The sequence below is a fragment of the Streptomyces spiramyceticus genome, from assembly GCF_028807635.1.
GTDB classification, from domain to species: domain Bacteria; phylum Actinomycetota; class Actinomycetes; order Streptomycetales; family Streptomycetaceae; genus Streptomyces; species Streptomyces spiramyceticus.
The window spans coordinates 1,065,242-1,295,927 of record NZ_JARBAX010000001.1; the positions used below are offsets into that span (position 1 = coordinate 1,065,242).

Genomic DNA, 230,686 nt, shown 5'->3' on the forward strand with positions numbered 1-230,686 from the left:
ATCGGTTTCTCCGGGTTGCGGCGCGAGGTTGAGGGACAGGACCCGGCGGGCCTTCGTCTCGATGAGCGCGTCGAGCAGCTCGGGCACGAGAAGGTGCGGGATCACGGAGGAGAACCAGGAGCCCGGGCCGAGCACCACCCAGTCCGCGTCGAGGACCGCCGCGACAGCCTCGGGGACCGCCGGCGGGTCGTGCGGGACGAGGTGCACGGACTGCACCTCGCCCGGAGTGAGCGCCACGGTCGCCTGGCCCCGGACCGTGTCGACATGGTCCGGGTGCTTCGGGTCGTGCCCGCGTACGAGCGCCTGGAGCTCCAGCGGCACGGCGGACATGGGCAGCACCCGGCCGTGCGCGCCGAGCAGCTTGCCGACCAGGTCGAGGGCCTGCACATGGTCGCCGAGCTGCTCCCACAGGGCGACGATCAGCAGGTTGCCCACGGCGTGGTCGTGCAGGTCGCCGCGGCTGGAGAAGCGGTGCTGGATGACGCGCGACCAGGTCTGGCCCCAGTCGTCGTCGCCGCAGAGCGCGGCGAGCGCCTTGCGGAGATCACCGGGCGGCAGCACGCCGAGCTCGTCGCGCAGCCGTCCGCTGGAGCCGCCGTCGTCGGCGACGGTGACCACGGCGGTCAGGTCGCCGGTGATCCGGCGCAGCGCGGTCAGCGACGCGGACAGGCCCATGCCGCCGCCGAGGGCGACGACCTTGGGCTGGGCGCCCCGCTTGCGGAACGGCCGCGTGGGGTCGCTGCCGCGCAGCCGCCGCAGGCGGAGATTGCGTCCGGTCACTCGCGCCCCATGTCCCGGTGGACGATGACGGTCTCGACGCCTTCGGAGGAGAGGCGGGCGGCCAGCTTCTCCGACATGGCCACACTGCGGTGCTTGCCGCCCGTACAGCCGACGGCGATGGTGACGTAACGCTTGCCCTCGCGGCGGTAGCCGGACGCGATGAGCTGGAGCAGCTCGGTGTACTGGTCGAGGAACTCCTTGGCACCCGGCTGGTTGAAGACGTACCCGGAGACCTCTTCGTTGAGGCCGGTGAAGGGGCGCAGCTCCGGGACCCAGTGGGGGTTCGGCAGGAAGCGGCAGTCGACGACGAGGTCGGCGTCGACCGGCAGGCCGTACTTGTAGCCGAACGACATGACGGTGGCGCGCAGCTGCGGCTCGTCGTCGCCCGCGAACTGGGCGTCCATCTTGGCGCGCAGCTCGTGGACGTTGAGGCTGGATGTGTCGATGACCAGGTCGGCGTCACCGCGCAGCTCGCGCAGCAGGTCGCGTTCGGCCGCGATGCCGTCGGTGATCCGGCCGTCGCCCTGGAGCGGGTGGGGGCGGCGTACGGATTCGAAACGGCGTACCAGGGCGTCGTCCGAGGACTCCAGGAAGACGATGCGCCGGGTGACCTCCTTGGCGTCCAGGTCGGCCAGGGACTCGCGGAGGTTGTCGAAGAACCGTCTGCCGCGTACGTCCACGACCACGGCGATACGGGCGACATTGCCCTGCGAGCGGGCGCCGAGTTCCACCATGGTGGGGATCAGGGCGGGCGGCAGGTTGTCGACGACGAACCAGCCGAGGTCCTCCAGGCACTTGGCGGCGGTGCTGCGGCCCGCTCCCGACATGCCGGAGATGATCACCAGCTCGGGGATGGCCGGCTCGGTCGCCTCACCGTTGTGTCCGGCCTCACCGTTGTGCCCGGTGTCCCCGTTGTGTGCGGTGTCACCGATCTCTGGGGGCTCCCCGGTCGTGCCCGTACTCACGTGTGCTCCGTCTCCGTCGTGCTCAGTCATTCCTGCTGCCCCCGTTCCGGCGGGGAGGCCACGGGTGCGGCTCCCGCGGTTCCCGCAGCTTCCTCGTCGTTTTCAATGATCTCTCCTGTCGCCGTGTTCACGGCGGGTGCGGCCGGTGCCGCCTGTGCGAGGGCCGCGGCGACGGTCTCGGCCGTCTTGCGGCCTATCCCCGGCACCTCGCAGATCTGGTCGATTGTCGCGGATCGGAGCTTTTTCACCGAACCGAAGTGCTTGACCAGGGCCTGCTTGCGTGTGTCTCCGAGGCCGGGGACCTCGTCGAGCGGACCTGCCCTGAAGCGCTTGGCGCGCTTGGTGCGCTGGTAGCGGATGGCGAAGTCGTGGGCCGTGTCGCGGACGCGCTGCAGGAGGTAGAGGCCCTCGCTGCTGCGGGGCAGGACCACCGGGTCGTCCTCGCCGGGCACCCAGACCTCTTCGAGGCGCTTGGCGAGGCCACAGACGGCGATGTCGTCGATGCCGAGCTCGTCGAGGGCACGCTGGGCGGCGGCCACCTGGGGCTGTCCGCCGTCGACCACGACGAGCTGGGGCGGGTACGCGAAACGCTTCGGCCTGCCGTCGTCCTCCACCTGCGGCTCGGCAGGCACCTCCGTGGCCCCGTTCGCCTCGATCCACTCCCCCGTCCTCTCCTTCTCCTGGAGATAGCGCTTGAAGCGGCGGGACAGCACTTCGTGCATGGACCGGACGTCGTCCTGTCCCTCGAAGCCCTTGATCTGGAAGCGGCGGTACTCGCTCTTGCGGGCCAGCCCGTCCTCGAAGACGACCATGGAGGCCACCACGTCGTCGCCCTGGAGGTGGGAGATGTCGAAGCACTCGATGCGCAGGGGGGCGGAGTCCAGGTCGAGAGCCTGCGCGATCTCCTCCAGGGCGCGGGAGCGGGTGGTCAGGTCGGACGCGCGCTTGGTCTTGTGCAGGACGAGGGCCTGCTGTGCGTTGCGCTGGACCGTCGCCATCAGGTCCTTCTTGTCGCCGCGCTGCGGGATGCGCAGCGACACGTTCGAGCCACGGCGGTCGGCGAGCCACTGGGACACCGCCGTGCTGTCCTCGGGGAGGGCCGGTACGAGGACCTCCTTGGGGACGGCGTCGCCCTGCTCGTCGCCGTACAGCTGCTGGAGCGCGTGCTCGACGAGGCCCGCCGTGTCGACGGCCTCGACCTTGTCGGTGACCCAGCCGCGCTGGCCGCGCACCCGCCCGCCGCGTACGTGGAAGATCTGGACGGCGGCTTCCAGCTCGTCCTCGGCGACCGCGACCAGGTCGGCGTCGGTGGCGTCGTTGAAGACCACCGTGTTCTTTTCCAGGGCGCGGCGCAGGGCTCCTATGTCGTCGCGCAGGCGGGCCGCCTTCTCGTACTCCATCTCCTCGGCGGCCTCGTGCATCTGCTGCTCGATGCGCTTGAGGTACGTGCCGGTGCGGCCGGCCATGAAGTCGCAGAATTCCTCGGCCAGTTCGCGGTGCTCCTCGGGAGTGACGCGGCCGACGCAGGGCGCGGAGCACTTGCCGATGTAGCCGAGGAGGCAAGGGCGTCCGGTCCTGGCGGCGTTCTTGAAGACACCGGCGGAGCAGGTGCGTACGGGGAAGACGCGGAGCATCAGGTCGACGGTCTCGCGGATCGCCCAGGCGTGTCCGTACGGACCGAAGTAGCGCACGCCTTTCTTCTTGGGGCCGCGCATGACCTGGACCCTGGGGAACTCCTCATTGAGGGTCACGGCGAGGGACGGATAGCTCTTGTCGTCGCGGTACTTGACGTTGAAGCGGGGGTCGAACTCCTTGATCCAGGAGTACTCCAGCTGGAGCGCCTCGACCTCGGTGGAGACGACCGTCCACTCGACGGACGCGGCGGTGGTGACCATGCTCCGGGTGCGCGGGTGGAGATTGGCCAGGTCCTGGAAGTACGAGGAGAGGCGCGGGCGCAGGCTTTTGGCCTTCCCGACGTAGATCACCCGGCGGTGCTCGTCGCGGAATTTATAGACCCCCGGCGAGTCGGGGATCTGTCCCGGCTTGGGGCGGTAGCTGGAGGGGTCGGCCATGTCACACACCCTACTGGCGGGCAGTGACAGTGCGGGGTCGCCCGGGGGTGGGAGGTGTGCGTGGGGCCTCCCTCCCACCCCCTCGTGGCTACCCGCCCTGGGCTGTGCGGCGGCGTATCCGGAACGCTGTCGTGATCAGGGCAAGGGCAGCGATGCCCCCCGCGCCTGCGGCCAGTGGGGCGACGAGTGACGGCTCGGGAGCGGCTGTGGCGGCAGCCTTTGCCGCGTAGCCCCCCGCCTTGCCCTTCTTCGCGTACGCCGAACCGGGGAGCTTGTCGCCGTACGCCTTCTCAACGCGGTCCTGGTAGGCGGCGAGCGTGGTGCCGCCGGCGCCCACGGCCCGTACCGCGTCCTCGTCCAGAGGCAGCACGCGCGCCTTGCGCTGCACGTACCAGGCGTCGGTCTGCGGCTCGTGGAAGACGGTGCCGCCGGGGAGCTTGCGGGCGCCCTGTGCGGCGTAGCGCGTTTCGTCGTCGCCGGTGGCGATGTTCACCACCTGCCAGGAGCTGTCGTTCTTGGGCACCATCCACAGGGATGCCTTCTGGCCGTCGGACGAGACGGCCTTGCCCGCCAGGTACTCCAGCCGCGCGACCGGGGCGCCCTTGCGGCCCGCGACGAAATCGGGGGCGAGGGTGTAGACGGGCACGGTGACGGCCTCGACCCGGGGGTCGGCCGCCGCCCTGGTGACCGCGCCCTCGCGGGCGAAGAAGCGGGCCAGTGTGTCGAGGGTGGCGGGGGCTGCTGCCGCCTTGTGTGCGGCGGCGCGGTGCTCGGCAGAGGGGGCGGCTGGAACGGCGGGAGGGGTCGGGTTCTCGACGGCGGTGGCCTGTGGGGCGAGGCCGAGGAGGAGGGTCGCGGCGGCCGCGGCGACAATCGCCCGTGAGAGCGCCCGGGTGGCGTGTCCGGTCATCGCTGTCACGCCCCTATCCGGTAGAGCGAGTGGGTCCACGAGAAGGAGTTGTTGTTGACGTACCAGCTGTGGGAGGCCCAGTTGTAGCGGTCGCTCGTGGCCCATGGATCGCCCCAGTAGACCCAGCTGTTGGCGGTGTCGTAGCCGTAGATGACGTGCATGTGTCCGCCGCCGCTCTGCCACTGGATGCGGGTCTCTATGGGCCGGTCGGCGTTGACCTCGGTCTGCACGGTCGGGTAGCGGAGCCAGCCTGTGACGTACGAACCGGGGTTGATGCCCGCCCATGCAAGACCGTTTTGGACGTTCCCGAGGGTGGCCTGGTTGTTGGGGCATTCGGTGCCTTGCTGGCGGCCGAAGGCGGCGTTGCAGAACTGGTTCTGGCTGTAGTTCCTGCCGAACCATGCGGCGATGGTGTTGCCGCCTGCCGCCCAGCACCAGTTGGTCTTCTGCTGGGCCTGCATGGTGATGTTCAGGCGCTTGGAGGCGAGCGTCACCGATGGGTTGTCGGTGACGGTCGTGGTGGTCGGGGTGGCGGTGGTGGTTGCGGCGGCGGCTGTTGTGGCGGTGGCGGGCACGCTGAGCAAGGCTGCGGCAATCCCGGCGGCGAGGGAGAGCCGTCTCTTTCGGTTACGCATCGCGTTCCTCCCGAAGCGGGGGGTGGGGGGTGGGGATTGGAGGAGCGCGTCCGGACGCTGTTGAAAGGAGCATCAAGTGTTGTCGGGGACTGGTCAACACGCTTGAATGCGGGGTGGCACAGAGCTGTGAACGGTGTGGCCGCGGTGTGAACGCCCCCGCCCGCCCAACCTGGCCGAAAATCCCCGCAGGCGCACCGTCGCGCCGGCTCCTCGTGAACGTTCACTGGAGGAATCCGATGCCGCAGATCCTGAAGCCGGGGACGGACGCCGCGGGCACTGCGAGCACTGCTGAGACCGCGGGCCGTCCTGCGCAGGCCGATCTGGAGCAGGCGCTGCACACCGGCCCGTTCCACCTGGCCCTGCGCGCCGCCCTCGCGGTGCGCGGCCTGCCGTTGCAGCGCGTCCAGCACCACCTGGCGAGCCGCGGGATCAAGGTCGGTGTCACCAGCCTCAGTTACTGGCAGCAGGGCGCGCGGCGCCCGCAGCGCCCCGAGTCACTGCGGGCCGTACGCGCCCTGGAGGAGCTGCTGAAGCTGCCCGGCGATTCGCTGATCCGGCTGCTCGGCACAGAGGGCTCGCGCGCAGACGTGGAGCGCCCCGCCGCGCGCTCGTACCGCACTCTTGTCGAGCCCTCCCACGCCCTGGAGCAGCTGCTCGCCGAGCTGGAGTCCCCGGCCGACGGCGGGCTGCACACCGTCGGCCACCATGAGCGCGTACGGATCGGAGCGGCGCGGGAGCTGCTGGGGCGCGAATCGCAGCACGTCGTGCGTTCCCACCGGGACGGCATCGACCGCTACCTGGCCATCCACCACGGGGATCCGGGGTGCGACCCGGGGCGCGTCGTCGTGCGGGCCGGGGAGAACTGCCGGACCGGGCGTGTGCGGTGGGACAAAGAGACCGGGGTTCTCGTGGCCGAGCTGCTCTTCGACGCCCGGCTGAGGGCCGGTGAGACGTACCTCTTCGGTTACGCCGTCGAGGACGGCACCGGCGGCCCCAGCAGCGAGTACGTCCGCGGCTTCAGCTACACCGGCGGCCAGTACGTACTCCAGGTCCGCTTCGACGAGCGGGCGCTGCCCGTGCGGTGCCACCGCTTCACGCAGACCTCGGCGGGTGCGGCGCGCGGTGCCCGGAAGGACCTGACGCTGAGCGGACGGCACGGGACGGTGCACCTGGTCGAGCAGGGGGTGCGGGCCGGGATCCTCGGAATCGACTGGGACTGGGAGTGACGTCAGGCCTTGGGACCAGCCTTCGAACCGCCCTCCGGGTTGGCGACCAGCTTGCCGCCCTGGACCTTGACCGGGATCGCGGGCAGCGGCACGGTGGCCGGGCCCTGCAGCACCTCGCCGGTCGCCACATCGAAGAGGCTGCCGTGGCAGGGGCAGTTGCCCACGTCCTTCTCGATCTTGTCGAGGACGCAGCCCGCGTGCGTGCACTGCGCGCTGAACGCCTTGAACTCACCCTTGGCCGGGCAGCTCACGAGGATGCGCTGCTCGCGGTAGAGCTTGGCGCCACCGACAGGAACCTCGTCCGCCGCACCCAGATCCACGGGCGTGCTCGGCAGCGGCTTGGCGTGACCGAGCTTCGATTCGGTGGAGCAGGCCGCCACGCCCAGTCCGGCCGCGCCGGCGAGGACGACGCCCTTCAGCACGGTACGGCGGGGGGCTGGCTGGCCGGACATGCGGTCTCCACTGGTCAGAGGGTTCGGTGACAGACCCGACGATACCGGCGGAGATCGGAGCCCCTCGCGCGGGCTGTCGTAATCGAACGGCGATGGGTTACGTTCTGGCCCGTGATCGTCGTCGCCGGAGAGTCGCTGATCGACCTGGTGCCGCAGGGGCAGGACACGGGCCCGCTGGCGCCGCTGCTGCCGCGCCTGGGCGGCGGACCGTACAACACCGCTGTCGCGCTGGGCCGGCTCGGCGCCCCTGCGGCGTTCTGCTCGCGCATCTCGACGGACGGCTTCGGCGAGGCTCTCGTCGACGGGCTGCGGAAGGCGGGGGTGGACACCTCGCTCGTCCAGCGCGGTCCGGAGCCGACGACGCTGGCGGTGGCGACGCTGGGCGCGGACGGGTCGGCCGGATACGGCTTCTACGCGCAGGGCAGCGCGGACCGTCTCTTCGAGCTGCCGCCCGAACTTCCTTCGATGGTACGTGCCTTGGCGCTGGGCACCTGCTCTCTGGTGCTGGAGCCGGGGGCGAGTGCGTACGAGGCGCTGCTGCGGCAGGAGGCGGGGCGCGGGGTGTTCACCCTGCTCGACCCGAACATCCGGCCCGGCCTGATCCCGGACCCGGAGGCCTACCGGGCCCGCTTCCGGAGCTGGCTGCCGTACGTCACGCTGCTGAAGCTGTCGGAGGACGACGCGGAGTGGCTCGGCGGGGCGGTGGAGGAGTGGCTGGCGGAGGGCCCTGCGGCGGTGGTGCTGACGCGGGGCGCGGGCGGGCTGGCGGTACGGACGCGGACCGGGGCGAAGGCCGACGTCCCGGCGGTACGGGTCGCCGTCGCGGACACGATCGGCGCGGGCGACACGGTGAACGCGGCGCTGCTGCACCGGCTTTCGGCCCACGGTGCGCTGTCGGCGGGCGCGCTGGATGCGCTGGGCGCGGGCGCCTGGGCCGACACGCTGGGCTACGCGGCGATGGCAGCCGCGATCACCTGCTCCCGCCCGGGAGCGCAGCCACCGTACGCAGGGGAACTCACCCCCTGACGGACGCTGCGCGATGCCGCCGCGGGGGCTGCGCCCCAGCCCCCGCGCCTTCAGCCCGTCTGGCGTTTGAGGACATTCCCCCAGACTTCGTCCGGGGGACCCCAAGGGGCGTCTGGGGGTCTGGGGGCTTGCCCCCCACGCGGCGGAGCCGCAAATGTCACAGCCGGGAAGGGGCGGGGTGGGGAACAAGCCGGCTGCAGGCGCCCCACGAACGCGGCCCCCCACCCAAGGTCGGGTGAGGGGCCGCAGCAAACTACGTACCGGGGTCAGGCTCAGCGGGAGCGGGCCGCCTTCGCCGGCGCCTTCTTGACCGGCGCCTTCGCCGTCTTCCGCGAGGACGCCGACTTCGCCGCCACCGCCTTCTTGACCGCGACCTTCTTCGCCACCGCCGCCGCCTTCTTCACCGGCGTCGCGTCGCTCACCCGGTCGCCCAGGATGTCCCGGAGGAACTTGCCCGTATGGCTGGCCGGTACGCCCGCCACCTGCTCGGGCGTGCCCTCGGCGATGACGAGACCGCCGCCGTTGCCCCCCTCCGGGCCCATGTCCACGACCCAGTCCGCCGTCTTGATGACGTCCAGGTTGTGCTCGATGACGATCACCGAGTTGCCCTTGTCGACCAGTCCGGACAGGACCGAGATGAGCTTCGAGATGTCCTCGAAGTGCAGACCCGTGGTGGGCTCGTCCAGGACGTACACCGTGCGCCCCGTGGACCGCTTCTGGAGCTCCGAGGCGAGCTTCACGCGCTGCGCCTCGCCGCCCGAGAGCGTCGGCGCGGACTGACCGAGCCGGACGTAACCGAGGCCCACCTCGGTGAGCGTCCTCAGATGACGGGCGATCGTCGGTACGGCCTCGAAGAAGTCCAAGGCCTCCTCGATCGGCATGTCCAGCACCTCGGCGATGGACTTGCCCTTGTAGTGGACCTCCAGGGTCTCCCGGTTGTAACGCGCCCCGTGGCAGACCTCGCACGGAACGTACACGTCCGGCAGGAAGTTCATCTCGATCTTGATCGTGCCGTCGCCGGAGCAGTTCTCGCAACGGCCGCCCTTGACGTTGAAGGAGAAGCGTCCCGGCAGATAGCCGCGAACCTTCGCCTCCATCGTCTCCGCGAACAGCTTCCGCACGTTGTCGAAGACGCCGGTGTACGTCGCCGGGTTCGACCGGGGCGTACGTCCGATCGGCGACTGGTCGACATGGACCACCTTGTCGACGAGGTCGTCGCCGTCCACCCGCGTGTGCCGCCCCGGCACCGTGCGGGCGCCGTTCAGTTCCCGCGCCAGGTGGGTGTAGAGGATGTCGTTGACCAGCGTCGACTTTCCGGAACCGGAGACGCCGGTGACGGCCGTCAGGACGCCGAGCGGGAACGACACGTCGATGTCCTGCAGGTTGTTCTCGCGGGCGCCGTGGACGGTCAGCTGCCGCGTGGGGTCTATCGGCCGGCGGATGTCCGGCATGGCGATGGCCCGCTTGCCGACCAGGTACTGACCGGTGATCGACTCGTCGTTGTCCAGCAGCTCCTTGAGGGAGCCGCTGTGCACGACCCTGCCGCCGTGTTCGCCCGCGCCCGGGCCGATGTCGACGACCCAGTCGGCCACCTTGATGGTGTCCTCGTCGTGCTCGACGACGATCAGGGTGTTGCCCATGTCGCGCAGCCGGACCAGCGTCTCGATGAGGCGGTGGTTGTCGCGCTGGTGCAGACCGATGGACGGCTCGTCCAGGACGTACAGCACGCCGACGAGGCCGGAGCCGATCTGGGTGGCGAGCCGGATGCGCTGCGCCTCGCCGCCGGACAGGGTGCCCGCCGCGCGGTTGAGCGACAGATAGTCGAGGCCGACGTCGACGAGGAACCTCAGCCGCTCGTTGACCTCCTTGAGCACGCGCTCGGCGATCTTCTTGTCACGGGCGTTCAGCGTCAGGCGGCCCAGGAACTCGGCGCACTCGCTGATCGACATCGCGGCGACCTCGGCAATGGACTTCTCCATGACCGTGACCGCGAGGACGAGAGGCTTCAGCCGCGTGCCGTTGCAGGTCGGGCAGTGCACCTCGCGCATGTACCCCTCGAAGCGCTCCCGGCTGGAGTCGCTCTCGGCCTCGGAGTGCCGGCGCTTGACGAACGGCACGGCGCCCTCGAAGGACGTGGTGTACGCCCGCTCGCGCCCGTACCTGTTCCGGTAGCGGACCTCGATCTGGGTCTTGTGGCCGTGCAGCAGGGCCTTCTTCGCGCGCTGCGGCAGCCCGGCCCACGGGATGTCCGTACGGAAGCCGAGGGCGTCGGCGAGGGCGCCGACCAGGCGTGCGAAGTAGTCCTTGGTGTGCCCGTGGGACCACGGGTTGATCGCGCCCTCGTCGAGGGATTTCTCCTCGTCGGGGACGATCAGGTCCGGGTCGACCTCCATGCGCGTGCCGATGCCCGTGCAGTCCGGGCAGGCGCCGAAGGGCGAGTTGAAGGAGAAGGACCGGGGCTCAAGCTCCTCGAACGACAGGTCGTCGTACGTGCAGTAGAGGTGCTCGGAGTACATCCGCTCACGCTCGGGGTCGTCGGCGGGGAGGTCGACGAAGTCGAGGATGACCATGCCGCCGGCCAGCCCGAGGGCGGTCTCCACCGAGTCGGTGAGCCTGCGCTTGGCGCTGTCCTTCACCGTCAGGCGGTCGATGACCACCTCGATGGTGTGCTTCTCCTGCTTCTTGAGCTTGGGCGGCTCGCTCAGCTGGATGGTCTCGCCGTCCACCCGTGCACGGCTGTAGCCCTTGGTCTGGAGATCGGCGAAGAGGTCGACGAACTCGCCCTTGCGCTCACGCACGAGCGGCGACAGGACCTGGAAACGGCTGCCCTCGGGCAGCTCGAGCACCTTGTCGACGATGGCCTGCGGCGACTGGCGCGCGATGGGCCGGCCGCACTCGGGACAGTGCGGCTTGCCGATACGGGCGAACAGCAGCCGGAGGTAGTCGTAGACCTCGGTGATGGTGCCGACCGTGGACCGGGGGTTGCGCGAAGTCGACTTCTGGTCGATGGACACCGCGGGCGACAGGCCCTCGATGAAGTCCACATCGGGCTTGTCCATCTGGCCCAGGAACTGCCGGGCGTAGGAGGAGAGCGACTCGACGTACCGGCGCTGCCCCTCGGCGAAGATCGTGTCGAACGCGAGGGAGGACTTGCCCGACCCCGACAGCCCGGTGAAGACGATGAGGGAGTCACGCGGGAGGTCGAGCGAGACGTTCTTGAGATTGTGCTCGCGAGCGCCACGAACGATAAGACGGTCGGCCACGCCGGTCCGCACCTTTCTTGTAGAGAGGCAGAGTGGACAGAGCCCCCGGTTCTTCAGACTACGGGGGTAACCACACCGATCTTGTATGGATTCCTGGATGCCTCTGACGAGCGTATAGCACGTGCATTCGATTTACGGCCATCAGCAAACGGCTTCACCCGATCGAGTGGCCGGACTATCGTCGGCGCCATGAACGATCACGTGCGCGACCTGGCCTCTGTACGCGAAGCAACCGACCGGCTCCTTGCTGCGACGGGCAAACTGGACAACGCCGCTGTGGCGCAACCGTCACTGCTCCCCGGCTGGACCCGCGGTCATGTGCTGGCCCACCTCGCCCGTAACGCGGACGCTCTCGTGAACGTCCTGAGCGGCCTGCCCATGTACGCGAGCGCCGAAGTCCGCGACGCCGACATCGAGCGCGACGCCCCCCGCCCGCTCGCCGTACAGCTGGACGACGTACGCGACAGCGCGGCGCGCTTCCAGGAGACGGCCGCCGCCCCCGCCGACTGGAACCGTACGGTCGCCCTGCGCAACGGCGTCACGGATTCGGCGTCCCGCATCCCCTTCCGCCGCCTGGTCGAGGTCGAGCTGCACCATGTCGACCTGGGCATCGGCTACGAACTGGAAGACCTGCCGGAGGACTTCACGGGGCGCGAGATCGCGTTCCTCGCCGACCGTTTCGCCGGAAACCCCGACGTGCCCGCGACGCTGCTGACCGCCACCGACGGACAGCAGTGGCGCACGGGCCGCGCGGAGGGCGACCCCGTGACGGTCGCCGGCTCCGCTCCCGACCTGCTGGGGTGGCTCGCCGGTCGCCGCGACGGCGCCGGTCTCGAAACCGCCGGAGCCCCGCTTCCCGTACTGCCGCCGCTATAGGCTGAACCCATGACGTACAGCGGAGCGGTGAAGGTCGGCGGTCCTGCGGCGGTGCACGAGCTCACGGACCTGATGATCTCCAAGGTCGCGGTCGGGTCCATGGACAACAACGCGTACCTGCTGCGCTGCCGGGACACCGGCGAGCAGCTCCTGATCGACGCGGCCGCCGAGCCGCAGACCCTGCTCCGGCTGATCGGCGCCGACGGCATCAGGTCCGTCGTCACCACCCATCGCCACGGCGACCACTGGCAGGCTCTTGCCGAGGTCGTCGAGGCGACAGGGGCCCGTACGTACGCGGGCAAGTACGACGCCGCGGGGATCCCCGTCCCGACCGATGTCCTGCTGGAGGACGGCGACACCCTCCAGGTCGGGCACGTCACCCTCTCCGCGGTGCACCTGGTCGGCCACACTCCCGGCTCCATCGCCCTCGTCTACGACGACCCGCACGGACCCCCGCACGCCTTCACGGGGGACTGCCTCTTCCCGGGCGGGGTGGGCAACACATGGAAGGACCCGAAGGCCTTCGCGAGCCTGATCGACGACGTCGAGAAGAAGCTCTTCGGCCGGCTGCCCGACGAGACCTGGATCTACCCGGGGCACGGTCACGACACCACCCTCGGCAACGAGCGCCCGCACCTGCCGGAGTGGCGCGAACGCGGCTGGTAGGCCGGGTCCCCCTGTCGGGTGACGTGCGCCCCGGCCGGCCGCTCCGACTGCTTCCGTACGCCCCGTAACCGCCGGTAGGGGCGGGTAGTTGTGGCGGCATGCGTGATCAACCACCTCCCTCCATGGCCCGCCTCGCCACCGCCTCGCTCGCCGGAACGGCAATCGAGTTCTACGACTTCTTCGTCTACGGGACGGCCGCCGCGCTCGTCCTCGGGCCGCTCTTCTTCCCGACGTTTTCACCACTCGCGGGGACGCTCGCGGCCTTCGGCACCTTCGGGGTCGGTTTCATTTCGCGGCCGCTCGGATCTGCCATCTTCGGGCACATCGGTGACCGTTACGGTCGCCGTCCTGTCCTTTTCGCCTCACTGTTGCTCACGGGAATCGCGACCGTCGCGGTCGGCTGCGTACCGACGTACGGATCGATCGGGGTGGCAGCGCCCGTACTCCTGCTGGTGCTGCGCTTTCTCCAGGGTCTGGGGCTCGGTGGCGAGTGGGGCGGCGCCGTGCTGTTGACCGCAGAGCACGCCCCTGCCGACCGGCGCGCACTGTGGGCCAGTTTCCCGCAGGTCGGCCCCGCCGTCGGCTTCCTGCTCGCCAACGGCGTGATGCTCGCCCTCTCGGCCGGTCTGACCGACGCGCAGTTCGCGGCGTGGGGGTGGCGGGTGCCGTTCTGGGCGGCGGGCCTGCTGGCGGCCGGCGGACTGCTGCTGCGTACGTCCCTGGCCGAGACACCGCAGTTCAAGGAGCTCGCCGCCACGGGCGAGCGCGCGAGTGTGCCGCTCGCCGAGGTCGTACGGGGGCACTGGCGGCTGGTCCTGCTCACCGCCGGTGCCCTCGCGATCGGTTACGCCGTCTTCTACGCCGTGACGACGTGGTCCCTCGCGTACGCGACAGAGCGGCTCGATGTCAGCCGTACGGTGATGCTCACCTGCATCATGGCGGCCGTGGCGATCAAGGGCGCGGCAACTCCGTTCGCCGCGATGCTCGGTGACCGATACGGGCGCAGGCCGCTGTGCCTGCTGGGCTGCGCGGCGACCGCGCTGTGGATGTTCCCGATGATCGCGCTGCTGCAGACCGCCGAGCCGCTGCTGATGTTCCTCGGCTTCCTGGGAGCAATGCTTTCGTTCATCACCATGTTCGCGGTGGTGGCCGCGTATCTGCCGGAGCTGTACGAGCCGAGAGTGCGCTGCACGGGCGCGGCCGTCGGCTACAACTTGGCGGGGGTGCTGGGCGGGGCGCTGACCCCGCTCGTCGCGACGGCGGTGGCGCAGGGCGAAGGGCCGCCGTGGGGTGTCGCGGCGTATCTGACCGCGATCGCGCTGCTCAGCCTGGGGTGTTTCGCGCTGCTGCCGGAGACGAGGCCGGTGCCTGCGGCGACGCCGGAGGCGGCGACGGTCTGAGGCTGCGGGACCGTACAAGCTGCGGCTGTACAAGCAGAACACCGGCCGGCGCGGGCGGAATCGCTCCGCTCGCGCCGGCCGGTGCCGGAAGTGCGGTCAGGACTCGACGCTCTCCTTGTCGGCGGTCTTGTCAGCCGCCTCCGCCGCGTCGGCTGCCTCGGCCGCCTCGCGCTGTTCCGTCTTCTTGTTGGCGATGAGGCTGGTGATCGTGGTGACGATCAGCACGCCGCAGATGACTGCCAGCGAGAAGGGGATGGAGATCTCGGGGACGTGCACCCCGGACTCGTGCAGCGCGTGGAGCACCAGCTTCACGCCGATGAAGCCCAGGATGACCGACAGGCCGTAACTCAGGTGGACCAGCTTCTTGAGCAGTCCGCCAATGAGGAAGTACAGCTGACGCAGCCCCATGAGGGCAAAGGCGTTGGCGGTGAACACGATGTACGGGTCCTGCGTCAGGCCGAAGATCGCGGGGATCGAGTCCAGCGCGAAGAGCACATCGGTAGTGCCGATGGCGAGCATGACGACCATGAGGGGCGTCAGGACGCGCTTGCCGTTCCGCTGGATGAAGAGCTTGGTGTCGTAGTACTTGTCGGCGACGCCGAAGCGGTTCTCGATCGACTTGAGGAGGCGGTTCTCCTCGAACGCCTCTTCCTCCTCCTCGGCACGGGCCTCCTGGATGAGCTTCCAGGCGGTGTAGATCAGGAATGCACCGAAGATGTAGAAGATCCACGAGAAGTTGGCGATGACCGCCGCGCCTGCCGCGATGAATATCGCCCGCAGGACCAGGGCAATCAGCACGCCGACGAGCAGGACTCGCTGCTGGAGGTGGGACGGCACCGAGAACTTCGCCATGATCAGCACGAAGACGAAGAGGTTGTCGACGCTGAGCGATTTCTCGGTGATGAAGCCCGCGAAGAACTCGCCGGATGCCTGGGCGGTGCCGAATATCAGCAGACCGAGCCCGAAGAGCGCGGCCAGGACGATCCACACGACCGTCCACGTTCCGGCTTCCTTGATCGACACGTCATGGGGCTTGCGCCCGATGAGGAAGTCGACAGCGATCAGGGCGGCCAGACCAAGAATGGTCAGCACCCAAAGGGTCAAAGAAACGTCCACTGCGCCTCCGGCAGATAGCTACGGCAACTCGTTCAGCGTCGTCGCTGCCGGAGGTCTCTTCCACCCGAGCGCCATCAGCGCCCCTGGGCCGACGCCCCGGGACCGATGGCGGTCCGTATTGACGGGTACGTCGCAGTCGGGAGTACTCCCCTCCGCTCCACGTAGGGTACAGGAATGGCCAAGAAAAGGTAAAGGAAATGGTAAAGCACTCCCAAGAGCGCAGGTCAGCGTCCCAGTGAGCGCCTCGCCGCAGCCACCTGTGCGAGCACCTGACGCACCACCTGGCTGCCCGTCGGCGGCAGTTGCGGCTCGTACGTCCACGCGTGGCCGACCCATGGGTCGGCCAGGTGGTCGTCGGGCACCGGGGTCACACGGAGGAGCGCGCGCCACAGTGGGTCGAGGACCGGTCCGTAAGCGCTCGCGTCCTCGCGGTCGGCGACCATCATGAGATGCACGCCCACGGACGGGCCCTCGTCCGCCAGGTAGCGCAGCTGGGTGACCGCGCGGTCGTCGAAGCCGTGCGGGAAGTCGTTGACGATCAGGAGCTGCTCGGCCGTGTCCAGGTCGGGCGGAAGCGCGTCTGCGGCGCCGCCCCGGACGGCCATCTGGACGAGGTCCACCCGCTCCGTCAGTTTGGCCAGCACGGCGGTCACGCCCTGCACGCCGGCCGCGGGCGGCGCAGCCAGCACCCCGGACTCGGTCAGCGGGGCCAGCGCGAGCGCGCCCGAGCCCGCCGGGTCGATGACGTGGACCGTGAACTCGCCCGCCGGGTAGGCCGCCAGAAGGCGCGCGGCGTGCGCGACGGCGGTGTCCATGGCGGCGCTGCGCAGCTGGTCGGACTCCATCATCAGGGCGGCCTCGGATCCGGACCGGCCGCTGTCGATCCACAGTCCGCGCTCCAGCGGCAGCCTCACCAGCATGGGGATGCGCAGGTCGGGGCTCTCGGGCAGATGCAGATCGCCGACGCGCAGCGCCATCGGAATCTCCATGGGGACCCGGTAGCCGTGCCATGCCGGGTTGCTCCAGGCGGCGAAGGCCGGCGGCAGGGCGGGCTCGACGACCTCGGCCTCGGCGACGAGCTGGGCCAGGTCCCGCTCCAGGACCGTGCGGGCCTGGTCGACGAGCTGGTCGTGCTTGGCGCGGGCCGCCTCGCGGGCGGTGTCGCCCGCGGTGCCGATCCGGCTGCGCGGGTCGGAGAGGACCTTGTCGAGCTCCTGCTCCAGGCGGGATTCGGCGAAGTCCACCGCGCTGCGGTACGCCGCGGTGGTGCGGGCCAGGTCCTCGAACATGCCCCACACCTGGTTGTACAGGCGCTCTTCCATGGACCAGCCGGTCGCGTCGCCCGCGACAGGCTGCGGGGCCTGCCCCGGCGGGGCGGGTGACGCGGTGGGGGGCGGCGGCGGGGGTGCAGTCGTTTGGCGGCGCGGGTGGGCGTAGTCGATGGGGCCCACGGAGGCCTGCGGAGCGGTGTCTTCGGGGGCGTTCGGAGGTTCCGGGGTGTTCGGCGCTCCTGACACGGGCGAAGACGAATGGGTGGTGGCGGACTGGGCGTCCCGCCCGGTGGATCCGCCGGCCGTCCGGTCCTGGGCGCCGGTCGTCCTGGATGCCGTACGCCGCGTCCGCTCGTCGTCCGGGGTACGGGGCGGTGGCGCCGCGACGGAGCGGGCCATGCCGCTGCTGACGGCGTCCTGGATGGCGGCCGCGAGCTCGTGTGCCTGCGGGAGGCCCTGGTCGCCGAGCATCTCGGCGAGCCCGCCCGCGTAACCCTGGCCGACGGCGCGCACCTTCCAGATGCCCTGGCGGCGGTAGAGCTCCAGTGCGACGACCGCGGACTCGCGATCGAGCCCGGTAACGGTGTAGCTGGCGACCTCGGAGCCGTCGAGTCCGGTGACGGAGACGAAGGGGGCGGCGAGAGCGCCGAAACGGGCCGGGCCGCCTACGCCCACGGGGAGGGCAAGCAGGACGCTCACCCGGTGCACGGAGTCGGGCAGGGCCCCGAGATCCACGGCGAGCCGGTGATCGGCGGCGGCCTGCTTGGACACTTCGAGCCCGGGGAGGTTCGGCGAGCCGGGGTGGGCGACCCACTCCGTGCCGCGTACGGTGCCCTGCTCGTCGCCGAGCGTGGCACCGGCCACGATCGGCTTGCCGGCCGACACCCTGATCTCCAAACGGGCCTGGGGCAGCGGGTGGTTCTGCCCCCGGACCAGCTCGGCCGTCATCGTGTGTCTCCCCCGTGTCGAATCAAGTGTCGAGTCGAAAGTCGAATCAAGTGATGCAGCTCCCGGCGGCACCATGCCTCCGGGAGCTGCGCGTACTGAATGTCCTGCCTAGAGGTGCGGCAGGATCGACGGCATCAGGTCCTGGAAGGTGCGGCCGTTGGCCGGGTTTCCAAGGGCTGTCATCTGCCAGCCGGTACCGGACCTGTGCACCTTGGCCATGATCTGGGCGGTGTACTGGCCGCCGCCGTCGAGCGTGTAGCGGGCCATTTCCTGGCCGTTGGTCTCGTCGACGATGCGGCAGAACGCGTTCTGCACTTCCTGGAACGTCTGGCCGGTGAAGGAGTTCACCGTGAAGACGATCTGGTCGATGTGGACCGGCACGCGCTGGAGGTCGACGAGGATCGACTCGTCGTCGCCGCCCTGACCGGCTCCGCCGACCAGGTTGTCGCCGGTGTGCTTGACCGAGCCGTCGTCGCTGACGAGGTGGCGGAAGAAGACGACGTCGACCGGCTGCTTGTCCGCGAAAAGCACCGCCGACGCGTCGAGGTCTACTTCTCGTGTGCGCGAGCCGAACAGACCGCGACGAGGCGCCGCCTGCCAGCCCAGCCCCATGCGCACAGCGGTCAGGGTTCCCCCGTCGCTCTTCTGCAGGCTGATGGCCTGACCCTTGGTCATGTTGACCGTCACGCGCTGTCCCCTCTCCACAAACACAACCGCCGCCCGTGTGTGCGGCTGCCCAGCACCCTACGCAGTCGTGCCGGGACTGCCACAGCCCAGGGGTAATTTGTGTCGGTCCTGAAACACACCAGGTGCCGGCCCGTCAGGCCTGCCCCGCCTCCCTCATCTGCCGCAGCTCCTTCTTGAGCTCGCCGACCTCGTCACGCAGTCTCGCTGCCACCTCGAACTGCAGCTCCGCGGCCGCGCCCCGCATCCGCTCGGTCATCTCCTCAATGAGCACGGCCAGTTCGGCGGCGGGGCGGTCGGTGAGCGTCTCGCCCTTCTTGCCCGCCTTGCCTCCCTTGACCGCCTTGGCGCCGAGCACCGGCACCGGGGCCTTGGCGCCCTTGCCGTCCTTCGACTGCCGGTAGCCGGAGCCCAGGAGCTGCTCGGTGTCGACCTGCTCGCGGGCGATCGTGGCGACGATGTCGTTGATCTTCTTGCGCAGCGGCTGCGGGTCGATCCCGTGCTTGGTGTTGTACGCGATCTGCTTCTCCCGGCGCCTGTTGGTCTCCTCGATGGCCTTCTCCATCGCCGCCGTGACCTTGTCGGCGTACATGTGGACCTGGCCGGAGACATTGCGCGCCGCGCGGCCGATGGTCTGGATCAGGGAGGTGCCGGAGCGCAGGAAGCCTTCCTTGTCGGCGTCGAGGATCGCCACCAGCGACACCTCGGGCAGGTCGAGGCCTTCGCGCAGCAGGTTGATGCCGACCAGGACGTCGTACTCACCGGCGCGCAGTTCGCGCAGCAGCTCGACGCGGCGCAGCGTGTCGACGTCACTGTGCAGATAGCGGACCTGGATGCCCAGTTCGAGGAAGTACTCGGTGAGGTCCTCGGCCATCTTCTTGGTGAGCGTGGTGACCAGGACCCGCTCGTCCTTCTCGGTGCGCTTCCTGATCTCGTGCACCAGGTCGTCGATCTGGCCCTCGGTGGACTTGATGACGACTTCGGGGTCGATGAGGCCGGTGGGGCGGATGATCTGTTCGACGAAGCCGTCGGAGCGGGAGAGTTCGTACGTCCCGGGGGTCGCGGAGAGATAGACCGCCTGGCCGACGCGCTGCTGGAACTCCTCCCACTTCAGCGGGCGGTTGTCCATCGCGGACGGCAGCCGGAAGCCATGCTCGACCAGGGTGCGCTTGCGGGACGCGTCACCCTCGTACATGGCGCCGATCTGGGGCACGGTTACGTGCGACTCGTCGATGACGAGCAGGAAGTCCTCGGGGAAGTAGTCGATGAGGGTGTGCGGCGCGGTGCCGGGCTCGCGGTCGTCCATGTGCATCGAGTAGTTCTCGATGCCGGAGCAGCTGCCGATCTGGCGCATCATCTCCAGGTCGTACGTGGTGCGCATGCGCAGGCGCTGGGCCTCCAGCATCTTGCCCTGCTTCTCCAGCTCGGCGAGCCGCTCCTCCAGCTCCTTCTCGATGCCCCGGACGGCCTTCTCCATGCGCTCGGGCCCGGCGACGTAGTGGCTGGCCGGGAAGACGTACAGCTGCTCGTCCTCGCTGATGATCTCGCCGGTGAGCGGGTGGAGCGTGGAGAGTGCCTCGATCTCGTCGCCGAACATTTCGATGCGGACGGCCAGTTCCTCGTAGACCGGAAAGATCTCGATGGTGTCACCGCGGACCCGGAAGGTGCCGCGCGCGAAGGCCACGTCGTTGCGGGTGTACTGGATGTCGACGAAGCGGCGCAGCAGCTGGTCCCGGTCGATCTCCTCACCGACCTTGAGCGACACCATGCGGTCGACGTACTCCTGCGGCGTACCGAGGCCGTAGATGCAGGAGACGGAGGCGACCACGATGACATCGCGGCGGGTGAGCAGCGAGTTCGTCGCGGAGTGGCGCAGCCGCTCGACCTCCTCGTTGATCGAGGAGTCCTTTTCGATGTACGTGTCCGACTGCGGGACGTACGCCTCTGGCTGGTAGTAGTCGTAGTACGAGACGAAGTACTCGACGGCGTTGTTGGGCAGGAGCTCGCGGAACTCGTTCGCCAGCTGGGCTGCGAGGGTCTTGTTCGGCGCCATGACGAGCGTGGGGCGCTGGAGCTTCTCGATCATCCAGGCGGTGGTCGCCGACTTGCCGGTCCCGGTCGCACCGAGCAGGACGACATCCTTCTCACCTGCGCGAATGCGCCGCTCCAGCTCGGCGATGGCCGCCGGCTGGTCACCGCTGGGCTGGTAGGAACTGACGACCTCGAAGGGCGCCACCGTACGTTCGATCTTGGAAACGGGCCGCATGCATCCACCGTACGACCAGGCACTGACACTCACGTGGCGATCACGGCGGATCAGCGACGGTCAGCGGCGGGTCAGCGGCGCTGCGAGGTTTCGCGGGCCGGCCGCGGGACGCCGGCTTCGGCGGGGCGCTGCCAGTCGGGGCGGCCCGCGACCAGCAGCGGGTCGAACATCACCACGACGCCGGCGAGCACCAGGAAGACCACCGGGCCGACCAGCATCGGGGCGAGGAGCATGGTGGACGGCTGCCCGCCGGTAGGGCCCGTGGACCCGTGCAGGTGGACGCTGAGCGCCGCCATGCCCGTGTAGTGCATGCCGCTGACCGCGAGGCCCATGACCAGGCTGGCGCCCAGGCTCGGCAGGAAGCCGCGTATCGACACGGCAGCCCATAGTGCGGCAGTGGCCGCGACCACTGCGATCACCACGGAGAGTGCCACGGTGGGGGTGTCGTACAGAAGCTGCCCGCGCAGTCGCATTCCGGCCATGCCGAGGTAGTGCATGGAAGCGACGCCCAGGCCGGTGATCGTGCCGCCGGTGACCAGGGCCATCGGGGTGACCCCGTGGTATCCGACGATGAAGACGCCGATCCCGACCATCACGATGGCGACGCCCAGGCTGGCGAACGTCAGGGTCGTGTCGTAGCTGACCGGGGTCTCTTCGACCGCGAAGCCCATCATCGCGATGAAGTGCATGGTCCAGATGCCCGAGCCTATGGCTGTCGCGCCGAGTGCGAGCCAGGCGGTCTTCCGGGTGCGCCCGCCCATGAGGGACCTCGCGGTGCAGCGGAGTCCGAGGGCGCCTCCGAGGCACGCCATGAGGTACGCCGCGACGGGGGTGACGAGCCCGTAACTGAATCCGTCCACAGTGCCCTGCATGCGCTGTATGCCCTTCGACCTTGCCCGCTGGGTGTCCGAGCCCGACTGGTGGTACGGAAGCCCTGGTTCGGGGCGAGAGTAGGCCGAACCGGGTGATCCGCACACGCTTTCTCGGCAAATTATCGACTCGGAGACTGACACGTGACGCCACGCGGGCGGTTTCGTTCATTTCGTGGCCATCCTTCGCCTGTCGAAAGTTGGCCGATCACTGTCACTCTCGGAGCGTCTTTGATCACTCAATGCGAGGAGTCCCTGTGTACGCACGCACCGTCTCGGCCACGGCCGCCGCGCTCCTGGGCGTCACCGCACTGCTGCTGCCCGGCTCCGCCACCCAGGCCGCCGCTCCCGCGACACCGGCCTGGGCCAAAGACGGGCCCGCCGTCATCGCCCACCGAGGAGCCTCCGCGTACGCGCCGGAGAACACCCTGGCAGCGATCGACCTGGCCGCCCGGATGGGCTTCGCATGGGTGGAGAACGACGTCCAGCGGACCAAGGACGGCGAGCTGGTGGTCGTCCACGACGACAGCCTCGCGCGGACCACGAACGTCGAGCAGCTCTTCCCCGGCCGGTCACCGTGGAAGATCAAGGACTTCACCGCGGCGGAGATCGCCACACTCGACGCGGGCAGCTGGTTCGGATCCGATTTCGCAGGCGCGCGCGTGCCGACGCTGAAGCAGTACGTGAACAGGGTCGAGCGCAACCACCAGAAGCTCCTCCTGGAGATCAAGAAGCCCGAGCTCTACCCGGGCATCGAGAAGGACACCCTGCGCGTGCTCGGCCGGGAGGGCTGGCTGAACCGTCATCACGTCAAGCACAAGCTTGTCATCCAGAGCTTCGGCGCGGACAGCGTGAAGGCCGTCCACGTGCAGCGGCCCGACATCACGACCGGCTTCCTGGGGACGCCTGCTGTCGCGGACCTGCCGAAATACGCGGCGTTCACCGACCAGATCAACCCCACGCACACGTCCCTCACGGCCGACTACGTCGCCGCGGTTCACCAGCTGAAGGGCGCGCACGGCAAGCAGCTCAAGGTCAACACGTGGACCGTGAACACCACGGCTGCCGCGGTGCGCGTGAATGACTTCGGCGTCGACGGGATCATCACGAACAACCCCGATGTCGTACGGGACGCGGTCGGCCGGTAGCCATCCGCGCCCGGCTGTCAGTGCCCGGTCGTACGGTGGTGCGCATGGACAGCGATGGGCAGTTCGTGGACTGGGCCGTCATCGGCAGCGGCGGCGCCGGTATCGGGCCGCTGCTGCTCGCCGCCACCCGTGAGGGCCTGGTGAGCGTGGTCTTCCATGCCGGTCCAGCGGTACGGGAGAGGGCGCTGGAGCAACTGCGGGCGCGTCTCGGCGCCGAGGTGACCGAAGCGCCGGGATCCGTCCGGCTGGCCGAGCCCATACGGCGGTTGGCGGCGTACTTCGAGGGCGAGCTGCGCGACTTCGACCTGCCGCTGGACTGGTCGCTGACGTCCGGATTCAATCGGCAGGTGCTGCGCGAGCTGGCAACCGGCGTTCCGTACGGCACGGTCGTCGGGTATGGCGATCTGGCGGGGCGGGTGGGTCAGCCGGGGGCCGCCCAGGCGGTGGGTGCGGCGATGGGGTCGAACCCGCTGCCCGTGGTGGTGCCCTGCCACCGGGTGGTGGAGAGCGACGGCGGCCTCGGCGGATTCGGCGGCGGCCTGGAGACCAAGAGGGCGCTGCTGGCGCTCGAAGGGGTGCTGCCCCAGCCGCTGTTCTGACTCCGCCGGGCTCTGCCAAGCTCCGCCGGGCATACCTGAGCTTTCTCAGTTTCGCCCGCCCGTAAGGACTGGCACACTGCGGCGGTGACTACCACGCCTGCCGCGCCCCAGCCCGGATCCGACGCCTTTGTCGCCCGCCTGCCGATCGGCGAGAGCCTGCCGATACCCGACGACTCACTTGTGACCTGGGACATCTTCCCGCTTGAGGGCGAGATGCGGGTCAAGCCGCTCCAGGCACCCGTACTGCCCGAGCCGCCGCGCAACGGCGAGGACGGCCCCGAGGGCTGTGACGTGTGTGACGAGCCGCTGGAAGACGCGCTGTGGGCGGACGAGCACTGGCGGGTGGACGCGGCGACGGATCCCTCCGGGCTGCCCGCACTTGTGCAGCTCAAGCCACGCGGCCACTACGACCTGTCCGATCTGCCTCCCGAGCGGGCTGCGGAAATCGGGCCGATGCTGCAGCGCGTGGAGCGCGCGATCATGTCGCTGGGCGGCATCGCGCGCGTACACATCAACAAGTGGGGTGACGGCGGGGCCCACTTGCACTTCTGGCTGCTCGGCCGCCCGGCCGGAATGATGCAGCTGCGCGGCACCGTGCTCTCCATCTGGGACGACCTGCTCCCCCACGTCCCCGACGGGGAACGGCATCTGGCGAACCGGCGGATCGCCGCGGCGCTCGCCACCGACGGCGGAAAGGCGTACGCACTGTGACCACGACCGGCAAGGCAACGGGCAAGGCAACCGGCAAGGCAAGCAGCAAGGCAAGACCGGCAGCGGCCCCGCCCGGTCCGGAAGCGCAGCGGACACTCCAGCGGCGTACGTCGGCCGTGCTCGTCGTGAGTCAGATCCTGGGCGGCCTCGGCGTCCCCATCGGCATCGCCCTCGCCCCCGTACTGGCGACCGAGGTGAGCGGCACCGAGGCACTGTCGGGGCTGGCCCCGACCGCGTCCGTCGCTGGTACGGCCCTGCTGTCGATCCCGCTGGCGGCCCTGATGACCTCGCGCGGCCGCCGCCCGGGGCTTGTCCTGGCCTATCTGATCGGGGCACTGGGCGCGGGACTTGTGGTTCTTGCCGCCGTCATCGAGAACTTCCCGCTGTTGCTGCTCGGCATGGCGGGGTTCGGTGCGGCGTCCTCGGCCAACCTCCAGGCCCGTTTCGCCGCCGCCGATCTGGCCGAGCCGGACCGGCGGGCCCGCGCGATCTCGACGGTCGTGTGGGCCACGACGATCGGCGCGGTCCTCGGCCCCAACATCGCGGCCCCCGCGGGCCGCGGCTTCGCCGGGACCTCCATACCCGTGATGGCGGGCCCGTTCGTGTGGGCCGCCGGAATCTTCCTCGTCACCGGACTCGTGGTCGCCGTCCTGTTGCGCCCCGACCCGCTCCTCACCGCCCGAGCCCTGGCTCCGCAGGAATCACAGTCGGCACAGAGCCGCTCCCTGCGCGCCGGCATCGAGGCGGTCGCCGCCTCGTCACGGGCCAGACTCGCCCTTGTGACGGTGGCCGTCAGCCACACCGTGATGGTCTCGATCATGGTGATGACCCCGGTCGACCTGGGCCACCACGGCGCCGATCTCGAACTGGTCGGCCTGGTCATCAGCGGTCACATCGCCGGCATGTACGCGTTCTCGCCGGTCATGGGCTGGTTGTCCGACCGCGTCGGCCGCCTTGCGGTCATCGGCCTCGCGGCCGGCCTGCTGTGCTTCGCGGCCCTGCTGGCCGGCACGGCGGGCCCGAGCCATACCCAGACCGCCGCCGGCCTCTTCGTCCTCGGACTCGGCTGGTCCGCGGGCCTCGTCTCGGGCTCGGCTCTGCTCACCGACTCGGTGCCGCAGCCCGCCCGTGCCGCCGTCCAGGGTCTGTCGGACCTGACCATGAACACCGCGGCGGGCATCGGCGGTGCGGCAGCCGGTCTGATCGTCTCGCAGGCGAGCTACGGCTGGCTCAACGCGATCGGCGCCTGCCTGCTGCTGCCGATGGCCGCGCTCGCCCTGCTCGCCACCCGCCGCCCTGCGGAGTCTGCCGAGTCTGCCGAGTCTGCCGAGTCTGCCGAGTCTGCCGCTAAAGGCTGATGTGGTAGGCCTTGCGCAGCGTCTCGTGAACGGTCCAGGTCGTACGGTCCCCCTCGCGCAGCACACACGCGTCACCGGGCCCGATCTCCAGGATGTCGCCGCCGTCCACCTCGACGGTGGCGCGTCCGCTGACCACCACGAAGAGCTCGTTGGCCTCGGTGTCGGTGACCACGCCGGGCGTGATCTGCCAGATTCCGCGCAGCTGCTTGCCGTCGGGCGACTCCCACAGCACCTTGCCCGTCACCACCGGTTCGCCGGAGACGATCTGCTCCGGATCGAGCGGCTCCGGCTCCAGGTCGGCGTCCGGAATACGTACGGCAAAGGAGGCGGGGGCTTGATCAGTTGTCGTCATGGCGCGTCACCCTAGCCGGGAGCCCGGCGGCCGCGCGTACCGCCCGTCGCCTGGGAGAAAGCCCGTTGTCAGTGGTGGCCTCTACTTTGGGATCAGTGGAGATCGGCCACCTCGGCCGGTCCTTGGGGAGGGGTGTGCCATGTCGCGAGAGACCACGTATCTGGAGCTGTCCCAGGAGGACGGCGGCGCGCACAAGTTCTACGAGGTGACCGTCGACGGTACGACAGTTGCCGTGCGGTACGGGCGGATCGGCGCGGACGGACAGCGGCAGACATCGACCTTCCCCAGCATCGAGAAGGCGAAGGCCGCGGCCGCGAAGAAGGTCGGCGAGAAGGTCCGCAAGGGGTACGCGACGGCGGTGCAGGGCCAGCGCGCGGCCCGCTCGGTGACACGGCGTCAGGTGACGTCGGCTCCGTCGACGGCACGCGCGACGGCTCCGGTGCTCTGGCGTTTCCGTACGGGCGCGACAGCTCTGGGCATCCATATCGAGGAGGACCGCTGCTGGGTGGGCAATCAGCGCGGAGATGTCTACACGCTGGGTCACGACGGTGAGGTGCTGGCCAGGTATCAGCTGCCGGACGGCGTGAAGTGCCTGGTCGCGGACGACTTCTGGATCTACGCGGGCTGTGACGACGGCCGGGTGTACGACCTGTCGTCCAAGCTGCCGTTCGCCGCGTACGAGATCGCGGAGGACGTCGACATCTTCTGGCTGGACATTCACGAGGGTGTGCTGAATGTCGCGGACCGCAGTGGCGGGCTGACGGTGATCGACCACGAGGACGAGTTCCAGTGGTCGCGCCGCTCGACCGGTGGCAGTGCCTGGATGGTGCGGGCGGACGAGGACGCGGTCTACCACGGTCACACGCGTGGTGTGACGGCCTACGCGACCGACGGCAGCGGGGAGTTGTGGCACACCGCCACGACGGGGAACGTCCTGTTCGGCTGGCAGGAGGACACCGCCGTGTACGCGGGCACCGGCAGGCGCGTCGTCGAGCGGCTGAACAAGAGGTCCGGCCGTATCGAGGCGACGTACCGGTGCGACGCCTCGGTGTACTCCTGCGCCACCTCCCCCGGAGGCCGCTACGTGTTCGCGGGCGACTCGTCCTCGTCGGTGTACTGCTTCGACGCGGACGGCACCCGGCTGTGGAAGCTCGGCACGGGCGGCGGCTCGGCCCTGTCCATGCAGTACCGCGGCGAGAAGCTGTACATCGTCACCACCGACGGCTCACTGGCCTGCATAGACGCGAGCGAGACGGCGATCTCGGCGGCCCAGTCCGGCTCGGTGCCGGTCGCCCTGGACATCAAGCAGGCCGCTGCGCTGCCCACTTATGTGCCGACGGCAACGGTCGCCACGGTCAGCGCCGTGCCTGCCCCTGGGGCTGGTGTGGTCGTCGAGTGCATCCAGGAGGCGGGCGGCCGACTGCGAGTCCATGTGGTGTCGGAAGGCTACGAGCCGTCCTGGAACGTCCAGTTCCCGCGTGCCATCCGGCAGGCGGGCGCCCGCTATGTCGTGGACGCTCTGCACACATCGCAAGGTGGCTTCTACCGGGTGCGTGGCGAGATAAAGCGCCTGGTCTAGCTCACGCGTCCGGCTCAGTCGTCCGGCTCATTCCTCATAGTGGCGGGCCTCGATGATGTTCCCGTCGGGATCGCGGAAGTAGAAGGAGCGGGGAGCGGCTCCGCGGGCTCCGAAGAGGTTGTGGGAGTACGGGCTGACAGGGACTCCCCGGTCCTCCAGGCGGCTGCGCAGGGCGTCGAAGGCCGGCTTGTCCATGGCGAGGCAGACATGGTTGACCGGGTGTCCGGCGCTTCCTTCGGCGCCGGGGACGGCGTTCATGGACCCGGCCATGGTGAGCGGAGCGAGGTCGAGCAGGGAGCCGGCGGAGATCCGCACGGACGGGAAGGACACTTTGCCCTCCGCGAACTCTGCCGAACGCACGCCGGTCAGGCCGACGGCCTGCTCGTAGAACTCCACCGAGGCGAGGGGGTCGCTCACCCACAGCACAACGTGATCGAGATGTGTTTCCGTCATCCGAACAGGCTGAGGTGCGAGGGCGGACGGAGACAAGGGACGCGCCGGTGCACGTTTGCGGACCCGTCCGATGCGCCAGGAATTTGGGCATGCCTGACACCACGCTGCTGCTGTCCGAGGAGGTGCGGGACGCGCTGGAGCGGCGTAGTCCCGTTGTCGCCCTGGAGTCGACGATCATCGCGCACGGTCTGCCGCGCCCGCGCAACCTGCGCGTCGCGGAGGAGCTTGAGGAGGTGGTACGCACGGGCGGGGCCGTTCCCGCCACCGTCGCGGTCCTGGACGGCAGAGCCCATATCGGCCTGGACAAGGCGCAGTTGGAGAGGGTCGCGAACGACGACACGGTGCGCAAGCTGGGGCACCGCGATCTCGCACCGGCCCTGGCGGCGGGCGCGAGCGGCGCCACGACCGTGTCGGCGACGGCGTTCCTGGCCGCCCGTGCCGGCCTGCGCGTCTTCGCCACGGGTGGGCTCGGCGGCGTACACCGGGAATGGACACAGACGCAGGACGAATCGGCAGACCTGGGGCTGCTCGCGCGGACCCGGATCACGGTGGTGTGTGCGGGGGTCAAGTCGATCCTGGACGTACCGGCGACGTTGCAGCGGCTGGAGACCCTCGGTGTCGGCATCCTCGGGTACGGCACGGAGTATTTCCCCGGTTTCTATCTGAGCAGCTCGGGCGAACCGGTCGACTGGACGGTGCGTACGCCCGGCGAAGTGGCGGCGGTGATGCGTGCGCAGGACGCGCTCGGCGGTCCGGAAGCGGCGCTGATCGTCGCCAATCCCGTACCGGAGTCCGAGCAGCTCGACCCGGCGCTGCACGACCGGGTGCTGGCGGAGGCACTGGAGGAGTGCGGGAAGCGCGGCATCGTGGGACAGGCCGTGACGCCGTTCCTGTTGGACTACTTGGCGCGGGGCACCGAGGGAGCGTCCTTGGAGGCCAACTTGGCGGCGGTGCGGGGGAACGTACGACTGGCGGCGCCGATCGCGGCCGCGTGGGCGGAGGTGTGAGTGCGGGGGTCAGTAGGGACGTAAGCACGAATGGAGGTGGGACTGGGGGTGCGCGTGAGGCGCTGCTGGTGGTCGGTGATGTGGTCACCGATGTCGTGGCCCGGCATCGCGCACCGCTCGCGCCGGGGACCGACACGGCGGCGGACGTCAGGACGCTGCCGGGCGGGGCGGGAGCCAATGTGGCGTGCTGGGCGGCGTACGAGGGGCTGGCAGACGTACGCATCCTGGCGCGGGTCGGCACGGACTCGGGCGACTGGCACGAGGAGCAGCTCCGGCGTGCCCGCGTGCACGCTCAGGTCGTACGCGACGACGAGGTGCCGACCACCACCGTCATCTCGCTGGTCGACGCCGCCGCCGAGCGCACGTTCCTCACCGGCAGCGGCGCCGCACTGTGCCTCTCGCCGGGGGACTGGTCTCCGTCGCTGCTGGACGGCGTCGCTCATCTCCACCTGTCGGGGTATCTCTTCTTCGCCGATACGAGCCGGGAGACGGCCCTGATCGCGCTGCGGGCGGCCCGGGAACGGTCGGTGACCGTGAGCGTGGATCCGGCGTCCGCGGGGTTCATCGCCGGGATGGGCGTGGGGCGTTTCCTGGAGGTGTTGGCGGGGGTGGACGTATTGCTGCCCAACGCCGATGAGGCCCGGCTGTTGACCGGGCTGCCCGAAACGGCTGACGCAGCGGCCAAGTTGAGCCGCCAGTTTCCGCTCGTCGCAGCGACTTTGGGCGCCGGTGGAGCGCTGGTCGCCGCGTCGGGCAGCCTGCGGGCCCGGGTTCCGCCCGCCTCGGCGAGGGCGGTGGACTCGACGGGGGCGGGGGACGCGTTCACGGGCGCCTTCCTCGCGGCACGTCTCGCCGGAGCTGACGTAGCGCAGGCTGCGGCGGCGGGGTGCCGGGCGGGGGCGCATGCGGTGACGGTGATGGGCGGGAGGCCACCGTTCCGGTGACGGCCGGCCCCGGCTCCGCCTCCGGTACCGCGGGGAGCCGGAGGCCCTTCGCCCTTCTGGGGGTCCCCCACGCCCGCAGGGCGTAGGGGGAGTGTCCTCGAACGCGGGACGCGCTGGAAGATCTGGAAGATCCACCCCCCTATCCGCGGAGCCCCGTCCAGGCCGGATGCCGCGGATCGTCCGCCCGTACAACAACATCGGCGGCCTCCCCCGGCCCCACCTCCGCCTCGTAGCGCGCAAAGGCAGGCAACGTCCACCTCTCCCCCTCGCCGGTCCTGCGAGCCAATGCCCCCGCTGACAACCGCACATGCACCGTCAGGTCGAACGGAAACCAGTGCCCGAGCAGCAGCGGACCGTGCAGCAACAGCACACCACCGGGCGGGAGTTGTACGTACGGGCTGCGCGTCGCCCGGTCGGTGACCGGGTCCCACAGGTCGGGCAGGACGCGCCCGGTTCCGTCCGGCTCCAGCGGCCCGAAGATCTCGCGCCGCAGAGCACCGGTGTCGAACCAGCCGTCGAAGTACGAGTCGGGGTCGCGCTTGCCGAACTCGTAGCGCAGCGAAGCGGGGCGCAGGAATCCTTCCGTACTGACGACGAGGACGGTACGGCCGCGCTGCCGCAGCGCTTCGGCGACGCGCTCGGCGATCTCGCCTGTGCGGGCGGCCGGGGCCCCGTCGACGCCTGCCCTGAGCCAGGCACCGCCCTCCGCCGGTTTCTGGCCGTCAAGGTGGTCAGCGAGGGCGTCGGCGAGCCGCGCCCAAGTGATCGCTTCGAATTGCACGGCGCCGCCACGTCACCCTGGCAGAACAGGCGGCACGGGCGAGCCGGGCGAGAGGGGCGAGACCGGCGGCTCAGGCACCTCGGGCCCACCCGAACCGTCGAACCGGAACGGCACCCCGAAACGCTCAGCAAGCGCCCGCCCCACAGCCACCGCCTCCCCCTGCTCGGGCCACGGCGGCGCCTCCCCGTCGAAGTCGCGCAGGTCATCGCCGGGCCGCAGGTGCGCCAGAACATGCGGGTCCGCCGGTCCAGCCTGGCCCCCCGGACCCGCCGTGACCGCCGTGACCGCCGTAACCGCCAGCAGCCGCACGAACCGCCCCCGCGTATCCCCGTCCCAGTCCGCCTGGATGGCAACCACCGGCCTCGGCAGCGCAGCGACCTCGGCGGCCAGCGTCTCCAGATCGCGCAGCGGCGGCGGCCCGATCCGCCCGGCGAGCGCGGCACCCCGCTCGGCGATCAGCTCCTGGCAGGCACGCAGTCCCGGCCGTGGCGCGACCCCGGAGGAGCGGATGGCGAAGACGGCCTGGACCGACCGCCCCTGGACGACGAGTTCGTCGACGTTCTCGCGTACGGCGGCGGGCAGCGCGGCCCAGAGGTCGGAAGTCATGGAGCCGACCCTAGCCGCAGCAGCCACCGAAGCCGGTTGACCTTGCCATGTTCGCCGACGCGGGCGCACGCGCGGTGGCGGAAGGGCCGCAGGTCGTAGACGCTCGCTGAGACCGCGAAGGCACGCCACATCCATCCACTGGTGGCCGACATCACGGACGACGATGCGCCCTGGGAGATCGTCCGTACGACCGTCGAGGAGTACGCCCGCCTGTCAGCCCCGGTCGCACTCCGGTGCGTCGGCATCGACGGAGAGCGGACTTCCGGCGGGCAGCATGTAGGTCACGTACAGCACGACCGGCTCACTCCCCAGATTGCGCCCGACATGCCGGTGCCCGGCTCCGGCCGGCTCGACGAAGGACTTGCCCGCGGTCGTCGTCTCGACGGAGCAGTCGTCGAGCGTCCGGGACAGCGTGCCCTTCTGTACGACGGCGATGACCTGGCCGCTGTGGTAGTGCCAGCCGGTGGTCCCGCCCGGCGCGATGGTGACGGTGCGTACGACCACATCGGTGGGCCCCTTGGCCTTCACCTTCAGCGTTCCGGCGGAGGTGCCGGTGGCGAGCACCGTGCCGCTCACACCACTGCCGGGCGTCGCGACCGCGGCGGACGGCACCAGGCCGAGCGCCGCCACACATGCCGCAAGGACCATGCCCTTGCGTATCCACCGCTGCTGCGCGCTGCCGCTCCCCATGAACCTGAATCCGAAACCCATAGACCTCATCGGAATCCCTCCAACTCCCGGGTCCTGTGAGGGGATTACGGCCTTCCGGTACGTACCCACCCCACAGCCGCTTCGCCAAAATCGCCCCACCGTATCGGACAGCCGCACTACCCGTACGGCGCGTACGACACATCCGATACAGGCGGGGTCATTCTCCGCGCAGCGCGGCGGCCAGCGCCCCGTCCCCCCGCACTTGAATACGCCCGTCCCGTACACCTTCCGCAACGGACAGGGCGCCGCCGCTCACAGCCAGACAAGTGTCGGCGTCCATTTCAAGGCGAGCGTCTGCCACGCCAGTTAGGCCGGCGGGCCTGTCGCCGTACGCCGCCAGCCCGCCCTTTCCCCTCAACCGCACATGAAACTCCCCCTCGTCGAGCCGGACGTCGACGACCCCATCCACACCCAGCCCCTCCAGCGCCCGCATCAGCGGTATCGCGAACCAGTGCGCGCGCACGGCGTCCGTGGGCTGCCGCTCCTCCAGCGCGGGCGCTCCCCACTCCGCCAGCGCCGCGATCACCGGGAGCAAGCCACGCCCCCGCTCGGTGAGTTCGTACACGTATGCGGCGGCGGGCGGCGGCAGCCGACGGCGGGTCGCCAGGGCGTCGCGCTCCATGTCCTTGAGGCGGGATGCGAGTACGTCCGTACTCACGCCGGGCAGATCGGCGTGGAGGTCGGTGTAACGGCGCGGCCCCGCCAGCAACTCCCGGACGATCAGCAGGGTCCAGCGGTCGCCGACGGCGTCGAGGGCCCGGGCGGCGGGACAGTACTGGTCGTAACTCCGGCGGCGGGTCTCGGTACGGCGTGGTGGCATGCGAAGCAGTCTATTCAAGTTGTTGGACTTTCCAAGCGAGAACTTGGTAAAACCAAGCAACACCGAGCAACACCACTTCTGGGGAGGCGCATCGCATGGAGTTCCGGCAGTCGAGCAAGCTCAACGAGGTCTGTTACGAGATCCGCGGCCCGGTGATCGAACAAGCCAACGCCCTTGAGGAGGCGGGGCACAGCGTCCTGCGCCTCAACACAGGCAACCCGGCGCTCTTCGGCTTCGAAGCGCCGGAGGAGATCGTCCAGGACATGATCCGGATGCTCCCGCGGGCACACGGCTACACCGACTCCCGCGGAGTCCTCTCCGCCCGCCGCGCAGTAGCGCAGCGCTACCAGGCCCTCGGACTGCCAGAGGTGTCGGTCGACGACATCTTCCTCGGCAACGGCGTGTCCGAACTGGTCTCCATGGCCGTGCAGGCCCTGCTCGAAACCGGCGACGAAGTCCTGATCCCCGCCCCCGACTTCCCCCTGTGGACCGCCGTCACCACCCTCTCCGGCGGCAAGGCCGTCCACTACCTCTGCGACGAGTCCGCGGACTGGTATCCGGACCTCGACGACATGGCGTCAAAGATCACCGACCGCACAAAAGCCGTCGTCATCATCAACCCCAACAACCCCACCGGCGCGGTCTATCCGCGCGAGATCATCGAAGGAATCCTGGACCTCGCCCGCCGCCACCAGCTGATGGTGTTCGCCGACGAGATCTACGACCAGATCGTGTACGACGACGCGGTCCACCACACCGCGGCCGCCCTCGCCCCCGACCTGGTCGTCCTGACCTTCAGCGGCCTCTCGAAGTCGTACCGCGTCGCCGGATTCCGGTCCGGCTGGCTGGTCGTCACCGGCCCCAAACAGCACGCGAAGAGTTACCTGGAGGGCCTGACGATGCTCGCCTCCATGCGCCTGTGCGCGAACGCCCCCGCGCAGTACGCCATCCAGGCGGCGCTCGGCGGCCGCCAGTCCATCCACGAACTCACCGCCAAGGGTGGGCGCCTGAACGAGCAGCGCGAGGTCGCGTGGGCGAAGCTCAACGAGATCCCCGGAGTCTCGTGCGTCAAGCCGAAGGGCGCGCTGTACGCGTTCCCGCGCCTGGACCCGAAGATCCACAAGATCCACGACGACGAGAAGTTCGTCCTGGACCTGCTCCTCCGCGAGAAGATCCAGGTCGTACAGGGCACGGGCTTCAACTGGCCGCGCCCTGACCACTTCCGCATCCTCACCCTCCCGTACGCTGACGATCTGGATGCGGCGATCAGCCGTATCGGCCGCTTCCTGAGTGGATACCGCCAGTGACACCACCACCGCCAGTCACGTCTTCCCTCTGCCCCACCTGCCTCATCCCCATCCAGACCCAGTTCGCGTCCCCGGACCTGATCGAGCAGATCGTGTACGGCGGCCTGGACCCGGCGTCGGACCCGGCATGGGAGTCCTCGGGTGCGGCAACGGTCGAGGAGTACGCACGGTGGTGCGGCCACCTGTGCGGCATGGCGTGCCTGCGCATGGCGCTGGGCCCGGACGCCCCCTCCCTCTTCGCGCTCCGCGACGGTGCGCTCGAGTACGGCGCGTACACGGACCACGAGGACGGTGCGATCCAGGGCCTGGTCTACGCCCCATTGGCGCAGTACGCAGAAGAGGCACACGCACTCCCCGCCACGGTTCACCGCCACCTGACCCCGCCCGAGATCCTCGAACTCCTTGACGCGGGCCGGACGGTGATGGCGTCGGTCCACTACGAAATCCGCAACCCGGACCGCGAGGCCCCGGGGCGGGGCGGCCACCTGGTCCTCATCACGTCCCGCACACCGGACGGCAACGGCGTCCACTTCCACAACCCGTCGGGCACAACGCCGAACACCCGTGCCGCGAACCTCCCCCTCGCGACCTTCGAGCGCTTCTTCGCAGGCAGAGGCATGTCGTTCGGCGCAAGGCGGTAACCCCATGGGCACAGCGATAATCGCCGTCATAGGCACGCTGCTCGGCTCGGTGGCGACGTACTACTTCCAGCGCCAGGCAGCGGAACGCACCGCCGCCCTGACCCGCGCCGAGCAGCTCCGCCAGGAGCGGATCTCGACCTACAGCGCCTTCGCCGGCGCGCTGGTGGACTACCGCCGCGCCCAGAACGACCGCTGGCACCGCAAGGCCGAAGCGCCGGACAGCGCCGACGCCAAGAGCTCGCGCTTGGAGTCGTACGCACAGCGCTCGGCCGCCCGACAGTCCCTGATCCGGGTCCAGCTGGTCTGCGCGGACAGGGAATCCGTGGAGCTGGCCCGTACAGCCTTCGAGTTGACGCACTGCATGCACGAGGCACCGAACGAGGCGGAGCGCGCCAGGCGCTCGGAACAGGCGGACGAGGCCCTGGCGAGCTTCATCGAGGCGGCGGCCCCGAGCGTCCGCTGACACGCCACCACACCCCGCGTAAAATCCCCCCATGGACCTGGTGGTGATCGAACCACTCAAACAGCGGCACTGTGCCGAGTGCCACCAAGGCCCCCTACGCTTCCACATCCTCGAATTCAACGCCGTAATCTGCCTCGACTGCGCGGATCTGGCCCACCTGGTCTACCTCCCTCGGGGCAACGCGGCCCTGACGCGCAGAGCCCGCGAGGCCAGCTCGCTCTGGGCGGTGGTCATCCGCCACAGCAGACGCCGCAAGCGATACGAGCGCCAGGGCCTCCTGGTCGAGGAAACGGCCCTGGCCCGCGCTGAATCGGCCTGCCTTGCGGACGCCGATTCCCGAGCCCGCCGCCGGGCCCGCGACGCAGCCCGCCGCGCGGCCGAGGACGTACGCTTCACCGCCACCCTGACGACCAAAATCCTCCACCTCTACCCGTCCTGCCCACCGCAACGCGCCCACGCGATAGCAACCCACACCTCGGAACGCGGCAGCGGCAGGGTGGGCCGCAGCGCGGCGGGCCGGGCCCTGGACGAAGCGGCGGTGACGGCGGCGGTGCGGGCCGCAGTACGGCACGAGGACACGGCGTACGACGCGCTGCTGATGGACGGCGTACCGCGGAGGAAGGCGCGGGCGAGGGTGACGGCTGCGACAGAGGCGGTCCTCATTGCCTGGCAGGAGGAGCAATAACCTTGGGAACTCGCACGGGTCGCGCGCTGCCGTACGGTGTCGTGGGCGAGAGGCGGGGAACGACGGGAACAATCTGACGCAAGGGGGTTGTGGGACGCGGTGATACGCGCTATCCGGACCATGATCGCGAGCCGCGAGCCGCGAGCCGCGAGCCGCGAGCCGCGAGCCGCGAGCCGCGAGCCGCGAGCCGCGAGCCGCGAGCCGCGAGCCGCGAGCCGCGAGCCGCGAGCCGCGAGCCGCGAGCCGCGAGCCGCGAGCCGCGAGCCGCGAGCCGCGAGCCGCGAGCCGCGAGCCGCGAGCCGCGAGCCGCACGGGAGCCGCACGGGAGCCGCACGGGAGCCGAGCTCCCTTGCTTCCGTCCCGGTCACAGCCGCTGTCCCTGTCCCTGTCGGCCACGACGCCTACCGCTGGCAGACCTTCCGGGGTGAACGCCTCCTCGTCGCTGTAGTCCGCACCGTCACCTCCGCAGTGCGCGTGCTCGACGTCCTCTCCCCCGTCCTGCGCGACGACCAGCGCGTCAATCTGGTCTTCGCGTACGACCCTGGCTCGGCCTTCGGCGAAGGCGTACTGCCCCTGCTGCAGACCCACGGCGCGCTCGTCATGCCCTGGAAACAGTTCCGGGAGAGCGCCCCGCACCTGATCGTTACGGCCACCGAGAACGCGGTCCTCACCGACGCCGGCCATGACGCACCCGTGCTGGTCCTCCCGCACGGCGTCGGCTTTCACAAGCACGTACCGGACGCACGCGGCCCCGGCGACCGGCTGGCCGGTCTGGTCCCGGCCGAACTGCTGGCCAGCGGCCGCGCCCGTACAGCCATCTCGCACCCGGACCAGGCTGCCCAACTCCCCGCCTCCGCCAACCCCTTCTTCGTCGGCGACCCCTGTTACGACTCGCTGCTCGCCGGCCAGGACGTGCGCGACAGGTACCGCCGAGCCCTCGGCATACCCGCCAACCATCGCCTGGTGCTGATCAGTTCGACCTGGCGGGACGAGTCCGCCGTGGGCCAGGACTCCACACTCCCCGCCCGGCTGCTGGCCCAGCTCCCCACGGACGCGTACGCCGTCGCACTCGTCACCCACCCCAATGTGACTGCCGCACACGGCTCGCTTCACCTCGAACACATCCTGGGCTCCGCCCGCGCCTCCGGCCTGATCCGTATCCCGCCCGAATCCGGCTGGCAGGCTGCCCTCCTCGCCGCCGATCTGCTCATCGGAGACCACGGTTCGGTGACCTTCTACGGTGCGGCGATCGGCATCCCCGTCCTGCTGGGCGCCTTCAGCGAGCAGGAGGCCGTCGCAGGGACGCCCATGGCGGAGCTGGGACGGCTCGCGCCGCACCTCGATCCGTACGCGCCACTGCTCGCCCAGGTCGAGCGCACCATCGAGTCGCACGACGCCGACCGGATGTGCAAACTCGGAGCGACGGCACTGGCCGAGCCGGGCTCGGCACTCGCCCGTCTGCGTACGGCGGTGTACGAGCTCCTGGACCTGCCGGAGCCGGCCACCGGTCCACCCACCCCGCTGGCACCCGAGGACCCGTGCCCGGTCCCGCCGAGGGACGTGAGCACCGCTCTGTCGGTCACGACCCGCGTTGATGCCGACCTCGAAGCCGGACCGCGAGTCCGGATCCACCGCGTACCGGCAGCCGCCGTCGCCCCCACCACAGCATCCGAGGAACAGCACCTGAGCTGTACGGACGACGACCGCGAACTGTCCGCGAGGGAGAGCGCCTCTGTCCTCCTACGCCATTCCCCATGTTCCGCCACCGCCGCGACGGCATGGGCCCGCGACATCCTCGCCCGTTACCCCGGAGCCCTGCTCGCCGCGACCGCCGTGACGGCCGCGGGAACGTACCGGATCGCTCTGAGAGACGGCCGTACGGTCGAGGCCACCGTCACCGGCCCGCCGCCCGATCCTGGCCTACCCGCGGCGGTCGTCCACGCCTGCCTGATGAGCGGCCTCCCGCTGGACGGCTTCGTCACCGCCGCCGTCGCCGACCGCTCCGACGAGGACGTATCCCTACGCGTCCTCCCCCAGCACTGACCGCACGACCGCGGCGCGCGGGCTGCCCCCGGCCTCGTAAATCTCCAGGGCGCGGCTCAAGTGATCGCGCACACCGGTGAGTTCGTACAACGTCTCGCGATGCCCAGCTTCATAGTGCACAGCACCCACCTCCTGCAACGCCGCCACCGCGTCCTCCAGCGCCACAGCAGCCTCCTCCGTACGCCCTAGGTGAATCAGCACGTTGCCCTCGGCGGCACGCGCGCGTGCACCCATGCGCCGGTCCTCGACCCCCGGCGCCGCGAAGCGCGCGCAGGCATCGCGCAGAGTCACCAGCGCCTGCTCACCCTCCCCCGCAGCATCCTGCGCGCACCCGAGGAAAAGGAGCCCGATCGCGGTCCCGCGCGGGTCTCCGGCCTGCTCGTACAGGGCGAGCGCCTCGCGATACACGCCCACGGCCCGCGCCGGCGCATACCTGTCGCACCACCGCCCGTAGAACTCCCGGACCGAAGCGCGCAGCAGCGTGTGATCGGTCCGGTCGGCGCAGACGATCGCGGCGTCGAGCTCCTCGCGGGCACGCTCACGCTCGCCGAGGTCCATGAGAGGACGCGAAAGAAGCGTACGCAACCGGGCCTCGGCGGCCGGATTACCGTCCGCCGCAGCGGCAACCACACCAAGTTCACCGGACGCCAGCCAGTCCCCCACGTACCGGTGATTGAGATAGAGGGCAGTCAGTGCCTCGGCCAGCTCCCAGGTGACGCGGTGCATCTCATGGGCGGCAGCCGCACGCAGTACGGCGAGGAGCTCGCCACGCTCGGCATCCAGCCACGCAAGCGCCGCCGCCTTGTCGGCGAACGGACCGGGCACACCTCCAAGCCGCTCAAGCCGCTCGACGGCTCGCCCGATGCGCATCCGACCGCCCATCACGGCCAGGTCTGCATGCGCGGCCAGCCGCAGCACATGCACGGCCGCCCGCGCCACAATTCCCGCCGCGTCCTCACGCCCCGCCATCCGCAGCGCGTGGAGCCGCACCAGATCGTGGAAGGCGTAACGCTCGTCTTCCCCGTACTCGACGAGACTCGCCTCATCGAGTACGTCGAGCAGCTCCTGCGCCCGTACGACATCGACTTCCGCGAGCGCGGCGGCGAGTTCGACATCCCATCGCCTCCCCGGGTACAGCCCCAGCAGCCGGTAGAGCCGCCGGGCATCGTCCGGCAGCCCCTCGTACGCCACCCCGAAGACCACGGTCACCACACCCTCCCCGCGCACGCTCAGCGCATCCAGCCGCCGCTTTTCGTCCGCCAGTTCACCTGCCAGCCCGCTCAGTGTCAGCCTCCGGTACGTCGCCAGCCGGCCCGCAGCCACATGCAGCGCGACGGGCAGCCCGGCGCACCATTCGACGATCCGCCGGGCGGCCTCCGGCTCGGCGGCGACACGGGCGGCTCCGCAGAGCTTTTCCAGCAGCTGCCGCCCGTGCTCGAACCCCAGCGGATCCAGGGGCATCAACTGCGCCCCGTCCTGTAAGAGCTCTGCGAGCAGCCTCTGGCTGGTCGCCACCACCACGCTCCCGGTGCCCGGGATCAGCGCCCTGACCTGCGCAGGATCGGTGACATCATCCAGCACCACCAGCACGGGTGCCTTGGCCGTGCGAGTCCGGAACATGGCACTCAACTCGCCAAGGCTGCCCGGCAGGTACTCGTCCTGCACCCCGAGGGCCCTCAGACAGCTGCTCACCCCGGCGGATACGTCCGCGCCCACCTGCCCGCGCAGGGCGGCAAAGTCGACATACACATCCCCACCGGGAAACCGCTCGCGCACCTCCTCGACCCAGTGCCGTACGGCTTCGCTCTTCCCAATCCCCGGCAGCCCACTGACCACCCCGATGCCACAGCCATCAAGCGCAGCCAGTACGTCCACACGATCGACGAACTGCGGAACCGAGCGTGGCACTTGCCTGGGCACCACCCACTCCGGCCGCTCACCCCGAAAGATCACGTCCCCATGAATCACCCCGGCCTGCACAACGGGCCCGTACGCATCCCCACCGAATTCATTACGCACGCCCATACCCTGCATCCCTCCGAACGACCGTCACCACAAGCTACTTGACGAAAATGCGGGCATGCGGCGGCACGAAACCATCGAACCGGCAGTGGTGATCACTTGGCGATCCGGGGACACTCCACGTCACCAGCTCGAGAAGGTGCGAGGCTGATGTCCTCGAGACGGACGCTCGTGGCCGCCCAGCGCCCTTTGCCGTGGGCTGTGTCCTGAAGGCCCCACAGCCAGATCCGCTCTCCAGTGCTCCCAAAAGTGAGAACGGCGCGGTCCGTTATCAACGGGCCGTTGTAAACGGCTATGTCCTTGCTGTGCGGCGTTACGCACATGAGCGTGCCGTGCAGTCCGTAGTACCCGGCGGGGTTACGGCCGGAGCGAACCGCCTCCGCAGCGTCGCCCCAAGCCGACCCGGCGGTGATCAGGCCCACGATCAGGGCGGTCAGGATGTACTGGACAGCGACCACTGGGAAAATGAAGGACGGTATGCCACCGCCCGGAACCCTTCCCCAGTGGGCGTGGCGCGCCCACCCGGCGGCAGCTACGAAGAGGAGCGCGAAGCCGGCGGCCAGTCCCACGGGCTTCAGCGCGGCGTACATCATCGAGTAGGTGGTAACTGGTACAGCCTCAACGGGGATGCCGAACCCAACCGTGAGATACAGGGTGTAGAGCAGGCGCCCGAACCACGGCAGGAGGAAGTACAACGGCGCGATGACGGCGGGAACAAGCCAGTTCGCATTCCGGCTGAACCAGGACGAAGCCAGAGCCCACCGGAGGCCGAGAACGGTCCACGCGGCTAGCCCGACGCCGAGAACGGTAAGCGGGATTCTCCACAACAGCTCGGCACCGCTCGCCGGCAGCGCCAGGAGTAGCTGATAGCCGAGGTACTGGAAAAACGCGGAGGCACCGACGCCCACAGCCAGGTACCGGTAACGAGACCAGGTTCGGAAGCCGATGAGCGAGGGAAACGAGACGCCCAGTGCCAGACCGGGCAGGACTGCGGCCCACCGCCAAGCCGAGTCCAGCGCCTGCAGAGCACCCCCGATAGCCAAGCACACGAGTGCGCAGGCGCGGCCCGATGGGTGCCGCCTCATCGGCTGTCGCAGTACGAACGAGATAGCCCTCGGCCGTTAGCAATTGCTCGGCCAGAGCCGTCTCGTCGGGGTCGTCGGTCACTTCGACGAGAAGCCGCACACGGCGGTTGAAGACGACATTGGCGCCCATACGATTTCTCCCCCAATGGTCGCGCTTGCGGCGACCTCTGGATGATCGCAGGAACCACTGACAATCGGGCACGGCCTGCGGGCCGCGACGGCGCGGTCAGCGGGCGAAGCGCTCCAGATTGCGGCCAAGTACCGAGAAGTGGCGCTGCCCACGCCACGATTCATGATTGCCGATCACAATCAGGCGCCGCTTGGCCCTGCTGACCGCGACATTGAGAAGGTTTGGTTTGGCGGCGGCCCATCGCCTCGATCCCGCCGCGTCAGGGTGCGTCCCCAACACAAGGATCACCACGTCTGCCTCTTTGCCCTGCGCCGTGTGGACCGTGCCGACACGGTCGTACGGAACCAGACCCCGGAGTGTTTCGGCGGCGCGCTCAGCCACCTCCCTGAAGGGACTGATGACGTACAGCTCGCTGGGCGACAGCCCTTCGCCGAAGAGCCGGTTCACTGCATCAACCAGCGCCCGCCCCTCCGCCGGCACCCACTTGCCGGTCGCCTCCTGGGAACGCACGTCCCACCAGAAACTACGTGGCAGGGGACCGAACCCACCCCTGTCGCCGACGCCGTGCACCATCAGCCCGTCGTACGCGATCGTGTTGCTGACCGTGAACATCGGGTCGTCACAACGCCGGTGGACCCGCAGCGGCGAGCCGACCCATACCTCGGTCGAGCCGTCGGCAAGATCCGCGGGCAGCGTCGTGCCCCAGCGCCCCAGCCGGTCCGCGACCTGCTGCGCGGAGGTCCATGAGGGCACCCATTCCTGCGCCACCCGGTGGTGCTCGCGCAGCTTCTGCTGGGCGGTCCACGGCAGTACGATGACAGGTTCGAGTTGCAGCGGATCTCCGACCAGCACACCTCGGCGACTGCGCCACAGCGCTCCCACCGGCATTTGCGGAGCGGCCTGCCCCGCCTCGTCGACAAACAGCCAGCCGAGATCCTCCCGGCCGAGACCGGTGAACAGCCGGTCGTACGATGCGAAGGTGGTGGAGACCACCGGTACGGTCAGAAACAGGTTCTGCCAGGCAGCTCGTACCGCTGCAGGCTTCAGGTCCTTCGGGGCGTCCCCCGCCACCACCTCCATAGCAGCCTGCAAATTCTTCAGCATCGTGCCCCCGGCCGCGCTCAGGAAAGCCCGGTGCAGGCGCAGCGCTTCAAGGAAGAGCCGGGTCCTCGCGGCGGCGAATTCTTCGTCGGCCCAGGGGGCGGACTTCTCTCGCCGCTCCACGGTCGCCCGGTCCGCCACCGCGGTGAAATCGGCCGCGTCAGGCACGTGATCGCCCCACTGTTCACGGGCCTGCCGCACAGTCCGCTCCAGGTCGCCTGTCCGCTCCCGCAAGCCCCGTATCGAGTCCACCACGCTCCGGGCGGTCGCCTCCTCGGCCCGCAGGTCCGCGAGTCGCCCGCGTGCCGTAGCAGCCGCGGTGGCCGCACCTTCGACGAGGGCCGTGAGCCGCTCGTACTCCTCTTGCCACGTGCGGTTTGTACGGCCTCCCGTAAAAAGGCTCTGCAGCATGCCCGGTTGAGTGCTCTGGTGGTCGTACCGGACGGCCCGATGGCCGCTCTCGGCCTCCTCCAGCCGCTCAACCTCTTGCAGCGCGAGTGCAACGTCCCGTGCCAGCCCGGGCAGTGCCGCGACGACGTCCGCAGCGCGCCGCTGGACAACATCGAGCTCCCGGCGCGCCCATTTCAGGTCCCGCAACGCGTATGCCGCACGCTGCCGTTCGTCGCGCAGCTGCTCCACCGTGCGCCGGGCCGCCTTGAATCGGCGTACGGCCTGCGCCCAGTCGGCCGGCTCCGCGCTCTGCTCTCCCCTGCCGGAGAGCACATGCCACAGCCCTTGATCCGTACGGGTACGCCGGGTGCCACCCCGCGCTGTTGTCTCCCGCAGATTTCCCCACCAGAAGCTGTCGGTGAAGTCGCTCCGGTTCTTGCGATTGCCGAGCCGGGCCGCGACGGCCCCCCAGGCATCAGCCCCTCCCAGCATCAATCGCGCCTGCTCGGGCAGGTACGCAGCCTCGTCCCGCCACTGTTCCGCGATGGCCCCGAGGGAAGGGATTTCATCGGTGAGGTTCTGAACGGCCCCATTGTTGGCGGAGGCCACCACCATTTCGTAACCGGCAAGGTGAGGCTTCAGTTCACGCACAGTCCGCGAGAACTGCTCACTGCGCCAGGAATGGGTCTCGCCGAACGCCTGCTGCGGAGTGCGCAGTTCGGACAGGGCGCAAGCCCGGTCGGTGACCAGGGCAGCGATGACATCACGCAGCATGGTCGTCTTGCCTGTACCGGGCGGTCCGTTTACTGAGAAGATCCCGTCTCCGCCTCGGAGTTCGGCCAGGAGGCTGTTTACCGCGAACTGCTGGCTGAGGACCAACGACCGATCGGTGGCGGACGGCCACCGGCCCAGCGGTATGCGCTCCGGCGCAACGCCCGCCAGAACAGCCTGAGGCTGTTCTCGCACATCCTGGCGGCGCCCGGTGTCGATACGGCCGGTGCCCGTCAGGTACGACTCCAGCGCCGTCCCTGCCCGGCCTTCGGCCAGCTCCCCCGACACCTTCTCCAGATCGTCGGCGATGAAGCTGTTGAGGAAGTCCGACCGTACGGCTTCGTCGTCCCGGTCCTCCCGGACTTGGACGCTCTTGATCCGGGCCGCGTCTGGCACCAGGTCCAAGGTCACACCAAAGCGTTCGGCGAGCCAGGCGGCGTAGGCCGCGATGGAGTCGAAGGTCAATGGCCTGGTACCGACATTCTCCGGCAGTTGCGGCTCCAGCTCGACCTCGCCACGGGTGGCACCGACCGATGCTGTCACCACCGACTGGGCGACCCGCCCCGCGGCCGCCTGCGCCGCGCCCCCGACACCCCCGACAACCGCTTCCCCTGCTGCGCCTTGCACCACGGCACCCACTGCGCTGACGGCACCGCCAGTCACCGCGTCGGCCACCAGCGTCCCCGCCAGTGCCAACAGCCCTCCAGAGCGGCCCGACCGGCCTCCCCGCACAGTGAGCCTTCCGTCACCCAGGTCCTGCATCTTCTGCTCGCAGGCCGCGGCCTCAACAGCGAATCCGTCCAGCCATCGCGCGTCCGAAGGGCCGGGTGATCGCGTACGCCCCACCGCCCAGGCGCAGGCGGACACAGACACGGAGTCCTTCAGCAGCAGACCGTTCTGGTTGACGGTGAACGCCATCAGCGCACTGTCGCCCCCGATCCGCCCGTCGCGGTCCTCCTCTGCGGCATCCGGAAAGACCTCCGCAAGCACGCCCCTTACCCGCTCGATGGCGAACACCCCGCAATAGACGGTGTGCTGCCAGGTGTGCTTGGCCCTCAGCGCCGGCAGCCGCGCACTGTCCTGCCACGGCAGCGGCGTATCCGCCCGCACGGCGAACACCTGATCTGCGGGCTTCACAGCAGGGACCTTCTGCGGGCTGAACAACTCCACGGCCCGCCAGAACCTCACGATCTCTGCCCTGCCCCGCCGCTCCCCGGATGCTGTCGCCACCAGGCCCCCTCCATCCGTACCCGCCGGATTGATCAGCGTAGTCACAGCCACCGAGCCCCGGCCAGCAGAACAGATGGTTCCCGCGCCGCATCCACCGTCCGGAGCGGTTTGACGGAAGCCACTGGCCAAGCCCGGGGCCGCCGCCGCGGTGGGAAGACTTCGAGCCGCGCGAGCCGGGTGCCCTGTCCGCCCTCTTCGGGGGACGACGACGGTACGAACAGCTGCTGGCAGAGGAGCGTGACCGGTTCCGCGAGGCCGAGGAGCATCACCGCAAGGCCGAGGCCAAGCACCGTGCGAAGCTCGTGCGAAAGCGAGCCGAACATCAGTCGGCGCAGGAGAGCGCGGCCAAGACCGTACGGGAGTTCAACGAGCAGCTGGACCAGCGGCGCTCTACATACCAGGCCGGCGAGCCCGCGAGTGTCGAGTGGTTTCTCGCCCAGGCCCTGGATGCCTCGGACTATCCTCACGGCTTTCCGTCCCGCTACCGCGTGGCATATCGGCCTGCCGACGCAAGCGTCCTCGTCGAGATCCAACTGCCCAGCGAGGACATCGTCCCGGCCGCCCGCGGCTACTCGTACGTGAAGTCCCGGGACGAGACGAAGGCGTTGCCGCGTCCCGAGAAGGAGCGCAAGGAGCTCTACGCTTCGGTGCTCGCCCAGTGTGCACTGCGTACCGTCTACGAGATCTTCGGCTGTGACCGGGAGAAGGTTGGTCGACAGCCGTACTCAACGGCCATGTCACCACCGTCGACCGGGCGACGGGACAGGAAGTCTCCCCCTGCCTGATCACCCTCAGCGCGGAACGCGAACAGTTCGCCGAGCTGCGGCTGAGCCAGGTCGACCCGGCGGCCTGCCTCAGGCATCTCAACGCCTTGGTCTCACCCAACCCGTACGATTTCGAACCGGTGCGGCCCATCATCGAGTTCGATCTCGACAAGTACCGCCTGATGGACAGCATGGACGTGGTGGCAGGCCTCGACAGCCGGACTGTACTGACCCAGTTGACGCCGACCGAGTTCGAGCATCTGGTACGTCAGCTCTTCGAGGCCATCGGGATGGAGGCGTGGAACACCCAGGCGTCGAAGGACGAGGGTGTGGATGCCGTCGCTGTCAGCAGGGGCCCGGTCTTCAACGGCGAGTGCATCATCCAGGCCAAGCGCTACGCCAAGATCGTCGGTGTGGATGCGGTTCAGGCACTGGCCGGTGTCGTCGAGCACAAGCGGGCCGCCAAGGGCGTGTTGATCACCACGTCCTGGTTCGGGCAGGCCAGGCACACGTTCGCGGCCTCGCACGGCCGTCTCCAGCTGATCGAGGGGCCTGAACTCGTCTACCTCATCAAAGAACACCTGGGGAAGGACGTCATCGCCGGGTCGATTCCGCCGAAACGCCGCCCCAGGGCCCGATGAACCGCACCGGGGGCCAGCAGGTCACCAGTAGCGCTGGAGGACGCCTGTCCTGGACGGGCAGGGTGTGGTGCTCCAGCGACAACCAGTACGCCGAGTGGTGCAGGATCAGGGCCTGTTCATCTTGAAACCGCTGCCGGTCGTGGTGAACTCGTCGACCCGGCGCGACTTCACCCGGAGCGCGATCTGCACATCCAGCTCCGGGACCTCGTCGTCCCGGGCCAGCATGAGGTCCTTGCCCATGTCCGGGTAGGGCACGACCACCTGAAAGCCGGCGGCCGCCGCGATGGCGGCCACGAACGTCTCCCCGTACCAACCTTGGTGGTTGTTGAGCTCCATGCGCCCCCGCGCTCCGGTCCGCAGGTCCCCCGTCACGCACCTACGCCCGGAGTGACACCCCGATCACTGTTCGCGCAGGCTACCCAGGCAGTGATCTTCCGAGGAAGGCCGAGAACCGGCCAGATCCCGACCTCAGAACATCGCCGACTCCCCACCCACTGGGCGCCGAGCCACAGCGAGTGCGACCGCGTGGACGAACCACTCCAGTACCGCGCAGAGCCCTTCACTCTGCTTGGCGAAGACCTCAATGGGGAAGGACGGGCGCAGATCCAATTTCGCCTCGGCCAGGCGGATGCCTTCGATCTCGTTCATCCGGGACATCAACTCGCGCCGCAGCGGCTCGTCGTCGAACGGCGGCCGCCGCTTCAGATGCTGGAACACGACCTCGACGGTGCCGGTCTCCGGGTAGATCGCGATCGGCCAGAGGGTGCGCTCCTGAAGGGCGTCGCCGACGTCAAGCATCGGGAAGCAGCTCGTCTCGCTCGCCTTGCCGTACACGCAGTGGCCGCCCTGCTGCTCCCAGAAGCGAAGTGCGGACCGTACGCCCTGGGCTGTCTCGGGCGTCTGGTTCTCGCCCAGCTGCGCCTCGAAGCGGATGGCCGCGGCCTGTTGCTCGTCCGGGGACTCCGGGGCAGGCGCAGTCTCCTCGGGGGCCTCCTGCCCAAGGAGGGCCGCCAGGTCCGATCCGGTCAGCTGGTGGGAACGGCGGGCTCGGCCCGCCTCGTCGAAGGGGACGCCTTCCGTCTCCAGCAGTGCCTGCGGATCTCCGGAGTGCTGGTCGTCGGCCCAGCGGAAGCCCGCCGAGATACGGCCGTCGGCGGTCAGAACGCGGTACGCCCCGTGGACACCTGGCTTGGACGCCAGATGGTTGCCGACCGAGATCGCGTGGGTGCCTATGAGAGCGGCCACATCCCCGTACGTGGTCCAGGTTCCGGCCGGCATGGCAAGGAGCGCCGCGCGCATCTCCTTCCAGCCATGCCATTCCTCGTCGGCCTGCAGCGCCCCGTCGAGGGGGCCCGGCCACAACTGAACTGCGCGCTCGGCAAGTTCATCAGCACGCTTCAGGATTTCCGCCTTGCCCCAGCGTTCCTGTACCGCTATGGCCTGGTTCATCCGCAGGGCACTGAAGTCGAGAATCTCCTGCTTACGTCGGAAGGGGTGGTTCGACAGTCGGGCATTGTCCGCCGAGAGCGTGAGGTTGCCCAGGGTGTGTACCAGCTCGGAGTGGAGGTCGTCCGGACTCTGGCCGTCCTCGGCCTCTTCGGCAAGGAGGTCGAACCACTGCTGGGCCGGCCGCTGGGGCAGGACGTGCTCCACCGAGAGATTGGCCTTGACGTAGTCGACCGGTTCACTCGCCCTGTAGCTCTCCTCCAGCCGCCGCAGCACCTGGAATCGCTGATTGCTGCGGCCGGTCTTGTAGAAGGGCCTGGTACGGACGGCCTCGCGGACGGCTTGATCGCCCGGCCAGACACGCGCTCCCGTCTTGGGCCGCGACAGGTGGCGGCGTACAGCCTCCGCCGGGGAGCCGTCCTTCTCCAGTTCCTTGGGGAGTTCCATGAAGACGCGGTTGCTGCCGGTCGTCGAGAGCCCGCAGAGCAACCGCCGCACCATGTAGCTTTCGGCGTACGCAAGGGCCTCCGCGGCCTCGTGCGGCGTGGCCTGTCCGCCGTGAACCAGGTCGAGCAGATGAAGGGCGAGGGGGTAGTGGGTCTGGCCTCCCCAGCGGGAGAGCCGTACGAGCACTTCGCGCAGTTCGGCATCGGGCTCCCGCTCGGGCTCCAGGATCCGCATCAGCCGCTCGGCGCGCTCAGTGAGCGCTGAGATCTCCGATTCGAGCGCCGCTTCGTCATCGGTCAGCGGGTCCAGGCGCTTCTTCTGGTCGCGGTAGATCTCGCTCTGCTTGGCCCGGCTGTTGCCACCGACCACCAGGTCGAGCCAGACGAGAAGTTCGAGGTTCTCCGGGCCGAGGAGATCCTGCATGGGCAGCCAGAGATTGCGGTAGACCGACTCACCACGAGTCGGCAGATACATGAAGAGGTAGTTGCGCAGCAGGTCGCTCTGGCTGAGGCCGACACCGGTGTTGTTGATCGATTCGAAGATGCGGTAGACGTTGTCACCCTCCGCCGCGGTGATCTCGACGATCGACAGCAGACCGCTCAGTACGGCTTCCACCGCGTCGGCCCACTGGTCGCCGCCGCTCTCCTCGCCCTCGGCCAGCGCGCCCAGGAAGAACCGATAGGCGGCTCCGATGTTGCCGGGACCGCTCGCGCGTGGCGAGGACTCGACGCAGGCGGCGTACGCGTCACGGTCCGCCTGGGTCGGCAGCAGCCGGTAATGGTCCGCGCCGTCCCGGTAGTTGTTGACCAGCAGGAGGTCATGGATGCGGTCGGCCTTCTTCGTCTCCCCGCGCCCCCGGTGGCGGTCGCGTAGCGCGATGAAGGCGAGCATCAGCGTGGTGAGCCGTTGCTGTCCGTCGACCACGAGCCAGCGCTGCATGCCTCCCGCGGTGATCTTGCCGGGGGCCAGTACCACGGACCCGAGAAAGTGTGAGGCCGGATCGGCGCCTTCCACTCGCTGATCGACCAGTTCCTGTACGTCGTCCCACAGCTGTTGCAACTCGTCCCGCTGCCAGCTGTAAGTGCGCTGGTAGAGCGGAACCTGGAACTGCTTCTCGCCCTGGACGAGCTTGCTGAACGTGGTCTCCTGAGCGTGCACGCGCGCCCTCTCTGCGAAGGATTACCGGGCCAACTCACTATTCTCCACGCTCCGGGTACGGTGACCAGGGAAACTGACGGACTGTATGGGCGGGAGCGCCGATGGCGACGCTGGGAATCCACAAGGACTTCCTGATGGAGTTCGCCAGGCTGGAGAAACCGGTTCAAAAGCGGGTCCACGAGGTCTTCGACAAGTTTCAGGAGCACCGGCATGCCGGGCTCCACCTCGAAAAACTCCAAAATGCCCGCGACCCCCATATACGGACCATCCGGATCAGCTCGTTCATGCGGGGTGTCATCCTCGCCCCCGAGTCGGGCGACAGCTTCTTGCTGCTCAAGGTCATGCCGCACGACGATGCCATCGCTTGGGCCGTCAAGCACCGGGCCACCGTCAACTCAGCCACTCAAGGCATCGAGTTGCGCAACGATGTCGCCCTTGAGCGCGCGACCGCCAGTGTGCGTCAGCTCGCCTCCGCGGACACCGAGCGGCTCTTCGTGCATGTCTCCGACAAGGAGCTGATCCGGCTCGGCATCGACGCCGATCTGCTACCCCTCGTTCGGCATCTCAGTGACGAAGCCCATCTCGACGCCCTGCAGAAGATCCTGCCCGAGCAGCAGTACGACGTGCTGGCCGGTCTCGCCGCCGGGATGGAGCCGGAGGACGTCTGGCGCGAGGTGGTACAGGTCCAGCTGGAGCACTCGCCCGCGAACGTGTCTCAGCAGGTCAGCGTCGTACCGGCCACAGATCAATCGGCATCACCGACAGGCCAGGACGAGCTCTCCGCCGCCATGGCCCACTCCCAGGGCAGAATCGCGCTTGTCTCCGGGCCCGCCGAACTGATGGAGATTCTGGCCAGGCCCTTCGACGCCTGGCGGGTGTTCCTGCACCCGAGCCAGCGGCGGGTGGCTTACCGGCCGTCGTACAGGGGGCCTGCCCGGATCATCGGCGGGCCCGGGACCGGCAAGACCGTTGTCGCTCTCCATCGCGCTCTGCACCTGGCGCGGCAGCTGCCTGCGGACTCTCCCGACGGGTCGATCCTGCTCACGACCTTCACCCGGGATCTTGCCTCTGATCTCCAGAGCAGCCTTGAACTACTGGTCACCGACGTGCAGTTGCGTGCAAAGATCCGCGTCATCAACGTCGACGCACTCGCCAACCAAATCGTACGAGACCATCACGGCACCGCTTTGACGATCGTCACCGGTCAGAAGGAGATCACCGCACGCTGGTCACGTATCGTCCGTCGGCTCGGCATCGACTTCACCGACGTGTTCCTCGACCAGGAGTGGCGGCACGTCGTGCTGGCGCAGGACCTGCGCTCCCCCGAGGCATATCTGAAAGCCTCACGCTCCGGACGAGGCACCGCCCTCGGGCCGTTGAAGCGAGCCCAGGTGTGGCGCGCGGTCAACGCCTTCACGGGCGAACTACGCCAGGCCGGAGAGTGGACTTTCCTCCAGGTGTGCGCGGAAGCTGCGCGGCTGCTGGACGAACGGGGCAGCAAACGCCCGTACCGCCATGTAGTGATCGATGAAGCCCAGGACCTCCATCCCGCACAGTGGCGGTTGCTGAGGGCCTTGGTGGCCCCGAGCCCCGACGACATGTTCATCGCGGGCGACACCCATCAGCGGATCTACGGCAACAAGGTGTCGTTGCGCAGCCTCGGGATCTCGGTGACCGGCCGGTCCACCCGCCTCCGGATCAATTACAGAACCACCCAGGAGATCCTTGCCTGGTCCACCGCGCTGCTTACGGGCGAGCAGGTTGACGACATGGACGGCGGGACCGACTCGCTGACCGGATACCGGTCGGCGTTCCACGGCGCGCGCCCGGAGACGTACGGCTCAAGCAACAAGCATGAGGAAATAGCGAGCCTGGTCGCCCAGATCGAACAATGGACAGCTTCCGAGGTCGCCCCGAGCGAGATCGGTGTCGCGGTGCGCTTCATCCAGCTGGGCAAGGACATTGCGCAGGCGCTGGCACGGGCTGGTCTCCCGGCAGCGGTCCTCGGTACGCCGTCAGGGAGCGGTGATGGTGTGCGCATCGGCACGATGCACCGCATGAAGGGACTGGAGTTCCGCTGCATGGCTGTCGCCGGCGTGAACGACGGTGTCGTACCGATGCGCAGTGCGGTCACGGCAGAGGAAGTGGACGCGCTGCAGCATCGAGAGGACCTTCGGAGCGAGTTGAGCCTGCTCTTCGTTGCCTGCACCCGGGCGCGTGAGGCTCTGCGAATCTCCTGGCACGGCAGCTCCAGCCCGTTCCTCGTTGCGGTCGTGGCTGGCTGACCCACGGATTCGTGTTCGCGTTGGCCGCGGATGGGGGTGCCTGCGGCGCGTGGGTACTCGTAGGACGCGAACGTGCGGATCACGCGGCCAGGGGTGGGGCGGCGGCCTGTGCGGTGGGCCTTGGACAGTTCCGCGTATGAGTAGCGGAGGTCCGTGAGGGCGTGGGCCGTCCACGGGCCGCCGGAGCCGGTGGAATTGTTGTCGAGCGCTTTATGTAGTGTCTCGGCCATGCCGCCACCCAGCCCTGCCGAGAAAGGCCCGCTGATCTGCGGAAACGGCATACCTCAAGACCTGGGGCGAAGTAGGATTAACGATCCCATAGCGGGCAGCGGGCAGCGGGCAGCGGGCAGCGGGCAGCGGGCAGCGGGCAGCGGGCAGCGGGCAGCGGGCAGCGGGCAGCGGGCAGCGGGCAGCGGGCAGCGGGCAGCGGGCAGCGGGCAGCGGGCAGCCGAAGGGCGTGAGGGTGAGGCGTCCGTGCTCTTCGCCGTGCGGTCGGCCACCGCGCTGCATCGGTTGCTCGATGTCCTGCCCGTCTTTGCCGGGGACCCCCGCGTGGTACGCCGATTCACGCTCGTGCCCGGGTCTGATTTCGGGGTTGACGCACTCGCCGCCATTGAGCGTTACGGCGCTCGTACCATCCCCTGGACCGAGGCCGTCGCCCGTACGCACCAACTGATCCTCGCCTCCAGCCCCAAAGGCGACCTCGACCGGTTGCGCGGCGGGCCCCTCGTGCTTCTGCCCCACGGGGCCGGGTTCAACAAGGTGCTTGCCGGCGACGGCTCGGACGATTCGGCTTCCGGGCTCGACCGGGCGTACCTGGAGCGGGACGGGCGGCTGCTCGCAGGGCTTCATGCGCTCGCTCACCCAAGTCAGGTCTCCCGGCTCCGCGCCGAGTGCCCCGAAGCCGCCCGTCGTGCGGCTGTCGTCGGTGATCCCACCCTCGACCGGATGCTGGCCTCTCTCCCCCACCGCGACCGCTACCGTTCCGCGCTCGGCACAGGCGGGCGGAAACTGGTGGTGTTCACGTCCACCTGGGGGCCGGAGTCGCTGCTCGTGCGGCGCCCCGGGCTCATTGCCGATGTAGTGGGCGAATTGACTTATGACGGGTACCAGTTGGCGCTTGTCGCGCATCCCAACGTTCACAGCAAGCGTGGTCTTCTCGATCTGCAGGAGCGGCTCGCACCCGCCGTCCGTGCCGGGCTTGTTCTGGCGCGGCCTTACGAGGAGTGGGCAGCGCTGCTCGTAGCCGCGGATGCCGTGGTGACTGATCACGGGTCTACCGCTCTGTACGCCGCCGCCCTCGACCTCCCTATCCTCGCCGCCTGCGACGGGGGCGACGAGCTCATTGCCGGAAGTCCAATGGCCGAGCTGCTCGCGCATGTGCCGTGGCTGGAGTCGCCCGGAGACGTCGAGCGTGCCATCAGCGCTCACCGGGCCGGCTCGGGGCGCGCTCTTGCGTCCGCCGCCTTTGCCGCCGGCGAGCAGGGGCGGGCGGTGGAGCGCCTCAGGGGTGAGCTGTATGCGTTGCTGGGGATGGAGCCTCTTAGTGGCCCGCCCGACGAGCGGGCGTTGCCCGCCCCTATCGCGCGAGCTACGAAGCCTGCTGCCTTCGCCGTACGAGTCCGTCTCAGCGGCGGCGACGTACACGTGGAGCGGCGGCCGCCGTACGGTGCAAGCAGCTCTCACCACCTCGCCGCCGAGCACGGCCGTGCCACCGCCCAGCAGTCGCAGAGCGCCGCTGTCCTCTTCCACTCTCAGCAAGCTGGACGGCGTATCGGGTGGACCGTTAGCGGGTGGATTTCCGCGACGCTCGCCCAGTGCGGAGGGCGACGAACCGCCGGTGTCGTGCTCAGCGAGGACCGGTGTGTGGTCCGGAGGGGCGACGGGCCCCTCCTGTCGGTACACATCGCAGACTTCCGCGAGCGCGGGCGCGTATTCCGTGCCGATCCCGCCGCTGTCCTCTCCGCCGTTCATGCGTGGATGGGCGAGCACTCCGGCGCCGTAGGAGCTGGATTTCGTTGTCTCGTCGCCGGTCGCGCTTACACCGTACGGATCGCCACGGCGAGCCCCGCCGATGCCGAACGCGAGATCTAGGAAGAGCGCTCCCGGATCGCCCGGGCCGCCCCTCGGTGACTCTCGGCCCTTCCCTCGTCCCCCGTCTCCTCCGCCAGCGCTCCCAACGCGTCATGGATGCGCGCCTCGTCGAAGGTCGCTCCGCGACGCCGGGCGCTGGTCAGCGCAGCCTCGTACAGCTCCCTTGCCTCGCCCGTACGCCCGAGTCCCACGTGCAGCACCCGGCCCAGTTCGAAGCCGGAGCGCGCCGTCATTCGCTCGCGCCCCTGCTCGCGCGCCGTCGCATGGGCAGTCTCCAGCAGGGCTGCCGCACGCTCCGGCTGCCCCATACCGGCCGCCGACAGGCCCAGCAGGTACGTCTGGAGGAGTACGCCGTAGTCGTTGCCGATCTCGATGTGGATGCGCCTCGACCGCTCGAAGTACGGTTCCGCCGCTGCCCAGTCCCCCTGTACGGAGAGGAGCTTGCCGCGGAACTCGATGGCCGACGCCTGGAGTTTGCGTTCCTGGGGTGTCGTGCCGAGCGTCTGCGCGCCGTGCAGCGCGTGCTTCAGTTCCCGTTCCGCCTCGTCGTAACGCCCCTCTTCCCACAACGGGCGGGCCAGCTGGCAGCGCATCCGTACCAACGCCGGGATGTTTCCCGCCCGCGCCGCCGAGGCCACGCCCGCACCGAAGGATTCGATCGCGTCGGTGGGATGCGGGTGGTCCAGGAAATGTGTCCACAGTGGCTCGCACAGCGCCCACACCTCGGCATCGAGGCCGTGCGCATGAGCAGTTCGTACGCAGCCGTGGAGCGCGAGGCGCTCCGCCTCCAGCCAGTGCAACGCCTCCGGTTTTCCGGCGAAGGGTACGTCGGGGGCGTACGGCGGTAACTCCACCGTCTCCCCGAACGTCATCCGCTTCCCAGCCGCCAGTACGTCGGCGCGCTGTGCCTGTCGCAGATACCAACGGACGATACGCCGCCGCGCCTCGGCGGACTCCGCACCAGCCGCGTCGTCGCGGTCGGCGCAGCGGCGGGCGTGGGCGCGGACCAGATCATGCATGCGCAGCCGGGCTGCGGTGTCCGGCAGGAGCAGGCTCGCCGTTTCCAGCTCTTCCAGGGCGTCGTCGGCGGCCTCCGCGCCTGCACCGAGCAGGGCCGCTGCCGCTTCGGGGGCTATGAACGGGCCCGGGTGCACGGCGAGCAGCCGATAGAGGCGGGCGGCTTCGTCGGTCAAGTCCCGGTACGCGGCGTCCCAAACGCCTTCCACCATGGAGACACCCTTTCCCTGCAGTTCGGCGGCGAGTTCGTCGATCAGGCGGCGCAGCGGGCGGCGGCGGTGCTTGCGCACCCACTTGGCGGCGACATGGAGGGCGGCGGGCAGACCGCCGCACAGATCGGCGAGCCGGGCTGCCGCCTCGGGCTCTGCTGCCAGCCTCGGGTCGCTGACGATGCGGTGCAGCAGGCGTACGGCGTACTGCTCGTCCAGCGGCGCGAGGGGAGTTCGAGGAGGGCGTCGCCCTCGATGTCGTACAGGCGGCTGTGACTGATGACGACGGCTACGCTGCCGGCGGAGGACGGCAGCAGGGCTTCGGCCTCTGTCCCGTATCGCACGTTGTCGAGGATGACGACGAGTCGCTTGTGCTGCGTACGCTCCCAGAATTGCTTGCGGCGGCCGGGGAGAGAGGGGGCCAGCCAAGGCGTGCGGACGCCGAGGGGTCGGAGCAACTCCTCCAGGCAGTCGGTCAGTTCCGTGCCACCCTCACGCCGGTGGTCGTCCAGGTCGACGTAGAGGATGCCGTCCGGGCAGCGCTCACGCAGTCCGCGGGCCAGTTGGTGGGCGAGTGCGGTCTTGCCCACTCCGCCGATGCCACTGAGGGCGACGAGGAGCGGGCCTTCGCGGCCGGCCCCCGCTCCCTCGCAGGCTCCGTCACCGGCTCCGGGCGATGCTCCGGCCGACTGGAATACGGTCGCCTGCTCGGTCTCGCGGTCCTCGAAGTGGTGAGTTTGGGGTGGGAGTTGGCAGGGCGCGTGCTCGGCCTCCGGTGGGGGTGCCTCGTGCACGTGGAGTTCGCCGACACTCCCCGCCTGTACGAGAGTTCCGACTCTGGCCTGCCCGCTCACCGTGTTCCGCGTCTCGTCGACCACGGGACCACTCTAGGGGCGGGCACCGGCTATCGTGGCGCGGCCGAGCGCGAGAGGGAAGGGGGTGGGGTGGCCTGTGGGTGAGGTGAGACTGCGGGTGCCTGTGGGGCCGGATGCCTGGCGGTGGGTTACGCGGGACGGCGGCAAGCGTGTGCTCTTCGTCGCGCACAACGTGACCTCGGCGACGCGGCTGCTCGATGTGATGCCCCTCTTCGACGACGATTTGGGCGTGGAGTGCCTTGCCACGTGCACCGGGTCGTCGCCGTTCCTGGACGGGGTGCCCGAGTTGCTGGCATCGGCAGGGCTGCCTGTGCTGCCGTGGGAGCAGGCCAAGGAGACGGATGCCGACCTGGTGGTCAGTGCGAGTTACGGCGGCGAACTGCACGAGTTTCAGGGGAAGTTGGCTGTACTGTCGCACGGCGTTGGATACAATAAGAGGCTGGCGATACCGGATACCGGATACCGGATACCGGATACCGGATACCGGGTGACGAGAGGCAGGTCGCTCCAGCGCCCGTCTTCGGGCTTTCGCCCGAGTGGCTGCTCCACGACGGCAAGCCCATCGCCACCGCCACCGTCCTCTCCCACCCCGAGCAGCTCGACCGGCTCCGCCTCACCTGCCCCGAAGTGGCCCACACCGCCGTACTCGCCGGCGATCCGTGCTTCGACCGGATACTCGATGCCGTCCCGCGCAGGGAAGCCTTCCGGCGGCGCTTCGGGGTCGGACCCGGTCAGCGGCTCGTCGTACTGAACTCGACCTGGGGACGCCGGTCACTCTTCGGCAGCGACGAGCTGTCGTGGCTGCTGGCGGAGCTGGTCGGCGCCCTGCCTGCCGACGAGTACCGCGTGTGCGCCGTCCTCCACCCCAACATTTGGCACGGCCACGGGCCCGGCCAGGTACGGCGCTGGCTACGCACCGCCCAGGACTCCGGGCTCCTGCTTGTGCCTCCCCTCGGCGCGTGGCGGCAGGCCCTCGTCGCCGCCGACTGCGTCATAGGCGACCACGGTTCCGTCACGTATTACGCCGCCGCCCTGGGCACGCCCGTCCTCCTCGGGGCATTCCCCGAAGACGACCTGGATCCCGCCTCGCCCGTCGCCGAGTTGGGGCGTACCGCGGCAAGACTGCACCCGTACGAGCCGCTGCGCCCGCAGCTGGAACGTACCCTCGCCGGGCACATCCCCGGGCGCTACGACGCTCTCGGCGCCCAGACGACGTCCGCTCCCGGCGAGTCCGCCGGTCTGTTGCGGCAGATGTTCTACGACCTGATGGGCAGGTCGGAGCCGGAGCGGCCTGCCCTGCTGGAGCGACTTGGCCTGCCCGGCGCCGACGTGGTGCCGGTCACCGAGCCCCTCCGCGTACTGACCCAGGTGCGGACCGACGTACGGACCGACGTACGGAACAGCGCGGGTCAGGCGCAGGCTCCTGAAATCTCGGTGACCCGGTACGTCGGCCACTCACCCGCCGGTTCCGACGCCCTGTACGGCGCCCCGTACGACGCCCACACCGCCGTACACGAGGACACCCGCGACCCGACCCGCCTCACCCTCGCCGACCTGGTGCTGGGGTACGCCCCCGAGCATCCCGCCGCCTGGACCGCCGACGCGCTGCGGCAGCGACCGTACGCCGCCATGGCGGTGGCCGTGACCGGCACGGACAACTGCCTTGTACGCACGGGCGACGGACGTCTGGCCACGCTCAATGCCCGGTCCGGGCAGGACGGTTATCCGGATCCGTGCGACCCAGCCGTCTACGCGTCGGCGCTCCACGCATGGCTGGAGAGCGGCAGGCCCGTCGACGAACTGGCCGTCGGCATGACGGTGGTGACGGGCCGGGTCCGCCACCACATCACGGTCGCCGTCACTTCTCCCCCACCGACTCGGTAGCGTCAGCTGCCGGCCCGTGAGCCGTCAACCATCAGCGTCCAGAGCCTCCAACCGCGCCCGCACCTCTGCCGCGCCGGGCGCCCCCGTCCGCTCATGGAAGGCGAGCGCCTCGCGCAAGAAGCGACGGACGTCCGCCGGATCCGCCGCGGCGCGCGCCCGGAGCTCCGCGATGTCGGCCTGCTGGACCACCGCCTCCTCCGCCGCCATCTGCGCCGCCGCGAGGGCCAGCCACTCCTCCGCCTGCTCGGGCCGCCCGGCCGCCAGGGCGGTCTCGCCGAGGCTGGTCAGGACCCTCGCCTCGTTGTACGGATCGGGCAGCGCCCGCATCAGGCCCTGGGCCTGCGTCAGTTGCGCTGTCGCCTCCGCATGGCGGCCCTGACCGGTCAGGGCACGGCCAAGATGGTGTTCCAGCAGGGCGAGGGCCCGGGGGTCGGTGGACAAGCTCTTGGCACGTCGGAAGCAGTCGGCCGCCTCCTCGTACCGCTGCTGCTTCAGCCTCAGCAGGCCGAGGGACTCAACGGCCGTCGCCTCGCCTCGCGCATGTCCTGCACGGCCGTCCGCCTCAGCCGCTGCCGTGAATTCACGTTCTGCGTCCGCAAATTGGCCTATACCCAGGTACGCGAAACCGAGCTGAGTGTGCATGCGCCCCTCGGCCTCCGGCATGTCCGGGCAACGGGATGCCGCCTCCACGCCCAGCCGGTGGGTGGCGATCCACTCCTGGTGGAAGCCCTGCTTCAGGTACAGACTCCACAGCGTCTCGCACAGCTGCCAGGTCAGCTCGTCGTGACCGTACTCCGCCGCCGTACGCACCGCTTCCTCCAGGTTCTCGCGTTCCGCAGCCAGCCAGGTCAGCGCCTGCGCGGGCGACGGGAACGCGGGCGACGGGGCGAGGCGCGCGTAAGCAGGACCCAGATGCCAACGCCCCGGAATCACACAGGCGTCGGCGGCCGCTCCGGCATCGACGTAATGGAGCAGCAGGCGTCGTACGGCCGCCGCCGACCGCGCCGGGCCCTCCTCGCGCAGGGCACGCTGCTCGGCGTGGGACCGGATCAGGTCGTGGAAGCGGTAGCGGCCGGAGGCGGTTTCGCCGATGAGGTGGATCTCCGCAAGCTCCTCAAGCAGCAGGGCTGCCTTCTGCTGCGATACGCCGACGAGCGCGGCGGCGGCCTGGGCAGTGAGCGTTGACCATGGGCGCAGGCCCGCGAGGCGGTAGAGGCGGGCCGCGTCCGGTGACAGGTCCGCGTACGAGGCGTCCGCAATGCCAGTCAGGGGCTCTTGATCATCCGTGTCCCGCCCGGCGTGGTCTGCCATGCCTCTCTCCATGTCCTGCCCCATGTCCCCCTCCATGTCCTGCCGCTGCTTCTCCCAGGTCAGGTGGGTCCGTACGGCCATGCGCTCGGCTGCGACGCACAGCGCGAGCGGCAGTCCGCCGCAGTGTCTCGCCACCGAATCCGCTCCCGTCATGTCGCGGCCGGGCACGACACGGGCGAGGAGCTGCTCGGCGTCATCGGCCGTGAACGGGCCCAGTTCGATGTGGTGCGCTCCGCGTTCCCGTATCAGCCTGGAGAGCCGGTGGCGGCTGGTCACCACGGTGAGCGAGCCGGGTGCGGTGGTGAGCAGGGGCAGCACCTGGGCGACGGAATGCGCATTGTCGAGGATGGTCAGGATGCGCTGGCCGGCGGTCAGGCTGCGGAACAGGTCCGCCCTGTCCTCCTCGTCGGCCGGGATCCAACGTCCGTCGATGCCCAGTCTGCGGAGAAAACGGTTCAGGACCGCAGATGGGGCAAGGGCGGTGGCGGTGTTGTCGCCGCGCAGGTCGATGTGGAGCCGGGGGCCTTCGTAACGCCCGCTCAGCGACGCCGCCCAGTGCAGGGCGGTGGCCGACTTGCCGATACCACCCGGGCCGGAAAGTACGACGAGGTCCGGGACGTCGGCCCTCTCCTCCAGCAGGGCTGCGAGACGGGCGAGTTCGCGGCGCCGGTTGGTGAAGTACCGGGTGGGGGCGGGTAACTCGCGCGGCACGGGCCAGCCCGGGATGCGGACAGGCGCCGGGGCCTCGTGAAAGGAGACGCTGCCGATGTGCTGGGCCTGCACACTGTGGCCGTACACGGTCCCGCCGAGCTCATTGCGTACGCTCGCCTCTGCCGCCAACTCGCTGTCCATCAGGCCCCCTTCAGTCGGCACGTACTACCACCACCGGCCAGGAACACTACCTCTGCACCTGGCACGCAGTCAGGCGACAGTGAGGCGCAACCGGGCGCAGAGAGCGCAGGCACCGGCACACGGTCAGTCGTCGAGCAGCTCCGTCAGCGCGCCCACCGGGTCCTCGTCCGGGGTGCCCGTCGGCCACCAGTCGTCCGTGCCGGGGTCCGATTCGTAGGGGTACCAGCGGTCGTCGTGGCCCAGGCGCAGCTGTATGCCGCGTTCCGCGTCGCTGAGGCGGTTGCGGTGGGGGCGCAGGCGGGGGAGGTCGGCGGCGGCCAGGGCGGGGCGGGCTCGGTCGAAGGGGCCTGCCGGGGGGTCCCAGGGCGTTTCGAGTACGGACAGGCCGGTCAGGCCGCCCTGCTGCCAGGCGGCCACCGCGCGGGCCAGGTCGGTGGGGGTGCGGCCGTTCGCGGATGCGAGGCGGGCATAGAGCGTGCGGGTCGCGGCGGTGAGGCCCGAGCCGGGCTGGGCGGCGGCGAGGCGGACCGCGTCCTGCCAGGGGGTGAGGGTGGCGATGGGGTCCGTGCCGGTGGTGAGGAGGGTATGGGCGCGGGCGGCGGCGTCCGTGACGAGGAGGTCCAGGGCCAGTGGGTCGGGGGCGCCGCGCGTGCCTGGGTACGCGCCGGAGGCATGGCCGGCGTGCGGGGGGACCGGCAGCGGGCCCGGGAGCGGTGGGAGCGTACGCGGAGTCAGGGCGTTGGCGGCCGGGACGCCGGGGAAGGGCGGCGGCGCGGGCTTTTCGCGGGCTGAGTGGGCGGCGTTACGGCGGGCGAGGTCGTCGAGCAGGTCACGTTCGGCCCGGCCGCGCATGAGGAACAGCACGAACGGGTCGGCGTCCAGGAGGCGGGCGGTTTCGTAGCAGAGGGCGGCCGCGTGCTTGCAGGGGTGGCCGTGGTCCGGGCACGAGCATGACGGGATCAGGTCGCCGGGGGCGGGCAGCAGGCCCACGCCCACCTCGGCCGCCGACTCCACCAGGGAGTGGGGCATGTCCTTGTCGAGCAGGGCCGCCATGTGCGCGGGATCGGCCGCCGCCATGGTCAGGAAACGGTCCCAGTCTTCGTCGGAGAGCACGCGCAGGCGGATTTCCGTACGGTACGGGCGGGGACGGCTGCCTCGTACGTACGTGATGATCCGGCCCGGCGTGACGCTGATCGCGCCGACGTTTCCCTCACTGGCGTACGTACGGCCGCGGCCGAGGCGGGCGGGGTCCAGCGAGAGTGCTTCGAGCGCTTCGATCCAGGCGTTTCCCCACCAGGTCGTACTCATGCCGACCTCCTCAGCGACACCAGGTCCGCCAGCTCGCGGTCGGTCAGCTCGGTCAGGGCTGCCTCTCCGCCACCCAGGATCGCGTCTGCCAGCGCCCGCTTGGAGGCGATGAGTTCGGCGATACGGTCCTCCACCGTGCCCTCCGCGATCAGGCGGTGGACTTGCACCGGCTGGGTCTGGCCGATGCGGTACGCGCGGTCCGTCGCCTGGTCCTCGACCGCCGGGTTCCACCAGCGGTCGTAGTGGATGACATGGGCGGCCCTGGTGAGGTTCAGGCCGGTGCCCGCCGCCTTGAGGGAGAGGAGGAAAACGGGGACCTCGGCGGACTGGAAGCGGTCAACCATTTCCTCTCGCTGGGCAATGGGTGTGCCACCGTGCAGGAGTTGGGCGCGGACCGCGCGGGCCGCCAGGTGGTCCGAGAGGAGGCGGGCCATCGTCACGTACTGCGTGAAGATCAGGACCGAGCCGCCCTCGGACAGGATCGTGTCGAGGAGTTCGTCGAGGAGTTCGAGCTTGCCGGAGCGGCCCGTGAGGCGCCTCGTGTCCTCCTTCAGATACTGCGCGGGGTGATTGCAGATCTGTTTGAGCGAAGAGAGGAGTCTCATGATGAGGCCTCGGCGCGCGATGCCCTCCGACTCCTCGATGGCCGCCATGGATTCCCGTACGGCCGCTTCGTAGAGGGAGGCCTGTTCGCGGGTGAGCGAGACAGGGTGGTCGGTCTCCGTCTTGGGCGGCAGCTCCGGCACGATGCCCGGGTCCGACTTCTTGCGGCGCAGCAGGAACGGACGTACGAGGCGGGCGAGGCGCTCCGACGCCTCGTCGTCCTCGCCGCTCTCGACCAGTCGCGCGTGGCGGGCGCGGAAGGCCTTGAGCGGGCCGAGCAGTCCGGGTGTCGTCCAGTCGAGCAGGGCCCACAGCTCGGAGAGGTTGTTCTCGACGGGGGTGCCGGTCAGGGCGATGCGCGCGGGGGCGGGGATGGTGCGTAGTGCCTTCGCCGTGGAGGAATACGGGTTCTTGACGTGCTGTGCCTCGTCCGCGACGACCATCCCCCAGGTGTGGGCGGCGAGTTGGGGCGCGCTGGTGCGCATCGTTCCGTACGTCGTGAGGACGAAGCCACCGTCGGCGCCTGCGTCGCCCATGTCGTGGAGGGTGCGGGTCGTCCCGTGGAAGCGGCGGACCGGGACGCCGGGCGCGAAGCGGGTGATCTCGCGCTGCCAGTTGCCCAGGAGGGAGGCGGGGCATACGACGAGGGTGGGGGCGCTGCGGGCGCGGCGGAGGTGGAGGGCGATGACCGTGATCGTCTTGCCGAGGCCCATGTCGTCGGCGAGGCAGCCGCCGAGGCCGAGGGACGTCATGAGGTCCAGCCAGGCGAGGCCGCGCAGTTGGTAGTCGCGCAGGGTGGCGTCCAGGCCGGGCGGCTGGGCGGCGGGCGCCGCGTCGGCCGTGGCGGCGGTGAGGCGGTCGCGGAGGGCGGCCAGGGTACCGACCGGGACCGCTTCGACCTGCTCGCCGTCGACCTCCGCGGTGCCCGTGAGGGCCACGGCGAGCGCGTCGACAGGCTCCAGCAGGCCCAGCTCACGCTTGCGTGCTTTGCGGACCAGCGCCGGGTCGACGACCACCCACTGGTCCCTGAGGCGGACGATCGGGCGGTGCGCCTCTGCGAGGGCGTCCATGTCCGCCTCGCTGAGCGGCTCGCCGCCGACGGCCAGCTGCCAGCTGAAGGCGAAGAGTTCCTGGGCGTCGAAGAAGGAGGTGCCGTCGGTCGCCGATCCGGGCGCGGGGCGTACGACTGCGGTGGCCGTGAGCGTACGGGCCAGCTCCCTGGGCCAGTGGACCGCGACGCCCGCGGCGGCGAGCCTGGCCGCTGCCGGGCCCAGCAGCTCGTACAACTCGTCCTCCGACAGCGGCAGTACGTCGGGGACCGGGCGCTCCATGAGCCGGCCGAGCGGTGCCCAGACGCGCGCCGCGCGGCGCAACGCGAGCACCGCGTCGATACGGGCGCGCGGGCCGAAGCCTTCGGTGCCGCCGCCGGCCCAGAGGGCGGCGGCGTCGATGATGTGCGTCGGGTCGGCCAGGCTGTGCACCTGGACGAGTGCCGTACCGGCCCGGCGCTGCTTCTCGGCACCGTCCGCCACGCCGTCCGCCGACTCGCTCACCCTTCCGCCGGGTCCCTCCCCCGGTGCCTCGTCCGCCGCACTGTCGAAGAGCTCGAACTGGGACAGGTCGAGACGCAGCGATACGCGCACCCCCGCATCCACCCCGGCCGCGACCTCGGCCGCCCACTCGCGGAGGGTGGGCAGGTGCTGCGGGCCGTGCGCCGCGAAGGGTGCGCCCACGGCGTAGGCCGCGGAGGCCGTACGCGGCAAGGTGTCCACGACCGCGTCGAGGAACGCCTTCACCAGCGCCTCGGGGTCGGGCAGCTGGAGGGGCGTCCGGCCCTCCAGCGGGACCGCGTGCGCCTCGGCGGGCATGGCCGCGGCGATCGCCCGCACCTGCGCGATGTCGTCGGCGTCGAGCGGTCCGGCCCGCCAGGCGTCATGGTCGTCGGCGGTCAGGCCCGGCAGCAGCCGGCCTCGTGCGGCGAGATGCAGGGCATGCAGCGCGGCCGCGCCCCAGCAGCGGGTGGCGGGGTGGGCGGCCGGGTCGTGACGAGCGCGGGCCAACAACGGCAGGGCGTCGGGGAGGGACAGGAGCAGGGCGGGGACGGTGCGGCGGCGTACAGCGGTGCCGGTGGCGCCGTGGCGGCGTACGACCGTGATCTCGGCGGCCGCGCTCGGCAGGGCGGGCAGGGGGTCGCCCTCCGGGTCCCAGAGGGCGATCTTGCCGCCGCGCGGAAGCTCGGCGGGAAGGAATACCGCGGCGCGACGAGCGAGATTCGGGGCCGGGGAATGCCGGCGTGCGTTGTCCACCATGGTGTCCCCCGTCCCGCTCGTGCGCTTGTGTCCTGTCAACGAGCGAGTCTACGGGCGGGGTCTGACAGCCGGTCTTGATGAGGCGGCGGGGGTAGGCGCGGGCGGCGCGACCTGCTGCGCTGTGTTCCCCTACCCTTCCCCAAGCTCTCAACTTCGTTCGAGCAGGGGAGACCCCATTCTTCCCGCTGTGACATTTTGCGGCTGCCGCGCGTGGGGGCTCCGCCCCGGACCCCGGGTAATTCAGCCTGTCCGGCGTTTGAGGACACTCCCCCAGACTTCGTCCGGGGGGACCCCCAAGGGCGTCCGGAGGCTGGGGGTTGCCCTCAGTTTCGGGAAGGAGCGAGGAGGGGAGCCGCAGGCCCCGCACCGATGCCCGCACCCACCGCTGTGGCGAGGACGGGCATCCGGGGGCGCTGGCTCAGTGCACCTGCTCAGGCCTCCGGACCAGGCCGCACCGCCGCCCCGAAGTTCAGCGACCCCACCGACCTCGCCTGAACAACAGGGCCGTACTGCACTCCCCCACTGATCGTGTTGTGTACGTCGCCCTCCCGCACCCCCGCCGCGCCCTCCGCCAGCTCGTCGAGAAGCGAGCGCAGCTCCGCCGCGGCGGCAGGATCGGCCGCCAGCGTCCGGCGCAGGCGCGTACGCCACTCCGACTCCACGTCTGCGGCCACCTGCTCGTCGCCGGCGTCCCGCGCCTCGGCCAGCTCGCCGCGCGAAACCTCCAGCTCGCCCTCGACCGTCTCCTCGTCGGCCGCCGCCCCGTCCCGCGCCCGGCGCGAGAGAAACGCGGCGACGCGCCCACGCGCGCTCGACCAGGAATCTGTCGCCATCTGCTGGACGAGTGCCGTGGCCCCCGCCGCCGCCAAAGCCATCAACTCGGCTTCCACCGCGCTCCTTTCACCGATGTCTGCTCCTCACACCGTAAGGGACACCGTAAGGGCTCAAGTCCCGCTACGCAGGGCGGCGTACCAGCGCCACAAGCTCCGCGTTGTGGTGCCGGCGACCCCAGGCGATGGCCAGGAGGGGCACCATCACGATCAGCGGAGATGCGGCGTACTCCCCGTCGAACACGACGATTTGAGTCACGAACGCCCCGGCCATCAGAGCACTGAGGGCAAGCGCCGACACACCGGACAGGACGGGGATCAGCAGCGCCACCGCCCCGGCCAGCTCCAGGCCGCCGATGAGGTACATGAACCAGTCTCCGAAGCCGATCTTGTCGAAGCTCTCCGCCGCCGAGGCGTGACCGATCAGCTTGGGGATCGCGCTGGGTACGGCGAAGAGCACGGCGAGCAGGATCTGGAGCACCCGCAGGGTGATGTGCGCGCGACGGCTCGGCGTTGCCCCGCCGAAGGACGAGCCGGTGGTGACAGTGGCGTCGGAGTGGGCGGCAGGGGCGTTGGTCGTTGCCTCGGACATCGTGGTCTCCCAGGGGAATCGGTGCGCTGTGTGGTGTCCCAAGTAAGACCGCGCCGCGACGCACAACTCATCGCATCAGCGGCTCAGAGTTTGACCGGATCGCCAAGGGCCCGTGCCCGAGTCGGACACGGCCCGGCGGGTACACGCCCTCGTGGAAGTAGAGGCGACCATCATGCGCACTGGGAGTGAACCCGCGACTGCACGCAGTCCCCTGCGGATGCGCCTCGCGCTGAGCGTATGGGGCCTGATCTGGACCGTTGCCGGAACGGTGGCCTTCGCCTTCGCCGACCGCCCCGGCTGGGCCATCGCCTGCGGCTGCCTCGCCGTCGTGGTTGCCGTGGACCTGGTCATGATCATCCGCCATATCCGCCAGGGCCCCCACTACCAGCCGGGCCGCGACGTCCCGCCGTACGACCCCCCGGCACAGGGCGGCGGCCACCGACCGTAAACAGGCGGCCCCAGCGCGGTCACTCGTCCGTTTCGAAGCGTGCCGCCGCCAGATACTCCGGCTTGGGGTCGAGTGCCGCCGCCAGTCGGAAGTGCCGCTTCGCCCGGTCGTCGCGGGCGCGACGCTCGTACGTACGCGCAAGCGCGAAGTGGGCGAAGGCATTGTCCGGCTCTCGCTCCAGGACCAGCTGGAACTCGAGCTCGGCGAGACGAAGTTGGGCGGAGGCGAAGAAGGCGCGGGCACGCAGCAAGCGGGCCGCCGTGTTCTCGGGATGCGCGGCGATGACCGAGTCGAGGAGCTTTACGGCTCCCTGCGGGTCCCGCGCGGCCAGCAGATGCTCCGCCGCGCGGTAATCGATGATGTGGGTCTCCGGGCTGGTTTCACGCACGCTGACATCCTTCCCCTCACGTCATACTTTCAACGGCCCCGGCAGCATGTCGTATTCCAGGGCGGGGGGGAGGGGCCCGGCCCACCTAACGTGCGCTGTTAGCCGCCCGTTCGGTCAGCTCTGCCCAGACCTTGCGGACCTGCGGCTCCAGCGCGGCAAGCGGGCCGTCGTTGTCGATGACAAGGTCCGCGATCTCCAGCCGCTGCTCCCGGCTCGCCTGCGCGGCCATCCGCGCACGGGCCTCGCCCTCTGCCATGCCGCGCAGCCGTACGAGCCTGTCCAGCTGGGTCTCGGGCGAGGCGTCCACGACGACGACCAGGTCGTACAGAGGGGCAAGCCCGTTCTCGGTCAGCAGCGGTACGTCGTGGATGACGACGGCGTCCGCCGCCGCCCCGCCCTCCAGCTCTGCCGACCGTGCCCCGACCAGCGGGTGGACGATCGCGTTCAGGGTCGCCAGGCGGTCGGGATCGGCGAAGACGACCGAGCCGAGCTTCGGGCGGTCCAGGGTCCCGTCCGGGGCGAGGATGTCCTCCCCGAAGGCCTCGACGACGGCCGCGAGCCCCGGCGTTCCGGGCTCGACGACTTCCCTCGCGATCTTGTCGGCGTCGATCAGCACCGCTCCGTACGAAACGAACAGCCGCGACACTTCGCTCTTGCCGGCGCCGATGCCGCCGGTCAGACCCACTTTCAGCATGCGCGGAAGCCTAGACGAGTCGTCTAGAGGTCACCCTCCCGCTCGGCGAGAAAGCGTTCGAATTCGAGGCCGATCTCGTCGGCCGAGGGCAGATCGACGGGCTCGGCGACCAGGTTGCCCCGCGTCTCCGCGCCCGCCACCGCGTCGTACTGGTGCTCAAGGCCCCGTACGAGCGATACGAGCTCCTCGTCGCCCTCACCGACCTGCCGGTCGATCTCGTCCTGCGTACGCCGTGCCTCGGTGCGCAGCGAATGGGCGACTCCGGGCAGCACCAGGCCGGTCGCCGCCGTGATCGCCTCCAGGGCGGTCAGTGCGGCATCGGGGTACGAGGAACGGGCGATGTAGTGCGGCACGTGCGCCGCGACGCCCAGCACGTCGTGCCCCTCCTGCGCGAGCCGGTACTCGATCAGCGACTCCGCGCTGCCGGGCACCTGCGCCTCGTCGAACGGGCTGCGGTGGCCGGGCATGAGGTCGGTCCTGTTGCCGTGCGGGGTGATGCCCACCGGGCGGGTGTGCGGGACGCCCATCGGGATGCCGTGGAAGTTCACCGAAAGGCGCACTCCGAGCCGCTCGACGATCTGCCGTACGGCCACCGCGAACCGCTCCCACTCCACATCGGGCTCGGGGCCCGACAGCAGCAGGAAGGGCGCTCCGGTGGCGTCCTGCACCAGGCGGAGATCTATCTCCGGCGCCTCGTAATCGGACCACCTGTCGCGCCGGAAGGTCAGGAGCGGGCGGCGGGCACGGTAGTCCACCAGCCGGTCGTGGTCGAACCGGGCCACGACCTGGTTCGGGAGCGTGTCCAGCAGCTTTCCGACGATCTGGTCGCCGGTCTCACCCGCGTCGATGTAGCCGTCGAAGTGGTAGAGCATGACCAGTCCGGCCGATTCCTGCGCGAGCGCCATGTCGACGACGGCCACGCCCTTCGGCTCCCAGACGTACAAATCCTGCGGATCAAGCACGATTACCGCTCCTCCTCGTGTTCATAAGGAAGAACGTGCTGCCGGGCGTGCGCATTCCCTGACAACGGCCTGTTGCGGCACAGCAGTTGGCACAGCAGAGGCGTACAACGCAGTAAGGCCCGCCCTCCAGGGAGAGCGGGCCTTACCTTTCAGCTAATCAGCTACACGCCGACACGCTGCTCTGCGATTCAGCTCTGGCCGCCGGCCAGCTTCTCGCGGAGCGCGGCCAGGGCCTCGTCCGACGCCAGGGCGCCGGAGTTGTCCGCCGACTCCGAGGAGTAGGAGCCGCCACCCGTGCCACCGGAGGCAGCCGGGGCGCCGGCGGCCGGGGCAGCAGCGCCCTCGGCAGCGGCGGCCTCGTCGGCCTCGCGGGACTTGATGACCTGAGCCTGGTGCTGCTCGAAGCGCTGCTGCGCCTCGGCGTACTGGGTCTCCCAGGCCTCGCGCTGGGTCTCGTAGCCCTCGAGCCAGTCGTTGGTCTCGGGGTCGAAGCCCTCGGGGTAGATGTAGTTGCCCTGGTCGTCGTAGGACGCGGCCATGCCGTACAGGGTCGGGTCGAACTCGACCGAGGCCGGGTCGGCACCGAAGGACTCGTTGGCCTGCTTCAGCGAGAGGCTGATGCGACGACGCTCGAGGTCGATGTCGATGACCTTGACGAAGATCTCGTCGTTGACCTGGACGACCTGCTCCGGGATCTCCACGTGGCGCTCGGCCAGCTCGGAGATGTGGACCAGACCCTCGATGCCCTCGTCGACGCGCACGAACGCACCGAACGGAACGAGCTTCGTGACCTTACCGGGAACAACCTGCCCGATCTGGTGCGTACGGGCGAACTGCTGCCACGGGTCTTCCTGCGTCGCCTTGAGCGACAGCGAGACGCGCTCGCGGTCCATGTCGACGTCGAGGACCTCGACGGTGACTTCCTGGCCGACCTCGACAACCTCGGAGGGGTGGTCGATGTGCTTCCAGGAGAGCTCGGAGACGTGCACGAGACCGTCGACGCCGCCGAGGTCCACGAACGCACCGAAGTTGACGATCGAGGAAACGACGCCGGAGCGGACCTGACCCTTCTGCAGGGTCGTGAGGAAGGTCTGGCGGACCTCGCTCTGGGTCTGCTCGAGCCAGGCACGGCGGGACAGGACCACGTTGTTGCGGTTCTTGTCCAGCTCGATGATCTTGGCCTCGAGCTCCTTGCCCACGTAGGGCTGGAGGTCACGGACGCGGCGCATCTCGACGAGGGAGGCCGGCAGGAAGCCACGGAGGCCGATGTCGAGGATGAGACCACCCTTGACCACCTCGATGACGGTGCCGGTGACGATGCCGTCCTCTTCCTTGATCTTCTCGATCGTGCCCCAGGCGCGCTCGTACTGTGCGCGCTTCTTGGACAGGATGAGACGGCCTTCCTTGTCCTCCTTCTGGAGAACAAGAGCCTCGATCTCATCGCCCACGGCGACGACCTCATTGGGGTCGACGTCGTGCTTGATGGAAAGCTCGCGGGAGGGGATGACGCCTTCGGTCTTGTAACCGATGTCGAGCAGGACCTCGTCCCGGTCGACCTTCACGATGACGCCGTCGACGATGTCGCCGTCGTTGAAGTACTTGATCGTCTCGTCGATCGCGGCGAGGAAGGCTTCCTCGTTACCGATGTCGTTGACCGCTACCTGCGGGGTGGTGGCGGTGGTCTCGGTGCTGCTCGTCATGTGGGTAAGGGCTCCGGTACGGACAGTAAGTCGTAGGTACTGCTACGCCGGGAGCCCTTATCGCACCTGATGAAGCCGGACAGCCTAGGAGGCGCATTTCCGGGAAGGGAAGCGCCTCGACAACCGAGGGGACATACAACTGATGCAAGCGCGGCCTGCTCTGTCTGAGGCGCGCAGGCTCGCAGCGCAACTTGTAGCATACGGGGGCAGCCGGGCATGGTCAATGCGCGAAGGCGCACACCCGGGGCGGATCGCCCCATACCCGGCACAACTAATGTTTAGCGAGGCCACGACGGCCGCACCGCACTCTGCAGCTAACAGGTTCGAGTGAGCCTACGCAGACGAGACAGACGGGCGCAATGAGCCACAGGGAAGACGCTTTCGAGGTCGCCGAGACCTATACGCCGGACGACGCGGGCGCCGACGAGGGGGAGGCGACCAGGCGCGAGGCCGGGGAGGCCGAGAGCAGCCGGGCCAGCCGCAGCTGGTGGGACAGGAACGCGGACGAGTACCAGAGCGAGCACGGCGCGTTCCTGGGCGACGACCGTTTCGTATGGGGTCCGGAAGGGCTGGACGAGGCGGAGGCCGGCCTGCTGGGTCCCGCGGAGTCCCTGAAGGGGCTCGACGTACTGGAAATCGGCGCGGGCGCGGCGCAGTGCTCGCGCTGGCTCGCCGCGCAGGGCGCCCGCCCCGTGGCTCTGGACCTCTCTCACCGCCAGCTCCAGCACGCCCTGCGGATCGGCGGCGGTGTACCTCTGGACGGCATTTCCCTCGTGCAGGCGGACGCCGGGAAGCTGCCCTTCCGCGACGGCTCTTTCGACCTCGCCTGTTCCGCGTACGGCGCGGTGCCCTTCGTCGCCGATCCGGTGGAGGTTTTCCGCGAGGTACGGCGAGTCCTGCGGCCCGGCGGACGGTGGGTCTTCTCCGTGACGCACCCGATCCGGTGGGCCTTCCCCGACGAGCCGGGCCCGGAGGGTCTGTCGGTCGCGGCGTCCTACTTCGACCGCACGCCGTACGTCGAGCAGGACGACCAGGGCTGCGCCGTCTACGTCGAGCACCACAGGACGGTCGGCGACCGGGTCCGTGACGTCGTGGCCGGCGGCTTCCGTCTGGTCGACCTCGTCGAGCCGGAGTGGCCCGCCTGGAACACCCAGGAATGGGGCGGCTGGTCCCCCCTGCGCGGAAATCTGATCCCGGGAACGGCGATTTTCGTCTGCGTACGAGACTAGGGGCGTGATCCGCCCCGACGCCCTGGACCGGCTGCCCGTACGCACCGCTGTGCCCGCACTGGAACGGGCCCTGGACGGGCACGGCACTGCGGTGCTCTGCGCGCCGCCGGGGACGGGCAAAACGACTCTGGTGCCGCTGGTTCTGGCGGGGCTGCTCAACCCCGGTGAAGGGCGGCCGGTGCGGAGGGTCGTCGTCGCGGAGCCCCGGCGGATCGCGGCGCGTGCGGCGGCCCGGCGGATGGCGTGGCTGCTCGGCGAGAAGCCCGGCGGGCGCGTCGGCTTCACCGTGCGCGGAGAGCGCGTGGTGGGGCGCGACACGGTGGTGGAGGTCGTGACCACTGGTGTCCTGCTGCAACGGCTCCAGCGCGACCAGGAACTGGCCGGGGTCGACGTCGTCGTCCTCGACGAGTGCCACGAGCGCCACCTGGACGCAGACACGGTCGCCGCCTTCCTACTGGATGTACGGGCCACCCTGCGGCCCGAGCTGCGGCTCGTCGCCGCGTCCGCGACGACGGACGCGCAGGGCTGGTCCCGGCTGCTCGGGGACGCGCCCGTGGTGGAGGCGCAGGGGGTGTCGCACCCCGTGGAGACGGTGTGGGCACCGCCCGCGCGCCCCGTGCGTCCGCCGCACGGCATGAGGGTCGATCCGGCGCTGCTGACACATGTGGCCGCCGTGGTGCGCAGGGCGCTCGCGGAGCGGACGGGCGACGTGCTGTGCTTCCTGCCCGGCATCGGCGAGATCGCGCGCGTGGCGGGACAGCTGAGCGGCGTGGCGGCCGAGGTGCTCCAGGTGCACGGGCGGGCGCCTGCCGCGGTGCAGGACGCCGTGCTGGCCGGTTCCACGGGTGCCCGCAGGGTGGTGCTGGCGACCTCGGTGGCCGAGTCGAGCCTGACCGTGCCCGGCGTGCGGATCGTCGTGGACTCCGGGCTCGCGCGTGAGCCCCGCACCGACCACGCGCGCGGGCTCAGTGCCCTCACGACCGTACGGGCGTCCCAGGCGGCGTCACGGCAGCGGGCGGGTCGGGCAGGGCGCGAGGCGCCGGGTGCCGTCTACCGGTGCTGGGACGAGGCCGAGGACGCACGGCTGCCGCGCTTCCCCGCCCCCGGGATCAAAGTCGCGGACCTGACAGCGTTCGCCCTCCAGGCGGCGTGCTGGGGCGACCCGGACGCGAGCGGCCTGGCGTTGCTGGATCCGCCTCCCGGCGGTGCGATGGCGGCGGCCCGTACGGTGCTGGCCGCGATCGGCGCAGTGGACGATGCCGGTCGCGCGACGGACAGGGGCGTACGGATGTCCCGCCTCGGCCTGCACCCCCGGCTTGCGCGGGCACTCGTCGACGGCGCGCGGGAGGTGGGCGTTCGCCGGGCGGCGGAGGTGGTCGCCCTGCTGAGCGAGGAACCCCCGAGGGAGTACGGCGACGACCTGGCGGCAGCCTGGCGTGCGGCACGGCGGGGCGACGACGGGTACGGGGCCCGGTGGCGCCAGGAGGCGAGACGGCTGGCTTCGGCGGCGGGAACAGGGACGGGGACCGGCACCGGGACGGGCGGCGAGGGGAGCCGGCAGTCCGCGAGTGACGACGCGGTGGCCGGCCTTGTGGCGGCGTTCGCCTTTCCCGAACGGGTCGCCAGAGCCCGGGGTGAGGGTGCCTTCCTCATGGCTTCAGGGACCGGCGCCGAGCTCGGTGACGGATCGCGGCTGCGCAGCGCTCCCTGGCTGGCGGTCGCCGTCGCCGACCGTCCCGTCCATGCCGCGTCCGCACGGGTACGGCTCGCCGCCGTCATCGACGAGGACACTGCGAAGCTGGCCGCCGAGCACCTGCTGGTCTCCGGCGAGGAGGTCCACTGGGAGGGCGGGGACGTCGTAGCGCGGCATGTGGAGCGGCTCGGGGCGGTCGAGTTGACTGTACGGGCGCTCAAAAACCCGGATGCGGCACTCGTACGGGAGGCACTGCTCGAAGGGCTGCGGCGGGAGGGCCTCGGCCTGCTGCGCTGGTCCCGCGATGCGCAGGGGCTGCGGGAGCGGCTCACCTTCCTGCACCGGGAGCTGGGGGCGCCGTGGCCGGACGTGTCGGACGCGTCGCTGGCGGACCGTACAGACGAGTGGCTGGAGCCGGAGCTGTCGCGGGCGCGCAGGAGATCCGACCTGGGGAGGATCGAGGCGGGGCAGGCGCTGAACCGGCTGCTGCCGTGGGCGTCCGGCGACGCGGCCCGGCTGGACGAGCTGGCGCCGGAGCGGATCGAGGTGCCGAGCGGGTCGCGGATCCGGGTGGAGTACGGCGGGGAGCAGCCCGTACTGGCGGTGAAGCTTCAGGAGATGTTCGGCCTGGCCGAGACACCGCGCGTGGCCGGGGTCCCGGTGCTGGTGCACCTGCTGTCCCCTGCCGGGCGCCCGGCCGCTGTAACGGCCGACCTGGCGTCCTTCTGGCGTGATGGATACAGGGCGGTGCGGGCGGAGTTGCGGGGGCGGTATCCCAAACACCCTTGGCCGGAGGATCCGGCGGCCGCTGTGCCGACGCGCCATACGAAGGCGCGGTTCACGGGCTGACGACCGGTTGCGGGGCGGGTGCGGGGATCGCGGGCGTGCCGGGGTCGTCGCCGGGCCTTCGGCTGCGGGCCTCCAGGAGCAGGGCGAGTGCGAGGAGGGCGGCGGCCAGGGTCAGGAAGCCCCAGGGGAGGTAGGAGGTGAGCATGAGGATCATGAAGCGGTTGGTCTTGACGAGGTCGACGGTGTAGTCGATGTAGTCCTCGCGCATCTTCACGTGTCCCGCGAAGGCGGTGACCTTGTCGCGGCCGCCCAGCAGAGTGCCGCCGCGCAGCTCCTCCTTGTGGATCTCCTCGCCGTTGACCGGGGCGCCGGTGACCGGGTCGACCCAGAACATCCGCTTGGTGGTGTACCAGCGGGTGGTGCCGGTCTGCTTCTCCAGCTTGGTCGAGTCGATGCCCGGCATGGGCATCTTCTTCGGGTACTTGACCTTGGTCCAGGGGATGGTCTGCTCGAAGTAATAGACGTCCATGCCCCGGAAGTTCCGGGTGCCCTTGTAGTGGATCGGGGCGGAGGTGCGGGTCTGGGCGTCGAAGTACTCGTAGTCGCGTTTCTCGGTGAGGAAGGGCCACTTGAACTCGATGCCCTCGCGCGTGACACGGTCGCCGTCGACCATCTCGCCGGTGGCGTGCACCGGTGCCTGGCTGTGGGCGTCGAAGATGTAGCGCTCGGGGATCTGGGAGACCATCTTGCCGTCGGGGCCCTGGACGTACGAGAGGGAGTCCCAGACGACCACGTCGCGTCCCGCGCTCCGCTCGATCTTCTCGGACTCCTCGACGTTGCCCTTCAGTGTCTGCACGATGGTGATTTTCTCGACCTTCTTGGCCTGCATGGAGCTGTATTCGAGGAGCGTCGCGGGCTTCGCCTCCAGCACCATTTCCTGGTACTGGCCGGGCGGGATCTTGGCGAGGCGCGGGAAGGCGTACCAGCGCAACAGCGGTGACATGGCGGCGAAGAAGACCGCGAAGGCGAGCAGGACCAGGCTGGCTTTACGGCGCACGGCTCCGGCCCCTCTACTTCTTCGGCCCGGGAACGGTCGTCAGCAGAGGCTTGGGCGAGGTCTCCCCCGGCGGGGCGCCGACAGCCGTGACGGTGAGGACGAGCGCGAGGGCGGCGGCCAGCCCGAGGGCGGCGGCGACGAGAGCACGCATGCTCGGCCTCCCGGAATCTGATACGGCGTCAGGGCGGTGGCACCGTAGCAACGGAGCGGCGAGATGAGAACACGTTGCACCGGCCCCGGACACCAAAAACCGCCGGACGGGCTGGATTTACCAGCCCGTCCGGCGGTTGAGGTCTCTTATGCGGTGGGCGTCCCCGAGGGGTCCGCCGTCGGCGCGGTTGCTGCCGCCTTGACCGTCAGGTCGACGATCAGCACCACGCCGTCGGCGGTGGTGAGGCGGAGCTTGTACGTGCCCTCGTTGCCGTCGGTGTAGATCTTCGGGAGCTTCACCAGGCCGTCGGCGTCCGTCTTGAGCCCGGAGAGAGTGCGGACGGTCTTGTCCTCTTCGCCCTCGCCGCCCTCGAAGTACGGGCCCTTGTCGTTCGCCGCCCAGTCCTTCGCGGGCGCGTCGGCGTCCTCAGTGACCATCGTCGCGGTCACCGCGACGCCCGCCGCGGCCTTCCCCTGGTACGTCGCCTTCAGCTCGACGAGGTCGGCGAAGGATCCGTCGGTCTCGGCCGTGAGCTCCTCGTCGGAGGTGCGGGCCAGCGCGTCGCACTGTGGGGCAGGCGCCGGCTTGGCCTTGACGGTGGCGCCGAAACTGGCGGCGGGCGCGCTGGCGTTCAGGGCCTTGGCGCGGACGGTGAAGGTTCCGGCCTCGCCGCCCGCACTGAGCACGGGGGCAGTGGCGATGCCGTCGGAGCCGGTGGTGACGGTGACGCGGGTCGTGTCGCCGGGGAAGTGGGCGCCGGTCTCGCCGACGATCTGGAACTGGACCTTGGCGCCCGACACGGTCTTGCCCGCGGAGGTCTTGGCCCGTACGCGCAGCCGGTCGGCGAAGTTTTCGCCGACGGTGGCGGTAACGGTTGCCGCGCCGAGGCGCTCAAGGGCGGTGAGGGGCGCTGCAGGCGGGGTGGTGGGAGGCGGTGTCGGGGACGGTGTGCCACCGCCGCCCGGATTCGCGGGCTCGGTGGGCGGCTTGTCGTCGTCTGGCTTGTTCGGGGAAGCCGGCTTGCTCGGGGTGCCCGGGCTGGACGGCGGGGTCTTACCGGGGGATACGGGCAGGCCGCTTCCCTTTCCGCCGCCGTTGCCGCCGTTGTTGTTGCCGTTGCTGTCGGGTTCCGTGCTGACCGGCAGGACTCCGGAGCCGTCCGGGACCTCGTGGCTGCCCCGCTTGTAGTAGTCGAACCAGGACATGACCGTACGCAGGTACTCGCGCGAGTGGTTGTAGCCGAGGATCGCCTTGTCGAGGTCGCTCTGGATGCCCAGGTCGCGGTCGTTGGCGCAGAGGTAGCGGCCTGCGGCGAGCGCCGCGTCGTAGATGTTGTTGGGGTTCTTCCGGCCGTCGCCGTTGCCGTCCTGGCCCCAGGTCGCCCAGGTCGAGGGGATGAACTGCATCGGGCCGACCGCGCGGTCGTGCGCCTTGTCGCCGTCGTACGCGCCGTCGTCGGTGTCCGAGATGTTGGCGAAGCCGACGCCGTTGAGCACCGGTCCGAGAATCGGCGTCAGGGTGGTGCCGTCGGCGTCGACGCGGCCGCCGCGCGCCTGGCCGGACTCGACCTTGCCGATCGCGGCGAGCAGTTGCCAGGGAAGCCGGCAGCCGGGGTCGGAGCCCTCGATGGTCGTTTCCGCACGCTTGTACGCGGCGAGGACCGAGGCAGGTATGCCCGCTTCAGCGGCGCCGGTGGCTGCCGGGAGGTTGATCGAAGTGCCCGGCTTGTCCGGTGTGTTCAGGGGCGGAAGGTCCGTGAAGTAGGGCGAGTTGCCGGACACCGGAGTGCCGGGAGGCTCGGTCGCGTCGGCCGCTCTCTGGTCGACGGAGGACGATATGACGCCCGGCGCCTGCGAGGCGGAGAGTGCTGCTACGGCGAGCGCCGCCACTGTGGTGGCTGTCGCCCCCTTGCGCAGCCTGCGGCCGAATTGTGCTGCCATACTTCTGGCCCCTCCCCGTCAACGACTGTTCGCGCTCCCCAGCGCAAGGACTCTGCGACACTACGACAACTCCAGGCGCCCGAACACCGGCAGCTGTCCCCTTATTGCCGGTTGTTCACCTAAATTCACCTCGGCGCAGGGACCGGCATACTGATCGTCACAGATCAGAAGCGGTCCGAGGGGGGCCTTTGCCGTTCACACTCAGCCATGCTGCGGCGGTGCTGCCGGGCATTCGACGCGACGGAACCGCGCGTGGTCCGCTCCTCGCATCGGCGCTCGTCGCAGGGTCGTTCGCGCCCGACATGACGTACTTCGCCGCAACCGCTGCCCCGGCTGCGATGACCTTCGGGGACGTCACCCACTCCCTGCCCGGCATCGTCACGGTCGACGTACTGATAACGGCAGCGCTGGTGGGGCTGTGGCTGCTGCTGCGGGAGCCGTTACTGGCACTGGTGCCGCGCCACCGGCAGGCCCGCTTCCACGGCTTCGTACGCGGCCAGGACTGGTCCAGGATTCAACTCCCTTCACTGGCCTGGCGGTTCTTCCTCTCGGCGACCATCGGCGCGTGCACACACGTCGTCTGGGACGCGTTCACGCATCTGGACCGGTGGGGCATGAGAGTGCTGCCGGTGCTCGGTGAGGTCGTCGCCGGTTTTCCGGTGTACATGTACGCCCAGTACGGCGGCTCGGCCGTCGCGCTCGCGGCGATCGTGTGGTTCACGGTCTCCGCGCTGCGCCGCCGGCCCGACGGGCCCGCCCCCGACTCCGTACCGGCGCTGGACGCGCGCGGCCGATGGGCAGCGGGCGTGCTGCTGGCGCTGTGCGTGCTGATCGGCGTCGTACACCGGTGTCTTCGCTGGTACGCCGCTCAGACCGTGCAGCTGAGTCCCCTCGACCTCGTACCGACCGCATGCTTCGGCGCCGGCGCGGGGCTCGCCGTGGGGCTTGTGCTGTACGGCGCAGCAGTGCGGCTGAAGCTGCGCGGCACATCGAACCGGATCGCTGCCGCGGAATCCGCTCCCCAATCGCCGGACGGGCTCAATGTTCCGGCCAGGGCAGGCACATCAAGCTCTTCCGGCGATTGAGAACGCTCCCGTAGGCCCCCGGGGGTCTACGGGAGCGTCAGCGCGTGTCAGTGCGCGGCGGACTCCCAGTCGGCGCCCACGCCCACCGACACGTCGAGCGGGGCGCGCAGGTTGACGGCGCCCGCCATCTCGCGGCGGACGATCTCCTCCACCCGCTCGCGCTCGCCCGGCGCCAGCTCCAGGACGATTTCGTCGTGGACCTGAAGCAGCATCCGGGTGTTCAGGCCGGCCTCCGTCAGCGCCCGGCCGACGTTCAGCATGGCGACCTTCACGATGTCGGCGGCCGTGCCCTGGATCGGGGCGTTCAGCGCCATCCGCTCGGCCGCCTCACGGCGCTGGCGGTTGTCGCTGTTCAGGTCCGGGAGGTAGCGGCGGCGGCCGAGCATCGTCGCCGTGTACCCGGTGGCGCGCGCCTCGTCGACGGCACGGCGCAGGTAGTCACGCACCCCGCCGAACCGCTCGAAGTACGTGTCCATCAGGACCCGGGCCTCGCCCGCCTCGATGTTCAGCTGCTGGGACAGGCCGAAGGCGGACAGGCCGTATGCCAGGCCGTACGACATGGCCTTGATCTTGCGCCGCATCTCCGCGTCGACCGCCGACCGCTCCACGCCGAACACCTGCGAGGCGACGGTCGTGTGCAGGTCCTCACCGGAAGTGAACGCCTCGATCAGGCCCTCGTCCTCCGACAGGTGTGCCATCACGCGCAGTTCGATCTGGCTGTAGTCCGCGGTCATCAGCGACTCGAAGCCCTCGCCGACGACGAAACCGCGGCGGATGGCCCGGCCCTCGTCCGTACGGACCGGCACGTTCTGCAGGTTGGGGTCGGTGGAGGAGAGACGGCCGGTCGCCGCGACCGTCTGGCTGAACGTGGTGTGGATCCGGCCGTCGGCGGCGATCGTCTTGATCAGACCCTCGACGGTGGACCGCAACCGGGCCTGCTCACGGTGACGCAGCATGATCACCGGCAGCTCGTGCTCGGTCTGGGCGGCCAGCCATGCCAGCGCGTCCGCGTCCGTGGTGTAACCGGTCTTGGTCTTCTTCGTCTTGGGGAGGTTCAGCTCGGCGAAGAAGACCTCCTGGAGCTGCTTGGGCGAGCCGAGGTTGAACTCGTGACCCACCGAGGCATGCGCCTCCTTCACGGCCTGCTGCACCGCCGCGGCGAACTGCTGCTCCATCGCCTCCAGATGGGCGCGGTCGGCGGAGATGCCGTGCCGCTCCATCTGGGCCAGCAGCAGGGACGTGGGCAGTTCCACATCGTGCAGCAGGTCGGTGGCGCCCACCTCCTTCAGCTTCACGCCGAACGCCTCCCCCAGGTCGAGGACCGCACGGGCCTGTGCCATCAGGGCATCGGCCTCGGCCTGCTCGTCCGCGCCGAAGGCCAGCTGCCCGTCGGCGGCGGCAGGGGCCAGCTCACGGTGGAGGTACTCGACGGACAGGGCGTCCAGCGCGAACGACCGGCGGCCGGGCTTGACCAGGTAGGCGGCGAGCGCGGTGTCCATCGTGATGCCCGCGATGTGCCAGCCGTGCTCCGGGAAGACCCGCAGCGCGTCCTTGGCGTTGTGCATGATCTTCGGGCGGGCCGGGTCGGCGAGCCACGCGGCGAAGGCCCGCTCGTCGGACTCGTCGAGCTGGGTCGTGTCGAACCAGGCCGCCTTGCCTCCCCCATGGCCTTCGGCATGGGAGGTACCCCCAGCGGCCGCCAGCGCGACCTCGCTGACATTGCCGACACCCAGGGCCCAGGTCGCAACGGTGGCCACGCCGAGGGGCTGACCGCCGTGCTGCTCCAGCCAGGCGGCCAGCTCGCCGGCGCCCAGCACCGCACCGTCCAGCTGCACACCGGCGTCCGGCACCGGGGCCTCTTCCTCCTCCGCCCCCGGGTCGACGGAGAGCAGCCGCTCCCGCAGGCTCGGGTTGCGGATCTCCAGGACCTCCAGGAACCCCTTCAGCGCGGACGTGTCGTACGGCGCGCGCTCCAGGTCCGCGACGGTCTTGGGCAGCTCCACGTCACGCACCAGCTCGGTGAGGTGGCGGTTGAGCTTGACGGACTCCAGGTGGTCGCGCAGGGCCTGTCCGACCTTGCCCTTGACCTCGTCGGCGCGCTCGACCAGCTCCGCGAACGAACCGAACTGGTTGATCCACTTCGTGGCGGTCTTCTCACCGACGCCGGGGATGCCCGGCAGGTTGTCCGACGGGTCGCCGCGCAGGGCGGCGAAGTCCGGATACTGCGCCGGGGTCAGCCCGTACTTCTCCTCGACCTTCTCCGGGGTGAAACGGGTCAGCTCGGAGACGCCCTTGGTCGGGTACAGCACGGTCACATGGTCGGAGACCAGCTGGAAGGAGTCCCGGTCGCCGGTGACGATCAGCACATCGAAGCCGGCGGCCTCGGCCTGTGTGGCGAGAGTGGCGATGATGTCGTCGGCCTCGAAGCCGTCCACCGCGAACCGCTCCGCGTTCATGGTGTCGAGCAGCTCGCCGATCAGCTCGACCTGCCCCTTGAACTCGTCGGGGGTCTTCGACCGGTTCGCCTTGTACTCGGGGAAGTCCGCCTGGCGCCACGTCTTGCGCGACACGTCGAAGGCCACCGCGAAGTGCGTGGGCGACTCGTCGCGCAGCGTGTTCGCCAGCATCGACGCGAAGCCGTAGATGGCATTCGTCGGCTGGCCGCTCGCGGTGGTGAAATTCTCCGCAGGCAGCGCGAAGAACGCCCGGTACGCCAGGGAGTGCCCGTCCATGAGGAGCAGGCGGGGACGGTTTTCTGCGGTCTTCTTCGATGCTGTCTCTGACACGCCCCCGATCCTAGGCCGCACCACTGACAATCCGGGCCCGTGCCCTCGCACTGTCAGCGCAGCGTGACAGGATCGGAGATGTACGTAACAGAACCGCACGCTCAAAGGGGAGCGCCATGGCTGCCAAGCCGCCCGCAGGTGACCCGGTCCAGGACGCGCCGCAGGTCGCACCTCCCCAGCACGCCGCGGCCGGGCTGCCCGCCATCGGACACACCCTGAAGATCGCCCAGCAGCAGATGGGCGTGCGCCGCACCGCGCAGACCCTCCTCAAGGTCAACCAGAAAGACGGCTTCGACTGTCCCGGCTGCGCCTGGCCCGAGGAGGACAAGCGGCACACCGCCGAGTTCTGCGAGAACGGCGCGAAGGCCGTCGCCGAGGAAGCGACGCTGCGCCGCGTCACACCCGACTTCTTCGCCGCGCACCCCGTCGCCGACCTGGCCACCCGCAGCGGGTACTGGCTGGGCCAGCAGGGCCGCATCACCCAGCCGATGTATCTGGCAGAGGGCGCGGAGCGGTACGACGCGGTGACCTGGGAGCACGCCTTCGAGATCATCGCGGGCGACCTCAAGGCGCTGGACTCCCCCGACGAGGCGCTCTTCTACACCTCCGGCCGCACCAGCAACGAAGCGGCGTTCCTGCTCCAGCTCTTCGCCCGCGAGTTCGGCACCAACAACCTGCCGGACTGCTCCAACATGTGCCACGAGTCGTCGGGCTCGGCCCTGACACAGACGATCGGCATCGGCAAGGGCAGCGTCTCCCTCGAAGACCTGCACCAGGCCGACCTGATCATCGTGGCCGGACAGAACCCGGGCACCAACCACCCGCGAATGCTCACCGCCCTGGAGAAGGCCAAGGCCGCGGGCGCACAGATCATCTCGGTGAACCCCCTGCCCGAGGCCGGACTTGAGCGCTTCAAGAACCCGCAGACACCGCACGGCATGATCAAGGGCGCCTCCCTCACCGACCTCTTCCTCCAGATCCGGCTCGGCGGCGACCAGGCCCTCTTCCGGCTGCTGAACAAGCTGATCCTGGAGACCGAAGGCGCCGTCGACGACACATTCGTACGCGATCACACCCACGGTTACGAGGAGTTCGCGGCCGCGGCCCGCGCCGCCGACTGGGACGAGACCCTCGCCGCCACCGGCCTGGAACGCTCGAAGATCGAGCAGGCCCTCGCCATGGTCCTCGCGTCGAAGCGCACCATCGTGTGCTGGGCCATGGGCCTCACCCAGCACAAGCACGCCGTGCCGACGATCCGCGAAGTCGTCAACTTCCTTCTGCTGCGCGGCAATATCGGCCGCCCCGGAGCCGGAGTCTGCCCGGTGCGCGGGCACTCCAATGTGCAGGGCGACCGCACCATGGGCATCTTCGAACGCCCCGCGCCCGCCTTCCTCGACGCCCTCGACAAGGAATTCGGCATCACGTCGCCGCGCCACCACGGTTTCGACGTCGTACGGTCCATCCAGGCCCTGCGGGACGGCGAAGCCAAGGTCTTCTTCGCCATGGGCGGCAATTTCGTCGGCGCGACCCCCGACACCGACGTCACCGAGGCCGCCATGCGCAAGGCCCGCCTGACCGTCCACGTGTCCACGAAGCTCAACCGCTCGCACGCCGTCACCGGGACCCGCGCGCTGATCCTGCCCACCCTCGGCCGCACCGACAAGGACGTGCAGGCCGGTGGCAAGCAGTTCGTCACCGTCGAGGACTCCATGGGCATGGTGCACGCCTCCCGCGGCAACCTCACCCCCGCGAGCCCCCACCTGCTGTCCGAGCCCGCCATCGTCGCCCGGCTGGCACGCGCCACCCTCGGCCCCGCCTCCGCCACGAACTGGGAGGACTTCGAGAAGGACTACGCGACGATCCGCGACCGGATCTCCCGCGTCGTCCCCGGCTTCGAGGACTTCAACACCCGCATCGCCCACCCCGGCGGCTTCACCCTCCCGCACGGCCCGCGCGACGAACGGCGCTTCCCCACCGCCACCGGCAAGGCCAATTTCACCGCCGCACCCGTCGAGTACCCCGAGCTCCCCGAAGGCCGCCTGCTGCTCCAGACGCTGCGCTCCCACGACCAGTACAACACCACCATCTACGGCCTCGACGACCGCTACCGGGGCATCAAGGGCGGCCGCCGCGTCGTCCTCGTCAACCCGGACGACGCCCGCGATCTCGGGCTCGCCGACGGGGCGTACACCGACCTCGTCAGCGAGTGGAAGGACGGCGTCGAGCGCCGCGCCCCCGGCTTCCGCGTCGTCCACTACCCCACGGCGCGCGGCTGCGCCGCCGCCTACTACCCGGAGACCAATGTGCTGGTCCCCCTCGACTCCACCGCGGACACCAGCAACACCCCCGCGAGCAAGTCCGTCATCGTGCGTCTGGAACAATCTCCCACCGCCTAAGCGTTCGCTCAAAGACGTAGGACGCCGTACGACGAATCGGAGCCGGGCCCCATGGGTGAGCAGACAGCAGTGAAGTTCCCGCAAGAGGTCATCGACGAGTACGCCTCACTCGGCGTCGACCTGCCCGCCCTCTTCTCCGCCGGACACCTCGGCACCCGCATGGGCGTGCAGATCATCGAGGCGGCCCCGGACCGCGTCGTCGGCACCATGCCCGTAGAGGGCAACACCCAGCCGTACGGCCTGCTGCACGGCGGCGCATCCGCCGTACTCGCCGAGACCCTCGGCTCGATCGGCGCGATGCTGCACGGCGGCAGCTCCAAGCTCGCCGTCGGAGTCGACCTCAACTGCACCCACCACCGGGGTGCCCGCAGCGGCCTGGTGACGGGTGTGGCCACGCCTGTCCACCGCGGGCGCTCCACGGCGACCTACGAGATCGTCATCACCGACGAGCACGACAAGCGGGTCTGCACTGCCCGCCTGACCTGCATGCTGCGGGATGCGGGCGCGGGCGGGGCGACTGTCTGACGAGGAGCAGCGGTCCGGCGCCCGCGAACCGGGCTCCGGGCCGGGCTCCGGGCCGTAAAATCCGCTCAACTTCCCCTCCACAACAGGAAACCGGTCAAGCACCGGCCAAAGAATCCCGGCACTCTTGCCGCACCGGCCACCCGCGCGCTTCACTGTCGATCACCCCCACAGGAGAACCCCCGTCCCGCGCAACGAAGGGCTTCTCTTGACTGCCATACCCGTACGTCTGAGTACCGTCACCGCCGCGGCCTGCGCCCTCGTCCTCGGCTCCGCCCTGCCGTCCTCGGCGATCAACTCTTACAACGCGACACCCGCACCGGAACGCACAGAGGTCGGCGCCCTGGTCGCCACCTGGGACAACGACAACAACCCGGCCACCCCCGACCGGGTCGACTGGGTCTGCTCCGGCACCATGATCGACACGGACACCTTTCTGACCGCCGCGCACTGCACCACCGACTGGCCGGCGAACGTGAAGTTCTACGTCTCCCTCGACCAGGACGTACAGGGCGCACTCGACAAGGCCTCCGCCGCCCACCCCGACGACCCCGCGGCCGTCGCGAAGGCCGTCGCTGTCCAGGGCGACGCCCACAATCACCCCCACTACCCCGGCCCGGCCTCGGACACCCATGACATCTCGGTGGTCGAGCTCCCCGCCTCCCAGGTCAAGGCACGCTGGTCGTTCACGCCCGCGTCCCTCCCCAAGGCCGGAGCCCTCGGCGCACTGGGCCCGCAGGGGCTGAAGGACACCTCATTCTTCGTCGCGGGCTACGGCACCCAGGAAGCCCAGCGAGGCCCCGGCGGCCACACCCACCCCGGCGGCGGTGTCCGAATGAAGGCCCCGGTCACATATGACGCACTCAACGACGCCTGGCTGCGCCTAGCCATGACCGCGCCGCAAGGCAACGGTGGCGCCTGTTACGGCGACTCCGGCGGCCCGAACTTCGCCACGCTGGGCGGCAAGATCACCCTGGTCGCCACCACGATCACCGGCGACACCCCGTGCTACGCCACGAACGTCACGTACCGCCTGGACACGCCTGGCGCCCGCGCCTTCCTTTCCCCGTTCGCAAAACTGCCGTAAGGCGGCGCCATGCCTGTTGTGTCACAGATCGTGACGACCTAGCTTTCCCTCATGGGGACCAGACCGCACGCTCCGGCCAAGTACGCCGTCTGCATACTCCTGGCCGCCTCACTGGGCGTCGTGGGCTGCTCGGATTCTCCTTCGGCCCGTCAACCCACGACGCCAACCCCTGCACCACAAAAGACCTCACCCGAAGAGACATGCACAAAACTCGTCTCCTACTGGGCCAAAGAGACACTCAAGGGCAGTAAATGGTCAGGGCTCGACTGGGAACAAAAGGGCCTGTCCAACGAGCAGTACGCGATCCATGAAGAGCTCGTCGCCGCAGGCCGCGCCGAAGCGAAGCACCAAGGGCGCGAAGCGGGCCTCCGGTTGGTCGACCGCCTGGCCAAGCAGAAGTGCGCAGCCCAGAACGGCGCAACCGGCAGCTCGGAGAATTGGCGCTCGCCCGAGTGAGCGTAGATCATCAGCGCCAACTCACGGATCACGCACAGCCGTTGACCCCTTCACCGCATCCCACGCCCCGGAGCATCACACCGCAGGTCATAGTGCACAGGAACGCCTCGCGACCACGGGGCCCAGCCTCCCCTGATGTAACGCTGCGTAATAAGGATGCAATCGAGAATCCGTGCGTCGCGATCAACGTCGGCCGCGTCGGCGATCTCGCTAGTACCCTTCAGGCCATTTGTCCGCTCACGGCCTCAAGATCGCGTCAAGCGCCACAGCGGAACTGCACGTTCTCAGCATGTGGGCTATTCCCGCGGCGAAATTATCGACTGTTCTGTCCACACTGACCCGCCCAGCGTTGGCCTTGGCATAACAAGAGAGTCACATCCTGACTTCACACCTCCACGACCCCTCCACCTCCGCCTAGAGTCACGGCCAGTCACCGCGTCCGCCGGGCGCGTCTGCTGCACGGCCCTGTATCGACCAGTACGGCCCGGCGATCGTCACGGCACCTCAGCAGAGGAGGCCGCGCCAGGGAAAGGACTTTTCGTGCGACACCGTTCTTTGCTCATACTCACCACAGTGCTGACCACCGGAGCACTGACGCTCACCGCTTGTGGGTCGCGCGACGACAACAAGGGCGGCGGCGACAGCGGCAAGACCACCGTCGTCATCGGTGTCGACGCACCACTGACCGGCTCCCTCTCCGCGCTCGGCCAGGGCATCAAGAACTCCGTGGACCTCGCGGCCAAGACCGCGAACAAGAACAACGAAGTCCCCGGCGTCGAGTTCAAGATCGAAGCCCTCGACGACCAGGCCGTCCCGGCCTCCGGCCAGTCGAACGCCACCAAGCTTGTCGGCAACCAGGACGTCATCGGCGTCGTCGGCCCGCTGAACTCCGGCGTCGCCCAGTCGATGCAGGGCGTCTTCGAGAAGGCCGACGTCGCCCAGGTCTCCCCGGCCAACACCAACCCGGCACTGAGCCAGGGCGACAACTGGGCCAAGGGCGAGCTGAAGCGTCCGTTCAAGACGTACTTCAGGACCGCCGCCACGGACGTCGTCCAGGGCAAGTTCGCCGCGCAGTACCTGTACAACGACGCGAAGAAGAAGAAGGTCTACGTCGTCGACGACAAGCAGACCTACGGCGCCGGCCTCGCCGCCATCTTCTCCGCCGAATTCAAGCGGCTCGGCGGCAAGGTCGTCGGCACCGACCACGTCACGGTGAAGGAGACGGACTTCTCCAGCACCGCCGACAAGGTCAAGTCGTCGAAGGCGGACTCCGTCTACTTCGGTGGCCAGTACCCCGAGGGCGGCCTGCTCTCCGACCAGATCAAGAAGACCGGCGCCAAGATCCCCACCATGGGCGGCGACGGCATCTACGACCCGGCCTTCATCAGCGCCTCCGGCGTGGCGAACGACGGTGACTTCGCGACCTCCATCGGCTACCCGGTCGAGAAGCTCCCGACCGCCAAGAAGTTCATCGCCGACTACGAGGCCGCCAAGTACAAGGACCCGTACGCGGCCTACGGCGGCTACTCCTACGACGCCGGCTGGGCCATCATCCAGGCCGTCAAGGCCGTCGTCGCAGACAACGGCGGCAAGCTGCCGGACGACGCGCGCGCCAAGGTCGTCGAGGCCATGGGCAAGGTCGCCTTCGACGGTGTGACCGGCAAGGTCGCCTTCGACCAGTACGGCGACACCACGAACAAGCAGCTCACCGTCTACAAGGTCGAAGGCAAGGTCTGGAAGGACGTCAAGTCCGCCACCTTCAAGGACTGAGCCACCGCACCACCCGCTCCGCCCGCGCCACACGCTCCACCTGATCAAAACCGCGCGAGGGCGCAACAGCGCCCTCGCGCGGAGTCATATCCGACAAGCTCATCGGAGGCCCTGCGGTGCACGAACTGCCGCAACAGCTGGCCAACGGCCTTGCACTCGGCGCCCTTTATGGCCTCATAGCCATCGGGTACACCATGGTGTACGGCATCGTCCAGCTCATCAACTTCGCCCACGGCGAGATCTTCATGATCGGGGGCTTCGGCGCCCTCACCGCCTACATCGTGCTCCCCAGCGGAACGTCGCTTCTCGTGGCCATCCCGCTCATGATCGTCGGTGGCGCAATCGCCTCCGTCGCGGTCGCCACCGCCGCGGAACGCTTCGCCTACCGACCGCTGCGCGGCGCGCCCAGGCTGGCCCCGCTCATCACCGCAATCGGCCTCTCGATTGTTCTCCAGCAGCTTGTCTGGGGCTTCTACCCCGACGCGAAGAAGCCGCGCAGCTTCCCCGAGTTCCAGGGCGAGTCGTTCAAGCTGTTCGACAACCTGTACCTCCAACGCGCCGACGCCTTCGTCCTCGTCCTCGCCCCCCTGTGCATGCTCGCCCTCGGCCTCTTCGTCGCCAAGAGCCGCAGCGGCCGCGCCATGCAGGCCACCGCGCAGGACCGCGACACGGCGAAGCTGATGGGCATCAACACCGACCGCATCATCGTGATGGCCTTCGCCATCGGCGCCGCGTTCGCCGCCGTCGCCGCCGTCGCGTACGGCCTCGACAAGGGCCAGATCAACTTCGAGATGGGCTTCATCCTCGGGCTCAAGGCCTTCACCGCCGCCGTCCTCGGCGGCATCGGCAACATCTACGGAGCCATGGTCGGCGGAGTCGTCCTCGGCCTCGCGGAATCCCTGTCGATCGCCTACATCGAAGAGATTCCCGGGATGCAGCAGCTCGGCGGCGGCGCTTGGGCCAACGTCTGGGCATTCGTACTTCTCATCGTCGTACTCCTCGTCAGGCCACAGGGCCTGCTCGGCGAGCGCGTCGCGGATCGGGCGTGAGAGCCATGACAACCGACACCACGCAGACAGCCGAAGCCACCCCGGCGAACAGCAACTCCCGCGCCGGCCTCTTCCGTTGGCTCACCGCCGTCGGCGGCCTCGCCACCATCGCCAGCACCTTCCTGTCCTGGACCTACACGGACGAGTTCCCCGGCGACCTCACCGTCTACGGATACCCCGGCGGCCTCCAGGTCCTCACCCTCGTCGCAGGCCTGCTCACCACCCTGTACGCCCTGGCCTCGCTCGACATCAAGGGCCTGCGCTGGCTGGCGCCCACCGGCACCACCCAAGCCCTGCGACTGCTCGCCCTCGGCGCCCTCGGCACCACCTGGTTCACGGTCATCGCCATCGCCGTCGAACTCGGCGGCGTCGTCAACCTCGAACCGGGCGGCTTCGTCGCAGCCGTAGCCACAGTCATCCCCGTCGCCGCGGCATTCCAGCTCCCCGACGACACCCGCAAGGCCCGGCGCCCCAAGGAACTCCCCTCCTGGGCCGAGATCCTGATCATCGTCGCCGCCTTCGGCATCGGCCTGTTCGTCGTCACCTACGGCATCGACACCGAGTACGCCGAACTCTTCACCGGCTACCTGATCACCGCCGGCTTCGCCGTCACCGCGCTCTTCAAGGCCGGCCTCATGGCACGGCTCTCGGCCATCACCACGAAGTACCGCTCCATCTCCGTGGCAGCCGCCTTCGTCGCCGCAGCAGCCTTCCCGTTCACCCAGAACACCGACCAGTTCACCCTCATCGCGGTCAACATCCTCATCTTCGCGACCGTCGCACTCGGGCTGAACATCGTCGTCGGCCTCGCCGGACTCCTCGACCTCGGATACGTCGCCTTCCTCGGCGTCGGCGCGTACACCGCCGCCCTGGTCTCGGGCACGACCGCCTCCGCCTTCGACGTCCAGTTCCCCTTCTGGGCCTCCGTCCTCACCGGCGGCGCCGTCTCCCTGATCTTCGGCGTCGTCATCGGTGCCCCGACCCTGCGACTGCGCGGCGACTACCTCGCCATCGTCACCCTCGGCTTCGGCGAGATCTTCCGCATCACCGTCGGCAACCTCGACGGCGTATCCGGACCGCAGGTCACCAACGGCCCCAACGGCGTACCAAACGTCCCCGACCTCGTCTTCTTCGGATACGACTTCGGCGAATCCCACTCCATCGGCGGCTTCGAACTCGGGTCGTACGCCAACTACTACCTGCTGATGCTGCTCGCGATGATCCTCGTGATCCTCGTCTTCAGCCGCGCAGGCAGCTCCCGCATCGGCCGCGCCTGGGTCGCCATCCGCGAGGACGAGACCGCCGCCACCGCCATGGGCATCAACGGCTTCCGGGTCAAGCTCATCGCCTTCGCCCTGGGCGCCACCCTCGCCGGCCTGGCCGGCACAGTCCAGGCACACGTCCAGAGCACCGTGGTCCCGGAGATGTACGTCTTCGCAGGCCCCGTACCGCCCAACTCCGCCTTCCTCCTCGCCGCCGTCATCCTCGGCGGCATGGGAACCATCAGCGGACCCCTCATCGGCGCCACGCTTCTGTACATGATCCCGGCCAAGCTGCAGTTCCTCCAGGACTACCAGCTGCTCGGCTTCGGCATCGCGCTGATCCTGCTCATGCGCTTCCGCCCCGAAGGCCTCATCGCCAACCGGCGCGCCCAGCTCGAGTACCACGAGACCGACCAACTCGACGTACCGGACAAAGGCCTGACCGACTCCGGCGTCGGCATCACGAAGGCGGGGGCGTGAACGACATGACGACCACCACCGAGAACACCACCGAAACCGCCGAGACCACCACGGTCCTGGACGCCAGCGGCGTCACCATGCGCTTCGGCGGCCTCACCGCCGTACGCTCGGTCGACCTCAAGGTCAACGCCGGCGAGATCGTCGGCCTCATCGGCCCCAACGGCGCAGGCAAGACCACCTTCTTCAACTGCCTCACCGGGCTGTACGTCCCCACCGAAGGCAAGGTCTCCTACAAGGGCACCGTCCTGCCGCCCAAGCCCCACCTCGTCACCCAGGCAGGCATCGCCCGCACCTTCCAGAACATCCGGCTCTTCGCCAACATGACCGTCCTGGAAAACGTCCTCGTCGGACGCCACACCAGGACCAAGGAAGGCCTCTGGTCCGCCCTCCTGCGCGGCCCCGGCTTCAAGAAAGCCGAAGCCGCCTCCCACAAGCGGGCCATGGAACTACTCGAATTCATCGGCCTGGAGAGCAAGGCCGACCACCTCGCCCGCAACCTCCCCTACGGCGAACAGCGCAAGCTCGAAATCGCACGCGCCCTCGCCAGCGACCCCGGCCTGCTGCTCCTCGACGAGCCCACCGCCGGCATGAACCCGCAAGAAACCCGGGTCACCGAAGAGCTCATCTTCGCCATCCGGGACCAGGGCATCGCCGTACTCGTCATCGAGCACGACATGCGCTTCATCTTCAACCTCTGCGACCGCGTCGCCTGCCTGGTCCAGGGCGAGAAGCTCGTCGAAGGCACCCCCGCCGTCGTCCAGGGCGACGAGCGGGTGGTCGCCGCCTACCTCGGTACGCCGTTCGAAGGCGCACCGGGCGCGGAAGAGGCCGCCGAAGTCGAAGCGGCCGAAGAAGCGCAGAGCACCGACAGCACCACCAGCAAGACCAGCACCACCAGCCCGGAAGGGGAAACCCAGTGACCGCTCTCCTCGAGGTCGAGGACCTCAGGGTCGCCTACGGCAAGATCGAAGCCGTCAAGGGCATCTCCTTCAGCGTCGAAGCCGGCCAGGTCGTCACCCTCATCGGCACCAACGGTGCGGGCAAGACCACCACCCTGCGGACACTGTCCGGGCTGCTCAAGCCCTCCGGCGGCCGGATCACCTTCGACGGCAAACCGCTGAGCGGAGTCCCCGCTCACAAGATCGTGTCCCTGGGGCTGGCCCACTCCCCCGAAGGCAGGCACATCTTCCCGCGCCTCACCATCACAGAAAACCTCCAACTCGGAGCGTTCCTGCGGACGGACAAGGCAGGCATCGAGAAGGACATCCAGCGCGCCTACGACCTCTTCCCCATCCTGGGCGAACGCCGGAAGCAGGCCGCGGGCACCCTCTCGGGCGGCGAACAGCAGATGCTGGCCATGGGACGCGCACTCATGTCCCAGCCCAAGCTCCTGATGCTCGACGAGCCGTCAATGGGCCTCTCCCCGATCATGATGCAGAAGATCATGGAGACCATCGTCGAGCTCAAGGCACAGGGCACCACCATCCTGCTCGTCGAGCAGAACGCCCAGGCCGCCCTTTCGCTGGCGGACGAGGCGCACGTCATGGAGGTCGGCACCATCAAGCTCTCCGGCCCCGGCCATGAGCTGCTCCACGACGAGTCCGTCCGCAAGACGTACCTCGGCGAGGACTGAGCCGCCCGTACGAACAGCAGGAGGCCCGCACGCCGAGCTCGGCGTGCGGGCCTCCTGCTGTCCCCTACTTACTGCTCCTTCTACTGCTCCTTCTACTGCTCCTTCGCGGCCTTCTTCTCCTCGGCGTCCTCAATGACCGCCTCGGCGACCTGCTGCATCGACAGCCGGCGGTCCATCGACGTCTTCTGGATCCACCGGAACGCGGCGGGCTCGGAAAGCCCGTACTGCGTCTGAAGAACCGACTTCGCCCGGTCCACCAGCTTCCGCGTCTCCAGCCGCTGCGTGAGGTCCGCGACCTCGGTCTCCAGCGCCTTCAGCTCCGTGAACCGCGACACCGCCATCTCGATGGCCGGTACGACGTCACTCTTGCTGAACGGCTTCACGAGATACGCCATCGCACCGGCGTCCCGGGCCCGCTCGACGAGATCGCGCTGCGAGAACGCGGTCAGCATCAGGACAGGCGCGATGGACTCCTCGGCGATCTTCTCGGCGGCGGAGATCCCGTCGAGGACGGGCATCTTCACGTCGAGGATCACGAGGTCGGGCCGGTGCTCACGAGCGAGCTCCACGGCCTGCTGACCGTCACCGGCTTCGCCGACGACGGAGTAGCCCTCTTCCTCGAGCATCTCCTTGAGGTCGAGGCGGATGAGGGCCTCGTCCTCGGCGATGACGACACGGGTCGTCAGCGGCGGGACGTGCGACTTGTTGTCGTCGTCGGCGGCGGGCTGGGGCGACTCGGGGGAGGTCACGGGGCTCCTCATTTCCAGGCAGGTGCTGATCCATGAGCGTACCTAGCTCCTGTATGTTTGACTCACAGCGGGTCTCCGCTAACCTTCTTTTTGAAGGACGCCCCGGTAGTCCAGCGGTAGAGACACGGTGCTCAAACCACCGACAGCGTCGGTTCGAATCCGACTCGGGGCACTTTACCTTCGATTCCAAGGCCGATGCTTGTTGGCGATCTTCACTCGCCACGGTGAACGCAGTATCGAATCGGCCCGGAACGCCATCGATCCGGCCAGGCTCCATGCCATGGAGCAGCACAATCCTTCGATACGCGAAGAAGCACTCGCTCTGATGCGTCGAGGCGTGAGCAATCGCGCGGTGGCGGAACGCCTAAATGTGCCACGTGGCACTGTCGGCTGGTGGCGCCACCAAGACCGCAGACGCCGGGGTGAGCAATTTGAACACCCCACCGATTGCCCGAGATGCACCGCACGACCATTCGACCACGAGGCGTACTCATACCTGCTCGGGCTATACCTCGGTGACGGGCACATCATCTCGAAACCCAGGCAGCACCACCTGTCGATCTTCTGTGCTGACACATGGCCCGGCCTGCTCAGCGAAGCCGAGTCGGCGATGCGCAAGGTGATGCCAATGCCCAGCGTTCAGCAACGGCAGAAGCAGGGCTGCGTCGAGGTCAAGTCGTTCACAAAACACTGGACTTGCATGTTCCCTCAGCACGGGCCCGGCAAGAAGCACGAGCGTGCGATCATCCTCGAAGCCTGGCAGCAGGACATAGTCGATGAGCATCCGTGGGCGTTCATCCGAGGGCTGATCCACTCGGATGGGTGCCGGAACATGAACTGGACCGTGCGGACGGTTGGCGGCGAGCGGAAGCGGTACGAGTACCCCCGCTACTGGTTCACCAACGTCTCGGACGACATCCGTCAGCTCTACACGAACACTCTCGACCGCCTCGGCGTCGAATGGAAGCACTGCACTCGACACGGGAAGCTCTACAACATCTCGGTCGCCAAACGCGCATCCGTCGCCCTGATGGACGCCCACGTCGGGCCGAAGTACTGAGCCGCGCCCCCGGCAGGGAAGGGCCCCTCTTCGGAGGGGCCCTTTACGGCGGCTACTTGGTGGCGGGGTCGTCCTCGCCGATGTGGTGGACTCGGACCAGGTTCGTCGAGCCTGCGATGCCGGGCGGGGAGCCGGCGGTGATGATCACTATGTCGCCCTTGTCGCAGCGGCCGATCCGCAGGAGGTGCTCGTCGACCTGGGCGACCATCGCGTCGGTGGAGTCGACGTGGGGGCCGAGGAAGGTTTCGACGCCCCAGGTGAGGTTGAGCTGGGAGCGGGTCGCCGGGTCCGGGGTGAAGGCCAGGAGCGGGATCGGCGAGCGGTAGCGGGAGAGGCGCTTGACCGTGTCGCCCGACTGGGTGAAGGCGACGAGGTACTTCGCGCCGAGGAAGTCGCCCATGTCGGCGGCGGCGCGGGCGACGGAGCCGCCCTGGGTGCGGGGCTTGTTGCGTTCGGTGAGCGGTGGGAGGCCCTTGGCGAGGATGTCTTCCTCTGCTGCTTCGACGATGCGGCTCATCGTCTTGACCGTCTCGATGGGGTACTTGCCCACGCTCGTCTCGCCGGAGAGCATCACCGCGTCGGTGCCGTCGATGACGGCGTTGGCGACGTCGGAGGCTTCGGCGCGGGTGGGGCGGGAGTTTTCGATCATCGAGTCGAGCATCTGCGTGGCGACGATGACCGGCTTGGCGTTGCGCTTGGCGAGTTTGATGGCGCGCTTTTGGACGATCGGGACTTGTTCCAGGGGCATTTCGACGCCGAGGTCGCCGCGGGCGACCATGATGCCGTCGAAGGCGGCCACGATGTCGTCGATGTTTTCGACGGCTTGGGGCTTTTCGACCTTGGCGATGACGGGGAGCCGGCGGCCTTCTTCTTTCATGATGCGGTGGACGTCTTGGATGTCGCGTCCGCTGCGTACGAAGGAGAGGGCGATGATGTCGGCTCCGGTGCGCAGGGCCCAGCGGAGGTCTTCGATGTCTTTTTCGGAGAGGGCGGGGACGGAGACGGCGACGCCGGGGAGGTTGAGTCCCTTGTTGTCGGAGACCATGCCTCCTTCGATGACGAGGGTGCGGACGCGGGGTCCGTCGACCTCGGTGACTTCGAGGGAGACCTTGCCGTCGTCTACGAGGATGCGTTCGCCGGTGGAGACGTCGGCGGCGAGGCCTTCGTAGGTTGTGCCGCAGGTGTGGCGGTCGCCTTCGATGGGTTCGACGGTGATGGTGAATTCGTCGCCGCGTTCAAGGAGTACGGGTCCTTCGCGGAAGCGTCCGAGGCGGATCTTCGGGCCTTGAAGGTCGGCGAGGATGCCGACGCTGCGGCCGGTCTCTTCGGAGGCTTTGCGTACGTGTTGGTAGCGCTGTTCGTGGTCGGCGTAGGTGCCGTGGCTGAGGTTGAAGCGGGCGATGTCCATTCCGGCTTCGACCAGTGCCTTGATCTGGTCGTATGTGTCAGTGGCGGGGCCAAGGGTGCAGACGATTTTTGCTCGGCGCATGGTTCGAGCCTAGGGCTTACCAGTCAGTAGACAATTGGCTGTGCATGACTGTCCAACAACCTTTGCATGAAAGGTTATTGACAAGTGTTGAATTGTGCGCGGGGGCGCTCCGATGAGCATGTCGCTCACAGTTGGGGTGGGGTCATGGTGAAGCGGGCGTTCACCTGCGCGTAGATGGTCTGGCGTTGTGGTTCCAGGTCAAGGGCGGGGGCTTCCTCCGCGCCTTCCGGGTAGGCCATCGACATGTGGCGGGCGCGGCCCGCGAAGGCGACGGGGACGGGGCCTGTGTCTTCGGCGCCGGGGTCGGCGAGTTCGAGGAGGGCGGAGAGTTCGGCGCCGAGTGCGTGGGCGTATTCGCGGGCGCGTTTGACGGCTTCTCGTACGGCTTGGCGGCGGACTTCGCCGTATGCGGGTGAGTCGGGGCGCATGCTCCACCAGGGGCCGTCTACTTGGGTGAGTTCGAGGTCGGCGAGGCGGGTGGTGAGTTCGCCGAGGGCGGTGAAGTCGGTGAGGACTGCGGTGATGTAGACGCGGCCGTGGTAGGCGCGGATGCGTTCGCCGCGGCCGTGTTTGGTGAGTTCGGGACTGATGGAGAAGGCTCCGGTTTCCAGCTTTTCGATGGCGTCGCCGTACGTTTTGACGAGGTCGAGGGCGATGGTGTTGCGCCGGGTGAGGTCTTCGAGTGCGGTGCGGCGGTCCGTACCGCGGGCGGTGACGGTGATTCCGATGCGGGCGATCTCGGGGTCGAATTCGAGGCGTGCTTCGCCTTGTACTGCGACGCGTGGGGCGTCCGGGGTGCCTGCTGCGCCGGGAGTGCCGTGCGGGGGTGTGGGGTTGTTCGTTTCGTCGGTCACTTCTCCACTGTCGCACTTGGGTCTGACAGGCAGCGGTCATCAGATCGAAACGCGTTGGGGGTGTTGCCGGATGTGGCTCCTGGGCCAGAATCTACGCGCGTCATTGTGCAATGGATCTAGGAGAGAAGATGCCGCTGAACCGTAGGACGTTTCTGGGCCGTTCGGCCGCTGCCGCTGCTGCGGGGGCTGGTGTGGCGATCGCGGGAGGGGGCGTGGCCGCGGCCGCGGAGGCGGCGCCCGCGGAGGGTCGTGGGCGTTCGCCGAAGCGGTACTCGTTCACTGTCATGGGGACGACCGACCTGCACGGCAATGTCTTCAACTGGGACTACTTCACGGACAAGGAGTTCGACGACAAGGCGCACAACGATGTGGGTCTGGCGAAGATCTCGACCCTGGTGAACCGGATCCGGGAGGAGAAGGGCCGCCGTAACACGATGCTCATTGACGCGGGCGACACCATCCAGGGCACCCAGTTGTCGTACTACTACGCCAAGGTCGACCCGATCACGGCGGAGCACGGCCCTGTGCACCCGATGGCGCAGTCTATGAATGCCATCGGGTACGACGCGGCGGCTCTCGGCAATCACGAATTCAATTACGGCATTCCGGTGCTGCGGAAGTTCGAGGAGCAGTGCGATTTTCCGCTGCTGGGTGCGAATGCGCTGGACGCCAAGACGCTCCGGCCGGCGTTTCCTCCGTACTTCATGAAGCGGCTGCGGACGCCGTGCGGTCGTGATGTGCGGGTGGCGGTTCTCGGGCTGACGAATCCGGGTATCGCGATCTGGGACAAGGCGAATGTGCAGGGGAAGATGACGTTCCCGGGGCTGGAGGAGCAGGCGGCGAAGTGGGTGCCGAAGCTGCGGTCCATGGGTGCGGATGTCGTCATAGTGTCGGCGCACTCGGGGTCGAGCGGCACGTCGTCGTACGGTGACCAGCTTCCGTACGTCGAGAATGCGGCGGGTCTGGTGGCCGAGCAGGTGGCGGGGATCGACGCGATTCTGGTCGGGCATGCGCATACGGAGATCGCCGAGTACTTCGTGGCGAACAAGGAGACAGGCAAGAAGGTTGTTCTGTCGGAGCCGCTCAAGTGGGGGCAGCGGCTGACGCTGTTCGACTTCGATCTGGTGTGGGCGAAGGGCCGCTGGGTGGTGGAGAAGGTGGGGGCGAAGGTTCTCAACTCCAACACGGTGGAGGAGGACCCGGAGATCACGAAGCTGCTGGGTGATGAGCACGAGAAGGTCGTGGCGTACGTCAACCAGGTGATTGGTACGTCCACGGTGGCGATGACGACGGCGGAGGCGGCGTGGAAGGACGAGCCGCTCATTGATCTGATCAACCATGTTCAGGCGGAGACGGTGAAGGCGGCGCTGGCGGGGGGCGCGTATGCGGCGTTGCCTGTGCTGTCGCAGGCGTCGTGTTTCTCGCGGAGTGCGGTGGTGCCTGCGGGCGAGGTGACGATCAAGGATGCGGCGGGTCTGTATCCGTTCGAGAACACGCTTGAGGCACGGCTGGTGAGTGGTGCTCAGCTGAAGGATTACCTGGAGTTCTCGGCGCGGTATTACGTGCAGACGGCGGCGGGGGCGCCGGTGGATACGGCGAAGCTGACGAATGCGGGGGGCATTCCCGACTACAACTACGACGTGGTGTCGGGTCCGGGTCTGACGTATGAGATCGATATTGCCAAGCCGGCTGGTTCGCGGGTGGTGAAGCTGTCGTTCGACGGGAAGCCGGTGGACGGGGCGGCGCAGTTCGTGCTGGCGGTCAACAACTACCGGGCGAGTGGTGGCGGGGCGTTTCCGCACATCGCGGGGTCGAAGCAGTTGTGGGCGAATTCGGAGGAGATCCGGAACACGATCATTACGTGGGTGAAGGGGAAGGGGACGGTGGATCCGGCGGAGTTCGCTGTGGTGGGGTGGAGGCTCACGCGGGAGGGTACGCCGGTGTTTTAGGCGGGGTGCGGGGCGTGGCTTTCGTGGCTCAAGCGCCGGACGGGCTGGACTTTCAGCCCGTCCGGCGTTTTCAGTTGCTCTGGACCAGTGGTGTCAGAACGGGTTGTTGGGACGGGATTTTTGGGGCTTCGCGGCGTTCCAGGCCGAAGCTGGTGAATGCCGTTCGGCTCGGCAGGGGGTAGGGCTCCTTGCCGGTCAGGGAGTTGAGGATCGTCGCGCTGCGCCACGCCGCGAGGCCGAGGTCCGGTGCTCCTACGCCGTGGGTGTGCCGTTCGGCGTTCTGTACGTACACCGAGCCGGTGATCGTGGGGTCGAGCACGAGGCGGAACTGGTCGTCGATGCGGGGGCGCTCGGCGGCGTCGCGGCGGATGTAGGGGTCCAGGCCGGCGAGGAGTTGTCCGAGGGGGCGTTCGCGGTAGCCGGTGGCGAGGACGACGGCGTCGGTGGTGATGCGGGATCGGGTGCCTTGCTGGAGGTGTTCGAGGTGGAGTTCGACCTTGCTGGTGGCGACGCGGCCTGCCGTACGTACGGACACTCCGGGGGTGAGGACGGCGTCGGGCCAGCCGCCGTGGAGGGTGCGCTGGTAGAGCTCGTTGTGGATGGCGGCGATGGTGTCGGCGTCGATGCCTTTGTGGAGCTGCCACTGGCGGGGTACGAGTTCGTCGCGGGCGGACTCGGGCAGGGAGTGGAAGTAGCGGGTGTAGTCGGGGGTGAAGTGTTCCAGGCCGAGCTTGGAGTACTCCATGGGGGCGAATGCTTCGGTGCGGGCGAGCCAGGTGATCTTCTCGTGGCCGGCGGGGCGGGCACGGAGGAGGTCGAGGAAGATTTCGGCGCCGGACTGGCCCGAGCCGATGACGGTGATGTGCCCGGCGGCGAGGAGGCGGTCTCGGTGGTCCAGGTATGCGGAGGAGTGGATGACGGGGACGGCGGGGGCTTCGGCGAGTGGTTTGAGGGGTTCGGGGATGCAGGGTTCTGTGCCGACGCCGAGGGCGACGTTGCGGGTGTAGGCGCGGCCGAGGGCTTCGGCTTCGCCGTCGGCGCCGAGTTGGGTGAAGTCGACTTCGAAGGCGCCGCGTTCGGCGTTCCAGCGGACGGCGTCGACCTGGTGGCTGAAGTGGAGGCCGGGGAGGGCGGAGCTGACCCAGCGGCAGTAGGCGTCGTATTCGGCGCGCTGGATGTGGAAGCGCTCGGCGAAGTAGAAGGGGAAGAGCCGCTCGCGGGTGCGCAGGTAGTTGAGGAAGGACCAGGGGCTTGCGGGGTCGACGAGGGTGACCAGGTCGGCGAGGAAGGGGACTTGGAGGGTGGCGCCTTCGATGAGGAGGCCTGGGTGCCAGTGGAAGGTGGGGCGCTGTTCGTAGAAGGCGGTGGCGAGGCCTCCGTGTACGCCGTCTGCGAGGGCGGCGAGGGAGAGGTTGAACGGGCCGATGCCGATGCCCACCAGGTCGTGGGGCGGATGGGGGTCCCCCCACGCCCCTTGGGCGTAGGGGGAGGGCTCTTGGGGCGGGGGCGCGGCGGTCATCGGTGGGCAATGCCTTCCGGGAGTGGCAGGTGTGGCGTGGTTGGTAGGTGTCGCGTGGGTGGCAGGTGTGACAGGAGGGCTTCCAGGTCGCTGGGGGTGGTGTGCGGGTTGAGCAGGGTGGCTTTCAGCCAGAGGCGGTTGTCGGCGCGGGCGCGGCCCAGGACTGCGCGGCCTTCGGTGAGGAGGGTGCGGCGGGTTGCGGCGATGTCGTCGTCGGTGGCGTGGGTGGGGCGGAAGAGCACGGTGCTGATGGTGGGGCGGTCGTAGAGCTCCAGGCCGGGGTTCTTGTCGACGAGGTCGGCGAGGTGCTGTGCGGCGGCGCAGGTGCGGTCGACGAGGTCGGCGAGTCCTTGGCGGCCGAGTGCGCGGAGTGTGACGGCGACTTTGAGGACGTCGGGGCGTCGGGTCGTACGGAGGGACCGGCCGAGGAGGTCGGGGAGGCCGGCTTCGGTGTCGTCGTCGGCGTTGAGGTAGTCGGCCTGGTGGGTGAGGCTGCTCAGGTTGGCGGTGTCGGGTACGGCGAGGAGGCCTGCGGCGATGGGTTGCCAGCCGAGTTTGTGCAGGTCGAGGGCGACGGTGTGGGCGCGGGCCAGGCCGGTGAGCCGGGTCTTGTGGGTGTCGCTGAAGAGGAGGGGCCCGCCGTATGCGGCGTCGATGTGGAGTTCGGCGTTGTGCTGCGCGCAGAGGTCGGCGATTTCGGGGAGCGGGTCGATCTGGCCGGTGTCGGTGGTGCCTGCGGTGGCGGCTACGAGCACGGGGTGGTGCAGGTCGGTGAGGGCTTCGTCGAGTGTGATCAGGTCGATGACGCCTGCGGGGGCGGGGACGGTGACCGGCTCGGGGAGGCCGAGGAGCCAGGCGGCGCGGCGCAGTGAGTGGTGGGCGTTGGCTCCGCAGACGAGCTGTACGGCGCCGTGGCGTTCGCGGGCGAGGAGGAGGGCGAGCTGGTTGGCTTCGGTGCCGCCGGTGGTGACGAGGGCGTCGGGGGCGGGGCCGTCGGGGTAGACCTCGGCGGCGAGCGTACGGGCCACTTGGGCTTCCAGTACGGAGGCGGCGGGCGCTTGGTCCCAGGAGTCCAGGGATGCGTTGAGCGCGGACGCGGCGAGGTCGGCTGCGGTGGCGACGGCGAGCGGTGGGCAGTGCAGGTGAGCGGCGCAGAGGGGGTCGGCGGGGTCGGCGGCGCCTTCGGTGAGAGCGCGGACGAGGGTACGGAGGGCTTCTTCGGCGCCGGTGCCTGTGGTGGGGAGTACGGGTTCGGCGGCGTTGCGCAGGCGCGTCGCGACGGCGTCGGGGCCGCCGGCGGGGAGTGGTCCGCCGCGGGCGACGGCTCCTTCGTGGAGGGCGTCGAGGACGGTGGCGAGGAGTGGCCGCAGGGCGGCCGGCCCGTCCTTGCCGCCGGCGAGGGGCGGGAGGGGGGTGCCGGTTGGCGGCGTACTCATTGCGGGGTCCTTCGGGCTGCGCGCTTGGCTGGCACACCAGCGTGTACAGGCGTGAGCCGGTGCGTCCGCAGAGCTCAACGAGCTGGACCCGAAAGTGGTATTTGGGGGGTGAGGAGGGGGGTTGGAGGGGGCTGGGCTGATATGGGGGCGGGTGCGGCCGGTGGGGCGGGTCGGGGACTGGTGGGGTGGGCGGTTGCGGAGGGTTTGGCCGGGTGCGGGTGCCTGCGGCGCTGTTCCCCTACCCTTCCCCGAGCTCTCGACTTCGTTCGAGCAGGGGAGACCCCATTCTTCCCGGCTGCGACATTTTGCGGCTGCCGCCGCGGGGGGGCTCCGCCCCAGACCCCGCTCCTCGAACTCCCCCAAGGGCTACGTCCAGGGGGACCCCCGGGGGGCTGGTAATCCAGCCTCTCCGGGGGTCTGGGGGCTTGCCCCCAGTTTGGGGAAGGGGCGGGGTGGGGCAAGAGCCGGGGCCTCAAGGCCTCAGGCGCGTCAGAGGCCCCGTACCGCCAGCGCGCGGCGCAGGTCGTCGAGTTGGTCTACGAGTTTGCGGCGCAGGGCCGGGATCATTTCGTTGTCGCGTACGAAGTCCTCGCCGAGGCGCAGGGATTCCGGGTCGACGGCGAACGCGGGGAATGCGTAACGGCCTGCTGCTTCAGCGATGGCGGGGCCTCGGCGGTCGGCGGTCGCAGTCGCGTCGCGGTAGTAGCGGGTGATGTAGGGCCGTACGAGGTCGGCCTGTTCGGGCTGCCAGAAGCCCTGGGCCGTGGCGGTGAAGAGGTAGTTGGAGAGGGTGTCGTCCTCGAACATGCGGGCCCAGGCGGCGGCCTTGGTCGCGGCGTCCGGGAGCGCGGCGCGGCAGCGGGCGGCACCTTCCTGGCCGGTGGCGCTGGGGTCGCGGTCGAGTTCGGCGGCGATGGCGGTTTCGTCGGTGGCGCCGAGGACGGCGAGGCGGCGCAGGATGCGCCAGCGCAGTTCGGGGTCGAGTTCGGGGCCGCCGGGGATGCTGCCGGAGGTGAGCCAGTCGTGGATGGCTTCGGGCCGGGTGGCTGCGTCGATGAAGTGGCGTACGGCGGTGAGGCGCAGGCCCGGTGCGTTGCCGTCCTCTGTGCGGCGGATGAGGTCGCGGCAGATGGAGGTGAGGGTGGCGAGGGCGGCGGGGCGGCCGGTGGCGTCGAGGTAGCGGTCGGTGATCTGGGTGGCGGCGAAGCCGAGGACGCCCTGGACGATGGCGAGGTCTGTCTCGTGCGGGAGGTGGGCGCCGGCGGTGGCCAGGTAGGCGGCGGGTTCGAGTTCGCCGTCGCGGACCATGTCGCGCAGGCAGTTCCATACGACGGCGCGGGTGAGGGGGTCGGGGACGCCGGAGAGGGTGCGCAGTACCCGTTCCTCGGATTCGTCGTCGAGGCGGACCTTGGCGTAGGTGAGGTCGCCGTCGTTGAGGATGACGAGGGCGGGGCGGCGGCCGGGTCGTACGGTCACGGACTCGCCCTGGGGTACGTCGATTTCGAATCGTTCGCGCAGGACGAGGTTTTGGCCGTCGACCAGGTCGTGGTCGTAGGCGCCGATGGCGATGCGGTGGGGGCGGTTGCCGTCCTGGTCGACGGTGAGGTGCCAGTAGCCGTCGGATTCGACGGGCCGGGGGGTGAGGGTGTCGACGCCGGTGGTGCGCAGCCACCGCTCGGCCCAGGCGTGGACGTCGCGGTCGGTGGCGGAGGCGAGGTTGTCGATGAAGTCGGCGAGGGTGGCGTTGGCGAATTTGTGGCGGGCGAAGTGGGTGTTGATGCCGGCCAGGAAGTCCTTTTCGCCGAGCCAGGCGACGAGCTGGCGGAGGGCGGAGGCGCCCTTGGCGTAGGAGATGCCGTCGAAGTTGAGCATGGCGGACGCGGTGTCGGGGACGGCGTCCGGGTCGGGGGCGACGGGGTGGGTGGAGGGGCGTTGGTCGGCGTCGTATCCCCAGCCCTTGCGGGCGACGGCGAAGTCGGTCCAGGTGTCGGCGAAGCGCGTGGCTTCGGTGAGGGTCTGGTAGCCCATGTATTCGGCGAAGGACTCGTTGAGCCAGATGTCGTCCCACCACTGGAGGGTGACGAGGTCGCCGAACCACATGTGGGCCATCTCGTGGGAGATGACCATGGCGCGGGTCTGGCGTTCGGTGTCGGTGACGGCGGAGCGGTAGATGAATTCGTCGCGGAAGGTGACGAGGCCGGGGTTTTCCATGGCGCCCGCGTTGAATTCGGGGACGAAGGCCTGGTCGTAGGAGTCGAAGGGGTAGGGCTCTTCGAACTTCTCGTGGTAGCGGTCGTAGCAGGCGCGGGTGATGTCGAGGATTTCGTCGGCGTCGATGTTCATGTACGGCGCGAGGGAGCGGCGGCAGTGGATGCCGAAGGGCAGGCCGCGGTGTTCGGTGCGTACGGAGTGCCAGGGGCCTGCGGCGACGGCGACGAGGTAGGTGGAGATGAGGGGTGTCGGGGCGAGTGTCCAGCGGCCTGCGCCGTGGTGTTCGGCGTTGCCGTTGCCGAGGACGGTCCAGCCTTCGGGGGCGGTGACGGTCAGGGCGAAGGCGGCCTTGAGGTCGGGCTGGTCGAAGGCGGCGAAGACGCGCTGGACGTCTTCCATGAAGAGCTGGGTGTAGACGTACGTTTCGCCGTCGGTGGGGTCGGTGAAGCGGTGCATGCCTTCGCCGGTGCGGGAGTAGTGCATGTCGGCTTCGATGCGCAGCTCGTGTTCGCCCGGGGTGAGTCCGGTGAGGGCGAGGCGGTTTTCGGCGAGCGCTTCGGGGTCGAGTGGCTGTCCGTCGAGGGTGACGTTGCGCAGGACGGCGGGCTTGAGCTCGACGAAGGTGTCCCCGGCGGTGTGTGCGGAGAACTGGATGACGGTGCGGGAGTCGAAGGTCTCGTCGCCGCGGGTGAGATCGAGTTCGATCGTGTACCGGTGGACGTCGAGGAGCTGGGCTCGGGTCTGCGCTTCGTCGCGCGTCAGTACGGACATGGGGACATGCTGCCTGATGGCTTGCGCGTGGCACAGCGGGCGTGTGTACGCCGCTTCTCGGCCGGGCAGTCGCGGTGCATGTCCCCTTCGGGCCCCTGGGGTGCGCCGGTCAGGGGCGGGGATCTATGACTTCGCGATCGTTTCGTGGTGGCGGATGACCTCCGCGATGATGAAATTGAGCAGTTTCTCCGCGAATGCCGGGTCCAGTTTGGCGTTCTCGGCCAGTTCGCGCAGGCGGACGATCTGGCGGGCCTCGCGGGCCGGGTCGGCCGGTGGGAGCTTGTGCTGTGCTTTGAGGTGGCCGACCTGCTGGGTGCATTTGAAGCGCTCGGCGAGCATGTGGACAACGGCGGCGTCGATGTTGTCGATGCTGTCGCGCAGCCGGCTCAGTTCGGCGATGACGGACTCGTCGATTTCGCTGGAGGTCATGGTCAGGGAGCTTACGTCGGTCCCGTCGCGATGGTGGGCGGGTGTTCGGGATCTGGGATCTGGTGGCTCCAGCCGCCGTGGACGGTGCGGCCCTGCTGTGCGCGGAAACGGACGGGGGCAATGCCGACGCGGCGGGTGAAGAGGCGGGAGAAGTACGCGGGGTCGTCGTAGCCGACGCGGCGGGCGACGGCGGCGACGGGGAGTTCCGTGGCGGCGAGGAGTTCCTTGGCGCGGCCGAGGCGGATGCCGAGGAGGTAGTCCTTGGGGCTGCATCCGGCGCCGCGGCGTACGGCGGCGCGCAGTTCGGCGGGGGTCATGCCGTGGCGTGCGGCGTGTTCGGCGACCGTCAGGGGCTGGAAGGCGTCGCGGGCGAGGGCCTGGAGTACGGGGTCTCCGTCGGCTCCGACGTCGGCGCGGGCGCGGCGCAGGGCGACGAGGAGTTCGTGGACGGCGGCCCCGGTCTCGACTTCGAGGAGGGGGTTGCCTCGGCGTGCGGCGCGGGCGATGCGGCCGACGGCGGCGCGGGCGGCGGCGGTGTCGGCGAGGGGGACGACGGGGCGGTCGGGTTCTATGTAGCCGAGTTCGGTGTACGTCGCGGTGGCCGGGCCGGTGAAGTCGACGAAGCTTTCGTCCCAGCCGGTGGCCGGGTCGGGCCCGTAGTGGTGCGGGGTGCCCGGTATGAGCCAGATCAGTGCGGGTGCGGTGACAGCGGTACGGTGCCCGTCCGCGCCGCGGAACCAGCCGCTGCCGGCGCTGACGACGACGGCCACGTGGTGGTCGAGGGTGCGTGGGCCGACTGTGGGCAGCGTGCCGTGCTGGAGTCCGACACCGAGGCAGACCAGGCCGAGGCGGTGGTGGGTGGGACTGGGGGTGAAATAGCGCATCCAGGTGTGGTACATCCGCTTTTCTTCCTCCCTGCTCGCCCGGGTGGCATTCAGGTGGCGTCCCGTTGGCTTCCGCCGGCGTTCCGTTGCGTCCAAACAGCGCTGATCTTTGTCCATGGACCGCTCTGCCGCCAGGGGGTGAAGTGGAGACGCTGTTGGTGGAGCGAGAGGCGGGGACCGTGGCTGACTTCACGGTGGGTGAGTCGGACTTTCTGCTGGACGGGCGGCCGGTGCGGCTGCTGTCGGGGGCGTTGCACTATTTCCGTGTGCACGAGGGGCAGTGGGGGCACCGGCTCGCGATGCTGCGGGCGATGGGGCTCAACTGCGTGGAGACGTACGTACCGTGGAATCTGCATGAGCCGGAGCCTGGCCGGTTCCGTGGCGTGGAGGCGCTCGGCCGGTTCCTGGACGCGGCGCGGGAGGCGGGGCTGTGGGCGATCGTGCGCCCGGGTCCGTACATCTGCGCCGAGTGGGAGAACGGCGGGCTGCCGCACTGGCTGACAGGGCCGCTGGGTACGCGGGTACGGACGCGCGACGCGGAGTATCTGGCGCATGTGGAGCGGTGGTTCGGGGTGTTGCTGCCGCAGGTGGTGGAGCGGCAGATCGACCGGGGCGGCCCGGTGATCATGGTGCAGGTAGAGAACGAGTACGGCAGTTACGGCTCCGACCAGGTCTATCTGCGGCATCTGACGGGGCTGCTGCGCGAGTGCGGTGTCACGGCGGCGCTGTTCACCTCCGACGGGCCCGAGGACCACATGCTGAGCGGCGGTTCGGTGCCTGGGGTGCTGGCGACGGCGAACTTCGGTTCGGGGGCGCGGGAGGGCTTCGATGCGCTGCGGCGGTATCGCCCGTCCGGCCCGCTGATGTGCATGGAGTTCTGGTGCGGCTGGTTCGATCACTGGGGCTCGGAGCATGTCGTACGGGATGCCGCCGACGCGGCGGCCACGCTGCACGAGATCCTCGAATGCGGTGCCTCCGTCAACATCTATATGGCGCACGGGGGCACGAATTTCGCGGGTTGGTCGGGGGCGAACCGGTCCGGGGCGCTGCACGACGGGGAGCTCCGGCCCACTGTCACGTCGTACGACTACGACGCGCCGATCGACGAGTACGGCCGTCCCACGGAGAAGTTCTGGCTGTTCCGGGACATCCTGGCGCTCCACCGGGACGGCGTCGGAGACGCCCCGCTGCCCGACGTGCCGCTCGCGCCCGCCTTGCTGGGTGAGCCGGCCCGGGTGGAGTTCACCGGGTGGTCGCCGCTCGGTGACGTCATCGACGTGCTCGGCGGTACGGAGACCGAGGCCGCGATGCCGCCGACGTTCGAGGAGCTGGGCGTGGACCGGGGACTGGTCCGCTACCGCCTTGACGTGCCGGGGCCGCGGCAGGCGTACCCACTGGGTGTGACGGGTCTGCGGGACCGGGCTGTGGTGTACGTCGACGGGGTGCGGGCGGGCGTACTGAACGGGGAGGGAGGGGCCGGGTCGTATACGGCACTGGAGGAGCCGGTGGCGGGGCCCGCTTCGGTGGAGCTGTGGGTGGAGTCGCTGGGCCGGGTCAACTACGGGCCCCGTTTCGCCGAGTCCAAGGGCATCACGGGCGGCGTACTGCACGAGCGGCAGTACGTGCACGGCGTACGGGCTCGGGGGCTGAGCCTGGACGCCTTCGACGACGCGGGCACGGTGGCGAAAGTGGCCTTCCGGGCGCTGGAAGAACCTGCGGGGGCGGCCGCCGGTACAGAGGCCGGTCCAGGCGCCGGTACAGGCGGGCTTTTCCGGGGCGTGTTCCAGGTTCGTGGCGTGGGGGACGCGTCGATCGTACTGCCGGGCTGGGAGCGGGGCTTCGTCTGGGTGAACGGCTTCTGTCTGGGGCGTACTGGGCTGCCGGGCCGCAGAAGTCGTTGTACGTACCCGGCCCTGTGCTGCGCGAGGGCGTGAACGAGCTCTGGGTCCTGGAGCTGGAAGGCGGGGGCGGGGGCCGCGTGGAGCTGAGCTGAGCGAGCAGCCCACCCCCACCCCCACCGCGGCATCAAGCCCAGCTCCGCACTCGGCGACGTAACACAACCGAGACGTGCAGCTACCTAGCGGTAACAAACCGCGGCGTGTCAGATTCCGCATGCCACCGGCCGGCGGCCCACCCTCATCGACACGCCATACCGCCAGGCATGGCCGACCGCAGGAGTTCCGTCGTGACCGGATTCCGCACGTCCACACGTACCTCCGGCCCACCCAGACCGAACCGCAGCAAGACCCGCAGCGGGAGCCGCAGCAAGAGCCGCTGCCTCGCCGCCGCGGTCCTCGCGATCACCGGCCTGGTGACCACGGGCGCGGGTACCTCGGCCGCCGACCCGACCTCCGGGCCCACCGCGATCGTCTCCATGGGCGACAGCTACATCTCCGGGGAGGCCGGCCGGTGGCAGGGCAACAGCCTCACCAACAGCGGCAGTCGTGACGGCACCGACCGGGCCTGGACCGGCAGCGGATACGACCCGAGCCGGGTCTACGGCACAACCGCCGCGAACGGCTGCCACCGTTCCGACTCCGCCGAGGTACGCAGCGCCACCGGCACCACGCAGGCACTGGTCAACATCGCCTGCTCGGGCGCCACCACCGCGAACGTCTTCCGGTCCTCGAACGGCGGCCAGTCGTACAAGGGCGAGGCCCCGCAGGCCGACCAGCTCGCGGCCGTCGCCGCCGCGAACAACGTCAAGACGATCGCACTGTCGATCGGCGGCAACGACCTCGGCTTCGCCGACATCATCACGAGCTGCGCGACGGACTACATCATCTGGTACTCGTACTGCCACGACGACCAACAGCAGGCCGTCGACGCGAAGATCGACACGGTGATGGCGAATGTCGGCAAGTCGATCGACGAGATACGCGCGGTGATGTCCGGCGCCGGCTATGCGGCCGCCGGCTACCGCATCGTCCTGCAGTCCTACCCCTCCCCCATCCCCCGCGCCGCCGACAACCGCTACGTCGAGTCCGGCTGGAGCCGCACGAACACCGGCGGCTGCCCGTTCTGGAACAAGGACTCCGACTGGGCGCGCGACTCACTCGTCCCGCAGATCGCCAACCGCCTCAAGGGCGTCGCCGCCGCCAAGGGGGCACAGTTCCTGGACCTTCGCGACATGCTGCAGGGCCGTGAGGTCTGCGCCAAGGCAGCGAAGCAGGTGAGTGCCACGCAGCCGGCGTCGGCGACGACCAGCGAGTGGGCGCGCTGGATCGACAGCAACGGAACCCAGGGCCCCGTACAGGAGTCCGTGCACCCCAATTACTTCGGGCAGCTCGGACAGGGCCGCTGCCTCGCCCTGATCTACGCCAAGCCGACCGGCAACTACACCTGCCGCAACACGGCGGGCTCCGGCGCGTCCGGGATGTACCTGACGGCGGTCTCCTGACCCAGCCCGCACACAGCCGAAGCCACGCCCCCAGTCCCGGGGGCGTGGCCGCTCCGGCTGCGAGCTACAGCTCTCGTACCTCGAAGGCGTCCAGTACGAACTCCGCCACCCCGTCGTCGCCCACCTTGCGCAGGCCGACCCATGGCTCACCCTTCGGGGCTGCCGTGAATTCGTAGGAGAACACGGTGGGTTCCGTGGCTATCGGCAACGGCAGGCCGGCCAGGTCCCGGTCGTCCACTCCCGTGATCCAGGCGTACTGCCCGGCCTTCTCGTTCTCGTAGCGGAAGGACACCCGGTAGCGCTTGCCCGCCTCGAACCGGACGGTGTGCTGCACGGTCCGGTAGACCAGGCCCTTGTTCTCGCCGCGCGACTTGAGCGATTCGGAGCCGTCGATGACGTCGTCGATGGCCTTGCCGTTCCAGCCGCGCTGCGTGAAGGGGGCATGCCGCTGCGCGATGTGGGTGCGCGGGTCGGTGGAGCCGCCCGCGTCGCCCTTCACGAATACGCCCCACCCCTGCGGCACGTGCTGGAAGTCCTCGAAGGCCACCGTGCCCGCCTTGGTGGACCGCGTGGCGGCGACGATCCGTACGTTGTCGAAGCGCACCCGTGCGTCGCCCGCCTCGGCCCGCAGAGTGAGGTCGACCGGACCCCCGCCCTCCGGCACGGTGAAGTACGTGAACATCCGCTGGAAGCGGGTGTCGTGCTTACGGTCGGCGGCGACGAGGTTGACGGCCGTGGACGTATCGGTCCAGTTCTCCGCCGTTGCCCCGTCGGCGGTCCGTACCGTGAGCGCGGCCCGTCGCCGCTCCCCCGCCTTCGCCCCCACCTCGACCTGTACGGAGGCGGCGTACGTCCCGGGTGCGAGGCGCGCGAGGCGCCGGCCGACGGCTGCCGCCCCGCCCGCGCCGATGACCAGCTCGTAATCGCCCGTCCGGCTCAGCTCCACCGAGGCGGGACCGCTGACCGTCCACCCCTCCAGAGAGCCGGAGTTGAAGCCCGGGTCGTACAGCGGGGTGGCCTGCCCCCAGTCCGGGGCGCCGGGCGGCGGCACCTGGGTGCGGTAGAGGACGTACGGCTGCTTCGCCTCGGCGTCGACGGTGACCTTGCCGGAGCGGACCGGCAGCTCGCGGACGTACACCCGGCCCTGGTCGGTGAGCTTGTAGAGCGCCACCTTCGACGCGCCCGCCCAGCCGCGCGGCAGCTGCCAGCTGCTGCTGCCGCCCGCCGGGTTGTAGTGGTAGAGCTTCGCCGGGTCCGTGGCTCTGCGCGGCTCCCACGGCAGGAGATAGCGCCCGCCGTCGTATACGAGCCGTCCGTCGGTGGTGATGCGCCGGGTTCCGTCCGCGTCGCCGACCACCGTCCTGGTCGGTCCGAAGAAGGTGATCTCGTGTGCGCCCCATGTCTTCACCGGGTACGCCTGGAGGTACTTGGCGGGCAGGCTGTCGGTCCAGATCAGCTGGTAGAAGGTGTTCCAGTCGGTCTTGTTGACCCAGCCCTCGAAGTTCCCTGTGCGCGGGATGCCGAGCAGGGTCGGCCACTTGTCGGCGAAGATGTCCTTCTGGTGGTTGCGGATGAAGCGGATCAGCTGGGAGTTGATGCCGCGCGAGGTGTCGCCGCCGTAGTCGACCTCGGTGGCCCAGTGCGACCACAGGGACGAGCGTTCCAGGCCGTGTCCCCACTCGGTGGTGATCTGCCAGCCCTGCTCGCGCAGTGCCCGCTGGAGCCGGTCCGAGGTCCAGCCGGACTCGCGGAAGACATCGATGTACAGCATGTTGAGGGCAGGATCGGTCTCGTCGCGCAGGTCCTTGAAGCGCTTCACGATGTCGCCGGAGACCAGGTCGCGCCGCTGGTCGATGCGGTAGCTCTGGTCGAGCCAGTCCCACTGCTCGTTCGCCTTGTCGACGAGGGTCTCGGAGAAGGCGTTGGCGACGGGGTAGGACTCGGTGGCGTTCACATGTACGCCGAAGTCGCTGCCCCACTTCCTGCCCTCCCTGACAAGGGTGTTGAGGTCGTCGAGCCCGCCCGCGCGCTTGTTGTGGTTGCCCGCGTAGTCGGGGTGGGCAGAGTCGTGCCCCTCCGACTGATAGCCCTTGAGCAGCGTGTACTGGCGCAGTCCGTCCGTCGCGAGAGAGATCCGCTTGACGTTGTCGAGCGTGGCGAGGAAGGGGTTGGTGGCCTGGCTGGCGAAGTTGAAGGGGATGTGCGGGACGACGCGCAGGTGCTGTTCGTCCGCGCCCAGCGGGGTGACCATGATGTCGCGGAAGGCGATGGCGGCGTCCTGCCAGTCGACGAGGCCGTCGCCGTTACGGTCACCGGTGATGATCACGGTGGCGTACGGAAGGGGCTCGGTGGCACCGGCGGGCGCGGTCGCGGCCCGGTGGGTCCACTGGCCGCACGCCAGTTGCGCCTTTACGTGGCCGTCCTTGCGGACAGTGGTACGCCACAGGCGTCCGTTCTCCCAGGTGGTGCCGGCCGCACTGTCGGGCTTGTCGTACGACGTATTGGTCTCCAGCGCCCCGCCCAGCCTGTCGTGTGCGACGACGGCGTACGCACAGCCGGTCGCCGCCTCGGCGGCCGTGTCCGGTGTGACCTTGACGAGGGTGTCGCCGCTCTTGGCCTTGTCCAGCTGGATCCTCGCGGCGAGCAGGGTGGCGCCGGGCTGGTCGCTGCGTACGGACAGGAAGGCGAGGGAGGGGATCTGGAGGGTGCCGACGCGCAGTGCGGCCGTGTCGGCGATCCTGGTGATCCGCCAGTCGACCTGCCGGCCGGTGACCCGGATCTCCGCATGGATCTCGGTGCCGCCCTCGAAGGCCAGGACGTACGCGATGCGGTCGCCGTCGGCGCGGGCGGTGACCCGGGGCGTACGGGCGGTTCCGTCGATCAGTACCGAGGTGACCGGATCCTCCTGCCCGTACAGCTTCGCGCCGGTATGGCGATCGGTGTACGAGACGATGCGGGGGAAGCCGGGGTCGACGCGCACCTCCAGCTCACGGGAGCGCAGCGCTGTCCCGGCGGCTCCAGCGGCTCCGGCAGCTCCGCCCGCTCCCGACGACGCGGCGCCGAACGCGGCGCCCGGTGTGGCCACGACCGCGCCGAGACCGATCAGTGCGGTGGCAGTCGTCACGGTCCTGCGACTCGGCCCACGGCCCTGTACGTACGAATCCACGCTCGCTCCTCCTGGTGACGGTTAACCGTGACCGTCACGATGCGCCGCGTGGTGCGAGGGGGCCTATGGACAAAGAAGGGGCGGGTGTTGGACTAACGCGTCCGACCCCCGCCCCTTCACCGCTCATGCGGGGGTCAGAGACCTGCGGCAGCCGACTTGATGGCCGCGGCGAAGGTCGACACCTCGGTGTACACACCGGGGTAGTTGGGGCGCGCGCACCCGTTGCCCCAGCTGACTATCCCGACCTGGATCCAGGCGTTGTTGTTGTCCTTGCGGAACATGGGGCCGCCCGAGTCGCCCTGGCACGTGTCGACACCGCCCTGGGTGAAGCCGGCGCAGATCTCCTCGCCCGCCACGAGGTCGGAGTACGACCGCTTGCAGCTGGTGTCGGAGACGAACGGGACCTGGGCCTTGAGCATGTAGCGCTGCTGGCTGCCGCCCTCGCGGTTGGCGCCCCAGCCGGCCACGGTGAAGGTGCCCTTGTTGTACGCCGTCGTGTCGGCGATCTTCAGGGTGGGCAGGTCGATCGGCTTGGCGAGCTTGATCAGCGCCCAGTCCTTGCCGGTGCCGTTGTAGCCGGGTGCCTGGAGGACCTTGGTGGACTTGACCTTGATGGCGCTCGGGCTCTGGAGGTCGACCACTCCGGCGGTGGCGGTGATGCTCGTGTTGTTGCCCGAGCCGTCCACGCAGTGGGCGGCGGTCAGGACGATGTCCTTGGCGTAGAGCGCCCCGCCGCAGCCCATGGAGAGCCGGACCATGAACGGGAATTCACCCTGGGCGGCCGGGGTTCCGCCGACGACGGGCGGCGGTGCGGCGGAGGCGGTGGATGCGCCCGCGGGCTGGAGGCTGATCGCGGCGAGGGCCACGGCACTGGCGGCCGCACATCTCTTGAGGACACGCAGAAGGTTCTTCAACGAACTGCCTTTCGTGGGGGGGTTTCGCTGGTTTGCTGCTGTGCGCGCGCACGACGGCCACCACACCGGCACACTGATGGCATGAGCCCGTCAACTCGCCGTTGGATTATGTGGAGTTGCCCGCCCGGCCGACAAGAGACGCTTCCAGCCACACCCGCCACACCGAGGCCGTATTCATCCGCACCGCGGTCCGCCGGATCCGCTTACAGTGGAGATCTGTTCACCGTCGTGTGAGGACGTGTGGGGGTGAGTGCGGGCGTGAGTGGCGGCAGCGAGGTCGTGCACGGCTTTCCGCACCTGACCACCGTGCGGTCCGCCCTCACGGCGCTCCACAAACGGCTCTCGTACGACGGCGTGCACACCTACGCACCGAGCGTCTTCCCCGTCGACGTCGCCTTCTCCGACCAGGACGATCTCCACCTCGGCACCCAGCGTGTGGCGCGCGCCCTCGTCCACCACCTGCATCTGCCGGACGCCCGCATGATCGTGAGCTTCCGCGAGATGGAGCACGCCGCGAGCGTGGAGCTCGCCGCCGGTCCCGAGTACTTCATCGAGCTCAACTCACGTTTCAGGACCCACCGCAACGACATCGGGGCCGCCCTCGCCCACGAGATCACGCACGTCCTGCTGCACCGGCTCGACCTCGCCTTCGCCGGGACGCGCGACAACGAGATCCTGACCGACACCGTGACGACGTATCTGGGCGCGGGCTGGCTGCTGCTCGACGCGTTCCGCGAGGACGGGGCGTCCAGCCAGAAGCTCGGCTATCTGACGCCGGAGGAGTTCGGATACGTCCTGGCGAAGCGCGCGATCGCCTTCGGCGAGGACCCGTCGCCCTGGTTCACCAGCGCGCAGGCGTACACGGCGTACACCAAGGGCCTGGCGCAGGCCCGCCATGACGAGCGGCAGCCGCCGCTCACGGCCGCCGGCTGGGCGGGCCGCCGCCGGTACGCCAAGGAGCGGCGGTACGCCCAGGAGAACGGCGGCCGGGCCGACCCCGGCCTCTCGTACGCCTTCGAGGGCGGCGGCCGCGAGCCGCTGCGCGTCTCCTTCCCCTGCCCGACCTGCCACCAGCGCATCCGTGTCCCGGTAAGCGGCCGGGCGCGGGTCCGGTGCGCCCTGTGCCGCACGATTCTCGAATGCGATACGTGAAGGGGCACACGTAGGGTCGAAGCATGACGAACGATCCGACAGCGGACGCGCAGACCCTGGTCGAAGCGGTGTACTACGCCGACGACGACACCGTCGTAAGGCTGCTGAGGTCCGGCATCTCGCCCGAGACCCCCGACGAAGAGGGCACGACCCCGCTCTACGAGGCGGCCATGCAGAACCGGCCCAGCATCGTACGGCTGCTGCTCGCCGCGGGCGCCGACCCCAACCGGGCGAGCGGCCCGGAAGCCGGTGACCTGCCGCTGTGCGGCGCCGCGGTGGGCGGCCATACGGAGGTCGTGGAGGCGCTGCTCTCGGCGGGCGCGACGCCGGATCTGCGCGAGGAATTCGAGTTCACCGCCTTGGCCTGGGCCGTACGGCAGGGGAACTCGGACACCGTGGAGGCGCTTTTGGAGTACGGCGCGGACCCCGACCTGCCGGGACCCGGCACCGAGCCGCCCCTGGTGGTCGCGGCGCACCGGGGGTCCACCGAGACCGTACGGGCCCTTCTGCGGCACGGCGCGTCCGCGCGCGAGGAGGCGCTGGCAGAGGCGCGGCGATGGCTCGAAGTCGACGTGGAGCAGGAGCTGCGCGAGGAGCTGCTCAAGTCCTTCGGGGCCGGGGACGGGAGCGGTGGCGCGAAGGTCGAGACCGTCACCCGCCGCATCGAGGAGGACGGCGGCGTAACGGTCGTGGTCGAGCTCATCCGGGACGGGGTGGCGCAGGCCGGCAAGGAGCGGCAGACCGGGCACGCCGCGATCGTCACTCTCCTGGAGCAGGAGCTCGGCATCCGTACGCCCTTCGAGGAGCTCGCCGGTCGGGCCCTGCGCGGTGGGGACCCCGACCGGGACGACTGGATGGAGGCGCTGGCCGCGCTGTGGCGGCGCGGTGACGAGGAGACGTTCCAGGCGGCGGCCGCCTGGTGCGCGAGCGGAGAACCGTTGCGGCAGGCCTTCGCCGCCGACGTACTGGCGCAGCTCGGTTTCGAGCAGGACGGGAAGCCCTTCGCCGCCCGCGCCCTGCCGCTGCTGCGGCAGCTGGCGCGCGAGGCGGAGGACCCCGAGCTGATCCAGGCGGCCGTCCTGGGGCTGGGGCACCACGCCGACCCGGCCGCGCTGCCGGAGATCCTGCGCCATGCGGATCACCCCGACACGGAGGTACGCCACCGGGTGGCGATCTCCCTCGTCGGCCTGGTTCCCGCCGGCCACGAGGAGGGTGCGGCGGCCCTGATCGCGCTCAGCCGCGACACCGACGACGAGGTGCGGGACTGGGCGACGATGGCACTGGCCGGCATCGAGGCCGACACCCCGGAGATCCGCGAGGCCCTGGCGGCGCGTCTGGAGGACCGCGACCCGGACACGGCGGCGGAGGCGGCCCGTGGCCTCGCGGCACGCCGGGACCCGCGCGCGGTGGAGGCACTGGCACGCCTGCTCGCCCACGAGGACCCGGAGGGGTACGCCTACTCCACTGCCGCGGAGGCGCTCGAACACGTGACGGACGAGACGGTGAGGCGCCGCCTGGAGCAGACACCGCCGCGCCACCGTTGACAGTGGAGTGGAGGAAGAGCGGGCAGAGGCCGTTCAGCAGCCGTAGTCGACGAGGTCGAACGACGCGTAGTGATCGGCCGTGTAGTAGTCCTCCTGTGCCGAGTCACCGGTGACGATGCGGCGCGCGCCGCGGGTGGGGGAGCCCGGCGTGATGACGGTGTACTCGTGGTAGTACCCGGTGTTCTGGCTCGGCAGGAGCTGCTCGCGGTTCTGGAAGACGGTCCCGTCCTGTTCGTACGGGAAGGGCCCGCCGGCCTCTATGAGGTCGAGGGTGTCGTGCGCCTGGGACGGCAAGGCGGAGTAACAGATGTCGCCAACCGCAGGGACGGGGGCGGCACTTGCGACGGCCGTTACCGGGCCGCCGACGAGGAGGGTGGAGACGAGAGCGGCGATGCCGCTGATGACGGAGATTCGTGGGGGGATCCGCATGGGCACCATGATGACGCGCGTAGAGCGGGGCGCGTCAATTCCAACTCCCGTGAATTTTCCGTGCGTTAACCTGACCGGAGGTCGGGGGGATGCGCGCGCTCAGCGCGTCGAGCGTGTCGAGGGCGTCGAGCACCTCCAGCCCGTCCGGCGCATCCAGCCCGTCCAACGCGTTGAGCCCGTCCAGCGCATCCAGCCCGACCAGCACCTCCAGTGGGTCGGAGCCCGTCGAGCACCTCCAACCTGCACAGCGCGTCCAGCGCGTCGCAGCCCGTCGAGCACCTCCAACCCGTCCAGCGCATCGGAGCCCGTCCAGCACCTCCAGCCCGTCGAGCGCACCGAGCGCACGGGAGCGCGTCCAGCGCCTCCCGGCGCTCTCGGAACGCTCCAGCCCCCTCCCAGCCGCACTTTCCGGCACCCCCAGCACCCCACCCCCGCACACCCCGCACCCCCAGCAACCCGCATGCCACCCCCCGCACCCGAGCGCGCCCCCTACCGCCCCGCCCCGTACACCGGCCGTACCGGCCCCGCGTCCGCCAGCAGTTTCAGCGCCGCCTCCCCCACCTCCGCCGGTGCCCACCGCGCCCCCTTGTCCGCGGTCGGCCCCTCGCGCCACCCCTCCATGACCGTGATGCGCCCCGCCTCCGCCTCGAAGACCCGCCCGGTCACGCCCGCGCTCGCCACCGACCCGAGCCACACGACGAGCGGCGAGACGTTCTCGGGGGCCATGGCGTCGAACTGTCCCTCCCCCGGCGCCGCCATCGTCTCGGCGAAGGTCTGCTCGGTCATACGGGTCCTGGCGGCCGGCGCTATGGCGTTGACCTGGGCGCCGTACCGCCCCATCTCCGCCGCCGCGACCAGCGTCAGACCGATGATCCCGGCCTTGGCGGCCGAATAACTCCCCTGCCCGACACTGCCCAACAGACCAGCGCCCGAGCTCGTGTTGACGACCCGCCCGTCCACCGGATGACCCGCCTTCGCCTCCGCCCGCCAGTGCGCGGCCGCGTGCTTCAGCGGAAGAAAGTGCCCCTTCAGGTGCACCCGCATGACCGCATCCCAGTCGTCCTCGTCCAGGTTGACCAGCATCCGGTCACGCAGAAAGCCCGCGTTGTTGACCAGGGTGTCGAGCCGCCCGAAGGTCTCCACCGCCGCCGTGATGAGCGAGGATGCCCCGTGCGTCGTAGCGATGTCGCCGCCGTGCGCGACCGCCTCGCCCCCTGCGGCGGTGATCTCGTCGACGACCTGCTGGGCGGGGCCCGACGACGTCCCCGCACCGTCCAGTCCGACCCCCAGGTCGTTGACGACAACCTTCGCGCCCTCCGCCGCGAAGGCCAGCGCATGGGCCCGCCCGAGCCCCCGACCCGCGCCCGTCACGACGACGACCCGTCCGTCGCAGATTCCCGTCATCTCACTTCTCCTTATTGGCAGTTGCGGCGTCGAGGAAGGCAGGGCGCTCCCCGCCCCCGTGCACGAGCAGCGAGGCGCCCGTGATGTACGCGGCCCGCTCGGAGGCCAGGAAGACGGCGGCATCACCGATGTCCGAGGGTTCGGCGAGCCGCCCCAGCGGAACGGTCCGGCCGACCGCCGCGACTCCCGCCTCGTCTCCGTAGTGCAGATGCGACAGCTCGGTACGGACCATGCCGAGGACCAGCGTGTTCACCCGGACGTCCGGTGCCCACTCCACCGCCATCGACCGCGCCAGGTTCTCCAGACCCGCTTTGGCCGCCCCGTACGCCGCTGTGCCCGGCGAAGGCCGCGTCCCGCTGACGCTGCCGACCATCACGACTGCCCCGCCGCCGGCCCGAAGGTGCTCGTACGCGGCCAGTGAGGCGGTCATCGGCGCGACCAGGTTGAGCTCGACCACCCGCGCGTGCCGCTCGGCCTCGCCCTCTCCCAGCAACCGGTACGGCGTCCCGCCCGCGTTGTTGACCAGCACGTCCAGCCGCCCGTACGCATCCACCACACCCGCGAAGAAGCCCCGTACGGCCGCCGCATCCCGCAGGTCGACGGGCCTGAACTCGGCCTCCAGGCCGCCCACTTCGACCGCCTTCTCCGGCGGTCGGCGGGCGCAGACCACCACCCGCGCCCCGGCGGCGAGGAACGCGCGGGCGATTCCGGCGCCGACGCCGCGGGTGCCGCCTGTCACGACGACGACCCTCCCGTCCAGTTGCATTCGCTGCTACCTTCCCTGCCTAACAAATGTTTGGTGGAAAGGTAGCTGATCCGTTCATGGGTGTCTCCACCGCAAGCCCGGACAAGGGCATTTCCGTCGTTACGGTCGACTTCCCGCCCGTCAACGCCCTCCCCGTGCAGGGCTGGTACGACCTCGCCGACGCCGTCCGTGCGGCCGGTCGCGACCCCGGGGCCCGCTGCGTCGTCCTCGCCGCCGAGGGCCGCGGCTTCAACGCCGGCGTCGACATCAAGGAAATGCAGCGCGACCCCGGCCACGCCTCCCTCATCGGGGCCAACCGCGGCTGCGCCGAGGCCTTCGCCGCCGTCTACGAGTGCGAGGTCCCCGTCGTCGCGGCAGTGGGCGGCTTCTGCCTCGGCGGCGGCATCGGCCTGGTCGGCAACGCCGACGCGATCGTCGCGTCCGACGACGCCACCTTCGGCCTGCCGGAGCTGGACCGGGGCGCGCTGGGCGCCGCCACCCACCTCGCACGCCTCGTCCCGCAGCACCTCATGCGCACGCTGTACTACACCTCGCGCACCGCCACCGCCGCCGAACTCCACGCGCACGGCTCCGTCTGGAAAGTCGTCCCGCGCGAAGAACTCCACGACGCGGCCCTGGGCCTGGCCCGCGAGATCGCGCAGAAGGACGGCTGCCTCATCCGGCTGGCCAAGGCCGCCATCAACGGCATCGACCCCGTGGACGTACGCCGCAGCTACCGCTTCGAGCAGGGCTTCACCTTCGAGGCCAACCTCGGCGGCCTCGCCGACCGGGTCCGTAACACCTTCGGCAAGGAGGCCGGGCAGTGACCGACAAGACCATGACCCCGGAGCAGGTCGTCGCCCGCCTCCGCAGCGGCATGACCCTCGGCATCGGCGGCTGGGGCTCGCGCCGCAAACCCATGGCCCTCGTACGCGCGATCCTCCGCTCCGGTCTCACGGACCTCACCGTGATCTCGTACGGCGGCCCGGACGTCGGACTGCTCGTCGCCGCCGGCAAGGCCCGCAAGGTGGTGGCGGCCTTCACCACCCTCGACTCGATCCCCCTCGAACCGCACTTCCGTACCGCCCGCCAGAGCGGCGCGGTCGAGCTCATGGAGATCGACGAGGCGATGTTCATGTGGGGGCTGCACGCCGCCGTGAACCGGCTGCCGTTCCTTCCCGTACGCGCCGGAATCGGCTCCGACGTGATGCGGGTCAACCCGGCCCTGAAGACCGTCACTTCGCCGTACGAGGACGGGGAGCGGTTCGCCGCGATGCCGGCCCTGCGCATGGACGCCGCCCTCGTCCACATGAACCGCGCCGACCGCGTCGGCAACGGGCAGTACCTGGGGCCCGACCCGTACTTCGACGACCTCTTCTGCGAGGCGGCGGACACGGCGTACGTCTCCTGCGAGCAGCTGGTCGAAACCGCCGAGCTGACGAAGACCGCCGCCCCGCAGACGCTCCTCGTCAAACGCCACTCCGTCACCGGCGTGATCGAGACCCCGAACGGCGCGCACTTCACCTCCTGCGCCCCCGACTACGACCGGGACGAGGCCTTTCAGAAGGCGTACGCGACGACTCCCTGGCCGGAGTTCGCCGAGCGCTTCCTGTCGGGCGTCGACGAGAAGGCCTACCAGTCCGCCGTGCAGACCTGGCACGAGGAGCAGAAGTGACCACCGCGACGACGGTCAGCCGCGCCGAATACTGCGTGATCGCCTGCGCCGACGCATGGCGCGACAACGGCGAGGTTCTCGCCAGTCCCATGGGTACGATCCCCGCGTTCGGCGCGCGCCTCGCCAAGCGCACCTTCTCCCCCGACCTCCTCCTCACCGACGGCGAGGCGACGCTCGTCGGTCTCGACGGGACGCCGGAAGGCTGGCTGCCGTACCGCCAGCACCTCACGATGGTCACCGGCGGCAAGCGCCACGTCATGATGGGCGCAAGCCAGATCGACCGCTTCGGCAACCAGAACATCTCCTGCATCGGCGACTGGTCAAAGCCCTCCCGCCAGCTGCTCGGTGTACGCGGCGCCCCGGTCAACACGCTCAACAATCCGACCAGTTACTGGGTCCCGAAACACTCCGCCCGGGTCTTCGTGGAGAAGGTCGACATGATCTGCGGAGTCGGTTACGACAGCGCGGCCGCCGCAGGGCCGTCCGCGACCCGCTATCACCGCATCCCGCGCGTCGTCAGCAACCTCGGCGTCTTCGACTTCTCGACCCCCGGCCACTCCATGCGGATCGCGTCCCTCCACCCCGGCGCCACCGTCGAAGAGGTCCGCGACTGCACCGGATTCGCCCTCGTGATCCCCGACGACGTCCCGTACACCCGGGAGCCGACCGCCGAGGAGCTCCGCCTGATCCGCGAGGTCATCGACCCCAGGGGCGTGCGCGACCGCGAGGTCAGGTCCTGATGGAGATGGAGACGGCACTCACGCGCCTTGTCGGCGTCAAGTACCCCCTTGTCCAGACCGGCATGGGCTGGGTCGCTGGCCCCCGCCTCGTGTCGGCGGCCGCTCGCGCGGGAGCCCTCGGAATCCTCGCCTCCGCGACGATGAGTGCCGAGCAGTTACGCCGCGCCGTACGCGAGGTCAAGTCCCGTACGGACGCCCCCTTCGGGGTCAATCTGCGTGCCGATGCGGGGGATGCGCGCGAGCGTGTACGGATCGTCGTCGAGGAGGGTGTGAAGGTCGCCTCCTTCGCGCTCGCCCCGTCCAGAGACCTGATAGCGGAGCTCAAGGACGCGGGCGTCGTCGTCATCCCCTCCATCGGGGCACGACGTCATGCCGAGAAGGTGGCGGACTGGGGCGCGGACGCGGTCATGGTTCAGGGCGGTGAGGGCGGCGGCCACACGGGCGAAGTGGCAACCACTGTGCTGCTTCCCCAGGTTGTCGACGCCGTGGGCATCCCTGTCATCGCTGCGGGGGGTTTCTACGACGGGCGGGGCCTGGTCGCGGCGCTCGCGTACGGCGCGGCGGGCATCGGCATGGGGACCCGCTTCCTCCTCACGTCCGATTCGACCGTCCCGGAGGCGGTGAAGGCGAAGTACCTGGCGGCGAGCGTCAAGGAGGTCACGGTCACCACGGCCGTCGACGGCCTCCCGCACCGCATGCTCCGTACTGAACTCGTTGACTCCCTTGAGCGGGCGGGACGTACAAAGGCGCTGGTGCAGGCCGTTCGCCGGGCCGCCGGCTTCAAGAAGATCTCCGGCCTGAGCTGGGCCGGGATGGTCCGTGACGGCCTCGCCATGAAGCACGGCAAGGACCTCAGCTGGAGTCAGGTCCTGCTGGCCGCCAACACGCCGATGCTGCTCAAGGCGTCCATGGTCGACGGCCGCACCGATCTCGGGGTGATGGCGTCCGGCCAGGTGGCAGGACTCATCGAGGATCTGCCGTCCTGTGCGGAGCTGGTGGCGCGGGTCATGGCCGAGGCGAACGAAACCCTCGAACGCATCTATGCGCTCGGCACCCTGCCGACACCAGGGTGATCCCCCTTCTCCTCATAGGAGTTGACCAGATGAGCCGTGCTCGAATCTGTCTGGCGACCGGAGTGGTCGTCTCGGCGCTCGCCGTCGGGAGCCTGCCTGCGGCAGCCCTGGCCGAGTCCCCGGCGGAGGCCACCGTTGCCGCTGCCGCCACCCTGCCCTACCGTCACAGCGACAGCGTCCGCCAGATCCAGCTACAGGGGGCGACCAACGTCCGCGACCTGGGCGGCTATCGCACGTACGACGGAGAAATGGTCCGCTACGGGCAGGTCTACCGCGCCGACGGGCTCGGCAAGCTCACGGACGCGGACGTCGCCACGCTCGGCCGCCTCGGCCTCGGGAAGGTCATCGATTTCCGGGTCCCTGTGGAGGTGCAGTACGACGGCGCCGACCGTCTGCCCTCCGGTCTCACGGCGACGTCCCGTCCGGTTACCGACAACGGTCTGTACGCGCAGTTGTTGACAGCCATCGGCTCCAGGGATCCGGTCAAGCAGGAGGAGATGCTGGGCGGCGGCAAGGCGGAGGCCTTCATGAGGGACGTCTACCGGACGTTCGTCACGAACCCGGAGAACCGGGCCCGGTTCGCGGAGACTCTGCGCGACATCGCGGACGGTGACCGGCGTTCGCCGCTGCTGTACCACTGCACGTCGGGCAAGGACCGTACCGGCTGGACGAGTTACGTCCTACTGCGCGCGCTCGGCGTTCCTTCGCGCACGGCCGAGCGCGACTACTTGGCGTCCAACGACTACAGAGCGGCGTACGACGCCAAGGTCCGGGAGGGCCTGAAGCAGTCCGGCTTGATGCAGAACCCGGACCTGCTGATCCCGCTCCAGGAGGTCCGTACGGACTACCTGGGCGCGGCGCTTGCCGAGGTGGAGACAGACTACGGCAGCCTCCACGGCTACCTCAGGGAGGGCCTGGGCCTGGACTACGGGACGCTGGCGAAGCTCCGGGCGAGGCTGGTGGGGTCGTAGGGGTGCCGGTGGGGGCGGTGCCGGTGCGGAGGCCGATGCCTGCGGCGCCTTCCCCCGCCCGCCCCTTCCTGCTGTTCCCGCTGTGACATTTTGCGGCTGCCGCCGCGTAGTGGGCCGCCCCAGACCCCGCTCCTCAGACTTCGTCCGGGGGGGGAACCCCAAGGGCGTCCGGGGGTCTGGGGGCTTGCCCCCAGTTTCGGGAAGGGGCGGGGAGGGGAAACAAGCCCTCCGGCGTTACGCCGCAGCGCTACGGCTTCCGCCCTGCGCACCGTTCCCCGAGCGGCCACCCCGCCCACGGCCACGGCTGCCCGGCGCACGCTCGCCCTGGCTACGACCGCCGCCCTGCGCACGAACGCCGCCCGAGGCACGGCCACCGGCCTGGGCACGCTCGCCCGACGCACGGCCACCGCCCTGCGCACGCTCACCCTGCGTACGGCCACCAGCCTGCGCACGGTCACCCTGGCCACGACCGCCGCCGCCCTGGGCGCGTTCGCCCTGGCCACGACCGCCCGCCTGGGCGCGCTCGCCCTGGCCACGACCACCGCGCCCACCGCCCTGCGACGGCCGGCGCTTCGGCTTCGCGGAAGCCTGCTGCTGCTGCGGGACCTCGATCACGACGGCGACGCCCGAAGGCTCGCGCGCTCCGGTGATCCGGGTCAGTTCGTCGTCGCTCGACTTGACCCTGGCGGTCTGCGGGACGATGCCCGCGTCCGACATCAGGCGGGTCATCTCCCGCTTCTCGTCGGGCAGTACGAGCGTGACCACGCTGCCGGACTCACCCGCACGAGCGGTACGGCCGCCACGGTGCAGGTAATCCTTGTGGTCGGTCGGCGGGTCGACGTTGACCACGAGATCGAGGGCGTCGACGTGAATACCGCGGGCCGCGACATTGGTGGCCACCAGCGCCGTGATCTGCCCGGTCTTGAACTGGTCGAGCGTACGGTTGCGCTGCGGCTGCGAACGGCCGCCGTGCAGCGCCGCCGCGTGCACACCGCTGGCCAGCAGCCGCTTGGCGAACCGGTCCGCCGCACGCTTGGTGTCCACAAAGAGGATCACCCGGCCCTCGCGCGCCGCGATGCGCGTGGCAACTGCCTTCTTGTCGGTCTCGTCGGCGACGTACAGCACGTGGTGTTCCATCGTGGTCACCGCACCGGCCGACGGGTCGACGGAGTGGACCACGGGGTCGGTCAGGAACATCCGGACGAGCCGGTCGACGTTACGGTCCAGGGTCGCCGAGAACAGCATCCGCTGCCCGTCCGGCTCGACCTGCTTGAGCAACGCCGTGACCTGGGGAAGGAAGCCCATGTCGGCCATCTGGTCCGCCTCGTCGAGGACGGTGATCGACACTTGGCCGAGGTCGCAGTCGCCGCGCTCGATGAGGTCCTTGAGGCGGCCGGGAGTGGCCACGAGGACCTCGGCGCCACGGCGCAGCGTGTTCGACTGCTTGGTGATCGACAGGCCGCCGACGACGGTGGCGAGACGCAGGTTCACGGCCGTCGCGTACGGCGTGAGGGCGTCGGTCACCTGCTGCGCGAGCTCGCGCGTGGGTACGAGGACCAGCACGAGCGGCATGCGCGGCTCGGAGCGGCGGCCGGCGGTACGCGCCAGCAGTGCGAGACCGAAGGCAAGGGTCTTACCGGATCCGGTTCGCCCGCGGCCGAGTATGTCGCGGCCCGCGAGCGAGTTCGGCAGGGTCGCACCCTGAATGGGGAAGGGCTCCGTCACACCCTGTGCCGCCAGCGTCTTGAGCAGAGCTGCGGGCATGTCGAGATCGGCGAAGCTCTCGACGGCCGGCAGCGCCGGGGTAATGGTCTCCGGCATCGCGAATTCACCCTGCACAGGCGTGGCCCGGCGGGCATTGCCCTTTGCGGGGGCTTTGCCGCGGGCCTGCGACTGGGACTGTGCGGAGCGATTGCGGACGGGACGTGCTGAGCGTGCGGCGGCGGGGCGTTCGGAGCGGGTCATTCGGGTTTGCCTTCCTGAGGACAAGCACAAGCCGGGGCCCGCACCTTCACGGTGCGGGCCCCGGCCGGCGAGGTATCGCGTCGGCTGATTAGGCCGGGACGATGTTCTCCGCCTGCGGGCCCTTCTGGCCCTGCGTGACGTCGAAGGAGACCTTCTGGCCCTCCTGGAGCTCACGGAAGCCCTGGGTGGCAATGTTCGAGTAGTGGGCGAAGACGTCAGCGCCGCCGCCGTCCTGCTCGATGAAGCCGAAGCCCTTTTCCGAGTTGAACCACTTCACGGTTCCAGTAGCCATGTCATTCTCCTAAAAAACTGGGGCAGATCCGGAAATCCGCACTGTACGGATTCCACGTCGCCGCAATGAGCCCCATCCGGAGAACCGGAAAACAAAATGCGCCTGAGGAAGCATTCCCGTCAGGCGCACATAATGTTTATGGGTACCAAAACTGCAACTCGCCCACTCTAACACGATGGCGCCGAAGCGCCAGCCCTTCGCGGCAGGAAGATCGCGGCCCGTGCGGGGCGTTCACGTGCGCGCCACTTCCCGTTCCCGGCGATTCCGAATTCATGGCATGAACACCGCAAGCGCGCTACAGCCGCTCGATGATCGTGACATTCGCCTGGCCGCCGCCCTCGCACATCGTCTGGAGGCCGAACCGGCCCCCTGTCCGCTCCAGCTCGTGCAGCAGCGTCGTCATCAGCTTCGCGCCGGTCGCACCCAGCGGGTGTCCGAGAGCGATGGCGCCGCCGTTGACATTGACGCGGTCCGGGTCCGCGCCCGTTTCCTTCAGCCATGCGAGCACCACGGGGGCGAACGCCTCGTTGATCTCGACCAGGTCGATGTCACCGATCGACATGCCGGTCTTCTTCAGTGCGTACGCCGTCGCCGGAATGGGGGCGGACAGCATCCGGATCGGGTCCTCGCCCCGTACCGACAGGTGGTGGATGCGGGCGCGCGGCGTCAACCCGTGTTCGGCAACGGCCTGTTCGGATGCGATCAGCATCGCCGCCGCGCCGTCCGAGACCTGTGAGGAGCAGGCGGCGGTAATCGTGCCGCCCTCTATGACCGGCTTGAGGGCCGCCATCTTCTCCAGGGTCGTGTCACGGCGCGGGCCCTCGTCGACCTTCACGTCGCCGTACGCGACGGTCTCACGCTCGAAGCGGCCCTCGTCGATCGCGCGGATCGCCCGCTGGTGGGAGCGGAGTGCGAACTCCTCCATGTCGCGGCGCGAGATGCCCCACTTCTCGGCGATCAGCTGCGCGCCGTGGAACTGGTTCACGGGTGCGTCGCCGTACCGGGCACGCCAGCCCTCCGAGCCGAGGAACGGGCCGTCCGTGAGCCCCAGTGGCTCCCCCGCCTGCCTGGACGCGAAGGCGATCGGAACCTGCGTCATGTTCTGCGTGCCGCCCGCGACCACCAGATCCTGCGTCCCGGAAAGGACGCCCTGTGCCGCGAAGTGCACGGCCTGCTGGGAGGAGCCGCACTGCCGGTCGATCGTGACCCCGGGCACCTCCTCGGGAAGCCCGGCGGCCAGCCACGCCGTACGGGCGATGTCACCGGCTTGCGGGCCCACTGTGTCGAGGCAGCCGAACACGACGTCCTCGACGGCAGAGGGGTCGATGCCGGAGCGGGACACGAGGGCCTTCAGTACGTGGGCCCCGAGGTCCGCCGGGTGGACGGCTGCGAGGCCTCCCTTCCGGCGACCGACAGGGGTCCGTACCGCTTCGACTATGTAGGCCTCGGACATGGCTGCTGCTCCTTGTACGTCCTTATAGGGATGGGGTTACGTACGTACGGCGATGCCGTCCAGGACCATCGACAGGTACTGGCGGGCGATTTCCTCCGGGCTGTGCCGGCCGCCGGGCCGGTACCAGGACGCGGCGACCCAGACGGTGTCGCGGACGAAGCGGTACGTGAGCCTGACGTCGAGGTCGGCGCGGAAGACGTTGGCGGCGACGCCGCGTTCCAGCGTGCCGAGCCACGCCTTCTCGAACTTCTGCTGCGAGTCGCCGAGGTAGTGGAAACGAGGCTGTGAGGACAGGTGCCCGGACTCCTTCTGGTAGATCGCGACGGCGGCACGGTGCCGGTCGATCTCCCGGAAGGATTCGGTGACGAGCGCCTCGATGGTCTCCCTCGGCCCGAGCCCGGCGGCGAGCACGGTGTCGTAGCCGTCCCACAGCTCGGTCAGGAAGGTCGAGAGGATCTCGTCGAGCATCGATTCCTTGGAATCGAAGTGGTAGTAGAGGCTGCCCGCGAGCATCCCCGCCGCGTCCGCGATCTTGCGGACGGTGGTGGCGTTGTAGCCCTGTGCGGCGAATACCTCGGCGGCGGTGCCGAGGAGTTCGCGGCGGCGCTCGGGTGAGGCGGTCACCTGGTTCTTCTTCTTGTTAGGCACCTTGCCATTGTCCGCCCAGGCACTAGGCACGCTGGCTGCTGATCGAGACGGTTTCGCCGGTCATGTACGAGGAGTAGTCGCTGGCGAGGAAGACGATGACGTTGGCGACCTCCCACGGCTCGGCGTACCGCCCGAAGGCCTCCTTGGCGGTGAGCTCGTCCAGGAGTCCGGCAGAGGTCACCTTCGCGAGGTGCGGGTGCATGGCGAGGCTGGGGGCGACGGCGTTGATCCGTACGCCGTACTGCGCCGCCTCGACCGCCGCGCACCGGGTGAGCGCCATGACGCCGGCCTTGGCGGCGGCGTAGTGCGCCTGACCGGCCTGTGCGCGCCAGCCGACGACTGAGGCGTTGTTGACGATCAGCCCGCCCCCGGCCGCCGCCTTCATGGAGCGCAGGGCCGCCCTTGTGCAGCGGAAGGTGCCGTTCAGGGTCACGTCCAGGACTTTCGACCACTGCTCGTCGGTCATGTCGACCAGCTCCGCCGTGCCGCCGAGTCCGGCGTTGTTGACGACGATGTCCAGGCCGCCGTGGGTGTCCTCCGTGAGCGAGAACAGGGCCTGGACCTGCGCTTCGTCGGTGACGTCGCAGGGCAGCGAGGCGACACGGTCGGCGCCGAATTCGTCGGCCAGGGACGCCGCGCTCTCCTTGAGGCGGCGGGCGTGCGCGTCGCTGATGACGACGGACGCGCCTTCTTCGAGGAATTTACGGGCGGTGGCTCCGCCTATCCCGGCGCCGGCCGCTGCCGTGATGACGGCGCTGCGGCCGGTGAGCAGGCCGTGGCCTGGCACGTAGTGGGGAGCGTTCACGCCCGTACCTCCTTCGGAGACGGGATGTACGTTAACCTACCAAACACTTGTTAGGGAAGGATGGATGCCATGAAGAAGGCGAGCCCGTAATGGACTTGGACCACACCGCCGAAGAGGACGTCTTCCGGGCAGAGGCGAGGGCCTGGCTCGCCGCGCATGTGCCCGCCGCTCCGCTTCCCTCCCTGGAGACCGAGGAGGGTTTCGCGGCGCACAAGGAGTGGGAGGCGCGGCTGCACAGCGACCGGTGGTCGGTCGTCTCCTGGCCCAAGGAGTACGGCGGGCGGGGCGCCGACATCTTCAAGTGGCTGATCTTCGAGGAGGAGTACTACGCCGCCGGGGCGCCCGGCCGAGTGAGCCAGAACGGCATCAACCTCCTAGCGCCCACTCTCTTCGACCACGCGACGGACGAGCAGCGCGCCCGCGTGCTGCCGTCGATGGCCAGCGGTGAGGTCGTCTGGGCGCAGGCCTGGTCCGAACCCGAAGCGGGCTCGGACCTCGCCTCGCTGCGCTCCACGGCCGTGCGCACGGAGGGCGGCTGGCTGCTGTCCGGCCAGAAGACGTGGTCCTCGCGGGCCTCCTTCGCCGACCGCGCGTTCGGGATCTTCCGTACCGAGCAGGGGACGGCGAAGCCGCATCAGGGCCTGACGTATCTGATGTTCGACCTGTCGGCGCACGGCGTGACGGTACGGCCCATCGGGCGTCTCGACGGGAAGCCGGCCTTCGCCGAGCTCTTCCTCGACCGGGTCTTCGTCCCGGACGCGGATGTCATCGGGGAGCCCGGGGCAGGCTGGAAGGTCGCCATGTCGACAGCGGGCAACGAGCGCGGGCTGACCCTCCGCTCCCCCGGCCGCTTCCTCGCCGCCGCCGGCCGACTGACGGACTTGTGGCGTGCCCGTGCAGACCCCGGCGACACGGCGCTGCGCGACCGGGTTGCGGACGCGGTGATCGGGGCGCGCGCGTACCGGCTCTTCACGTACGGCAATGCCTCGCGCTTCGCCGCGGGGGCGAGCATCGGCGCCGAGTCCAGCCTCAACAAGGTCTTCTGGTCCGACTACGACATCGCCCTGCACGAGACGGCGCTCGACCTGCTGGGCGCGGACGCGGAACTGGCGCAGAGCGAGTGGGCGGAGGGCTACGTCTTCTCGCTCGCCGGGCCCATCTACGCGGGCACCAACGAAATCCAGCGCGACATCATCGCCGAGCGGCTGCTCGGCCTGCCGAAGGGACGCCGCTGATGCGCTTCCTCCTCGACGACGAGCAGCGGGACTTCGCGCGCTCCCTCGACGCGATGCTGACGGCGGCGGACACTCCGTCGGTGGTACGGGCGTGGGCGGCCGGGGACCACGGGCCCGGGCGGGAGCTGTGGTCGAAGCTGGCGGATGCGGGGGTCTTCGCGCTGGCGGTTCCGGAGGCGTACGAGGGCGTGGGCCCGGGCGGGCCGTTGCCGGTGGAACTGGCCGTTGCCTTCGTGGAGTTGGGGCGGCACGCGGTGCCGGGCCCGGTGGTCGAGACGGTAGCTGCTGCGGTGCTGCTGGCGGGGGCGCCACCGCTCGCCAAGGAGTGGCTGCCGCGGATCGCCGCGGGTGAGGCTCTGGTATCGATGGCGGACGCCACGCAGGCGCGTGCGCCCTACGCGCTGGACGCGGACGCCGCTGATGGGGTGCTGGTGCTGCTGCCGACTGCGTCCCCTTGTGCGTTGCGACTGGCGCCGCCCGGGCACGGCCCTCTGCACCCCTCTGCCGATCCGGCGCGGCGCCTGTTCCGGCCGCTGGACGGTGGGGAGGAGGTGACCGTCGCAGCGGGGGCGGTGGGAGCGGCGCGCGACTGGGCGGCGTTCCTCACGGCTGCGCAGGCGCTCGGGACCGGGGAGGCACTGCTGGCGCAGACGGTGGCGTACGTCAAGCAGCGCACGCAGTTCGGTGCGGCGATCGGTTCCTTCCAGGCGGTCAAGCACCGGCTGGCAGACACCCTGACCGGCCTCGAATTCGCCCGCCCGCTGCTGTACGGGGCTGCGCTCTCGATGGCTCCAGGCGACATCGCGGCGGCAAAGGTGACGGCGGGCGAGGCGGCGTACGCGGCCGCCCGTACGGCGCTTCAACTGCACGGCGCGGTGGGCTACACGGAGGAGCTGGACCTGTCGCTGTGGCTACGGAAGGCGCGGCCGCTGCGGGATGCGTGGGGGAGGCCGTCGGAGTGCCGGGCGAGGGTGCTGGCTGCGTAGCGCGGGGCGCGTGATGGGTGCGGTGCGGGTGCGGGTTGCCTGCGGCGCGTTCCCCTACCCTTCCCCAAGCTCTCAACTTCTTTCGAGCAGGGGAGACCCCATTCTTCCCGGCTGTGACATTTGCGGCTGCCGCCGCGTGGGAGGGGCAAGCCCCCAGCCCCCGGGCACTTTCAGCCTCTGGGGGTCCCCCCGGACGAAGTCTGGGGGAGTTTGAGGAGCGGGGTCTGGGGCGGAGCCCCTCACGCGGCGGCAGCCGCAAAATGTCACAGCGGGGAAGGGGCGGGGTGGGGAAAAGCGCCGCAGGCCCCAGCACCGTCACAACCTCCGCACCGCGAAACGCGGATAAGGTCCCGCGCATGATCGCTGAATTGCAGTGCGTGGTGCTGGACTGCGAAGACCCGCTCCGCCTCGCCGACTTCTACGAGTCGCTTCTCGGCGGCACGGTCAATCAACCGGACCGCCGCTGGGGCGTAGACGACAACTGGTCCACGCTTCACACCCCCGCCGGCCTCGTGCTCGCCTTCCAGCGCGTGACCGACTACCGCCCGCCCAACTGGCCGGACCCGGCCGGCCCGCAGCAGTTCCATCTGGACTTCGGCGTTCCGGACCTCGACTCGGCCCACGCCCAGGTGATGCGGCTGGGCGCGAGGCTGCTGCTCGACGACGGTGACGGCGCCCGCAGTTGGCGGATCTACGCGGACCTCGCGGGCCATCCCTTCTGTCTCGTACGCCACTGAGCAGCGACACCAACACTCGTAGGCCAACACCTGTTGACAACACCGAGCCGCAGGCTTTACATTTGCCTACACGCGTTGACCAACAGTCGTTGGCACCAGGAGGTCGCCATGAACGGCAAGACCGGTACCACTCAGCACACCGCCACCGTCATCGTCGTCGGATCCGGTCCCACCGGGCTGCTGCTCGCCGGTGATCTCGCCGCCGCAGGCGTCTCCGTCACCGTGGTCGAGAAGCGCCCGCAGGGCATCAGCAACCTGACCCGCGCCTTCGGCGTGCACGCCCGCACTCTGGAGCAGCTCGACGCCCGGGGGCTCGCCGACGAGCTGATCGACACCGGTCAGAAGATCACCAGGGTCCGGCTGTTCGCCGCGCTCTCGCTGGACATCTCCCACATGCCGTCGCGCTTTCCGTTCGTACTGATCACTCCTCAGTACGAGGTGGAGAAGCTGCTGTTGCAGCGTGCCGAGAAGAACGGCGTCCGTTTCGTGTACGGAACGGAGGTCACCGGTGTCACGCAGGACGACGAAGGGGTCACCCTGAAGGTGCGCCACGAGGACGGCACCGGTGACACCTTGCGCGCCGCCTACCTGGTCGGCGCCGACGGCGTGCGCAGCACGGTGCGCAAGGCCCTGGGGTTGCCGTTCCCCGGGCAGTCCGTCATCAAGTCGATCGTCCTGGCCGATGTGAAGCTGACCCAGGAACCGGAGCGCACAGTCGCGGTCAACGGCGTGGGGAACGCCTTCGGCTTCATCATCCCGTTCGGGGACGGCTACTGGCGCGTCGGCGGCTGGGACCGCACCCGCGCCGAGGTGGCCGACAGCGAGCCCGTCGAGCTGGAGGAGCTGCGCGAGATCGCCGAGCGTGCCTTCGGCTCCGACTTCGGTATGCACGACGCCCGTTGGATGTCCCGCTTCCACAGCGACGAGCGCCAGGTGCCCGACTACCGGGTCGGCCGTGTACTGCTCGCGGGCGACGCCGCGCACACCCACTCCCCGGCCGGCGGCCAGGGCATGAACACCGGACTCCAGGACGCAGCCAACCTGAGCTGGAAGCTGGCAGCGGTCGTCAACGGGCAGGCCGAGCAAGGCCTTTTGGACACGTACAACGCGGAGCGGCATCCGGTCGGGCGGGCCGTCCTACGCAGCAGTGGCGCGATCATCCGGCTCTCCATGGCGCACAACGTGGCGCAGCGGGGTCTGCGCGCCGTGCTGGCGTTCGCCGCCGGGCATCTGCGGCCCGTGACCCGTAAGGCCATCGGCCAGATCACCGGAATCGGCTACGCCTACGGGGCGCCGCGCGGTTCCCACCCCCTGACCGGCAAGCGCGTGCCCGATGTCGAACTGGAGGACGGGCGGCTGTACGAGGCGCTGCGCGCGGGCAAGTTCGTACTCATCACGCCGCGCGGCACGTCGGTAGACCACGATGAGGACCGCCTCACGGTGGCCGAGTGGGCGAGTGACCGCCGTACGACCCTCCTCGTGCGCCCCGACGGTTACGCGGCCTGGGCTTCGGAGTCCTCGGGTGACGGGCCCGTATCCGCGAGGATCGCGGCCGGCCGGATGCAGGTCTCCTGGCGGGCCGCGATGCGCTCGCCGATACCGCGCAGCTGATCACGCGGGTGGCCGCTCATGCCCACCTCATCCGTGCAACACCTGGAGGGGAACTATGCTGCGCTCGAAGTCACCCTTACCGACGGGGAGTTCACGCGCCTGTCTCAAGCAGTGTGACGACCGCCGTCTGTCCCTCGGCGAGCAGAGCGACGGGCGACCGGACCACCGCCGCGTCGTACCGGCCGAGGGTTACGCCGTCGAAAGACGCGGTTCCGTCCAGGGCGACGATCACCACAGTTCCGCCGGGCGGGACCGTGACGGCCGACTCGCCCCGTACGACGGCGACGGTGGCGAACGTACGGTCCCTGCGGTACATGACGTTGAAGTTCACGACGCGACCGCCGAGCAGCCGGCAGTTCGTGGCGACATCCCCGGGGAAGTGCTGGGGGACGCAGCACGTGTCGACGAGCCGCCGCTCGCCGCCCACCGTGAGGTCCATCCCGGCGCCCTCGGCCATCGTCAGGATCCGGTCCACCCCGGGAAAAGCGGAGAACGGCCCGTCCGCCGCGACCTCCGCGAGGCTGATGCGCCACGCGAAGTCGGCCATCCCCGCGTCCTGTGGCCAGGCTGCGATCTCCCGGGTGATCCCGCCACCGTTCTTCCACGGCACGGCCTCCCGCGAGGCCGCCCGCAGTACGCGGACACTCATCGCGCGATGCCCTGTGCCCGCGCGGCCGCCAGCCAGGACGGGAACTCCCGGACGAGCCGGTCGTACAGTTCGGCGTCCGGGACCTGCCGCGGATCGGGGCCGGCATGGAAGTAGCCGGCGTTGTCTACGGGGCGCTTGGCGGGTACGGCGAGTTCGTCGAGCTTGCGCAGGAAGTTGAACTGCGAGCTGCGGGTGTTGCCGAAGCCGACGAACTGCCAGAACAGCGGCAGCTTGGCGGCCTTGCAGATGTACCGCTCCGCCGCCAGCTTGCTGCTGGGGCCGCCGTCGGTCTGGAAAACGACGAGTGCGGGGTGCTGCGAACCACTGTCGAGGTAGTGGTCGATGACCGCATCCATGGCGAGGTGATAGCTGGTCTTGCCCATGTGCCCGAGTCCGGCGACGATCCTGTCGATCCGGCCCGGGTGGTTCTCCAGCGCGATGTCGGCGACGGCGTCGACGTCCGTGGAGAAGAAGACGACGGGGACGGACCCGTCGTCGTCAAGATGCGCGGAGAGCCCGAGCACCTGGTCGGCGAGGGCCTGGACGCTGCCGTCCTTGTAGTAGTCGCGCATGGATCCGGAGTAGTCGAGCACCAGATAGACCGCGGCACGCTGCCCGTTCAGCCCGTGCTTGCTCAGCGAGACACCGGCGCTCTTGTAGAGGCTGACGAGTGCCGGAGCGGTCTCCTCCACCTTGCGGAGGTCGATGGGCATGGGGACTCCTGGTCGGGTGCGTACGCCGTCGGGCTGCCGAGGTTACGTGATCAGGCGCACGGGGCTACGGCTACCGGGGGTAGAGCTCGCGCACCAGTGGGCACGGTCAACCCAACAGGCGTGCGGGGGCAACGTCGCCAGCCGGGCGGGACGGTCGTCCCGCACTTCAGGGCTCTGGAGGCCGGGTGAAAATTTCGCTGGACGGCAAGGTCGTCGTCATCACTGGCGCGGGGCGCGGCCAGGGCGCGGCTGAAGCCCGGCTCTTCGCCGAGGCGGGCGCGTGCGTCGTGGTCACGGACGTACGGGTGGAGGAGGGCCGGGCGGTCGCCGGATCCCTGGGCTCGCAAGGGCTGTTCGTTCGTCATGACGTCTCGGCGCAGGAGAGCTGGACGGAGACGGTCGCGGTCGCCCTCGCCGCGTACGGCCGGATCGACGCGCTGGTCAACAACGCCGCGCTCTGGCGCACGGCATAGGTCGAGTCGGACAGGCTGAGGGTGTCCGGCCTACTCGGCCTGCACCTGGAAAGCCGGCAGCTCGAAGATTCGCTGTTTGCCCTCGTCGTCCATCAGCTCCACCAGCGGCAGCACCAGCCCCCACAGGTCGCGCTTGTCCACCTCCCGTGCCAGCGCGTCCAGTTCGCCCTCCCCCAGCCCGGCCGCCGCGTCCGCGACCGTCTTGCGGGAGTCCGTCGGCAGCACCTCCACCAGCGGCAGGAACTCCGCCCAGAGCCCGGTCGCCACCACCGCGCGTACGACCCCTTCGAGCACTCCCGCCGAGCGCAGTGACGGCAGCCCGGCGACCGCCCGGCGCTCCTCGTCGCCGAGCAGCGCCACCAGCGGCAGCAGCGACTCCCACAGGTCCTGCTCCGCCACGACCCGTACGAGCGCGTCGAGCCGTTCCTGGGGCTGCGCCGCCGCGAGGGAGGCGATACGGGCGCGCTGCTCGTCCGGGACCATCCCGGCGATGGCCAGCGCCTCGGGCCACAGGCCGTCGGCCGCCGCTCCGACAACCGAGGCGAGCCGGTCTTCGCCCATCAACTCGATGACCTGACCGAGCCGTTCGGGCATGTCGATGGCGAAGCCGGTGCGCAGCACCACGTCGTCGGCGATCTGCGGGATGATCCGTTCCAGTGCGGAGTCGCGCAGGTGCCCGACGAACCGCCCCATCGTCAGATGGTCGCCGCGTTCCGCAAGCGCGACGGCGATCCGTACGAGCAGATTCTCGTCGAGCCGGTCGACGATCCCCGCGATCCTCCGGGGATCGAGGTGGGCGCAGGACTCGGCGGTGAACGAAACCGGCAGCTTCTCGATGATGTCGGCGGCCCGCGCCGGTTCCAGCTTGCCCGCGACCGCGGCGGCGAGGCGCGGCCCCAGCGCCTTCTGGGAGATCGCCGCGGCCACCCCGGCCGGGACCAGCTTGGTGGCCTTGGCGATCCGGTCGAGCATCTCGGGCGTGCCGTCGAAGAGCGCGGCGGCGGCCTGTTCGCGCAGGCGGCGTACGTCTTCGGCGGGCAAGGTGCGCAGGAAGGCGAGGCGCTCGCGGGCCCCGGAGTTCTCGGGGGACCCGGGGGCACCGGGGGCGACGGGCTCGTCGGGGTCCGCGCCCAGCAATGCGGCGATCTTCTCGGTCTCGGCCCTGTTGCGGAGCTTGTCCATGTCGGGGATCACCGGCTCACTTGAAGAGGATGCGGCGTACGGGACCACGGGCGAGGGCGGGGACCAGTTTGAGGGCCTCCTCCGCCGCGTCGCCGAGCCCGGACGCCCGGCGCTCGCGTTCGCGGCGCACTGCGTCGGCGAGGAGAGTGAGTTGTCCGTCCTCCAGGCGGCCGATGCTCGGCGGCGGCTGTGCGCCGCCCAGTTCCTTACTCAGTCGCGTCAGCGCTTCGGTACTGCTCATGCTCACGGCCCTTCCGATGACGGTGGATGTTCCTACGCCGGTCCCGCCCCTGCCCCCCTGTCCCTGCTCTTGTCCCCGCTCCTGTCCTGACCCTGAAGCCGAATTGACTTTTAGTCAATAGCTGGCGCTTGACCTCAACTCCGCTTGAGGTAAGAGGCTTTGGCCATGAAGCCGATACGCGTCCCCCGCCCCCTTGTGACCCTGCTGATCGTCCTGCTCGGCTACCTCACTCTCCCCATGGCGATGTCCGGCACGACGATCGCCCTCCCGGAGATCGGCCGGGACCTCAATGCCTCCGGTGCGTCCCTCCAGTGGGTGGTCACCGGCTACTTCCTCACCGCCTCCGCCTTCATGCTCGTCGCGGGCTCGCTCGGCGACCTGTTCGGGCGGCGGAAGGTGTACGCGACCGGAGCCGCCGTATACACGGCCGGCACCCTCGTCGCCTCCACCGCCCAGAGCATCCTGGTCCTGGACGCCGCACGCACCCTCGCCGGTCTGGGCGCAGCGGGCGTGATGGCGGGCGGTGGCGCGATCCTCGCGTCGGCCTTCGAAGGAGCCGCCCGTACCAGGGTGTTCGCCACGGTCGGTACTGTCGCGGGCATCGGCATCGCGGCCGGACCGACGGTCTCCGGCGCAGTCGTCGGGGCCTTCGGCTGGCGGACCACGTTCCTCCTCTTCGGGGTCGCCGGAATCGTCATCCTGTCCGCGACCCTCTTCATGACCGAGTCCAGGGCGGCGGCCCGGCCCAGGGTCGACGTACCCGGCGCGGTCACCTTCATCGCCGGTCTCGCGATGGTCATGTTCGCCATCGCCCAGGGCGGTCGGGCGGGCTGGAGCAGCGCCCGCGTCCTTGTCCCGCTGGCCGCCGGCTTCGCGCTGCTCGCCCTGTTCGTGGCGATCGAGCGGCGCAGCGACCACCCGATGCTGGACCTGGCCCTGGTGCGCAACCGGCGCTTCATGGGCTGGATCGTCGGTGCGACGGCCATCGCGATCGGCTCTTCCGGCGTCATGGTCTTCTTCCCCACCTACCTCCAGGGAGCGAACAGCCTCTCCGCCGGTGACGCGGGTCTGGTCATGCTGATGCTGACCGCCCCCGTCTTCGTCGTCCCCCAGATCGGCGGCCGCCTGGTCACCCGGGGCCTCCCGGCCCGCCACATCGTCGCCGCGGCCCTGCTGCTGTCGGCCGCGGGCAACGCCTGGCTTGCCCTCACCCTGCACCCGGGCACCGGCGCCGCGGGTCTCTCCGTACCGCTGATCCTGATCGGCACGGCGAGCGGCCTGACCCTCGGGCTTGTCGACGCCCAGGCCATGAGCATGGTCGACCAGGAGCACGTGGGCATGGCTTCCGGCCTGCTGAACACGATCCGGGCCGGGTCCAACTCCCTGATGCTCGCCGTCTTCGGCGCCGCCCTGATCACCCTGATCCAGTCCCGTGTGGGCGACGCCGCCGTCGCGGCGGACGTGGCGGCGGGCAACCTGGCCGGCCCCCGGCATGCCGAGCTGGCCGGGCAGTTCACGTACGCCTGGCAGTTCGCTCTGACGGTCGCGGCGGTGGCGATGACGGCGGCGGCGGTCCTGGTCCACCGCATGCTGACCCCGCCGAAGGAGCGGCGTACGGACCGGATCGAGCCACAGCGCACGGTCCCGGAGCCCGTCTGACGCGAGACGCCCTACAGCTCCTCCCCCAGCGGCAGCCGGTGAACCCCCGGAAGGTACTCGTCGAGCTCGCCCGGCACGAACCGCGACATCCCCACGACATGCCAGAACTCACCGGCCACATCGCCCTCGTACTTGTAGCCGCCGGCCGGCGTCAGGGCCGCCCACCCGCCCGGTACGCCGATCAGCGTCGCCCGCAGCGAGGGCTGCCCGTCCGCCGGGAAGTTCCAGAGCCGCACGGTGCCGTCCTCGCTGCCGCTGGCCAGGGCCGTACCGTCCGGGCTGAAGGCGACGGACAGGATCCGGCCCGCGTGACCGGTCAGTTCGGTGATGTGCTCGCCGGTGTCGGCGTTCCACAGCCCGATCGTGCGGTCGTCCCCGGCCGCCGCCAGCAGCGGAAGGCTCGGATGGGCGGCGACCGTCCACAGCCTGCCGCCGCGCCCGCGCAGTCGCAGGCTCGGCTCGTTGTCCCGCCAGACGATGGCCGTACCGTCCCAGCTCGCACTGGCCAGCCACTGGCTCCCCGGTCCGAAGGCCACCCCGTACACCCGGTCGTCATGTGCGACGAGTTCCGCGACGAGGCCGCCGGAGCGGGCGTCCCACAGCCGTACGCGGCTGTCGTCGCAGCCGGTCGCGAGGACATCGCTGTCGGACCTGAAGGCGATGGAGCGGACCCTGCCGCGGTGCTGGTCCAGGTTGGCCACCTGCGCGCCCGTGGTGCGGTACCAGAGGCGGACGGTGTCGTCGTCGTTGGCCGTGGCGAGCAGTTGGCCGTCGCCGCTGAACGCCTCGGCCCAGATGTGCTCGGTCTCGATGTCGAGCTCTCTCAGGTACTGGCCGCCGGCCGGGTTCCAGAGGTAGATGTCACCGTCGTTGCTGGCGGTCCCGAGGACCGGTTCGACCGGGCTGAACGCCACGGAGACGAGCCGGTCGCCCCGTCCGGTCAGCTCCTCGGTACGCCGCCCGGTGCGCGTCTCCCACAGCCGTACGACACCGTCGTTGCCGCAGGTGGCCAGGTGGGCGCCGTCGGCGCTGAAGGACAGGTCGCTGATCCGGCGTCCGTGGCCGCGCAGGATGCGCTTGCCCTGGCCGGTGGCCGCCTCCCAGACCTGCGCGCCTCCGTCGTTCCCGACGGTGAGCAGCTGGCTGTCCTGCGGCCGGAAGGCCAGGGCCCATGCGGAGCCCCGGTGTTCGGCGGGCTGCTGGCCGTGGAGGGTGACCGTGTGTCCGTGCCGCTGGGTGGTGACGTTCCACAGCCGGACCGTGCCGTCGCTGTCGCAGGCCGCGAGGAGCTTGCCGCCGTGCCCGAAGAGCACGTGGTAAACGGCTCCTGTGCACCGCTCCAGGATCCCGGCCTGTGTGCCGACCACCGGGTCCCACAGCCGTACTTGTCCGTCGGTGTCGCCGCTGGCCAGGAGGTTGCCGTCGGGGTGGAAGTCAAGGGCGTACACGCGTCCGGTGTGGCCGGTGAACTCGTGCAGCAGCCGCGGCCCGCCCGCCCCGTCCGCCCTGTCCGCCCTGTCCGTCCCGTCCGCCGTCCAGATCCGTACGGCTCCGCCCTGCCCCTCCGCGCCCTGGTCGGCGGTGGCGAAGACGGTGCCGTCCGGGCTGAACCTGACGCGGTAGACGGCCCCTTGATGGCCGCCGAGTTCCCCTGTGCAGTGCCCGGTACGGATGTCCCACAGCCGTACGTCGGCAGCCGCGTCGCCGGTGATCAGGGTGCGGCCGTCCGGGCTGAAGACCGCGGTGTAGACGGGGGCTGTGTGGCCGGGAAGTCGGTGTACGGGTTCCCCCGTGGCCACGTCCCAGATCGTGACCAGGCCTTCGCCGTCCCCGGTGGCGAGCAGCGTGCCGTCGCCGTCGAGCGCGACCGGCCACACCCCGTCGGGGTGGACCTCCAGCCGGTGCCGGCACTCACCGGACACCGGGTCCCACAGCCGTACGGTGCCGTCGGAGCCTCCGGTGGCGATGACGTCGGCGCCGAACTTGACGGCGTACACCCGCCCTTGGTGGCCCTGGAGGGTGCGCAGCGCCCTGCCCGTGTCCGCGGCGCAGATCAGGATGCCGCCGTCCTCGCTCCCGACCGCGAGGAGCTCCCCCTCGGGGCTGTACGCGATAGGTTCGGGGAGTCTGCTGGTGCGCATGTCGAAGCCGTACGGAACGCCGACGGACGAGGGCCGGAATCCCGCGTCCACCGCCATGCCGGGTGCGATGGCGGCGGTGCGCAGCTCGGGGGCCGACCGCACGGACGCGTCCGTGAGCGAGTCGATGAGGGCGGCCCGGTGCCAGCGGCTGCCGGTGAGCCGCGCACCGCGCAGATCGGCCCGGGTCAGGCGGGCTCTGCGCAGGTCGGCTCCGGTGAAGTCGGCCCGGCCGAGGTCCGCGCGGTCGAGGCGGGCGCCGACGAGACGGGCGTTCCTGAGGACGGCGCCGGAGAGATTCGCGCCGATGAGCCGGGTGTCGGTCAGGTCGGCGCCGGTGAGGTCGACGCCGGAGAAGTCGCGGTAGGAGAGGTCCTCCCCGGCCAGCCGGGCTCCCCGCAGATCCACATTGGCGGGCACGCGCAGCCGGTCGCTGATCCGTACGGCGTTGGCGCGCGCCGCGTCGTTCGCACCGCGAGCGGAGGGGCCGGAAGACCCGCCGGACCAGCCGGACCCACCGGACCCGTCGGACCCAGCAGGCCCCCCGGACCCCCCGGACCCGTCGGACCCGGAAGGTCCTGACGAGTCGAGAACGTCCTGGACCCAGCGGACGCACAGTTCGTGGTCGGCGAGGTCGCAGAAGAACTCCACCGCGAGCTGGCTCAGCGGGCGCGCGCAGAGCAGTCCGTACCGCCCGCCGGCGAGCTGGCGGGCGGCTTCCTTCGCGACCAGCCACTCCACGACGGAGCCGTGGATGAACTGGAAGAGACCGTCGTCGCTGCGCACCAGCAGGCTGCCGGCGCCGACCGCCTGCGCCGACTCCTGGGTGGACAGCGGGCTTTCGGCGAGTTCGCTGAGGGTGGTGGCCACCGTGTCGGTGAGCTCGTCGAGCCGCAGCGCACTGCGGCCGCTCTCCCACAGCCGCTGGGCCAGCGCGGTCACCGACGACCAGAGCTCGGCGAGGGTGAGGCCGGGCGGTGCGCCGGGTCCGCCCTGGCCACGGCGCTCCTCGTGGGCGAGCCAGGAGGCGAACACGTCCTCGTAGAGCCGGGCAGGGCTCAGGGCCCGTCCCGCACCGGCGACCGCCCGCAGCTGGTCCTGGCTCAGGTCGGCGACGAAGGAGAGCAGCCGGGGATTGCGGCACAGCGTGAGCAGGTCGGGGATGTTCCGCAGGAGCTGGTAGCGCTCGTCGGCCGCACTCTCGTCGCCGTAACTGTTGACCAGATACGACCGGACCTGCGCGGGAGTGAACCCTTCGACGGACAGGATCCTGCGCTGCGGCAGCAGTCCGACGCGCTCGCCGAGAGCGGTGAGGATCTGCTCGTGGGACTTGAAGTGCTGGGTGCGGCTGCTCACCACGATCTTGGCGTTGTCGACGGACGCGTCGAGCAGCACCTGCAGATGGTCGGCCGCCCGGTCGTAACTGACCCGGTTGACCAGCTCGTCGAAGCCGTCGAAGAGCAGGACGACCCTGCCCTGGGCAAGCATGTAGCGCAGGGCGCGCAGGTCTATCGTGTCGACCTCGTGGCCCGCCAGGTGGGCGGCGACCAGGCCCTCCAGGCTGTGCGCGCGGTCGAGGGTGCTGAGCGGGATGAGCAGCGGCGTCAGATACGGCAGTTGTTCGGGGATACGGCGGGCCAGCTCGCGCAGGGCGAACGTCTTGCCGTGCCCGAAGTCGCCGAGCAGCAGGACGAAACGGCCGTGGTCGGCCTCCAGAAGCTCCAGCAGGTCCTCGACCAGGCCGTCGTGCTCTTCCCCGTCGGGGCGGTCGGCGTCGCGGTAGCGCTGGGGGAGATAGAGACCCGGCGCGTACTGGTCGCTGCCCTGCAGCCGCGCGGTCTGGGCGGACACATAGCCGCGCAGGTCGAGCAGGCCCTGGAACTCGATGAAGCTGCGCACCCTGATCCCGCGGCGCGCGGCGCGCTCGCGCAGTCCGCTCTGCGGGGCGGGCCCGTCGTACACCAGCTCGGCCTCGGATCCGGGGTCGGTGGCGTGGACGTGCGTGATGAAGCGGTCGAGTTCCTCTTCGGTGGGTGTGCCGGGGCGGACGGCGATGCGCTGCTGGCGCACCACGCCGTCCTCCCGCCAGGTGGCCATCAGCTGAACCATGTCATCGGGTGCACGCCGGGGAACGTCGCGAAGCCGGACGCCTTCCCTGCGGGCCTGGCAGACCTCCTTCACCCGCTCGACGAGCAGGTCCACGGGCTCGTCGACCGTGGCCCGTTCGTGCGTCGCGTCCGCGGAGGCGGAGGCTGCGCCGGGCCGGTCCGGTACGGGGAAGACGCGGCGGGTCCGGCTCCACGTACCGGGGAAGGTCTCCGGCCCCTTCGCGCCCCGGTCGCTCCACCGGGTGACACCGTCGGCGGTGACCTGGAGCAGCTCGAACCTGGCGGGCGCAGCCGCGCCGAACAACGGCAGGTCGCCGGTGGCGGTGGACAGCCGGGCGTGGGTCGGGTCGTCGGCGGTGCTGCGGGGCCCGCCGGCCGGGCCGTGCAGCAGCATGTGCAGCCGGGGGGCGGCGAGCCGCTCCAGCGTGTCGGCGTCCCGCAGCACCCCGGGTCCGCCGACGGCGTCGCCGGGGCGGCGGCGTTCGGTGAACGGGTGACGGACGATGCCGATCCGCAGCCAGCCCTCCTCCTCGTACGGCCGCAGCGCCTCCGCGAACCAGGCCGCCTGGTCGCGTCCGACGAAGCCGTACTGGTCCTCCAGGCGGTGGCTGTAGGCGACGGAGGAGTTGAATCCGGCGACCACCGTGCTCAGTTCGGGCACGGGAAAGAGGGTCCAGGGCTGATCGCTGTCGAAGACGGTGTCGAGGCCGTGGTAGAGGTCGCGGAAGAGCCGTGTGTAGTGGCGCCATTTGGGCCAGTACGGCGGCTGTGGCGCGACCTCGTCCGCCTCGCAGGTGCTGAAGTACGCGCGGCAGGCGGCCAGGCTCACATCCTGGGCGCCGGGCACGACCATGACGCGCTGCGGCGGAAGGTCGAGCTGGGACCGTACGGCGGTGAGGAAGCTGAGGGCCTGGTCGCACTCGCGCGGGCTGCCGGATGCGGTGAGGTCACCGGTCACCACCAGTAGGTCGGGGGTGGGCGCACCGGCGTTCCGCAGCTCGACGAGGTCCCCTCTGAGCTGCCGGCTCAGGGTGTCCGGCTCGCGTCCGCGCCCGAAGTCCGGCCCGGCCAGGTGCAGGACGGTCACCGCGTCCTTGGCGCTGCCGCCGGTGGAATCCGGCGGGTAGAGAGGCGCCCGTACGGGCCGTCGCCGTCCTGCCCAGCCGGCGCCGCCGATCCGGCTCGGCCCCTGCTGTACGGGAAAGGGCGTCTGCCCGGCGCCGCCGCGCGATCCCAGGGTGCTCCCGGGGTAGCCGGGCCGCCTGTCCGGGCGCGCATGCCCGTCCAGGGCCTGGCCGACCCGGGTGAGCAGCATGCCGCGGGCGGCGTCGTGGTCCGCTACGCCGACGAGGTCGACGTACGTGATCGTGGCGAGCAGTCCCTCGACGGGGATGTCGTCGACGCGGACCGTCAGCAGGCGCCGCTCGGGCGATTCGGGGGAGGCGCGCAGAGCGGCCTGCCACTCCATGCGTCCGTAGGTGGAGCGCTCATAATGGCGGCTGAGCACCGCGATGACGGCGGCCGATTCGCTCACTCCACGGTCCATGAAGTCAATGAAGTTTGTGCCAGGAACGAAGTCCCACGCCTGGACCACGGTGCGATATCCGGCCTCCTCCAGGGTCCAGGCAATCCACGACGCCCATTGCTCGTCGGCCGGCGAGTAGCTGATGAAGAAGTCCAACTCGCCTGCTTGACCGCTCAGTTCCCCGTCCGTCAACATGACGACCATCGTAGGAGGTCTTTCCGGTGAGCGCTGGGGTGCGACAAGGCCTGCATCCGCTGGACTGGCTGGCCGCCGGACTGCTCGCCGCCGGCCTGCTCAGCGTTGCCACAGGTCTGCTGCCGACGGCTCCCGCCGGGGACGCGATGGAGCGCATCGGGCCTCTGCTGGTCTTCCTCGGTTCGGTCATCGTGCTCGCGGAGTTGACGGGCAAGGCCCAGGTCTTCGACGTCGTCGCCACCTGGGTGGCCCGTGCGGGGCGTGGAAACTACCTGTTGTTGTTCGGGCTCTGCGTGCTGTTCGCCTCCGTCACCACCATCACGCTGAACCTGGACACCACGGCGGTGCTGCTGACCCCGGTGATGCTGGCACTCGCCACGCGCGTCGGCATCGCCGCCGTACCGCTGGCGATGACCACGGTCTGGCTGGCGAACACGGCCAGCCTGCTGCTGCCCGTGTCGAACCTGACGAATCTGCTCGCGGCGGACCGGGTCGCGTTGTCGCCGGCCGAGATGGCCGTCACGATGTGGGCGCCTCAACTGGCGTCCATCGCCGTCACCATGGCGTGCCTGTGGGCGTTCTACTGGCGGCGCGGGCGCCGGGGCGAGGTCCGCTACACGCCGCCGCCGGCGCCGAAGACGGACGACCCGGTGCTGTTTCGCGTCTGCGCGCTGGCGTGTACGGGCTTCCTGCTGGCGATCCTGCTGGCCGACGTACCGCTGTGGTCGGCGTCCCTGACGGCCGCGCTGATCGTGGTGGTGGCCTTCGCGCTGCGGAGCAGGGCGGATCTGAGGCTGTCCCTGATGCCGTGGCGGCTGCTGGTGCTGGTGCCGGGGATGTTCCTGGTGGTGGAGACCGTCAACTCCAACGGGCTGCACGCCCTGCTGACGGCGGCGATCGGATCCGACAACGGCATCGTCGGCATGCTGCGCTCGGCCGGCGTCGGCGCGGGCGTGTCCAACGTCCTCAACAACCTGCCCGCCTACATGGCGGGCGAGGCGGCCGTACCGGAAGCCAACCACCAGCAGCTGCTGGCCCTGCTCATCGGCGTCAACGTGGGCCCGGTCGTCACGCCGTGGGCCTCGCTGGCGACGCTGCTGTGGTTCGAACGCTGCCGCTGGCACGGCACGAGTATCGACCTGGGCCGTTTCCTGGGCACCGGCCTGGTCCTCGCGGTGTCGGCCACGCTGGCCGCCACGACGACGCTGGCACTGGTCGCCTAGGCCGGTCGTCCAAGCCGCTGCCTGGGCCGGTTCCCTACGGCGTGCGCGGCAGCGTCTCCGCCACCTCCCGCAGTACGTACTCCAGCGCCGCGCCCTTCGCCGCGACAAAGCTGCGGCCTTCGTCGGGCCCCGTGAAGCCCGGCCGGAAGGGCTCCCCGGTCAGCGTGCGCAGCTCCACTCCCGCCTCGGCGGCGAGCAGCGCCCCGGCGGGGAGGTCCACGCCCTCCGCCCGGTAGCCGACGAACCCGTCGATCGTTCCGCGGGCCAGCATGCTCCAGCCCAACAGCGGTGCCCACAGCTGAAGTACGCGTCGGCAGCGCCGCTCCAGCGCCCCCCGCAGGGTCACCAGCCTCGTATCGGCGCGATCCACGGCGTGCCCCTGGGTCCAGGCCAGCACGGGCCCCGACTCCGGTACGCCGCCACCCGGCCCGGTCAACCGGCCCCTGGGGCCGTACGCGCCTTGCCCGGCGACGGCGTGCCAGGTGTGCCCGGTGACCGGTTCGTGCACGACCCCGACCACCGGTGTGTCACCGACGCAGAGCCCGATGCCGACGACGAACGACGCGAGGCCGATCGCGATGTTGTTGCTGCCGTCCAGCGGGTCGACCAGCCAGGTGCGGCTTCCGTCGGCGCCCAACAGCCCGGCTTCTTCGGAGAGGACGCGGTCGTACGGGAAGTGGTGCTGCAGCCGGGTGAGGACGATCTTCTCGGCGGCCAGGTCGAGATCCGTCACGACATCGCCGTTCTCGCCCTTTGTGCGCACCTGGAACACGTCGGGGAAGCGGCCCCGCAGCATGCCTCCCGCCTCTTCCGCCGCCGCGACGGCCACCTTCAGCTCGCGGGCGAAGGCCTCTCCGGCGGGGTCAGGCACGCTGTTCGGCATGGATCCTCCTGAGAGCCCGGCGGACGGTCCGCTCGGTCTGTCCGGTGTCGCACAGTTTGCGGGTGGTCCTGGCCGGGCGGCCGTCGAGCGGGCCGAGCGAGAGATCCACCCGTCCCGGCAGCGACAGCCCGAGCACCAGGGTGGCCGCGGGCCGTTCGGGCGCCACCACAGTGGCGTGGAACTCACCCGCTTCCAGGGTGTACGACTCCCCGCCGGAGCTGACGAGCTGCGGTCCCGGCTCGCTCCGCACGAGCCAGGACGTGGGACGGATCTCGTCGATCCCGTCCGGCCCACTGTGTACTTCGAAGACCCGGTGCGTCGGAGACGATCCCCCGTCGCGCACCCGTACCGGAAGGTTGGCAACCCGCCCGTACAGCACATGACTGCGCAGCTCCCAGCTGTGTGCGTGCATGGGCGCCGCGCCCGGCTCGGCACGGGTGCCGGGCTCGAAGAGGTGTACGCAGATGCCGCGCGGGCCCTCCCTCAGCAGCGGCAGGCACAGAAAGCCGAGCGGATGCCGCACGGCACGCAACTGCCGCTTGCCCGAGACGATTTCCTCCAGGGCGGCGGAAGCACTGACGCGGGGGGCGAGGGTTGCTCCACCCTCCGCGAGGGCCTGTTCGAGCTCGTCGTAGTCCATGGGGCCGCGCCTGTCGGCGCCTCACCTCCGGTAAGGGTCCTCCGCGTGCAGGGCCTTTTCGATGATCTCGCCGATGTCGCCGTCGGAGAAGACGCGAGGGAGCTGCAGCCTCAAGTCGTCGAAAAGCACACGTACTTCGTCGACGGTGGGCTCCAGTCCGAGCGGTGAGGCGACACGCAGGTCGAGCACAGTGGCCTGCTCCCTGCTCTGGTGCAACTCGGTTACGTAGTAGTCGTAGAGCGGCTGCCCCCGCTCGATCAGAAGGTTGACCCGGGACGTGTCGTCCTGGGTGACGATCAGGCATGATTCGGACAGGTCGAACCGCAGGGTCGGCACGGCGGACGACAGATGCACGCTCATTTCGAGCGTGGTCAGCTGCCGCTGGTACCAACAGGCGGCCAGCACCGTCGCGTACGACTCCTTGCGCACCCGGTCCGCCGTCCAGGCACCGGCCGTGCCGGCGCTTCTCTGCCCGGCGAACATCTGCCGGAAGCGGGCGTACGCGGCGCAGGCCCGCTCGTCCGCCGGGTTCACGATGTCGATCTTCACATTGAGCTGTGAGCGCTGCTCCTTGGCGGCGGCCACGCACTGCGGAAGCGTGACGGCCCGCAGATACGTGCCGGTGCCGCCCTTGAAGTACCAGAGGTTCGTACGCTGGCGGGCCTTGCGCAGGGCCTCGCCCACCTCGTTGCCCGACAGGGAACGCACCATGGCGAGGTCTTCGAGCGCGCGCCGGGTCCCCGCCATCGCCTCGTGAATGCTGGCGGGCTGACGTACCCGCTCCACGATCGACCCGAGCGCCAGCGCGCCGAGCACGACCAGGGTGGCCCCGGAGGCGACATCGTCGGTGATGACGTCGCCGAAGATGTCCAGAAAGCCGATCGTCAGGGCAACGGCCGCCGCGACGACCACATCCATGTTCTTCAGGACCCAGGCAATGGACCGTTCGAGACGGCCCACGCGCGCTGCCATATGCGTACCTCTCCCCCGTGGTGCTCCGATGGTAGGAGACACACCTGCGGACCCGCCAGGGCACTCGATGGCCAGTACCGTCAACTACCGATCATCTACGGCCAGTTGGTCCTAGACTCGGCGCATGAGAGTCGGACTGCGCTGGGCCTGGCAGAACATCGACGGAACCCTCTCGGTACTGCTCGCGGCAGCGGTCAGCGTGCTCGGAGTCACGGAAACCGTCTCCGACGGCATGCTGCAGAACGCCATCGCGCTCACCCTCGCCGTGCTCGCCTTCACCATGCTGCGCGACCGCTCGAAGGCGCAGCGGCAGACGGCGGCGCTGGAACAGCTGACCCGCATGGAACCCGAAATCGCCCGCATACGGGGCACCTTGGAGGAGCTTCCGGAGGTCACGATCCTGACGGGCCAGGAGATCACCCAGGCCCTTCGTGCGGCCAGGGACAACACCGACCGCTGGTACTTCAAGGGCTCCACGGCGACGTACGTCCGAGCCGTCACGCTCCCGGAATGCGTGGACAGCGCGCGCCGGGCGCAGCGCAAGCTGGATGTGGGGCTGGAGATCCTGGACCCGACGGACCTCGCGCTCTGCCAGCAGTACGCCGACCTGTTCCGCTCGCTGTCCACGGGACCGGACTCCGACCAGCATTCCTGGACGGCGGACGGCACGCGCAGGGAGCTGTACGCGACGATCCTGGCGGCCTGCTGGCATCTGCACCGCTACCGGCTGCTGGACATCCGTATCGGCCTGACTTCGTCGATCAGCACGTTCCGCTGGGAACTGTCGTCCAGCGTCCTGATCATCACCCAGCGGGGGCCGCAGTTCCCGGCGATGATGATGCGCCGCGGCCGGGCGCTCTACAACTCCTGGAGCACGGAGCTGGACCAGAGCCTCAACCAGGCCCGCGCGGTGCCGCTGCGCGAGGCCCGGCACCTGCCGTTGTCCGCCGTGCCCACGCCGGAGGAGGTCCGGACGCTGTTCCTGGCACTGGGGATGGCGCTCCCGGACACGTACACGGACGACGACCTGCGCGACCTGTCCCACAAGGCCGTCAGGGAACCGGACCCGTACCGCCAGCCGGCGTAGGCCGGACGTGCCGCGGCGCCTGCCGTCGTCCGGTCGGGGACAAGGCAGGCGCCGCGTTCTTCCGTACAACGCTGTACGGACGTTCTTTGGGTGCGTGCGTCAGACCGTCAGTGCACGGTCCGTCGGCTTCACCGGGGCCGGCAGTTCGCTGGCCCCCGTCAGGAAGCGGTCCACGCCGCGCGCCGCCGAGCGGCCCTCGGCGATCGCCCACACGATCAGCGACTGGCCGCGGCCCGCGTCGCCCGCGACGAAGACGCCGTCGACGTTCGTCGCGTACTCCGCGTCGCGCGCCACGTTGCCGCGCGCGTCGAGCTCCAGGCCGAACTGCTGGACCAGGCCGTTCTCCTGGTCCGTGCCCGTGAAGCCCATCGCCAGGGTGACCAGCTGAGCGGGGAGCCTGCGCTCGGTGCCCGGCTTCTGCTCAAGCTTGCCGTCCTTGAACTCCACCTCGACGAGGTGCAGGAACTGGACGTTGCCGTCCTCGTCGCCCTCGAAGTGGGTGGTGGAGACGGAGTAGACCCGCTCGCCGCCCTCCTCGTGCGCGGAGGTGACCTTGTACAGCATGGGGAAGGTCGGCCACGGCTGGTTGGCGTTACGGTCCTCGCCCGGCTTGGGCATGATCTCCAGCTGGGTGACGGAGGCCGCGCCCTGGCGGTGGGCGGTGCCCACGCAGTCCGCGCCCGTGTCGCCGCCGCCGATGACCACGACGTGCTTGCCCTCGGCGGTGATCGGGGAGACCGTCAGGTCGCCCTCCTGCACCTTGTTGGCGAGCGGCAGGTACTCCATCGCGAAGTGGATGCCGTTCAGGTCGCGGCCCGGGACGGGCAGGTCGCGGGAGACCGTCGCACCGGCGGCGATGACCACCGCGTCGTAACGACGCCGCAGCTTCGCGGCGTCGATGTCGCGGCCGATCTCCACCTCCGTACGGAACTTGGTGCCTTCCGCACGCATCTGCTCGATGCGCCGGTTGATGTGCACCTTCTCCATCTTGAACTCGGGGATGCCGTAGCGCAGCAGCCCGCCGATGCGGTCGGCGCGCTCGTACACCGCGACCGTGTGACCGGCCCGCGTCAGCTGCTGGGCCGCGGCGAGGCCGGCCGGGCCCGAGCCGATGACCGCGACGGTCTTGCCCGACAGACGCTCGGGCGGCTGCGGCGTGACGTCGCCGTTGCCCCACGCCTTGTCGATGATCGAGACCTCGACGTTCTTGATGGTGACGGCCGGCTGGTTGATGCCGAGCACGCACGCCGACTCGCACGGAGCCGGGCACAGCCGCCCGGTGAACTCCGGGAAGTTGTTCGTGGCGTGCAGCCGCTCGGACGCCGCCGCCCAGTCCTCGCGGTAGGCGTAGTCGTTCCACTCGGGGATGAGGTTCCCGAGCGGGCAGCCGTTGTGGCAGAACGGGATGCCGCAGTCCATGCAGCGCCCGGCCTGCTTGCTGATGATCGGCAGCAGGGAGCCGGGAACGTAGACCTCGTTCCAGTCCTTGACGCGCTCACCGGCGGGGCGGGTCTTGGCGACCTCGCGTCCGGTGGTCAGGAAGCCCTTGGGGTCAGCCATTGGTCGCCGCCTCCATCATCTTCTCGGTGGTCTCCTGCTCGGAGAGACCGGCGAGCTCAGCGGCGTCCTTGGCGGCGAGCACTGCCTTGTACGTGGACGGGATGATCTTGCTGAAGCGGGTCACCGCGGTGTCCCACTCGGCCAGCAGCTTTGCGGCGACCGTGGATCCGGTCTCCTCCTGGTGGCGGCGCACCACGTCGTGCAGCCACACCTTGTCGACGGGGTCGAGCTCCTCGACCGCACCGGCGTTGCCGGAGTTGACGTTGTCCGGGTCGAGGTCGATGACGTACGCGATGCCGCCGGACATGCCGGCCGCGAAGTTACGTCCGGTCTCGCCCAGGACGACCGCCTTGCCGCCGGTCATGTACTCGCAGCCGTGGTCGCCCACGCCCTCCGAGACGACCGTGGCACCGGAGTTGCGGACGCAGAAGCGCTCGCCCGTCCTGCCCCGCAGGAAGAGCTCGCCACCCGTCGCGCCGTAGGCGATGGTGTTGCCCGCGATCGTCGAGTACTCGGCGAGGTGGTCGGCGCCGCGGTCCGGGCGGACGATGACGCGGCCGCCCGAAAGGCCCTTGCCGACGTAGTCGTTGGCGTCGCCTTCGAGCCTGAGCGTCACACCGCGCGGGATGAAGGCGCCGAAGGACTGGCCCGCCGACCCGGTGAACGTGATGTCGATGGTGTCGTCGGGCAGGCCCGCACCGCCGAACTTCTTCGTCACCTCGTGGCCGAGCATGGTGCCGACGGTCCGGTTGATGTTGCGGATCGCGACCTGCGCGCGGACCGGCTCTGCGGCCTCCGCGCTGTCCGCGGCCAGGGCGTCGGCGGCGAGCTCGATCAGCTCGTTGTCGAGCGCCTTCTCCAGCGCGTGGTCCTGGACCGTGATCTGGTGGCGGACCGCGCCTTCCGGCAGCTCGGGGACGTAGAAGAGCGGCTCCAGGTCGAGGCCCTGCGCCTTCCAGTGGTCCACGGCCGCGTCGGTGTCGAGGAGTTCGGCATGGCCGACGGCCTCTTCGAGCGTACGGAAGCCGAGCTCGGCCAGCAGCTCGCGCACTTCCTCAGCGATGAACTGGAAGAAGTTGACGATGTACTCGGCCTTGCCGGAGAACCGGTCGCGCAGGACCGGGTTCTGCGTGGCGATGCCGACCGGGCACGTGTCGAGGTGGCAGACGCGCATCATGACGCAGCCGGAGACGACGAGCGGCGCGGTCGCGAAACCGAACTCCTCGGCGCCGAGCAGCGCGGCGATGATGACGTCGCGGCCGGTCTTCAGCTGGCCGTCGGTCTGGACGACGATGCGGTCGCGCAGGCCGTTGAGCAGCAGGGTCTGCTGGGTTTCGGCGAGGCCGAGCTCCCAGGGACCGCCCGCGTGCTTCAGCGACGTCAGCGGGGAAGCGCCCGTTCCGCCGTCGTGGCCGGAGATCAGGACGACATCGGCGTGCGCCTTGGACACACCCGCGGCGACCGTACCGACGCCGACCTCCGACACCAGCTTCACGTGGATACGCGCGGCCGGGTTGGCGTTCTTGAGGTCGTGGATCAGCTGAGCCAGGTCCTCGATGGAGTAGATGTCGTGGTGCGGCGGCGGCGAGATGAGCCCCACACCAGGCGTGGAGTGCCGGGTCTTCGCGACCCAGGGGTAGACCTTGTGACCGGGCAGCTGGCCGCCCTCACCCGGCTTCGCACCCTGAGCCATCTTGATCTGGATGTCGTCAGCGTTGACGAGGTACTCACTCGTCACGCCGAAACGCCCCGAGGCGACCTGCTTGATGCTGGAGCGCCGCGCCGGGTCGTACAGCCGCTCGGCGTCTTCGCCGCCCTCACCGGTGTTGGACTTGCCGCCCAGCTGGTTCATGGCGATGGCGAGGGTCTCGTGCGCCTCCTGGGAGATGGAGCCGTACGACATGGCGCCGGTGGAGAAGCGCTTGACGATCTCGGAGACGGGCTCGACCTCATCGATCGAAATGGCCTCGCGACCGCTATTGAACCCGAAGAGCCCACGCAGCGTCATCAGCCGCTCGGACTGCTCGTTCACGCGGTCCGTGTACTGCTTGAAGATGTCGTACCGGCGGTTGCGAGTGGCGTGCTGGAGGCGGAAGACCGTCTCCGGGTCGAACAGGTGCGGCTCGCCCTCGCGCCGCCACTGGTACTCGCCGCCGATCTCCAGCGCGCGGTGCGTGGCGGCGATGCCGGAGGCCGGGTAGGCCTTGGCGTGCCGGGCGGCGACCTCCTTGGCCACCACATCCAGACCGGCGCCGCCGATCTTGGTCGCCGTGCCGTTGAAGTACTTCTCGACGAAGGCCTCGTCCAGACCGACGGCCTCGAAGACCTGCGCGCCCCGGTAGGAGGCGACGGTCGAGATGCCCATCTTCGACATGACCTTGAGGACGCCCTTGCCGAGGGCGTAGATCAGGTTGCGGATGGCCTGCTCGGGCTCGGCGCCCTCGATGAACGTGCCCGCGCGGACCAGGTCCTCGACGGACTCCATCGCCAGATACGGGTTGACGGCGGCCGCACCGAAACCGATGAGCAGCGCGACATGGTGCACCTCGCGCACATCGCCGGCCTCGACGAGCAGCCCCACCTGGGTGCGCTGCTTCGTACGGATCAGGTGGTGGTGCACGGCGGAGGTGAGGAGCAGCGACGGGATCGGCGCGTGCTCGGCGTCCGAGTGCCGGTCGGAGAGCACGATCAGGCGGGCACCGGCCTCGATGGCGGCGTCGGCCTCGGCGCAGATCTCCTCGATACGGGCGGCCAGCGCGTCGGCGCCACCGCTGACGCGGTAGAGACCGGCGAGGGTGGCGGCCGTCAGGCCCGGCATGTCGCCGTCGGCGTTGATGTGTATGAGCTTGGCCAGCTCGTCGTTGTCGATCACCGGGAAGGGCAGCGCGACATTGCGGCAGGTCGCCGCGGTCGGCTCCAGGATGTTGCCCTGCGGGCCGAGCGAGGAACGCAGCGAGGTGACGAGCTCCTCGCGGATGGCGTCCAGCGGCGGGTTGGTGACCTGCGCGAAGAGCTGGGTGAAGTAGTCGAAGAGCAGCCGGGGCCGCTCGGAGAGGGCCGCGATCGGCGAGTCCGTACCCATGGAACCGAGCGGCTCACCGCCGGTGCGGGCCATCGGGGCGAGGATGACGCGGAGCTCTTCCTCGGTGTAGCCGAAGGTCTGCTGGCGGCGGGTGACGGAGGCGTGCGTGTGCACGATGTGCTCGCGCTCGGGCAGGTCCTCAAGCTCGATCTCGCCGGCTTCCAGCCACTCCTTGTAGGGCTTCTCGGCGGCGAGCCCGGCCTTGATCTCGTCGTCCTCGATGATGCGGTGCTCGGCGGTGTCGACGAGGAACATCTTGCCGGGCTGAAGGCGGCCCTTGCGGACGACCTTCGCGGGGTCGATGTCGAGGACACCGACCTCGGAGGACAGCACGACGAGCCCGTCGTCCGTCACCCAGTAGCGACCGGGACGCAGACCGTTGCGGTCGAGTACGGCGCCGACCTGGGTGCCGTCGGTAAAGGTGACACAGGCCGGGCCGTCCCAGGGCTCCATCATCGTGGCGTGGTACTGGTAGAAGGCGCGGCGGGCCGGGTCCATGGAGTCGTGGTTCTCCCACGCCTCGGGGACCATCATCAGCACGGCGTGCGGCAGCGAGCGCCCGCCGAGGTGCAGCAGTTCGAGCACCTCGTCGAAGGACGCGGAGTCGGAGGCGTCGGGCGTACAGACGGGGAAGATCCGCTCCAGCTTCTCCGCACCGAAGAGGTCCGACGCGAGCTGGGACTCGCGGGCCTTCATCCAGTTGCGGTTGCCCTTGACCGTGTTGATCTCGCCGTTGTGCGCGACGAAGCGGTACGGGTGGGCGAGCGGCCAGCTCGGGAAGGTGTTCGTCGAGAAACGCGAGTGGACGAGCGCGACGGTCGTGGCGCAGCGGCGGTCCGACAGGTCGGGGAAGAACGGCTCCAGCTGCCCGGTGGTCAGCATGCCCTTGTAGACGATCGTCCGGGCGGAGAGCGAGGGGAAGTACACCCCGGCCTCACGCTCGGCGCGCTTGCGCAGCACGAACGCCTTGCGGTCCAAGGCCAGGCCCGTGTTCGTGCCGTCCTCCACAAAGATCTGGGAGAAGGCCGGCATCGTGGCGCGTGCGCCGTTGCCGAGCAGGGAGGGCGTGACGGGGACCTCGCGCCATCCGAGGACGTTCAGTCCTTCCTCGGCGGCGATCGTCTCGATCTGCGCGACGGCCTGTGCGGAGCCGTCGGCAGGGAGGAAGGCGATGCCGACGGCGTACGCCCCGGCCTCGGGGAGGTCGAACTCGGTGACCTCGCGCAGGAAGGCGTCGGGCACCTGGAGCAGGATTCCGGCGCCGTCGCCGGAGTCGGGCTCGGAACCGGTGGCACCGCGGTGTTCGAGGTTGCGCAGCACGGTCAGCGCCTGCTCGACCAGCTCATGGCTGGCCACACCGGTAAGGGTGGCCACAAAGCCGACGCCACAGGCGTCGTGCTCATTACGGGGGTCGTACATCCCCTGCTGGGCGGGGCGACCGTCCATGGGCGACCAGGCGTCGGAACGCATCGGCACTCCCGTCGTCGTCGTGGCATAAAGAACTACCGAGGGACGACGTTGGCCCTCCGCGAAATTTCGTGCAGGTTACATGATGGCTGGCTTCTCGCGAGGTGGATAGCTCATTCCAGCATGCGGACACCGCTCATAGCGGTGAAGGTGGGGCAAGGTGGACAGACCGACATCCGTCCGGTCGTCACAGAAGCAGGCTTCATTGCCTGCGGTGTTGTGGGCTCTTTCCCGGCCGTTAAGGAATCAAAACCACCGGGTAACAGACTAGTTATGTGGAGCCCTGCATAGGGTCTCACCCTACGGCGGTTCCGAACAGTGCTCCAAGGGCGTAAGTCACACCGGCGGCGGCGCCGCCGAGCGCCAGCTGCCGCAGTCCGCTGAACCACCAGGACCGCGCCGTCACCTTAGCGACGAGCGCCCCGCAGGCAAAGAGCCCGACCAGCGCGAGCAGCACGGCCGGCCACAGGGAGGCGGCCCCGAGAAGATACGGCAGTACGGGCAGCAGGGCGCCCAGCGCGAACGCCCCGAACGACGATACGGCGGCGACCAGCGGCGAGGGAAGGTCGCTCGGGTCGATGCCGAGCTCCTCGCGGGCGTGTATCTCCAGCGCCTGCTCCGGGTCCTTCGACAGCTGCGTCGCGACCTCGCGCGCCAGCGCCGGTTCGACGCCCCGCGACCGGTAGAGCGCGGCCAGCTCCTCCAGCTCGTCCTTGGGGTGCTTGCGCAACTCGCGCCGCTCGACGTCCAGTTCGGCCTCGACGAGCTCGCGCTGCGAGGCCACGGAGGTGTACTCACCGGCCGCCATGGAGAAGGCACCGGCGGCGAGACCCGCGAGGCCCGTGATGACGATCGTCTGCTGCGACACGGCCCCGCCCGCGACGCCGGTCATCAGGGCCAGGTTGGAGACCAGGCCGTCCATCGCCCCGAACACCGCCGGGCGCAGCCAGCCGCCGTTCACGTCGCGGTGCGTGTGATTGTCGCGGTGCGCCTCGTGGAGCGTTGCCTCGGTCTCGATGATGGCCATGCTGTCCGGTTCCCCTCTCGCCGGAGCCGGTCCCTGTACGGGCCCCGGCTCCCCCCTCTCAACGTCTCCGAAAATACGCAGGATTTATTGCTCCCGCCAGCAAGGAAGGCCGTACTTACCAGGGCTCGGAGCATGCGAAAGGGCCGCCGGACCATGAGCGGTCCGGCGGCCCTGGGAGGCTGTTTCGGCGGTCAGGCCTTGTCGGCCGAGGCCCCGTCCTTCACGTCGGAATCGCCGTCCTCCGGGTCGGAGGCACCGTCCTGCGTGTCCTGCGCGTCGGGCTCGGCGTCATGCGGGTCGCCCTTGGCCTCGCCGTCGGCCTTCGGCAGCTCGGCCGCCTTCGGCTCGACGATTTCCTCACGGCCCGGCCGGAGCTTCGCGGAGATCACGATGTACACGACCGCGAACACGAATACGACGATCGAGGTCCATACGTTGAGGCGCAGCCCCAGCACATGGTGCGCCTCGTCGACGCGCATGTACTCGATCCAGCCGCGGCCGGCGCAGTACAGGGCGACGTACAGGGCGAAGACGCGGCCGTGTCCGAGCTTGAAGCGGCGGTCGGCCCAGATGACCAGCAGCGCGGCGCCGATGCACCACAGCGACTCGTACAGGAAGGTCGGGTGGTACAGGCCCGCCTCACGGTTCACGCCCTCGGAGATCTTGAGCGCCCAGGGGAGATCCGTCGGCTTCCCGTAGAGCTCCTGGTTGAACCAGTTGCCCCAGCGGCCGATGGCCTGCGCGAAGGCGAGGCCGGGGGCCAGCGCGTCGGCCCAGGCCGGGAGCGGGATCCCGCGTCGGCGGCAGCCGATCCAGGCGCCCACCGCACCGAGCGCGACGGCGCCCCAGATGCCGAGGCCGCCCTCCCAGATCTTGAAGGCGTCGACCCAGTTCTTACCCTCGCTGAAATACAGCTGGTAGTCGGTGATGACGTGATAGAGCCGTCCGCCGACGAGGCCGAAGGGCACCGCCCATACGGCGATGTCGGCCACGGTGCCGGCATTGCCTCCCCGGGCGACCCACCGCTTGTTGCCGTACCAGACGGCGACGAAGACGCCAATGATGATGCAGAACGCGTAGCCGCGGAGCGGGATCGGTCCGAGCTCGATCACACCGGTCGACGGGCTGGGAATATAGGCAAGTTCCATGGCAGGGTCGACGCTACCCTGCCGGGCGGGGCGTACGGCAACCCACCCGGCAACGTCTGGATAACGAGGCCGGTGCGCGGCTACGGCAATAGCGGCGGAGTCGGAGCCTGGGTCGGCGTCTGGGTCGGTGTCGGCGTCCGGGGCGGGGTCGAGGCCGGCGTCGGGGACGCCGTCCCGGGCTTCTTGCCCTTGTTCGCCTCGGCGACCCACTTCTTCAGGTTCTCGGGCGAGATCTGCTCATTGCCCTTCCGCGGGAAGATCGACTCCCCGTTGAGCTGCACTGTCGGCGTCCCGCTGAAGTTGCCCTTCTGGAACGCCTCGTTGGACTTGCGCACCCAGCCGTCGTGCGTCCCGTTGTTCACGCACTGCCTGAACGTATCCGTGACGAGCCCGTCGACCTTGCCGGCCAGCTCGATCAGACGGGCGTTCTTGCCGAAGGCGTCATCGGTCTCGGCCGGCTGGTTCTGGTACAGCACGTCGTGGTACGGGACGAACTTCCCGGCGCCCTGCGCGCACCCGGCGGCATTGGCGGCCCGCAGGGATCCGGTGCCGCCCAGGTTCCCGTCGATGAGCGTGGCCAGGTGGTACTCGGTCTTGATCTGGCCCGCCGCCTCCAGCTCATGGATCGTGTCCCGGAAGGCGTTCTCGAACTGGGCGCAGGCCGGGCAGCGGAAGTCCTCCCACACCGTGAGCGTCGACGGCGCGTCCTTCGCCCCCACGGGAATCGTCGGACCGCCCTTGTCATCCGTGCCCGCGGGCGCCACCACGGGGCCCGCGGTGTCGTCGCCGTCCGAGCCCGCGTTGGCGGCGATGAGCCCCACCACGGCCGCCAGGCCCAGCGCGGCGACCACGGCGGCGGCCACGATCATGGTCCGCCTGCGCTTCTCGCGGGCCTTGTGCGCCTCGCGCTCCTGAATGAGCCGCTCGCGGGCGGTTCGTTTTCCCTCACGGTTCTTGTCATTCACACCCGCAGCAACGAACCGGGGAGGCACCAGCGCGCCTCCCCGGTCCAGGTCCACCCGTTCGGACTACACCGCTCAGTTGTTCCCGCGGCCCCCGCGTACGCCGTCGGCCAGCTCCGCCGCGAGCGCCCTCACGGCTTCCAGACCGGCGGCCTCGTCCGGCGCGTCGAGCAGCCGCTGGACGAAGGCCGAGCCGACGATCACGCCGTCCGCGAAGGCGGCGACCTCCTTGGCCTGCACGGCGTTGGAAACGCCGAGCCCGACGCACACCGGCAGGCCGGTCGTCGCACGCGTCCTGCGCACCAGGTCCTGCGCCTGCTCGCCGACCGACTCGCGGGTGCCTGTCACGCCCATCAGCGACGCGGCGTAGACGAAGCCGGAGCCCGCCGCCGTGATCGTGGCGAGGCGCTCGTCCTTGCTGCTCGGCGCGACCACGAAGACCGTGGCCAGGCCGTGCTTCTGGGCGTGCTCACGCCACAGCGCCGACTCCTGCACCGGCAGGTCGGGCAGAATGCAGCCCGCGCCGCCCGCCTCCGCCAGCTCCGCGGTGAAGCGCTCGACGCCGTACCGGTCGATGGGGTTCCAGTACGTCATGACAAGCACCGGCGCACCGGTCGCCTCGTACGCCTCGCGCACCGTGCGCATCACGTCGGCGATCTTCACGCCGCCGCGCAGCGCGATGTCGTCGGCGGTCTGGATGACCGGGCCGTCGAGCACCGGGTCGCTGTGCGGCAGTCCGATCTCGACCACGTCGGCGCCGCCCGCCAGGACCGCCTTCACGGCTTCGATGCCGCCGTCCACGGTCGGGAATCCGGCCGGGAGGTAGGCGATGAGGGCGGACCGGTCCTCGGACCTGGTCCGCTCCAGGGTGTCGCTCAGCAGCTGAATGTTCCCGCTCACTTGGTGTCCCTCTGGATCTCGGCGGCGCCGTTGGCGGCGGAGGCGTCGGCCTCGACCGCGGCGTCGGTGTCGTACAGGCCGAAGTAGCGGGCGGCCGTGTCCATGTCCTTGTCGCCGCGCCCGGACAGGTTGACCAGGATCAGCCCGTCCTTGCCCAGTTCCTTGCCGACCTCCAGCGCACCGGCGAGCGCGTGCGCGCTCTCGATGGCCGGGATGATGCCCTCGGTGCGGGACAGGAGCAGCAGCGCCTGCATCGCCGCGTCGTCCGTCACGGCCCGGTATTCGGCGCGCTGGCTGTCCTTGAGGTACGCGTGCTCGGGGCCGATGCCCGGGTAGTCGAGGCCCGCCGAGATCGAGTAGGGCTCGGTGATCTGGCCCTCCTCGTCCTGGAGGACGTACGACCGCGAGCCGTGCAGGATGCCGGGCTCGCCCGCGGACAGGGTGGCCGCGTGCTCGCCGGTCTCGATGCCGTGCCCGGCGGGCTCGCAGCCGATGAGACGTACGTCCGCGTCCGGGATGAAGGCGTGGAAGAGACCGATGGCGTTGGACCCGCCGCCGACGCAGGCGACCGCCGCGTCGGGCAGCCGTCCCGTGCGCTCCAGGATCTGGCGGCGTGCCTCGACACCGATGACCCGGTGGAAGTCGCGGACCATGGCGGGGAAGGGGTGCGGGCCGGCGACCGTGCCGAAGAGGTAGTGCGTACGGTCGACATTGGCGACCCAGTCGCGGAACGCCTCGTTGATGGCGTCCTTCAGGGTGCGGCTGCCGGACTTCACGGCGACGACCTCGGCACCGAGCATCCGCATGCGGGCGACGTTGAGCGCCTGGCGCTCGGTGTCGATCTCGCCCATGTAGATGGTGCATTCGAGGCCGAAGAGGGCGCACGCGGTGGCGGTGGCGACGCCGTGCTGGCCGGCGCCGGTCTCCGCGATCACGCGCGTCTTGCCCATGCGCTTGGTGAGCAGCGCCTGGCCGAGCACGTTGTTGATCTTGTGTGAGCCGGTGTGGTTGAGGTCTTCGCGCTTGAGGAAGACCCGTGCCCCGCCCGCGTGTTGGGCGAACCGGGACACCTCCGTGAGGGAGCTCGGGCGGCCCGTGTAATTGACCATCAGGTCGTTCAGTTCGGCCGCGAAGGCCGGGTCGGTCTTGGCCTTGTCGTACTCGACCGCGACCTCGTCGACCGCGGCGACCAGCGCCTCGGGGATGAACTTGCCGCCGAACGCGCCGAAGTAGCCCTCGGTGTTGGGAACTTGACCGTCCGGGTCCGGGATGAAGAAGTCGGAAGACATCCGGGTACTCCTCAGAAGGGGCTGACGCCCCATTAAGAATCAACGGGTGGACTTCACCGTGTGCGCCGCGCGCGCAGAGCCGCAGCAGTACGCATTTCAGGCGTACCGGGGCACGGGGTTGCTACAGCGCGCCTTCGGGGCGCCATCGCATGCCGTTGATCTGGCCGGGCTCGGACCCGATGTGGTACCGCACCCGCCGTCCCAGCACCCGCCGCGCCGGTGCCCTGCACCCACGCGGACGGCACCCGCGCGCCAGCGGCGCATGCGGGTCGCGCGTCGGGGCCCCGGACAAGCTCAGTGCCTGCCGGGTGAGTGCGGCGGTGCGGCGGTGCGGGGTCATGTCGGCGGGGTCAGCTCCGTCCGTGCCGCAGCGCCGGGTGGGCGCCCGCGGCGACCAGGTCGGCGACGGCGGCCTTCGGGTCGCGTCCGGTGACCAGGGACTCCCCCACGAGCACCGCGTCGGCGCCCGCGTTCGCGTACGCGATGAGGTCGTGCGGGCCGCGGACGCCGGACTCGGCGACCGTCACGATGCCCGCGGGGACCTCGGGTGCGACCCGCTCGAACGTGCCGCGGTCGACCTTGAGCGTCTTGAGGTTGCGCGCGTTGATTCCGATGATCTTCGCGCCGGCCTCGACCGCGCGCTCGACCTCTTCCTCGTCGTGCGCCTCGACCAGCGGCGTGAGCCCGATGGACTCGGCACGCTCGATCAGGGAGACCAGGGCCTCCTGCTCCAGGGCGGCCACGATCAGCAGCGCCAGGTCGGCGCCGTACGCCCGCGCCTCCCACAGCTGGTAGGCCGTGACGATGAAGTCCTTGCGCAGCACCGGAATGTCGACCTTGGCGCGCACGGCCTCCAGGTCGGCCAGCGAGCCGCCGAAGCGGCGCTGCTCGGTCAGTACGGAGATGACGGCCGCGCCGCCCGCTTCGTAGTCGGCGGCGAGCCCTGCGGGATCCGCGATCGCGGCCAGCGCGCCCTTCGACGGGCTGGAGCGCTTGACCTCGCAAATGACCTTGACGCCGTCGCCGCGCAGTGCGGCGACTCCGTCCTTGGCCTGCGGGGCCTTGGCCGCGCGGTCCTTGAGCTCGTCGAGGCTGACGCGTTCCTGCCGCTCTGCGAGGTCGGCGAGGACGCCTTCGATGATCTCGTCGAGCACACTCACGCGAGCGGCCCCCTTCCGGGACTGTGATGGTGGGCCAGGATCAGCCACTTCCGATGTTATCCGCAGGAGGCCTCAGGTCTCGCATCGAGTTGACGTCTGTCCCACTACCTGGGACTTTACGGCGCCAAGGCCGAGCCGAACGGCAAATTCCGGATAACGCTGAAGATCGCCGCCACGGCGCCGATGCTCCACCAGTACACGGGCCTGAGGGTGATCCTCATCGGGATCCCCTTGGTGGCACGCACGACCCAGACGGCCCACAGCACGGCGAAGACCCCGTAGCCGACGACGGCCATGGCATTGGCCCCCAAGGCGGCCGCCAGATCGCCGGTGGCGACGCCGTGCGCGCTGCGCAGTCCGCCGCACCCCGGGCAGTAGATCCCGGTGATCTGGAGCAGCGGGCAGACCGGGTAGTGGCCGGGCTCGTTGGGGTCGACGGCTCCGACGTACGCGAAGGCCGCGGCGACGCCCGCCAGCGTGGCCACCGGTGCGGCGAGCCGCCGGGCAAGCGGCGCCCCGGCGGGGGCGGCCGGGGGCGGCGGAGGGGCGGGGGCAGGAGAAGGCAAGGCGTCCACGGGCCGATTGTCCACGCTCATGAAGAAAGGCGCAGCCCCGTTCGGGCTGCGCCTCAACATCCAGGCCGGTGAAGGCCGGCCAGGGGCTCAGTGGGCCTGCAGCTCTCCGGCCTCCGCGCGCGCCCGGCGCAGCTCCTCGGACTCCTTCGGCATGCCGAGACCCGCGGCCTTCATGGCCAGACCGACAACACCACCGAGCAGTACGACCGCGCAACCGGCCCAGAAGCCGAGCGGTTCGGCCAGGACCATGAAGGCGCCCGCGATGCAGAAACCGATGAAGGAGATGGTGACACCGGTCCAGGCGGCCGGGGTGTGTCCGTGGCTGTTGCCCGCCATGTGCTGCTCCTCGTTGCTGTTGCTCTGTGGTGGTCGTACGTCGTTGCCCATTGTCCCGTACCCGGCCCGGTGCTCCGAGTCGGGGGTCACCCGTCGCGCGTCGGGTCCTCGCCCCGGTCCAGTGCCTTCCAGAGGTCCTCGGGCCGGTCCGGGTCAGGGGCGGGTGCCGCCTTGCGGGGGCGGGGGGTGCCGTCGCGCTCGTAGCGGCCGGACATGGCGGGCCAGGTCCGGCCGTACCGCAGGGCGAGGAGCCCGGCGATCAGGAGCAGCAGGCCGCCGACGGCGGTCACGTACGGCCAGGCGGTGTGCGTCAGCGACTCGGCGGTGGCGGCGGTGTCGCCGGTCATCTTGGCCGCCTTCTCGTCGAGCGCTCCGCTGTCCGAGGCGCCCAGGAAGGCGGTGGCGGCGGCGCCCGCGCCGCTCAGTGCGAGCAGCGCGGAGACCAGCAGCCTGCCGCCACTGCGGACGGCGAAGACGGCGACGAGCGCGGCGAGGCCGACGACGGCCAGCGCGGCGGGGGCGCCTGTGACGTCCCGCCCCTCGGCGTCGAGCGGCAGCGCGCTGCCTCCGACGGCAGCCGCACCCTCGGCCCAGGTCTGGCCCGAGGCGAGGAGCACGACGGCGGCGCCGAGGGCGCCGAGCAGCAGGGCGGCGGCGAGACTGCGGCGGCCCGCCGAAGCGGCGGGCCCTGCCTGGCCGTCGCTTCGCGGAATCGGAAGGGGTACGGGGGATGCGGCACTCACGGGTCCCACTATCCCTTACGTCCCGTTCGCGGTCAGAGGCGGTTCGCCGTGTGCACCGCGCGCAGCACCGCGGCCGCCTTGTTGCGGCACTCGGTGTCCTCGGCGACGGGGTCGGAATCGGCCACCACACCGGCCCCGGCCTGCACGTATGCCGTGCCGTCGCGCAGCAGGGCGGTACGGATGGCGATGGCGGTGTCGGAGTCGCCCGCGAAGTCGAGATAGCCGACGCAGCCGCCGTACAGCCCGCGGCGGGAGGGTTCGAGCTCCTCGATGATCTGCATCGCGCGCGGCTTCGGGGCTCCGGAGAGGGTCCCGGCCGGGAAGCAGGCGGTCAGCACGTCGAAGGCGGTCCGTCCCGGCGCGACCCGCCCGGTCACGGTGGAGACGATGTGCATGACGTGCGAGTACCGCTCGACGGACATGAAGTCGACGACCTCGACGCTGCCCGGCTCACAGACCCGGCCCAGGTCGTTGCGGCCGAGGTCGACGAGCATCAGGTGCTCGGCGCGCTCCTTGGGGTCGGCGAGCAGCTCGTCGGCCAGTGCCTGGTCCTCCTGCGGCGTCGCGCCGCGGTGCCTGGTCCCCGCGATCGGGTGCACCATCGCGCGCCCGTCCTCGACCTTGACCAGCGCCTCGGGGCTGGAGCCGACGACGTCGAAGCCGTCGAAGCGGAAGAGGTACATGTACGGGGAGGGGTTGGTGGCGCGCAGGACCCGGTAGACGTCCAGTGCGCTCGCCGTGCAGGGCGTCTCGAAGCGCTGGGACGGTACGACCTGGAATGCCTCGCCCGCGCGGATGCGCTCCTTGATGTCGACGACGGCGTCCTGGTAGGCCTCGCCGCCCCACAGCGCGGTGTACGGCGGTAGTTCGGACGGCGGCAGCGCGGCGGGCGCGGTCGGCACGGGCCTGCTCAGGTCGGCTTCCATGGCGTCGAGCCGGGAGACGGCGTCCGCGTAGGCCTCGTCGACGCCGGTGTCGAGGTCGTTGTGGTTGATCGCGTTGGCGATCAGCAGGACGGTGCCGTCCCAGTGGTCGAGTACGGCGAGGTCCGAGGTGAGGAGCATGGTCAGCTCGGGGAGCCTCAGGTCGTCGCGGCCCTGCTCGCCGATCTTCTCCAGGCGCCGCACGATGTCGTACCCGAGATAGCCGACCATGCCTCCGGTGAAGGGCGGCAGGCCGCGCGCGAGGTCGTGCGGGGTGTGCAGCGTCTCGATGGTGACGCGCAGCGCGTCCAGCGGGTCGCCGCCCACCGGTACGCCGACAGGCGGCGTACCGAGCCAGTGCGCCTGGCCGTCGCGCGCGGTCAGGGTGGCGGCGCTGCGTACACCGACGAAGGAATACCGGGACCAGGAGCGGCCGTTCTCGGCGGACTCCAGGAGGAAGGTGCCGGTCCGCTCGGCGGCGAGCTTGCGGTAGAGGCCGACGGGGGTGTCGCCGTCCGCGAGCAGCTTGCGGCTGACGGGGATGACGCGCCGGTCTACGGCCAGCTTGCGGAAGGTCTCGATATCCATGGCCGGTGACCTTACTTCGCGAGTGGGAGGAGTACGCCGGAGTCGAAACAGGTGCGGTCGCCCGTGTGGCAGGCGGCGCCGACCTGGTCGACCTGGACGAGGACCGTGTCGGCGTCGCAGTCCAGGGCGACGGACTTGACGTGCTGGAAGTGCCCGGAGGTGTCGCCCTTGACCCAGTACTCCTGGCGGCTGCGCGACCAGTACGTGCAGCGGCCCGTGGTGAGGGTCCGGTGGAGCGCCTCGTCGTCCATCCAGCCGAGCATGAGCACCTCGCCGGTGTCGTACTGCTGGGCGATGGCCGGGACCAGGCCGTCGGGGCTCCGCTTGAGGCGGGCGGCGACGGCGGGGTCGAGGTTGCTTGAGCGGGGCGTACTGGTCATGTCCGCCATTGTGCCGCGCCCGGGGCGCCGGGCATTCGACCAGTCCGGTCGTTGGACGCGCGGCGCCGTGGCCGTAGCGGGGTTGCGGTCGTACGCTGGCCGTCATGTCGACCCATGCCAAGCGTGAACGGCTCCTCCTCGCCGACCTGCTGGAGGCTGCCGGACCCGATGCCCCGACGCTGTGCGACGGCTGGAGCACCCGTGAACTCGCCGCCCATGTGGTGGTCCGCGAGCGCCGCGCGGACGCTGCGGGCGGGATAGTGCTGGGGGTGCTGAAGAGCCGGCTGGAGCGGGTGCAGGCGGAGTTCGCCGCCAAGCCGTACGAGGAGCTGATCCAGCTCATCCGTACGGGGCCGCCGCGGATGTCTCCGTACGCCCTGAAGCAGCTCGACGAGGCCGCCAACACCGTGGAGTTCTACGTCCACGCGGAGGACGTGCGGCGGGCACAGCCGGACTGGACGCCGCGCGAGCTCGACGCCGTCTTCGCCAATGTGCTGTGGTCGCGGATCGAGAAGGTCGCGCGGCTGCTGGGCCGGAAGTCGCCGGTGGGTGTGGTGCTGCGGCGGCCCGACGGGCAGACGGCGGTGGCGCACCGGGGGACGCCGGTGGTGACGGTTACCGGGGAGCCGGGGGAGCTGGTGCTTTTCGCCTTCGGGCGGCAGGACGCGGCGAAGGTGGAGCTGGAGGGGGACGAGGCGGCGATCGCGCGGCTGGCCGAGGTGAAGCTTGGTATTGCCATGTAGGGCGGGCGGAGCTTTTGTTTCCCCTGCCCGCCCCTTCCCGAACTGGGGCGCTGCCCCAGACCTCGGTCCTCAAACGCCGGACGGCTGAAAGAATTCAGCCCGTTGGGCGTCCCCGGGGGTCTGGGGGCTTGCCCCCAGTTTCGGGAAAGGGGCGGGTAGGGGAACAGCGCCGCAGGCCGCCCCTACCGCACCGGGTGCCCCGCCTCGCGCAGCGTGTCCTTGACCTGGGAGATGCGCAGGTCTCCGAAGTGGAAGACCGACGCCGCCAGCACCGCGTCCGCCCCCGCCTCGATCGCCGGCGGGAAGTGTTCGAGGCGCCCCGCGCCTCCGGACGCGATCACGGGCACCGTGACGTGCTTGCGTACCGCCGCGATCATCTCCGTGTCGTAGCCGTCCTTCGTACCGTCCGCGTCCATCGAGTTGAGCAGGATCTCCCCCGCGCCCAGTTCGGCCGCGCGGTGTGCCCACTCGACGGCGTCGATGCCGGCGGACTTGCGGCCGCCGTGCGTGGTGACCTCGAAGGACCCCGACTCGGTACGGCGCGCGTCGACCGAAAGCACCAGCACCTGGCGCCCGAAGCGCTCCGCGATCTCGCGGATCAGGTCGGGGCGGGCGATCGCCGCGGTGTTGACGCCGACCTTGTCCGCGCCGGCCCGCAGCAGCTTGTCGACGTCCTCGGTGGTGCGTACGCCGCCGCCGACCGTCAGCGGGATGAAGACCTGCTCGGCGGTGCGGCGCACCACGTCGTAGGTGGTCTCCCGGTTGCCGGACGAGGCGGTGATGTCCAGGAACGTCAGCTCGTCGGCGCCCTCGGCGTCGTACAGCTTGGCCATCTCGACGGGGTCGCCCGCGTCGCGGAGGTTCTGGAAGTTGACGCCCTTGACGACCCGGCCGTTGTCCACGTCCAGGCAGGGGATCACTCGGACCGCGAGAGTCATGACGTCACGTCTCCCCGATAGGCCTCGACCTCTACCTCGACCACCAGGCGGGGGTCGACGAAGCCGGAGACGATGAGCATTGACGAGGCGGGGCGTGCGGCGTCGAACAGCTCCTTGTGGGCGCGGCCGACCTCCTCCACGTCCCGGGCGTGGGTGATGTACATCCGCGTACGCACCACGTGCTCGCTGCCGAGACCGAGCTGCTTCAGCGCGCCGAGGGCGACGTTGAAGGAGTTGACCGCCTGCTCGTAGGGGCCGCCGTCGGCGATGTGACCGTCGATCATCGACGTGCAGCCGGCGACCAGGACCAGGCCGTTGGGCAGCTCCACCGCGCGGGAGTAGCCGAAGGTCTCCTCCCACGGGGCTCCGGTGCTCACCCGGCGTACGGAGTCGGTCATGAAGCCACCGCCGCGAGCGCCTCTTCCAGCGTGAACGCCTTGGCGTACAGCGCCTTTCCGACGATCGCGCCCTCCACGCCCTGCGGGACGAGCGACGCGATGGCGCGCAGGTCGTCGAGGGAGGAGACGCCGCCGGAGGCGACGACGGGCTTGTCGGTCGCGGCGCAGACGTTCTTCAGGAGCTCCAGGTTGGGGCCCTGGAGGGTGCCGTCCTTGGCAATGTCGGTGACGACGTAGCGGGCGCAGCCCTCGGAGTCGAGGCGGGCGAGCGTCTCGTAGAGGTCGCCGCCGTCGCGGGTCCAGCCGCGGCCGCGCAGGGTCGTGCCCCGTACGTCCAGGCCGACCGCGATCTTGTCGCCGTACTCGGCAATGACCTTGGCGACCCACTCGGGGGTCTCCAGCGCGGCCGTACCGAGGTTGACGCGGGTGCAGCCGGTGGCGAGGGCGGCGGCGAGCGAGGCGTCGTCGCGGATGCCGCCGGACAGCTCGACCTTGATGTCCATGGAGCGGGCGACCTCGGCGATCTGCGCGCGGTTGTCGCCGGTGCCGAAGGCCGCGTCGAGGTCGACGAGGTGCAGCCACTCGGCGCCGGCCTGCTGCCAGGTGAGGGCGGCCTGGAGGGGATCGCCGTACGACGTCTCCGAGCCGGACTCGCCATGGACGAGGCGGACGGCCTGGCCGTCGCGGACGTCGACGGCGGGGAGCAGTTCGAGCTTGTGGGACATCAGAGGGTTCCGATCCAGTTGGTCAGCAGCTGGGCTCCGGCGTCGCCGGACTTCTCGGGGTGGAACTGGGTCGCCCACAGCGCACCGTTCTCGACGGCGGCCACGAAGCGCTCGCCGTGCGTGGACCAAGTGACGTGCGGGGCACGGATCTTGGCGTTGGTGACTTCCAGGCTCCAGTCGTGCACGGCGTACGAGTGCACGAAGTAGTAGCGCGCTTCGGCGTCGAGACCGGCGAAGAGCTCGCTGTCCTCGGGGGCTTCGACGGTGTTCCAGCCCATGTGCGGGACAACCGGTGCCTTGAGCGGGCCGACCGTGCCGGGCCACTCGTCGAGGCCTTCGGTCTCCACGCCGTGCTCGATGCCACGCTCGAAGAGGATCTGCATGCCCACGCAGATGCCCATGACCGGGCGGCCGCCGGAGAGCCTGCGGCCGACGATCCAGTCGCCGCGCGCCTCGCGCAGCCCCTTCATGCAGGCGGAGAAGGCTCCGACGCCGGGGACCAGCAGTCCGTCGGCGTTCATGGCCTTGTCGTAGTCGCGGGTGATCTCGACGTCCGCGCCGACGTGGGCGAGGGCCCGCTCGGCGGAACGGACGTTGCCGAAGCCGTAGTCGAAGACGACGACCTTCTTCTGTTCGCTCATGCCCAGAGTCCTTGAATTCGCATGACACCGGCGACCAGGCACATGACGGCGCCGATACCGAGCAGCGCGATGACGCCCTTGGGCAGCTGCTGCTTCCAGAAGGAGTACACGCCGCCGAGCAGGAAGAGTCCGACGACGATCAGGATGGTGGAGAGGCCTGTCACAGTGCGCCCTTGGTCGAGGGAAGAATGCCGGCGGCGCGCGGGTCGTGCTCCGACGCGTACCGCAGGGCCCTGGCGAGGGCCTTGAACTGGCACTCCACGATGTGGTGCGCGTTGCGTCCGTACGGGACGTGCACGTGCAGGGCGATCTGGGCCTGGGCGACGAAGGACTCCAGGATGTGCCGGGTCATCGTGGTGTCGTACTCGCCGATCATCGGCGCCATGTTCTCCGGCTCGGTGTGTACGAGGTACGGGCGGCCGGAGAGGTCGACGGTGACCTGGGCGAGCGACTCGTCCAGCGGGACCGTGCAGTTGCCGAAGCGGTAGATGCCGACCTTGTCGCCGAGCGCCTGCTTGAAGGCGGCGCCGAGCGCGAGGGCGGTGTCCTCGATCGTGTGGTGCGAGTCGATGTGCAGGTCGCCGTCGGTCTTCACGGTGAGGTCGAAGAGGCCGTGGCGGCCGAGCTGGTCGAGCATGTGGTCGTAGAAGCCGACGCCTGTCGACACATCGACCTTGCCGGTGCCGTCGAGGTTGATCTCGACGACGACTGACGTCTCCTTGGTGGTGCGCTCGATCCTGCCGATGCGGCCAACGCGAGTCATGAGCTCTGCTCCTTCTTGAGTTCGCGTACCGCATCCAGGAACGCGTCGTTCTCTTCGGGGGTGCCGGCGGTGACCCGCAACCAGCCCGGTACGTCGTTGTCGCGGACCAGGACGCCGTGGTCGAGGATCCGCTGCCAGGCCGCGTGCGAGCCCCCTGGGCCGTCGAACCGGCCGAACTGGACGAAGTTGGCGTCCGAGTCCGTGACCTCGAAGCCGATCACGCGCAGCTCGCTGACCAGGCGGTCCCGCTCGGCCTTGAGCTGCTCCACGTACCCGAGCAGCGTATCGGTGTGTTCGAGCGCGGCGAGCGCGGTGGCCTGGGTGACGGACGACAGGTGGTACGGCAGGCGCACCAGCTGTACGGCGTCGACCACCGCGGGGTCGGCGGCGAGGTAGCCGAGGCGCAGGCCCGCGGCGCCGAAGGCCTTGGACATGGTGCGGGAAAGCACCATGTTCGGCCGGCCCTCGATCAGCGGCAGGAGGGAGGGGTGGTGGCTGAATTCGGCGTACGCCTCGTCGACGACCACCAGGGACGGCTTGGCCGCCTGGGCCGCTTCGTACAGCGCGAGGACGGTGTCCGACCCGACCGCTGTGCCCGTGGGGTTGTTGGGGGAGGTGATGAAGACGACGTCGGGGCGGTTCTCGGCGATGGCCTTCTCGGCCGCCGCGACGTCGATCGTGAAGTCCTCGTTGCGCGGGCCGGAGATCCAGCCGGTGCCGGTGCCGCGGGAGATGAGGGCGTGCATCGAGTACGACGGCTCGAAGCCGATGGCGGTGCGGCCGGGGCCGCCGAAGGTCTGGAGCAGCTGCTGGAGGACCTCGTTGGAGCCGTTGGCCGCCCAGACGTTGGCGACGCCAACCTTGTACCCGGCGGTGCGGGTGAGGTAGCGGGCCAGCTCGGTGCGCAGCTCGACGGCGTCCCGGTCGGGGTAGCGGTTGAGCTCGCGGGCGGCGTCGCGGACGCGCTCGGCGATGCGGTCGACGAGCGCGTCGGGGAGCGCGTACGGGTTCTCGTTGGTGTTGAGGCGTACGGCCACGTCCAACTGGGGGGCGCCGTAGGGGGACTTGCCTCGGAGCTCGTCGCGGATGGGGAGGTCGTCAATGCGGGTCATTGCGTCGGCACCTTCCATCCGAACCTTGCCTTGAGCGCAGCCCCGTGCGCCGGCAGGTCCTCCGCCTCCGCCAGCGTCACCACGTGGTGGGTGACGTCGGCGAGTGCTTCGCGCGTGTAGTCCACGATGTGGATGCCGCGCAGGAAGGACTGGACGGACAGGCCCGAGGAGTGGCAGGCGCAGCCGCCGGTCGGCAGGACGTGGTTCGAGCCGGCGCAATAGTCGCCGAGCGAGACCGGGGCGTACGGGCCGACGAAGATCGCGCCCGCGTTGCGCACCCTCCTGGCGAGCGCGGCGGCGTCGGCGGTCTGGATCTCCAAGTGCTCGGCGCCGTACGCGTTGACGACCTTGAGGCCCTCTTCCATGCCGTCGACGAGGACGATGGAGGACTGCTTGCCCGCGAGCGCCGGAATGATCCGGTCCGCGCTGTGCTTGGTGGCTTCGACCTGCGGTCCGAGTTCCTTCTCGACCGCGTCCGCGAGTTCCTCGGAGTCGGTGACGAGGACGGCGGCGGCCAGCGGGTCGTGCTCGGCCTGGCTGATCAGGTCGGCGGCGACGTGTGCCGGGTCCGCGGTGTCGTCGGCGAGGACCGCGATCTCGGTCGGGCCGGCCTCGGTGTCGATGCCGATCAGGCCGGTGAAGTAGCGCTTGGCCGCGGCGACCCAGATGTTGCCGGGGCCCGTGACCATGTTGACCGGCGCGCACTCGTCCGTCCCGTACGCGAACATCGCGACGGCCGTGGCGCCGCCGGCGGCGTACACCTCGTCGATGCCGAGCAGTGCGCAGGCGGCCAGGATCGTCGGGTGCGGCAGGCCGCCGAACTCGTTCTGCGCGGGGGAGGCGAGGGCGATCGACTCGACGCCGGCCTCCTGCGCCGGGACCACGTTCATGATCACGGAGGACGGGTAGACGGACCGGCCGCCGGGCGCGTACAGCCCCACCCGCTCGACCGGCACCCACCGCTCGGTGACCGTGCCGCCGGGCACCACCTGGGTGGTGTGCTCGCTGCGGCGCTGCTCGCGGTGGACGATCCGCGCCCGGCGGATCGACTCCTCCAGGGCAGCCCTGACCTGCGGGTCGAGCTGTTCCAGGGCGCTGCTCAGCGCCTCGGCGGGCACCCGGACCCGCTCAAGTTTTACGCCGTCGAATTTCTCCGCGTACTCGATCAGCGCGGCTGTGCCCCGATGATGTACGTCCTCGCAGATGGGACGCACCTTTTCCAGGGCGGCCTGTACGTCGAAGTCGGCACGGGGCAGCAGGTCGCGCAGGTCGGCGCCCTCGGGGAGGGCATCGCCGCGCAGATCGATTCGGGAGATCACGCGTCAATTCTCTCAGACCCCATCCGGCCGTCGAGCGCCCGTATCACTGGCTGATACACGCCCCACCGGTCATTCCTCACCACTAGCGTTCAGCCCGTCACTCAGAGGGAAGAACTGCTGTACGAATCGGCGAAAGGGGCGGCCTTGACCGAGCCGCAGCAAGACGTCGAAGCGCCCGGCTGGCTCAGTGCGGCGGAGCTGGGCATGTGGCAGGCGTTCCGCAATGGAAGTACCTACGATCTTCGCACCCGCAATCCCGTCCTTGACGATCCCATGTCCACCAGACCCTGGGCTCCCGAGCGCACCGTCCGCGCCCGCGTCGTCGCGCTGCTGCTGCTGAGCGGTCCGCCCGCGCTGGCCGGCCGGGTCGCCGCGCTCAAGCTCAACGGCGTACAGATCACCGGCACCCTCAAGCTCGCGGGCGGGCGTGTCGAGCCGTACGTCGAACTGAACAACTGCCGCTTCGAGAAGGAGGTGCTGCTGCCGGAGTGCCGCTTCGTGACGCTGCGCATGGTGGGCTGCGCCATCCCCCGCCTCGAAGCCGCCCGGCTGCAGACCGAGGGCGACCTGCATCTGCCGCGTTGTCAGGTCCCTGGCGGCATCCGGCTCACCGACGCGCAGATCGGCACTGATCTGCTGATCAACCAGATCGTGGTCCACCAGGACCGTATCGGCCGCTCGATCGCCGCCGACGGGCTGTCCGTCGCGCAGGACCTCCAGGCCGAAATGATCGAATCGCACGGCGAGTTCAGCATGCGCGGAGCGACCGTCGGAGTCTCGCTGAGCCTGCGGGGCAGCCGACTGCGCGGCCCGTACGGCGTGGAGGGACGGCGGGCGCTGAACGCCCCGCAGCTCACCGTGGGGCGGACGCTCTACCTGACGCCGGCCGGGATAAGCCCCCGCGGCCTCGGCCCGGGCGCCACCCCGCCGTACGGCATCGGGAACACGCCGGTGCGCGGCACGCGCGTCCAGCGGTTCGAGTGCGACGGCGGGATCCGGCTGGACGACGGGCGGTTCGGCGACGCGGTGGACCTGGGCAGCGCGAGGTTCATGATGTCGCTGGGGCAGGAGGTTTCGCTGCGCCGGATCCAGACACCCGAGCTGCGGTTCCTCGGCGAGCGGCCGGAACAGGGGAAGTTCGTGCTGTCCGGCGCGAAGGTGGGCAACCTCGTCGACAAGGCGGACAGCTGGCCGGGCCCGGGCGGCCTGACCATGGACGGCTTCGGCTACGAGAAACTCGTACCGCGCGGGCCGTTCCCGCTGTCCCGGCGGCTTGCGTGGGTGACGGCCGCGACCCCGGAGTACGCCCCCGAGCCGTACGAACGTCTCGCCACCGTCCTGCGCGGCAGCGGCGAGGACGCCGACGCCCGCGAAGTACTGCTCGCCAAGCACCGCAGGCGCCGCGAGACGCTGCCGCTCGCCGGGAAGCTGTGGGGCGTGATCCAGGACTGGACAGTGGCGTACGGCTACCGGCCCGGGCGGGCGGCGGTGTGGATGACCGTGCTGTGGGCGGCGGGGGCGGTGGCCTTCTCCCGGCTCGACCCGGCCGCGATCAAGCCGGAGGAGCACCCGAAGTGGAACGCGTCCCTCTTCGCCCTGGATCTGCTGCTGCCGGTGATCAACCTGGGGCAGGACGGGTACTGGCGCCTGGAGAGCGCCTGGCAATGGGCGGCGGCCGCGCTGATCCTGCTCGGCTGGGTGCTGGCGACGACGGTCGCGGCGGGGGCGTCACGACTGCTGCGGCGGGGGTGAGGCGGGGGCGCGTCCCGGGGGCCCGGCCCCCGGCCTCACGTGCCGGATTCGCATCACTTCTTTACCGCCCCTTGACTTGCCGGCGCACAACCTTTCAGGCCGATACGAAAGTTTCACAGCCACCTCTTGGCACGCCCCCCACCTGCGGTTTTCAATGGTCCGCACCATGCCATTCCTCCGCGCACTGATCAGCACCGCGCGCATGATCCGCCACACCCCCGAGCTCGCCGCCGGACTTGTCGCCGACGACGAGGTGCTGCTCGACGTCCCCGACGAGCGGCTGGGTCCGACGCTCGTCGCCGCCGCCGTCGGCGACTACGGCCCCGCTGCCAAGCTCCTCGCCACGACCCGCGAGGCCGCCGAGTGGGAGAACCGCGACCGGTACACCACGCGCCTCGCCACCTTCGCGCACAGCCGCCAGGACTGGCTCGACGACTGGCTTGCCGTCGCCCCGCGCGACACCGACGCCCTGCTGGTCAAGGCCGAACTCGCGGTGAGCCGGGCCTGGGCGTCACCGGCCAGGGCCGAGCGGCTGCGCGAGGTCGGCCCGCTGATCGACGCGGCCGCCGAGGGCGCTCCGCGCGACCCCGTGCCGTGGCGCATCGCCCTTGACCATGCGCGCGGTACGCATGCCTCGCACACCGCCTTCGAGGAGCTGTGGGGGGAGGCGGTGGGGCGTTCCTCGCACCACTACGGCTGCCATGTCTCGGCCCTCCAGTACCTCTCCGCCCAGTGGTACGGCTCACACCGCGAGTGCTTCGACTTCGCCGAACAGGCCGCGGAGGACGCCCTTCCGGGATCGCTGGTGCAGGCGCTGCCCGTACGCGCGGCCTTCGCCCACCTGCTGAGCGGTGACAGCACGGTGATCCCGCACGAGCGCGTCGATGCCGCCGCCGACCTCGCGATCGCGCTCTCCGCCGAATACGAGGCAGGCGACCCGTGGCCGGCCGAGGTACGCAATCTCCTGACGTACATCCTGGTCACGCGGGGGCGCTGGGCCGATGCGCTGGAACAGTTCCGGCTGATCGGGCCCTACGCGACGTCGTTCCCCTGGACGTACCTGAGTGACGACGCGCTTGGCCAGTTTCTGGAGTTGCGCGACGGCGCGAGAATCCAGGTCGCCTCCGCGATGCCTTTGCGGCCTTTGCGCAGGACGGCCCGTCGTATCAGCTCCGACGGCCATTACGCTTGAGCGCTGTGACCACCGCTCGCCTTCCCCTCTTCCCGCTGAACTCGGTACTTTTCCCCGGACTCGTGCTGCCGCTGAACATCTTCGAGGAGCGTTATCGCGCCATGATGCGCGATCTGTCGAAGGCCGCGGAGTCGGCCGACTCCCCGGACCCGGCCGGCGCCGACGGCTCCTCCGGCGCGTCCGCGGACGATCCGCGCCGCTTCGTGGTGGTCGCCATCCGCGACGGACGCGAGGTCGCTCCCACCGCGCCCGGCATGCCGGACGCCACGAGCACGACCGAGCGCGGCCCCGCCGCGGGCTTCGGCTCCGACCCCATCCAGGCCTTCCACCGGGTCGGATGCATCGCGGACGCGGCGACGATCCGCGAGCTCGAGAACGGCAGTTACGAGGTGCTGGCCACCGGCACGAAGCGGGTGAAGCTGCTCTCGGTCGACGCGAGCGGCCCGTACCTCACCGCCGAGGTGGAGGAGCTGCCCGAGGAGCCGGGCGACAGCGCGGGCGCGCTCGCCGAGGGCGTCCTGCGGGCCTTCCGCAGCTACCAGAAGCGGCTCGCGGGGGCGCGGGAGCGCTCGCTGACGACGGGAGCGGAGCTGCCGGACGAGCCGTCCGTGGTGTCGTACCTGGTCGCGGCCGCGACGGTACTGGACATCCCGGCGAAGCAGCGCCTGCTGCAGGCGCCCGACACGGCGACGCGGCTGCGCGAGGAGCTGAAGCTCCTGCGCGCCGAGACGGCCGTTATCCGCCACCTGCCCTCACTCCCCGCCGTCGAACTGACCCGGGACCCCACCAGCCCCAACTGACCGGAGGCAGAGCCCCAGTGGCCAAGAAGAAGCACCCGTCCGCAGGCACCCCCGCAACGGTCGCGCTGACCGCGACCGGGACGGCGTACACCCTCCACGCGTACGAGCACGACCCGGCGGTCCCGTCGTACGGCGAGGAGGCCGCCGAGGCCCTGGGCGTCCCGCCGGACCGCGTCTTCAAGACCCTGGTGGCCGACGTCGACGGCAGCCTCACGGTGGCGGTGGTCCCGGTGGCGGGCTCGCTGGACCTCAAGGCGCTGGCGGCGGCAGTCGGCGGAAAGCGGGCGACGATGGCGGACCCGGCGGCGGCGGAACGCACCACGGGCTACGTCAGGGGCGGCATCTCCCCGCTGGGCCAGCGCAAGAAGCTCCGTACGGTCCTCGACGCGTCGGCCTCGTCGCACGAGACAGTGTGCATCTCGGCGGGCCGCCGGGGCCTGGAGGTCGAACTGGCCCCTGCGGACCTGGCAACGCTCACGGAAGCGGTAATCGCCCCGATCGGGCGCGCGTAACGTCTCGACAGGGAGCGGGTCCTGGGGCGCGCGAGGCGGCGCACGAATTCTTTCCCCACAAACGGGGGTCTGGGGGCTTGCCCCCAGTTCGGGAAGAATGGGGTCTCCCCTGCTCGAACGAAGTTGAGAGCTTGGGGAAGGGTAGGGGAAACAGAACCGCTACCCGCGTCAGGGCATACGGTCCCCGGCCCCCGGCCCCGCCCCAGGACCAGGCCCCGCGTCGGGACCAGGCGCACCCGCCGCCGGGCCGGGCGGCGGCCCGTACGCCGGCATCCCCCAATGCGGCGACTCCGGCTCCGGATCCCGCGCACCGAACAGCGCCGTAAGCGCCAGATGAACCAGCAGCGCAGCCAGCGGCCACGCCAGCAGCGCGCCCTTCGCACCGAGTTCGAGCGGCGCGTCGAAGGTGACCCCCTCGCCGACCTCCCGCGCGTGCGCGACCACGTCGTCCGTAGGGCCGAACCAGACGCCGATGCCCCACGCCAGCAGCGAGCCGAACAGCCCGCCCAGCGCGAGCCCCACCACCAGCGGGATCCCCCCGCGCCGGTTGAACCAGAAGGCCAGGGCCGCACTCACCGCGCCGAACGCGAGAGCCAGCAGCGCGAACGTGCCGTCCGCGCCCACCGCCTCCTCACCCTCGGTGTCCTTGAGGAAGACCGCCTTGTCGGTGGAGACCAGCGGAACGTTCGGCGCCAGCCACAGCCACAGCAGCCCCAGGGCCACACCCATGACCGTCGACGCCAGGACGACCACGGAGGCCCTGACCACCTCCATCGACAGACTGGTGTCGTCGTCCACAGCGGGATAGGGCGATCCCGCAGGGTCGGAGTGGGCGTGGGGAACGGCCCCGGCGTCGGACTTCTGCCAGGGGTCGTTCGGCGGCTGCCGGTGAGGCGGCGTCAGAGGAGCAGTCACCCTGCCATCGTGCCAGGCCCACCCGGCCCACGCCTCACCGGACTGCTGCCGGGCCTGCACCGGACCCACGGCGGACCTGCACCGGACCGCCGGCAGACCCGGACCCGCCCCCTAGCGGACCGCGGCCCGCCGGTACGCCCACGTGGCGACGGCCAGCGAGACCACGCCGACGGCCGCGCAGACGGCAAGGTTGAGCGCGACGGCGAGCCAGTCGGGCTGCGCGTCGAAGGTCCTGGCGAAGGCCTCGACTCCGTACGTCGACGGCAGCAGGTCACGCACGTACGAAATCGGCCCGGGCAGCCGCTCCGCCGGCAGCACGCCCAGCAGCAGCGCCGCGGACATCCCCAACTGGCCGAGCAGCGTTGCCAGTTCCTGCCGGGGCGCGAGCAGCCCGAGCGCCGCTCCGAGCCCCGCGAGCGCGGCCCCGGCCAGCGGGATCACCGCGAGCAGGACCCACAGATGCGTGAGCGGCAGCTGGAAGAGGGTGCAGCCGATCACGGCCGTGACGAATGTGCCGGGCACGGTGAATGAGGCGTAGGCGGCAGCCGCGCCCAGCACCACCGCGGCGGGCGGCACCGGCAGGGTGGCGTAGTGGTCGAGCCCGCCGCTCGACCGCATCTGCCCGAAGTACTGGGCGAGCAGATTCAGCGCTACGAAGGCGACGACAAGCACGCTCGACCCGGCGACGACCGCCCGCGCCTCGCCGCCCCCGTCGACGACCCCCCGCATCAGAACCATGATCCCGACGGACTGGAAGGTCGCCACGAAGAGCAGCGGGATACGAGCCACCCGCGCCCGGGACAACTGCGCCCGGTAGACGGCGGCGAGCGACGGCAGCAGCCGGGCACGCGGCGCGAGAGGCGCGGGCCCCTCGCAGGCACCAGCCACGGAAACGGGTCCCGTACCGGTAGCGGTACGGGCACCCGTACCGGCACCGGCACCAGCACCGGTCACAGACCAGGGCGCCGCCCCGCCCCGCACCTTGGGCACGTCACTCACACTCACGCCTTGACCAGCCCCTTCGTACCCTTCGTGCTGCCGCCGAGCGCCAGATAGACGTCTTCCAGACTCGGCGTCGCCAGCGTGAAGTCGTCGAGCGCCGCGAAAGCCGCGCCGCCCGTGACTGCGGCCACGGCCGCCCGCGCCTCGTCGGGGGCGAGCCGGAGCACCCAGCGCCGCCCGGACTCCTGCGCGGACTCCCGCAGCGCGGCGACCTCGGGCACGTCCAGCGGCGCCCGCTCCCGCCACAGGAGGTCGAGCCGCACCTCACCGGCGACATGCGCCTTGAGCCCGGAGGGGCTGTCGCACGCTATGACCTTGCCGCGCTCCAGCACCGCGACGCGGTCCAGCACGGTCTCGGCCTCGATGACGTTGTGCGTGACGAGCAGCACGGTCGCGCCGCTCTCCGCCCGCCGCCGGTCGACCGCGGCCCAGACAGCACGCCGCGCGACGGGGTCCATGCCGGTGGTCGGCTCGTCCAGTACGAGTACGGGCCGCTCCCCCACCAGCACGGCGGCGAAACAGGCGAGCCGCCGCTGCCCGCCGGACAGCTTCTTCAGCGGACGACCGGCGATCTCGGTCAGCCCGAGCTCTTCGAGTACGTCGTCCCGCTCGGCCCGCGCCGCCTTCGCGGTGAGCCCGCGCAGCCGTCCGGTCGTCTCGGCGGCGAGCGAGACGGTCAGCTCGTCGAGCGCGGTGGATTCCTGCCCGAGGTACGCGACGAGCCGCGAGGCCCGTTCGGGATGCCGCACCAGATCGTGGCCGAGGAGCTCGACGCTTCCGGAATCCGGCCGCATGAGTCCGGTCAGCTGGCGTACGAGGGTGGACTTGCCGGCGCCGTTGGGCCCCAGCAGTCCGAAGATCTCACCGCGCCGTACGTCGAGGGAGATCCCGTCGGTGGCACGCACGGCGGGGGTGCCGGGCGTTCCGCGGCGGCCCCGGGCGGCGGGATACGTCTTGACCAGCTCACGCACGGCACAGACGACTGCCGTGCCGCGTCCCGCCTGTGCTGTGCCCGTACTCACGAGGGACGAGCCTACGGGGTTCCGGACCCCGCACCGTCCCCGGGGCCGCTTCCCCCACCGCCGCGCGCGTCCTCCCCCCACCGTCCCCGGGACGGGCTACTCCCCCGCCGTCACGTGCTCCGCCGCTGCCCGCACATCGATCTCGCGCCAGAAGCCCGCCCTGATCGCGTACCGGTCGTGCTCGTCGATCTGATCGTCCTTGTGCGCCAGCAGCCCGAACCGGGCGGCGTACCGGAGCAGTTCGCCGTCGATACGGTGCGGGATGCGCGGGTACATCGTCGAGAGCTTCTGCGTGTGGCCCGGGTCCGGCAGCCGTTCCATCCAGCGCCGGGCGAAGACCTGGCCGACCTCGAACGGGTCACCGCCAACCGTGGTGATGTCCTCCTCGCGGTCGGCCCAGCGCTGCTCCGCACTGGTCAGCTGGGCCAGGGTGGGCAGCAAGGCGGTCTCGGCCGGTTCGCCGAGCGGGCTGCTGCCGCCCGGGCGTTCGGCCCAGCCCTTGTCGGAGGACCAGCGCAGCGTCGCCCCGGCCCCGCTGGTCGCCGCCGTGCCGCTCGGATGCTGCGCCGCCTGCGTGCCGGGGCCGCGCAGGCTCGCGAGGTCCTTCGGGGTGGGTACGCCTTTGGGGCCCTGCCCACTGTGCGTCTCCGCGGACCCGTTGTCGCCGGAGGCGGGGGCCTCGGCCGGGGCGGAGCCGGGGCCGGATCCGTCTACGGAAGGGGTGTCACCCGGGGCGCCCGCCGACGACCCGTTCCTCGCGGCCGCCGCCTCGGCTTCGGCGTGCGCCTGTGCGTGAGCCTGCGTGTGTGCCTGGGCGTGTGCCTGCGCCTGGGCCGCCCGCTCCGCCGACGCGGCGAGCGCCGACTCGGGCAGCGGGGCCGACAGAATCGCGGCGATTTCCGGCCGCGGCGCCGGCGGCGGCGCGCAGATCCCGGTGAGGTCCTTCGCCCGTACTGCCTTGGTGATCCACGCCCGGTCCAGGACGCGGCGCTCGTCGGCCTCGGCGACCAGATCCTCGGACTGGTTGTAGTCGCCGTCGGCGGCCTGCACGGCCCACAGGTGCACCGCTACGCCGTGCTCCTTGGCGGACATCAGTCCCGGTAGCAGATCCCCGTCCCCGGTCACCAGGACGATGTCGGAGCAGGCGCGATTTCTGGCCAGTTCGGTCAGCTCCGCATGCATCGCGGCGTCGACGCCCTTCTGCGCCCAGCGCCCGTCGCTGCGGGTCAGAGCGCCCAGCCGGACCGTCACCCGCGGCATGACCCTGAGCCGCCGGTGCTCGGGCTGCGGCACGCGGTCGGGGGCGCCGTCGAACCAGTAGATGCGGAGCAGCGGTTGTTCCGTATCGGCTTCTGCCCGCTCTCGCAGGCCCTGGATCAGGGCTGCGTGATCGACGGTGATGCGGGAACGGGCCGGTTCTCCGGCGAGCAGGCTCGCGGCGGCGCCCAGCAGATATCCGGCGTCCACCAGGACGACGCAGCGGTCCACGCGTTCCACCCTCTTTCGGGAACCTCGGGATCGGAAGGTACTTCAGGAGGCGTTCGGGCTTCAGCTTCGGGGTTCGGTTTCGGTGTTCAGTTTCGGGCTTGACTCAGGCTTCCTTCGAGTCTGCCCGACTACGTGAGGGTTAACGGCCGGAACTCGATCATCGGCGTGGCGGAAGCCGAAGTTGCTTCACAGCGGCCTCAATTACGCACGGTAATGATCCAAAATGCGTTGTTTGTCGGTCTGTGTGAGTCTGGTCCCGGCCCTGGCCCCTAGACCCCACACAGGAGGCAGCACCATGGCCAAGAACAAGAATCGCAAGGGCGGCGCCCAGCAGGAGCGCGCGTCGGCGGCGGAGCGTGGAGCAGAGCAGGCGAGGGACAGTGCCTACGAATCCCAGGCTCAGCCGCAGACTCAGGCGCAGGGCAGTCCCGCCGATGTTGCCCGTAAGCACCAGCGGCGCTTTGGCCACAACTGATCACGCCGCGCACAGCACCAGAGGTACAGCGCGAAAGAAGGGGCGCACCCGTGACGACGGGGGCGCCCCTCAGTGGTTGTCCAGCTCTTTTCCCAGTGCCCGTCAGCCCGCCAGGCAGGACGGGCCGAGCAGCACCTTCAGGTCGCCGAAGAGCGCCGGGTCCGGCTGAACGCGGTGCCGGTCGAGCCGCAGCACCGTCGTCTTGCGCGCCCCCTGGAGCTTGATCCGGACCTCCGTGTTGCCCCGGTGGTGGTTCAGGATCTCGCCGAGCTTGGTCACCATCGGCGGCGTGACCTTCACCGTCGGGATGGTGAGGACCACGGGCGCGTTCGTCCCGGCCGAGGACACGTCGGGGACCATCAGCTCCATGGCGACGAGCCGCGGAATGTCCTCGCGCTTGTCGAGGCGGCCCTTGACGAAGACCACGGTGTCCTCGACGAGCTGGGTGGACACCAGTTGATACGTCGCCGGGAAGAACATGCACTCGATGGAACCGGCCAGGTCCTCGACGGTGGCGATGGCCCACGCGTTGCCCTGCTTGGTCATCTTGCGCTGGAGGCCGGAGATGATGCCGCCGATGGTGACGATCGCTCCGTCGGAGTGCTCGCCGCCGGTGAGCTGCGAGATCGCGGCGTCGGCCTTGTCGCTCAGAATGTGCTCGATGCCGAAGAGCGGGTGGTCGGAGACGTACAGGCCGAGCATCTCCCGTTCCTGCGCCAGCAGGTAGGACTTCTCCCACTCGATGTCGGAGAACTCGACGTCCAGCCCGAAGCCCGGCTCGGAGGAACCGTCGTCCGCCTCGCCCATCCCGCCGAAGAGGTCGAACTGGCCCTCGGCCTCCTTGCGCTTGACCGCCACCACGTTGTCGATCATCGGCTCGTGGTGGGCGACGAGGCCCTTGCGGGTGTGGCCCATCTCGTCGAAGGCACCGGCCTTGATCAGCGACTCGACCGTGCGCTTGTTGCAGACGACCGCCTCGACCTTGTCGAGGAAGTCGGGGAACGAGAGGTACTTCCCCTTCGCCTTGCGGCACCGGATGATCGAGTCGACGACGTTCGTACCGACGTTGCGGACGGCGGTGAGACCGAAGAGGATCACGTCGTCGCCCTGGGCGGCGAAGTTCGCCTGGGACTCGTTCACATTGGGCGGCAGCACCTTGATGCCCATGCGCCGGCACTCGTTCAGATAGACGGCCGACTTGTCCTTGTCGTCCTTGACCGAGGTCAGCAGCGCGGCCATGTACTCGGCCGGGTGGTTCGCCTTGAGATACGCCGTCCAGTACGTGACGAGTCCGTACGCCGAGGAGTGCGCCTTGTTGAACGCGTATCCGGCGAAGGGCACCAGGACGTCCCACAGCGCCTGAATGGCCTGGTCGCTGAAGCCGTTCTTGCGGGCACCGGCCTGGAAGAGAACGAAGTTCTTCGCCAGCTCCTCGGGCTTCTTCTTGCCCATCACGCGGCGGAGGATGTCGGCCTCGCCGAGCGAGTACCCGGCGACGATCTGGGCGGCCTTCTGCACCTGCTCCTGGTACACGATCAGGCCGTAGGTGAGACCCAGGACCTCCTTGAGCGGCTCCTCCAGCTCAGGGTGGATCGGGGTGATCTCCTGGCGGTTGTTCTTGCGCTCCGCGTAGTTGGTGTGCGAGTTCATGCCCATCGGGCCCGGCCGGTAGAGGGCCGAGACGGCGGAAATGTCCTCGAAGTTGTCGGGCTGCATCTGGCGGAGCAGCGAGCGCATCGGGCCGCCGTCGAACTGGAACACGCCGAGCGTGTCGCCGCGGCAGAGCATCTCGTACGTCTTGGGGTCGTCGAGCGGGAGGTCGAGCATCTCCAGCTTGATGCCCTTGTTGGCCTCCACCATCTTGACGGCGTCGTCCATGATCGTGAGGTTGCGCAGGCCGAGGAAGTCCATCTTCAGCAGGCCGAGCGACTCGCACTGGGGGTAGTCCCACTGCGTGATGGTGACGCCGTCGGTGTGCCGCACCCAGATCGGGGCGTGGTCGACGATGGGCTCGCTGGACATGATCACGCCGGCCGCGTGCACACCCATCTGCCGGACCAGGCCCTCGACGCCCTTCGCGGTGTCGATGACCTTCTTCACGTCCGGCTCGTTCTCGTACATCGCCCGGATCTCGCCCGCCTCGTTGTAGCGCGGGTGCTTCGGGTCGGTGATGCCGCTGAGGTCGATGCCCTTGCCGAGGACGTCGGCGGGCATGGCCTTGGTGAGGCGGTCGCCCATCGCGTACGGATAGCCGAGGACGCGCGCCGAGTCCTTGATCGCGTTCTTGGCCTTGATCTTGCCGTACGTGCCGATCATGGCGACCTTGTCGGCGCCGTACTTCTCCGTGACGTACCTGATCACCTCCACGCGCCTGCGCTCGTCGAAGTCGATGTCGACGTCGGGCATGGAGACACGCTCGGGGTTGAGGAACCGCTCGAAGATCAGTCCGTGCTCGATCGGGTCGAGGTCGGTGATGCCCATCGCGTACGCCACGATCGAACCGGCCGCGGAGCCTCGGCCGGGGCCGACCGCGATGCCGTTGTTCTTGGCCCACATGATGAAGTCGGCGACGACCAGGAAGTACCCCGGGAACCCCATCTGGATGATGATGTCCATCTCGTACTCGGCCTGCTTCTGCCGGTCCTCGGGGACACCGCCGGGGTAGCGGCGGTTCATGCCGACCCGGACTTCCTCCTGGAACCAGGTGATCTCCGTGAAGCCGTCCGGGATGTCGAACTTCGGCATGAGGTTCTTCGCCTCGAACATGCCGGTGGTGTCGATCTGCTGCGCGACCAGAAGGGTGTTGCGGCAGCCTTCCTGCCAGGCGTCGGAGGAGTCGACGGCGTACATCTCGTCGGTCGACTTCAGGTAGTAGCCGGTGCCGTCGAAGCGGAAGCGGTCCGGGTCCGAGAGGTTCTTGCCGGTCTGGATGCACAGCAGCGCGTCGTGCGCGGTCGCCTCGTTGGCGTACGTGTAGTGCGAGTCGTTGGTGACCAGCGGGGGGATGCTGAGCTTCTTGCCGATCTCCAGGAGTCCGTCACGGACGCGGCGCTCGATCTCGATGCCGTGGTCCATCAGCTCCAGGAAGTACTTGCCCTCGCCGAAGATGTCCTTGTAGTCGGAGGCCGCCTGCACCGCTTCGTCGAACTGACCGAGCCGCAGCCGCGTCTGCACCTCGCCCGACGGACAGCCGGTGGACGCGATGAGCCCCTCCGACCACTGCGCGATGGTCTCCTTGTCCATGCGCGGCCACTTCGTCAGCCAGCCCTCGGCGTACGCGTCGGAGGACAGCCGGAAGAGATTGTGCAGCCCGGTCTTGTTCGCCGCCCAGATCGTCTTGTGCGTGTAACCACCCGAACCCGACACGTCGTCGCGCTTCTGGTGCGGCTGGCCCCACTGGATACGCCGCTTGTTGCGCCGCGACTCCGGGGCGACGTACGCCTCGATGCCGATGATCGGCGTCACCCCCGCCTTCTTCGCCGAATGGAAGAAGTCGTAGGCACCGTGCAGGTTGCCGTGGTCGGTCATCGCGATGTGCGACATGCCCATCTCGTTGCACGCCTCGAACATGTCCTTGAGCCGCGCAGCACCGTCCAGCAGGGAGTACTGGGTGTGAACGTGAAGGTGCGTGAAGGGCGGCTTGGTCACGGTGAAGGCCTCCGGCAAAACGGTCGGTGACAGGTCGGGTGGACAGCGCTGAAGTCTACTTCGGCCGACTGACAACGAAGGGGCACTCACGGGTACGGTCGAGCGTTGGACGGGGCGGAACCGGTCCCTTGCTCAGTCCAGTATTCAGCCCAAATCAGCCATGTACGCCATGCACCAGGAGGCCCCGGCGATGTCGGTCCAGCAGACAGCCGCTGCTCAGCGCGGCGAGCAGATTCTCGCCGTTTTCGGCACCGCGTTCGGAGAGCTCCTGGCGGCCGACCCGGCCGCCTTCCGGGTCAAGTTCCGCAAGATGGCCGCCTCGGCCTTCGCCTTCTACCGGGGCACGGCCTGCCTGTTCTACGCCGACCTGGAGCAGGACCACGCCGGATGGGGTGGCGGGAACAAACACAGCGGCCCGTACCTGGACGAGCGCACCGGCCGGGTCTGGATCCACGGCGATCTCCACGCCGAGAACTTCGGTACGTACATGGACTCCCAGGGCCGGCTGATCTTCAACGTCAACGACTTCGACGAGGCGTACGTCGGCCCCTTCACCTGGGACCTCAAGCGCTTCGCCGCCTCCGTCGCGCTCATCGGCTACACCAAGGCGCTCGGTGACGAACAGATCACCGAGCTGGTGCGGACGTACGCCGCCGCCTACCGCGAGCGCATCCACGCCCTGGCCACCGGCGCCAAGAATGACGAGGTCCCGCCCTTCACGCTGGACACGGCAGAGGGGCCGCTGCTCGGAGCGCTGCGCTCCGCGCGCTCGCTGACCCGCTTCGGTCTGCTGGAGACGATGACCGAGATCCGCGAGTTCGAGCGCCGCTTCGCGCCGGACGGCGGCGCCATCGATCTCGATGCCGCCACGCGCTACAAGGTGCTTGCGGCCTTCGACGGGTACCTGGAGACGCTGCCCGAGTCCAGCCTGACCCGCCCCGACTCGTACCGGGTGAAGGACGTCGTCGGGCGCCGCGGCATCGGGATCGGATCCGCGGGCCTGCCGTCGTACAACATCCTGCTCGAAGGCAACAGCGACGCCCTGGAGAACGACGTCGTGATCTACATGAAGCAGGCGCAGACCCCGGCCGTCTCCCGGCACATCACCGACGGCGCCGTCCACGAGTACTTCCAGCACGAGGGCCACCGCACGGTGATCTCCCAGCGTGCCCTCCAGGACCACGCCGACCCGTGGCTGGGCTGGACCGAGCTGGACGGCCGCGGGCAGCTGGTGGCGGAGGTCTCGCCGTACGCAGTGGACCTGGACTGGTCGGACATCGACGACCCGGACGAGATCGCGGCGGTCGTAGCCGACCTCGGCCGGGCCACCGCGACGATGCACTCGGCGGCGGACGACCAGAGCGGTCACTCGCTGGTGCCGTTCTCCACCGAGCGGGCGATCGACGCGGCGATCGCGGCCGACGAGGACAGCTTCGGCGACCTGCTCGTGGACTTCGCGCACTCCTACGGGGCGCGGGCGCGGGCCGACCACCAGATCTTTGTCGACTTGTTCCGCAATGGCCGGATTCCCGGGCTCTAGTCTCAGCGGACTTTAAGGGTCTCTTACGGGCGCACGTGGGAAACTCACGAGCTATGGACATCTCGGGGACGCGGCTCAGGGCGGCACGCGCGGCGCTTTTCACAGCGCTCGTCGTGACGCTCTCCGCCGCGTCCCATGTGCTGCTCTCGCGGGTCCCGCTGCCCCTGACCGTCGTCGCCGCGCTCGCGGCCGTCGTGTTCACCGTGGCGTACGCGCTGGCGGGCCGGGAGCGCGGCTTCGGGGCGATTGCCGGTCTGCTCGTACCGCTGGAGCTGGCCGCCGACACCGTGTTCACCACCGGACAGCACGTCTGTTACGGGCCCGCGGGCGGGCCGGTGGCAGGCTCCCTGCGCTCCGTCGGCCTGGACGTACTGTGCGGCGGCAGTGCCGGCAGTGCCAGTAGCGGGCTGGGATCACCGCTCGTACGGGTCACGGGCCCCCAGGAGAGCGTCGCCGCCCTCCTCAGCTCCCCCGATCCCGCCCTGCCCTGGCTGCTGCTCGCCGCCCACGTGACGGTCGGGCTGCTCGCCGCGGCCTGGCTGCGGCGCGGCGAGGCCGCGCTCGCCGGGCTGGTGCGGACAGTTGCCGCGTTCGCCTTCCGGCCGCTGCTGCTCGCGGTCGCCGTGTCGGCCTCGGCCCACCGGTTCGTACGGCGCGTGGTGCGCCCCGCGCGCCGTGCCCGTGCCGCCTTCCACGCCCGTCTGTTCGTGCACTCCGTCGGACGGCGGGGGCCGCCGCGCTCGGCATTCGTTTCCGCCTGAGCCCAGCCCCCTTTCCTCGCCCCACACGGAGAAAACGATCATGAGTGCACGCAACAACCAGGCCAACAAGGCAGCGGCCCGCGAGCGGCTGCGCATCGAGCGCGAGCGCCAGGCCAAGAGGGACAGGACGCGCCGTCAGCTGATCGTCGCCGCGTCGATCGTCGGGGTCCTCGCGATCGCCGGCGGCGTCGGATACGGCGTCATGCAGGCGAACAAGCCCTCCCAGTGGGAGGCCGCCAAGAACGAGAAGCAGATCACCGCGCCGGCGAACACCACGGGCAAGAACGGCACGACTCTCGTCATCGGCAAGAAGGACGCCAAGAAGACGCTGGAGCTGTACGAGGACTCCCGCTGCCCGGTCTGCGCGACCTTCGAGCAGGCCAACGGCGAGACCATCAAGAAGGACGTCGACGCCGGCAAGTACAAGCTCCGGTACGTCGGCGCCGCCTTCATCGACCGGACCATCCCGGGCGAGGGCTCGCGGAACGCGCTGAGCGCGCTGGGAGCGGCGCTCGACGTCAGCCCCGAGGCGTTCCTGGAGTACAAGGGCGCGCTGTACGCCCAGAAGAACCACCCGGCGGAGCAGGACGACAAGTTCGCCAAGGACGACTACCTGCTCAAGGTGGCCGACGAGGTCGACGCCCTCAAGGGCAACAAGGAGTTCCAGAAGGACGTGCAGGACGGCACCTTCGACGCGTGGGCGCTGAAAATGGCGGACACCTTCCAGAAGAGCGGAGTGAAGGGCACTCCTGCGCTCAAGATGGACGGCAAGACGCTCACCGGTTCGGGCGGCGAGGGCAGCCCGCCGATGACTCCTGAGGAGTTCAAGACAGCCATCGACAAGGCCCTCAAGGGGTAGTCGGCACACGGCACTTCACCCAAGGGTGGGCGAACATTCTTGCGTTTGCCCACCCTTCGGCCGTACTGATCAGTAATGTACGGTCGTGACCAGTCGATTTCCTTCATCTCCCAGCCGCCGCACCGTCGTAAAGGCCGCTGCTGCCACCGCTGTTGCCGTCCCTGTCGTCGCCGGTACGAGTTCCGCCGCCGCTGCCGTACAGAGACCCGAATTCCTTCATGGTGTTGCCTCCGGCGACCCGTTGTCCGACGGCGTACTCCTGTGGACCCGTATTACGCCGACACCCGACGCTGTACCGGGCTCCGGCAAGGGCCCCGATGTGACCGTGAGTTGGGAGGTCGCGGAGGACAAGGGCTTCTCCAAGACCGTCGCCCGCGGTACGACCGTCGCGCGGGCCGCGACCGACCACACGGTCAAGGTCGATGTAAGGGGCCTGCGCCAGGGCACCGCCTATTACTTCCGCTTCACCGCCGACGGCGCGGTCTCCCCCGTCGCCCGCACCCGCACCGCTCCCGCCGCCGACGCCGCCACGCCCGGTGTGCGCTTCGGTGTCGTCTCCTGTGCCAACTGGGAGTCGGGCTACTTCTCCGCCTACCGTCACCTCGCCGCCCGCACCGACCTCGACGCGGTGCTCCATCTCGGCGACTACGTATACGAGTACGCGACAGGCGGCTACCCGGAGCCCAAGTACGTCGTACGTCAGCACGAGCCGGCGCACGAGATCGTCAGCCTCTCCGACTACCGCACCCGGCACGGCAAGTACAAGACGGACCCCGATCTCCAGGCGCTGCACGCCGCGCACCCGGTCATCGCGATATGGGACGACCACGAGTTCGCCAACGACGCCTGGTCGGGCGGCGCGGAGAACCACACGCCGGGCGCCGAGGGCGAGTGGGCCGCGCGCGTGGCCGCCGCCAAGCAGGCGTACTTCGAGTGGATGCCGGTCCGCGCCTCCACCGAGGGCACCGTCTACCGCCGCCTGCGCTTCGGCAAGCTGGCGGACCTGCACCTCCTCGACCTGCGGTCGTTCCGCTCCCAGCAGGCCAAGGTCGGCAGCGGCTCGGTGGACGACCCGGAGCGTACGGTCACGGGCCGCGCCCAGCTGGACTGGCTGAAGTCGGGGCTCGCCTCGTCGGACGCCGTCTGGAAGCTGGTCGGTACGTCGGTGATGATCTCGCCGGTGGCCTTCGGCTCCGTACCGGCCCATCTCCTGGAGCCGATAGCCAAGTTGCTCGGCCTGCCCAAGGAGGGTCTCGCGGTCAACGTCGACCAGTGGGACGGCTACACGGACGACCGCAAGGAGCTGATCACCCACCTCAAGGACAGGGCGATCAAGAACACGGTCTTCCTCACCGGCGACATCCACATGGCGTGGGCCAACGACGTGCCGGTCAAGGCGGCGACGTACCCGCTGTCGCAGTCCGCCGCGACCGAGTTCGTGGTCACCTCGGTGTCGTCGGACAACCTCGACGACATCCTGCATGTCGCGCCGCAGACCGTTTCGCTGGTGGCGTCGGCGGCGGTCAGGGCCGCCAACCGCCATGTGAAGTGGCTGGACATGGACTCTCACGGCTACGGCGTCCTCGATGTGACCGCTGAGCAGTCGCAGATGGACTACTACGTCCTGTCCGCCAAGGAGAAGCAGGACGCGACGGCGGAGTGGACCCGCTCGTACCGCACGCTCAGCGGAACGCAGAAGGTCGAGCGGGTGAACCAGCCGGTTCGCTGATAGGCGATTTTCAGCCACGCGGGGCCTGTTACCAACAGATCACGCCAAGAGGTGGGTGGTGTTAATTCGCCATCCCGAATGCGGACACACCACCCGCCTCGGTAACCCCGGCAGTTACCTCTGGATCTCAAAGTCTGGACCAGGCCGAAAGTTTTCGCCCCGATGCCCCAATTGATCTGAGGATTGATTGGGCTTGATCACCACTGATCAATATCTGACATGCGCACGTAATCTCCCGGCAGCGGCGAGGAAGTCACCCTCGCCCACCCCCGCGAGGAGTCAACGTGCGAGCTATTGCCCGTATATCCCCCCTTCTGCGCAAGCGCTTCATCGGTACCGCCGTCATGGCCGGAACTCTTGCCCTGTCCACGCTCTCCGCACCCGCCGGAGTCGCCGTGGCCAAGGCCCCCAAGGCCTCCACGGAGAAGTGCGTCGAGGACACGCACGCGAGCGCCACCGCCCGCGAGGCACGCCCCTCGGGCGAGCAGCACGCCCACGAGCCCAACGAGGTGACCGCCGCCAAGGCCAAAGCCATGGACGCGGACCTCCAGAAGAGACTCGGCAAGCTCCGATCGTCCGGCGCCGCCACCGGCAGAGGGTTCTCGGCCACGGCCGTGACCAACATCCCGGTGTACTTCCACGTCATCCACAGCGGCACCACCGGCAAGCTCTCGGCGACCGACATCAACAACCAGATGGCGGTCCTCAACTCGGCCTTCGGCGGCCAGGGCACCGGAAACGTCAACTCCAACTTCCAGTTCACGCTGGCCGCCACGGACTACACGGACAACGCCTCCTGGTACAACCTGGCCTCCGGCTCGACCGCCGAGAAGGAGATGAAGTCCACCCTGCGCCAGGGCGGCCCCGGAGCCCTGAACTTCTACACCGCCAACCTCAGCGGCGGCCTGCTCGGCTGGGCGACCTTCCCGAGCTCGTACAACTCCAACCCGGGCATGGACGGCGTCGTCGTGCTCGACAAGTCGCTGCCCGGCGGCTCCGCAGCCAACTACAACGAGGGCGACACCGCCACCCACGAGGTCGGCCACTGGATGGGCCTCTACCACACCTTCCAGGGCGGCTGCAACGGCAACGGCGACTACGTCACCGACACCCCGGCCGAGAAGAGCCCGGCGTACCAGTGCCCGACCGGCCGTGACTCCTGCGCCAGCAAGACCGGCACCGACCCGATCCACAACTTCATGGACTACACGTACGACAACTGCATGTACCAGTTCACCCAGGGCCAGGTGACGCGGATGAGCAACAGCTGGACCGCGTACCGCGCCGGCTGACCGGACGGTCCTCTACCCTGACGCCATGAGCGGGCCGGGGGACATCGTAGACGGGCGTTTCGAGCTGTTGGAGCGGCTCGGCAGCGGGGGAATGGGCACGGTATGGCGTGCTCGTGACACCGCCCTCCACCGCGAGGTCGCCCTCAAGGAAGTCCGTCCCTCCGGCCCCGCGTCGACGGGTGATGCCGAGGCCTCGCGTGTCCTGCGGGAGCGGGTACTGCGCGAGGCCAGAGCACTGGCCAGGATCAACCACCCCCATGTGGTGACCATCCATCACATCATCGACGAAGCGCCTCACCCCTGGCTCGTGATGGAACTCGTTCCGGGCCACACCCTTCAGCACTGCCTGGAGCAGGGCCCCTTGCCGCCCCAGGAGGCGGCGCGCACCGGCCGTGAGGTCCTCTCCGCCCTGCGCGCCGCCCACACCGCCGGGATTCACCACCGCGACGTGAAACCGGCCAACGTCCTCCTGCGGGCGGACGGCAGCGCCGTCCTGACCGACTTCGGCATCGCCGCACTCCAGGACTCGGCGTCCCTGACGATGACCGGCGAAGTGATCGGCTCCCCCGAGTACATGGCGCCCGAGCGCCTCCGCGGCGCGGCCGAGACCGCGATCCTTCCCGTAGGGGCGTCCGACTTCTGGTCGCTCGGCATGATGCTGTACGTCTGCGTGGAGGGCGTAAGCCCGATGCGCCGCGGCAGCACGCTCGCCACCCTGGCCGCGGTACTCGACGACCCCATTCCGCCGCCCCGTCAGGCAGGTCCGCTCGGGCCCGTACTGGCCGAGTTGCTGGTACGGGATCCCACTGCGCGGCCCGATGCGGACCGGCTCGACGCGCTGCTGGCAGGCGCTGCGGCGGGGCGCCTTCCGGCACCGCCTCCCCTGCCCGTACCGCCGTCGCCGACGCATTTCGACCCCTCTCGGCCTGCCGCGTACACACCGCCCCTTCCGCCGCAGTCACAGCAGACCGTGCAGTCCGTACGGTCGGAGCCGTCAGTGCGGCCCGAGGGGCAGCGCCGCAACCGGGCGCCCTTCGCGGCGGCGGCCGCCGTCGTCGCTCTCGCCCTGCTGTGCGCCGGTGCGTACGCCGTGCTGAAGCCGGAGGGCAAGGCGGGCACGACGGCAGGGCTGGGCGGCAGCGGCAGCACCACGACGGTCACCGCGAGCGCCACACCGGACACCAAGGGCCCGGAGACTTCCCCCGCCCCGTCCACGCCGGCTCCAACCGCACCGCCACCGACCACACCGCAGTCGACACCACCGCCCACAAAGACGTCCGCCACGCCGCCGCAGCAGCCGCCCGCCGTGGCCGACAGCTGGATCGCGCAGCTCCACTCCGAGCCGCTGTCGTCCGGAAGCGCCGCGCTCGACCGCCGCCTCGCGACTGTCCGTCGGCAGGTGCCCGGCGCCCAAGTGCTGCGCAGCGACGACTTCTCGTCGCTGCGGCCGGGCTACTGGGTCATCTACGCCCCGGGGCCGTTCAGCAACGGCCGCCAGGCGCTGTCCTTCTGCGCCGAGCGCGGCCGTACGACGGCCAATGAGTGCGTGGGCCGCTGGGTGAGCGACAGCACGGCCCACCGGACCTACCTGTGCCGCCCGCCGGCGAGCGCCCCGACCGGCCGCTGCACGCGCCCGTAACCGCCAGAGCCTCCAGAGCGCACAGAGCGCCAGGAGCACCCGACAACCTCTAGAGCGTCGCCAGGAACCCGATCGCGACCTTCCACGTCTGCTTGGCGGCCGCAGCGTCGTAGTCCGGCAGGTCCGGGTCGGTGTAGACGTGCCCGGCCCCCGGATAACGGTAGATCTCCACGTCCGCGCCGATCCGCTGCATCCGCAGATACCAGGTGTTCAGCCAGTCGTCCGACTCAAACGGGTCGGGGTCCGCGACATGAAGCTGTACGGGCAGGCCGGGCGCCGACGCATTGTCCGCGATGTCCGAAGTCCCGTGCAGAAGCAGCAGGCCGCGGGCCCTTTCGTCACCGAGCGCCAGAGTCTGCGCGACGGAACCGCCGAAGGAGAAACCGGCGTACACCAGACCGCTCTCGGAGTGCGGGGCGGCGGCCTGAACGGCCCGCTTGAGCAGCTCGTCGCGGCCGATGCTGTCCTTGAGCGCCATCCCCTCCTCCACGGTTTCGGCAGTTTGCCCCTCGAAAAGGTCGGGCACGTGCACCTGGTGCCCGGCGGCACGGAGCCGTTCCGCGGCAGCGTGCACCGCCGGCCGCAGACCGTAGACGGAATGGAAGAGCATGATGTCCATGCCGTCATCCTGCCAGTTGGCGTCGGAGTCTCGGAGTCATGGAGAACGTGCTGCGCCCGTTGACCGTCATCGGTGGCTCCGTCGTGCTCACGCTGCTCGTCGGCTGGGCCGCCGACCTTCTGCTGCGCCGGACCGATGCCCGCCACCACGAGACCCCGATGTGGGACCTGCTGCGCCGGTGCCGTCTGCCGCTTCAGGTCGTCCTCCTCACGGCCATGCTGAGAGGGATGTACGAGCAGACGGACCTGAGGGTCGTCCGGGAGCACAGGGACGGCATCGGCCAGGTCCTTTCGCTGGCGCTGATCGGCGCCGGTGCGTGGCTGGTGGTACGGATCACGTCCGCCGTGGTCGAGTCGTCGTATGCCCGCTACGCGTCCACCACACGCGATCCGGCCCGGGTACGGCGCGTCCGTACCCAAGTCACGCTCATCATGCGGATCGTGACCGCGGTCGTCGCCGTGGTGGCCGCCGCCGCGATGCTGCTGACCTTCCCCGGTATGCAGACCGCAGGGAAGTCGGTACTGGCCTCGGCCGGAATCATCGGCATCGTCGCCGGTGTCGCCGCCCAGTCGACTCTCGGCAACCTCTTCGCGGGCTTCCAGATCGCCTTCGGCGACATGGTGCGGATCGGCGACACGGTGGTCGTGGACGGCGAGTGGGGTGTGGTGGAGGAAGTCACGCTGACGTTCCTGGCCGTACGGACCTGGGACGAGCGGCGGATAACGATGCCCGTGTCGTACTTCACCAGCAAGCCGTTCGAAAACTGGTCGCGCGGCGGGGCCCAGATGACCGGCACGGTCTTCCTTCAGCTGGACCACAGTGCCCCGGTGAGTCTGATGCGGGAGAAGCTCCGGGAAATCCTGGCCGCTTGCGAGGAGTGGGACGGCCGCGACTGGAGCCTTGCCGTCACCGATACGACGCCGAGCACGATGGAGGTACGGGCCGTCGTCACCGCGAAGGACGCGGACGACGTGTGGACGGTGCGGTGTGTCGTACGGGAGCAGCTGATCGCCTGGTTGTACGAGCACCATCCGTACGCACTGCCCCGGATCGCCACGTCCGCGGCCGCGCCGGCGCCGGACGGCCAGTGGCCCGAACTGGGCAAGGCCGACAGGCGTCCGCCGCGTGCCGAGGAGGTGCTCACCAACAAGTCCGACAACCCGGACGGCACGGACGACGCGGACCGCACGGACCACGTGGACCGCACCGACCGCACCGACCGCACCGACCGCACCGACGACGCGATCCCGCGCACCGGCCGGGGCTAGGGCTTGCCCCCCGGCCTCACCGCCGCAGCGCCCACCTCTGCACCGCCTCCAGCGGCCCGTGGGAGAACCGGCGCAGCCACAGCACGGATCCGGCCATCAGCGTCAGACACACCGCCGCCCACAGGCCCATGACCCACCACGGGCCGCTGCCTTCGAGCCGGGCGGCCAGGCCGAGACCGAAGCCGTAGGAAACAACCACGCAGAGCGCGTTCTGGGCGACATAACACGTCAGCGCCGTACGGCCGACCGAGGTGAGTCCCAGCGTGAGCAGGCCGGTCTTGCGCACCCGGTCCGTCAGAACGCCGATGAGGCCGATGTAGCCCACCGCCATCACCGGAGCCGCCACATAGCGGCCGAACAGGAAGAAGTCCGGGCCTCCGAGGGCCGCCGCCGCGTTCAGCGGCAGCCCGACACCCAGGCCCCAGCCGAGCATGCGGACCCTGATGCGCCGCCCGCGCTCGTCGGCGGAGAACGCGCCCGCGCGGAACAGCCGTACGCCCAGCAGGAAGAGGAAGACCAGCAGCGCGAACGACAGCACCGGCTCGATGCGCAGGACCGCGGCGTGCTGGAGGCGGAACGTCACTTGCTCCAGATAGCTGCCGTCCGCGTAGAGAGCCACGACGTCACTGTCCACGCCACTCTCACTGTCCACGCCGCCGGAACCGTCCCCGTCCGAGCCGACGGCGACGAGCGCCAGCGTGAGCAGGGACATGCCCGCGAGATGCAGCCCCGCCGCGCCCCACATCACCACCCTCCTGAACCGGTCGGAGCGGGTGAGCAGCCAGGCCACCAGAAGCGCGGTGACGGCGTACCCCATGAGTACGTCCCAGGCGAAGACCAGGACGAAGTGCAGGGTGCCTTCGGCGAACAGGAACAGCGCCCGCCACCGGTAGCGGCCCGGCCACGGCTGTCCGCGCTTGGCCGCCGACCCGAACTGGATGGCAAGGCCGACGCCGAACAGGATGGTCAGCATGGCCAGGAACTTGCCGTCGGCGAGGAACCTGAAGGTGCCTTCGGCCACCACCGGCAGAGAGAAGCCGGACGCCCGGTCGACGGTTCCCGAGAGGATGCCCCACTCCGCCCCCGGGCTCGTGAAGATCCACACGTTGGTCATGAGCGTGCCGAGGATCGCCGCCCCGCGCAGTACGTCGAGGAGTGGCAGCCGCCCCGCCTGCCGGGTGCCTGTGCCCGCGTCCTTGCCCTCACCCGTAACAGGCGGGCACCGAACCGCACTTACGCTCTCCGTCATCGCCGTTCCCCCAGGATTCGTCATGACCTCCATCGTCGCGACGCAGAGCGCGCAAATCCTCGTGAGCGGTGATGAATCCGCGCTACATCCTTCGATGTACCGGGCGGAAGTCAGCTGAGACCGCGCACATCGCCGTCCGGGACAGCGCTGTGCCCCCGCCGTCCGGGACGGCGGGGGCACAAGCGCACGTGACTGCTACTGGCGGATCTGCTGCCGGATCCAGACCCCGGCCTCCTTCAGGACGCCGGTCCCCGTCCACGTACTGCCGTTGCAGGTGCCGGGCTTGAAGACCGCGCCGGATCGGTTGTCGTCGGAGTAGTTCCAGTTGGTCCAGGAGATCTTCTTGCGCTTCATCAGGTCGAGGAAGCGCTGGGACTGGGCGAAGTCGTTGGCGCCTTCGCCGGCGTAGTTCTGCGTACCGAACTCGGTGACGAACACGGGGAGTCTGTCGGACGCCCGGTTGAGTGCGTCCAGGTATTCGCGCTGGTGGGAAGCGGCGTAGAAGTGGAACGTGTACATGATGTTGGAGGCATTGACCGGATTGCGGACGACCTCCTGCTCGTCCGCGCCCTCGGAGACGCCGAACGACGACCAGGCGCGCGTGCCGACCAGGACGACGGCGTCGGGGTCCTGCGCCCGGATGATCGGGATGATCTTCTCGGCGTACGACTTGATCTTGGACCAGCCGACCCCGGACGGCTCATTGGCTACCTCGTAGAGAACGCCGGGGTTGTCTTTGTACTTCTTCGCCATCGCAGTGAAGAAGGTCTTGGCGCGCGAGAAGTTGTGGTTGGGGTCGCCCGGGTCGAGCATGTGCCAGTCGATCACGGCGTACATGCCGCGCCTGTTGGCCCCGTCGACGAACTTCTGGGCGAGGGCGGTGAAGCGCTGGGGGTCCGTCTCGTAGCCGTCCTCCTGGACGTACGTCGAGACGCGCAGCACGTCGGCACGCCAGTCGCCGGCGAGCGCGTCGAGCGATCCATCGGTGACGCACTGGGAATACCACTGGGTGCCGTGCGTGCTCATGCCGCGCAACTGGACGGCCTGGCCCTGGTCGTTGCAGAGCTGCCGGCCGCAGACCTTGAGCCGGCCGTTCGCGGAGACGGGTGAGGTGGGCGATGCGGGGGGTGCGGCGCCGACCGGCGACTGCAGTGCGATCACGGCTCCGAGTGCCATGGCGACGAGCAGGGTGTTGCGGGGGCGCATCGTGCGTCGATGCATGGGTGGTGCTCCCTTCGGGTGGGGGTCCGGACGGGAGTTCGCGTGAAAGTTAGGGTTGTTTCCAGTTGCCGTCAAGAGTGTTGGGAAGCTTTCCTAACGATTACGGAGACAGCAAAACGGGGCCACAGCCCTGAGCTGTGGCCCCGCCTGTCCTGCTGAGCTGCGATTACAACGCGCGCCGCATCGCCTGCGCGTAAGAGGCCGGATTCACTCGCTCTCGGCCCGGATCGCGTCCAGCGCCTGCTGGAGGTCGTCCGGGTACGTGCTCTCGAACTCGACCCACTGCCCGTCGGAGGGGTGCTCGAAGCCGAGGCGCTTGGCGTGCAGCCACTGCCGCGTCAGGCCGAGGCGCTTGGCCATCGTCGGGTCGGCGCCGTAGGTCAGGTCACCCACGCAGGGGTGGCGGTGGGCGGACATGTGCACACGGATCTGATGCGTGCGCCCCGTCTCCAGCTTGATGTCCAGCAGTGACGCGGCCCTGAATGCCTCGATCAGGTCGTAGTGCGTGACGGAGGCCTTGCCCTCGGCCGTCACGGCCCACTTGTAGTCGTGGTTCGGGTGACGCCCGATCGGGGCGTCGATGGTCCCGCTCATGGGGTCGGGGTGGCCCTGCACCAGCGCGTGGTACTTCTTCTCGACGACCCGGTCCCGGAACTGCGCCTTGAGCAGCGTGTACGCCCGCTCCGACTTGGCCACGACCATGAGGCCGGACGTACCGACGTCGAGGCGGTGCACGATGCCCTGGCGCTCGGCGGCGCCCGAGGTCGAGATCCGGTACCCGGCGGCGGCGAGCCCGCCGATCACGGTGGTGCCGGTCCAGCCGGGGCTGGGGTGCGCGGCGACTCCGACCGGCTTGACGATCACGACGATGTCGTCGTCGTCGTGCACGATCTCCATGCCCTCGACGGGCTCGGCGACGATCTGCACAGGCGCGGCGGCCTGCGGCATCTCCACCTCGAGCCACGCCCCGCCCCGGACCCGCTCGGACTTCCCGACCACCGACCCGTCGACCTGAACCTTCCCGGCGGCGGCAAGCTCGGCCGCCTTCGTACGGGAGAATCCGAACATCCGGGAAATGGCGGCGTCGACGCGCTCGCCCTCAAGGCCATCGGGAACGGGCAGGGTGCGGAACTCGGGAATCGTACTCACCCGTCGAGTATGCCTTGTCAGTCCTTATGAACGGTCCCGTCAGGGTCCAGGCCCCGGAACGACAGGATCACGATGAGGATGCCGCCGCACACAATCGCGGAGTCGGCGAGGTTGAAGACCGCGAAGTTCGCCGGCGCGATGAAGTCGACAACAGCGCCCTCGAAGACACCGGGCGAGCGGAAGATCCGGTCGGTGAGATTGCCCAGCGCACCGCCGAGCAGCAGGCCCAGCGCGATGGCCCAGGGCAGGCTGTAGAGCTTGCGCGCGAGCCGGGCGATCACCACGATCACGGAGGCGGCGATGATCGTGAAGATCACCGTGAAGGCCTCGCCGATCCCGAACGCGGCGCCCGCGTTCCGTACCGCCTCGAACCTCAGCAGGTCACCGATGATCTCGATCGGCTCGTGGTGCTCCAGTTTGGCCACCACGAGCATCTTGGTGCTCAGGTCCAGCAGATAGGCCATGACGGCCACCGTGAAGAGCACAGCGATCTTCCGCTTGCCCTTGGGCGCGGGCTGCTCAGCCCGGCCTGCCGCGTCGGAGGACTCCTCCGGCTCGGCTCCCCCCGCCTCGGGGGTATCCGGCGTACCGATGATGCGCTCCGCCTCTGCCACGTGAGTCCCTCAACCTAGGTGCCTGACTGAGCACGAGGGTACGGCACACACGTACGGACTCCGAGGCTCAGTACCGGCGCTCCTGCTTCTGCTTGTCCTCCACACACAGTGTGGCGCGCGGGAAGGCCTGCATGCGCGCCTTGCCGATCGGCTTGCCGCAGATCTCGCAGAGCCCGTACGTGCCGGAGTCGAGCCGGCCCAGAGCCCTCTCGGTCTGCTCCAGCCGCTCGCGGGCGCTGGCGGCCAGCGCCAGCTCGTGCTCGCGGGAGATGTTCTTGGTGCCGGTGTCGGCCTGGTCGTCGCCCGCGCCGTCCCCGGAGTCCCGCATCAGGCCGGTGACCGCCTGCTCCGACGCGGCGATCTCCGCCTTGAGCTCGGAGACCTCGCCCATCAGCACGGCCCGGGCCTCGGCGACCTCCTCCGGGGTCCACGGCTCCTCCCCCGGCCGGACGGCGAGCTCGCCCGGCGGGGCGGCCTCGACTGCTCCTGTACGGGACGGGGGGACCGCCGTCGCGGTGGCCGCGGTGGCCTTCTTGGCGGCCGAGGTCCTGCTGGGAGTCTTCTTCGCAACCACCGTCTGGGCTCCTGTCTCTTCCGCGGCCTGAGCCGCCCCCTTGGCCGCAGGAGCGGCCCTCTTCGCAGCCGCCTTCTTGGCAGGTGCCTTTTTGGCCGGCGCTTTCTTGGCAGGTGCCTTCTGGGCCGGTGCTTTCTTGGCAGGCGCCTTGGTGACCGGTGCCTTGGTGACCGCTTTGGTGACCGCTGCCTCGGTGACCTCTGCCGCCTTCTTCGCGACGGTCTTCTTTGCGGTCTTCTTTGCGGCGGTCGTCTTGGCGGCGGACTTCTCGGCCGTGACCTTCTTCGCGACGTCCGCCTTCTCCGTGTCAGCCCCGTCGGCTTGCTGTGCGGCGGTCTTCTTAGCCACCATGGCCGCGACCCCTTCACATTTTGTGATCTTGCGCGCAAATCGTTCTGGGACGATAAGTCGACCCCAGCCCCGCGGCAACGGGGCACGCCGCCGGTTCGGCCCGCCCGCGCGGGTGGCGCGGCGAGCCTGCATCCGTTGTGCCCAGCTCTCCGCCCGGTAATCCGCCCCGCGGGCGCGGCACGGAGTCCGCCGGGGCGCGTATGGCCATTCGGGTTATCGGCGCAGGGTCCCGCGCCGCGCGAAAACCGGGCGGCCGTCCTGCCGCACGGCCCGTACACTGGGGCCCAGCGAAAGGCCACGATGGGGACGAGTAGCGTCGTACGCAGCCAAGAGCGACCCGGGGACGGTGGAAGCCCGGGGGCAGGCGCGGCGTGAAGCATCACCCCTGAGCCGCCGGAAGAAAGCTTTGAACAGTGGGCTCCGCCCACGGGCGCAAGGCCAGTAGAACCGGCATCGCTGCCCCAATGAGGGGGTCACGGGCACCGCCCGGGGCCAAGGAGGGTGGTACCGCGGGAGCACAGCGCTCTCGTCCCTCCGACGGAAGCCACAGTCCGCCGGAGGAATCGATGTCGCAGTACCGCCAGGTGCCCGCCCAGGTCGACCTGCCCGCGCTCGAGCACGCAGTGCTCGATTTCTGGCGCGAGAGCAAGGTCTTTTCGAAGAGTCTCGAGCAGTCCGAGGGACGCCCCGAGTGGGTGTTCTACGAGGGCCCGCCGACCGCCAACGGAATGCCCGGCGCTCACCACATCGAGGCCCGCGTCTTCAAGGACGTCTTCCCGCGCTTCCGCACGATGCAGGGCTACCACGTCGCCCGCAAGGCCGGCTGGGACTGCCACGGCCTGCCCGTCGAGCTCGCCGTCGAGAAGGAGCTCGGCTTCAACGGCAAGAAGGACATCGAGGCGTACGGCATCGCGGAATTCAACGCGAAGTGCCGCGAGTCGGTCGGCCGCCACACCGACGCCTTCACCGAACTCACGAACCGCATGGGCTACTGGGTCGACCTCGACGACGCGTACTGGACGATGGACCCGTCGTACGTCCAGTCGGTGTGGTGGTCGCTCAAGGAGATCTTCAACAAGGGCCTGCTGGTCCAGGACCACCGCGTCGCCCCCTGGTGCCCCCGCTGCGGCACGGGCCTGTCCGACCACGAGCTGGCGCAGGGGTACGAGACGGTCGTCGACCCGTCCGTCTTCGTCCGCTTCCCGCTGACCTCGGGCCCCCTGGCGGGCGAGGCGGCGCTCCTGGTCTGGACGACCACCCCGTGGACCCTGGTGTCCAACACGGCAGTCGCCGCGCACCCCGACGTCACGTACGTCGTGGCGACGAACGGCGAAGAGAAGCTCGTCGTCGCCCAGCCGCTCCTCGAAAAGTCGCTGGGCGAGGGGTGGGAGACCACCGGCCAGACCTTCACGGGCGCGGAGATGGAGCGCTGGGCGTACGACCGTCCCTTCGCGCTCGTGGAGTTCCCGAGCGCCGGCGAGGGAACCAATGGGCACAGTCCGTCCGAGGCCCACTTTGTCGTCAACGCCGACTACGTCACCACCGAAGACGGCACCGGCCTGGTCCACCAGGCCCCCGCGTTCGGTGAGGACGACCTCAGGACCTGCCGCGCGTACGGCCTCCCGGTCGTGAACCCGGTCCGCCCCGACGGCACCTTCGAGGACGAGCTGGACCTCATCGGCGGCCAGTTCTTCAAAAAGGCCGACGAGGCGCTCACCGAGGACCTGGGCAACCGCGGTCTCCTCTTCCGGCACGTCCCGTACGAGCACAGCTACCCGCACTGCTGGCGCTGCCACACCGCACTTCTCTACTACGCACAGCCGTCCTGGTACATCAGGACCACCGCGGTCAAGGACGCGATGCTGCGCGAGAACGAGAAGACCAACTGGTTCCCGGACTCGGTCAAGCAGGGCCGCTTCGGCGACTGGCTGAACAACAACATCGACTGGGCGCTGTCCCGCAACCGCTACTGGGGCACCCCGCTGCCCATCTGGCGCTGCGAGGACAACCACCTGACCTGCGTGGGCTCGCTCGCCGAGCTCACCGATCTGACCGGCACGGACCAGTCGTCCCTGGACCCGCACCGCCCGTACATCGACGACGTCACCTTCACCTGCACCGGTGAGGGCTGCTCGCTGACCGCGACGCGGGTGCCCGAGGTCATCGACGCCTGGTACGACTCGGGCTCCATGCCCTTCGCGCAGTGGGGCTACCCGTACCAGAACAAGGAAATCTTCGAGAAGCGCTACCCGGCGCAGTTCATCTCGGAGGCCATCGACCAGACCCGCGGATGGTTCTACACGCTGATGGCCGTCGGCACGCTGGTCTTCGACAAGTCCTCGTACGAGAACGTGGTCTGCCTGGGCCACATCCTCGCCGAGGACGGCCGCAAGATGTCCAAGCACCTCGGCAACATCCTTCAGCCCATCCCCCTCATGGACCAGCACGGCGCGGACGCGGTCCGCTGGTTCATGGCGGCCGGCGGCTCCCCGTGGGCGGCGCGGCGCGTGGGCCACGGCACGATCCAGGAGGTCGTCCGCAAGACGCTCCTCACGTACTGGAACACGGTCGCCTTCCAGGCCCTGTACGCCCGTACGTCCGGCTGGGCCCCGTCGGCGGCCGACCCGGCCCCGGCGGACCGCCCGGTCCTGGACCGCTGGCTGCTGTCCGAGCTGCACGCGCTGACGGACCAGGTCACCCAGTCCATGGAGGCGTACGACACGCAGCGGGCGGGCAAGCTCCTGTCCGCCTTCGTGGACGACCTCTCCAACTGGTACGTACGCCGCTCGCGCCGCCGCTTCTGGCAGGGCGACAAGGCCGCGCTGCGCACCCTGCACGACGTGGTCGAGACGGTCACCCGCCTCATGGCGCCGCTGACCCCCTTCATCACCGAGCGGGTCTGGCAGGACATGATCGTCCCGGTCACGGCGGACGCCCCCGAGTCGGTGCACCTGTCCACCTGGCCGAAGGCCGACCTGGCCGCCATCGACCCGACGCTGTCCCAGCAGATGACGCTGGTACGCCGCCTGGTCGAGCTGGGCCGCGCGACGCGCGCGGAATCGGGCGTCAAGACCCGCCAGCCGCTGTCGCGCGCGCTGGTGGCGGCGTCGGGCTTCGAGACGCTGACCCCCGAACTGCACGCCCAGATCACGGAGGAGCTGAACGTCTCCTCGCTCGCCTCCCTCGCTGATTCCTCCGCTGGTGCAGCGGGAGGCGGCTCCCTCGTCGACACGACGGCCAAGGCGAACTTCCGCGCCCTGGGCAAGCGCTTCGGCAAGGGCGTCCAGGCGGTGGCCAAGGCGGTGGCGGAGGCCGACGCGGCGGCCCTGTCCCTGGCGCTGCGCGAAGGCACGGCGACGGTGACGGTCGACGGCGCCCCGGTCTCCCTCTCCCCGGACGAGGTCATCATCACCGAGACGCCGCGCGAGGGCTGGTCGGTGGCCTCCGACTCGGGCGCGACGGTCGCCCTGGACCTGGAGATCACTCCCGAGCTGCGACTGGCAGGCCTGGCCCGTGACGCGATCCGCCTGATCCAGGAGGCCCGCAAGAACAGCGGCCTGGACGTCGCGGACCGCATCGCCGTCCGCTGGACCGCGTCCGACCCGGCGACGACGGAGGCGCTCACGGAGCACGCCGCGCTGATCGCCGACGAGGTCCTGGCGGTGGACTTCGCGGCGGCCGAGGCGGACGACACGTACGGCGCCCCGTTCACGGACGAGTCCCTGTCCCTGACGTTCCGCCTCCGCAAGACGGAGGCGTAACCCGCCGGCGAAAGCCCCGGCCGACTTTGTCGGCCGGGGCTTTCGCTTTCCCCCACCCGCACCGCCGCACCGCACCGCCGCACCCACACACGCACGCACGCGCACGCAAAAGGGCCGGGCCCCGGGGAAACCCCGGGGCCCGGCCCTCAGCCTGCCGACGGCTACGCGCTCAGCGCGCGCACCGCCGTCAGTTGTCGTCCTCGTCGATCAGGAACCCGCGCATCGGCGAAGGAGCCTGCTGCATCGGCTGCGGAGCCTGCGGCCGCACCGGAGCCATCGGCTGGGTCATAGCCGGCGACATCTGCTGCTGGCCGCCGTACGACGGACCGTTGGAGGACGGGCCACCGTGGCCGCCCATCGACGGGTTGCCACCCATGGAGTGCCCCATCGCACCCGCACCGGCCGGCGCCATCGAACCGCTCATCTGCGGAGCCGGCGGCAGCGACGCGGTCGCCGGGGTCCGCGGCGGAGCCAGCGAGTCGTCCGACTGGGTCTCCAGCTGACGCAGCTGGCTCTCCAGGTAGGACTTCAGCCGGGTCCGGTACTCGCGCTCGAAGCCGCGCAGGTCCTCGACCTTGCGCTCCAGCGTGGCGCGGGCGGACTCCAGCGAGCCCATCGCGACGCGGTGCTTCTCCTGCGCGTCCCGCTCCAGCGCGTCAGCCTTCGCACGGGCGTCCCGCTCCAGACCCTCGGCACGGCTGCGCGCCTCACCGACGATCTTGTTGGCCTCGGAACGGGCCTCCGCGATCGCCTGGTCGGCCGTCTGCTGCGCCAGCGAGAGCACACGCGCGGCGCTGTCGCCGCCGGGACCCTGACCGGGCTGCGGGAGCTGCGGACCGTGGCCGCCCATGGGTCCGCCCATGGGGCCACCCATCTGGCCCTGGCCCATCTGACCCATTTGGCCCTGCATCTGGCCCTGCATCTGCCCCTGGCCCATCTGACCCTGACCCATGGGCCCCTGGCCCATCGGGCCGGGACCGTGCTGGCCCTGCGGACCCGGACCGTGCTGGCCCTGGCCGTGACCGCTGGGACCCGCGGGCAGCTGCGGAGCCCCACCGGGCAGCTGGGGCGGACCCATCTGCGGCGGCTGCTGCTGGACCGGCGGGCCGGATATGGCGGCAGGCACGGGTGCGCCGGGACGATCCTGCTGCTCCGGCGGCTTGCGCATACCCTGCTGCTGGTTCTGCGCGGCGGCACGCGTCGCGGCAGCCAGCTTGGCCCGCAGGTCCTCGTTCTCGCGGAGCAGGCGGGTCAGTTCGGCTTCGACCTCGTCGAGGAAAGCATCGACCTCGTCCTCGTCATAGCCTTCTCGGAGGCGGACGGTCGTGAACTGCTTGTTCCGCACGTCCTCGGGGGTCAACGGCATCTCTTCTTCACCTCTACGTAGTCGTCGGCAGTCGGCAAGACCGTATCGCTCACAATCTGACCACGATGCTGATCAGGATGTAGACGATGATCATCAGAACGAAGAAGGACAGGTCGAGTGCCACGCCCCCGAGACGCAGCGGCGGAATGAACCGCCGCAGAAGCTTGAGCGGTGGATCGGTGACAGTGTAGGTGGCCTCCAGAACGACCACCATCGCCTTGCCGGGTTCCCATGAGCGCGCGAACTGGAAGACGTAGTCCATGACCAGCCGGAAGATCAGGATGATCAGGAAGCACATCAGCGCGATGTAGATCACCTGTAGTGCGACGCTCATCTCGCGCTTCCCTCTCCCCGTGCTCTCGTGGTTCCGGCCTGCCGGCCGGGTTGTTGCGGTGTCGTGTCTCAGCTCTGGTTGAAGAAACCGCCCTCTGCGATACGGGCCTTGTCCTCCGCCGTGACATCGACGTTAGCAGGCGACAACAGGAACACCTTCTGCGTCACTCGCTCAATGCTGCCATGGAGCCCGAAGACAAGTCCTGCCGCAAAGTCGACAAGTCGCTTCGCGTCCGTGTCGTCCATCTCCGTCAGGTTCATGATCACCGGGGTGCCCTCGCGGAAGTGTTCCCCGATGGTACGGGCCTCGTTGTAGGTCCGCGGGTGAAGTGTGGTGATGCGGTAGGGCTCCCGCTCGGACACAACCTTGGGCATGATCACCGGTGCGTTCTTCTCCAGGTTCGGACGTTCAGGTGTGATGGATGCCACGGGGGCGATTCGTGCGGGTCGTCCGCTTTCCGCCGGGAGCGGAACCGGTTCACGCTGTGCGGGCGGCTGCACCACGCGCACGGGTTCTTCGTGCCGCTCCTGGTGCGGGGGCTGGTGCCGGCGGTGTTCCCGCTCGGGCTCCGGCTCGGGTTCGAAGTCGTCATCGGGATCGAAACCCCGGCCGTCGTAACCATCGTCCTCCACGAGGCCGAGGTAGACCGCCATCTTGCGCATCGCGCCGGCCATTCTCTGAGTCCTCCGCTCTGTGGTGGATCGCCCTTGTTGCCAATGCCGCAGCGTCACAAAGTGCCCGCGATCCACTCGGCCTGCCCACCTATTGGCGGGAATGACCATATTTTCTACTGTGGTCCGACTTGCTTCGCGACGTTACCGGAGCCTGGGTCGGACTCCGAGCACCGCAGTACCGACGCGTACATGTGTCGCTCCGGCCGCCACTGCCTGCTCAAGGTCCGCACTCATACCCGCGGAGACCATGTTCGCAGCAGGATGAGTCGCGCGCAGGCTTGATGAGAATTCCATCAGCCGCTCGAAAGCCGCCTGTTGGCGCCCCGCGTACGGGCCGGCGAGCGGTGCGACAGTCATCAGTCCGTCGAGCCTGAGGCCGGGCGCTTCAGCAACCTTCGCCGCCAACTCCTCAATACCGTCCGGCGCCACGCCGCCGCGGTCCCCCCGCTCACCCGACTCCGCGTCGAGTGCGACCTGGATCAGGCAGCCGATCTCGCGTTCCGCGCGTACCGCCGCCGTCGAGAGCGCCGTGACGAGCTTCGCTCGGTCAACGGACTGCACAACATCGGCATAACTCGCCACAGAACGGACCTTGTTGGTCTGAAGCTGTCCGACGAAGTGCCAGCTGATGGGCAGGTCCGCACACTCGGCCGCCTTGGGCGCCGCGTCCTGGTCCTTGTTCTCCGCGACATGGCGTACGCCGAGCTCGGAGAGCAGCCGCACATCGCTCGCGGGGTACGTCTTGGTGACCACGATCAGGGTCACTTCCGATCGCTTGCGTCCAGCAGCCGCACAGGCGGCGGCGATACGTTCCTCCACCTGTGCAAGATTTGCGGCGAGTTGAGCTCTACGGTCCGTCATGTCCTACCTATCCAGCCAGACATATCCGGCGAGCCGCCCCGTGGTGCGCTCGCGGCGGTACGAGAAGTGGTCGTCCGATTCCAGGGTGCAGACCGGCGACCGCTGCCGCCGGCGTACGCCCAGCGCTTCGAGCTGGGCGTGCACTCCGGCGGTCACATCGACGGCCGGCGTCCCCCAGCTCGTCTCCGACCAGGCATCGGGCACGACTTCCGCGACCTCGGCCCGCATCTGTGCCGGCACTTCGTAGCAGCGCCCGCAGACGGCGGGCCCGGTACGCGCGGTGATACGGGAAGGATCGGCGCCCAGTGTGATCATCGCCTCGACGACGGCCGGGACGACTCCCGCGACCATGCCGGGGCGTCCGGCGTGAGCGGCGGCCGCGATCCCGGCGACGGGGTCGGCCAGCAGAACGGGCGTGCAGTCCGCGGTGAGTACGGCGAGTGCGAGCCCGCGGCGCGCGGTCACGACGGCGTCGACCGCCATGACCTCCCCCGCTCCCCACGGCCCCTCGACCACGGCCACATCCGGCCCGTGCACCTGGTTCATCCAGACGACCCGGGCCGGGTCGAGGCCGAGCGACTTGGCAGCGAGGTCACGGTTGTGACGTACGGCAGCCGGGTCGTCACCGACCGCACCGCCGAGATTGAGCGCTTCGTACGGAACGGCGCTCACCCCGCCCCACCTGTCGGTGAAGGCGAAGTGCGCGCCGTCCGTATTGTCGTGCTGCCCTATCACTTCAAGAAGTCCGGGACATCCAGCTCTTCGGCCTGGCTGTCCGCGTACGGACGAGCCGTCGGTACGTGCGCCGGCGAGGCCGGGGCCTCGTTCGCCGGGGCGGTCTCGGCCGGGACCGGTGCCTCTTCGCGTACGGGCACAGTGCCCATCGAGCCGGCCGGCCGCGAGGTCTCCGCGGGGCGGACCGGTGCGGGCTCCTCGCGCTTGGCAGTGGCGCCCGCGCCGAGCACGTTCTCGCGACGGGCCGGCGGCTGTCCGCCGTCGAAGCCCGCGGCGATGACCGTGACCCGTACCTCGTCGCCGAGCGCGTCGTCGATGACCGCGCCGAAGATGATGTTCGCCTCGGGGTGGGCCGCCTCGCTCACCAGCTGCGCGGCCTCGTTGATCTCGAAGAGGCCGAGGTCGCTGCCGCCGGAGATGGAGAGCAGTACGCCGCGTGCGCCGTCGATGGACGCCTCGAGGAGCGGCGAGGAGATCGCCATCTCGGCGGCGGCCACCGCACGGTCGTCGCCGCGCGCCGAGCCGATGCCCATGAGGGCCGAACCCGCCTCGGACATGACCGACTTGACGTCGGCGAAGTCGAGGTTGATCAGACCCGGAGTCGTAATGAGGTCCGTGATGCCCTGCACACCGCTCAGCAGGACCTGGTCCGCCGACTTGAAGGCGTCCAGCACGCTGACCTGGCGGTCCGAGATGGACAGCAGCCGGTCGTTGGGGATGACGATGAGGGTGTCGACCTCTTCGCGGAGCTCGGCGATGCCGTCCTCCGCCTGGTTCGCGCGACGCCGGCCCTCGAAGGTGAACGGGCGGGTGACCACACCGATCGTGAGGGCGCCGAGCGAGCGCGCGATGTTGGCGACGACAGGTGCGCCGCCCGTTCCGGTGCCGCCGCCTTCGCCGGCGGTGACGAAGACCATGTCGGCCCCCTTGAGGACCTCCTCGATCTCCTCGCGGTGGTCCTCTGCCGCCTTGCGGCCGACTGCCGGATTGGCTCCGGCGCCGAGGCCGCGGGTGAGTTCGCGGCCGACGTCGAGCTTGACGTCGGCGTCGCTCATCAACAGGGCTTGCGCATCGGTGTTGATCGCAATGAACTCGACGCCCTTGAGACCGACCTCGATCATCCGGTTGATGGCATTGACACCACCGCCGCCGACACCGATGACCTTGATGACTGCGAGGTAGTTCTGCGGTGCTGCCACGTCGAAGGCCTCTCGCCTCGAGTTACGTGTCGCCGCCTCGCGGGCCGCGCTGCGACGACTGATGCCGATATGGGACGGTCCGAACGCCGACCCGAACCCTAACGCTGAAGTTTAGGGTTACCAGTGTTTCTGTTCCTTGGACTCTTCCGAACAGGACACTAAGTCGACAAGTGGCGCACGTTCAACGAACACGCCGAACCTCCCGTTTTTCTTTTCACCCTATGTGATCACCCATATCGCTGGCCAACCAGGGTGCTGGCCAGCACGTATGACCGTCAACTCCCTGACGCGGCGGGGGCGGTGGGCGCACTCACATCGAAGTGCTCGGCACTCGGAGCTGCTTTCATGAGAGCTCTCAGTGCGCGCGCCTTCGCCGCGCCCTGTTCGCCGCTTCCCCACATGACCGTACGTTCCCCGCTCAGCTCCAGGGTGATGGAGTCGTACGAGCGGACCCGGACCGACCGCAGGTCACGGTCGACGGATTCGGGGACCTCCCGGGTGACCCGTACCGCTTCCTCAAGCAGCCGGCCCGCCCCGAAGCGGCGCAGACTTGATGACTCCTCAGGCACCAATTCCAGGAACGGTACGCCCTTGGGCGCCTCGGCGACCATGGCGAACCGCACACTCTCGTCGTCCACTTCGACGAACTTTGCGCCCTTTTTTATGACCAGTACGGGCTTTCGCTCGGTCACTTTCAGAGCGATGCCGTGCGGCCACGAACGAACGACATCCACCGAGTCGATACGCGGCAATTTCCTGCCGATCCGGTCCTCAATGGCATCCGTGTCGACGGAAACCAGCGGCGCTCCGATCGGAACGGCCGCCGCCGCACGTACCTCACCGGGCGTCAGAACCTTTGTCCCGGACGCCTTCACCTGCTCCACGCGCAGCCAGGAGGAGCCGTAGAGCAACCAGATTCCGCCCGAGACGAGCAGCACGGCCGCGGCCAGCAGCACGATCAGCCGGCCCCGGCCGGGAAGCCGGAGCCGCCCGCCCACCCGCTTGCCGCCCGGCGGGCGGGCCGCCGACGACCCCTGCGCCTGTCGTTCACCGCGCTGGGCGGTCGTCGGTCCGGCCACTCCCTGTCGCCTCCTCGGTCCTGCGTATGGGGACCGTTCAGCCGGCCCTGCGTGCGGCAATCGCCTCGTACACCATGCCGACGAGCAGCTCGTCGGCATCCCGGCGTCCGAACTCGGCAGCCGCGCGGGACATCTCGTACAGCCGGTGCGGGTCCGCGAGGACGGGGATCACCTGGCTCTGCACCCACTCGGGCGTGAGCTGGGCGTCGTCGACCAGCAGGCCGCCTCCGGCGTTGACCACCGGCTGGGCGTTGAGCCGCTGCTCTCCGTTGCCGATGGGCAGCGGGACGTAGGCGGCCGGCAGTCCGACGGCGGAGAGTTCGGCGACGGTCATCGCGCCCGCGCGGCAGAGCATCATGTCGGCCGCGGCGTACGCGAGGTCCATCCGGTCCACGTACGGTACCGGGATGTACGGCGGCATACCGGGCATGTTGTCCACGCGCGGCAGTTCGTTCTTGGGGCCGACCGCGTGCAGGATCTGGATCCCGGAGCGCTGGAGGACCGGCGCGACCTGCTGGACGACCTCGTTGAGGCGCCGGGCGCCCTGCGAGCCGCCGGAGACGAGCAGCGTCGGCAGGTTGGGGTCGAGACCGAAGGCGGCGCGCGCCTCGGGGCGGACCCTGGCCCGGTCGAGGGTGGCGATGGTGCGGCGCAGCGGGATGCCGATGTAGCGGGCACCTCGCAGCTTGCTGTCGGGCGTGGAGACGGCGACAGCGGCCGCGTAGCGCGAGCCGATCTTGTTGGCGAGGCCGGGGCGCGCGTTGGCCTCGTGGACGATGATCGGCACGCCGAGGCGCTTGGCCGCGAGGTAGCCGGGCAGGGCGACGTAGCCGCCGAAGCCGACGACGCAGTCCGCCTTCGTACGCTCCAGGATCTGCTCCGCGGCCTTGATGGTGCCGCGCAGCCGTCCGGGGACGGTGATCAGTTCGGGGGTGGGCCTGCGGGGCAGCGGGACGGCGGGGATCAGCCCGAGCTCGTAACCACGCTCGGGTACGAGCCTGGTCTCAAGTCCGCGCTCTGTGCCCAGGGCTGTGATGCCCACGCTCGGGTCCTGCCTGCGCAGGGCGTCCGCGAGGGCGAGCGCGGGCTCGATGTGGCCGGCGGTCCCCCCACCGGCGAGTACGACATGCACCGAAATTCACCGCTCTCCGGACGGACGCTTCTTGACGCGCCGTCCCATCGTCTTCCATCTCACCCCGGCCCCTTTGCCAAGGACCGTTCTTCGCATGGCCAGGGCGGCCTTCGCAGCGGGTTCCTCTCGCGCGAAGGCGATCAGCAACCCTACGGCGAACATGGTCGGCAGCAGGGCTGAGCCCCCGTAGGAGAACAGCGGGAGCGGGACACCGGCGATCGGCAGCAGGCCGAGCACCGCACCGATGTTGACCACGGCCTGAGCCGTGATCCAGGTGGTCACACCTCCCGCGGCGTACCTCACGAAGGGGTCCTCCGTGCGTCCGGCCACGCGGATACCCGCATAGCCTAGAGCCGCGAACAGGGCGAGTACCGACAGCGTCCCCGCCAGACCCAGTTCCTCACCGGTGATGGCGAAGATGAAGTCGGTGTGGGGTTCGGGGAGTTGGCCCCATTTTTCCACACTTGCACCGAGCCCGGAACCGAACCATCCGCCCGACGCCAGAGCATAGATCCCGTGCACTGCCTGCCAGCACTCGCCCTGGGGGCCGAGGTCGGTCGCGCCGATGCACTGGAGCCGCGACATCCGGTTCGCGTTGTTGCTGATGAGGATGAAGCCGACGAGGGTGGCGAAGCCGAGCACTCCGCCGAAGAGCCTGGTGGGAGCCCCGGCGAGCCAGAGCAGTCCGAAGAGGATCGCGGTGAGGATGATCGCCGTACCCATGTCTCCGCCGAGCATGATCAGGCCGAGGAGCAGGAAGGCGACGGGGACGAACGGCACCAGGATGTGTTTCCACTGGGTCAGCAGCCGCTTGTCGTGCTTGCGGGCCAGCAGGTCGGCGCCCCACAGGATCAGCGCGAGCTTGGCGAACTCGCTGGGCTGGAGCATGAAGGGGCCGCCCAGCGAGATCCAGTTCTGGTTGCCGCCGATCGAGACCCCTATCCCGGGGACCTGGACCAGGACCATCAGGAAGATGGTGCCTGCAAGCAGCGGGTAGGAGAGCGCGCGGTGCAGCTTGGCGGGCATCCGGGAGGCGGCCAGCAGCAGAACCGTTCCGATGACGGCGGCGAGGAACTGCTTGCCGAAGAAGTACGAGGCGGGCAGTGACAGCTCCAGCGCCTTGATCATCGAGGCGGAGTAGACCATCACGAGGCCGAGCACGGTGATCAGGAGGGCGCTGCCCAGGATGAGGTAGTACGCCGTGAGCGGCCGGTCCCAGGCCCGGCGGGCCTGCTCGTACAGCCGCCGCAGATTGCTTCCGCCTTTGCTGCCGGTACCGCGCGGCGGCCTCGGCACGGTCGTACCGCGCCGGCGCACCGCGGCGGGGCGACGTGCCGTCCCGGTCGCCGCGCGGCCGCGCAGCACGAGACGGCCGCTCAGGGCACTGTCGTCGGCCAACATCTCGGTGTCCCCTCCACTCATGTGCGGCGCCGACCGGTCCACGGCGCGGGGACCGGTCCGCTAGTCGCGCTCCGAAGCCAACTCGCGTACGGCGTCGGCGAATGCCTCGCCACGCTTGATGTAGTTGGTGAACATGTCCATGGAGGCGCAGGCCGGGGCCATCAGCACCGTGTCCCCGGGCCGCGCGAGCCGCGCCGCTTCCCGGACCGCCGCCGACATCGCCCCAGTGTCGGTCCGGTCGAGGTCGACGACCGGTACCTCGGGCGCGTGTCGCGCGAGGGCTTCGCGGATGAGCGCACGGTCGGCGCCGATGAGGACGGCGCCGCGCAGGCGCTGTGCCGACTTCTCGACGAGTTCGTCGAAGGTGGCGCCCTTGGCGAGGCCGCCCGCGATCCACACGATCGGGTCGTACGCCGCCAGCGAGGCCTCGGCGGCGTGGGTGTTGGTGGCCTTGGAGTCGTCGACGTAGGCGACACCGGCGACGTCCGCGACGTGCTCGATGCGGTGGGCATCGGGGCGGAACGCCCGCAGTCCGTCGCGTACGGCGGCGGGCTCGACTCCGAAGGCGCGGGCGAGGGCCGCGGCCGCGAGGGCGTTCGCGATGTTGTGCGGGGCCGGCGGATTGACGTCCGAGACCTCGGCGAGCTCCTGGGCGTTCTTCCGGCGGTCCGCCACGAAGGCCCGGTCGACCAGGATGCCGTCGACGACGCCGAACTGGGAGGGGCCGGGGGCGCCGAGGGTGAAGCCGATGGCGCGGCAGCCCTCCTCGACGTCGGCCGCGCGGACCAGGTCCTCGGTGGCCGGGTCGGCCACGTTGTAGACGCAGGCGACCTGGTTGCCCTCGTAGATACGGCCCTTGTCGGCGGCGTACGCCTCCATGGAGCCGTGCCAGTCGAGGTGGTCGGGGGCGAGGTTCAGCACGACCGCGGAGTGGGCGCGCAGCGAGGGCGCCCAATGCAGCTGGTAGCTGGAGAGCTCGACGGCGAGGACGTCGTACTTCTCGTCACCGAGGACGGCGTCGAGGAGGGATACGCCGATGTTGCCGACGGCGGCGGTCTTCAGGCCGGCCGCCTCCAGGATCGAGGCCAGCATCCGTACGGTCGTGGTCTTGCCGTTGGTGCCGGTAACCGCGAGCCAGGGAGCGGGAGCCCTTCCCGACGGGGTCGCGCGCAGGCGCCACGCCAGTTCCACGTCGCCCCAGATCTCCACGCCCGCCTCGGCGGCGGCCAGGAAGAGCGGCTTGTCGGGCTTCCAGCCGGGTGCGGTGACGATGAGCTCGGTGCCCTCGGGGAGGGTCGCGCCGTCGCCGAGGCGCACGGTGACGCCCAGGGCTTCGAGCTCCGCGGCCTGGGTGCGGGCGCGCTCGTCGTCGCCGTCGTTGACGACGGTGACGTGAGCGCCGAGGCCCCGCAGCACACGTGCTGCGGGGATCCCGGAGACACCGAGACCCGCCACGGTTACCCGCTTGCCGGTCCAGGTCACTTCTGTCACTTGTCGGCCGCCCAGCCCGCGTAGAAGAGGCCGAGACCGATGATCACGCACATGCCCTGGATGATCCAGAAGCGGACCACCACAAGGACTTCGGACCAGCCCTTGAGTTCGAAGTGATGCTGCAGCGGCGCCATCTTGAAGACGCGCTTGCCGGTCATCTTGAAGGAGCCGACCTGGATCACGACGGACATGGTGATCAGGACGAACAGCCCGCCGAGGAGCGCCATCAGGAACTCGGTGCGGGAGCAGATCGCCAGACCGGCGAGCGCGCCGCCCAGGGCGAGCGAGCCGGTGTCACCCATGAAGATCTTGGCGGGCGAGGTGTTCCACCACAGGAAGCCGAAGCACGCGCCCATCAGGGCGGCGGCGACGACCGCGAGGTCGAGTGGATCTCGTACTTCGAAACAAGCCTCGGGGTTCGTCAGGCTCGGCGCGTCGGCGCAGGACTCCTGGAACTGCCAGAGACCGATGAAGGTGTACGCGCCGAAGACCATCACGGAGGCGCCGGTGGCAAGTCCGTCGAGGCCGTCGGTGAGGTTCACACCGTTCGACATCGCCAGGATCATGAACAGCGCCCAGACCACGAAGAGCACGGGGCCGATCGACCAGCCGAAGTCCTGGACGAAGGAAAGCTTGGTGGAGGCCGGGGCGTTGCCGCGGATGTCCTTGAACTGCAGGGCCAGGACGGCGAACGCGATGCCGACAATGAGCTGGCCGGCCATCTTCGCCTTGGCCCGCAGGCCCAGCGAACGCTGCTTGACGATCTTGATGTAGTCGTCGAGGAAGCCGACCAGACCCATGCCCGCCATGAGGAAGAGCACCAGCAGGCCGGAGACACTCGGCTTCTCGCCGGTGATGACCTTCGCCAGGGCGTACGCGATGAGCGTGGCCAGGATGAAGGCGATGCCGCCCATGGTGGGGGTGCCGCGCTTGCCGTGGTGGCCGCGCGGACCGTCGTCCCGGATGAACTGCCCGTATCCCTTGCGGGCCAGCAGTTTGATGAGCAGCGGGGTACCGATCAGGGTCAGAAAGAGCCCGATGGCTCCCGCGAAGAGGATCTGCCTCATCGGCCGGTGACCTCACCCTCGGTGCGGGGATCGAGCAGTGCCTGGGCGACCCGCTCGAGACCGACCGACCTGGAAGCCTTCACCAGCACGACGTCTCCCGGACGCAGTTCACTGCGCAACAGGTCGACCGCCGCCTGCGCGTCGGACACGTGCACCGACTCCTCACCCCACGAACCCTCGTTGTAAGCGCCCAGCTGCAGCCAGGACGCTTCCCTGCCCCCGACTGCCACGAGCTTGCTGACGTTGAGCCGGACGGCGAGCCGTCCGACCGCGTCGTGCTCGGCGAGCGAATCGTCACCCAGCTCGGCCATCTGGCCGAGCACCGCCCACGTACGGCCTCCCTTTGTCTGGGAGGCCCGACCCATTGCCGCGAGCGCGCGCAGGGCGGCTCGCATGGATTCGGGATTCGCGTTGTAGGCGTCGTTGACGACCGTCACGCCGTCAGGACGCTCGGTGACCTCCATGCGCCAGCGGGAGAGGGTGCCCGCCTCGGAGAGCGCGGTGGCGATCTCGTCGACAGACATGCCCAGCTCATGGGCGACGGCGGCCGCGGCGAGCGCGTTCGACACGTGGTGCTCACCGTACAGCCGCATGGTCACGTCACTGCACCCGGTGGGGGTGTGAAGGCTGAAGGTTGGCTGCCCATTCTCTGTGAGACGGACATTCTCGGCGCGTACGTCGGCATCCTCGGCCTCACCGAAGAGCAGGACGCGGGCTTTCGTGCGGGTCGCCATGGCGCGTACGAGCTGGTCGTCGGCGTTGAGCACGGCCACACCGCCCTCGTGGGACGGCGGGAGGGCCTCGACCATCTCGCCCTTGGCCTCGGCGATCTGCTCGCGGCCGCCGAATTCGCCGATGTGGGCCGTGCCGACGTTCAGTACAAGGCCGATGCGGGGCGGGACCAGGCCGGTGAGGTAGCGGATGTCGCCGATGTAGCGGGCGCCCATTTCGAGGACGAGGTGCTGGGTGTCCTCGGCGGCCCGCAGGGCGGTGAGCGGCAGGCCGATCTCGTTGTTCAGATTGCCGGCGGGCCAGACCGTGGGGCCCTTGCGTTCGAGGAGCTGGGCGATCAGGTCCTTGGTGCTGGTCTTGCCTGCCGATCCGGTGAGGGCGACGGCGGTGGTGCCGAGGCGCTCGACGACGGCGCGTGCGAGGGCTCCGAGCGCCCCCACGACGTCGTCCACCACGATGGCCGGTACGCCGACGGGGCGGGCGGCCAGCACGGCTGTCGCGCCCGCGTCGACCGCGCGCCGCGCGTAGTCGTGGCCGTCGACGCGTTCGCCGGCGAAGGCGGCGAAGAGGCTGCCCGGCTGCACCTCGCGGGAGTCGATGACGACGGGGCCTGTCACCTGGAGGGTCAGGTCCGGTATGTCGTACGACTGCCCGCCGACGATTTCGACGATCTCGGCGAGGGAGAGGGCGATCACTGGGTCATCCCACTGTTCTGGAACATCGCAACGCTCCGAATCGCGGCGCGAAGGACCTCACGGTCGTCGAAGGGGCGTACCACTCCCGCGATGTCCTGGCCCTGCTCGTGGCCCTTGCCCGCGACGAGCACGGTGTCACCGGGTTTGGCGCGGGCCACGGCCGCCGCGATGGCGGCGGCCCTGTCGGCGTCGACCAGGACGTCGCCGCGCTCGTGCACGGGCACCTCCGCGGCGCCCGCGAGCATCGCGGCGAGGATCGCGAGGGGGTCCTCGGAACGGGGGTTGTCGGAGGTCAGTACGGCGGTGTCGGCGAGGCGGGCGACGGCGGCGCCCATCGAGGGCCGCTTCTGCTTGTCGCGGTCGCCGCCGCAGCCGAGCACGACGTGAAGTTCTCCCTCGGTGACCTTGCGCAGCGCGCGCAGGACCGATTCGACGGCGTCCGTCTTGTGCGCGTAGTCGACGACCGCGAGGTACGGCTGCCCGGCGTCCACGCGCTCCAGGCGGCCCGGTACGCCGGGGACGGCGGCGATGCCGTCGGCGGCGGTCTGCGGATCGATGCCCGCCACGGCGAGCGTGACGATCGCGGCGAGCGTGTTGGCGACGTTGAAGGGCCCTGCCAGCGGTGCGGTGGCGGCGATGCGCTCGTCCTTGGGGCCGATCGCCGTGAACGTACTGCTGAACGGGCCGACTTCGACGCCCTCGGCCCGCCAGTCGGCGTCGGGGTGGCCCTCGGCGGAGAAGGATGTGACCGGGACACCCGACTCGGTGACGAGCCTGCGGCCGTAGTCGTCGTCGAAGTTCACGACGCCGACCTTGCTCCGCTCCGGGGTGAAGAGACGTGCCTTCGCCCGGAAGTAGTCCTCCATGTCGGAGTGGAATTCCATGTGCTCGGGGCTCAGGTTGTTGAAGACCGCCACGTCGAAGACGCAGCCGTCGACCCGGCCGAGCACCAAGGCGTGACTGGAGACCTCCATGGCGACCGCCTCGACGCCGCGCTCGCGCATGACGGCGAACAGCGCCTGGAGGTCGGTGGCCTCGGGGGTCGTGCGCTCGGACTTGATGCGGTCGTCGCCGATGCGCATCTCGACGGTGCCGATGAGACCGGTGAGCCTCCCGGCTGCCCGCAGCCCGCCCTCGACGAGGTACGCCGTGGTGGTCTTGCCGGACGTACCGGTGATGCCGAGCTGGAGCAGGTCCCCACCCGGGCGGTCGTAGATCTCGACGGCGAGCTCGCCCATCCGGCCGCGCGGATCGTCGACGACCAGGGCCGGCAGGCCCGTCTCCGCGGCGCGCTCGGCGCCCGCGGGGTCGGTGAGGATCGCGGCCGCGCCGAGACCCGCCGCCTGGGCGGCGAAGTCGGCGCCGTGGAAGCGTGCGCCGGGCAGGGCGGCGTACAGATCGCCCGGCCTCACGGCACGGGAGTCATGGGTGATGCCCGTGACTTCCGCCGTACCCGGACTCTCGATACCCAGCCGTTCGGCCAGCTCCCCGAGGGGTGTCGGGCGGACCTGGACCGGCCGGGGCGCTCCGGGGTAGGTCACCGGGGCGTCCTTCTGGGTGGTTTGTGACTGATCAGCGTGTGGCACGGCGGTGAGCGTACCGGGCGCACCCGGCCCGCCGCGAAACGAGGGGGGCCTGGGCGCATCCGGGTCTTCGTGGTTCCCGGCATTCGGGGTGATGGTTGTCACTGGTGGTCCTGAATCACTGGCCGGGACTGAAGGACACCGGCAGCCGGGCGGGCTTGCTGCCGGTCGGTGCGACCTGGAGGGTCTTGAGAGCGAACTCCATGACCTGCTTGTAGATGGGGCCGCAGATCTGGCCGCCGAAGTAGCTGCCCCTGGTCGGGTTCTGGATGGCGCAGTAGACGGTGATCCGTGGGTTGTCGGCGGGTGCGAATCCGGCGAAGGACGCGGTGTAGCCCTTGTAGCGTCCGGTGGCCGGATCCACGCGGTTGGACGTGCCCGTCTTACCGCCGACGCGATAGCCGGGGATACGGGCCTTGGTGCCCGTACCCTCCACGTCGTCCACAACCGACTCCAGCATGGTGGCCAAGGTCTTGGCTGTCGCCTCGCTGACCACGCGGGTCTTCTTGGGGGCGGGGGCCGGGGTGAAGCGGCCGTCCGGGCCCTTCGTGCCGCGGACGAGCGTTGGCTGGATACGTACGCCGCCGTTGGCGATCGTCGAGTAGACGGAGGCCGCCTGCATGGCGTTGAGCGACAGGCCCTGGCCGAACGGGATCGTGTACTGCTGCGAGGTGCTCCAGTCCTTGGGCGGGGCGAGGATGCCCGCCGTCTCACCGGGATAGCCGAGGCCGCTGGGGCTGCCGAGGCCGAACTTGCGCAGGTACGAGTAGAGGACCTGGTTGGCCTGCGGCCGGGTCTTGCCGAGCTGCTCGGTCGCCAGGATGGTGCCGATGTTGCTGGACTTGGCGAGTACGCCGTTGAGCGTCAGGTACCAGGTGGGGTGGTCGATGTCGTCCTTGAACAGCCGGTCGCCGCGGTGCAGCCGGTTCGGTACGACGACATGGGTGCCCGGCGTGGCGGCGTTCTCCTCCAGCACTGCGGCCATGGACATGACCTTGGCTGTGGAGCCCGGTTCGTACACGTCCTGGAGGGCGGCGTTGCCCATGGCTGCCGCGTTGGCCTGCGAGAGGTTGTTGGGGTCGAAGCCGGGGGCGTTGGCCATGGCCAGGACCTCGCCGGTGCGGTTGTCCTGGACTATCACGTAGCCGCGGTCGGCATCGGACTTCTGCACCTGCTCGGCGATGGCGCGCTGGGCGGCGAACTGGATGTCGCGGTCGATGGTCAGCTCGATGTCCGAGCCGGGTACGGCGGGGACCTCGCGGGCACCGACGGTGGGGACCCGGCGGCCGCCGGACTGGGCGTAGGTGATCTGCCCGTCCGTGCCCGCCAGCTCCTTGTTCAACTGCGTCTCCAGGCCGCCCGCGCCCTTGCCTTCGGCATTGACGTAACCCAGTATCCCGGCGGCGAGATCGCCATTGGGGTAGACGCGCTTGCTGCTGGGCTCCTGGAAGACGCCGAGCAGCACATTGGCGCCCGGGCCGCCCTTGGCCTTGTCGGCCCTGGCCTTCTCGGCGAAAACGCTCTTGAGGTCCTTGATCTGCTTCCAGATCTGCGGGGTCTGGCGGCGGGCCAGGACCGCGTACCTGCTCTTGGGCGTGCTGAGCTTCCTGGCCAGGTCTCCGGCGTCCTTGCGGAGGATCGGGGCGAGGAGCGCGGCGGCCTGCTCGGGCGCGTCGTGCGTCTTGCTGAACTTGGCGGTGAACATCGACGGGTCGGCCGTGATGTCGTGCGCGTCGACGCTGGTGGCGAGGGCGATGCCGCCGCGGTCGGTGATCTCCCCGCGCTCGGCGGCCAGTGTGGCGCTGGAGTACCGGTTCTTCTCCGCCTTGGCGGCGTACGCGCTCGCGTCCACGGCCTGCACCTGGAGCAGTCGTACGACGAAGGCCAGCATGACCAGCGTCAGACCGAGGCTGACCAGGCGCAGCCTGGGCTTGGGGCTGCCGAGGCGCAGGGCGGGAGTGGCCTTGGACGCGGAGCGTGCGGAGAGGCGCGGGCGTCCTACGGAAGGGTGCGCGGCGGGCTTGGGGCGCCCCCCGCCCTGCGGACGACCGGGGCCGGGCACACGGCGGCGCGGCGGTTCCTTGGGGGGCACTGCGTCACCTGCCGGGGGTAGGGGCGGGTCGGTACGCCGGCGCGGAAGCGGGCGGCGCCGGGGCCGGGATCGTCGGCGTGGAAGCGGGCGGCGCCGGGGGCGGGGCGGACGGCGCCCCGGTGGCGGGCGCCTGAGGCGGGGCCGACGGCGCCGTCCCAGGGGGCGGGACCGACGGCGCTCCGGGCGTGGGCTCCGGGGCGGGGAAGTTCAGCGGCGTCGCGACGGCGGCGGGCTCGGCGGACGCCGGGGAGGGGACGCCGCGGACCGTTCCGTCCGGGTCGAGGAACGCGGGGGAACCGCCCGGCACCATGCCGAGTTCGCGGGCCCGGCGCTCTAGCGCGCCGGGCGCGGACCGGTCGTCGACGTCCTGCTGGAGCGCCTGCTCCTGGTCGGTCAGTTCGGTGGTCCGCTTCTTGAGTTCGCTCAGTTTGAACGAGCCCTCGTTGAGCGAGGAGTTCAGCAGCAGGAGGGTGATCAGACCGCCGCCGAGCAGCAGCACGACCAGCAGGACGAAGGGGGTCTTGGCCGCCGTACTGGGGCCGCCCGACGGCAGCAGCCGCGCCAGCCGCGCGGCCCGCCCCTTCAACTGCTTGGCCGGCTTGGTCACAGCACGTCCTCCCGGATGCGCTCAGCGCCCCGGAGCCTGGCCGGGGCGGCACGCCGGTTCTCGGCCACCTCTTCCTCCGTCGGCAGTTCCGCACCGCGCGTCAGCAGCTTCAGCCTCGGCTGGTACTGCTCGGGTACGACCGGCAGGCCGGGCGGCGCCGTATTGGCGGCCCCTGCCGCGAAGACCTGCTTGACCAGTCGGTCTTCGAGCGAGTGGTACGACAGGACAGCGATCCGGCCGCCCACGGCGAGCGTCCCGACCGCCGCCGGGATCGCCTTCTCCAGCACGCTGAGCTCGCCATTGACCTCGATGCGCAGCGCCTGGAAGGTGCGCTTGGCGGGGTTGCCACCGGTGCGCTTGGCGGCCTGCGGCAGTGCGTTGCGGATCAGCTCGACGAGGCGGGCACTGTTGCTGAAGGGCTCCTTCTCGCGTTCGCGCACGATTGCCGAGACGATCCGCTTGGCCTGCTTCTCCTCGCCGTACTGGCGCAGGATCCGCACCAGCTCGCCCGGCGGGTAGGTGTTGAGGACCTCGGCGGCGCTGACGCCCGTCGTCTGGTCCATGCGCATGTCGAGGGGGGCGTCGTGGGCGTACGCGAATCCGCGCTCGCGCTCGTCGAGCTGCATCGACGAGACGCCGAGGTCGAACAGGATGCCCTGTACGCGCGGGACGGAGAGCCGATCCAGGACCTCGGGCAGCTCGTCGTAGACGGCGTGCACCAGGGTCGCCCGGTCGCCGAACGGGGCGAGCCGTTCGCCGGAGAGCCGCAGCGCTTCCTTGTCCCGGTCGAGTGCGATGAGCCGCGCCGAGGGGAAGGCGGTCAGCAGCGCCTCGCTGTGTCCGCCGAGGCCGAGGGTGCAGTCGACGACCACGGCTCCCGGCTGCTCGAGCGCCGGGGCCAACAGGTCCAGGCATCGCTGGAGCATCACCGGGACGTGTCGGGTCTGGCTCATGCGCCCTCTCAGGTGCCGGCGCGGCTTTGTACGTACGGCCTGGTCCCCCTCCGCTCACAAGGGGAAGCGGCCTGCCGGCGCCGGGGAAGTGGCGTCGGCCGACCGGCGAGCGGGAGGAGGCCGGGCCGTACGTACGCCGCGCACGCGGGGAAATTCACGATGGATGTGCGAGATGTGTCCGTAAAGCGATGACGGGTGCGTCACGCCACCCACTTCGCGTCACTTTAGTCCACGGGCCCTTCCGGTCAATCAACCGGCCAGCGCGTCGCCCAGCGTTGTTTTCACTCGTACGGAGGAGACCATCGGCCACGTGTGGGTTACCTCACAACAAGCCTTGTTGACGTTCTTTGTCCCTTCTCACAGCGGGCCCGCACCCCCCGTGACCATTAACGTCTGAAGCATGTCGACTTCCGCAGATCTTCCCACCGAGCCCACCGCAGCGCAGCCCGGCGCGGCGCGCACCGGCGGTACGGTCACCGACCGCCTCGTAGAGGCGAACCGGGCGTACGCCGCGAACTTCGACGACCCGGGGATGGACGCGCGGCCCGTGCTGCACGTCGCCGTGGTCGCCTGCATGGACGCGAGGCTCGACCTGCACGACGCCCTCGGGCTCTCACTGGGCGACTGCCACACCATCCGCAACGCGGGCGGCGTGGTCACCGACGACGTCATCCGGTCGCTGACCATCAGCCAGCGTGCGCTGGGCACCCGCAGCGTCATACTCATCCACCACACCAACTGCGGTCTCGAAAGCCTCACCGAGGACTTCCGGCACGAGCTGGAGGACGAGGTCGGGCAGCGTCCGCCCTGGGCCGTGGAGGCCTTCCGGGACGTCGACCAGGACGTACGGCAGTCGATGCAGCGGGTGCGGACCTCGCCCTTCCTGCCGCACACCGACGACGTGCGCGGCTTCGTGTTCGAGGTGGCCACCGGCCTGCTGCGGGAGATCGACCCTGTGAAGTGACGCGAACTGAGTGGACAAAAACACGGCAACCCCCGACATATCCCGCGCAGTTGTCCACAGGCGAGTGACACGAAGCGGTAACGGCAACAAGAATGCGTGTGTGACATCCCGTCCGAACATTCCAGGCGTGGTGTCCGTATTTCGGGGTGGGCCGGTCCGTCGTCGTGGCGTCGGCCTGTAGAACGGGGCCGAGGAGGGCCGGGTGACGACCTATGACGATCGAGCGAGCCTCACAGATCTGACCACCACAGCGGAGCGAGTCCGCAGGTCGGTGGAGGGTGTGATCGAGGGCAAGCCGGAGGTCGTACGGCTTTCGCTGACCGTGCTCCTCGCGGAGGGGCATCTGCTCATCGAGGATGTGCCGGGCGTGGGCAAGACGATGCTCGCCAAGGCACTGGCCAGATCCATCGACTGCTCCGTGCGGCGCATTCAGTTCACGCCCGACCTGCTGCCTTCGGACATCACGGGCGTCAGCATTTACGACCAGCAGCGGCGCGACTTCGAGTTCAAGCCGGGTGCGATCTTCGCCCAGATCGTGATCGGCGACGAGATCAACCGCGCGTCGCCGAAAACCCAGTCCGCGCTGCTGGAGTCGATGGAGGAGCGCCAGGTCACCATGGACGGGCAGACGTACGAGCTGCCCACCCCGTTCATGGTGGTCGCCACGCAGAACCCGGTGGAGATGGAGGGCACGTATCCGCTGCCCGAGGCGCAGCGCGACCGCTTCATGGCGCGCGTCTCCATCGGCTATCCGAGCGCGGAGGCCGAGCTCCAGATGCTCGACGTGCACGGCGGGGTGTCGCCGCTCGACGACCTCCAGCCCGTGGCGCACGCGCACGAGATCGTGAAGCTGATCGACGCCGTCCGTACGGTCCATGTGGCCGAAGCGGTCCGGCGGTACGCGGTGCAGCTGGTCTCGGCCACCCGCAGCCATCCCGATCTGCGGCTCGGCGCCTCGCCGCGCGCGACGCTGCATCTGCTGCGCGCCGCCAAGGCCTCGGCCGCGCTGAGCGGGCGTGATTACGCGCTGCCCGACGACGTACAGGCGCTCGCTGTGGCGGTGCTCGCGCACCGGCTGCTGCCGACCGCCCAGGCTCAGCTGAACCGGCGCACCTCTGAGCAGGTGGTCCTGGAGATCCTCCAGCGCACGCCCGTACCGACCGCCGCCGCACCCGCCGCCGCACCGATTGCTGCCGACGGCGGCCACGCGGCGGCCCGGGCCACACCACCTCCCGGCGCTCCGCTGTACGGCCGTCAGCAGCAGCCCGGCGTACGGCGACTGTGATGGCGGGCGGGGGGCCCGCCGCAGCGGACGACGGCAGGGACGACGGCGGGGACGGCGACGAGAAGGGCGGCCTGCGGGCGGCGCTGTCGGGCCTGACCACGCGCGGCCGCTCCTTCCTGGCGGCCGGCATCGCCGCCGCGGTGTGCGCGTACGTCCTGGGACAGGCCGATCTGCTGCGCGTCGGACTGCTGCTCGCGGTGCTGCCACTGGTGTGTGTGGCCGTGCTGTACCGCACGCGCTACCGGGTCGCGGCCAGCAGGCGGCTCTCGCCGTCGCGCGCGGCGACGGGCTCGGAGGCGCGCGTACATCTGCGGATGGACAACGTCTCGCGGCTGCCCACAGGGCTGCTGATGCTCCAGGACCGGGTGCCGTACGTGCTGGGGCCGCGGCCCAGGTTCGTCCTGGACCGGGTGGAGGCGGGCGGCCGGCGCGAGGTGTCCTACCGGGTCCGCTCCGACCTGCGCGGACGCTATCCGCTCGGGCCGCTGCAACTGCGGCTGACCGACCCCTTCGGGATGTGCGAGCTGACCCGGTCCTTCAGCGCGTACGACACACTGACCGTGATCCCGCGCGTCGAGGCGCTGCCCGCGGTGCGGTTCTCGGGCGAGGCGTCGGGGTACGGCGACGGGCGCAACCGCTCGCTCGCGCTGGCCGGCGAGGACGATGTGATCCCGCGCGGCTACCGGCACGGCGACGACCTGCGCCGCGTCCACTGGCGCTCCACCGCGCGCTACGGCGAGCTGATGGTGCGCCGTGAGGAGCAGCCGCAGCGGGCCAGGTGCACGGTGCTGCTCGACACCCGGCGGGTGGCCTACCAGGGGGCCGGGCCCGACTCGGCCTTCGAGTGGGCGGTGTCGGGAGCGGCTTCCGCGCTGGTGCACATGCTCGAACGGGGCTTCTCGGTACGGCTGTTGACGGACACCGGGAACTCGGTGCCCGGTGAGGGGGCCGGTGGTTTCGCCGGGGCCACGCAGGAGACGGCCGATTCCGCCGGTCTGATGATGGACACGCTGGCCGTCGTCGGCCACTCGGACGGCGCCGGGCTTTCCCGGTCGTACGACGTGCTGCGCGGCGGAAACGAGGGTCTCCTGGTCGCCTTCTTCGGTGACCTGGACGACGAGCAGGCTGCCGTGGCGGCGCGCATGCGCCAGCGCAGCGGCGCCGCCGTCGCCTTCGTCCTGGACAGCACCACGTGGGTGCGGGGGCACGAAGCCACGGATGCCGGGCGGCCCGCGGGCGAGGGCGCGGCGGAGGTCGAGGAGCGGGTCAGGCCGCTGCGAGAGGCGGGGTGGACGGTGCTCGCCGTGCCTCCGGGCACGCCGCTCGCCGATCTGTGGCGGACGGCGGAACGACAGCGCACCGGCGCGGGGGCGTCCCCTGCGGGCGGCGCGGCAGGCACATCTGGGGGTTGGTCATGAGTGGTCGCGGACGGCTGGCGCTGTGCGCCATGGCGGCCACGCTGATGGCGGCGGGCGCGCTGCTGCCGCTGGTCGACAAGGCCTCGTGGTTTCTGACGGCCGTGCTGCTGGTGGCGATCCAGGCGGGCGTGGGGGCGCTGGCCCGGCGGGTGCCGCTGGCCCGGTCCCTGACCGTCGCGGTCCAGGCCTTCGTGGCTCTGGTGATGCTCACCGTGGTGTTCGCCATGGACGCGGCGATCGGCGGCGTACTGCCGGGGCCCGAGGCGTTCCGGGAGTTCGGCCGGCTGTTCACTTCGGGTGCGGAGGAGGTCGGGCGGTACGCCATCCCGGCTCCGGCGACCGAGGGCATCAGGCTGATGCTGGTCGGCGGTGTACTGCTGATCGGGCTTGCGGTGGACGCGCTTGCCGTGACGTTCCGCAGTGCGGCTCCGGCGGGGCTGCCGCTGCTCGCGCTGTACTCGGTGGCCGCGGGGCTTTCGCAGGGCGGAGCGGGCTGGCTGTGGTTCCTGCTGGCGTCCTCCGGCTATCTGCTGCTTCTGCTGGCCGAGGGCCGGGACCGGATCTCCCAGTGGGGCCGCGTCTTCGGCGGCGCACCGCGCACCGGGGGCCGTACGGCAGCGGCCGGATTCGAGACGGCGGGCGGCTCCGCGCTGGCCCCGGTCCGTACGGGCCGGCGCATCGGCGTACTGGCCCTGGGCATCGCCCTGGTGGTTCCGGCGGCGCTGCCGGCGCTGGACGGAGGGCTGCTGGCGGGCACGGGCGCCGGTAAGGGGTCCGGTTCCGGGGGCGGGACGATTTCGGCGGTGAATCCGCTGGTCTCCCTGCAGAACAGCCTGAACCAGCCCGAGGACCGCGAGGTGCTGCGGTACCGCACGAACACGGACAGCACGCGGGATCTGTATCTGCGGATCGTCGCGCTGGACCAGTTCGACGGCTCCGCGTGGAAGTCGTCTGAGCGCCGGATCGAGGACGTGCCCGGCCGGTTGCCCCGTCCGCAGGGGCTCAGCCCCGACGTCCGTGCGACCGAGATCAACTCCAGTGTCTCGGCAGCCGGCTGGTACTCCCAGAGTTATCTCCCCATGCCGTACCCGGCGACGCAGGTGGACATCGACGGCCGCTGGCGTTACGAACCGGCCGGGCGGACGCTCGTGGGCGACCGGGGCCAGACCACGCGCGGTGTGCGCTACACGGTGAGCAGCCTGATAGTGCGGCCGACCGCGGAGCAGCTGGCTGCGGCCTCGACGCCGCCTGCCGCGATGCTGCGCGAGTACACCAAGGTGCCCGATTCGCTGCCCGAGGTGGTGAGTTCGACGGCGCTCGATGTGACGAGGGGTGCGTCGAACGACTACGAGCGGGCGGTCAAGCTCCAGGACTGGTTCGCGGCGAAAGGCGGTTTCACGTACGACACGCAGGTCCAGTCGGGCAGCGGCACTGCCGCGATCGCCCGCTTCCTCAGGGACAAGGAAGGCTTCTGCGTCCACTTCTCGTTCTCGATGGCCGCGATGGCAAGGACGTTGGGCATCCCGGCGCGCGTGGCGGTGGGTTTCACGCCCGGCACGGGGCAGTCGGACGGCACCATGTCGGTCGGCCTGCGCGATGCGCACGCGTGGCCGGAGCTGTACTTCGAGGGCGTGGGGTGGACCCGGTTCGAGCCCACGCCGACCCGTGGCTCGGTGCCGGACTACACCCGCGCGCAGACGCCGTCCGGTGAGGCGTCCAACCCGGCGCAGGCGGAGCCCAGCACGTCGTCGGTGCCTTCGGCCGCGCCCAGCGCCACGGACAGCTGCCCGGCGCAGAGCAGGAAGCTGGGGGACTGCGGCGGTCCGGCGCAGCAGGGTGGGGCCGGCCCCACCGACCCCGGTGTTTCTGCCGGGTTCGTGATCCTGGTGGCGCTGGGGGTGGCGCTCGCGGTGCTGGTTCCCCTGGTGCCGCTGCTGTTGCGGAGCCGGACGCGCTCGCGACGGCTCGGCTCCGGCGGACGCACGCCCGCGGATGCGGCCGCCCGTACGCTGGCCGGCTGGCGTGAGATCACGGACTCGGCCTGGGACTACGGCATCGAGCCCGACGAGTCGCAGACGCCGCGCAAGGCGGCAGCTCGGATCGTGCGTCTCGGCGGGCTCGAAGGAGCGTCCGCCGAGGCGGTGCACCGGGCGGCGGGGGCGGTGGAGCAGGTGCTCTACGCCCCTCGGCCCTCGGATGCGGGCGGTCTCGCCGAAGAGGCCCAGCGGGTACGGGCGGGTCTGCGGGCAGCCGCCGGGCGGAGGGCACGTCTGCGGGCAGTGCTCGCGCCCCGCTCGGCTGTCCGCGTGGTAGTGGGCCATGTCGGAGCGGTGGGCCGCGGTGTCGAACCGCTGGGGAGCGAGCCGCTGGAACCTGAACCGGTGGGCCGGTGCCCTGCGGCGTCGCCCGTCCCGTCAGGGCGGCTGACCAGGCACTCGGGCACGCATACGCCCGGATGCGAATACGAGTGAGGGGTGACCGCCTTGAGGCGGTCACCCCTCACTCGTAGCAAGTGCTGGATGCGATCGGATGCGATCAGTGTGCGCGGCCGGTGCTCAGCGCCCCTGGCCCTCGTCGCGGCGACGCTGCCACCGCTGCTCGATACGGTCCATGAACGACCTGCGCTGCCTGGGGCGGCTGCGAGCGGTCGTGCCAGGAGTGCCGGGTGCCGGTTGCTCACCGGGCTTCGGGGCCTTGCGCCAGCCGGTGACCGCGAGCACTGCGCAGCCGAGCATCACAAGGAAGCCGACCACGCTGATCCAGATCTGCTGTGCGACCATTCCGGCCATGAGGAGCGCGATACCCACCAGAAAGCCTGCGACCGCCTGGTAGACCCGTCGCCGGGTGTACGTACGCAGCCCGCTTCCCTCAAGCGCTGTCGCGAACTTGGGATCTTCGGCGTACAGCGCTCGCTCCATCTGCTCGAGCATTCGCTGCTCGTGCTCCGAGAGCGGCACGGAGTCCTCCTAGTCGTCGGTCGCGGGGGGCGACCGTATGCGGCCCTTTCAGAATAGGCAGGGAATCGCCCCCGTGAAACCCGCCCTCTACGCCAATTCACAATCCGGGCCGCCATGCCGTGTCAGCTGCCTGAGGCGTCCATTCCCCATTGGCCGATCCGGCATGCCGGACGGTGTGCTCCGATCATACGGGGCGAGACGGCCGATCGGGTGGCCTGTGGCGCACTCCATGTGCCACTGCGTTGCTGATCAGCCGCGTCCGGCGCCCCGTTCGGGCGGTGCCTCAGGCCCCGCCCGGGCTACTGCTTCTCGCCCAGTACGTGCAGCTGGGTCGCGACGGCGTGGAATGCGGGGAGCTCGGCGGCCGCCGCTTCCAGCTTGAGCAGGGCGTCCAGGGCGCCGGGCTCGGTGTCCACCAGCACTCCGGGGACGAGGTCGGCGAAGACCCGCACGCCGTGGACGGCGCCGACCTCCACACCGGCCGCGCCGACCAGTTCCGTGAGCTGGTCGGCGGTGAAGCGTCGTGGTACCGGGTCGCCCTCGCCCCAGCGGCCCGCAGGATCGGTGAGCGCGTGCCTGGCTTCGGTGAAGTGGCCGGCCAGGGCCCTGGCCAGGACTGCGCCGCCGAGCCCGGCGGCGAGCAGGCTGAGCGTGCCCGAGGGGCGGAGGGCTTCGACGGCGTTGCGTACGCCCTCGGCCGGGTCGTCGACGTATTCGAGGACGCCGTGGCACAGGACGACGTCGAAGCCGCCCCGCTCGACGACGTCGAAGAGGCCGTGGATGTCGCCCTGCACGCCCCGGACGCGGTCGTCGACCCCGGCTTCGGCGACTCGGCGCTCCAGCGCGAAGAGCGCGTTGGGGCTGGGGTCGACGACCGTGGCGCGGTGGCCGAGGCGGGCTACGGGCACCGCGAAGTTGCCCGTGCCGCCACCGGTGTCGAGGACGTCCAGGGTGTCTTTGCCGGTCGCCTTGACCTTGCGGTCGAGGGCGTCCTTGAGCACCTCCCAGACCACGGCGGTACGGAGGGAGGCGCGGGGGCGCATCGGGTCCGACACGGCAGTTGACTCCTCGGCGCGGTGCCGCCGCGTGCGGCGGGGCGGTGAATGTTCGAGCGACGCATCGTTCTTGTAAAGGCCCTACCACCCTATTGCCTTCGGGGAGCAGCTCCGATCACCCCGCGTCAGGGTGCTCCGTCGGGTCCGTACGGGGCTGGGGCAGTACCGGATCGAGCACGAGCAGCCGCTCGACGAGGCGCAGGAACATGGCCGCGTCGCGCAGCAGATCATCGGCGTCGCGGCTGGTCGCCGCTCCCTGTATGCCGGCCTCGGCGCGCGCCCGGCGACGCGCTCCGGAGGCGAACAGGGCACTCCACTCCGTCAGCTCCGGTGCGATCTCCGGCAGGACTTCCCAGGCGCTGCGGATCCGTTGGCGACGGCGCGCTGTCGTCTCGGGGCGTGCGCGGGCGGCGAGGACCGCGGCCGCTGTACGCAGGGCGGCGAGGTGGGCAGTGGCGTACCGCTCGTTCGACGTTTCGAGGGTGGCTGCCTCGTCCAGCCCCGTGCGTGCCTGGGCAAGCAGGCTGAGGGCGGCGGGTGGGGCGCCGGCCCTGCGCAGCACGGGGTGGACGTCGCCGGCGGGGCCGGTCAGTGAGGGTGCAGGGCCGGTGGCGCGGCGCCGCTGGGCGGCGGCTGCGGGTGTGCGAGCCATGACGAACCTCCTGTCGTCGCGTGACGGCTCTGTAGCCGTATGTGTCCATCGTGAGGGCCACCACTGACAATCGGCTCTGACCTGGGATTTTGCCTCGATCGCGAGTTCGGGATAACTTTTGTACTGACCGGTCAGTTCAAAAGTGGGGAGGGGCTCGTGGACAGCCCGCACGGGGCAGCTGTGACCGCCGAGAACTTCGGGCTCAAGGGCCCGCGCGGCTGGGCCTTCCGCGGCGTACGCGTCGACGCAGAGCCCGGCACACTCATCGCGATAGAGGGCCCGTCAGGATCCGGCCGCACCTGTCTGCTGCTCGCCCTCACCGGCCGCATGCGCGCCACCGAGGGCCACGCGGAAGTGGGGGGCCTGCGCCTGCCGAAGAAGCTGGCCGCCGTACGCCGTATCACCGGGCTCGGCCCGGTCACGGGCGTGAGCGAGCTCGACCCGGCCCTCACGGTCGCCGAGCACCTGCACGAGCGCGCGCTCCTCCAGCGCCGGTTCGACGGCTCGCTGCGCACGCTGTTCAAGCCGCGCGCCGAACGGGCCGCCGAGGCAAGGGCCAGGATCGACGCCGCGCTCGACGCCGTGGGCCTGGCCCTGGACTCGCTGCCCAAGGGGCCGCGTACGTCCGTACGGGATCTGGAGCGTCTGGAGGCGCTGCGCCTGTCGGTCGGGCTCGCGCTGATGAGCCGTCCCCGGCTGCTCGCCGTGGACGACACGGACCTCAAGCTCTCCGACACCGAACGGGCCCTGGCCTGGGAGCTGCTGCGCTCTGTCGCCGCGGCAGGGACGACCGTCGTCGCGGTGTGCAGCGAGGCGCCCGACGACGCGCTGCGGGTCACGGCCGCCGGAGACCCGGCTGACACGGCCGGCATCGCCGGCACCACCGACGCCGCTGCTGATGCCGCAGACGCCGCCGCCGACGACGTCGCTGACGCCGACAAGACCGACGAGACCGACACGACCGACGACGAAAAGGGGGCGGACGATGCGCTCGCCGAAGCTGGCCGCGCTTGAGCTGAAGCGGTTCGGCAGGGGGAAGCTGCCGCGTGCCGCGCTCGTCGCGCTGCTGCTGCTTCCGCTGCTGTACGGCGCGCTGTACCTGTGGTCCTTCTGGGACCCGTACGGCAAGCTCGACCGCATTCCCGTAGCCCTCGTGAACGACGACAAGGGCGCGACCGTCTCCGGCAAGAAGATCGCCGCAGGTGACGAGATCACCGGAAAGCTGCACGACAGCGACGTCTTCGAGTGGCACGAGGTGAGCGCCGACGAGGCCCGCAGGGGCGTGGAGGACGGCGCGTACTACCTGTCCCTGAGCATGCCGTCGGACTTCAGCGAGCGAATCGCGTCCAGCTCCGGCGACGTGCCCGAGACGAGCGCCCTGCAGGTGCGCACGAACGACGCCAACAACTACATCGTCGGGCAGATCTCCAAGACCGTCTTCTCCGAGGTGAGGACCGCCGCGTCGAAGAACGCCTCCCGTTCCTTCCTCGACCGGATCTTCATCTCCTTCTCCGACATCCATGACGCCACACAGACGGCGGCCAAGGGCGCCGACGACATCAAGGGCGGGATCGGCAAGGCGAAGAAGGGCTCCGGCGACCTCAAGAGCGGTCTCGGCAAGGCCAAGGACGGCTCCAAGAGCCTCGCGGACGGCCTGCAGAACGCCAAGAAGGGCAGCGGCGACCTCGCGGCCGGCCTCAAGCGGCTGAACAAGGGCTCCGGCGACCTCAGGACCGGCTCCCAGCAGGTGGCGGACGGCACGCAGAAGCTGGCTGACACGGTCAACGGAATCGCGGGCACAGTAAGGCCGTATCTCAAGGACAACGGCAAGACGATCGGCGATACGGCGAAGCTCGTCGCCGACAGCACCCGGATCGTCCGCGAGAATCTCGGCACGCTCGTGAAGACCGCGCCCGTCCTGGCCGAGGGCTCCCGCGAGGCCGCCGACGAGCTGCACACCGTCTACCAGGCGCGCTGTGTGGACCAGCCGCTCCCCGACCCCGCCTGCCCGCAGCTGAAGAAGGCCGACAAGGCTGCGGCGGACACGGCGCTCATCTCCGCCGACGTCAACAATCTCGTCAAGAACCAGCGCGGCGACCTGACGCAGCTGGACAAGGACCTGGCCCAGCTCCAGACGAAGGCGCGCGAGCTCTCGGTGCGCGCACCGCACCTCGACGAGGACCTGAGCAGCGCCGTCAGCAAGGTCAACGCGCTCAACACCGGCGCCAACAAGGTCGCCCGGGGCGCCGCGAAGCTCGACACAGGACTGACCGACGCCAAGACCGGCGCCGTGAACCTCGACCGGGGCATCGGCAGGCTCAACAACGGCGCCGCCGACCTGGACGGCGGAGTCGGCAGGCTCAAGAACGGCGCTGGGGAGCTGAACGGCGGCCTGATCAAGCTCGTCGACGGCTCCGGAGAGCTCGCCACCGGCCTGCACAAGGGCGTCACCAAGATCCCCGACTACGACAAGAACGACCGCGACCAGCGCACCGAGGTGATGGCCGACCCGGTCCAGCTCGCCTCCCAGTCGATGCACAAGGCGCCCAACTACGGCACCGGCTTCGCCCCGTACTTCATCCCGCTGTCCCTGTGGGTCGGCGCGATGGTCGGATACATGCTGATCCAGCCGCTCAACCGGCGCGCACTGTCGGCCGGAGCCTCCGCGTGGCGGATCGCCGTGGCGGGCTGGCTGCCGGTGGCCGCCATCGGCGTACTGCAGGTCGGCATCCTGATGTCCGTACTGCACTGGTCGCTCGGCCTCAAGATGGAGCACGCCGCAGGGACGATCGGGTTCCTGGCACTGGTGACCGGCTGCTTCGCGGCGATCGTGCAGTGGCTCAACGCCCGCTTCGGTGCTGCGGGCCGGATCCTGGTCCTGGCGGTGCTGATGCTCCAGCTCACATCGGCCGGCGGCACCTACCCCGTACAGACCAGTCCGGGCTTCTTCAACGCCATCCACCCCTTCCTGCCGATGACTTACGTCGTGGAAGGCCTGCGCAGGCTCATCACGGGCGGCGGCCTGGAGCCGGTCTGGACGGGCAGCCTGGTGCTTCTCGCCTTCACCGCAGGCGCCCTCGCGCTGACGGCCGTCTCCGCGCGGCGCAAGCAGGTGTGGACGCTCGACCGTCTGCACCCGGAGCTCAGCCTGTGAGAATCGAGCCCATGGAAAGCAGCAGAACGCGCCGCGAGACCACCAGGCAGAAGCTCTACGAAGCGGCCGTCACCCTCATTGCGGAGCAGGGTTTCTCCTCGACGACGGTGGACCAGATCGCCGAGCGCGCCGGGGTCGCCAAGGGCACGGTCTACTACAACTTCAAGAGCAAGACCGAGCTCTTCGAAGAGCTGCTGCGGCACGGCGTCGGCCTGCTCACCGCCTCCCTCCAGGCGGCGGCCGACGAGACGGACGAGCGCGGCGGCACCAAGGTGGAGGCCCTCGACGCGATGATCAGGGCCGGTCTCGGGTTCATCGACCGCTACCCGGCCTTCACCCAGCTGTACGTCGCCGAACTGTGGCGCACCAACAGGGCCTGGCAGTCGACCCTCCTGGTGGTACGGCAGGAAGCGGTCGCCGTCGTCGAGACGGTGCTGCGGG

At 69.8% G+C, this 230,686-nt stretch carries 190 protein-coding genes, 1 tRNA gene and 2 pseudogenes (2 of these 193 cut by a window edge); 76 read left to right on the plus strand and 117 right to left on the minus strand.

All coding sequences use genetic code 11. The annotated features are described in order from the left end of the window. The 5 genes from PXH83_RS04835 to PXH83_RS04855 form a co-directional block, all read right to left on the minus strand. A protein-coding gene (locus tag PXH83_RS04835) for a gluconeogenesis factor YvcK family protein (RefSeq protein ID WP_274557056.1) crosses the window boundary here: on the minus strand, nt 1-780 show its 5' portion. It extends 255 nt beyond the left edge of the window; only the first 780 of its 1,035 coding nucleotides appear in the window; its start codon is at nt 778-780; its stop codon lies beyond the left edge, outside the window. Continuing rightward, nucleotides 777-1,775, minus strand: coding sequence for an RNase adapter RapZ (gene rapZ / locus PXH83_RS04840; protein ID WP_274557057.1), 999 nt, complete (start codon nt 1,773-1,775; stop codon nt 777-779). The genes PXH83_RS04835 and rapZ overlap by 4 nt, the downstream gene beginning before the upstream one ends. Then, the gene (uvrC, locus tag PXH83_RS04845) at nt 1,772-3,817 is read right to left on the minus strand and encodes an excinuclease ABC subunit UvrC (protein ID WP_274557058.1); all 2,046 of its coding nucleotides are present in this window, start codon (nt 3,815-3,817) and stop codon (nt 1,772-1,774) included. Before uvrC ends, rapZ begins: the two co-directional genes overlap by 4 nt. Before the next feature lie 88 nt (nt 3,818-3,905). After that, nucleotides 3,906-4,727: a hypothetical protein gene (locus PXH83_RS04850; RefSeq protein WP_274562670.1), complete on the minus strand. Its 822-nt coding sequence runs from the start codon at nt 4,725-4,727 to the stop codon at nt 3,906-3,908. 5 nt (nt 4,728-4,732) lie between these two features. Then, nucleotides 4,733-5,362, minus strand: coding sequence for a papain-like cysteine protease family protein (locus tag PXH83_RS04855; protein WP_274557059.1), 630 nt, complete (start codon nt 5,360-5,362; stop codon nt 4,733-4,735). A 236-nt stretch (nt 5,363-5,598) separates the two neighbouring features. Here PXH83_RS04855 and PXH83_RS04860 point away from each other — a divergent pair, with 236 nt between their 5' ends. Continuing rightward, nucleotides 5,599-6,588: a hypothetical protein gene (locus PXH83_RS04860; RefSeq protein WP_274557061.1), complete on the plus strand. Its 990-nt coding sequence runs from the start codon at nt 5,599-5,601 to the stop codon at nt 6,586-6,588. 2 nt (nt 6,589-6,590) lie between these two features. Here the strand turns inward: PXH83_RS04860 and PXH83_RS04865 are convergent, their stop codons facing one another. After that, nucleotides 6,591-7,040 (minus strand): Rieske (2Fe-2S) protein, encoded by a 450-nt coding sequence (locus PXH83_RS04865; RefSeq protein WP_214914494.1) that lies wholly within the window; start codon nt 7,038-7,040, stop codon nt 6,591-6,593. A gap of 111 nt (nt 7,041-7,151) precedes the next feature. On the opposite strand from PXH83_RS04865, the gene PXH83_RS04870 reads away from it, so the two are divergent. After that, nucleotides 7,152-8,066: a carbohydrate kinase family protein gene (locus PXH83_RS04870; RefSeq protein ID WP_274557064.1), complete on the plus strand. Its 915-nt coding sequence runs from the start codon at nt 7,152-7,154 to the stop codon at nt 8,064-8,066. 272 nt (nt 8,067-8,338) lie between these two features. On the opposite strand, the gene uvrA is transcribed toward PXH83_RS04870, so the two are convergent. Beyond that, nucleotides 8,339-11,329 (minus strand): excinuclease ABC subunit UvrA, encoded by a 2,991-nt coding sequence (gene uvrA / locus PXH83_RS04875; protein WP_274557065.1) that lies wholly within the window; start codon nt 11,327-11,329, stop codon nt 8,339-8,341. Nucleotides 11,330-11,518: 189 nt separating this feature from the next. On the opposite strand from uvrA, the gene PXH83_RS04880 reads away from it, so the two are divergent. The 3 genes from PXH83_RS04880 (at nt 11,519) to PXH83_RS04890 (ending at nt 14,271) form a co-directional block, all read left to right on the plus strand. Further along, the gene (locus PXH83_RS04880) at nt 11,519-12,205 is read left to right on the plus strand and encodes a maleylpyruvate isomerase family mycothiol-dependent enzyme (RefSeq protein WP_274557067.1); all 687 of its coding nucleotides are present in this window, start codon (nt 11,519-11,521) and stop codon (nt 12,203-12,205) included. Nucleotides 12,206-12,214: 9 nt separating this feature from the next. Next, nucleotides 12,215-12,871, plus strand: coding sequence for an MBL fold metallo-hydrolase (locus tag PXH83_RS04885; RefSeq protein ID WP_274557069.1), 657 nt, complete (start codon nt 12,215-12,217; stop codon nt 12,869-12,871). A gap of 122 nt (nt 12,872-12,993) precedes the next feature. Continuing rightward, nucleotides 12,994-14,271: an MFS transporter gene (locus PXH83_RS04890; protein WP_274562672.1), complete on the plus strand. Its 1,278-nt coding sequence runs from the start codon at nt 12,994-12,996 to the stop codon at nt 14,269-14,271. Between the two features lie 96 nt (nt 14,272-14,367). Here PXH83_RS04890 and PXH83_RS04895 read toward each other — a convergent pair whose 3' ends face one another. From PXH83_RS04895 to PXH83_RS04915, 5 genes are all read right to left on the minus strand, one after another. Further along, the gene (locus PXH83_RS04895; RefSeq protein ID WP_274557071.1) at nt 14,368-15,387 is read right to left on the minus strand and encodes a TerC/Alx family metal homeostasis membrane protein; all 1,020 of its coding nucleotides are present in this window, start codon (nt 15,385-15,387) and stop codon (nt 14,368-14,370) included. A gap of 224 nt (nt 15,388-15,611) precedes the next feature. Further along, the gene (locus PXH83_RS04900) at nt 15,612-17,606 is read right to left on the minus strand and encodes a TerD family protein (protein ID WP_274557074.1); all 1,995 of its coding nucleotides are present in this window, start codon (nt 17,604-17,606) and stop codon (nt 15,612-15,614) included. Nucleotides 17,607-17,714: 108 nt separating this feature from the next. Beyond that, on the minus strand, nt 17,715-18,293 hold the full coding sequence (locus PXH83_RS04905; RefSeq protein WP_214914515.1) for a TerD family protein: 579 nt from the start codon (nt 18,291-18,293) through the stop codon (nt 17,715-17,717). Between the two features lie 133 nt (nt 18,294-18,426). Beyond that, nucleotides 18,427-20,556, minus strand: a complete 2,130-nt coding sequence (gene uvrB / locus PXH83_RS04910) for an excinuclease ABC subunit UvrB (protein WP_274557079.1) — start codon at nt 20,554-20,556, stop codon at nt 18,427-18,429. 71 nt (nt 20,557-20,627) lie between these two features. Then, nucleotides 20,628-21,428 carry an MHYT domain-containing protein gene (locus tag PXH83_RS04915; RefSeq protein ID WP_274557082.1) on the minus strand — a complete coding sequence of 267 codons (801 nt, stop codon included), beginning with the start codon at nt 21,426-21,428 and terminating at the stop codon, nt 20,628-20,630. 239 nt (nt 21,429-21,667) lie between these two features. On the opposite strand from PXH83_RS04915, the gene PXH83_RS04920 reads away from it, so the two are divergent. The 4 genes from PXH83_RS04920 (at nt 21,668) to PXH83_RS04935 (ending at nt 25,241) form a co-directional block, all read left to right on the plus strand. Further along, the gene (locus tag PXH83_RS04920) at nt 21,668-22,573 is read left to right on the plus strand and encodes a glycerophosphodiester phosphodiesterase (RefSeq protein ID WP_420803115.1); all 906 of its coding nucleotides are present in this window, start codon (nt 21,668-21,670) and stop codon (nt 22,571-22,573) included. Nucleotides 22,574-22,617: 44 nt separating this feature from the next. After that, nucleotides 22,618-23,172, plus strand: coding sequence for a methylated-DNA--[protein]-cysteine S-methyltransferase (locus PXH83_RS04925; RefSeq protein ID WP_274557086.1), 555 nt, complete (start codon nt 22,618-22,620; stop codon nt 23,170-23,172). 84 nt (nt 23,173-23,256) lie between these two features. Continuing rightward, a complete protein-coding gene (locus PXH83_RS04930; protein ID WP_274557088.1) occupies nt 23,257-23,883 on the plus strand; it encodes an HIT family protein in 627 nt (208 codons plus the stop codon). Between the two features lie 116 nt (nt 23,884-23,999). Further along, entirely contained in the window at nt 24,000-25,241 is a 1,242-nt protein-coding gene (locus PXH83_RS04935) for an MFS transporter (RefSeq protein WP_274562673.1), read from the plus strand. On the opposite strand, the gene PXH83_RS04940 is transcribed toward PXH83_RS04935, so the two are convergent. Then, nucleotides 25,231-25,593: a cupin domain-containing protein gene (locus PXH83_RS04940; protein ID WP_274557090.1), complete on the minus strand. Its 363-nt coding sequence runs from the start codon at nt 25,591-25,593 to the stop codon at nt 25,231-25,233. The two genes, PXH83_RS04935 and PXH83_RS04940, sit on opposite strands and share 11 nt — an antisense overlap. A 139-nt stretch (nt 25,594-25,732) precedes the next feature. On the opposite strand from PXH83_RS04940, the gene PXH83_RS04945 reads away from it, so the two are divergent. After that, a complete protein-coding gene (locus PXH83_RS04945; RefSeq protein ID WP_274557092.1) occupies nt 25,733-27,172 on the plus strand; it encodes a WGR domain-containing protein in 1,440 nt (479 codons plus the stop codon). 27 nt (nt 27,173-27,199) lie between these two features. Here the strand turns inward: PXH83_RS04945 and PXH83_RS04950 are convergent, their stop codons facing one another. Continuing rightward, on the minus strand, nt 27,200-27,625 hold the full coding sequence (locus tag PXH83_RS04950; protein ID WP_274557095.1) for a VOC family protein: 426 nt from the start codon (nt 27,623-27,625) through the stop codon (nt 27,200-27,202). Between the two features lie 89 nt (nt 27,626-27,714). On the opposite strand from PXH83_RS04950, the gene PXH83_RS04955 reads away from it, so the two are divergent. Both PXH83_RS04955 and PXH83_RS04960 read left to right on the plus strand, forming a co-directional pair. Then, a complete protein-coding gene (locus PXH83_RS04955) occupies nt 27,715-28,632 on the plus strand; it encodes a pseudouridine-5'-phosphate glycosidase (RefSeq protein ID WP_274557097.1) in 918 nt (305 codons plus the stop codon). 68 nt (nt 28,633-28,700) lie between these two features. Further along, nucleotides 28,701-29,576, plus strand: a complete 876-nt coding sequence (locus PXH83_RS04960; protein WP_420803116.1) for a carbohydrate kinase family protein — start codon at nt 28,701-28,703, stop codon at nt 29,574-29,576. 139 nt (nt 29,577-29,715) lie between these two features. Here the strand turns inward: PXH83_RS04960 and PXH83_RS04965 are convergent, their stop codons facing one another. From PXH83_RS04965 to PXH83_RS04980, 4 genes are all read right to left on the minus strand, one after another. Then, the gene (locus tag PXH83_RS04965) at nt 29,716-30,357 is read right to left on the minus strand and encodes a nucleoside/nucleotide kinase family protein (protein ID WP_274557099.1); all 642 of its coding nucleotides are present in this window, start codon (nt 30,355-30,357) and stop codon (nt 29,716-29,718) included. A 12-nt stretch (nt 30,358-30,369) separates the two neighbouring features. Further along, complete coding sequence (locus tag PXH83_RS04970) at nt 30,370-30,963, minus strand: hypothetical protein (RefSeq protein ID WP_274557101.1); 594 nt, start codon at nt 30,961-30,963, stop codon at nt 30,370-30,372. Nucleotides 30,964-31,176: 213 nt separating this feature from the next. Next, nucleotides 31,177-31,611: a cupin domain-containing protein gene (locus PXH83_RS04975; RefSeq protein WP_420803209.1), complete on the minus strand. Its 435-nt coding sequence runs from the start codon at nt 31,609-31,611 to the stop codon at nt 31,177-31,179. A 220-nt stretch (nt 31,612-31,831) separates the two neighbouring features. After that, nucleotides 31,832-32,494 (minus strand): winged helix-turn-helix transcriptional regulator, encoded by a 663-nt coding sequence (locus PXH83_RS04980; RefSeq protein WP_274557103.1) that lies wholly within the window; start codon nt 32,492-32,494, stop codon nt 31,832-31,834. 95 nt (nt 32,495-32,589) lie between these two features. On the opposite strand from PXH83_RS04980, the gene PXH83_RS04985 reads away from it, so the two are divergent. The 5 genes from PXH83_RS04985 to PXH83_RS05005 all read left to right on the plus strand — a co-directional run bounded on the left by PXH83_RS04985 (nt 32,590) and on the right by PXH83_RS05005 (nt 37,633). Continuing rightward, a complete protein-coding gene (locus tag PXH83_RS04985; RefSeq protein WP_274557105.1) occupies nt 32,590-33,801 on the plus strand; it encodes a pyridoxal phosphate-dependent aminotransferase in 1,212 nt (403 codons plus the stop codon). Beyond that, on the plus strand, nt 33,798-34,442 hold the full coding sequence (locus PXH83_RS04990) for a cysteine peptidase family C39 domain-containing protein (RefSeq protein ID WP_274557108.1): 645 nt from the start codon (nt 33,798-33,800) through the stop codon (nt 34,440-34,442). Before PXH83_RS04985 ends, PXH83_RS04990 begins: the two co-directional genes overlap by 4 nt. A 4-nt stretch (nt 34,443-34,446) precedes the next feature. Continuing rightward, on the plus strand, nt 34,447-34,905 hold the full coding sequence (locus PXH83_RS04995; protein WP_274557110.1) for a hypothetical protein: 459 nt from the start codon (nt 34,447-34,449) through the stop codon (nt 34,903-34,905). Between the two features lie 31 nt (nt 34,906-34,936). Next, entirely contained in the window at nt 34,937-35,590 is a 654-nt protein-coding gene (locus PXH83_RS05000) for a DUF2293 domain-containing protein (protein ID WP_274557112.1), read from the plus strand. A 120-nt stretch (nt 35,591-35,710) separates the two neighbouring features. Then, nucleotides 35,711-37,633: a CDP-glycerol glycerophosphotransferase family protein gene (locus PXH83_RS05005; RefSeq protein ID WP_274557114.1), complete on the plus strand. Its 1,923-nt coding sequence runs from the start codon at nt 35,711-35,713 to the stop codon at nt 37,631-37,633. On the opposite strand, the gene PXH83_RS05010 is transcribed toward PXH83_RS05005, so the two are convergent. The 3 genes from PXH83_RS05010 to PXH83_RS05020 form a co-directional block, all read right to left on the minus strand. Continuing rightward, nucleotides 37,610-39,553, minus strand: a complete 1,944-nt coding sequence (locus tag PXH83_RS05010; RefSeq protein WP_274557116.1) for an NB-ARC domain-containing protein — start codon at nt 39,551-39,553, stop codon at nt 37,610-37,612. The two genes, PXH83_RS05005 and PXH83_RS05010, sit on opposite strands and share 24 nt — an antisense overlap. Before the next feature lie 197 nt (nt 39,554-39,750). Then, nucleotides 39,751-40,563 carry a hypothetical protein gene (locus tag PXH83_RS05015; protein ID WP_274557118.1) on the minus strand — a complete coding sequence of 271 codons (813 nt, stop codon included), beginning with the start codon at nt 40,561-40,563 and terminating at the stop codon, nt 39,751-39,753. Nucleotides 40,564-40,966: 403 nt separating this feature from the next. Then, entirely contained in the window at nt 40,967-44,362 is a 3,396-nt protein-coding gene (locus PXH83_RS05020; RefSeq protein ID WP_274557120.1) for a DEAD/DEAH box helicase, read from the minus strand. Between the two features lie 302 nt (nt 44,363-44,664). On the opposite strand from PXH83_RS05020, the gene PXH83_RS05025 reads away from it, so the two are divergent. After that, the gene (locus tag PXH83_RS05025) at nt 44,665-45,147 is read left to right on the plus strand and encodes a hypothetical protein (RefSeq protein ID WP_274557122.1); all 483 of its coding nucleotides are present in this window, start codon (nt 44,665-44,667) and stop codon (nt 45,145-45,147) included. A gap of 119 nt (nt 45,148-45,266) precedes the next feature. Beyond that, the gene (locus PXH83_RS05030; RefSeq protein WP_274557124.1) at nt 45,267-45,767 is read left to right on the plus strand and encodes a restriction endonuclease; all 501 of its coding nucleotides are present in this window, start codon (nt 45,267-45,269) and stop codon (nt 45,765-45,767) included. A 105-nt stretch (nt 45,768-45,872) separates the two neighbouring features. On the opposite strand, the gene PXH83_RS05035 is transcribed toward PXH83_RS05030, so the two are convergent. Continuing rightward, nucleotides 45,873-46,103: a hypothetical protein gene (locus tag PXH83_RS05035; RefSeq protein ID WP_274557127.1), complete on the minus strand. Its 231-nt coding sequence runs from the start codon at nt 46,101-46,103 to the stop codon at nt 45,873-45,875. A gap of 132 nt (nt 46,104-46,235) precedes the next feature. Next, nucleotides 46,236-48,818, minus strand: coding sequence for a GmrSD restriction endonuclease domain-containing protein (locus PXH83_RS05040; protein ID WP_274557129.1), 2,583 nt, complete (start codon nt 48,816-48,818; stop codon nt 46,236-46,238). Between the two features lie 101 nt (nt 48,819-48,919). Between PXH83_RS05040 and PXH83_RS05045 the strand changes: the two genes are divergently transcribed. Beyond that, nucleotides 48,920-51,103: a UvrD-helicase domain-containing protein gene (locus tag PXH83_RS05045; RefSeq protein ID WP_274557131.1), complete on the plus strand. Its 2,184-nt coding sequence runs from the start codon at nt 48,920-48,922 to the stop codon at nt 51,101-51,103. A 228-nt stretch (nt 51,104-51,331) separates the two neighbouring features. Further along, entirely contained in the window at nt 51,332-53,197 is a 1,866-nt protein-coding gene (locus PXH83_RS05050) for a translation initiation factor 2 (protein ID WP_274557133.1), read from the plus strand. Here PXH83_RS05050 and PXH83_RS05055 read toward each other — a convergent pair. Continuing rightward, on the minus strand, nt 53,194-54,504 hold the full coding sequence (locus PXH83_RS05055; RefSeq protein WP_274557135.1) for a tetratricopeptide repeat protein: 1,311 nt from the start codon (nt 54,502-54,504) through the stop codon (nt 53,194-53,196). The genes PXH83_RS05050 and PXH83_RS05055 overlap by 4 nt on opposite strands. Then, the gene (locus tag PXH83_RS05060; protein WP_274557138.1) at nt 54,468-55,301 is read right to left on the minus strand and encodes an ATP-binding protein; all 834 of its coding nucleotides are present in this window, start codon (nt 55,299-55,301) and stop codon (nt 54,468-54,470) included. The genes PXH83_RS05055 and PXH83_RS05060 overlap by 37 nt, the downstream gene beginning before the upstream one ends. A gap of 624 nt (nt 55,302-55,925) precedes the next feature. Here PXH83_RS05060 and PXH83_RS05065 point away from each other — a divergent pair. Then, the gene (locus tag PXH83_RS05065) at nt 55,926-57,182 is read left to right on the plus strand and encodes a hypothetical protein (protein ID WP_274557140.1); all 1,257 of its coding nucleotides are present in this window, start codon (nt 55,926-55,928) and stop codon (nt 57,180-57,182) included. A 24-nt stretch (nt 57,183-57,206) separates the two neighbouring features. Here PXH83_RS05065 and PXH83_RS05070 read toward each other — a convergent pair whose 3' ends face one another. The 5 genes from PXH83_RS05070 to PXH83_RS05090 all read right to left on the minus strand — a co-directional run bounded on the left by PXH83_RS05070 (nt 57,207) and on the right by PXH83_RS05090 (nt 64,987). Next, a complete protein-coding gene (locus tag PXH83_RS05070) occupies nt 57,207-59,345 on the minus strand; it encodes a tetratricopeptide repeat protein (RefSeq protein WP_274557142.1) in 2,139 nt (712 codons plus the stop codon). 123 nt (nt 59,346-59,468) lie between these two features. After that, nucleotides 59,469-60,653, minus strand: a complete 1,185-nt coding sequence (locus tag PXH83_RS05075) for an SWIM zinc finger family protein (RefSeq protein WP_274557145.1) — start codon at nt 60,651-60,653, stop codon at nt 59,469-59,471. Next, nucleotides 60,650-63,565 carry a DEAD/DEAH box helicase gene (locus PXH83_RS05080; RefSeq protein ID WP_274562677.1) on the minus strand — a complete coding sequence of 972 codons (2,916 nt, stop codon included), beginning with the start codon at nt 63,563-63,565 and terminating at the stop codon, nt 60,650-60,652. The genes PXH83_RS05075 and PXH83_RS05080 overlap by 4 nt, the downstream gene beginning before the upstream one ends. 431 nt (nt 63,566-63,996) lie before the next feature. Continuing rightward, nucleotides 63,997-64,455, minus strand: a complete 459-nt coding sequence (locus PXH83_RS05085) for a hypothetical protein (protein ID WP_274557148.1) — start codon at nt 64,453-64,455, stop codon at nt 63,997-63,999. Between the two features lie 64 nt (nt 64,456-64,519). Then, nucleotides 64,520-64,987, minus strand: a complete 468-nt coding sequence (locus tag PXH83_RS05090; RefSeq protein WP_274557150.1) for a DoxX family protein — start codon at nt 64,985-64,987, stop codon at nt 64,520-64,522. 172 nt (nt 64,988-65,159) lie between these two features. On the opposite strand from PXH83_RS05090, the gene PXH83_RS05095 reads away from it, so the two are divergent. Further along, nucleotides 65,160-65,435, plus strand: coding sequence for a DUF6343 family protein (locus PXH83_RS05095; RefSeq protein ID WP_274557152.1), 276 nt, complete (start codon nt 65,160-65,162; stop codon nt 65,433-65,435). 19 nt (nt 65,436-65,454) lie between these two features. On the opposite strand, the gene PXH83_RS05100 is transcribed toward PXH83_RS05095, so the two are convergent. The 4 genes from PXH83_RS05100 to rpsA form a co-directional block, all read right to left on the minus strand. Beyond that, nucleotides 65,455-65,823 (minus strand): tetratricopeptide repeat protein, encoded by a 369-nt coding sequence (locus PXH83_RS05100; RefSeq protein WP_274557154.1) that lies wholly within the window; start codon nt 65,821-65,823, stop codon nt 65,455-65,457. An 85-nt stretch (nt 65,824-65,908) separates the two neighbouring features. Beyond that, nucleotides 65,909-66,517 (minus strand): dephospho-CoA kinase, encoded by a 609-nt coding sequence (gene coaE, locus PXH83_RS05105; protein WP_274557156.1) that lies wholly within the window; start codon nt 66,515-66,517, stop codon nt 65,909-65,911. A gap of 23 nt (nt 66,518-66,540) precedes the next feature. Further along, the gene (locus PXH83_RS05110; protein ID WP_274557158.1) at nt 66,541-67,479 is read right to left on the minus strand and encodes a PAC2 family protein; all 939 of its coding nucleotides are present in this window, start codon (nt 67,477-67,479) and stop codon (nt 66,541-66,543) included. Between the two features lie 188 nt (nt 67,480-67,667). Beyond that, nucleotides 67,668-69,179, minus strand: coding sequence for a 30S ribosomal protein S1 (rpsA, locus tag PXH83_RS05115; RefSeq protein ID WP_214914610.1), 1,512 nt, complete (start codon nt 69,177-69,179; stop codon nt 67,668-67,670). Between the two features lie 359 nt (nt 69,180-69,538). On the opposite strand from rpsA, the gene PXH83_RS05120 reads away from it, so the two are divergent. Together PXH83_RS05120 and hrpB are read left to right on the plus strand one after the other, a co-directional pair. Continuing rightward, nucleotides 69,539-70,408, plus strand: coding sequence for a class I SAM-dependent methyltransferase (locus PXH83_RS05120; RefSeq protein ID WP_274557163.1), 870 nt, complete (start codon nt 69,539-69,541; stop codon nt 70,406-70,408). Nucleotides 70,409-70,412: 4 nt separating this feature from the next. Continuing rightward, nucleotides 70,413-72,950 (plus strand): ATP-dependent helicase HrpB, encoded by a 2,538-nt coding sequence (gene hrpB / locus PXH83_RS05125; protein ID WP_274557166.1) that lies wholly within the window; start codon nt 70,413-70,415, stop codon nt 72,948-72,950. On the opposite strand, the gene pgfA is transcribed toward hrpB, so the two are convergent. The 3 genes from pgfA to PXH83_RS05140 all read right to left on the minus strand — a co-directional run bounded on the left by pgfA (nt 72,940) and on the right by PXH83_RS05140 (nt 76,038). Then, entirely contained in the window at nt 72,940-73,947 is a 1,008-nt protein-coding gene (gene pgfA / locus PXH83_RS05130) for a cell envelope lipid trafficking protein PgfA (RefSeq protein WP_274557169.1), read from the minus strand. The two genes, hrpB and pgfA, sit on opposite strands and share 11 nt — an antisense overlap. Nucleotides 73,948-73,960: 13 nt before the next feature. Next, nucleotides 73,961-74,098, minus strand: coding sequence for an SPW_0924 family protein (locus PXH83_RS05135; protein ID WP_214914621.1), 138 nt, complete (start codon nt 74,096-74,098; stop codon nt 73,961-73,963). A 146-nt stretch (nt 74,099-74,244) separates the two neighbouring features. Beyond that, nucleotides 74,245-76,038, minus strand: a complete 1,794-nt coding sequence (locus PXH83_RS05140; RefSeq protein ID WP_274557172.1) for a lytic transglycosylase domain-containing protein — start codon at nt 76,036-76,038, stop codon at nt 74,245-74,247. Nucleotides 76,039-76,226: 188 nt separating this feature from the next. Here PXH83_RS05140 and PXH83_RS05145 point away from each other — a divergent pair, with 188 nt between their 5' ends. Further along, complete coding sequence (locus PXH83_RS05145; RefSeq protein ID WP_274557174.1) at nt 76,227-77,123, plus strand: DUF4184 family protein; 897 nt, start codon at nt 76,227-76,229, stop codon at nt 77,121-77,123. A gap of 47 nt (nt 77,124-77,170) precedes the next feature. Here the strand turns inward: PXH83_RS05145 and polA are convergent, their stop codons facing one another. Next, nucleotides 77,171-79,855, minus strand: coding sequence for a DNA polymerase I (gene polA, locus PXH83_RS05150; protein ID WP_274562679.1), 2,685 nt, complete (start codon nt 79,853-79,855; stop codon nt 77,171-77,173). Nucleotides 79,856-80,025: 170 nt separating this feature from the next. Here polA and PXH83_RS05155 point away from each other — a divergent pair, with 170 nt between their 5' ends. The 9 genes from PXH83_RS05155 (at nt 80,026) to PXH83_RS05195 (ending at nt 90,564) form a co-directional block, all read left to right on the plus strand. Then, nucleotides 80,026-82,305, plus strand: coding sequence for an FdhF/YdeP family oxidoreductase (locus PXH83_RS05155; RefSeq protein ID WP_274557177.1), 2,280 nt, complete (start codon nt 80,026-80,028; stop codon nt 82,303-82,305). Between the two features lie 51 nt (nt 82,306-82,356). Beyond that, nucleotides 82,357-82,830 (plus strand): PaaI family thioesterase, encoded by a 474-nt coding sequence (locus PXH83_RS05160; RefSeq protein ID WP_274557179.1) that lies wholly within the window; start codon nt 82,357-82,359, stop codon nt 82,828-82,830. 205 nt (nt 82,831-83,035) lie between these two features. Continuing rightward, nucleotides 83,036-83,914, plus strand: coding sequence for a trypsin-like serine protease (locus PXH83_RS05165; RefSeq protein WP_274557181.1), 879 nt, complete (start codon nt 83,036-83,038; stop codon nt 83,912-83,914). A gap of 51 nt (nt 83,915-83,965) precedes the next feature. Then, nucleotides 83,966-84,370: a hypothetical protein gene (locus tag PXH83_RS05170; RefSeq protein ID WP_274557183.1), complete on the plus strand. Its 405-nt coding sequence runs from the start codon at nt 83,966-83,968 to the stop codon at nt 84,368-84,370. A 540-nt stretch (nt 84,371-84,910) separates the two neighbouring features. Then, nucleotides 84,911-86,140: a branched-chain amino acid ABC transporter substrate-binding protein gene (locus PXH83_RS05175; RefSeq protein WP_274557186.1), complete on the plus strand. Its 1,230-nt coding sequence runs from the start codon at nt 84,911-84,913 to the stop codon at nt 86,138-86,140. Between the two features lie 116 nt (nt 86,141-86,256). Continuing rightward, entirely contained in the window at nt 86,257-87,189 is a 933-nt protein-coding gene (locus tag PXH83_RS05180; protein ID WP_274557188.1) for a branched-chain amino acid ABC transporter permease, read from the plus strand. Nucleotides 87,190-87,194: 5 nt separating this feature from the next. Then, nucleotides 87,195-88,931, plus strand: a complete 1,737-nt coding sequence (locus PXH83_RS05185; RefSeq protein WP_274557189.1) for a branched-chain amino acid ABC transporter permease — start codon at nt 87,195-87,197, stop codon at nt 88,929-88,931. A gap of 5 nt (nt 88,932-88,936) precedes the next feature. After that, the gene (locus PXH83_RS05190; protein ID WP_274562681.1) at nt 88,937-89,851 is read left to right on the plus strand and encodes an ABC transporter ATP-binding protein; all 915 of its coding nucleotides are present in this window, start codon (nt 88,937-88,939) and stop codon (nt 89,849-89,851) included. Then, nucleotides 89,848-90,564 (plus strand): ABC transporter ATP-binding protein, encoded by a 717-nt coding sequence (locus PXH83_RS05195; protein WP_274557192.1) that lies wholly within the window; start codon nt 89,848-89,850, stop codon nt 90,562-90,564. Before PXH83_RS05190 ends, PXH83_RS05195 begins: the two co-directional genes overlap by 4 nt. Nucleotides 90,565-90,656: 92 nt before the next feature. Here the strand turns inward: PXH83_RS05195 and PXH83_RS05200 are convergent, their stop codons facing one another. Next, nucleotides 90,657-91,313, minus strand: coding sequence for an ANTAR domain-containing response regulator (locus PXH83_RS05200; protein ID WP_274557194.1), 657 nt, complete (start codon nt 91,311-91,313; stop codon nt 90,657-90,659). A 99-nt stretch (nt 91,314-91,412) separates the two neighbouring features. Here PXH83_RS05200 and PXH83_RS05205 point away from each other — a divergent pair. Next, nucleotides 91,413-91,485, plus strand: a tRNA-Leu gene (locus PXH83_RS05205). A 108-nt stretch (nt 91,486-91,593) separates the two neighbouring features. Next, nucleotides 91,594-92,373, plus strand: coding sequence for a helix-turn-helix domain-containing protein (locus PXH83_RS05210; RefSeq protein WP_274557196.1), 780 nt, complete (start codon nt 91,594-91,596; stop codon nt 92,371-92,373). A gap of 52 nt (nt 92,374-92,425) precedes the next feature. On the opposite strand, the gene pyk is transcribed toward PXH83_RS05210, so the two are convergent. Together pyk and PXH83_RS05220 are read right to left on the minus strand one after the other, a co-directional pair. Next, nucleotides 92,426-93,862, minus strand: coding sequence for a pyruvate kinase (gene pyk, locus PXH83_RS05215; protein ID WP_274557198.1), 1,437 nt, complete (start codon nt 93,860-93,862; stop codon nt 92,426-92,428). Between the two features lie 125 nt (nt 93,863-93,987). Then, a complete protein-coding gene (locus PXH83_RS05220; protein WP_274557200.1) occupies nt 93,988-94,716 on the minus strand; it encodes an SIMPL domain-containing protein in 729 nt (242 codons plus the stop codon). Between the two features lie 128 nt (nt 94,717-94,844). Between PXH83_RS05220 and PXH83_RS05225 the strand changes: the two genes are divergently transcribed. Beyond that, on the plus strand, nt 94,845-96,665 hold the full coding sequence (locus PXH83_RS05225) for a bifunctional metallophosphatase/5'-nucleotidase (RefSeq protein ID WP_274557202.1): 1,821 nt from the start codon (nt 94,845-94,847) through the stop codon (nt 96,663-96,665). Between the two features lie 70 nt (nt 96,666-96,735). Here PXH83_RS05225 and PXH83_RS05230 read toward each other — a convergent pair whose 3' ends face one another. The 5 genes from PXH83_RS05230 to PXH83_RS05250 form a co-directional block, all read right to left on the minus strand. Continuing rightward, nucleotides 96,736-98,184 (minus strand): lysine N(6)-hydroxylase/L-ornithine N(5)-oxygenase family protein, encoded by a 1,449-nt coding sequence (locus PXH83_RS05230; protein ID WP_274557204.1) that lies wholly within the window; start codon nt 98,182-98,184, stop codon nt 96,736-96,738. Next, nucleotides 98,181-99,620, minus strand: coding sequence for a pyridoxal phosphate-dependent decarboxylase family protein (locus PXH83_RS05235; protein WP_274557206.1), 1,440 nt, complete (start codon nt 99,618-99,620; stop codon nt 98,181-98,183). The genes PXH83_RS05230 and PXH83_RS05235 overlap by 4 nt, the downstream gene beginning before the upstream one ends. Before the next feature lie 489 nt (nt 99,621-100,109). Next, nucleotides 100,110-102,602, minus strand: a complete 2,493-nt coding sequence (pepN, locus tag PXH83_RS05240) for an aminopeptidase N (protein WP_274557208.1) — start codon at nt 102,600-102,602, stop codon at nt 100,110-100,112. Between the two features lie 123 nt (nt 102,603-102,725). Further along, the gene (locus PXH83_RS05245) at nt 102,726-103,031 is read right to left on the minus strand and encodes a chorismate mutase (RefSeq protein ID WP_214914674.1); all 306 of its coding nucleotides are present in this window, start codon (nt 103,029-103,031) and stop codon (nt 102,726-102,728) included. Between the two features lie 11 nt (nt 103,032-103,042). After that, complete coding sequence (locus PXH83_RS05250) at nt 103,043-103,930, minus strand: helix-turn-helix domain-containing protein (RefSeq protein WP_274557212.1); 888 nt, start codon at nt 103,928-103,930, stop codon at nt 103,043-103,045. A gap of 164 nt (nt 103,931-104,094) precedes the next feature. Between PXH83_RS05250 and PXH83_RS05255 the strand changes: the two are divergent. Continuing rightward, nucleotides 104,095-105,908 (plus strand): annotated as a pseudogene (locus PXH83_RS05255) (glycoside hydrolase family 35 protein). Between the two features lie 192 nt (nt 105,909-106,100). Next, complete coding sequence (locus PXH83_RS05260; protein ID WP_274557214.1) at nt 106,101-107,315, plus strand: GDSL-type esterase/lipase family protein; 1,215 nt, start codon at nt 106,101-106,103, stop codon at nt 107,313-107,315. Between the two features lie 64 nt (nt 107,316-107,379). Here PXH83_RS05260 and PXH83_RS05265 read toward each other — a convergent pair whose 3' ends face one another. Continuing rightward, entirely contained in the window at nt 107,380-110,481 is a 3,102-nt protein-coding gene (locus tag PXH83_RS05265; protein WP_274557216.1) for an endo-alpha-N-acetylgalactosaminidase family protein, read from the minus strand. Nucleotides 110,482-110,615: 134 nt separating this feature from the next. After that, nucleotides 110,616-111,395: a S1 family peptidase gene (locus PXH83_RS05270; protein ID WP_274557218.1), complete on the minus strand. Its 780-nt coding sequence runs from the start codon at nt 111,393-111,395 to the stop codon at nt 110,616-110,618. Between the two features lie 246 nt (nt 111,396-111,641). Here PXH83_RS05270 and PXH83_RS05275 point away from each other — a divergent pair, with 246 nt between their 5' ends. Both PXH83_RS05275 and PXH83_RS05280 read left to right on the plus strand, forming a co-directional pair. Beyond that, on the plus strand, nt 111,642-112,547 hold the full coding sequence (locus tag PXH83_RS05275) for a hypothetical protein (RefSeq protein WP_274557220.1): 906 nt from the start codon (nt 111,642-111,644) through the stop codon (nt 112,545-112,547). A 23-nt stretch (nt 112,548-112,570) separates the two neighbouring features. Then, the gene (locus tag PXH83_RS05280) at nt 112,571-114,091 is read left to right on the plus strand and encodes an ankyrin repeat domain-containing protein (RefSeq protein WP_274557223.1); all 1,521 of its coding nucleotides are present in this window, start codon (nt 112,571-112,573) and stop codon (nt 114,089-114,091) included. A 33-nt stretch (nt 114,092-114,124) separates the two neighbouring features. Here the strand turns inward: PXH83_RS05280 and PXH83_RS05285 are convergent, their stop codons facing one another. The 4 genes from PXH83_RS05285 to PXH83_RS05300 all read right to left on the minus strand — a co-directional run bounded on the left by PXH83_RS05285 (nt 114,125) and on the right by PXH83_RS05300 (nt 116,690). After that, on the minus strand, nt 114,125-114,520 hold the full coding sequence (locus tag PXH83_RS05285) for a guanyl-specific ribonuclease (RefSeq protein WP_274557225.1): 396 nt from the start codon (nt 114,518-114,520) through the stop codon (nt 114,125-114,127). 34 nt (nt 114,521-114,554) lie between these two features. After that, nucleotides 114,555-114,725, minus strand: a complete 171-nt coding sequence (locus PXH83_RS05290) for a hypothetical protein (protein WP_274557227.1) — start codon at nt 114,723-114,725, stop codon at nt 114,555-114,557. A gap of 284 nt (nt 114,726-115,009) precedes the next feature. Beyond that, the gene (locus PXH83_RS05295) at nt 115,010-115,924 is read right to left on the minus strand and encodes an SDR family oxidoreductase (protein ID WP_274557229.1); all 915 of its coding nucleotides are present in this window, start codon (nt 115,922-115,924) and stop codon (nt 115,010-115,012) included. Between the two features lies 1 nt (nt 115,925). Then, a complete protein-coding gene (locus PXH83_RS05300; RefSeq protein ID WP_274557231.1) occupies nt 115,926-116,690 on the minus strand; it encodes an SDR family oxidoreductase in 765 nt (254 codons plus the stop codon). Between the two features lie 56 nt (nt 116,691-116,746). On the opposite strand from PXH83_RS05300, the gene PXH83_RS05305 reads away from it, so the two are divergent. Genes PXH83_RS05305 through PXH83_RS05325 form a run of 5 tightly spaced genes read left to right on the plus strand, consistent with a single transcriptional unit; the run spans nt 116,747 to nt 121,128 of the window. Beyond that, nucleotides 116,747-117,496, plus strand: coding sequence for an enoyl-CoA hydratase family protein (locus PXH83_RS05305; RefSeq protein WP_274557234.1), 750 nt, complete (start codon nt 116,747-116,749; stop codon nt 117,494-117,496). Then, complete coding sequence (locus PXH83_RS05310) at nt 117,493-118,344, plus strand: CoA transferase subunit A (RefSeq protein WP_274557236.1); 852 nt, start codon at nt 117,493-117,495, stop codon at nt 118,342-118,344. Before PXH83_RS05305 ends, PXH83_RS05310 begins: the two co-directional genes overlap by 4 nt. After that, a complete protein-coding gene (locus PXH83_RS05315; RefSeq protein WP_274557238.1) occupies nt 118,341-119,084 on the plus strand; it encodes a CoA-transferase subunit beta in 744 nt (247 codons plus the stop codon). Before PXH83_RS05310 ends, PXH83_RS05315 begins: the two co-directional genes overlap by 4 nt. A 5-nt stretch (nt 119,085-119,089) precedes the next feature. Beyond that, nucleotides 119,090-120,157 carry an NAD(P)H-dependent flavin oxidoreductase gene (locus tag PXH83_RS05320; RefSeq protein WP_274562683.1) on the plus strand — a complete coding sequence of 356 codons (1,068 nt, stop codon included), beginning with the start codon at nt 119,090-119,092 and terminating at the stop codon, nt 120,155-120,157. A gap of 29 nt (nt 120,158-120,186) precedes the next feature. Then, a complete protein-coding gene (locus tag PXH83_RS05325; RefSeq protein WP_274557240.1) occupies nt 120,187-121,128 on the plus strand; it encodes a tyrosine-protein phosphatase in 942 nt (313 codons plus the stop codon). A gap of 234 nt (nt 121,129-121,362) precedes the next feature. On the opposite strand, the gene PXH83_RS05330 is transcribed toward PXH83_RS05325, so the two are convergent. From PXH83_RS05330 to PXH83_RS05350, 5 genes are all read right to left on the minus strand, one after another. Beyond that, entirely contained in the window at nt 121,363-123,093 is a 1,731-nt protein-coding gene (locus PXH83_RS05330) for a DEAD/DEAH box helicase (protein ID WP_274557243.1), read from the minus strand. A gap of 88 nt (nt 123,094-123,181) precedes the next feature. Then, nucleotides 123,182-123,385 (minus strand): cold-shock protein, encoded by a 204-nt coding sequence (locus tag PXH83_RS05335; RefSeq protein ID WP_015607926.1) that lies wholly within the window; start codon nt 123,383-123,385, stop codon nt 123,182-123,184. 295 nt (nt 123,386-123,680) lie between these two features. Beyond that, complete coding sequence (locus tag PXH83_RS05340; RefSeq protein WP_274557246.1) at nt 123,681-124,838, minus strand: acetyl-CoA C-acetyltransferase; 1,158 nt, start codon at nt 124,836-124,838, stop codon at nt 123,681-123,683. Nucleotides 124,839-124,874: 36 nt separating this feature from the next. Beyond that, a complete protein-coding gene (locus tag PXH83_RS05345) occupies nt 124,875-125,486 on the minus strand; it encodes a TetR/AcrR family transcriptional regulator (protein ID WP_274557248.1) in 612 nt (203 codons plus the stop codon). Nucleotides 125,487-125,508: 22 nt separating this feature from the next. Further along, complete coding sequence (locus PXH83_RS05350) at nt 125,509-126,291, minus strand: SDR family oxidoreductase (RefSeq protein ID WP_274557251.1); 783 nt, start codon at nt 126,289-126,291, stop codon at nt 125,509-125,511. 89 nt (nt 126,292-126,380) lie between these two features. Here PXH83_RS05350 and PXH83_RS05355 point away from each other — a divergent pair, with 89 nt between their 5' ends. From PXH83_RS05355 to PXH83_RS05370, 4 genes are all read left to right on the plus strand, one after another. Beyond that, nucleotides 126,381-127,526, plus strand: coding sequence for an acyl-CoA dehydrogenase family protein (locus PXH83_RS05355; RefSeq protein WP_274557253.1), 1,146 nt, complete (start codon nt 126,381-126,383; stop codon nt 127,524-127,526). Beyond that, a complete protein-coding gene (locus PXH83_RS05360) occupies nt 127,526-128,512 on the plus strand; it encodes an acyl-CoA dehydrogenase family protein (RefSeq protein WP_274557255.1) in 987 nt (328 codons plus the stop codon). The genes PXH83_RS05355 and PXH83_RS05360 overlap by 1 nt, the downstream gene beginning before the upstream one ends. Before the next feature lie 356 nt (nt 128,513-128,868). Continuing rightward, complete coding sequence (locus PXH83_RS05365; protein WP_274557257.1) at nt 128,869-129,249, plus strand: VOC family protein; 381 nt, start codon at nt 128,869-128,871, stop codon at nt 129,247-129,249. 108 nt (nt 129,250-129,357) lie between these two features. Then, nucleotides 129,358-130,860 carry an FAD-dependent oxidoreductase gene (locus tag PXH83_RS05370; protein WP_274557260.1) on the plus strand — a complete coding sequence of 501 codons (1,503 nt, stop codon included), beginning with the start codon at nt 129,358-129,360 and terminating at the stop codon, nt 130,858-130,860. A gap of 91 nt (nt 130,861-130,951) precedes the next feature. On the opposite strand, the gene PXH83_RS05375 is transcribed toward PXH83_RS05370, so the two are convergent. Continuing rightward, entirely contained in the window at nt 130,952-131,509 is a 558-nt protein-coding gene (locus PXH83_RS05375) for a HutD/Ves family protein (protein ID WP_274557262.1), read from the minus strand. Continuing rightward, a complete protein-coding gene (locus tag PXH83_RS05380; RefSeq protein ID WP_274557264.1) occupies nt 131,506-132,222 on the minus strand; it encodes a vWA domain-containing protein in 717 nt (238 codons plus the stop codon). Before PXH83_RS05380 ends, PXH83_RS05375 begins: the two co-directional genes overlap by 4 nt. Nucleotides 132,223-132,407: 185 nt before the next feature. Here PXH83_RS05380 and PXH83_RS05385 point away from each other — a divergent pair, with 185 nt between their 5' ends. Beyond that, nucleotides 132,408-132,695, plus strand: coding sequence for an SDR family NAD(P)-dependent oxidoreductase (locus PXH83_RS05385; protein ID WP_274557267.1), 288 nt, complete (start codon nt 132,408-132,410; stop codon nt 132,693-132,695). Between the two features lie 30 nt (nt 132,696-132,725). Here PXH83_RS05385 and PXH83_RS05390 read toward each other — a convergent pair whose 3' ends face one another. Then, entirely contained in the window at nt 132,726-133,889 is a 1,164-nt protein-coding gene (locus tag PXH83_RS05390; RefSeq protein WP_274557268.1) for a hypothetical protein, read from the minus strand. A 4-nt stretch (nt 133,890-133,893) separates the two neighbouring features. Continuing rightward, on the minus strand, nt 133,894-134,118 hold the full coding sequence (locus PXH83_RS05395; RefSeq protein ID WP_274557271.1) for a hypothetical protein: 225 nt from the start codon (nt 134,116-134,118) through the stop codon (nt 133,894-133,896). A 165-nt stretch (nt 134,119-134,283) separates the two neighbouring features. Here PXH83_RS05395 and PXH83_RS05400 point away from each other — a divergent pair, with 165 nt between their 5' ends. Next, nucleotides 134,284-135,777, plus strand: coding sequence for an MFS transporter (locus PXH83_RS05400; RefSeq protein ID WP_274557272.1), 1,494 nt, complete (start codon nt 134,284-134,286; stop codon nt 135,775-135,777). Between the two features lie 11 nt (nt 135,778-135,788). On the opposite strand, the gene PXH83_RS05405 is transcribed toward PXH83_RS05400, so the two are convergent. Further along, a complete protein-coding gene (locus PXH83_RS05405) occupies nt 135,789-141,743 on the minus strand; it encodes a WD40 domain-containing protein (RefSeq protein WP_274557275.1) in 5,955 nt (1,984 codons plus the stop codon). A 26-nt stretch (nt 141,744-141,769) separates the two neighbouring features. Between PXH83_RS05405 and PXH83_RS05410 the strand changes: the two genes are divergently transcribed. Continuing rightward, nucleotides 141,770-142,966 (plus strand): SLC13 family permease, encoded by a 1,197-nt coding sequence (locus PXH83_RS05410; RefSeq protein ID WP_274557277.1) that lies wholly within the window; start codon nt 141,770-141,772, stop codon nt 142,964-142,966. A gap of 34 nt (nt 142,967-143,000) precedes the next feature. On the opposite strand, the gene PXH83_RS05415 is transcribed toward PXH83_RS05410, so the two are convergent. Genes PXH83_RS05415 through PXH83_RS05425 form a run of 3 tightly spaced genes read right to left on the minus strand, consistent with a single transcriptional unit; the run spans nt 143,001 to nt 145,461 of the window. Continuing rightward, nucleotides 143,001-143,849, minus strand: a complete 849-nt coding sequence (locus PXH83_RS05415; RefSeq protein WP_274557279.1) for an inositol monophosphatase family protein — start codon at nt 143,847-143,849, stop codon at nt 143,001-143,003. After that, entirely contained in the window at nt 143,830-144,489 is a 660-nt protein-coding gene (locus PXH83_RS05420) for a hypothetical protein (RefSeq protein ID WP_274557281.1), read from the minus strand. The genes PXH83_RS05415 and PXH83_RS05420 overlap by 20 nt, the downstream gene beginning before the upstream one ends. Nucleotides 144,490-144,510: 21 nt before the next feature. Further along, entirely contained in the window at nt 144,511-145,461 is a 951-nt protein-coding gene (locus PXH83_RS05425) for a hypothetical protein (protein ID WP_274557284.1), read from the minus strand. A 124-nt stretch (nt 145,462-145,585) separates the two neighbouring features. Between PXH83_RS05425 and PXH83_RS05430 the strand changes: the two genes are divergently transcribed. After that, complete coding sequence (locus tag PXH83_RS05430; protein ID WP_274557286.1) at nt 145,586-146,548, plus strand: hypothetical protein; 963 nt, start codon at nt 145,586-145,588, stop codon at nt 146,546-146,548. A 99-nt stretch (nt 146,549-146,647) separates the two neighbouring features. On the opposite strand, the gene PXH83_RS05435 is transcribed toward PXH83_RS05430, so the two are convergent. The 14 genes from PXH83_RS05435 to hisI all read right to left on the minus strand — a co-directional run bounded on the left by PXH83_RS05435 (nt 146,648) and on the right by hisI (nt 162,688). Further along, nucleotides 146,648-148,108, minus strand: a complete 1,461-nt coding sequence (locus PXH83_RS05435) for a glutamate synthase subunit beta (RefSeq protein WP_274557288.1) — start codon at nt 148,106-148,108, stop codon at nt 146,648-146,650. Continuing rightward, entirely contained in the window at nt 148,101-152,660 is a 4,560-nt protein-coding gene (gene gltB / locus PXH83_RS05440; RefSeq protein ID WP_274557290.1) for a glutamate synthase large subunit, read from the minus strand. Before gltB ends, PXH83_RS05435 begins: the two co-directional genes overlap by 8 nt. A 292-nt stretch (nt 152,661-152,952) precedes the next feature. Beyond that, nucleotides 152,953-153,684, minus strand: a complete 732-nt coding sequence (locus tag PXH83_RS05445; protein ID WP_274557291.1) for a VIT1/CCC1 transporter family protein — start codon at nt 153,682-153,684, stop codon at nt 152,953-152,955. A 191-nt stretch (nt 153,685-153,875) separates the two neighbouring features. Then, a complete protein-coding gene (gene lgt, locus PXH83_RS05450; protein WP_274557293.1) occupies nt 153,876-154,832 on the minus strand; it encodes a prolipoprotein diacylglyceryl transferase in 957 nt (318 codons plus the stop codon). 80 nt (nt 154,833-154,912) lie between these two features. After that, nucleotides 154,913-155,797, minus strand: a complete 885-nt coding sequence (locus PXH83_RS05455; RefSeq protein WP_274557295.1) for a DsbA family protein — start codon at nt 155,795-155,797, stop codon at nt 154,913-154,915. Between the two features lie 72 nt (nt 155,798-155,869). Next, the gene (gene trpA, locus PXH83_RS05460) at nt 155,870-156,694 is read right to left on the minus strand and encodes a tryptophan synthase subunit alpha (protein WP_274557297.1); all 825 of its coding nucleotides are present in this window, start codon (nt 156,692-156,694) and stop codon (nt 155,870-155,872) included. Continuing rightward, on the minus strand, nt 156,691-157,983 hold the full coding sequence (gene trpB, locus PXH83_RS05465) for a tryptophan synthase subunit beta (RefSeq protein ID WP_274557300.1): 1,293 nt from the start codon (nt 157,981-157,983) through the stop codon (nt 156,691-156,693). Before trpB ends, trpA begins: the two co-directional genes overlap by 4 nt. A 121-nt stretch (nt 157,984-158,104) precedes the next feature. Further along, nucleotides 158,105-158,323 (minus strand): tryptophan biosynthesis modulator TrpM, encoded by a 219-nt coding sequence (trpM, locus tag PXH83_RS05470; protein WP_274557302.1) that lies wholly within the window; start codon nt 158,321-158,323, stop codon nt 158,105-158,107. A gap of 10 nt (nt 158,324-158,333) precedes the next feature. Continuing rightward, nucleotides 158,334-159,143 carry an indole-3-glycerol phosphate synthase TrpC gene (gene trpC, locus PXH83_RS05475; RefSeq protein ID WP_214914815.1) on the minus strand — a complete coding sequence of 270 codons (810 nt, stop codon included), beginning with the start codon at nt 159,141-159,143 and terminating at the stop codon, nt 158,334-158,336. 116 nt (nt 159,144-159,259) lie between these two features. After that, nucleotides 159,260-159,739 carry a DUF2752 domain-containing protein gene (locus PXH83_RS05480; RefSeq protein ID WP_274557307.1) on the minus strand — a complete coding sequence of 160 codons (480 nt, stop codon included), beginning with the start codon at nt 159,737-159,739 and terminating at the stop codon, nt 159,260-159,262. A gap of 66 nt (nt 159,740-159,805) precedes the next feature. Continuing rightward, on the minus strand, nt 159,806-160,054 hold the full coding sequence (locus PXH83_RS05485) for an HGxxPAAW family protein (RefSeq protein ID WP_274562684.1): 249 nt from the start codon (nt 160,052-160,054) through the stop codon (nt 159,806-159,808). 86 nt (nt 160,055-160,140) lie between these two features. Continuing rightward, nucleotides 160,141-160,797 carry a TIGR02234 family membrane protein gene (locus PXH83_RS05490; RefSeq protein ID WP_274557309.1) on the minus strand — a complete coding sequence of 219 codons (657 nt, stop codon included), beginning with the start codon at nt 160,795-160,797 and terminating at the stop codon, nt 160,141-160,143. Nucleotides 160,798-160,829: 32 nt separating this feature from the next. Next, nucleotides 160,830-162,308: an anthranilate synthase component I gene (locus PXH83_RS05495; RefSeq protein WP_274557310.1), complete on the minus strand. Its 1,479-nt coding sequence runs from the start codon at nt 162,306-162,308 to the stop codon at nt 160,830-160,832. A gap of 11 nt (nt 162,309-162,319) precedes the next feature. Beyond that, complete coding sequence (gene hisI / locus PXH83_RS05500; RefSeq protein WP_251019927.1) at nt 162,320-162,688, minus strand: phosphoribosyl-AMP cyclohydrolase; 369 nt, start codon at nt 162,686-162,688, stop codon at nt 162,320-162,322. A gap of 104 nt (nt 162,689-162,792) precedes the next feature. On the opposite strand from hisI, the gene PXH83_RS05505 reads away from it, so the two are divergent. Then, nucleotides 162,793-163,431 (plus strand): TIGR03085 family metal-binding protein, encoded by a 639-nt coding sequence (locus PXH83_RS05505; RefSeq protein ID WP_274557313.1) that lies wholly within the window; start codon nt 162,793-162,795, stop codon nt 163,429-163,431. 182 nt (nt 163,432-163,613) lie between these two features. Here PXH83_RS05505 and hisF read toward each other — a convergent pair whose 3' ends face one another. The 8 genes from hisF to hisD are packed head-to-tail and all read right to left on the minus strand — an operon-like array spanning nt 163,614 to nt 169,327. Beyond that, on the minus strand, nt 163,614-164,369 hold the full coding sequence (gene hisF, locus PXH83_RS05510; RefSeq protein ID WP_214914829.1) for an imidazole glycerol phosphate synthase subunit HisF: 756 nt from the start codon (nt 164,367-164,369) through the stop codon (nt 163,614-163,616). Further along, the gene (locus PXH83_RS05515; protein ID WP_274557319.1) at nt 164,366-164,767 is read right to left on the minus strand and encodes a RidA family protein; all 402 of its coding nucleotides are present in this window, start codon (nt 164,765-164,767) and stop codon (nt 164,366-164,368) included. The genes hisF and PXH83_RS05515 overlap by 4 nt, the downstream gene beginning before the upstream one ends. After that, complete coding sequence (gene priA, locus PXH83_RS05520; protein WP_274557321.1) at nt 164,764-165,492, minus strand: bifunctional 1-(5-phosphoribosyl)-5-((5-phosphoribosylamino)methylideneamino)imidazole-4-carboxamide isomerase/phosphoribosylanthranilate isomerase PriA; 729 nt, start codon at nt 165,490-165,492, stop codon at nt 164,764-164,766. The genes PXH83_RS05515 and priA overlap by 4 nt, the downstream gene beginning before the upstream one ends. Then, the gene (gene hisH, locus PXH83_RS05525; RefSeq protein WP_274557323.1) at nt 165,492-166,133 is read right to left on the minus strand and encodes an imidazole glycerol phosphate synthase subunit HisH; all 642 of its coding nucleotides are present in this window, start codon (nt 166,131-166,133) and stop codon (nt 165,492-165,494) included. The genes priA and hisH overlap by 1 nt, the downstream gene beginning before the upstream one ends. Further along, nucleotides 166,130-166,297: a hypothetical protein gene (locus tag PXH83_RS05530; RefSeq protein WP_214914840.1), complete on the minus strand. Its 168-nt coding sequence runs from the start codon at nt 166,295-166,297 to the stop codon at nt 166,130-166,132. Before PXH83_RS05530 ends, hisH begins: the two co-directional genes overlap by 4 nt. Next, a complete protein-coding gene (gene hisB / locus PXH83_RS05535) occupies nt 166,294-166,896 on the minus strand; it encodes an imidazoleglycerol-phosphate dehydratase HisB (protein WP_274557327.1) in 603 nt (200 codons plus the stop codon). Before hisB ends, PXH83_RS05530 begins: the two co-directional genes overlap by 4 nt. Then, entirely contained in the window at nt 166,893-168,008 is a 1,116-nt protein-coding gene (locus PXH83_RS05540; protein ID WP_274557329.1) for a histidinol-phosphate transaminase, read from the minus strand. The genes hisB and PXH83_RS05540 overlap by 4 nt, the downstream gene beginning before the upstream one ends. Next, a complete protein-coding gene (gene hisD, locus PXH83_RS05545; RefSeq protein ID WP_274557331.1) occupies nt 168,005-169,327 on the minus strand; it encodes a histidinol dehydrogenase in 1,323 nt (440 codons plus the stop codon). The genes PXH83_RS05540 and hisD overlap by 4 nt, the downstream gene beginning before the upstream one ends. 204 nt (nt 169,328-169,531) lie before the next feature. Here hisD and PXH83_RS05550 point away from each other — a divergent pair, with 204 nt between their 5' ends. The 4 genes from PXH83_RS05550 (at nt 169,532) to ybaK (ending at nt 173,583) form a co-directional block, all read left to right on the plus strand. After that, nucleotides 169,532-171,079 carry an oxidoreductase gene (locus tag PXH83_RS05550; protein ID WP_420803210.1) on the plus strand — a complete coding sequence of 516 codons (1,548 nt, stop codon included), beginning with the start codon at nt 169,532-169,534 and terminating at the stop codon, nt 171,077-171,079. 154 nt (nt 171,080-171,233) lie between these two features. Continuing rightward, nucleotides 171,234-172,271: a hypothetical protein gene (locus PXH83_RS05555; RefSeq protein WP_274557336.1), complete on the plus strand. Its 1,038-nt coding sequence runs from the start codon at nt 171,234-171,236 to the stop codon at nt 172,269-172,271. 5 nt (nt 172,272-172,276) lie between these two features. Beyond that, the gene (locus PXH83_RS05560; protein WP_274557338.1) at nt 172,277-173,071 is read left to right on the plus strand and encodes an LON peptidase substrate-binding domain-containing protein; all 795 of its coding nucleotides are present in this window, start codon (nt 172,277-172,279) and stop codon (nt 173,069-173,071) included. Nucleotides 173,072-173,088: 17 nt separating this feature from the next. Further along, nucleotides 173,089-173,583 (plus strand): Cys-tRNA(Pro) deacylase, encoded by a 495-nt coding sequence (gene ybaK / locus PXH83_RS05565; RefSeq protein ID WP_274557341.1) that lies wholly within the window; start codon nt 173,089-173,091, stop codon nt 173,581-173,583. A gap of 168 nt (nt 173,584-173,751) precedes the next feature. Here ybaK and PXH83_RS05570 read toward each other — a convergent pair whose 3' ends face one another. The 4 genes from PXH83_RS05570 to PXH83_RS05585 all read right to left on the minus strand — a co-directional run bounded on the left by PXH83_RS05570 (nt 173,752) and on the right by PXH83_RS05585 (nt 178,019). Then, entirely contained in the window at nt 173,752-174,498 is a 747-nt protein-coding gene (locus PXH83_RS05570) for an ABC transporter permease (RefSeq protein ID WP_274557344.1), read from the minus strand. Between the two features lie 111 nt (nt 174,499-174,609). Beyond that, nucleotides 174,610-175,386 (minus strand): ABC transporter permease, encoded by a 777-nt coding sequence (locus PXH83_RS05575; RefSeq protein ID WP_274562685.1) that lies wholly within the window; start codon nt 175,384-175,386, stop codon nt 174,610-174,612. Nucleotides 175,387-175,499: 113 nt separating this feature from the next. Then, nucleotides 175,500-176,522 carry an ABC transporter ATP-binding protein gene (locus PXH83_RS05580; protein WP_274557346.1) on the minus strand — a complete coding sequence of 341 codons (1,023 nt, stop codon included), beginning with the start codon at nt 176,520-176,522 and terminating at the stop codon, nt 175,500-175,502. 96 nt (nt 176,523-176,618) lie between these two features. Beyond that, entirely contained in the window at nt 176,619-178,019 is a 1,401-nt protein-coding gene (locus PXH83_RS05585) for an NYN domain-containing protein (protein WP_274557348.1), read from the minus strand. Nucleotides 178,020-178,305: 286 nt separating this feature from the next. Between PXH83_RS05585 and PXH83_RS05590 the strand changes: the two genes are divergently transcribed. Further along, a complete protein-coding gene (locus PXH83_RS05590; RefSeq protein ID WP_274557351.1) occupies nt 178,306-178,485 on the plus strand; it encodes a hypothetical protein in 180 nt (59 codons plus the stop codon). Nucleotides 178,486-178,587: 102 nt separating this feature from the next. On the opposite strand, the gene dnaE is transcribed toward PXH83_RS05590, so the two are convergent. Next, nucleotides 178,588-182,133: a DNA polymerase III subunit alpha gene (gene dnaE, locus PXH83_RS05595; RefSeq protein ID WP_274557353.1), complete on the minus strand. Its 3,546-nt coding sequence runs from the start codon at nt 182,131-182,133 to the stop codon at nt 178,588-178,590. A gap of 190 nt (nt 182,134-182,323) precedes the next feature. On the opposite strand from dnaE, the gene PXH83_RS05600 reads away from it, so the two are divergent. The 6 genes from PXH83_RS05600 (at nt 182,324) to PXH83_RS05625 (ending at nt 189,953) form a co-directional block, all read left to right on the plus strand. Beyond that, complete coding sequence (locus PXH83_RS05600; RefSeq protein ID WP_274557355.1) at nt 182,324-183,673, plus strand: DUF2252 domain-containing protein; 1,350 nt, start codon at nt 182,324-182,326, stop codon at nt 183,671-183,673. 53 nt (nt 183,674-183,726) lie between these two features. After that, nucleotides 183,727-184,434 (plus strand): hypothetical protein, encoded by a 708-nt coding sequence (locus tag PXH83_RS05605; RefSeq protein ID WP_274557357.1) that lies wholly within the window; start codon nt 183,727-183,729, stop codon nt 184,432-184,434. A gap of 40 nt (nt 184,435-184,474) precedes the next feature. After that, entirely contained in the window at nt 184,475-185,293 is an 819-nt protein-coding gene (locus PXH83_RS05610) for a DsbA family protein (protein ID WP_274557360.1), read from the plus strand. 85 nt (nt 185,294-185,378) lie between these two features. Then, a complete protein-coding gene (locus tag PXH83_RS05615) occupies nt 185,379-187,022 on the plus strand; it encodes an alkaline phosphatase D family protein (RefSeq protein WP_274557362.1) in 1,644 nt (547 codons plus the stop codon). Between the two features lie 284 nt (nt 187,023-187,306). Beyond that, nucleotides 187,307-188,314, plus strand: coding sequence for a zinc metalloprotease (locus PXH83_RS05620; RefSeq protein ID WP_274557364.1), 1,008 nt, complete (start codon nt 187,307-187,309; stop codon nt 188,312-188,314). Between the two features lie 25 nt (nt 188,315-188,339). Then, the gene (locus PXH83_RS05625; RefSeq protein ID WP_274557366.1) at nt 188,340-189,953 is read left to right on the plus strand and encodes a serine/threonine-protein kinase; all 1,614 of its coding nucleotides are present in this window, start codon (nt 188,340-188,342) and stop codon (nt 189,951-189,953) included. 49 nt (nt 189,954-190,002) lie between these two features. Here PXH83_RS05625 and PXH83_RS05630 read toward each other — a convergent pair whose 3' ends face one another. Continuing rightward, nucleotides 190,003-190,572, minus strand: a complete 570-nt coding sequence (locus PXH83_RS05630) for a dienelactone hydrolase family protein (protein WP_274557368.1) — start codon at nt 190,570-190,572, stop codon at nt 190,003-190,005. A 38-nt stretch (nt 190,573-190,610) separates the two neighbouring features. On the opposite strand from PXH83_RS05630, the gene PXH83_RS05635 reads away from it, so the two are divergent. Further along, nucleotides 190,611-191,840, plus strand: a complete 1,230-nt coding sequence (locus PXH83_RS05635; protein WP_274557369.1) for a mechanosensitive ion channel family protein — start codon at nt 190,611-190,613, stop codon at nt 191,838-191,840. A gap of 16 nt (nt 191,841-191,856) precedes the next feature. On the opposite strand, the gene PXH83_RS05640 is transcribed toward PXH83_RS05635, so the two are convergent. The 5 genes from PXH83_RS05640 to PXH83_RS05660 form a co-directional block, all read right to left on the minus strand. Beyond that, on the minus strand, nt 191,857-193,089 hold the full coding sequence (locus PXH83_RS05640; RefSeq protein WP_274557371.1) for a DUF418 domain-containing protein: 1,233 nt from the start codon (nt 193,087-193,089) through the stop codon (nt 191,857-191,859). A gap of 195 nt (nt 193,090-193,284) precedes the next feature. Next, nucleotides 193,285-194,310: a glycoside hydrolase family 5 protein gene (locus tag PXH83_RS05645; RefSeq protein WP_274557373.1), complete on the minus strand. Its 1,026-nt coding sequence runs from the start codon at nt 194,308-194,310 to the stop codon at nt 193,285-193,287. A gap of 207 nt (nt 194,311-194,517) precedes the next feature. Next, entirely contained in the window at nt 194,518-195,459 is a 942-nt protein-coding gene (locus PXH83_RS05650; protein WP_214914900.1) for an RluA family pseudouridine synthase, read from the minus strand. A gap of 17 nt (nt 195,460-195,476) precedes the next feature. Then, nucleotides 195,477-196,073, minus strand: a complete 597-nt coding sequence (lspA, locus tag PXH83_RS05655) for a signal peptidase II (protein WP_274557377.1) — start codon at nt 196,071-196,073, stop codon at nt 195,477-195,479. Between the two features lie 67 nt (nt 196,074-196,140). After that, complete coding sequence (locus tag PXH83_RS05660) at nt 196,141-196,998, minus strand: TraR/DksA family transcriptional regulator (protein ID WP_274557379.1); 858 nt, start codon at nt 196,996-196,998, stop codon at nt 196,141-196,143. Nucleotides 196,999-197,564: 566 nt separating this feature from the next. Between PXH83_RS05660 and ileS the strand changes: the two genes are divergently transcribed. After that, nucleotides 197,565-200,759: an isoleucine--tRNA ligase gene (ileS, locus tag PXH83_RS05665; RefSeq protein ID WP_274557382.1), complete on the plus strand. Its 3,195-nt coding sequence runs from the start codon at nt 197,565-197,567 to the stop codon at nt 200,757-200,759. 187 nt (nt 200,760-200,946) lie between these two features. On the opposite strand, the gene PXH83_RS05670 is transcribed toward ileS, so the two are convergent. The 16 genes from PXH83_RS05670 to rsmH form a co-directional block, all read right to left on the minus strand. Then, complete coding sequence (locus PXH83_RS05670) at nt 200,947-202,125, minus strand: DivIVA domain-containing protein (RefSeq protein ID WP_274557384.1); 1,179 nt, start codon at nt 202,123-202,125, stop codon at nt 200,947-200,949. 49 nt (nt 202,126-202,174) lie between these two features. Continuing rightward, complete coding sequence (locus PXH83_RS05675; protein WP_214914921.1) at nt 202,175-202,459, minus strand: YggT family protein; 285 nt, start codon at nt 202,457-202,459, stop codon at nt 202,175-202,177. 68 nt (nt 202,460-202,527) lie between these two features. Next, nucleotides 202,528-203,133: a cell division protein SepF gene (locus PXH83_RS05680; RefSeq protein WP_214914923.1), complete on the minus strand. Its 606-nt coding sequence runs from the start codon at nt 203,131-203,133 to the stop codon at nt 202,528-202,530. A 141-nt stretch (nt 203,134-203,274) separates the two neighbouring features. Further along, nucleotides 203,275-203,994 (minus strand): YggS family pyridoxal phosphate-dependent enzyme, encoded by a 720-nt coding sequence (locus PXH83_RS05685; protein ID WP_274557388.1) that lies wholly within the window; start codon nt 203,992-203,994, stop codon nt 203,275-203,277. A 3-nt stretch (nt 203,995-203,997) separates the two neighbouring features. Beyond that, nucleotides 203,998-204,729: a peptidoglycan editing factor PgeF gene (gene pgeF / locus PXH83_RS05690; protein WP_274557391.1), complete on the minus strand. Its 732-nt coding sequence runs from the start codon at nt 204,727-204,729 to the stop codon at nt 203,998-204,000. After that, the gene (gene ftsZ, locus PXH83_RS05695) at nt 204,726-205,928 is read right to left on the minus strand and encodes a cell division protein FtsZ (protein WP_274557394.1); all 1,203 of its coding nucleotides are present in this window, start codon (nt 205,926-205,928) and stop codon (nt 204,726-204,728) included. The genes pgeF and ftsZ overlap by 4 nt, the downstream gene beginning before the upstream one ends. Nucleotides 205,929-206,203: 275 nt before the next feature. After that, nucleotides 206,204-207,007, minus strand: coding sequence for a cell division protein FtsQ/DivIB (locus PXH83_RS05700; protein WP_274557397.1), 804 nt, complete (start codon nt 207,005-207,007; stop codon nt 206,204-206,206). Nucleotides 207,008-207,044: 37 nt separating this feature from the next. Beyond that, a complete protein-coding gene (murG, locus tag PXH83_RS05705) occupies nt 207,045-208,139 on the minus strand; it encodes an undecaprenyldiphospho-muramoylpentapeptide beta-N-acetylglucosaminyltransferase (RefSeq protein ID WP_274557399.1) in 1,095 nt (364 codons plus the stop codon). Nucleotides 208,140-208,145: 6 nt separating this feature from the next. Continuing rightward, nucleotides 208,146-209,540 carry a putative lipid II flippase FtsW gene (ftsW, locus tag PXH83_RS05710; protein WP_274557401.1) on the minus strand — a complete coding sequence of 465 codons (1,395 nt, stop codon included), beginning with the start codon at nt 209,538-209,540 and terminating at the stop codon, nt 208,146-208,148. Nucleotides 209,541-209,600: 60 nt separating this feature from the next. Then, complete coding sequence (gene murD, locus PXH83_RS05715; protein WP_420803211.1) at nt 209,601-211,022, minus strand: UDP-N-acetylmuramoyl-L-alanine--D-glutamate ligase; 1,422 nt, start codon at nt 211,020-211,022, stop codon at nt 209,601-209,603. Nucleotides 211,023-211,027: 5 nt separating this feature from the next. After that, nucleotides 211,028-212,098, minus strand: a complete 1,071-nt coding sequence (mraY, locus tag PXH83_RS05720) for a phospho-N-acetylmuramoyl-pentapeptide-transferase (RefSeq protein ID WP_214914940.1) — start codon at nt 212,096-212,098, stop codon at nt 211,028-211,030. Next, nucleotides 212,095-213,525: a UDP-N-acetylmuramoyl-tripeptide--D-alanyl-D-alanine ligase gene (locus PXH83_RS05725; RefSeq protein ID WP_274557408.1), complete on the minus strand. Its 1,431-nt coding sequence runs from the start codon at nt 213,523-213,525 to the stop codon at nt 212,095-212,097. The genes mraY and PXH83_RS05725 overlap by 4 nt, the downstream gene beginning before the upstream one ends. Then, a complete protein-coding gene (locus PXH83_RS05730) occupies nt 213,522-215,213 on the minus strand; it encodes a UDP-N-acetylmuramoyl-L-alanyl-D-glutamate--2,6-diaminopimelate ligase (RefSeq protein ID WP_274557410.1) in 1,692 nt (563 codons plus the stop codon). Before PXH83_RS05730 ends, PXH83_RS05725 begins: the two co-directional genes overlap by 4 nt. A gap of 13 nt (nt 215,214-215,226) precedes the next feature. Further along, complete coding sequence (locus PXH83_RS05735; protein WP_274557413.1) at nt 215,227-217,200, minus strand: peptidoglycan D,D-transpeptidase FtsI family protein; 1,974 nt, start codon at nt 217,198-217,200, stop codon at nt 215,227-215,229. 4 nt (nt 217,201-217,204) lie between these two features. After that, a complete protein-coding gene (gene ftsL, locus PXH83_RS05740; protein WP_274557415.1) occupies nt 217,205-217,807 on the minus strand; it encodes a cell division protein FtsL in 603 nt (200 codons plus the stop codon). Continuing rightward, the gene (gene rsmH / locus PXH83_RS05745) at nt 217,804-218,760 is read right to left on the minus strand and encodes a 16S rRNA (cytosine(1402)-N(4))-methyltransferase RsmH (RefSeq protein ID WP_274557418.1); all 957 of its coding nucleotides are present in this window, start codon (nt 218,758-218,760) and stop codon (nt 217,804-217,806) included. Before rsmH ends, ftsL begins: the two co-directional genes overlap by 4 nt. Before the next feature lie 400 nt (nt 218,761-219,160). Here rsmH and PXH83_RS05750 point away from each other — a divergent pair, with 400 nt between their 5' ends. The 4 genes and pseudogenes from PXH83_RS05750 to PXH83_RS05765 all read left to right on the plus strand — a co-directional run bounded on the left by PXH83_RS05750 (nt 219,161) and on the right by PXH83_RS05765 (nt 224,854). Next, entirely contained in the window at nt 219,161-219,724 is a 564-nt protein-coding gene (locus PXH83_RS05750; protein ID WP_274557420.1) for a beta-class carbonic anhydrase, read from the plus strand. Between the two features lie 202 nt (nt 219,725-219,926). After that, a complete protein-coding gene (locus PXH83_RS05755) occupies nt 219,927-221,009 on the plus strand; it encodes an AAA family ATPase (RefSeq protein WP_274557422.1) in 1,083 nt (360 codons plus the stop codon). Then, a complete protein-coding gene (locus PXH83_RS05760) occupies nt 221,009-222,427 on the plus strand; it encodes a DUF58 domain-containing protein (protein ID WP_274557424.1) in 1,419 nt (472 codons plus the stop codon). Before PXH83_RS05755 ends, PXH83_RS05760 begins: the two co-directional genes overlap by 1 nt. After that, nucleotides 222,424-224,854: pseudogene (locus tag PXH83_RS05765) on the plus strand (transglutaminase TgpA family protein). Before PXH83_RS05760 ends, PXH83_RS05765 begins: the two are co-directional and overlap by 4 nt. A 128-nt stretch (nt 224,855-224,982) precedes the next feature. On the opposite strand, the gene PXH83_RS05770 reads toward PXH83_RS05765, so the two are convergent. From PXH83_RS05770 to PXH83_RS05780, 3 genes are all read right to left on the minus strand, one after another. After that, nucleotides 224,983-225,384, minus strand: a complete 402-nt coding sequence (locus tag PXH83_RS05770) for a DUF3040 domain-containing protein (protein ID WP_274557427.1) — start codon at nt 225,382-225,384, stop codon at nt 224,983-224,985. A gap of 299 nt (nt 225,385-225,683) precedes the next feature. Further along, nucleotides 225,684-226,439 carry a class I SAM-dependent methyltransferase gene (locus PXH83_RS05775; RefSeq protein ID WP_274557429.1) on the minus strand — a complete coding sequence of 252 codons (756 nt, stop codon included), beginning with the start codon at nt 226,437-226,439 and terminating at the stop codon, nt 225,684-225,686. Between the two features lie 115 nt (nt 226,440-226,554). Next, nucleotides 226,555-227,091 (minus strand): SAV_6107 family HEPN domain-containing protein, encoded by a 537-nt coding sequence (locus PXH83_RS05780; protein ID WP_274557432.1) that lies wholly within the window; start codon nt 227,089-227,091, stop codon nt 226,555-226,557. A gap of 156 nt (nt 227,092-227,247) precedes the next feature. Here PXH83_RS05780 and PXH83_RS05785 point away from each other — a divergent pair, with 156 nt between their 5' ends. The 3 genes in view from PXH83_RS05785 to PXH83_RS05795 are tightly spaced (at most 11 nt apart) and all read left to right on the plus strand, a layout consistent with a single transcriptional unit that may run on beyond the window. After that, the gene (locus tag PXH83_RS05785; RefSeq protein ID WP_274557435.1) at nt 227,248-228,105 is read left to right on the plus strand and encodes an ATP-binding cassette domain-containing protein; all 858 of its coding nucleotides are present in this window, start codon (nt 227,248-227,250) and stop codon (nt 228,103-228,105) included. Further along, nucleotides 228,077-230,245 carry a YhgE/Pip domain-containing protein gene (locus PXH83_RS05790; RefSeq protein WP_274557437.1) on the plus strand — a complete coding sequence of 723 codons (2,169 nt, stop codon included), beginning with the start codon at nt 228,077-228,079 and terminating at the stop codon, nt 230,243-230,245. The genes PXH83_RS05785 and PXH83_RS05790 overlap by 29 nt, the downstream gene beginning before the upstream one ends. Before the next feature lie 11 nt (nt 230,246-230,256). Beyond that, nucleotides 230,257-230,686 carry the 5' portion of a TetR/AcrR family transcriptional regulator gene (locus PXH83_RS05795; RefSeq protein ID WP_274557440.1) on the plus strand. The gene runs 179 nt beyond the window's last position, so 430 of the gene's 609 nt are visible here — the first part of the coding sequence; it begins with the start codon at nt 230,257-230,259; its stop codon lies beyond the right edge, outside the window.

Excerpts from the sequence above, each read along its gene's own strand:
- rapZ (WP_274557057.1), bottom strand. The coding sequence starts at position 1,775 with ATGACTGAGCACGACGGAGACGGAGCACACGTGAGTACGGGCACGACC.
- uvrC (WP_274557058.1), bottom strand. The coding sequence starts at position 3,817 with ATGGCCGACCCCTCCAGCTACCGCCCCAAGCCGGGACAGATCCCCGAC.
- PXH83_RS04850 (WP_274562670.1), bottom strand. The coding sequence starts at position 4,727 with ATGACCGGACACGCCACCCGGGCGCTCTCACGGGCGATTGTCGCCGCG.
- PXH83_RS04855 (WP_274557059.1), bottom strand. The coding sequence starts at position 5,362 with ATGCGTAACCGAAAGAGACGGCTCTCCCTCGCCGCCGGGATTGCCGCA.
- PXH83_RS04860 (WP_274557061.1), top strand. The coding sequence starts at position 5,599 with ATGCCGCAGATCCTGAAGCCGGGGACGGACGCCGCGGGCACTGCGAGC.
- PXH83_RS04865 (WP_214914494.1), bottom strand. The coding sequence starts at position 7,040 with ATGTCCGGCCAGCCAGCCCCCCGCCGTACCGTGCTGAAGGGCGTCGTC.
- PXH83_RS04880 (WP_274557067.1), top strand. The coding sequence starts at position 11,519 with ATGAACGATCACGTGCGCGACCTGGCCTCTGTACGCGAAGCAACCGAC.
- PXH83_RS04885 (WP_274557069.1), top strand. The coding sequence starts at position 12,215 with ATGACGTACAGCGGAGCGGTGAAGGTCGGCGGTCCTGCGGCGGTGCAC.
- PXH83_RS04890 (WP_274562672.1), top strand. The coding sequence starts at position 12,994 with ATGGCCCGCCTCGCCACCGCCTCGCTCGCCGGAACGGCAATCGAGTTC.
- PXH83_RS04900 (WP_274557074.1), bottom strand. The coding sequence starts at position 17,606 with ATGACGGCCGAGCTGGTCCGGGGGCAGAACCACCCGCTGCCCCAGGCC.
- uvrB (WP_274557079.1), bottom strand. The coding sequence starts at position 20,556 with ATGCGGCCCGTTTCCAAGATCGAACGTACGGTGGCGCCCTTCGAGGTC.
- PXH83_RS04915 (WP_274557082.1), bottom strand. The coding sequence starts at position 21,428 with ATGCAGGGCACTGTGGACGGATTCAGTTACGGGCTCGTCACCCCCGTC.
- PXH83_RS04920 (WP_420803115.1), top strand. The coding sequence starts at position 21,668 with ATGCGAGGAGTCCCTGTGTACGCACGCACCGTCTCGGCCACGGCCGCC.
- PXH83_RS04925 (WP_274557086.1), top strand. The coding sequence starts at position 22,618 with ATGGACAGCGATGGGCAGTTCGTGGACTGGGCCGTCATCGGCAGCGGC.
- PXH83_RS04940 (WP_274557090.1), bottom strand. The coding sequence starts at position 25,593 with ATGACGACAACTGATCAAGCCCCCGCCTCCTTTGCCGTACGTATTCCG.
- PXH83_RS04945 (WP_274557092.1), top strand. The coding sequence starts at position 25,733 with ATGTCGCGAGAGACCACGTATCTGGAGCTGTCCCAGGAGGACGGCGGC.
- PXH83_RS04950 (WP_274557095.1), bottom strand. The coding sequence starts at position 27,625 with ATGACGGAAACACATCTCGATCACGTTGTGCTGTGGGTGAGCGACCCC.
- PXH83_RS04955 (WP_274557097.1), top strand. The coding sequence starts at position 27,715 with ATGCCTGACACCACGCTGCTGCTGTCCGAGGAGGTGCGGGACGCGCTG.
- PXH83_RS04970 (WP_274557101.1), bottom strand. The coding sequence starts at position 30,963 with ATGACTTCCGACCTCTGGGCCGCGCTGCCCGCCGCCGTACGCGAGAAC.
- PXH83_RS04975 (WP_420803209.1), bottom strand. The coding sequence starts at position 31,611 with ATGGTCCTTGCGGCATGTGTGGCGGCGCTCGGCCTGGTGCCGTCCGCC.
- PXH83_RS04980 (WP_274557103.1), bottom strand. The coding sequence starts at position 32,494 with ATGCCACCACGCCGTACCGAGACCCGCCGCCGGAGTTACGACCAGTAC.
- PXH83_RS04985 (WP_274557105.1), top strand. The coding sequence starts at position 32,590 with ATGGAGTTCCGGCAGTCGAGCAAGCTCAACGAGGTCTGTTACGAGATC.
- PXH83_RS04995 (WP_274557110.1), top strand. The coding sequence starts at position 34,447 with ATGGGCACAGCGATAATCGCCGTCATAGGCACGCTGCTCGGCTCGGTG.
- PXH83_RS05000 (WP_274557112.1), top strand. The coding sequence starts at position 34,937 with ATGGACCTGGTGGTGATCGAACCACTCAAACAGCGGCACTGTGCCGAG.
- PXH83_RS05005 (WP_274557114.1), top strand. The coding sequence starts at position 35,711 with ATGATCGCGAGCCGCGAGCCGCGAGCCGCGAGCCGCGAGCCGCGAGCC.
- PXH83_RS05035 (WP_274557127.1), bottom strand. The coding sequence starts at position 46,103 with ATGGAGCTCAACAACCACCAAGGTTGGTACGGGGAGACGTTCGTGGCC.
- PXH83_RS05045 (WP_274557131.1), top strand. The coding sequence starts at position 48,920 with ATGGCGACGCTGGGAATCCACAAGGACTTCCTGATGGAGTTCGCCAGG.
- PXH83_RS05050 (WP_274557133.1), top strand. The coding sequence starts at position 51,332 with ATGCCGCCACCCAGCCCTGCCGAGAAAGGCCCGCTGATCTGCGGAAAC.
- PXH83_RS05070 (WP_274557142.1), bottom strand. The coding sequence starts at position 59,345 with ATGGACAGCGAGTTGGCGGCAGAGGCGAGCGTACGCAATGAGCTCGGC.
- PXH83_RS05075 (WP_274557145.1), bottom strand. The coding sequence starts at position 60,653 with ATGAGTACGACCTGGTGGGGAAACGCCTGGATCGAAGCGCTCGAAGCA.
- PXH83_RS05080 (WP_274562677.1), bottom strand. The coding sequence starts at position 63,565 with ATGGTGGACAACGCACGCCGGCATTCCCCGGCCCCGAATCTCGCTCGT.
- PXH83_RS05090 (WP_274557150.1), bottom strand. The coding sequence starts at position 64,987 with ATGTCCGAGGCAACGACCAACGCCCCTGCCGCCCACTCCGACGCCACT.
- PXH83_RS05095 (WP_274557152.1), top strand. The coding sequence starts at position 65,160 with ATGCGCACTGGGAGTGAACCCGCGACTGCACGCAGTCCCCTGCGGATG.
- coaE (WP_274557156.1), bottom strand. The coding sequence starts at position 66,517 with ATGCTGAAAGTGGGTCTGACCGGCGGCATCGGCGCCGGCAAGAGCGAA.
- rpsA (WP_214914610.1), bottom strand. The coding sequence starts at position 69,179 with ATGACGAGCAGCACCGAGACCACCGCCACCACCCCGCAGGTAGCGGTC.
- PXH83_RS05120 (WP_274557163.1), top strand. The coding sequence starts at position 69,539 with ATGAGCCACAGGGAAGACGCTTTCGAGGTCGCCGAGACCTATACGCCG.
- PXH83_RS05135 (WP_214914621.1), bottom strand. The coding sequence starts at position 74,098 with ATGCGTGCTCTCGTCGCCGCCGCCCTCGGGCTGGCCGCCGCCCTCGCG.
- PXH83_RS05140 (WP_274557172.1), bottom strand. The coding sequence starts at position 76,038 with ATGGCAGCACAATTCGGCCGCAGGCTGCGCAAGGGGGCGACAGCCACC.
- polA (WP_274562679.1), bottom strand. The coding sequence starts at position 79,855 with ATGGACGGGCACTCCCTGGCGTACCGGGCGTTCTTCGCGCTGCCTGCG.
- PXH83_RS05155 (WP_274557177.1), top strand. The coding sequence starts at position 80,026 with ATGGCTGCCAAGCCGCCCGCAGGTGACCCGGTCCAGGACGCGCCGCAG.
- PXH83_RS05160 (WP_274557179.1), top strand. The coding sequence starts at position 82,357 with ATGGGTGAGCAGACAGCAGTGAAGTTCCCGCAAGAGGTCATCGACGAG.
- PXH83_RS05170 (WP_274557183.1), top strand. The coding sequence starts at position 83,966 with ATGGGGACCAGACCGCACGCTCCGGCCAAGTACGCCGTCTGCATACTC.
- PXH83_RS05185 (WP_274557189.1), top strand. The coding sequence starts at position 87,195 with ATGACAACCGACACCACGCAGACAGCCGAAGCCACCCCGGCGAACAGC.
- PXH83_RS05190 (WP_274562681.1), top strand. The coding sequence starts at position 88,937 with ATGACGACCACCACCGAGAACACCACCGAAACCGCCGAGACCACCACG.
- PXH83_RS05210 (WP_274557196.1), top strand. The coding sequence starts at position 91,594 with ATGGAGCAGCACAATCCTTCGATACGCGAAGAAGCACTCGCTCTGATG.
- pyk (WP_274557198.1), bottom strand. The coding sequence starts at position 93,862 with ATGCGCCGAGCAAAAATCGTCTGCACCCTTGGCCCCGCCACTGACACA.
- PXH83_RS05225 (WP_274557202.1), top strand. The coding sequence starts at position 94,845 with ATGCCGCTGAACCGTAGGACGTTTCTGGGCCGTTCGGCCGCTGCCGCT.
- PXH83_RS05230 (WP_274557204.1), bottom strand. The coding sequence starts at position 98,184 with ATGACCGCCGCGCCCCCGCCCCAAGAGCCCTCCCCCTACGCCCAAGGG.
- PXH83_RS05235 (WP_274557206.1), bottom strand. The coding sequence starts at position 99,620 with ATGAGTACGCCGCCAACCGGCACCCCCCTCCCGCCCCTCGCCGGCGGC.
- pepN (WP_274557208.1), bottom strand. The coding sequence starts at position 102,602 with ATGTCCGTACTGACGCGCGACGAAGCGCAGACCCGAGCCCAGCTCCTC.
- PXH83_RS05245 (WP_214914674.1), bottom strand. The coding sequence starts at position 103,031 with ATGACCTCCAGCGAAATCGACGAGTCCGTCATCGCCGAACTGAGCCGG.
- PXH83_RS05250 (WP_274557212.1), bottom strand. The coding sequence starts at position 103,930 with ATGTACCACACCTGGATGCGCTATTTCACCCCCAGTCCCACCCACCAC.
- PXH83_RS05280 (WP_274557223.1), top strand. The coding sequence starts at position 112,571 with ATGACGAACGATCCGACAGCGGACGCGCAGACCCTGGTCGAAGCGGTG.
- PXH83_RS05285 (WP_274557225.1), bottom strand. The coding sequence starts at position 114,520 with ATGCGGATCCCCCCACGAATCTCCGTCATCAGCGGCATCGCCGCTCTC.
- PXH83_RS05295 (WP_274557229.1), bottom strand. The coding sequence starts at position 115,924 with ATGACGGGAATCTGCGACGGACGGGTCGTCGTCGTGACGGGCGCGGGT.
- PXH83_RS05300 (WP_274557231.1), bottom strand. The coding sequence starts at position 116,690 with ATGCAACTGGACGGGAGGGTCGTCGTCGTGACAGGCGGCACCCGCGGC.
- PXH83_RS05305 (WP_274557234.1), top strand. The coding sequence starts at position 116,747 with ATGGGTGTCTCCACCGCAAGCCCGGACAAGGGCATTTCCGTCGTTACG.
- PXH83_RS05320 (WP_274562683.1), top strand. The coding sequence starts at position 119,090 with ATGGAGACGGCACTCACGCGCCTTGTCGGCGTCAAGTACCCCCTTGTC.
- PXH83_RS05325 (WP_274557240.1), top strand. The coding sequence starts at position 120,187 with ATGAGCCGTGCTCGAATCTGTCTGGCGACCGGAGTGGTCGTCTCGGCG.
- PXH83_RS05330 (WP_274557243.1), bottom strand. The coding sequence starts at position 123,093 with ATGACCCGCTCCGAACGCCCCGCCGCCGCACGCTCAGCACGTCCCGTC.
- PXH83_RS05335 (WP_015607926.1), bottom strand. The coding sequence starts at position 123,385 with ATGGCTACTGGAACCGTGAAGTGGTTCAACTCGGAAAAGGGCTTCGGC.
- PXH83_RS05340 (WP_274557246.1), bottom strand. The coding sequence starts at position 124,838 with ATGTCCGAGGCCTACATAGTCGAAGCGGTACGGACCCCTGTCGGTCGC.
- PXH83_RS05355 (WP_274557253.1), top strand. The coding sequence starts at position 126,381 with ATGGACTTGGACCACACCGCCGAAGAGGACGTCTTCCGGGCAGAGGCG.
- PXH83_RS05360 (WP_274557255.1), top strand. The coding sequence starts at position 127,526 with ATGCGCTTCCTCCTCGACGACGAGCAGCGGGACTTCGCGCGCTCCCTC.
- PXH83_RS05365 (WP_274557257.1), top strand. The coding sequence starts at position 128,869 with ATGATCGCTGAATTGCAGTGCGTGGTGCTGGACTGCGAAGACCCGCTC.
- PXH83_RS05370 (WP_274557260.1), top strand. The coding sequence starts at position 129,358 with ATGAACGGCAAGACCGGTACCACTCAGCACACCGCCACCGTCATCGTC.
- PXH83_RS05375 (WP_274557262.1), bottom strand. The coding sequence starts at position 131,509 with ATGAGTGTCCGCGTACTGCGGGCGGCCTCGCGGGAGGCCGTGCCGTGG.
- PXH83_RS05380 (WP_274557264.1), bottom strand. The coding sequence starts at position 132,222 with ATGCCCATCGACCTCCGCAAGGTGGAGGAGACCGCTCCGGCACTCGTC.
- PXH83_RS05395 (WP_274557271.1), bottom strand. The coding sequence starts at position 134,118 with ATGAGCAGTACCGAAGCGCTGACGCGACTGAGTAAGGAACTGGGCGGC.
- PXH83_RS05400 (WP_274557272.1), top strand. The coding sequence starts at position 134,284 with ATGAAGCCGATACGCGTCCCCCGCCCCCTTGTGACCCTGCTGATCGTC.
- PXH83_RS05405 (WP_274557275.1), bottom strand. The coding sequence starts at position 141,743 with ATGTTGACGGACGGGGAACTGAGCGGTCAAGCAGGCGAGTTGGACTTC.
- PXH83_RS05415 (WP_274557279.1), bottom strand. The coding sequence starts at position 143,849 with ATGCCGAACAGCGTGCCTGACCCCGCCGGAGAGGCCTTCGCCCGCGAG.
- PXH83_RS05420 (WP_274557281.1), bottom strand. The coding sequence starts at position 144,489 with ATGGACTACGACGAGCTCGAACAGGCCCTCGCGGAGGGTGGAGCAACC.
- PXH83_RS05425 (WP_274557284.1), bottom strand. The coding sequence starts at position 145,461 with ATGGCAGCGCGCGTGGGCCGTCTCGAACGGTCCATTGCCTGGGTCCTG.
- PXH83_RS05430 (WP_274557286.1), top strand. The coding sequence starts at position 145,586 with ATGAGAGTCGGACTGCGCTGGGCCTGGCAGAACATCGACGGAACCCTC.
- PXH83_RS05435 (WP_274557288.1), bottom strand. The coding sequence starts at position 148,108 with ATGGCTGACCCCAAGGGCTTCCTGACCACCGGACGCGAGGTCGCCAAG.
- gltB (WP_274557290.1), bottom strand. The coding sequence starts at position 152,660 with ATGCGTTCCGACGCCTGGTCGCCCATGGACGGTCGCCCCGCCCAGCAG.
- PXH83_RS05445 (WP_274557291.1), bottom strand. The coding sequence starts at position 153,684 with ATGGCCATCATCGAGACCGAGGCAACGCTCCACGAGGCGCACCGCGAC.
- lgt (WP_274557293.1), bottom strand. The coding sequence starts at position 154,832 with ATGGAACTTGCCTATATTCCCAGCCCGTCGACCGGTGTGATCGAGCTC.
- trpB (WP_274557300.1), bottom strand. The coding sequence starts at position 157,983 with ATGTCTTCCGACTTCTTCATCCCGGACCCGGACGGTCAAGTTCCCAAC.
- trpM (WP_274557302.1), bottom strand. The coding sequence starts at position 158,323 with ATGACCCCGCACCGCCGCACCGCCGCACTCACCCGGCAGGCACTGAGC.
- PXH83_RS05480 (WP_274557307.1), bottom strand. The coding sequence starts at position 159,739 with ATGAGCGTGGACAATCGGCCCGTGGACGCCTTGCCTTCTCCTGCCCCC.
- PXH83_RS05485 (WP_274562684.1), bottom strand. The coding sequence starts at position 160,054 with ATGGCGGGCAACAGCCACGGACACACCCCGGCCGCCTGGACCGGTGTC.
- PXH83_RS05495 (WP_274557310.1), bottom strand. The coding sequence starts at position 162,308 with ATGGATATCGAGACCTTCCGCAAGCTGGCCGTAGACCGGCGCGTCATC.
- hisI (WP_251019927.1), bottom strand. The coding sequence starts at position 162,688 with ATGACCAGTACGCCCCGCTCAAGCAACCTCGACCCCGCCGTCGCCGCC.
- PXH83_RS05505 (WP_274557313.1), top strand. The coding sequence starts at position 162,793 with ATGTCGACCCATGCCAAGCGTGAACGGCTCCTCCTCGCCGACCTGCTG.
- hisF (WP_214914829.1), bottom strand. The coding sequence starts at position 164,369 with ATGACTCTCGCGGTCCGAGTGATCCCCTGCCTGGACGTGGACAACGGC.
- PXH83_RS05515 (WP_274557319.1), bottom strand. The coding sequence starts at position 164,767 with ATGACCGACTCCGTACGCCGGGTGAGCACCGGAGCCCCGTGGGAGGAG.
- priA (WP_274557321.1), bottom strand. The coding sequence starts at position 165,492 with ATGTCCCACAAGCTCGAACTGCTCCCCGCCGTCGACGTCCGCGACGGC.
- hisH (WP_274557323.1), bottom strand. The coding sequence starts at position 166,133 with ATGAGCGAACAGAAGAAGGTCGTCGTCTTCGACTACGGCTTCGGCAAC.
- hisB (WP_274557327.1), bottom strand. The coding sequence starts at position 166,896 with ATGACTCGCGTTGGCCGCATCGGCAGGATCGAGCGCACCACCAAGGAG.
- PXH83_RS05540 (WP_274557329.1), bottom strand. The coding sequence starts at position 168,008 with ATGACCCGCATTGACGACCTCCCCATCCGCGACGAGCTCCGAGGCAAG.
- PXH83_RS05550 (WP_420803210.1), top strand. The coding sequence starts at position 169,532 with ATGTGGCAGGCGTTCCGCAATGGAAGTACCTACGATCTTCGCACCCGC.
- PXH83_RS05555 (WP_274557336.1), top strand. The coding sequence starts at position 171,234 with ATGGTCCGCACCATGCCATTCCTCCGCGCACTGATCAGCACCGCGCGC.
- PXH83_RS05590 (WP_274557351.1), top strand. The coding sequence starts at position 178,306 with ATGGCCAAGAACAAGAATCGCAAGGGCGGCGCCCAGCAGGAGCGCGCG.
- PXH83_RS05600 (WP_274557355.1), top strand. The coding sequence starts at position 182,324 with ATGTCGGTCCAGCAGACAGCCGCTGCTCAGCGCGGCGAGCAGATTCTC.
- PXH83_RS05605 (WP_274557357.1), top strand. The coding sequence starts at position 183,727 with ATGGACATCTCGGGGACGCGGCTCAGGGCGGCACGCGCGGCGCTTTTC.
- PXH83_RS05610 (WP_274557360.1), top strand. The coding sequence starts at position 184,475 with ATGAGTGCACGCAACAACCAGGCCAACAAGGCAGCGGCCCGCGAGCGG.
- PXH83_RS05625 (WP_274557366.1), top strand. The coding sequence starts at position 188,340 with ATGAGCGGGCCGGGGGACATCGTAGACGGGCGTTTCGAGCTGTTGGAG.
- PXH83_RS05630 (WP_274557368.1), bottom strand. The coding sequence starts at position 190,572 with ATGGACATCATGCTCTTCCATTCCGTCTACGGTCTGCGGCCGGCGGTG.
- PXH83_RS05635 (WP_274557369.1), top strand. The coding sequence starts at position 190,611 with ATGGAGAACGTGCTGCGCCCGTTGACCGTCATCGGTGGCTCCGTCGTG.
- PXH83_RS05640 (WP_274557371.1), bottom strand. The coding sequence starts at position 193,089 with ATGACGGAGAGCGTAAGTGCGGTTCGGTGCCCGCCTGTTACGGGTGAG.
- PXH83_RS05645 (WP_274557373.1), bottom strand. The coding sequence starts at position 194,310 with ATGCATCGACGCACGATGCGCCCCCGCAACACCCTGCTCGTCGCCATG.
- PXH83_RS05660 (WP_274557379.1), bottom strand. The coding sequence starts at position 196,998 with ATGGTGGCTAAGAAGACCGCCGCACAGCAAGCCGACGGGGCTGACACG.
- ileS (WP_274557382.1), top strand. The coding sequence starts at position 197,565 with ATGTCGCAGTACCGCCAGGTGCCCGCCCAGGTCGACCTGCCCGCGCTC.
- PXH83_RS05670 (WP_274557384.1), bottom strand. The coding sequence starts at position 202,125 with ATGCCGTTGACCCCCGAGGACGTGCGGAACAAGCAGTTCACGACCGTC.
- PXH83_RS05675 (WP_214914921.1), bottom strand. The coding sequence starts at position 202,459 with ATGAGCGTCGCACTACAGGTGATCTACATCGCGCTGATGTGCTTCCTG.
- PXH83_RS05680 (WP_214914923.1), bottom strand. The coding sequence starts at position 203,133 with ATGGCCGGCGCGATGCGCAAGATGGCGGTCTACCTCGGCCTCGTGGAG.
- PXH83_RS05685 (WP_274557388.1), bottom strand. The coding sequence starts at position 203,994 with ATGACGGACCGTAGAGCTCAACTCGCCGCAAATCTTGCACAGGTGGAG.
- ftsW (WP_274557401.1), bottom strand. The coding sequence starts at position 209,540 with ATGTTGGCCGACGACAGTGCCCTGAGCGGCCGTCTCGTGCTGCGCGGC.
- mraY (WP_214914940.1), bottom strand. The coding sequence starts at position 212,098 with ATGAGGCAGATCCTCTTCGCGGGAGCCATCGGGCTCTTTCTGACCCTG.
- rsmH (WP_274557418.1), bottom strand. The coding sequence starts at position 218,760 with ATGAGCCAGACCCGACACGTCCCGGTGATGCTCCAGCGATGCCTGGAC.
- PXH83_RS05750 (WP_274557420.1), top strand. The coding sequence starts at position 219,161 with ATGTCGACTTCCGCAGATCTTCCCACCGAGCCCACCGCAGCGCAGCCC.
- PXH83_RS05760 (WP_274557424.1), top strand. The coding sequence starts at position 221,009 with ATGGCGGGCGGGGGGCCCGCCGCAGCGGACGACGGCAGGGACGACGGC.
- PXH83_RS05780 (WP_274557432.1), bottom strand. The coding sequence starts at position 227,091 with ATGGCTCGCACACCCGCAGCCGCCGCCCAGCGGCGCCGCGCCACCGGC.
- PXH83_RS05790 (WP_274557437.1), top strand. The coding sequence starts at position 228,077 with ATGCGCTCGCCGAAGCTGGCCGCGCTTGAGCTGAAGCGGTTCGGCAGG.